Here is a 227,373-nt window from a genome sequence, read left to right on the forward strand (position 1 = left end):
GGGCGATCAACGGGAACAAGTTCTGTACTTTCACTCCTGCCACGCGCGGCTTGATGTTCGGCAATCTTGTCGGCGATCTCTGCCTTTACCAGCGCCTCGCCGGCCGCTTTCTGGTTGCGTTTCATCACGGCCATCCATGTCAGCGCGACGGCAATCAGCACCGCAAGCATGACAACACCCGTCCCGCCAAAGCGCCCCTCAAGCGCACGGGTCACAACAACCAACAACAGGCCCGCGATCATGCCAGTGACCAGAACCGCCCCTAACCCATAGGAAGCAAACGCCCATTTCTCGGCCCGCGTTGGCACGCCGAAATGTTCGTTCATCTTCTCCGATTGGCCCAGCAGGTAGGCAAAAGACCGCTGCCGCAGCATCGGCTGGTCATAGTAGGTCGACAGCCAACGGTATCCGTCCCCTTGCAAAAGCGGAAGCGCCATCAAAAGGAAGGAAAATGCCGAAATCAACGAGATGGCCACCGCAAGGTCCGGGATTATCGTGCCGGATTGGCGCATGACAACCCAGATCACGGTTGAAAAGCCAAACAGGAACAGGCGCGCCTTCAGCCCCGCCGCAAAGAACGCCAGCTTTCCTTGCTTTTCAAGCCGGTAAACGCTCAGCTGATCAATCGCAAATCGCGGCAGCACGAATAACAGAAAGATCAGGCCGAAACTCTTGATCTCGGCCCCTTGCCTGTGTGCCACGACGCCGGTGACCAGGGTCGTGAACAGATTCACGGTGAAGAAGGAGATTACAAGGAAACCGATGCGCGAAAAAAGCTCGCGGCTTTCGGCCAGACCCAGCATGAATTCCAACGGCCGCTGCAACACGACCAGGATCGCGAACAACACCAAGGGGTACAGCAACCACGACACGTAGGACCAGAAACCAAAAACGCCGTTCAATCCCCGAAGCAATGCCGAGGGGTCGAACAAATGCAGCAGCCCCGGCATTTTCAAAGGCTCATCCGCTGAAAAACCGCCGCGTTCAAACTTCACGTCACGATTTGCAATCGATGGGTCAGCCAACCCAGATGGTGCCGCAGCCTTCTTGCCGCCACCAAACAGACGTGTCTTGGGCGCGCCGTCAGGTTTGGGCCCCTTTGGCTTCTTGGCCTTGGCCTCGGCGTCCTTGGGCGCGTCGCCCGTCGGGTCTTCGTTGAAAACCAGATCTTCAAGCTGCGCCATGTCGTCATCGGACTCGCGGCTTTCTTCTGGCGTGTCTTCGTCTGTCGCGGCTGGTTTGGGTGTTTTTGCGGCAGGGCTTGGTGGAACATCGGTTTCAGCCACCTGCTTCAGAACCCCCGCGCCCAGCATTTGCCGGGCAAATCCGGTAACGACAGACGACTTGACGCTTTTGCCGAATTGCTTCTGGAAGTCGCTGGCAATAACTGCAGGGTCTTGCCCGCGGTCAAGCTCGGTCAAAAGAAACAACTCTTCCGCGCCCAACTTCCAAAGCCGGCCGTTCTCGGAATGCTTCACAAAGGCTGTAACCTTACCGTCATTCTTGCCGGGCTTGGTCAGCGTCACCTTCGGGTTCAATCGATAGGACTTCTGCTCTGCCCCATCTGGTTTTTTTGCCGCGTTTTGCGCAGCCATATGGATATTCCCGCAAATAAACCGGACGGCCTGTTGTCCGTTCGGCACCATAATCTACGATCGCGCGCTTTTGCGCAACGCATAGCCCAACCGAAACACTTTGGCTTCCTGCAAGCCAATGTGTCCAGGTTTTCATCATCGGCGGGTCAGCACCCCCACAAAAACGCACAAACGCCTGTTTCTTATTGCGCAATTACCACCAAAATCTGTACAACCACTTCAATTTTTTTGAACCAAGAAAAGCTCATGATGATGGATCACTTCGCAGACGGCGCACTTATGGTCGACGGCGACAAAGATCACTTGGTGGTTCTGTTCAGTTCCCGCGTGGCGTCGCGTCGCAAAAATTTCGATTTCCTTGATGCCACCAAGGACATGCGCCAGCAACGATTGTTCCTTCGCACCGGCCCGACCGACCTGTTCTTTCACGATGGGGTTCCCGGCCTGTCCCAGGACATGAATGAAACTGCCGATTTCTTACGGTTTGTCGTCGGCCGGATTTCCCCTTCGCGCGTCACGTTTACCGGCCATTCGTCCGGTGGATACGCAGCCATCGTTCTGGGACATATGCTGGGAGTGGACGACATACATGTCGTGTCACCCGTCACATACCTGAACGCTAAACTTGGGGCCGATCCGGACGGAGGTGAGCTGTGGGAAGGGGTTTACGACGACATATCCCACCACTTTGAAGAGACCGGCAAGGATCCTGCGTTTCTGTCCTGCCACGACATCATCCGCCGGCACCCAAACCGGGTTCAGCTGTTGCGCCAATTCGTGGTCGCCACCAGCCCGGTTGATCTGAACCATGCCGAACATGTCGCCGGTTTTCCCCATGTCCAAACCGGTGTCTACCAACGCGGGCGCCACGTTACGCTGGCTGCCATAACCCTGCGTGACGGCACATTGCTGCATGGGCTGAACGGGGACCTCGATACGCTAAAAAAGGAAACATTTCAGCCATTTGTGCGGTCAAACTACCCAGCCTTTGGCGACTATGATCCCGAGGCACTGAGGGTTTGATATTGGCTATCACGCCGCCAGTTGCCACATCCAACCTATCGGCAAGGGATGGCCGCGTGCAAAAAACTGCCAATAGAAGCAAGCGCAGCATGGTCAGCACCCTGCCGGTATGTGTAAACTAAGCCCGACCCTTAGGGGCGGTAGAGGCAGGAAAACGATGGCTATGAAACTCCCCGGCATCTCACGTATTTTGCGCCGTTTCGCAATCGCGGCAACTTTGGCTCTGGCACCCGCGCTTGCAACTGCAGGCGAGCGGATTGAAAGCTCGGTCTTTGTGGACGGGTTGAAACGCTCGTACATCGCGTATTTTCCAGACAACTTGGCAAGCCGCGACGACTGGCCTGTCATGTTTGTCCTTCACCCCGGTCTTGCCGATGGCGAGTACATGGAAAAAACCACCAAGTTCCACACGCTGGAAGACGCCAACAAGTTCATCATCATCTATCCCGATGGCATCCGCCGCACCTGGAACGCCGGTGAATGCTGTGGTCAGGCCATGAAACGCAATGTGAACGACATTGGCTTTGTCGAAGCTTTGATGGATGATTTTCGCAGCAAGACCGGCAACCGCATCCGCTCCAAGGCCTATGTGACCGGCTTCTCTAACGGTGCGATCATGGCCTACCACATCGCCTGTAAACGCCCTGACCTTGTCGAGGCGATTGCGCCGTTTGGTTCGGCCTACAAGTTCCTTGATTGCGCCGATGGCCATGTTCCCGTCTTGCATATCCACGGCGAAAAAGATGCCTCGGCCCCCGTTCTGGGGGGATCAAGTGCGATCAAAGCCTTTAATCAACGCCAGCAAATGGCGGCAGCAGACACCGTGTCGCTTGTGGCAGGTCGTTCCGCGTGCAGCGCCACCGCAAATCGCAGCGAGATGGTCGCGACGTTGAAAACCAGTTGCCCGATTATCGACTGCAATGGGCACGAGATCACTCTGTGCGTGGTCCAAGACCTTGGCCACATCTGGCCGGGCGCCGAAGCTGGCGATAACTTCCTTGGGCGTAAATTTGGACCGGGCCGCACCGACATTAGTGGCTCGCAAGCCATTTTCGACTACTTCAAAGAACATCTATAACAAAAGTGACAAGAACGCATTCATGCCAACCATTCTGATTATCGGGATCAATCGCGGGATTGGTCTGGAACTTGCCCGGCAATATCTGGCCGACGGCTGGGTCGTGCACGGGACAACCCGCAGCGGAGATTTGCCCGAAGGGTTGGCTGATATGCCGGTGCGACCAATCCTGCACCCTCTGGACCTGCAGAACGACGCGCAGATTGCCGGGTTGGCCTCCGCGTTGGGGGAAACGGCTTTGGACGTTCTGCTGGTCTGTGCGGCCACGTTTGACCGTGTTGGCGGGCTTGGCGGCGGAGGCGAGGCCATCGACCGCGACAAGGTGTTCGCCATCAACACCCGCGCCCCGATGGAGATTGCGCAAGCGGTCTATCAGAACGTTCTTGCGGCCCCGATGGGCAAAATGGTGTTCATCTCGTCCTCGGCCGGAAGCCGCATGCGGGGCGAGCCGCGCACCGATTATGGCCAGTCCAAGGCCGCCTTGAACGACGCCATTCGTCAATACGCGGACGAATGGGCATATAACGGTATCATCGGCATGGCGATGAACCCGGGTTGGGTTGCAACCGAGATGGGCGGCGCCGGCGGGCGGACCTCTCCGCAAGAAAGCGCCGCAGGCATCCGTTGGGTTGTCGATGGGTTGGGACCGCAGCATTGCGGCACGTTCATCGACTATCAGGGGAACTTCGTCCCGTGGTAATCCGATGAGCCATGTCTTCCTTCTGTTCGGTGCCAGCAAAGGCATTGGCGCAGCCTGTGCCATGGCTCTTGCACGCAAAGGCGCAACCGTTTGTGTGGCCGCGCGCAACAAAGAACAGCTGGAGACACTTGGTACTGAAATGGGCGGGAAGGCCGACGTTTACGATGCGGACGTCGCGGATGCGCGTTCGGTCCAAACCGCTGTCGACGCGGTGATCGAAAAGCACAAACAGATTGACACCGTGATCAACTTCGCCGCGTTTACCGGCCCCCTGGACCGACCGGTCTGGGAGTTGCCCCCCTCTGTCGCCTCGGATGTCATTGCAACCAACCTGAATGGCCCTGCCAACATTGCGCGTGCGTGTTTGCCGCCCATGCTGGAACGCAACAAAGGGGCATTGTTCTTTGCCACCTCCTATTTTGGCGACAACGTGAATGCCGGCATGGGGGCTTATGGTGCAGCGCGCGCAGGTGCCCACATGCTGGTGCATCAATTGGCGGCCGAGTTGAATGGCTCAGGCGTTGGTGCAGCGCTGGTCTATCCCGGCATCACCGCCACTGACGGTCTGGAAGCCTTCCGCAAAGCGCGCGGCAACGCGTTGCAAAACGCCCAGGTCGAAACGCCAGAACGCATGGCCAGCCTTTTCGTATGGGCGGCGATGCAATCGCCCTGGGACATCAACGGCGCCAGCCTGTCGTGGGACAATCCGCAGCATCGCGAACAGGCCCTGAACACCATTTAGGCGGTTTCGGGTGCTTCCGCAGGCAAGGCAGCATCGTTGCCATTCGCGTCCTCGATCCCGGCCAGTTCGGCGCATTGCGCCCAGACCTGCCACGCCGTTTGGGAAACGCTGCCGGTGTTATAAACCTGATCAACCTCGGCCTTACTGACATAAAGACCGTTTTTGCCCGCGAATTCTGGCGACATAGCAACGTTCACCACATAAGCGGCGGCCTCTTCGGGCGAGATCAACTGCATCCGCCGCGCTTCGCGGATGGTGTTCATCCGTTGCTTGGCCTGCGGGCCCAGATCGTCGGGCACACCTGCATTCAGACCGTTTTTCGTTTCGATGTCGGTTCGCACGTCGCCGGGGTGGACCATATGGATCGAAACCGTGCTTTCGGCATTTTTCAGCTGTTCCGCCAACGCCCGCGACAACAAAACACCGGCCAACTTGGATGTGGCATATGCCATCATCGGCTCGTAGTCCTGCGTGCTCTGCAGATCCTGCAGCCCCTGCAATCCCCGCCGGTGGGCGTCGGAACTGACATTGACAACACGTGCAGCATCGGCCGCCTTCAATTGTTCCGACAAAAGTTGTGTCAAAAGGAACGGCGCCACGGCATTCAGCGCCAATGTAGCCTCTACCCCATCCACCGTCTCCGTGCGCGCGCCATAGGCAGCGCCGGCATTGTTGATCAGTATATCAATCTTAGGCGCAATCTCGATAACCTTGTCGGCCAACGCATGGACCTGTGCCTGAATCGTCAGATCAGCCGCGATAAACCGCCCGGCGACCATGCGTTTGTCGGCCCGCATCTGTGCGATCAGCTCTTTGCCCGCGACCTTGTTGCGCCCCGTGCAGATAACTTTTGCACCCATTTGCGCCAACATCAGCGCCGTCGCGCGCCCAATCCCGTCGGTTGCCCCGGTCACCACGGCAACACGCCCTTTCAGCGGCGTTTCACGGTATTCAATCGCCTTCTTGGCAGGCGACATCGCAAATTCCTTGGGGGCAAGACGCCCGCTGTCACGCCATTGGTGAATGACCTGTTGGGTTACTTCGGCCAGGTTTGTCCAAACCAGCTTGGCCGGGACCTTCGGCAGAAGGCTGCGCGACCGGTCCGTTGCCCATGCAAGTGGTGCAGGCGCATAGTCAGGGCGTTTGAACACCTCGGATGGCTGGAATTCCTGCAAAATCGCAGCAAGACGCCGAACTTCTCGAACAACATCGTCATGAGCAGCCGCAAGCGGACCTGCGACATTGATGGCATGCCCAACCGCACGCGGAGCACGCGCTGCCACAATCAAAGTCTCTGCCAGGTTATCGGCATCAACAGGTTGGTAAACCTCGGGCAATACCTCAGAAGCTGCCTTCTCGATAATGCTGCGCACCATGGCCTGCGCCGCCTCGTTTTCAGGCGAGATCACCTCAGGCACGCGAATGGCAACGCAATCGATGTCATTGCCAAACTCACGCAAAGCGGCCTCAAGACCCAGAGCCGCGCGCGTCAAGGGGTCGTCGGTGGCATCGCGCGCGACCTGCGGGCTGCCTTCCAAAGCGGTCGCTGTCGACATCCCACCCTTTCGGTACACCCTGGTCGAACCGACAACGACCACACGCTTGACGCCGTTTTGGGCCGCGGCACCAATCAATGCCGTCAGCCGATCAAGGGACACACCATCAGGCCAACTGCCCGCAAGATCCGGGATAATGACGCAATCGATACCCGCCAGTAAACCCGCCAAGGCTTTGTCAGCACGCGGCCAAGCAGTATAGGTCAGGTCGTCGGCATTTCCTGGCACCTCTCCGGTGACCAGTCCTGACACGGTATGCTGATCTGCCAAAAGCCGAGTGACGACCCGGTGGCCCACCTGTCCGGTGGCGTCAGTTACCAAAACGCGCATTCACGCTGTCCTTTTGTCCTGGGCAATACTGCCCGCTTGTTCTTGTCGCCCGATCAGTCTTCCAACATGTATTCGGGCATCTTGATCGCGGTCGAGGCATAAAATTCCAACCGGCCCAGCACTTCGGCGATACATTGCTGCACGCCAACTTCTGGCACCCATCCAAGCGCCTTGAGTTTTTCTGCGCTGAACTTGGGAAGGCCGATATTATTGGCCGCCGCGATCTCGGTATAGGGGTTATCCGTCTGGCCGAAATTCATGATGTCCCACATCTTGGCCTGCACATCGTAGATGGTGATGGGCTCGTCCCCGGCAACGGTATAGCACTGGTTGCGGGCGCGTTCATCAGTGGCCACCAACGTGGCCGCGCGTCCGATATCCGAACCATGAGTCCACTGCATCATGTCCCACATGCGGCGCTGACCTTCCAGGTTGTCACTGTCGCGCAGAGTGGAGATGATCATTTGCTCGATAAACGGACATTTACGGCCCGCCACCTGCGTGGGACGTAGGATGGTATAGTCGATTTCACCCCGCTCGGCGGCCTCGAAAATCAAGTCCTCGGCTGCGATCAGGCTTTCACCGGCTGCCGCCTGCTGTGGGCTGCCATGCGCCTCACGCGGGGCGTCATCCAGCAGTGGCCACATGGCCGGTGACCTGTGCGGCGTATAAACGTTGTTCGAGCTGGTAAAGACGAAGCGCTGAATCTTGCCGGCGCAAACCTCAAGAAGGTTGCGCGTGCCCGTAACGTTTACCGCGTGCAGATCTTCGGGCCGGCGTGAGGGTGGCGGGGCGATGACAGCGGTGTGAAACACCATGTCAATGCCATCGATGGCTTCCTCCAGTGCCTGGCGATCAGACAGCTCCCCCGGCACCATTTCGATCCGATCGCGGAAGTTTACCCGGTGCATTGCATCCGGCAGAACAAAGACGCGCACGTCGTAGCCGGTGGTCATCATGACCTCCAGCACATATTGCCCGACTGCCCCGCTGGGACCGGTTACAAGTACTTTCACCTTCGCCTCCGAACGTGCCGGCCCGCTGATGGATCACAGGCCGGCTTCTTTTGGTTATTCGCTTGAATGGATCAGCCGTTATTGCCCTGACGACGTGCCATCATGGCCTGCCAGAAGGGACGTGCCTGTGCGGCACCGCCATCAGGCGCGTCACCCTGGTTCTGCTGAGCGGCCTGGGCCATGCCCTGAAAGCCACCGTTTTGGCGGAACTGCTGCAGGCGGCTCTGACGTTGTTCGCGACGCTCGGCTGCGGCGGCACGGCGGCGTTCGAACTGGTTGCGGCGGCGCTCGGCGGCAGCTTCCTGATCGAAATCCTCGCCCGATGCGCGGCGGTCGAACTCGTCCAGGTAAGGCTTCAGCGATGCTTTCCCGGTGGCTGGCTTGTCGCCGGCGGCTGCATCGATCTTGGCCAAGATCTTTTCACCGTCATTCGCAGTCAGCACAGCGGCACGGTAAGACTGAACCGCCGCTTCAAAGTTGCCTTCTTCGGCGAAAGCGTCACCATAAAGACGCTGCACGATCACAGCGCGGAAGTTGTTGCGAGGGATCGACGACAGAATCTCGCGCGCCTCCGAAAGTTTCTTTTGCGGGATCAGAGCCCGAACCAATGCGATCTGGGCCGTGGTGCTGGGACGACGACGGCGATTGCGGCGCTCATGAAATGCCTCGCGGCGCTGCTGCGCCTGTTCGCCCATCGCTTCCAAGCGTTCCTGCATCCGCGGGCCCGGAGCCATACGCGGGGCATCAACAGCTTTGCGCAGGACCTCTTCGGCGCCGGCATAGTCTTTCTTGACCAGCTTCGTGCTGCCCAGCGCCATCAACAGGCGCAGGTCTTGCGGGGTGGTGTCCAACGCCCCGGTCAGAACAGCCTCGGCGCGGTCATTGTCTCCGGTGCGGTGGCACAGCGTTGCAAGCTGCAGCGCCGACTGACGGTCACCCGGGTTGGCGGCAACTGCAAATTCCAGTTGCGCCTTGGCATCGTCCTGACGATCCATGCCGGCCAAAACCGTTGCCAACTGACGGCGTACGCGTACCGATTGCGGGTCGATTTCCACCGCGCGTTCCAACACTTCCACCGCGGCCTCTGGCTTTTCGTTGCGACGATGCAGCGAAGCCAGACCGGTCAGCGCAGGAATAGAGCTTGGGTTCAACGAAAGCGCCTTGTGAAAATGGGTCTCGGCGTATTCGGGATTGTTTCCCTGTACCCCCACAGACGCGGCCATCAGGGGCGCGGTAGCGTTATTAGGATCAACCGACATGGCGCGTTCAAAATACTGGGCTGCGTCTTCCAAGCGGCGGTCCCGCTGCAACGACATGCCATAGGCGAGAATGGCGCGCAGGTTCGATGGGTCCTGGTCGATCATGTTCTGCAACTCAGCGCGGGCTTCGTCGTTGCGGCCTTCACGCATCAGGCTGCGCACATAACGCATCGCCTGACCTTGGTCATTCGCGACCTGTTCGACGTTCGGCATCCACTCTTCAGTATTCGACATTTCTCTCTCCACTATGCGTCACTGCACGTTTCTGCGCAGCCGTATTCTATTTTTATGCCTGAATTGGTTGTTCTGAATCTTTATCTTTGTCGGTCTTGGTCCCCCCGAATTCGGGAACCAACATATCATTTGCGCCTTCAAATACCAAAGGTTGGTTCGCGGCGGGACGCGGAAGTTTACCTTCGTCCTGAACCACTTCGATGATCTGGCGCAGCCCTTCGGCGAAAGGAATGGACGGACGGAACCCCAGATGGGTCTTGCCCTTGGAAATATCGTATTGCTGCTGATAGCGGCGCCAAACGCGTTTGCGGTCCGGGTCCAGGTCTTCTTTCTTTGGCTTGCCGACGGCAATCCGCGTCATTCGCCCGATGTCTTTATAGGTGATGACATCCGGCCCCGCGACGTTGAAGGTTTCATTCGCCGCCTCGTCCTGGAAACAGGCGCGCAGGATCGATTCCACCGCGTCGTCAATATGCACGAACTGGCGGGGCTGTTCGCTGCCCTGTCCTTCGCCGAAATCGGCGTTAGAGGCTTGCTCGCGCACCATCAGGTCCACCAGCGGATCGCCAATACCGTAAACCAGCGCGAACCGCAGGATCGAATGCTCATAGCCATGCTTGCGGCCATAAAACCGCAACAGGTTCTCACCCGCCACCTTGGTCATGCCGTAATCGGCCAGGTCCTGCCCCCCATCCACGCGCACCGGGTGGCTTTCGTGGATCGGCCATTCCTTTTCGTTGAACTGGTTTTGATAGGCCGCGACCGAGCTGGAAAAGATGAACCGTTTCAGCACGTTCGACCGGTTGCACGCGCGCAGCAGCTGATGCGTGCCGTGCACGTTGGTCTCGCGCAATGGCTCAACCGCGCAGGAACCGCCCAGACGCGCCGCCATATGCAGCACCTTCTCGGCCCCGTCCACCAGCTTGTCCAGCACCGCGTCATCCTCAAGGAACCCCTCGATCACCTCGTGGTTGGGATGCGGGTCGATATCCTTGGCCGTGCCCGGCAGCGTCAGCGACCGCACCGTGTATCCCGCATCCAGCAGATGCGGCACCAGGTGTTTGCCGATGTACCCCGTGGCGCCCGTGGTCGCGATATCTACCTTCACGCCATCATCGCGCACCTTGGCCGGTTTCGGCAGGGTATAGGCGCGGTGGCTGGGGTCGCCCAAAAAGATCTCGGTCCCGCCATCAGGGTTTTCGACATATTGCCAGCGCGAGGCAAACCGCGCCGGGCTTTTGCCGCCAAAGACATTGGCGGTGCCCACGGCCAGCCCCTTGGGCGTCGACACCATCGTGCGGCCGCCGTAATTGTAGGGGTTGTTCATGCCGTTGATCGTCACCGGCATCCAGTTCACACCATCCTTGGTGCGCCACATTTCGAACCCGCCGCCCACTTCGGCCATCTGCTCGAAACTGTGCGCGCCCACCAGTTTCTTGGCAGTTGGCGAGGGGCGGTGCGCGTATTGCAGGAAGACCGACCAGTCAAAGGTCGTGACATAAAGCCAGCCATCATGCACGCACATGCGCCACGTATAGCCCGAGAAGATATTGTCAAAGCCTGGCCCAATGCCCGACAGCGGGTATTTCATTCCGTCCGGCGTGTCGCGCGGCAGGCCCACCAGCAGGTCCCAGCTGTCATCGGGCCAGATGCGGATGATCTCACCCGCCGCAGGGCCCACAAGGTTGGTACGGTCATAGCCGCCGTTCTGGATCGACGAGCCGACGTAAAGCGCGCCGTTGAACTCGACCATCCCCATGGCGATCTCGGACAGCGGGCCGCGATAGGCGCCCTTGTCGATCACTTTGCGCCATTGCAGTGGGCCGTCGCCGCAAGGGGGCGTCGTCCAGACCTGATAGCCTTCGTAATTGTTGAAGGTCCCGGCATAAAGCTGATTGTTGGCGGTGGTCATCATGAACACGCCGTTATTCGTGGGGTCGCCAAACCCCAGATCCATTGCCACTTCCCAATTGCCGGGCCGCGGGTCGTTGGAGCGTTTGATCACCCCGGTGCGGTTCGAGTTGAACTGGATCCCCTCGCCCGCGGGCGGCGCATAAAGGTAGCCGTCAAAGCTGACCAGTTCGCGGAAGGTCGAGATATTGTCGTTGCCGATGCCCGGCTCGCAGGCCGGTTCAAAATTGATGCCATCCTCGGACCGCAGCACATGCGCCGCGCAGCCGCGCAGCACTGTCGACATGGTCGACACGTAAAGGTTCGGCTTTTCGTCGTTGATGCCCTGGAACACGCGCGCCCCGCGATAGCCAAGATCGCGCGGCGCCGGTTTGCCGTGCTTGCCCGGGATCAGCGGCGACCGATAGGCCATTTCCCAGCTGTCGGTTTCCGGCGTCCAGCGCCAGATCTGGCCCTGCATGTCCAGATCTTCGACCGAGGGCGGCACGTCCACCACCCACGGGTCCAGCGCCGGCGGGTCAATCGGAGGGAAAAGCTTCAGCAATTTGAACGAGTTGCGGGTCATCCCGCAATACAGCCGACCCTCGAACCATTCCATACCATGCACATAGGCGTTTGACGGATCGCCGATACCATTCTTGGCAAGTTGCCGGAATTGACCGGCGTTCAGCCCCGTCCCCGCTTCTTTCGACACGTTCTGCTCTCCACCTTCACATTCTGTGGTCACGGCTGTTCTGTCCCGTCTTGGGCGACACCCATTTGTTCCGAACTAGCACGACCAAGGGCGCCGAGGAAAGCGTCCGGCCGCAGCAGTGGGAAGTAATGACCTGCATTTGGAACTTCGATCCGGCGGGCCTGCGGCAAAAGCCGCATCAGGCCATCGCGGCTTTTCAGGTACCGCGAGCGCCCGCCATAAACCAAATCCACCGGCCGCGAGACCCGCGCCAGTTCCAAGGGGCCAAGGCCGCCGGGGTCGCGGAACTGACGGTTCGCGGGCGTGCGTTCCATCAATTCGCGCCAGCGCCGCATGGCGCGGGTTGGGCGCTGCCGGCCATTGCCGGCCTGAATGCCCGCAAACGCCCCGGCACCGCCGGCACCGGCGCCGTCATCCTCGGCATCCAGCATTTCCTCGAAAAACGCCTGCGCAACGCGCGGCATCTCGCCCTCAACCTCGATCCCGCGGGCCGACAGACGGGCGCGCAGCCGTTGCCACGCAGCGCCATCGTTCAAGGGCGGCATCGCCTGCAACGCGGGCACCCAGGCATCGGCCAGCGTCAGCCTGGTCACCAGATCGGGCGCCTGTACCGCCGCCGCCAAGGCCACGGCACCGCCAAAGGAATGACCGATCAGATGGGCATCCTTGATGTCCAGATGCTGCATCAACGCCACCACGTCGGCGCCCAGATCGGTGGCCCGGTACCCCTCGCCCGACATCGCCGAGAACCCGTGCCCGCGCAGATCCAGCGCGGTCACGCGATGCGTTTCCGCCAGTTTCGGCGCCACCCGGAACCACCAAAAAGCAATGTTGCAGAACAACCCATGCACCAGCACGATATCGGGGCCCTGCCCCGTCTGCTGGTAATGGATCATATGCCCGCGAAGGGTCGCCCGGGGCATGCGTTTAGAGGTAACCGAGCGATTTCAGCCGCTCTTTGATCTGCGCCTGCGCCTCGGCATCCAGGGTCGAGGTGTCGGTATCGCCCTTCAACTCGTCCACATCTGTGTATCGCGGCGCGTTTTCGGCCAGGTAGGCGTCGTCAAACGTCGCCTCGCACAGCTTGCCCTCCATATCCGACGGAATGGCCAGCCCCAGCGAATAGATCGCGGTGGGCGCCACATCGGCGATATAAAGGTCATCCAGCGCCTTGCCCTTGGCCATGCCAGGGCCGGTGGCCACGAAGATGCCATCGGGGTGGTGCGTGGCATAAGGCACCTGACGGTCCTTGATCGCCTCATCAGCGCGCAGCACCGACAGGAAGCTGTAATCATGCAGCATCAGCGTGATATCGGGCGCGCGGTCGGTATAGGTGCCGGGGAAGGCATCCTCGCGCTTGAACACATGCATCACCACCGGCTTGCCGGTATCTGGGTCTTTCAGCGCCAGAAGGTCCTCGATCATCTGATCGCGGAACGCCTCGTATTCCTCGGGCTGCACGCCGGGTTCGTCCGGGCCATTGGCCTGACGGATAAAGATCGCGTTGGACGACGAGCTGAGCGCATAGGCCTTGGTGGTGTCCCAGTTGATCAGGGTCGAGGCCTCGGTGTTTTCGTCCAGCGCCACGCGGCCCTGATCGTCCATCGGGGTGCCATCGACCCAGTCCAACAGGCCCATTTTCTCCAGCCAGGTGTTGGCATAGAAAATGCGCGCGCCCGAGCGGGTGAACCCGTGATCCGACACGATCATCACCTGCGCGTCCGGGCCGGCCTTGTCGATCATGGCCTGCACGTAATTGTCGACATCGCGGTAATATTGCAGCGCCAGTTCGGTGGTCTTCTTGGCGTCTTCGGTCTGATACTGATCGCGGGTCGCGCGGTCGATCAGGTGATAGCACAGGTGCTGAATACGATCGACGCCGTCAAACAGCACCGCCATCAGTTCGCACGGTTCCTCGTCCATCAGCGTCAGCAGGATATCGCACCACCGTTTCTCGCGTACGATGTGGAAGTTGACCCAATCCTGCAGCTGGTTCTCGCCCAGACCCTGCACCGCCTTACGCTCGTGCTGCCAGTCGGTCGACATCTCGGACGCCTTGAACACGCCCTTTTCCTTCAGCATCTTAAAGACCGGGCGCGGGTGGATCGCGCGGCCCAGATAGGACCACGGCACATAGCCGGGGATCACCACGCCATCAATCGGCTTGGCCGGGAAGCTGACCGGGAAGTTCAGCGTGGTGGCGCGCAGCCCCTCGCGGCTGGCGATCTGCCAGATCGTGGGCACCATCACATCGGCCGAGGTGGCCAGCGTATAGCTGGGCTTGTCGCCATCGCGGTCAACGCGGATAAAGTCGAACACCCCGTGATTGCCCGGCGTGCGGCCCGTGGTCATCGTGGTCCAGGCCGGCGGGGTCAGCGGGTGGATGGTCGATTTCAGAATACCGCGCGCGCCGTCTTTCATGATGCGACCCATATTGGGCATCACGCCCTCGTCCACCAGTTGATCCAGCAGGTCATAGGTTGCGCCATCCAGCCCGATCAGCAGGGTGCGGATTTTGGTATCTGCCATAATTGCGTTCCATCCTTTGTCGCCACGAAGCCAATGCCCCATGGGTCACGTGTTGTAATCTCTGATCGCAAAGGAACCGTTGTCTTGGTCAGGCTCAAAGCCGTTTGAAGGACCGGGACAACTCTGAAATACGCCTTTGCAACCTCTTAACAATTCTCACCCATCACCGGGCCGCCCCGCGTCCCGGGTCTTCGTCCACTTAAGCTGACGCCTTCAGGCTCAGCTCGACCACCGACTTAAGAATGTCGTCAACGGTCATATCAACCAGCATCGTGTTCTCGTCGCGCATCTTGCGGAACAACGCGTCGCCCAACCCATAAGATTGCTGAAGCTCAGAGATCAGATAGACAAGGCTGATGGATTCCATCCCGAGGTCAATCAGTTTGGAATCGGCCGACAATTCGCCGCCATCTCCGTCCAAATCGTCTTCCAGATCTTCGAAAATTTCCTGCAGCGCTGCCAGCGCGTCGTCATATGTTACTGCTGCCATCTCTCACAATCCTTCTTCTAATGCGCACCCGATCGCGGCCTCAAAGCCACAACAGCTACGGTTTCGGGCACAATCTCCGTTACTACACGCACGTTGACAAGGGTGCCGCCGCTCTTTTCGGATACCTGAAACCCTTCTGCGTCACCCGTGATTGACGTGATTTCAAACCGGTCAAACATCGTCGCCAGCCCCGCACCATAGGCTTTGCCGGCTGCTTCTTTTGCGCACCACATCGCCGCAGCCAGCCTGTCACGGTCTGCACCAGACGTTGCTTGCGCCAAATAGCCGCGCTCGGCCGTGGTGAATGCCGTGGCCAGAAACGCCTCGTCCCGCGGTACGATCCGTTCGATATCCACGCCGACACCCGCATATTTTGTGGCGTCTGCCGCGGCTGCGATGGCGTATTCACCGCTGTGACTGATCGAGATCAGGGGCGCCTGCCCCCAACTCTCGGGCCAGCTTGGGCCGATCATTGGCGGGGTGTCGTCGGTGCTGGGCTGCACCTCGACATCCGCCGGGCAAAATGCCAATCCGGTCACCGCACGCACCGCATCCTTGGCCGCTGCGCGCCCGCGCAGCCATTCCCAGCGGCGCTTCTCGGTCGCGTCGGCCAGACCGTCCCACTCCAACCGCTCCGACGGCGACAGCTGCAGCCCGGCCAGAACCTTGGCCCAGATGCCGCCGCTGCCTTCCAGCAAGCTGGTCGAGATATCGGTGACCGCCGTCAGCGCCAGCCCATCGCCGGCCTCGATCACCGCCGAAACCGGGTTCACCGACGGTGCCAGGCGCGCCTGAAAGAACCGATCCGGCAGGTTGAACCGCTTGTCCCACCAGCCGTGGATACGACATTGCAGATGGCCATCGGCGCTGACTACGTCGATATAGCTCGACATCTCATCGTCACCGATCAGGTCGATCTTGCAGCGGCAGCGCGCCTTTTCACCCGGCGCCAGCGGGGCGCGGAACATCTCCAGCCGCTCCACCCGGAACGGAAAGATGTGGAACGCCTCGTCAAGGCTCTCGGCCGACCACACGCCCACCAGTTGCCCCACCGCGTCCAGCGTGATTGGGTCGGTCTCGAAATAGGGCTGCGGGATCCCCTGATACAACGTGTCCAGCGGCAGCCCCTGCAAGACACCCTCGCAGCCATCGCCGCTGGCCAGATCCATGTTTTCGATGGCGTGCAGTTTCGGCCCGTGAAACATGATGCGGCTATAGACATCTTCCAGCGACCAATAGGCGCCGCGATGGGCGTCATAGCTCAGCGGCTCGGCCAAAGGTGCGGCGGGACGCTCGGCCGCCAGCTCGATCTCGGCCTCCACCAGAATGGGCCGCAAAGCCGGGCCATCGGCGGCGCGCAGGCGCACGTGAACCTTGCTCACTGCGCCCTGTTCCTTCAACTCCGCCGTGGCTTCCAACGCCAGAACCGGCCGGTCCAGCGCCAGCCAGCGGCTGGCCCGAACCTCGTTCATCGCGACCACCACCATCTCGGGGCACAGCGCCGCCGCGGTCTCGGCCAGCGCCTCCATGGTAAAGGTCAGCGGCACCACCGGCAGGCCCGACAGATCGGGCCACAGCATCGAGATATCGCGGCCAAAGCTGTGGTCCAGCAGATAGGGCGCGCGGCCCGTGTCGATCTCGATCCGCGCGGTCAGGCTGCGCCCATCGGCGGCCCGCTCGGTTGTCTGCAACATCGGGAACCGCTGCGGCGCGGCGTCGGGGGCCGCCACCTTTGGGGCCTCGCCGGTAAAGGCGCCAAAATAGGCCGACATGATGTCGCGTTCGGCGCTGACAAACTGTTCCATCGTATCAAAATAAGACGCCACCAGCGCCTCTTGCGGTGATGCCGACGGGGCAACCGGCGCCTGGGGTTCAGGCGCGCGCGGGGCTTCGGGGGCGGCGGGCGCAACCTCGGGCGCGCGCTTGGTCTTGCGCGGCGGCACATTGGTCAGTTCCATCGGCTGCAGACCCATTTTCAGCACCTGCGGGCGCGAGGGGCCTTCATCGGCCTTAACAGCCTCTTCAGGCGCGGCGAAGGCTTCGGCGTTCAACGCCACCCCTTCTACCGACAATTGCGCGATGAAATGGTTCAGCTGGTCCAGCCCCACCCGGCCCGGCGTGTCCATCGCCAGCGCCACATGCGGTTTGCCGCGAAGGATATCGTTGGTGAAGGCCGTCAGATTGTTGCGCGGCCCGCATTCCACAAAAATCCGTGCGCCATCGTCATGCATGCGCTGGATCGTCTCGGTAAACCGCACCCGCCCCGACCATTGCGCCGCCGTCAGCTTGCGGATGTCGTCGCCCGCATCGCCAAAGGGCTCGGTCGACAGGCAGGAATAGCACGGCATCGACGGCGCGCTGATGGCCATATCCGCCATGAACCCCTCCAGCCGCTTCGTGAACTCGGCAAAGGCGGGCGAGTGATAGGCCCGTTCAAACGGCAACGCCTCGCCGAACCCACCCAGCTCGCCGGCCAGTTTCTCGGCCCAGTCGCGCGCCGCGGGCGAGAACGCAGCGATCACTTTTTGATTGGGGCAATTGTCCATCGCCAGATAGACATCGTCGCGCCCGGCCAGTGCCGCGTCCAGCTTGGCATTGTCCACCGCGCCAATGGCAATCAGCGCGCCTTCGGCGATCACGCCCTCGGCCGACATCTGTTCATAAGCGTCGTTCAGCGCCCGCATCTCGGCCTGCAATTGCGCGGGGTCCTCGCGGCTGGTCACGCCCGCGGCATAAAGCGCCGAGTATTCGCCGGTGGAATGGCCAACCACCATATCCGCGCGCAGGCCGATCTTGTCATAAAGCGCCGCAACCGATTGATTTGCCGCAAAAATCGCCTCGGGCCCAATATCCATGCGCCACAGGCCCTCACCCTCGGCGGCGACGTAAGAGGGCGGGTAAATCACCTGGCTGGGCTTCAGCGCGCGCGGATGCCCGGCAAAAGCGCCATCCACCAGATCAAACCAGCCGCGCATTTCCGGGTGATGCAACATCACCTCGCGCAGCATGCCGATATGCTGGCTGCCCTCACCGGGGAACATGAAGGCCACCTTGCCTTCCCGCGCCAAAGGGGCCGAGGTCAGATAGGCCCCCTTACGGTCCTTCAGCTTCTTCTTGCCCGCGCCAATGCGATCGGCAATTTTTTGCAACTTGGCGGTGGCCTCGCCCTTGTCGGCGGCCACCACACCGGCCCGCCAGTCGCCATCGCCGCTTTGCGCGTTCACCTGGCGCGCCAGCGCGGCCAGCGTCACCTCGGGCGCGGCCAGCGTGTCAACCACCTGCGCGATCTTGGCAACCAGCGCCGGGCCATCGGCGGCGTCCAGCACCACAACCTCGGAACTGCGCGTCAGCTGCGGCGCGGGTTGCGGCGCACCGGTATATTCCTCCATCACCGCATGCGCGTTGATGCCGCCAAAGCCAAAGGCGTTCACCCCGGCGCGGCGCGGCGTTTCCTCGCCATGGATCCACGGGCGCGCCTCGGTGTTCAGGTAAAACGGCGTGTCCTCGATGCCCAGATCGGGGTTCGGCGTGTCCACCAGCGTCGGTGGCAACGTGCGGTGATAAAGCGCCATCGCCGTTTTGATCAGCCCGGCCGAGCCCGAGGCCGGGATGCAATGCCCGATCATCGACTTGACCGCGCCCAGCGCCACCTCGGGCTCCTCGGACGCGCGGCCGCCAAACTGGCCTGCCAGCGCCTCAACCTCGGTCGCATCGCCCACCGATGTCGCGGTGCCATGCGCCTCGATCAACCCCACCGATTTGGGGTCGAGGCCGCTTTGCTGATACGCGCGTTCCAGCGCCAGCGTTTCGCCTTCGATCCGGGGGGCCAGAATGCCCAGGCCCTTGCCGTCTGACGCCACGCCCACGCTGCGCATCAACGCATAGATCTTGTCACCCGCCGCTTCGGCATCCGACAGGCGTTTGATCGCCAGAATGCCAACGCCTTCGCCCAGCAAGGTGCCATCGGCCTCGGCCGAGAACGGTTTGATCGATCCTTGCTTGGACAGCGCCTCTAACTGGCAGAAAATCTGATAAATCGGCGCCGGGGTCGAGGCATGCACCCCCCCCACAATCGCCATATCGCACAGGCCCGACCGCAGGTCGGCCATGCCACGCTCCATCGCGATCAACGACGAGGCGCAAGCCGCATCAATAATGTAATTCGCGCCCTTAAAATCCAGCCGGTTCGAAATGCGCCCCGACACAAGGTTCGGCACCAGGGCCGGCGCAATCTCGGCGTTAAAGGGCGGCAGCGAGGCTTTAAGTTCCTTCTTCACCGCCGCCAGTTCCGCAGCCTCGGTATCGGGATGCAGTTTCTTCAGCACATCAAGAAACCGGTCGATCATGATGCCGTGCTGCACAACGCTGGTGAAGCCGCGGTTGATATAGGTCCCCCGGCCCAGGATCACCGCCACCCGCTCGCCATCCACGGGGCGTGCATCAAACTCGGCATCTTCCAGACAGCGCGCCGCCAGTTCCAGCGCCAAAAACTGGTCCGGCTCGCCGCCGTCAATCGCCGTCGGCATCACCCCGTGTTTCAGCGGGTCAAACGTGGCCAGATCGCGCAGGAACCCGCCCTTGGTGGTATAGACCCGGTCGTTCTCGCGGCTGTCGGGGTCAAGGAACAGATCGCCATGCCAATCGGCCGGCGCCTCGTCCACCGCATCCACCTTGTTCAGGATGTTCTGCCAGAACGACACCCGGTCAGGCGCCTGCGGAAAGATGCAATCCATGCCAATAATGGCGATGGGCTCGTTCAGATCGGGCATCGACATTCTTGCCTTGCTTTATTCCGCGGCTTTGCGCGCCGGGGGTTTGCGATAGGTCTCCAGCAGGACGGTCATATCATCCTCCCACGGGCCGCGCCCCCACACCACTTCACTTTCTTCCGCCGCGCCGCGCGTCACTTCCAGCTCCAGCGCGCGGGTACCATGGGCGGGGTCAATCGGCTCGATCTTCATGGCGTTGAACTGCGCCTTGATCTCGTCCGACACCATGCCGCCGCTGTCCCACGGGCCCCAGCTGATCGCGGTGACCGCGCCGGGCCATTCGGCGTTCAGCACGCGCGCCAGTTTCGACACCGTCTCGTTCGCCGCGCCATAATCGCCCTGCCCGCGATTGCCGAACCGGCCCGCTACCGAAGTAAAGAACACCAGGAATTTCAGGCTTTCGGGCCGCAGCACCTTCGACAGCACAAACGCGCTTTCGGTTTTCAGGCGCACCACGTTGTCAAAGCTGGTCAATTCCTTGTCCAGGATCAGCTTATCCTCGATCACGCCGGCGCCGTGCAGCACCCCGTCGATGCGGCCATGGCGGGTATAGACATCCTCGACCACCGCGCCCAAGGCGCCCGGGTCGCGCACATCGCATTGCAGGTATTCCACCGCACTGCCCAGCGCCGCAATCTCGGCCATCGCCGCGCGGATTTCGCGCGCTTTGGTCACGGCGCGGAACTCGGTCTCAATCGCCGCCGGGCTGACCTTTTTGCCCGCCGCCTGCGCCATCTTGATCAACGCGGCCTTCAGCGCATGCGGCGTGTCGGCGGCCGACAATTCCGCCGCCTCATCGCCTTCGGGCGCGGGTGACGAACCCAGCAGAACAAAGCGCGGCTGGCTGGCGGCGGCCATATGCTTGACGATCTTCGCGGTGATACCGCGCGCCCCGCCAGTCACCAGCACGACCGAGCTGCCATCCACCGGCAGACGTTCAGCCGCCGCCGCGTCGATGGCGCGTTTCTCGGCAAACAGGCCGTATCGCGCATCGCCTTTCAGGCCAATCTCGACCAGCGGATCGCGCCGCGCCGCCTCGGCCAGCATGCCGTCCACCATCGCCTCGGGCGTGGCATCGGTGGCAAAATCCACCGCGCGCACATGCGCCTGGTCCCATTCCTTGGACACGGTTTTCAACAGCCCCGGCGCACCGCCATCGGCCGGTGCAACCGGCACCGTGCCTTCAAAGCCGAAGCCACCGCCAAGGCGCGTGGCGCACATCACCACCGCGTCGGCCCGGGTGCTGAGGCTGGGCCCCAGCGCCGACAGCAGGCCGTAAAGCGCGCGCAACGCCGTGTCGACCGACCCGCGCCAATCTTCCAACGTCATCTCGCTGACCGGTTTAACCACGCGCAGCGGAGCGCAATGGATCAAACCCGCCGCGTTGCCTTTGATCTTGTCCACCGCCTGTCGCAGCGCCGCGTCATCCGACAGATTCACACCGCTCAGCACCAAAGGCGTGCCGCCCTTGGCCTCGACCGCCTTGGCGATGCCGGCGGCCACCCCGGCCTCGTCATCGGTCAGCACATAGGTCGCGCCCGGCGTCACCCATTCGGCGGGTTCGGGTATGGCGACCTCTTGCGGGACCATTACGAACCGCGCGCCCCAGGCGTCGGCATCCACTTTCGGCGTATCGGTTTCGGCGACAACGGCCACTTGGGCCGCAACTGGCGCAGCGCCGCCAGTGAACTCCGCCGCGACCTCCATAAACTTCGCCACGATCCCGCGTACGGAACGCTCGCGACTAACCGGTCCCATCTTCTCGCGCGCGGCTTCGCCCGCATCGGGCAGAAGGTCGCCGCGCAAGGCACCGAGGATTTCAACCCGCTTGATCGAGTCGATGCCAAGATCGGCTTCGAGGTTCAGATCAAGGTCCAGCATGTCTTGCGGATAGCCGGTGCGGTCCGAGATCAGCGCCAACAGCGCCGCCGTCACGCTCGCCTCGTCCAGCGATGGGCCAGCCGCAGGTGCCGGCGCTGCCACGGGGGCCGACGCTGGCGCGGCGGCGGATGTGGTAAACTCTGCTGCAACCTCCATAAACTTGGCCACGATCCCGCGCACGGAACGTTCGCGACTGACGGGGCCCATCTTCTCGCGCGCGGCTTCGCCCGCATCGGGCAGCAGATCGCCGCGCAGGGCGCCGAGGATCTCAACCCGCTTGATCGAGTCGATACCCAGATCGGCCTCGAGGTTCAGATCGAGGTCCAGCATGTCTTGCGGATAGCCTGTCCGGTCCGAGATCAGCGCCAAAAGCGCCGCCGTTACGGTTGCCTCGTCCAGCGATGGACCAGCAGCGGGCGTCGGCGCCGCCATGGGGGCCGCCGCTGGCGCGGCGCCGCCGGTGAACTCCGCCGCGACCTCCATAAACTTCGCCACGATCCCGCGTACGGACCGCTCGCGGCTGACCGGCCCCATCTTCTCGCGCGCGGCTTCGCCCGCATCGGGCAGCAGATCGCCGCGTAGCGCGCCGAGGATTTCCACCCGCTTGATCGAGTCGATGCCCAGATCGGCCTCGAGGTTCAGATCAAGGTCCAGCATGTCTTGCGGATAGCCGGTGCGGTCCGAGATCAGCGCCAACAGCGCCGCCGTCACGCTCGCCTCGTCCAGCGATGGGCCAGCCGCAGGCGCAGGCGCCGCCACGGGGGCCGCCGCTGGCGCGGCGGCGGGTGCGGCAAACTCGGCCGCCACGTCCATGAATTTCGCCACGATCCCACGGACCGAGCGTTCACGGCTGACCGGACCCATCTTCTCGCGCGCGGCTTCGCCCGCATCGGGCAGCAGATCACCGCGCAAGGCACCGAGGATTTCCACCCGCTTGATCGAGTCGATGCCAAGATCGGCCTCGAGGTTCAGATCAAGGTCCAGCATGTCTTGCGGATAGCCGGTACGGTCCGAGATCAGTGCCAACAAGGCCGCCGTTACGGTTGCGTCGGTTAGAGTTGGACCAGCTGCGGGCGCGGGGGCCGCTGGTGCAGCCGGGGCCGCCGCAGGTTTCGGGGCCGCCGCTGCCGGAGCGGGCGGGGCAACGGGCGCAGGTGCTGCGGCCGGGGCGGGACGCGGCGCCGGGGCCGGCGTGGGCATGGCTGCCGCGGGTTGCGGCATCGTCGGCATGGCGGGCATCGCAGCCCCGCCGCCCAGCCATTGCATCATGATCGCCCGGTTGTTCTCCAGGAAAGAGGTCATCAGTTCCTGGTGGCGCTGCATCACCGCCTCGGCGCCCGTTCCCGTCACGGCGGGGGCCGTCCGCGCCGCCGGGGCTGCGGCAGGTTGCGGGGCCGCCATGGGGGCGGCGGGTGCGTTCACAGGGGTCGCAGGCGCAGTGGCAACGGGCGCAGCCGGGGCCGCAGGTTTGGGCGCATCGGTCACAGGTTTCGGATCCTCTTCGATACGGGCGGCAAAACCGCGATGTTTCGGCGTGCCGTTGATCGGGCGCACATTGGCGGCATCCACTTTCCACAACATGGCGCGACGCGGGTCGTCGGCGGGTTTGATCGCCCAATTGGCAACGTCCAGATCGCCCTCGGACCGGCCGGCAAAAACTTGCGCCAGATCCAGCGGCAGACCAGCGGCCATCGCGCCACCCAGCAGGCTGAGCAGCTGTTGCGCACCCGCCCGGCCCTTCTTGTCGGATGGCAGGGCCAGATGCGGCTTGTCACCCAGAATGCGGCCCGTCAGGCCGGTCAGAACCGAGCCCGGCCCAACCTCGAGGAAAAGCCGCGCGCCGGCCTCGTGCATCGCCTCGATCGAGCCGACAAAATTCACCGGGCTGACCAGATGTTCGCCCAATTGCGCCTGCATCGCCGCCCCGTCGCCGGGATAAGGCGCGGCGGTGGCGTTGCCGTAAACCGGCATGTCGGGCGCGGCCATCTCAACCTGCGACAGCTCGCCGGCCAGCAGGCTGCGCGCCGGGGCGACACAATCGGAATGGAAGCCGCAGGCCACCGGCAGCCGTTTGGCCGCAAACCCGGCCTCGGTCAGCATTTGCGATGCTTTTTCAATAGCTTCGGTTGGTCCGGCAATCACCGTCTGATCGGGCGCGTTGATATTGGCCAGCGTGACGTTACCCAGCCCCTCAATCGCCTCGCGCACCGCCTCGGCCCCTGCGTTCACCGCCACCATGGCGCCCAGATCGTCGCCACCGGCGCTGATAATGGCCGAGCCGCGGGCATGGGCCAGGTGCAGCAGGGTCTGCGCGTCATAAGCGCCCGAGGCATAAAGCGCCGAGAACTCGCCAAAGCTGTGACCAGCCGCGGACCCGGCGCTCAGGCCAAAGCCGCGCAGCAGGTCCAGAACCGCGACAGAAACCGCGCCAATGGCCGGTTGCGCCACGTCGGTGCGTTTCAGCGCCTCAACCTGTTCGGCGCGCTCATCCTCATCGAGCGTCGGGCGCGGATAGATCAGTTGCGACAGCGGCGCGGGCGTGCGGCCCGATAGCGCGGCCGAGGCATCCTCCAACGTCGTGCGCACCTTGGGGAAGGTCATGGCCAGATCGCCCGCCATGCCGGGATATTGCGAGCCCTGACCGGGGAAGAGGAACGCCACCTGTTCGGTGCTCAGCGGCGCTTCGGCCGAGAAGAAGGCGCCCATCGGATCGACGGTGCGCAGGGTCTCGTCGCCTGCGGCGATCGCATCGGCGGCGCGGGTCAGCCGGGTCGCGGCATCCTCAACCGAGGCGGCCACCAGCGCGAACCGCGCGCCCGCATCGGCCTTAAACGCCTTGGCCAGGCTGGCGGCAACGTCGCGCAGGGCAACCGCGCCCCCCGCATCGGTCAGCGCAGCAGCCCCGTTGCGGATATCGGCCAACAGCGCGTCTTTGTCAGCGGCCGAGAACAGCAACAGCTCATGCGTCCAGTTGCGGCGCAGCGGCTCCTGATGCTTGGGCAGATAGCCGCCATTATATTCCTCAAGCACCGCATGGAAATTGGTGCCGCCAAAGCCAAAGGCCGACACCCCGGCGCGGCGCGGCGTGCCCTCGGGCGCCATCCAGGGCCGCGTTTCGGTGGAGATATAGAACGGGCTTTCGGCGAAATTCGCGCCTTTATTCGGCACCTCGACATGCAGGGTCGAGGGCAGCACCCGGTGGTGCAGCGCCATGGCCAGCTTGATCATGCCCGCACAGCCCGCAGCGGCCTTGGTGTGGCCGATCATCGACTTGACAGAGCCCACGCCGCAGAACTGTTTTGCATCAGAATAGTCGGCGAAGGTCTTGGAAAGGCTGGTGATTTCGGTCCGGTCACCCACCGTGGTGCCGGTGCCATGCGCCTCGACCAGACCCACGGTCGACGGTGACACGCCGGCGCGGGTATAGGCGCGCACAAGGGCCGATTCCTGCCCCTCGGGCCGGGGTGCGGTCAGCGACAGGTCACGCCCGTCGGAACTGCCGCCCACACCGCGCAGCACGGCATAGATACGGTCGCCATCGGCCTCGGCCTGATCCAGACGGCGCAGCACCATCATGGCCAGCCCCTCGGAAATAGCGATGCCATCGGCGCTGTCGTCAAAGGTGCGGCACCGGCCGCGCGGGCTAAGCGCCTTGGTCTTGGAAAAGGCCAGGAAATCAAACGGGTTCTGGAAGCTGTCAGCGCCGCCGACAATCACCATGTCCGAGGTGCCATTCTCCAACTCGCGCGCGGCCATCATCACGGCGGCCAGCGACGAGCCACAGGCCGCATCGACGGTAAAGTTCACCCCGCCCAGATCGAACCGGTTCGTCACCCGCCCCGCGATCACGTTCAGCAGGATGCCGGGAAAGCTGTCCTCGGTCCAGCCGGGCAGACGTTCCTCAGCCGTTTCGTTCATGCCGCCGGCAATGGCCGGCATCGACGAACGCACCGCGTATTTCTGCCCCAGCGGGCCGGCACCACCGCCCACGCCGATGATCACCGACGTCTTGCGACGCAGCTCGGGATCGGGGATGTGGCCATCCTTGAAGCCCGCGTTTTCCAGCGCCTGCCGCACGGTTTCCAGCGCCAGCAATTGCAGCGGCTCGATCGAGTTCATCGAATTCGGCGGGATGCCATACCGGATCGGGTCAAAATCGACCTCGTCAATGAACCCACCCCATTTCGAATAGGCCTTGTCGGGCGCATCGCGGTCGGGATCGAAATATCGGCGCCAGTCCCAGCGGCGTTCGGGCACCTCGTCCACCGCATCGACGCGGTCCAGGATGTTTTCCCAATAGGCGCTGAAATCACCGGCCTTGGGCAGGATCGTGCCCACCCCGGTGATGGCGATCTTGCTGCCCTCGCCCTCGCGGATCACCGGTGCCACCTTGGGCTGCTCGGCGAAATTGGCCAGAACCGCGGCGCTTTCGGTTGAAATGGCGCTGTGCAGCGCGGCAATCGTGGTGGGTTTCGAATGCAGGTTGGCCACCTGCCCGATCATGTATACCCCGGTTTTCAGCTGCTCTTCCTGGCTGATATCAATGAACTTCTCGGCCCCGTCGACCTTGCCGTAATCAGGGTTGCGATCCACACCTTTGGACGCAATGCGCGAGCGGCCCACATTGAAATGTTCCAGCTCGTCCTTGACCTCATCGGGGTCCACGCCGCTTTCCAGCAGCGCCTTCTTCTTGGCAAAGAACTCGTCCACAATGGGGCTTTCCACCACGCGCGTCGCGTGGCCGGGGCCGCTTTCCAGCAGCATCGTGCGTGAACTTTCCAGCGCAAGCTGTTGATATGTATCCAGAACCGCGCCGGCCCTCACCGCCTCTTCGGTCAGGATATAGGCCGTGCCGACAATCACGCCGATCTTGGCCCCACGCGCGGCCAGGCCCGCCGCCAGAGCCGACACCATCGCGCCCGATTGCGCGTCATGGATGCCGCCGGCAAAGATCAGCTCGGCGTCGATCTCACCCTCTGGCCCGTAATGGTCCAGAACCGCGTCCACCGCCTGTTGCCACAACACGGCCGAGCTGCGCGGGCCCACATGGCCGCCACATTCGCGCCCCTCAAAAATGAACCGGCGCGTATCGCCCTCAAGGAAGAGGCTCAAAAGCCCCGGTGACGGCACATGCAGGAAGGTCGGGATACCTTGCGCCTCAAGCGCTGCGGCCTGATCGGGGCGGCCGCCCGCGATCAGCGCGTATTTCGGCTTCTGGGCGGCGATCACCGCGGTCTGCTCTTCGCGCAGCGCGTCATCGACAAAGCCCAGAATGCCAACGCCCCACGGCTTGTCGCCGATCTTGGCCTTGGTCTCTTCGATCAGTTTCGTCGCATCCGGCCCCCGCATCAGCGCCAGCGCCAAAAAGGGCAGCGCCCCGCCTTCGGCCACCGAAACGGCAAAATCGGCCACATCCGACACGCGGGTCATCGGCCCCTGGATGATCGGATACCGGGTGCCGGTCACCGCCGTCAGCGGGCTGTTTTCGGCCAGCGGCTGTACCTGCGCGGCCTGCGCGGCCAACCCGTGCGCCTGCGCGGCAATATCGTTCAGCGCCGCCGACACCGTGCCGTATTGGTCGGCAAACCGGCGGGCAAAGCTTGCATCCTGCCCCACCAGCCAGACCGAACCATCGGGCGCCATCACATCAACCGCATCCGCCACCGAGGCGGCAAAGGCATCGGCATCGGCGCCGGGAATGTCCAACTCGGCCAACTTATGCGCCGGTTTGTGATCGGCCCGCCAGAAGGTGCGATAGCCGCGGCCCATATCGCCGCCCAGAACGCGCGTTTCCGAGCCATCCATGCGCGAGATCGCACGGCCCATCGCGCCGGTATCGCCGGCCTCGTCCAGCAGCGCCAATTGCCAGTCCAGCATCACGCCCTTTGCACCCGCAACCAACAAGGCCGCCGCTGTGTTCGGCCCCACGCCGCCATGTGCAATCACCGGCAGGTCGCTTTCGCGCACCAATCGCTGCGTCAGCAGGAACGTGGTCTCGTCACCGACCCGGCCCCCGGCCTCGTGCCCCTTGGCAATCAGGGCGTCTCCGCCGGCCTTCGAAACATCGGCCAGCAAGCTCTCGTCGCGCAGTTCAACAATGGCGACCGAGTTCGGAGCCAGTTTCTTTTGCGCCGTGATCGCGGGCTTCAAACCTTTTGTGTCCTCGACCACGTAGATAACGCAGCCAAGATCACCCAGATCCGCGGCAAAGCGGTCATATACCTCTTTCGCGTCACCAACACGCAGCTTCAGGCCCCAATGGCCCCGCGCTGCTTTTGCCAGTTGTGCAATGGGTGCCGCCGCCTGTTGAGCACTGGCAAACTCCAGATCCAGGATGCCAACATGGCCTGCTCGACTGGCTGCAATTGCCGGTGTCGCAGACTGAATATTCGCAGTGTTCGAAGCAAGAACCGTGAACTGGTGGGAGAAAATCGTCATCCGTAACGCTCCTGAAAGCGGCATTCGCCGGGACTGTCCGTTGTCATTTTTGTTACCGGGAAAAACCATGAGCCCGGGTCAAGGGGAATCCGCATCAAATTTAGAAGATCAATTGTATGAAAAGAGTTGTAACAGCCAAGACGCACAAACGGTCTGCGGTCGCACGGGAACAACACACGCACGAAACTGGGCAAATTGGGCCCTAACAGCCCATTTCTTAAGCAAATCCTCATCTGGCAGCCACCAATAATTTTGGCACAATAGGACGTCCAAGCCCGCCTATCAACTGCGCAACTATATCACAAGGATTGTGACCAAAATTTGGTAGGCATCGGCGGATAACCGTCAAAATGCAGCGTCCATCACAGTTTTGTTGCAGATTCGCAACGCCCGAAGGGTGGCAAGGCACCCCATTCAACACCGTCCAAATTCCGGGCATCCACAGCCCCGTTTTTAGGCATATGCCGGTCGCCCCCTTGCGTCCGGCATGCAATATTCGTTGTCTGTTCATGTGCCTGTTATTGCGTCAGTCGCCCTACCAAAACGCTAAGGCACATGATCTAGGCAGACAGACGCTGTTCGACGGGTTGCTGCGCATAGGCCCCGGCAAAGGCGGCAGGCATGGACAACACACCATAGCTGCGTCCGTCTTCCGAGTTGCGATAGGTTGGTCCCACCAACGTCACCTCATAGCCCAGCTGCCGCAACGCACGCATCAACAACAGCGACGACAGGCAAATCATCTGAACCGCGCCACGCTCCTGCGCCATACCAACCAAACCGTCCACGATCATCCGCAGACACTCTGACCGCTCAGCAGCCGTATTCAGATCATCGCTGATCACCAGCCGCGTGCACTCCCATACCAGGGGGCTGGCAATATCACGCTCCATGACCTCGGGCGGGATATGGGCAAGCTTGCCCGAATGCGCGTCTCGCAACATATACGTGTGCTCGCCCCACGTTGCAGTTGTGGTCATCGCGCGGGCGCCACCAACAACCTTGCCATCCTTCATGACCAGCGAGTAACACGCGACAGGTGTGTCGTACTGGTCCATCTCAAAGTCCGCGTTATGCGGTACATCCCAGCCCAGATCGTCGACAAAGACCTTTTTTCTCAAGGTCAAGTAGTCGAAGAACGCGTTGCCGTGCTGATGCAGCTTGGCGAACTCAAAAGAAATATTATGCATTGTGAATCTCCGGTTATGCCCGGACATTCTGCGCCACTCGGCGGAAATTTGCTAACCCCACAGTTGTCAAGCCCTGTATTGGCTTCGCGCACACGGTGAGAAGCTACAAGATTCCTCGACTTTTAGCTATCGACGCTGCCTGCGATGGTGTTTGCGCGCCCAGCTTCCGCTTGGCGTTGCTAAGCCGGGCCTTGACCGCGCTGATCGAGATATTCAACTCAGCCGCGATCTGCTTCAGGCGCAGCCCCTGCGACTGCATGCCCAACGCCTCGATCTCGGCCTCGGTCAACGACAACTGTTGCCCGCTAGCCTGATGCAAATGCAGGACAGTTTCCCGCAGCAGCTCCAACTCGCCGTCTGAAAACGGCCGGTCACTGCGCGCAAAGTTGCCATAGCTGCGCCGCCCCGTTCCGCCGGTCGCCAGAACCGACACAACCGCACCGTGCTTCAACCCGAACTCGGCCGCCTGCTTCAGGACACCGCCGCCATCCTCCTGGTCGATTTCAGACCATCGAATTACGCCGTCGGTTGAGTAAACCCATTTCATGACAGGGTCATGCACCACCAATCCATGCAAGGTATAGTGACGCACCCAATCCTCGGGCAGTCGGTTAAGTTCTTCTGATGGGAAGGAAAATCCAACCCGAAGCCCGATATAGAATCCTGCCGGCGCGACGGAATAGAGCTGCGCTTCGTGGCCGAACAATAAACTCATGGACTTCATTTGGTTGCTGTGGTCAATCTAGCAGTATTGTTTGAGTTGAGTATCCGTCAACCCTAGGGTTGATCGATTGTTGGACGATTCACCAGAAATGTGGATGCAAGATGTCGAAAACTGCTGAACTCTCTAATTTGCTCGCAACGCTGTCCAAGCATTGCGACACTGGTTTCGCCCTTGCGATCCACATTCGTTTCACCCGCCCCTCGCTTCTGTTCCAAACCTATGCACCCGACTGGATGCAGTATTACAGCCAAAACGGCCTGTTCCTGTCCGACCCGGTGGTCAAATGGGGCATAGAGAACGCCGGGCTGGTGCACTGGGACGACCTGCGGGATCAAGATCCTGCCGGGGTACTTGCCAAGGCATCAGAGCATGGCCTGCACAACGGTATCACATATTCCTGTGGACCGGTAGAGTCGCGCACGATCTCGGGCCTGACAACGTCGGCCGAGCCATTTACAGATGCCGCGATTGCCGAAATGAAACAGACAATCGATGCGGTGCATGCGCTGACACAGGACATCGAGTCGCTGCCCGCAGCCGAGCGCGAGGCGATGATGGCCATCCAGCTGGGCGAGGAATAGCCCCCGAAAGCCGAAACAAAGGTTTCGCCGCAGCCGCGAAAGCGGAACATGTTCCCATTTGGGGCGACGATTGCTCCACACGCTCCTTTTTTGTTCGCCGATATGGCCAAAAACCGGGAAAAACACCTATTTTGCCGGTCTGAAAGGAGCCATTCGCGTGCAACACTATCCGGTATATCTGGCCGTCGCCAATCAGACCATCGTCCTTGCGGGCGGCGGTGCGGCTGCCGTGGCCAAGTTGCGCCTGCTTCTGAAGACCGAGGCGCGGTTGCATGTCTATGCCGCCGACCCGGTCGCCGAGATCGTGGATTGGGCTGCACAAGGGCGCTTGGCGCTGCATCGTCATGCGCCGGTGCAGGAGAACTTCAAAGGTGCTGTTCTGGCTTTTGCAGCCGCCGAGGATGCGGTGGCTGATGCGCAGATTGCCGCGATGGCCGCGCAGGCGGGTGTGCCTGCCAATATCGTCGACAACCTGGCCGACAGCGCCTTTATCACGCCGGCCATCGTGGATCGTGACCCGGTCACCGTGGCCATCGGCACCGAAGGCGCTGCCCCGGTTTTGGCCCGTGCCATCAAGGCCGATCTGGAAGAACGCCTGTCGCCGCGTCTGGGTCTGCTGGCACGTATCGGCAAGCTCTTCCGTCCGCGGGCCGAGGCCCTGCCCCATGGCCGCGCCCGCCGCAACTTCTGGGCCGATTACTATTTTGCCAAAGGCCCGCGTGCCGCCGAGGCTGGCGACGACCTGGGCGATGTGCTGAACGCGCTGCTGAACGAACACCTTGCCCAACACCCTGAACAGGGCCACGTGGACATTGTCAGCGCCGGTCCGGGTGATCCGGAACTGCTGACGCTGAAGGCGCGCAAGGCGCTGCATGCCGCCGACGTGGTGATCCATGATGGCCTCGTCGCGCCCGAGATCCTGGAACTGGCCCGCCGCGAGGCCGACATCATCGCCGTGGGAAAAACCGGGTTCGGCGCCCACACCCCGCAGGACCACATCAACGATCTGATGATCGACCACGCCACCCAGGGCGCCCATGTGGTGCGACTGAAATCGGGCGACGCCACGGTCTTTGGCCGACTGGACGAAGAGCTCGAGGCGCTGGATGCCGCCCATATCCCGTGGACCATCGTTCCCGGCATCACCGCCGCCTCGGCCGCCGTGGCGCAGATCGGGCAGTCGTTAACCCGCCGTGGCCGCAACTCGGCCGCGCGTCTGGTCACCGGCCATGACGTGGCAGGCTATGCCGAACAGGACTGGCGCGCGCTGGCCAAACTCGGCGAAGTGGCCGCCATCTATATGGGCAAGCGTTCGGCCCGGTTCATTCAGGGCCGCCTTTTGATGCATGGTGCCGACCCGGCCACCCCCATCACGCTGGTTGAAAACGCCTCGCGCGCGGACACCAACACCATTTCCACCACGCTTGGGGCCCTGCCCGATGCCGTGACCCCGCTGACCGGCCCCGCGGTGATCTTGCTGGGCCTTGCCCCGCGCCGCGCCACCGAAACGAACACCGAACCGAAGGAGCTCGTACAATGAGCCGTAAATTCACCCCCAAGGTTGTGACAGCAAACGACCTGCTGGAAGGCGATGTGATCTGGCTGACCGAGGATGATCAGTGGACCCGCCACATGGCCGAGGCCGAACTGATCGTCGACGAGGCTCACGCCCAGATCCGGCTGCTGTTCGCCGAAGGCCAGCTGGCCCATATCGTTGGCCCGTACCTGGCCGATGCGCAGGCCGGTGAAAACGGCCCCGAGCCCACCCATTTCCGCGAAACCTTCCGCACCCGCGGCCCGTCGAACTATGCCCACGGCAAACAGGTGGAGGCCTGATCCATGTATACATACAGCGACTTCGACCGCGCCTTCATCAACGCGCGCAACGCTCAGTTCCGCGCCCAGGTGGAGCGCCGCATCGACGGCAGCCTGACCGAGGATGAGTTTCGCCCCCTGCGCCTGATGAACGGCCTCTATCTGCAGCTGCACGCCTATATGCTGCGGGTGGCGATCCCTTATGGCACGCTGTCATCGGATCAGATGCGCGGGCTGGCCTTCATCGCCGAGAAGTTCGACAAAGGGTATGGCCATTTCACCACGCGCCAGAACATTCAGTATAACTGGCCCAAGCTGAAAGACGTGCCGGACATTCTGGACGAGCTGGCCAAGGTGCAACTGCATGCCATCCAGACCTCGGGCAACACGATCCGCAACGTCACCGCCGACCATTTCGCCGGTGCCTCGGCCGACGAGCTGGAAGACCCCCGCCCCTATGCCGAGCTGATCCGCCAGTGGTCCACCGACCACCCCGAGTTTCAGTTCCTGGGCCGCAAGTTCAAAATCGCCGTATCCGGCAGCCCCACCGACCGCGCCGTGACCAAGGCGCACGACATTGGCCTGCGCATGGTGAAAAACGACGCGGGCGACGTTGGCTTCGAAGTCATCGTCGGCGGTGGCCTTGGCCGCACCCCGATGGAGGGCAAGGTGATCCGCGAATTCCTGCCCAAGGGCGATCTGCTGCCCTATCTGGAAAGCGTTGTGGCCGTCTATAACCTGCTGGGCCGCCGCGACAACAAGTACAAGGCGCGCATCAAGATCACCGTGCATGAAAACGGTCTGGACAAGTACCGCGAGTTGGTCGAGGCCGAGTTCCCGCACCGCCGCGCTGCCTTTAACGGCATCGATCAGGAACTGCTGGACCAGATCCGCCCGCAGTTCAAATCGCCGTATTTCACCACGGCGCCCAAAGCCGAATTTGAAAAGGCATACGCCAAGGACCCGGTGTTCCGGTCGTTTGTGGATACCAACACCGCAACACACCGGAACGACGATTACGCAATTGTCACAATCTCGATCAAGAAACACGGTGCCACGCCGGGCGACGCCACGGCCGAACAGATGCGTGTGATGGCCGATCTGGCCGAAGAGTTCGGCCATAACGAGCTGCGTATCAGCCACGAACAGAACGTCGTGCTGCCGCATGTGCACAAGGCACACCTGCCGGCCATCTTCGCGCGCCTGCAGCAGGCCGATCTGGCCACCGCGAATGTAGGGCTGGCCAGCGATATCATCGCCTGCCCGGGCATGGATTATTGCGCACTGGCCACGGCCCGCTCGATCCCCGTGGCACAGGAACTGGCCGAGCGTTTTGACGCGCTGAAGCTGGAGCACGAGGTGGGCGAGCTGAAGATCAAGATCTCGGGCTGCATCAATGCCTGTGGCCACCACCATGTGGGCCATATCGGCATCTTGGGTCTGGATCGTGCGGGTGTCGAGAACTATCAGGTCACGCTGGGCGGCGACGGTTCGGAAAACTTCGCCATCGGCGAACGCGCCGGTCCGGGCTTTTCCTATGCCGAGATCGTGCCCGCCATCGAACGGGTGATCAAAGCCTATCTGGAAGAACGCGAAGACGACGCGGAAACCTTTATCGAAACCTACCGCCGGGTGGGCATGGCCCCGTTTAAGGCCGCGCTTTACCCCGACGCCGACAAGGGCAGGAAACATGCGGCATAATCTGGAAACACACCCCGTTGCGGGCCGGGTCGATGACCTGAACGCACGGTACAAGCACCATTCGGCCCATGACGTGCTGAAACGCGCGCTGACCGACGATCAGGTTGGCCGCATCGCCATGGTGTCGTCCTTCGGGGCGGAATCGGTGGTTCTGTTGCACATGGTGTCGGTGATCAACCCTGACATCCCGGTGCTGTTCATCGACACGCAGATGCTGTTTCAGGAAACGCTGGACTATCAGCTTGAGGTGTCAAAACATCTGGGCCTGACCAATGTGCAGGTGATCCGCGCCTCGGACGCCGCCCTGGCCGCCGACGACCCCGACGGCACGCTGAACCAGCGCGATACCGATGCCTGCTGCCACCTGCGCAAAACCGTGCCGCTGGAAAACGCTCTGGGCGGGTACGACGCCTGGATCACCGGCCGCAAGCGATTCCAGGGTGCGACACGGGCGGCACTGGACTTTTTTGAGAACGAAGGCGATATCCGTATCAAGGTGAACCCGCTGGCCCATTGGGACCCGCAGGACATTCAGGACTATATCGTCAACAACCGCCTGCCCCGGCATCCGCTGGTGGCGCAGGGCTACCCGTCGATCGGCTGCGCGCCGTGCACGTCGAAAGTGGCCCCGGGCGAAGATCCGCGTGCGGGCCGCTGGCGTGACACGCAAAAAGAAGAATGCGGGATTCACTTTATCAACGGCAAGGTCGTGCGCGGCCCCCTGCCCAAGGAAGACCCGGTTGAGGAGGCTCTGCCGATGAACACGATTGTAACCGATGAAGGCTTTGCCAGCGACGACTGGTCGGGCGAATTCGTGGCGCTGGAAGGTCTCAGCGAAGACAACGCCGTTGCGCTGGACCTGCCGTCGGATGCCGACCCCACCGTGCTGCAGGGCAAGCTGGACGGGATCGACATGATCCGCGTGGACTTCCCCAGCTTCGCCGATGGCCGCGGCTTTACGCTGGCTCGCTGCCTGCGCCTGATGGGGTTCCATGGCCGCCTGCGCGCCCGCGGTCACGTGATCGCCGACCAATACGCCATGGCCCGCCGCTCGGGCTTTGACGAGGTCGAGATCACGCCCGAAATGGCCGAACGCCAGCCCTGGGATCAGTGGAAGGCACGGTCAAACTGGCAAAGTCACGATTACCAGTCGCGTTTGCGCGGCTCGGCCTGATATAACAAGGATTGATGATGAACGACGCAACCCCTGTTTCGGGTGCGGCCCGCCCCGCCCCCACCCTGCCCGATGCGCAGACCGTGACCGAGGTGAAACATTACACCGATCGGCTGTTCTCGTTTAAATGCACGCGCCCCGCGACGCTGCGCTTTCGGTCGGGCGAGTTCGTGATGATCGGCCTGATGGGTGACCCACACCCCGAAACCGGCAAGCAGAAACCGCTGCTGCGCGCCTATTCCATCGCCTCGCCCAGCTGGGATGAAGAGCTGGAGTTCTATTCGATCAAGGTGCCCGACGGCCCGCTGACCAGCAAGCTGCAGCATATCAAGGTGGGCGACGAGATCATCCTGCGCCCCAAACCGGTGGGCACGCTGGTCCATGATGCGCTCTTGCCTGGCAAACGCATCTGGTTTTTTGCCACCGGCACCGGGTTTGCCCCCTTTGCCAGCCTGCTGCGCGAGCCGCAGACATATGAGGATTATGACGAGGTCATCATCACCCATACCTGCCGCGAAGTGGGCGAGCTGACCTATGGCGCCAACCTGATCGAAGAGATCAAGCAGGACGAATTGCTGGCCGAGCTGATGGGGCCGGATTTCCACAAGAAAATCCGCTATTACCCCACCACCACCCGCGAACAGAGCCCCAAGATGGGCCGCATCACCGACCTGATGCGCTCGGGCGAGCTGTATGAAGATCTGGGCGTGCCGCCGCTGAACCCCGATACCGACCGGGCGATGATCTGCGGCAACCTGGCCTTCAACCTGGAGCTCAAAGAGCTGTTCGAGGCCGCAGGTCTTGAAGAAGGCGCCAATTCCAAGCCTGCGCAATATGTCGTGGAAAAGGCGTTCCTCGACTGACCCGGTCTTGGCGATCGGCCGGTTAGAGGCGCCGCAAGGCACCCCGATTTTCGCGAAGGATCGCACGCCCAGCGGTCTTTCGTGAAAAGATATTCGGGGTTCGGGCTTGACCCCCGGCGCGGAAAAGGTAGTCGTCTCGCAGAGGGAATTCTGGGGGACGAAATTATGGGCAAAACGATTGCGTGCATCGGCGAAGCGATGTTGGAGCTTTCGGGAACCCCGGCCGACATCCCCCATAACCTGACCACCGGTTTCGCCGGCGATGTGATGAACACCGCCGTATACATGTCCCGCGCCATGGCCGAAGACAACGTGGCCTTTGTCACGCTGGTGGGTCACGACGCGGTTTCGGATGCTTTGCTGTCCTTCCTTCAGGCCGAGGGCGTCGATACCGCGCTGACCGGTCGCCACGCCACCCGCCTGCCGGGCATCTACCTGATCGAAAACGACGAAACCGGCGAGCGCAGCTTTCGCTATTGGCGCGATTCTTCGGCGCCCCGGCGTCTGTTTACCGGCGAAGGCGGTCCGGCGCTGACGGATCTGACAACGGCGGACGTGATCTATCTTTCGGGCATCACGCTGGCGATCATGGCCCCCGAGGTTCGGCAAGCACTTTGCGACTTCCTGCCCGGCTATCGCGCACGTGGCGGCACGTTTGCCTTTGACGGCAATTACCGCGCGCGGCTTTGGCCCTCAGCGGCGGCAGCAGCCGAAGCCATGGCGCCGCTCTGGGATCTGGCCGATATCGCCCTGCCTTCGGTCGAGGACGAGATGGATCTTTACGGCGAAACCGCCGATGCGGTCGCCCAACGCTTTGCCGGCTATGATTGTGGCGAAGCGGTGCTGAAACACGGGGCAACCCCGCCGATCCTGCTGGAAAACCGCGTTCAGCGCGCCGGGCCTGCGCTGAACCGCGTCGACACTGTCGTGGATGCCACCGGCGCCGGCGACAGCTTCAACGCCGGGTACCTCGCGGCCCGCCTGTCGGGCGCAAAGATGGATGCCGCGGTGCTGGCAGGCCATGAACTGGCCTGTCGCGTGATCGGCCATCGCGGCGCGATCCTGCCGCGCGCCTAAGCCCGCCAATACAACCCTAACCTGTCCTTTTTCACTGCCGCCCCCATCGGGGCGGTTGACTCGACTCGTGTTTTTGCGCAACTTACATGAAACATGAATCAGTCGTCATGTTTGTTTGGGAGGACAGAATGAACAGATTTCTAGCAACCGCCGCCACCGCGGCCCTTTTGGCAGGTGCGGCGCAGGCCGACATCACCATCGCCCATGTCTACGGCAAAACCGGCCCGTTCGAGGCCTATGCGAAACAGTCCCATGTGGGCCTGATGATGGGTCTGGAATACGCCACCGGCGGCACCATGGAAGTGAACGGCGAAAAGATCGTCGTGATCGAGAAAGATACCCAGCTGGACCCGGCCAAGGGCCGCGCGCTGCTGGCCGAGGCTTACGGCGATGACGAGGTTGATCTGGCCGTGGGTCCCGTCAGCTCGGGCGTGGCACTGGCGATGCTGCCGGTGGCCGAGGAATACGAAAAGCTGCTGATCGTGGAACCCGCCGTGGCCGACTCGATCACCGGCGAGAACTTTAACCGCTACATCTTCCGCACCTCGCGCAATTCCAGCCAGGACGCCGTGGCCAACGCCAAGGCTTTGGGCGGCGAGAATGTGCATATCGCCACACTGGCGCAGGATTACGCCTTTGGCCGCGACGGCGTGGCCGCCTTCCGCGACGCGCTGGACGGCACCGGCGCCGCGATCGCGCATGAGGAATACGTGCCCACCGACACCACCGATTTCACCGCGGCGGCCGAGCGTATCTTTAACGCCATGAAGGATCTGGACGGCGACAAGAAGCTGTTCATCATCTGGGCCGGCGGTGGCAACCCGATGTCCAAGATCAACGCGATGGACCCGGGCCGGTTTGGCATCGAGATCGCAACCGGTGGCAACATCCTTGCCGCGCTGGCCGCGTATAAAGAGCTGCCGGGCATGGAAGGTGCCACTTATTACTACTATGAAATCCCGCAGAACCCGGTGAATGACTGGCTGGTGGAAGAGCATTTCAAACGCTACGACAGCCCCCCCGATTTCTTCACCGCCGGTGGCATGGCCTCGGGTATGGCCGTGGTCGAGGCGCTGAAACAAGCCGGTTCGGCCGACACCGAAGAGCTGATCACCGCCATGGAGGGCATGTCGTTTGACAGCCCCAAAGGCACCATGACCTTCCGCGCCGAGGATCACCAGGCGATGCAGCCGATGTATCACTTCAAGATCCGCGTCGAGGATGACGTGGCCTGGGGCATCCCCGAACTGGTGCGCGAGATTGGTATCGACGACATGGATATCCCGATCCGCAACTGATCCCCGGCCCCGGCGCGCGACGCCTGCCGGGGCCCTTTCCCTTCCCGACGCAACCGATCCATACAGGAGCCACGCCATGCCGGACGTGACACTGGAAACGCGCGACCTGACGGTGCGATTTGGCGGCCACGTGGCTGTCGACCATGTCAGCTGCCGCTTTCACGCGGGCGAACTGACTGCAATTGTCGGCCCCAACGGGGCGGGCAAAACCACCTATTTCAACCTGATCTCGGGCCAGATCCCGGTGTCCGAGGGCACGGTCCTGCTGAACGGCAATGACCTGACCCGCGCCACGGTGCCCGCGCGCACGCTGGCGGGCATTGGCCGGGCGTTTCAGCTGACGAACCTCTTTCCCGACCTGACCGTGCTGGAGAACCTGCGCCTTGTGGTACAGGCGCATCGCGGGCCAAAATTTTCGCTCTTCTCCCGCGCCGCCGCGCATGAGGAACTGACCGAGGCCGCGCAGGTGATCCTGCAACGCGTGCGGCTGGACACGATGGCCGATCAGGTTGTGACCGCGCTCAGCCATGGTGACCAGCGCAAGCTTGAGGTTGCGATGCTGATCGCGTTGGACCCGCAGATCTATATGTTCGACGAACCCACCGCTGGCATGTCGGCTGACGAGGCGCCCGTGGTGCTGGACCTGATCGCCGAGATCAAGGCCGATACCAGCCGCACCGTGCTGCTGGTGGAACACAAGATGGACGTGATCCGCACGCTGGCCGACAGGATCATCGTTTTGCACAATGGCGCGCTGGTCGCCGATGGCCCCCCGGCCGAGGTGATGGGCTCCGACATCGTGCGCGAGGCTTATCTGGGCAAGGAGATTGCCGATGTCTGACGCCATATTGTCCCTGAAAAACGTCGCCACCGACATTGCGCAATACCACATCCTGCACGATGTCAGCTTTGACGTGCCGCGCGGCAAGGTCACCATGCTGCTGGGCCGCAACGGCGCGGGCAAAACCACCACCCTACGCACCGTGATGGGCCTGTGGGCCGCGCGCGCCGGGCAGGTGATGTTTAACGGCGAAGATATCGCCGCCCAGCCGCCCGCGCGCATCGCCCGCAAGGGTCTGGCCATCGTGCCCGAGGATATGGGCATTTTTGGCGACCTGACCGTGCAGGAAAACATGGCGCTGGCCGCCGTTTCGGGGCCAATTGCCGCTGACAGGCTGGAGCTGATCTTTACCGCCTTCCCGCCCCTGAAAACCTTCTGGGACATGCCGGCGGGCAACCTGTCGGGCGGGCAGAAACAGATGCTGGCCGTGGCCCGCGCCATGGCCGAGGATCGACAGCTGTACCTGATTGACGAGCCGTCCAAAGGGTTGGCGCCCGCGATCGTGTCGACGCTGGTTTGGGCGATGAAGTCGCTGAAAGGGGCCGGCGCCTCGATCCTTATGGTCGAACAGAACTTCGCCATGGCCCGCGCCCTGGGCGATTACGCCGCCGTCATGGACGATGGCCGCATCGTCTGGACCGGCACCATGGACGAACTTGCCAATGACACAGCCCTGCAGGAAAACCTGATGGGCCTGAGCATGGAGGTCGCTTGATGTCACAAGCCCCCGATCACGCCCCGACGATGCAACGGCTGAACCTTGTTCAGCGCATCACCCCCTTTGTGCCCGCCCTTCTGGTGCCGCTGATCGCGCTGCTGGGCCTTCTGTTCATCCCATCCGGCAGCTCGTGGCTGACGCTGACCGTGTCCGGCCTGGCGATGGGTATGATGATCTTCATCATGGCCGCCGGGCTGACGCTGATCTTTGGTCTGATGGATGTCATCAATTTCGGCCACGGCGCCTTTATCTCGGTGGGCGCCTTCGTGGGCGTAACCGTCCTGTTGCTGGTGCCCGGCATGACCGCCGCGCCGTCGGTGGGGCTCAACCTTGTGGCCGTGGGCCTTGCCGTCATCGCCGCCATGCTGGCCACCGGCGTGATGGGCGTTGTGTTTGAACGCGTCATCGTGCGGCCCGTCTATGGCGCGCATCTGAAACAGATCCTGATCACCGTTGGCGGCCTGATCGTGATCGAGCAGCTCATCCACGTTTTCTGGGGCCCGGATGAGATCTTCCTCACCCGCCCCGAAACCCTGAAAGGCGCGATCACTTTCGCCGGGGCCGCGCTGGAGAAATACCGCCTGCTGGCCGTGGGCGTCGGCTTGGTCGTGTTCCTGGCCATGCGCCACGTGCTGCGCCACACCAAGCTGGGCCTGATCGTGCGCGCCGGTGTGGAAAACGGCGAGATGGTGCAGGCGCTGGGATACGACATCAAACGCGTCTTTGTTCTGGTCTTTGTCGCCGGCTCGGCGCTGGCCGGTCTGGGGGGCGTGATGTGGGCGCTGTACCAGGAGGTCATCACCGCGCATATGGGCGGGCAGATGCTGATCCTGGTGTTCATCGTGATCATCATCGGCGGGCTCGGCTCGGTCGAGGGCTGTTTTATCGGCGCGCTGATGGTGGGCCTGTTGCAGAATTATACGGCGTTTCTGGTGCCCAAGCTGGCGCTGGTGTCAAACATTGGCCTGATGATGCTGATCCTGATGTGGCGGCCACAGGGCATGATCCCGGTTGTAAAGGCGAAGTAAGATGTTGATGAAACTGATCTCGGGCGACACGCCCCGCAGCCCCATCCTGTCGGTAATCCTTGCCGCCATCCTGCTGTCGCTGGCCTTTGCACCCTTCCTTTTTCCCGGCACGCGGCCGCTGGATACGGCGGCGCATATCTGCATCTTCATCATCCTTGTGGCCAGCTATGATCTGATGCTGGGCTATGGCGGCATCGTCAGCTTTGCCCACACCATGTTCTTTGGCATTGGCGCCTATGGCGTGGCACTGTCGCTGGAACATATGGGCCGCAGCTTTGGCGCGGTGGCTTTTGGCACGGTTGCCGGCATGATCCTGGCCGCCGCGCTGGCCTTCGTGATCGCCATGTTCTCGCTGCGGGTGCGGGCGATCTTCTTTGCGATGATCACGCTGGCCGTGGCCTCGGCCGTGGCGGTGCTGGTCAGCCAGTTCTCCACCCTCACCGGCGGCGAGGACGGCATGACCCTGAAAATCCCGCGCGAGCTGACGCCGGCCTTCAAATTCCACGACGAAAAGATCCTGGGCGTGCGGATGAACGGCAAATTGCTGAATTATTACATGGTGTTCTTCTCCACCCTGATCCTGTTTTTGGTGATGCTGCGCATGGTGAACTCGCCCTTCGGTTCGGTGCTGAAAGCAATCCGCGAAAACGCGTTCCGGGCCGAGGCTGTGGGCTATCGCGTGGTGGTCTACCGCACGGCGGTCACGGTGATTTCGGCGATGATCGCGGCGCTGGCGGGGGCCATCTATGCGCTGTGGCTGCGCTATGTGGGTCCGGCCACCACGCTCAGCTTCGACATCATGCTCGACATCCTTTTGATGGTTGTCATCGGCGGCATGGGCACGATGTATGGCGCAGTGATCGGGGCCACGGTGTTTGTTCTGGCGCAAACCTATCTGCAAGACCTGATGGGCACCGCATCCGATGCCACATCCGCCCTGCCGCTGATCCCCGACCTGCTGAACCCCGACCGCTGGCTTTTGTGGCTGGGTGTGCTGTTCATCCTGTCGATCTATTTCTTTCCCACCGGCGTGGTCGGCCGGCTGCGCGGTGCAAAGTGAGCAAAGCGCTGCATCTCAGGCAGGCCGGCAGCGGCCCGCCCCTGCTGTTCCTGCATGGCTGGACCATGACCGGCGCAGCGTTCGAGGGGCAGTTTCAGCGGCTGAGCGGGCAGTTTCACTGCCTGGCCCCCGACCTGCCCGGCCATGGGGGTTCGGACGGGCCAGCCAATATCGCCACGGCGGTGGAACGCCTTCTGGACCTGCTGCACGATCAGGACCTGCAAGAGGTGACGGTGATCGGCTGGTCGCTGGGCGCGATGATCGCCTGGCACCTGATCGACGCGGACAAAGACAGGCGGATCGTGCGCATGGTCAGCGAAGACATGAGCCCCCGCCCCCGCCAAACACCCGACTGGCCGCACGGCATCCGCAACGACCGCCCGGGACGCATGTCGCGGCGTATCTGCGATGACTGGCCGGGCACCGCACGTGCCATCTCGCATGGCATGTTCGCAGATCGGGGTGGCAGCCCGGATATGAGCGCGGCCGAGGCCGAGGCCATGATCCTTGCCCAGAACCCCGACGCGATGGCGCATTTCTGGTCTGATCTCATGGCCGCCGACGCGCGCGGCATCGTTGCTTCGATGAAGGTTCCCCTGCTGGCCATCTTCGGAACCCACAGCCGTGTCTACCTGCCCGATGTCGCGGCGTGGCTGGGGGAAAACGCCCCGCGCTGCAGAACCATGGCGTTTCCGGCATCGGGCCATTCACCGCATCTGGAAGAACCCGATCGCTTCGCCGAAGCCATCCGCAGTTTCGCCAAGCCCTGACCCAAAGGCGCGCCTTGCGGCGCAAGTTTTTGTCTCGCGCGTCGCCTTGCGGCTTTGGCGCTCGGGCGGGCGCAACGCTGCAGGGTCTTACCACATATCAAGGGAATGCGCCGGGGTCTGGGGCAACGCCCCAGGGCCTGCGTGGCCTGAACGCAAACGCTTCTCTTGCGCCAAAGGCGCGCCTTCAGGTCACGCGCCCACGTCTTTTGCCAACACCAGCGCCCGGCCCTCGCAGACCAATGTTCCTGAACCCGTCCGGCAGGTTGTAGCAAGGTCCACCAGATGTTTCTCGGGCCGCAATCGCGTGATTTCCACCCGCGCGGTCAGAGGTTCGTCCAGCGGCGCTTGCGCGACAAAACTCAACGACTGCTTGAGGTAGTTGGTGCCACCACCAGGCAATTCGACCCCCAACAGGTACGAAAACATGGCGGCAATCAGCGGCTCGGGCACGGTCCCTGCCGCGGCGTTTTGCCCGGTCAGCGTCTCAAACTCGGCCCGGTGCGTATCGCTGTAAACACGGGTGGTTTCGGCAAAGTCACCCAGTTTCACGGTGCCACCTCCGTTTCGCCCACAAGAAGTTCGGCCCCGTCGCGGACCCGTTTGGCCTGCATGGTGAAGCGATTATTGGCCAGCGTCCGAATTTCCAACGATACTGCCTCGCCCGCAAAACAAGGGTTCGGGAACATCATCGACTGGCTGACCTGCTGCGCGTTGGGGTGTACCGATCGCAGCAGCGCCCAAAGCTTGGAATAGATCAGCATCCCATGCGACACCGTGCGCCCAAACCTTGTCCGGGCCGAGAACGCGGGGTCGACGTGGATCGGGTTGTCGTCGCCACTGATCCGGGCAAAAACATCAAATTCCTCCTGGCTCGGGGTCCAGGCAGCATGCAGGGTTTCGGGGATACTCATACGCGCTCCTTCAACAGCGGTTTGCGAATTTTTCCGGATGCGGTGCGCGGGAAGTCATCAACCATCTCGAACCGAACGGGGATCTTGTATTTGGCCAGCCGGTCGCGACACCAATCGGTCAGCGCGCCCGCGTCGGGCACATGGCCCGGCCGGGCCAGCACGAAGGCCACGCCCACCTCGCCCCAGCGCGCATCCGGCACACCGATCACCGCAGCCTCCAGCACCGTTTCATGGGCCACCAGCACGCGTTCAACCTCGGCCGGGTAAACGTTCTCGGCGCCCGAGATATACATGTCCTTGATCCGGTCCACGACGAAATAGTCGCCCTCGGCATCGCGGCGCACCACGTCGCCGGACTTCAGCCAGCCATCATCGGTAAACGCCGCCTCGGTGGCCGCGGGGTTGTTGAAATAGCCCGGCGTGATCGTGGGCCCGCGCAGTTGCAGCTCGCCCGTTTCGCCACCGCCGGCAACCCGCGCCTCGGTCAGCATCTGCGGTCGCCCGACCGAGCCGATCTTGCGCAGCGCCACATCCTTGTCGGTCAGAAACCCCATCGGCCCGGTCTCGGTCATGCCGAAGCCGGCCTGGATCACCGCGCCGCGCTCGGCAAAGAACCGCACCTGATCGGCCGGCAAAGCCGCACCGCCGCACCCCAGCCCCCGCAACCCGCTTAGATCCGCCTGCTCGGTCGCGGGCAACAACGACAACGCCTGATATACCGCCGGCACACCAAAGAAATGGCTACACGCCCCCGAAGTCATCAGGCCCAGAACCGCTTCGGCGTCGAACTTGCGCAAAATCCGCGTGCGCCCACCGAACAGATACACCGGCAGCGTATACAGGTTGATCCCCGCGGTATGAAACAGCGGCAGAAAGCTCAGATGCGTCGCATCGGGGCCCAATCCCGTCGCCTGCGCCACGTTCATCGCATTGGCCAACCCCATGCGCGCGGTCTGGATCACCGCCTTGGGCGTGCCCGTGGTGCCCGATGTGAACAACAGATACCAAGGCGCGGTTTCATCAACATCGGCGGGTGGCAACGGTACGGCATCCCTGCAATACCCGTCGATATCCCACAGATCGAGCACCGCCATGCCGTGCCGCGCCGCCAGCTCGGCCGCCGGTTCCGCGTGCTCGGGGTCGTGCAGGATCATTGCGGGCGAAACCGAGGCGACAACCTCGTCCAGTTCCGCCACCGGCTGCCGCCAGTTCAACGGAGCCAGGATCAGACCCGATTTCTGCGCCGCGAACAGGGCCACGAAGAACCCGATGCAGTTCTGGCACAAGACCGCCAACCGCGCGCCTTCGGGCACACCCTGTGCGCGCCACGCCGCCGCCAGCCGCGCGGCCTGATCGTTGACCTCGGCAAAGGTCACGCGCTGCCCGGTTTCGTCATCGACAAAAGCCACCGCATTGGGGCTCAGCGCCGCACGTTGTGCGCATAAATCCGTTGTCAGGCTCATGCTGAACTTCTCTCCCCCAGAAAATCACGCATACCTAATTTGGTTTCTTCGTCCTCGATCCGCGCTTCGAACGCCGCCTGTTCGGCATCCAGCCCGGCGCGTACGCGGGCCAAACGCGGCGCGTCCCAGATCAGCGCCTTGGCCGTTGCCATCGCCCCGGCCCGGTGCCCGTCCAGCGTGGCGCGCCAGCGGGCCGTGATCGCCGACGGGTCGTCGCCCAGCTCGGTCGCCAGACCCAGCGCGCGCGCCTCGTCCGCCCTGATCCGCCGGTTCAGCATCAACGCCGCCGCCGCAGGCCCCGAACCAATCCGCTCCGGCATCAGGGCGGTCCAACCACCATCGGGCGCAAACCCCACGACGCTGTAAAAGGGTTGCAGAAACGCGGCCGCGTGCATCGCCACCATGTCCGAGGCCAGAACCAGCCCAACCGAACCACCCGTGGTGGCCCCGCGCAGTTCCACCATCACCGGGGCGGGCAATTGCAACAGCGCCACGATCACCCGGTGCAGCGCGCCGACCACGCGGGTCGCTTCGGCCCGGCCCTCGCCCCGTTCCACCGCCGCGGCAAAGGCCGCCACATCGCCGCCGGTGGAAAAATGCGGGCCAACCCCGGTCAGGATCACCCCTTTGGGCGGCGCATTGGCGGCACGGTCCAGCACCTCTTCCAAGGCTTCCAACAATTCTCCGGTCAACGCGTTGCAACGCGCCGCGCGGTTCAGGCGCAGCGTGACAAACCCGTTCTCCTCCTCCCAAAGAACCGGTGATGTCATGGGGCCAGACCGTGTTCGATCATGTCCAGCACGTCATCTACGATCCCTTCAAGATCGCTGTCGGGATCCCACAGCGCAAAGCGTTCGCCCAGTGTCTTGGCCATCCCCATCAGCGCCCATGCCCGGATTTCGGTATTGCCGGGGCGCAGCTGTCCCTTGGCGCTGGCGGCATCCAGGTTCTGCGCATAGGCCTGCGCGAAGGCGCCGAAATAGGCGCGATAGGCCTCCAGATCGACAAAGCGCGCCTCTTCGACGATGGAGTAAAGGCTGGGCCGCCCGCGCACGAAGTTCAGAAAGGCCAGCAGGCCGGCGCGTTCAGCCTCCAACCGGCTGTTGGTACCGGACACGGCGGCGGCCAGGTTTTCACGCGTCAGCCGCCCCATCTCCAGAACCAGCTCACGGAACACCTGCTCCTTGCTTTCGAAATAGATATAGAACGTGCCCTGCGCGATCCCTGCCTCACGCGTGATCCCCGCGATCGACGCGGCCGAGAACCCCTCGGCCCCGATCACCCGCTCTGCCGCGTCAAGGATCGCGGCGCGGGTCTGTTGACCCCGCTTGGTTTTCGGCAGGTTGGGTTCGGCAAGCGAGGCTGTCACGCAGGTCTCCTAAAACATGAATCAACTGTCATGTTTAGGCGATTTGTCGATGAATGCAACGAATTTGCGGAGCGAAAGTTTAAACTTCGCGGATTCCGCCGGTGGAAAGTTGCAAGAAGAGTTGTAAGTTTTGGTTCCTTTCCAATGGGTTACGTTTCAATGTAACACGGGCTCACGGGTATGTGTGCACATGTGCGCAGAAAAACGATGAAATTCCACCTTCCGCGCATTGAAGAACGGAACACCCCACCCCAAATGTCTCTCATCCAAGCGGGAAAGACCCGCGAGACCAAAATCAGATGGAGACTAAAATGACCAAATTCGCAACCGCCACCGCCCTGATCCTTGCTGCTGCTGCTCCGGCTTTTGCCGCCCCTTCGGCCGCCGACATTTTCGCCACGATCGAAGCCCAGGATGGCAGCAATAACAAAGGCTTGCTGACTTCTGTTTCGACCAAAGGTTCGGCTGCTGCTGACGCCGTTTTCGCCGTGATCGAAGCACAGGATGACAGCAACAACGACGGCCTGCTGGGCGCCGTTTCGACCAAAGGCAGCGACCGCGCAGCCGCCATCTTCGCAACGATCTATGCCGAAGATGACGACAACAACGAAGGCCTGAAGTAAGCTTCAGACCACCGCTCAACGGAAACAGGGGCCAAACGGCCCCTGTTTTTGTTTGTAATCAAAGTGTTATCGGACCAGACCGTCCAGAACCATCGTGGCCGTGGACGGGCTCATGGCCAGGGGGGTGTCGTAATAGACCCCCAGCCGCAACAACGACTTGACATCCACGTCATGCGGCAATGCTGACAAGGGATCTGTAAAGAAAATCAACGCGTTAAGCCGGCCTTCCGCGATCATCGCCCCCAGTTGCGCATCGCCGCCCAAAGGCCCGCTTTTCATCCGCGTAACGCTCAGCCCCAACTCATCCTGCAACCGTCCCCCCGTGGTCCCGGTGCCATAGAGCGTGCATTGCTGCAGTTGCGCCAACCGCGGCCGCGCCCATTCAACCATCGCGTCTTTCTTTGCATCATGCGCCACCAGCGCCAGGTGAATCTCAGCCATCGTGGTCCCCTTTGTCCTCCCCGGTGTTAGCGCATAACGAGGCAAAAGAAAATCGTACCGTAGGCGTGCTTCGGATTGGCGGAAGGGCACGCGCAGGTTATGATGTCGTTGGAGGACAGGGCCATGATTTCAAAAGAGAAACCCGTTGCGGTGACCGGTGCGCTGGGACGGACAGGTCGGCATATCTGCGATGCGTTGGAGGGCGCGGGCCACGACGTCGTGCGCATTGATGTCGCCGCGCCAGACAACCCGTTTTATACCCCCAGCCGACAAGTGGATTTAGCCCAATACGGCGATGTTGTCGCCAATCTGCATGGCTGTGGCGCGGTGGTGCATTTTGGCGCCAACCCCTGGCCTGATCTGGACTTTTTCACCGGCGCGGACCGGTTTTCCAACAACACCGTGGGCACGTTCAACGTGTTCCAGGCCGCCGCGCAGCTGGGCATCGAACGGGTTGTCTGGGCGTCCAGCGAGACCGTGCAGGGGTTTCCTTACGACAAGGTCGCTCCTGAACGGCTGCCGATTGCAGAAACCGACGCGGCCATGCCGCAATGCGCCTATGCAATGTCGAAACTGGCCTGCGAGGGGCTGGCACAGCAATTCGCCGCACAATTTCCGATCACCCTGATCGGGTTGCGGCTGGCCCATGTGGTTTATGCCGAAAGCGGCGATTTCGATCTGTTCCGCGCCGCGCAGGATGATGCCAGCGAACGGCGCGCAATCCTTTGGAAATACGTCGAAATCCGCGATGTAGTTTCGGCGGTGATGGCCGGGCTAACCGCTGAAATTTCGGGCGCCGAGGTTTTTAACATCGCCGCCGCCGACACGGTGATGGACACGCCCACTGCCGCGCTGTTCGCCGAACATTTCCCCGCGACCGCCCTGCCCGACAACCTGCCGGAATTTGGCAGCCCGATGGACCTGTCCAAGGCCAAGGCACAGCTTGGATGGGCGCCGAAAATCTCGTGGCGCGATATCCTCAGCTGACCTCGGTCAGGGGGATCCAGCGGCTTTGCGCCATCGAGATCTGCAGCGCGCGGATTACCCGCATATTCTCGGCCGCATCGGCAATTGAATAAGGCGCGGGCGCGCCGTCCAGAACCGCGCGGGCAAAGGCGTCGGCCTCGGCCGCGTAGTGATCGCAAGCTGGGAATTCCACCCGCTCAACCCGGTCCTTGTTGCGGCTGCCGCTAGCGTCAACCTCCAGCCAGGTCGGGTCGGTTTCGGGCGTATTATAGGGGATGTCCACATGCACCCATTTGCGGTCGCCGATCAGACGCAGGTGCTGGTTCCACGCCGCGTGGGTGGAGCAATAGAAATTCAGCACCTGACCCGCACCGAAATCGAGGATGCCCGAGATGTCGGTATCGGTGCCAAACCGCGGGTCGATGGTGCCCTGCATCAGCGCCCGTTCGGGTGTGCGGCCAAACAGCAGACGCCCCGCCAGCACCGTGTAGCAGCCCACGAACAACAGCGCGCCGCCGCCGTCATCCACCCGGTTGGTGCCCGATCCGGGGTCGTCGTTGAAATAGCAAAACGAGGTTTGAACGCAGCGCAGCTTGCCCAGATCGCCTTTGGTGACAAGGTCTTGCAGATAGGCCCATTGCGGGTGGTGGCGGACCATGAAGGCCTCCATCACCTGCGGGTGCCCGGCGGGCAGGTTGAGCAGCGGGCGAATATCCTCGGCATCCATACCCAGCGGTTTTTCGCACAGGATCGGCTTGCCGGCGGCAACGGCCTGCAACACCACCGGCACGTGCTGGCCGGTGGGCAGCGCGTTATAGACGGCGTCGATCTGAGGGTCGGCCAGCATCGCGGCCATATCCGGATAAACCTTGGGGATGCCGAACCGGTCGGCCACCGCGCGGGCGTGATCGGGCCGGCGCGATACCAGCCCACCCAGCACCCCAAGTTCGGACCGCTGGATCGCGGGCATCATCCGTTCTTCGCTGAGCCACCCGGTTGACGAGATGCCCCAGCGGATCTTGCCATCTGGCGTGGGCATCAGAACGCCCCGTAACGGTCCAGCACAGCCTTGATCGGCTCGCCATTGCGGATGTCGTTGCGGGCGTCGGTTTCGGTTTTCTTGCGGCGCTCGGCCTCTTCCAGAACCTTGTCGACCATGTCGGCGGGGATCACGATCACTCCGTCTGCGTCGCCAACGATCCAGTCGCCGGGATCAACCCGCACCTGGTCGGTCAGCGAGCCGCGCATGGCGATGGGTTTCTGATAGTCGCGCACGCGATACCGCAGACGCCCCTCGATCGGGGACATATAGCGGGTGAACAGCGACCAATCGTCGATCTCCAGCACCAGCGCGGTATCGCGGCAGCCGCCATCCATCACCGCGCCCACGGCGCCCGAGGCCTTGGCGGCGTTGCTCATCAACTCGCCCCAATGGCCGGCCTTGTCCTCGCCCCCGGCCGAAATGGCCACCACGCAACCCGGATACATCTTGTCGATATATTCGAAATCCAACAGACGCTGATTGCCCTTGGCCACGTATTCCTCATCGGTGACCGGATCAGGGTGGCCCGCGATGGTGAAGGCCGGACCGGCGACCTTCATGTCACGCTCCAGCGGCTTAATGCCCAGGTCCAGGCATTGGTTCACATGGCCCATTTCCTGAAGAATGTCGTAAATCGCCGCCGTGTAAATCTCGCGGAACCGTGCCGCCGTTTCGGCAATCTTCGCATCAATATTGTTGGATCCATCGGACATTTGGAGTTCCTACCCAGCTTGGCCCATGTTGGGCTGAATTGTTTCAAATCTGAACCGAAGGTGGTCTAATATGAATTAGACACCGGAGCGTATCCGGCGTCAACCCTTCGCTTCAGTCGTTGAAGTCCCGGCTGCCACCCCAGATCGAGATATAGGCCCCGTCGCGATACGGATGTTCGGCCACCGCATCCATGTTCAGCTCGATCCCGCCCAATCCGGGCTGATCAGAGACCGGGAAACTGCCATTCACCGGGCGCGGTGCGTTCTTCAGCACATCGAACCACAGCGGGTCTGCAAATTCGCAGAATGCCTCTTGCAGGTACATATTGGTGATGCCCGCGTCCAGCTGCACCACCGCCGCCGTGGCGACAGGGCCAAACGGGTTGTGGAAGCTGACCGGCAGGTAATGACTTTCTGCAATCGCGGCGATCTTGCGCGATTCCAGAATGCCGCCCACCTGTATCGGGTCAGGCTGCAATACGTCGGGGCGCCCCTGCGCAATCAGCGCCGGCACCTTGTAGCGCGACCAGCACCGTTCGCCCGCTGCAATGCGCAGGCCTGGCGCACGGGGCACATTGCCCAGCGCACCAAAGTTTTCGGGGTCAACCGGCTCTTCGAACCAATGCACGCCCAGTTCCGACATACCATAGGCCAGTTCCGCAGCCGTTCCGGGCGAGAACCGCCCATGCCCGTCGATCAGCAAACGAATGTCGGGTCCAACCGCATCCGATACCGCCTGAATGATCCGCAGACCGACGCGCAGACGACGCGGTGACGGGTCACGCCCATCGGGCCAGAACGGATCAAATTTCAGCGCTTCATAGCCGCGCGCCACGGCAGAGACAGCGGCCGACGCCCAATCCTCTTCGGTCTCGGCACCGCCGAACCAAGCATTTGCATAGGCGGGCACGCTGTCACGCACCGCCCCGCCCAGCAGGCGATGAACCGGCTGGCCGGTGATCTTGCCGCAAATGTCCCACATGGCCATTTCCAGCCCGGCAATGGCGCTGTTCAGCACCGGACCGCCGCGCGCATATTCTTCGCGATACATAACGGCAATCGCGCGTTCGATCTCGAACGGGTCTTGCCCCTTGAGATAGCGTTCAAACAGATGCTCTGCCGCCGCGGCCACCGCCTTGGACTGGTATTGCATCGTCGCCTCGCCCAGCCCCGTCACGCCCTCGTCGGTTGTAAGCTGAACGAACAGATAGTTGCACCACGTGGCGCCTACCATGTGCAGATCAAGCTGCGACAGGCGGGGACGTGTCAGGGATTGCGGTGCGATGGAATTCACGGTATCTCCTTTGTTCATATATGAACGAACCTAACCATAACTGACAGGATAGACCCGTTGAGCGCCACAAACCAAGCCACCGCGCACGCTTTGGAGCGAAATAAAATCCCCGCGCTGGATCGGGCTATGGCGGTATTCGCCGAATTGGAGCAACGCCCCGAAGGTATGCGTATCCGCGATCTGGTGACGGCTTTGGGACTGCCGCGCACCACGGTTTATCGCATCCTGAACTCGCTTGAGTTGCATCAGATGGTGCGGCGCGACGCCGCGGGTTCGTATACGCTGGGACCGCGCCTGCTGACACTGGCCAGCCGGGTTGTGTCCGAGAACACCCATGCCGACCTGCGCGCGCTGGCGCAGCCGCATCTGCATCGGCTTGCGCAGGCCACCGGGCAGTCGGCCAAACTGTCGGTTGTGGATGGCGACAACGCGCTGGTCATTGCCACGGCCACCGGCGTGCCGGGCCTGTCGCTGAGCGTGGCACCCGGTCAGCGCATCCCGCTGCATGCGGGCGCTGCGGGCAAGGTGCTGATGGCGCATATGCCCATCCCGCTGTTGGATCAGATGCTGGCCGGTGGCATGGCCACCTATACGTCGCATACCATTGCCTCCGAGGCTGGTTTGCGCGCCGAATGCGCGCAGATCCGCGCCCGCGGCTGGGCCGAGGATCTGGGCGAATTCACTCCCAATATCGAGGCCTATGCCGCCCCCGTCACCGACCATTCCGGCGTGACGCTGGCCGCGCTTTCCTGCCCGTTCCTGTCGGGCATCGACACGGTCCAACGTGAGGCGTTCCGCAACGCGGTGATCACCACGGCGGGGGCGATCTCGGCCGACTTGCCGCCGCCGCGCCTTTAGAACGGCTTTCATTCCGGCTCCTGCAATGCCAGCCACGCCGATGGTCCCATGCCATCCAGCCCCGGCCGCAAGGTCAGTTTCTGGTGCAGTTCCATCGCCTCGCCGGGGGCCAGAGTTTGCAGCGGGCCGACGTTCTCGATCTCGGCAAACTCGGCGCCATCCATGGGGCCTGACCGGAACATCGTGACGGTTCCGCCGCCTTCGGGGTAATGGCAGCCGGGCTGATGCGCCACTTCGGACCGCAGCCCGGCGTCAGGCCCCACACAGGCCAGCCAGCCACAATCGGCATCCAGCCCAACCTTGATAAATGGCGCGTCCGGCATGGCGGCGAAATCCAACACCAGCCCGGGCTCGCTGTGATGCAGGATCGGATCGGTCACCCGCGCCTCGGCATTGATCACCAGCACCCGTCGCGGACCCGCCGGCCACGGAACAACACCCCATCCGGCACTTGGCGCGACGGCGGTGATCGCCCAAGGTGCAAGTCGCCTTGTGCGGTTGGTCTCGTTGACAAACCGATGCGTGATCTGCAGCGCTTTGTCCTCTAACACGCAGGTCATGCCCAGCGACAGGCCCGACACCTGCTCTTTGCCGGTATCCACCCGTGCAGCAGACATGGCCAGCCGCGTCAGGCGCGAAGGCACCAGTGCCGGCAGGCCAGAGACCGGCGTCTGCTCGGGCTCCATGAACCAGCTGCGAATGCCATAGTATTCATGCCCCTGATACGGTGCCAGCATCGAGGCGCCGTCAGCTGGTCCAAAGAACAACACGCGCGGATGCGGCTTGTTGGCCACGAAGGCCGCCAGATCCCCATCACGCAGCCAAATGCCCCGCGCCCCGGCGGGTGCACCGGCCGGCAGGCTGGCCGCGCGGTCAGTGGCAGCCGAGCCGCTCATGCGGCCACGCCCGGCTGACCCGATGCCGCTTGCAGCAGCTTGTCCTGCGTGATCTCGGCCCGATCAAACGTCCCTTGTACGCGCCCTTCGCCCAAAACCACCACGCGGTCGCTCATCGCCAGCAGTTCGGGCATTTCCGACGAGATCAGGATGATGCCCAGCCCTTTATTCGCCAATTCGCTCATCAACCGGTAGATCTCGGCCTTGGCGCCCACGTCGATGCCGCGCGTTGGTTCGTCAAGGATCAGAATCTGCGGCTCGGACGCCAGCCATTTCGACAGTACAACCTTTTGCTGGTTCCCCCCCGACAGGCTGAGGACCGAAGCGCGCAGCCCCGCGGCCTTTAGCGACAACCGGGTTGCAAGGTCGTGCGCAAGGCTGCGTTCCGCCCCGCCATCAATCACCCCGCCCCGTGCCACACGGTTCAACGCGGCCAGCGTGATGTTGCGGGTGATGTTCATCGTGCCGACAAAGCCCGAGACCTTGCGGTCTTCGGTCAGCATCGCAATCTGATGGTTGATCGCGTCTGCGGGGCTGCGGATGACAACCTCGTCGCCGCGCACAAAGACACGGCCTTGGCGGCGACCCGTCTGGCGATAGCTGCCGTCGAAAACGGCGCTCATCAGCTCGCTGCGCCCGGCCCCGACAAGGCCGAACAACCCAACGATCTCACCCGCCCGCAATGTCAGCGAGGCACCCTCGACCAGCAATCGGTCGGCCCGCGTGGGGTGGCGCACATCGATATCCTCTAACCGCAACAGCTCGCGCCCGGGCATCGGTGCATTATGCACATACAACGCATCCAGCTGCCGGCCCACCATGTCTGCGATCACCTGATCGGTGGCCACGTCGGCCACTTTGTGGGTCGCCACGAACCGCCCGTCGCGCAGCACCGTGATCCGGTCGCACAAGGCAAATACCTCGTCCATCTTGTGCGAGATATAGATGCATGCCACGCCACGGTCGCGAAGGTTGTGCAGGATCTTGAACAGCTTGTCGGCCTCGGTCGCGGTCAGCGCCGAGGTCGGCTCGTCCAGCACCAGGATCTTTGGCCCGCGAATGACCGACCGCGCGATGGCAATCATCTGCTGCTGCGAGGTCGACAGCCCGCGCACCGTGGCGCGCGGGTTCAGCTCCAACCCCACCATCGCCAGCGCCTCGCGCGCGCCGCGATAGACGGCGGGCCAGTCGATCAACCCCGCCCCGCGCGTCGGCATGCGGCCCAGATAGATGTTTTCGGCGATCGACAGGTCCAGATGCAGGCTGACCTCCTGATAGATCATCTCGATCCCGGCGCGCTCCGCCTCCAGCGTCGAGCCAAAGCGCACAACCTCGCCACCCAGCGCAATCTCACCGTCGAAATCGCGGGCATAGATGCTGCCGGACAGGCATTTCATCAGCGTCGACTTGCCCGCGCCGTTTTCGCCGCACAGGCCCAGGATTTCGCCCGGCCGCACGTCCAGCGAGACATCCTCCAACGCCACCACCGCGCCGTAGCGCTTGGTGACATTGGTCATTTGCAGCGCGGGGGTCACAGGCCCACCCTTCGCCGCCGCAGCTGATCCAGCCCCACGGCGGCAATGATCACGATGCCCACGACAAGGTCCTGCCAATAGACGTCGATCCGCAGGATCACCATGGCGTTCTTGATCACCGTCATCATCAGCGTGCCAATGGCTGTGCCCAGGATCGACCCCGCCCCGCCAAACAGCGACGTGCCCCCGATGATGACCGAGGCGATCACCAACAGCTCCATCCCCGTGCCCGCGTTAGACGTGGCCGACGAGAACCGCGCCGCGCTGAGCATACCCGCCAGCGCCGCCGCCATACCCGTCAGCATAAAGACCGAGATCGTCAGCCGCGTGATCCGCACCCCCGCCAGGCGCGCGGTTTCCTTGTTGCCGCCCATCGCAAAGACATTGCGGCCATAGGTCGTGTGTTTCAGCACCAGATGCGCGAAGATGGCCAGCACAATCCCGATCACCACCGGATAGGGCAACGGGCCCAGCGTGCCCTGCCCCATGATGGTGAACTCGGGCGGCAGCGGGTAAACCGGCTGCCCCTTGGTCAGGATCAGCACCACGCCGCGCACCGCGTATAACATCCCCAATGTCACGATCAGCGCCGGGATGGCGAAGACGGCCACCAGAAACCCGCTGGTGAACCCGATGCCCGCGCCAAGGATCAGCGTGCCAATAACCGCCAGCGGCACCGGCACCCCGCCATGGATCACCATCATACCCGACGCCACGCCGCCCAGCGCCACGATGGGCCCCACCGACAGGTCAAACTGCCCGCCGATGAACACATAGGTCATGGCAATCGCGATGATGAACGGAAAGGCCGCCGCCCGCAGGATGTTGATCAGGTTGGCCTGGCTGACAAAGACCGGCTTGATCAGCGCCACGATCACCACCAGCCCGATCAGAACCAACAGAATGCCCAGCTCTTCGGCTTTAAAAATGCGCGAAAGGGCCGCTTTTGCGCCCCGTGGTTCGCCCGCTGCCGCTTCTGTCTGCGCCATGCGTTATGTCCCTTCCCCAGTGGGTTCGGGGGCGACGGGCGCCGCCCCCAATTTTGGTTACTTGTAGCTGTCGATATTTTCAGCAGTGACCAGAACGGTGCCGCTGTCCGTGATCGACGGCACGTCTTTGCCGTTAAGATAGTCATGCACAAAGCCAACCGACTCGTAGCCCATGCGATAGAAGTCCTGCGTCATGGTTCCCCAGACCAGCCCCTCGCGGATCGCGCCCAGCGTGTCGTCGACATCGTCAATGGCCAGAACCGTAACCCCGGTCTTGCCGGTCTCGCGCATCACCTGCGCAGCGGCGGGGCCACAGGCCACTTCCAGACAGAACACGGCGTTCACTTCGGGATAGGTCAAAAAGACCGTGCCGGCCTTCTCGGCAGCCATGATCGCGTCCGAGTTGTTGGGCTCTTTCACGACAACTTCCATATCGGGATAGTTGGCGGCAATCGTCTCTTCAAACGCAGCCAACTGCGCAACCTGGTTGCCCATGTCCAGCGTGGTCATGAAAACCGCGATGCTGGCCTTTTCACCGGTCTGCTTGGCCAGGTGATGGGCGGCGTTGATGCCGTATTGCTGCTGATCGGTGCCGATATAGGCAATCCGCAGGTCCTCATCATCGGGCGCGTCCAGAATGGCGTTCACGATCGGAATGCCGGCTTCCTGGAACTTCTGGTAAATCGGACGGAACACCGACGGATTGGTCGGGCTGGTGATCACTGCATCGACCTTTTCGGCCAGCGCAATCTCCATCTGGTTAACCATCTCGGCCTCGGAAAACTCGGTCGGGCCCACCCAGCTGACGTCATAGCCCAGCTCGGCCCCGCGCTCCTGCGCGCCAATCCGTGCCGGCTGCAGAACCGGCAGGCCCACAATGCCCGACACGAAGACAATGCGCTTTTTGTCCTCGGCCTGCGCGGTTTCGGCCCCTGTCAGCGCCGCGGCGATCGCCAGTGCCAGAGCACCCGTTTTAATCAGTTTCATAATCTCTCCTCCCAGTTAGACGCTTTTGCGGCCGGTCTCCCCTCCGGCCGCACAAGCTTGGTCAAATATGAAACATATAGGACCATATATGAACTATGGCGGAGATCACGGGGCCATGTCAACGATTCACAAAGGAAAATCTCAGTCCTGGATCAGAAGATCGGGCGAGATGTCTGACAGGCTGCGGCAACCCGTCAAGGCCATGGCCACATCCAGCTCGTTGCGCAGCAATGTCAGCGCGTGTTCCAGCCCTGCGGGGCCCGCCGCGCCCATGCCATAAAGCGCCGCCCGCCCGATCAGGCAGGCATCCGCCCCGCGCGCCAGAAAACGAAAGATGTCGGCGCCGGTGCGAATGCCGCTATCGGCATAGACCTGCACCTGCCCGCCCACCTCGGCGGCGATGGCGGGCAGCGCGTCGATGGTGGCCTGACCACCATCCAACTGCCGGCCGCCATGGTTCGACACCACGATGCCCTGCGCGCCGTAATCAACGGCCAGACGTGCATCCTCGGGCGTCATGATCCCCTTGATCACAATCGGCCCGTCCCATGCGTCGCGGATCCAGCCGATGGCCTCAGGCGTCAACAGCGGTTCGAACTGCGTGGCCACCCATTTGGCCATGGACTGCGTGCCGGTGCCCTTGGGCAGGTAACCCGCGTAGTTGCCAAACCCCACACGCTTGGCCCGCAGCATGCGCAGCGCCCAGCCCGGTTTGGTCATCCCGTCCAGCACCGAGCGCCCCGTCAACCGCAGCGGCACCGACAACCCGTTCACCGCATCGCGATGCCGCAGCGCGTTCACAACCAGGTCCACCGTGATCACCAGCGTCGTGGCCCCCGACCGTTTGGCCATGTCCAGCAAGTAGCGGGTAAAATCGCGGTCTTTCATGATGTAGACCTGAAACCAATATGGCACGCCCGCGCCTTCGGCCAGATCATCGGCCGAGCAAATGGCCGAGGTCGAGTGGATGAACGGCAGCCCCTGCCGATGCGCCACTTTCAGCGCCTCAACCTCGCCATTGGGATGCACCAGCCCGGTCAACCCTGTGGGCGCCATCATCATCGGCGCGGGGACGTTCTGGCCCAGGATCGTGGTCGACAGGTCGCGGTTTGACACATCGCGCATCACCCGCTGTTTCAGGCGCAGCCGGTCCAGCGCCACGCGGTTTTCCGACAGGGTGCTTTCGGTATAGGATCCGCCATCGACATAGTCAAAAATGGCGCGCGGAATACGGCGCCGGGCGCGTTCGCGCAGCGCCACAATATCGGTCAGGCGCGGGTCCAGGCCCATCAGCCGATCCGGTCTTCAAGCGCGTCTATGGCCTTGGGGCCTAAATGCGGCGTCAGTTCCAGGAAATAGTCCACCGTTTCATCATATCCAAGGATCGCGAACTCTTCACGCTCGCGCCAGTCCTTGCGGCTGCCGATGCGGGTTGAACACGGTTCAAGCGCGGCGACATAGTTGCCTTTTTTGAAGAACTGCCATTCGCACATCGATGGCATTACCCGCGCATCCCACGCCAGCTCCAGCGCCAGCCCCGATTGCCCGCCGGGCACGGCCAGCGTGTCGTTGATCATCGCCGCGCGCGTGGTGCCGTCCGCCCCGGCGCGCATATGGTGGTCAAAGACCTGCTGCGTGCTGGGATGCAAAGGCGGCGCCATTTCAAACGCGCCCTTCTCGCCCTCGGCATCGGCGCGCAGGGTCCATCCGGTCTTGTCGATCTGCGCCCGCACCCGCGTGCCCGCATCTACCAGCGGCCAGCCCATGTTCACATGCCACAGATAGGCATGCGGCGTGGGGTCAAAGCCCAGATTGCGCACCGTGTCGTTATAGCGGATCGTGGCGGTGCCAACCTCAACCTCGATCCGGCGTTCCAGCACCAGGTTTTCCGCGAACACGGCGCCCTGCCGCACCTCGCCCGTGGCCCACAGAAACGCCCGGTCGCCGTCCCACCTTGTGCCGTAACCGGTCAGCGTGGCGGGCAGATAGGCGATGCGGCCATGCAGCCCATGGGTGATTGTCGGCTTGGGCGGGTGGTTGAAATGGCTGGCATCGTCCACCTCGGGCGCGTGGATATGGTCCAGCCCGCAGCTGTTCATCAACCCCGACATCGACCGCATCCAGCCAAAGCCATCCTCGGCCTCGATCTCGGTCAGCGCGGGGGATTTGAACCCGGCGGGCGAGTGCCAGCCGATGGGCACCCCGTGATAGCGCATGCCAGCCAGATCCATGGCGCGATCAACCATCACGTCAAATTCCAGCCCACCGCCGGTATTGAACCGCAGCACGCGGTTGCCGCGCTCAAGGCCATTGTCCAGCGTGGAAAGTTCCACACCAAAGACCTGCCGCAAATCGCCAACACGTTCTGCCAACTGGCGACGGTTCAGGGTTTGGCCAAGGATGTGCACCATGAGTTCGTTCCGTATTTGGATAGGGTCAGTTCAATTGCGAACCTTACGCGCCAAGGTCCAATCCGTAAACCCGTGCTGCATTGCCCCCCTGCACCGCGCGTTTCTGATCCTCGGTCAGACCCGCGATCAGGCTTTCGGCGGCCCCCACCACATCGGCATATTCCGCAGCCAACAGACAAACCGGCCAGTCCGAGCCAAAGATAACGCGATCCGGGCCAAACAGCGCCAGCACATGATCGGCATAGCGGCGCAGATCGTCCACCGACCAGCCGGTCCAGTCGGCCTCGGTCACCATGCCCGACAGCTTGCAATAGACATTCGGGCGCTTGGCGATCTCGGTGATACGGTCCAGCCAAGGCTCCATCGCGCCATCGGCAATCCGCGGCTTGGCGATATGGTCGACCACGAACGTCACATCCGGCAAGGCATCCACGCAGGTGATGCAGGCCGGCAGTTCGGGCTCTTTGGGCAGCAGATCCTGAACCAGGCCGGCGGCCCCGCAGGCGCGTACGCCCTCGATCACATCCGCGCGCGCCATCCAGCCCTTGTCATCCTCGTCATGCGCCTGATGGCGGATACCCTTCAGGAACGCCCCGCCCGGGCCCGCCTGCAACGCGGCAATGGTGTCGCCCACATTGGGGTCGGTCAGGTCCACCCAGCCAACCACGCCCTTCACAAACGGCACCTCGGCCGCGACACGCAGGAAATCGCGGGTTTCGTCCAGCGATGGGATGGTTTGTACCAAAACCGTGCCACCGATCCCGGCCTTGTCCAGCAAAGGCGCCATGTCGTCGGGACCGATGGGCCGGCGGATCGAGGCCAGTTCCTCCCCGCCCATCCAGTAATAGTCCCGTTCGTTCGGGTTCCAGAAATGGTGATGCGCGTCGATCTTCATGGCGTCCTCTTTTTGATCTTAAGCCGGGGTTGGCGCGTCGGCTGGCAACAGGCCCTCGGCCCGCAAATCCCCCCATAGCGCATCGGGAATATCTGTCTCAAACAGTTGAAGGTTCTCGGTAAATTCGTCTGCTGACCGCACGCCGGTCAGGATGGTCGGCACCGCCGGATGGGCCAGCGGGAACTGGATCGCGGCGGCCTTCAGCGGCACGTCATGCGCCTCGCACACGGCTTTGATCCGCAGCGCCTGGGCCAGAATATCCTCGGTCACGGGCATGTAGTTATAGGTGATGCCGGGGCGCGGATCGGCCAACAGGCCGGAATTGTAAACCCCACCCGCAATGATCGCGGTGCCCGCGTCCACGCATTTGGGCAGCAGCTCGGGCAGGCCTGTCTGATCCAGCAGCGTATAGCGCCCGGCCAACAGGAACGCGTCCCAATGGCCGTGATCCATGAAGTTCGACAGCATCTCCCACTGGTTCATGCCGGCCGACACGCCTTTGATCACGCCCTCTTCGCGCAGCTTGGCCAGTGCCGGATAGGCGCCTTTAACCGCCTCGTCAAAGTGATCATCGGGGTCGTGGATATGCAGCAGGTCCACGTAATCGGTGCCCAGCCGCGTCAGGCTTTCGTCTAGCGAGGTCATCACCCCGTCATAGGAATAGTCGCGCTGGGTCATCATGCCGGGCTTGGCCAGGTAAAACGACTTGCCGCCGTCAAACACCTCGGCGCCCGAGCGTTCGCCGGGGCGGATCAGGCGGCCCACCTTGGTGGAAATCACGAAATCGGACCGGTTGCGGCCCTGCAGCGCACGGCCCGCGCGCTCCTCGGCCAGGCCATAGCCATAGAACGGCGCGGTATCGATATAGTTGATTCCGGCATCCAGCGCGGCGGCAAAGGCGGCCTCGGCCTGGTCTTCGGGGATCTCGGCCAGAAGGTTGCCCAAAGGCGCGGTGCCAAGGGCCAGTTGGCTGACCTTCAGGCCGGTATTTCCAAGGGCAACGCGGGTGGCAGCATTTGGCATCATATCATCCTGTTGTAGGTCAAATCGCAGAAGGCACAGGGCAATCCATGCCCAACAGCCCCTCGGATTTCAACGATTCCCAAAGGGCGGCGGGGATCTCTATGCGAAAGTTCGTGTGGTTTTCCATCACCTCGGCGGCGCTGCGCACGCCGATCAGAACGCTGGCAATGGCCGGGTGGCCCAGCGGGAATTGCAGTGCGGCGGCCTTCAGCGGTACATTGTGATCGTTGCAGATCGCCTCGATCTTCAACGCTCGATCCACCAGCTCCGCCGCGGCGGGTTGATAGTTATAGGTCGCGTTGCCCCGCGGATCGGCCAACAGGCCCGAGTTGAACACCCCGCCCAGCGCAATCCGGCAGCCGGTTTCCATGCATTTCGGCAGGAACGACGCCAAGGCCGGTTGTTCCAGCAACGAATAGCGCCCCGCCAGCAGAACAATGTTGAAATCCACGTGGTCCAGAAAATCGCCCAGCATCTCCCATTGGTTCATGCCGGCGCCGATGGCCTTGACCACGCCCTGATCGCGCAGCTCCACCAACGCTTTGCAGGCCCCGTTTACCGCATCGTCAAAATGCAGGTCGGGGTCGTGGATATAGGCGATGTCGATGCGGTCCTGACCCAGGCGGATCAGCGATTCCTCGATCGACCGCATGGCGCCGTCATAGGAATAGTCGCTGACCAGCATCATATCCGGCTTGGCGTAATAAAACGGCTCACCATTGGGCTGCACCTCGTCGGGCGCGGTGCGTTTGCCCGGGCGCACAAGGCGGCCCACTTTCGACGACAACGTGAACGCCGCACGGTCATGGGTACGCAGCCCTGCACCGATCCGCTCCTCGGCCAGGCCATAGCCGTAAAACGGCGCGGTATCGTAGTAGCGAATACCCAAATCCCACGCTGTTTCAATGGCTTCTGCGGCGCTTTTCGTGCTGACCTCGGACAGCAGGTTGCCAAAGGGCGTGCTGCCAAGGCCCAGCCGCGTCACCGTCACGCCGGTGCTGCCAATGGCCACCTTTTCGTTCGGATCGGCCATGGTTCAGGCGCTTTCCTTATAGTCCGAAGACGAGGTCACGATGGCATCCATGATGCGCGGGCTCATCTCGTCGTAATTGCGCGTATTGGGCAAATCGGCGACCACGGCCATCTCGTTCATCACGATCAGACGGTCGGCGACGGCCACGATCTCGGGCATGTCGGAACTGATCACCAGAACGGTCACGCCCGTGTCGGCCACTTCCCAGATCAGCTTGTGCAGATAGCCCTTGGTGCGGATGTCCACACCGACTGTCGGCTCGTCAATGATCAGGATCTCGGTCTGCGCAGCCAGCCATTTGGCGACCGAGACCTTTTGCTGGTTGCCACCCGACAGGTTGCCCAAGCGCTGGCGCAGCGACGGGGTTTTCACCTCCAACCGGTCCACATAGCTGCCCACGGCGGCGCGTTGCATGGCATCGCTGACGAACCCGCCCAGACGCGCGATCTTGTGCCAGATGGTCACGCCGATGTTTTCGGCCACCGAATGCGCCAGGATCAGGCCGTCACCTTTGCGGTCTTCGCTGACATAGCCCATGCGGTACTTGCGCAGGGCCGTCTGTACGTTCGGGATCTTTGCCTCGACCCCGTCGATCAGCACCTGACCGCCCGACATCTTGTCCGCCCCGATCAGCGCGCGCGCCAGTTCCGACCGCCCGGCCCCCACAAGGCCATAAAACCCCAGCACTTCACCCTTACGAGCGGTGAAATTGATGTCTTTATGGCCCGCCACGGTGGACACGTCTTTCAGTTCCAGCTTGACCGGCGCATCCACCTCGGCGCGGTGACCCAGATCCGACAGCGCGTTTTCACGGCCCACCATATGGGCCACTACGCGGTCGCGGTTCAGCTCTTCGATCGGCACGCTGGCGCAGGCATTGCGCCCGTCGCGCAGCACGGTCACCCGGTCGCAAATCTCGAACACCTCTTCCAGCTTGTGACTGACAAAAAGGATCGCAACGCCCTTTTCCTTCAGCTTGCGCAGGAAGGTGAACAGCACCTGAACCTCGTGATCGGTGATACTGGCGGTGGGCTCGTCCAACAGCAGGATCTTGCTTTCCAGCGACAGCGCACGGGCAATTTCCAACAGCTGCATCTGCGCCACCGACAAACGGTGCACCGGCAGGTCGGGGTCAATGTCCAGATCCAGCTCGGCCAGCCAATGCTGCGCTTGCCTGCGCATTTCGGGGTAATCCACCTGCCCCGCGCGGGTTGGCGTGGCCTCCAGCATGATGTTCTCGGCCACCGAGAACCGCGGGATCAGGTTGCGTTCCTGGTGCACCGCGCCGATGCCCGCGCCCATGGCGTCATGGGGTGACTTGAACACGGTCGGCTGCCCGTCGACATAAACCGTGCCCTCGGTCGGTTCATGCACGCCGGTGATGATCTTGATCAGCGTCGACTTGCCGGCACCGTTTTCACCCAACAGGGCGTGAATCTCGCCCGGACGCAATTCCAGATGCGCATCGTCCAGTGCCAGAACACCCGGAAACCGTTTGGTGGCGTGTTCGATCTTGATGGCGGGGGTGCTCATGCCTGGCCCTCCTGCAGCTTATAGGCGGCCTCGGCCCGCAGGCTGCGCCAATGGTTAAAGCCAACGGCCAACAGGATCAGCGCGCCCACGAAGAACTCGTTATATTGCGGATCAACGCCGTAAAGGACCAACAGGTTCTCGATCAGGATGATCACCAGCACACCCAGAATGGTGCCGATTACCGGGATATGCCCGCCCAGCAGGATCGCCCCGCCGATCACCGGCGCCGCGAACGAGGCCAGCAGCCAGTCGCCGCCAATGGTGGGCTGCCCCACCCCCAGACGCGCCACCGACAACATGCCCGCGATCCCGGCCAACGCGCCCGAGATCGCATGCGCCATGATCGTCACCCGGTTGACCGAGATGCCCGCCAGACCCGCCGCGTGGGCATTGCCGCCCACCGCCAAAATCTGCCGCCCGGCCAGGCTGTATTTCAGAAACCACGCCAGCGCGACAACGCAGATCACCGGCACGATCAGGATCATCGCAAACGGGCCCACGCGCGCCTCGCCAAACCATTGCAGCGCCTGCGGCATTTCATAAAACGGGATCGATTTGGTTACGCCCAGGTTCAGACCCTTGAAAATCGACAGCGTCGCCAGCGTCACGATAAAGCCGTTGATGCCCGAATAGGCGATCACCGCCCCGTTCAGCACCCCGGCCGCCAGCCCGCACAGCAACCCGATGCCGATGGCCACCGGAATGGGCAGGCCCCAGACCTCCATCATGCCGCCAAAGAACACCGCGACCATGCCGCCGATGGCCCCCACAGCCAGGTTCATCTGGCCAATGCCGATCACGATCGCCTGCGCGAAGGCCACGATCAACAGCGGCGCAAGGCTGCGCGTCAGGATCGCCTGGTTGTCAAAGTTCAGAAAGCGCGGGGTGATGATCGTCATGATCGCCATCATGATCAGCGCCACGATCAGCAGCGACGACCATTCCGCCGCCAGAAAACGTTGTGTAAGTGATTGCTTTTTCATTGTTCTAGTTCCCGCGGCGCGCCGAGATCACCTCGCGCAGCCTGTCCAAGGAAACGGTGGCCAGCAGGGTCAGGCCCAGCACGAACTCCACCCAGAAATCCGGCACCCCGATCAGCACCAGCCCGTTTTGCAGAATGCCCACCAGCATCGCGCCCAGAAACGCGCCCAGCACCGACACATAGCCGCCCGCCAGCAACGTGCCGCCCAAAAGCGGCGCCAGGAACGAGGCCAGCAGCCAGTCTTCGCCCGTCGACAGCAACGCCGATCCCTGCCGCGCCGTGAACATCACACCCGCAAGTGCGGCCAGAAAGCCCGACAGCCCGTGCGCAATCAAGATCGCGCGGTTGACCGGAATACCCGACAGCTCGGCCGCATCCGCGTTGGCGCCAGTGGCCAGCATCTGGCGGCCCAGCGTGGTGAATTTGTACATCACGCCCAGCACAACGCCCGTCACGGCCGTGATCAACAACATCCCGGACACCCAGCCGAAATAGCGGGTCTTCGAAATGCCGGTAAACTCGCGCGGCAGGTCGCTGATCGGCCCGGCGCGGAACACGATCAGCACCGCGCCCAGAAACATCGATGCCGTCGCCAGCGTGATAATAAAGGAATGCAGCTTGGTCTTGACGATCAGCCAGCCGTTGATCAGCCCCAGAAACGTGCCAACGGCCAAGCCGCAGCCCACCGCCACGGGCACCGGCAAGGCGGCAACCTTCATAACCCAGCCCATGATCATAACCGACGCCAACGCCGTTGATCCCAGCGCAAGGTTCATGTGACCCAGAGCCAGAACAACCATCATGCCAAAGCCAACCACAGCCGCAACGCTCAGGTTGCGCGTCAGGTTGAACAGGTTGAATTTACCAGTGAAACCATCGGCCCAGTTCACGAAGACAAAGATCAAAAGGCCCACGACCAAGGCCAGTCCGGCCGATTTCGCAAGGCGCGAGAGCATGTCTTTGAACGCGGCACCCCGCCGATCGGGCGGGGACATGTCCGTTTCCAGTTGGGTGGCTGTCATTTTTGACATTCCTGCAGAATTAAGTGGTGCGAAGCCCCGAACGGGGAGAACAAGGAGCCGGGGCTTCGCGGATCATGGCGTTAGCTTGCGCAGTCGAGGAATTTCTCGTCGAACGTGGCCATAATCTCGTCAGTGACCGCCTTCATTTCAGCTTCCCAGTTACCGATATTGTCTTTGGTAACCAGCATGGTGCCGCTGTCGATGAAGGTTTCGTGCTGCGGGGTCGGCGTGAACGGGGCGTCTGCCTTGATCGAGCAGCCGTTCAGCAGTTTGTCCAGCGCATAGGTGGCGATATAGGCCTGACCATGCGGGTTCTGCAGCATCGTGCCCTGGATCACGCCATCACGGATGGCATCCAGAACGATCTTGTCGTGGTCGATCGCGATGAACTTCAGGTCTTCGTTGTTCGAGGCGCGCAGCGCTTTCGAGGTCACAACCGAAGCCACCCATGCGGTCGATACCAGGCCGTCAAACTCGTGGGCTTTACCAGCCAGCAGAGCGTTGATTTTCTGGTCGGCCTTTTCCTGGTCGTCCACGTCGGTCAGGTGCTGGTACAGCTCGACCTTTTTGCCATCAGCCTGAGCGTCGGCAATCGCCTGCTCAACCGCGGCAACACGCAGCTGGGTGTTCGGGTCGATCAGCAGCGAGGTTTCGTGCACGATCTTGCCTTCGTCACCCATCGCCTCGATCAGGGCCATCGTGCCCATATAGGCCGATTTGTACACGTCGGTGGCCAGGCAGAATTCTACCGGGCTGGGCGACTGTGTGCAGCCGGCGATCGATACGGTCGGTGCGCCAAAGTCCTTCAGCTCGGACACCATGGCGTTGGTGCCGTTTGCATCGCCGGGGAATACGGCGAATGCGTTGTAGCCCTGGCTGACCAGGCTTTCCAGCATCTTGTTCTGCATGTCGAGCTTCCACTCTTGCGGAACACGATAGTCAGATGCAGCCACGCCAAAGTCGGAAACGGCATCCACACCGCCACCTTCCCAGTTGGCAAAGAACGGGTGCGGGCCACCGGGGACCAGTGCCACTTTGGTTTCAGCCGTTGCAGCCGTTGTGAAGCCCGCCACAGCGGCCAGGGCCATTACACTCAGTTTCGTCATTTTCATGCTTTCCTCCCAAGAAAACGCAGGGGCGACCCCTCCGTCGCCTGTCATTAACGGTAGGGAAGTCAGGTTGTTGGACAAAGGCCAATCCGAACTGCCTTCCGAAATCCGCGGTTAAACATGCGAACACGGCGTTTGCGGGGTGTTACGTGTTTGCATGATGACAACGTGTTCACTATATAACCTCAAACGGACCATTCCGGGCCGCCACGACGGCGTGTCAGCTCGCGCGCGCCGGCCCGCAGCACCTTTTCCAGCTCGGCGATTCGGGTGTCGGTATAGCGGCTGACCGGGCCCGACAGGGCGATGGTGGACCGCACGGTACCGTCGGCCTCGAACACCGGGGCAGCGACGCAGCGCAGGCCCGCCATCAGTTCCTCGTTGTCATAGGCCACCCCGTGCGAGCGGATCGAGATCAGCTCCTGCCGCAAGGTCTGCGGCTCGACAATGGTGTGGGCGGTTTTGCTTTTCATTGTGCCCGCCAGATAGCGCTGGATCTCGCGGATGTCCTGAAAGGCCAGCATCGCCTTGCCACCGGCTGTTGTATAAAGCTCGGCCCGTTCGCCGACGGCGAAATCAACCGTCACCACCTGTTTGCCCCTTTCCCGCAAGGTGATCACGGAATAGTCGCCATCCAGCACGGAATAGTGGCAGCCCTCGGTGGTTTCGCGGGCAATCTGGCGCATCACGTCGCGCACCGTCTCGATCTCGCGGTCTTCCTGCAGGATATGCCGGGCCAGCGAGACCACCTTGTAGCTAAGCGAAAAGCGGCGATTGGCCGGGTCCAGTTGGACGTACCCGGCCTCGTTCAGCGTCATCAAAAGACGATAGCACGTGGCGCGATCAAACCCGGTGCCCCCGGCAACGTCGCTGGCCGAAACATCCGCTTCGCTTTCGGCCACATATTCCAACACGTTGAACGCTTTCAACGCCGTGGTTGCAATTTTAACAGACATGCGCGGACCTGACCGATTAGTGAATTACTGGATCACATAGTAATCCGGCCTTTCACATCCGCGCAAGCCCGCGTGTCACATGATGCGCCGTCTTTGCGTCAAAAGCATCGCCACGATGATGGCGCCGAACAGGATCTGCCGCCACGCCGGGTCGATCTGGAACACCGACAGGACCGAGGTCAGCAGCGTCACGAACAGCGTGCCCGCCACCGTGCCCGCATAGCTGCCCCGCCCGCCAAGGATCGACGTGCCCCCGATCACCACCGCCGCAATCGCTGGCAGCAGATACGGGTCACCCATCGACTGATACGCCTGGTTGGCATAGCCCGCCAACAGCAACCCACCCAGCGCCGAACTGAACCCCGCCAGCGCGAAGGCCGCAAAGATCACCCGCGTGGTATTCACACCCGACAGAAAGCTGGCCTTTTCCGAATTGCCGATGGCAAACAGCGCCCGCCCGAACGTGGTACGCCGGAACAGCCACAAGACCCCCGCCCCATAGGCCAGCCACAGCAGCGCCGCGTTGGGTATGCCCAACGTTGTCTTGGTGGCCACCGCGATCATCAGCCCCGACGCCTCGCCCTTGGGGTTGAACCCGCCGGTGTTGATCACCGCCAGTCCCAGCAGCATCGCGTTCACCGACAATGTCCAGACCATCGCCGGGATGCGGAACACCGCCACGCCGACGCCGTTGATCACGCCAACCAGCAGGCCAAAGCCCAACCCCGCCGGGATCGCCAGAACCTCCAGCGCCGTGTGGCCGCTGGCCGCCATCGCGGTGGAGATTATCGCCGCCCCGCCCAGCGTCCACGGGATCGACAGGTCGATCTGGCCCAGCAGGATCACCACCATCGCACCGGTCGCGATCACGCCCAGAAAGGCGGCAATCTGCACCTGTTGCAGCAGATAGGTGGCGGTCAGGAACTTTGGAAAGAACAGCGCGCCGAATCCGATCAGCAGCACACAGCCGATCAGCGGGATCAGGGGATCGGCATGGCGTTTGGCAAACCCCATCATCGCTCCAACACCTCCAGCTTGTTGCGCAATCGGAACACATCCGCGCCGCCCAGCGCGATGGCAATGGCCAGGATCAGGCCCTCAAAGAACGGCTGCGCCAGCGGCGGCAGCCCGGAAAAGAACATCAATGCCGAGATCGTGCGCAGGATGAACGCCCCCACAACCGCGCCCAGCAACGTGCCCGCGCCCCCGCGCAGCAACACGCCCCCCAACACCACAGCGGCCAGCGAGTTCAGCGTATAGCTGGGCCCGATATTGGCATCGCCCGAAAAGGTGACATAGCCCACGAAACTGCCCGCAAGCCCCGCAAACAGCCCCGCCGCCGCATAGGCCGTCAGGCGCGTGGCATCCACGCGTACGCCAGATTGCACCGCCCCGGCCTCGTTTGACCCGATGGCATACATCGCCACGCCCAGCCCGGTGCGCCGGAACGGGATGTGGATCGCCAACAGGATACCGCCCAGCAGGATCAGCGCCGTGGGCACCCCCGCCACGTCATAGGTCATCGCATCGGCCAGCGTGGCGTCGATATCGCCCCCCGGTGTTGGTCGCAGCAACAGCGCGATACCGGTAAAGACCGAGCCCGTCGCCAGCGTCGCCACAATCGGCTGGATGCGGCCATAGACGATGATCGCCCCGTTGATCAGCCCACACCCCGTCGCCACCGCCAGCACCAGGATCGAGCCACCCGCCACCTCGCCCCCCGATCCGGTCACCACGTGGCTGGCCAGCGTGTTCGACAGCGCCATCACCGCCCCCACCGACAGATCCAGCCCGCGCACCACCACCGCAAAGAACTGCGCCATCGCCACCAGCGCCAGAACCGTGGCCTGGTTGGCCCAGATCGTCAGCACATAGGTCGACACGCCGCGCGGATGGGTGGACAGATAGGCCACAAAGGCCAGCAGGAAAAACGCGATGGCCAAAACCTCGCGCCGGTTGTTTTTCAGGTAATCACGCAGCATCGGCCACCCCCATGGACGCGGCCACCACCGCCTCGGGCGTCAGGGCGTCGCCCGACAGGCTGCGCGCGATCTGCCCGTTGTAAAACACCAGCACCCGGTCGCACAGGTTCACCAGCTCGTCGTAATCGGTCGACAACAGCACCACCGCCATCCCCTGCGCCGACAACCGCCGCATCAGGCGGTAAATCTGCGCCTTGGTCTTCACGTCGATCCCCCGCGTGGGGTCCAGCAACAGCAGGCAATCCGGCGCCAGAGCCAGCCATTTGATCAACGCCACCTTCTGCTGGTTGCCGCCCGACAAGCTGCTGACCGGCGCGTCCAGCCCGGCGAATTTCAGTTCCAGCTCAGCAATCAGCGCGTCATAGGCGGCCGGATCAATACCATTGCCGCGCCCGATCAAACCGCCGCGAAACCGGCTCAGCGCCGAAAGCTGCAGGTTCTCGCCAATGCTCATATTCGGGATCAGCCCTTCGGTCTTGCGATCCTCGGGCACAAAGGCAATACCGGCAGACGCCGCATCGCGGGGCGAGGTGATGCTGCGCGGCACCCCGTTCACCTCGATCCGGCCCTGAACGCCTTTCATGATGCCAAACAGCGCCTGCAGGAACTTACCCTGCCCCTGCCCGTCCAGCCCGCCGATGCCGACAATCTCGCCATGGCGCGCGGTCAGGTTGATGTCTTCGAACCCGCCCGGCAGGCGCAGCCCCTCGACCTTCAACACCTCGTCGCCGATATCGCCTGCGTTGCGCGGCGGGAACAGCTCGTCCATCGGCTGACCAATCATCAGGTCGATGATCTGCGCCTGGCTGCGGCTGCCGGCGGCAAAGCTGTCGATATGCTGGCCCGAGCGGAACACCGACACACGGTCGGCTATTGCCTCAACCTCGTGAAACCGGTGGCTGATGAACAGGATCGCCACGCCCTGCGCCTTCAATTCGCGCAGCACGTCGAACACCTTGTCCACAATGGTACTGGTCAGGGCCGAGGTCGCCTCGTCCAAAATCAGCAGTTTCGGCGCCCGCATCAGCGCCTTCACGATCTCGACCTGCTGGCGTTCGCCAAGGGTCAGCGCCTCGATCCGCGCGCCCAGCGCGATCGCTTCGCCGCCGATCCGGTCCAGCAGTTTGCGCGCCCGCGCCAGCCGTCCGCGGGGCAAAAAGCCCCACCCGGTGCCCGGTGCCCCCAAAAGGATGTTTTCACCCACGCTCAGATCCGCAGCCAGCGACAATTCCTGAAACATGCACACAATGCCCGCCGCCTGCGCCGCGCGCGGGCTGGGCAAGGTGACGGGCGTGCCGTTCAGTTCGATCACGCCTTCGGTGGGTTGGATCACCCCCGACATCAGCTTCATCAATGTGGATTTTCCGGCCCCGTTTTCACCCAGAACCGCGTGGATCTGCCCCGGCTCGCAGGCAAAATCCACGCCCGTCAACGCCTTGGTCGCGCCATAGAGTTTCGACACGCCCTTCATGGCGACAAATGCGCTCATCTTGCCCTGTCCCGTTAAAATCAGCGCGCGCGGATGCCCCCGCGCGCGCCGATAGTTGGCTTACTGGTTGTCGGGCGACTGGCCCATCAGCTCTTCAGGGGTGAACACCTCGAAGCATTCGGGATAGCCAACACCCAGGTTGAAGGATTTCGGCAGGCTGGTGAACATGTTCTCGCCATCAACAAAATCCGCGGTCACGGCTGTCGGGATCGGCAGATGCACCGATTGCGGCAGCTCGTTGCCTTCCAGCAGCGCAACAGCGGCTTCCAAAGCCACCGCCGACATGGCCGGCGCATATACGGCAGACACGCCCGGAATACCGTGTTCCTTCATCAGCAGGCGCACGCCGTTTTCGCCGTCACCCCCGATCGGGATGGTCGGGTGACCGGCGGCCAGCAGCGCGTTGATGGTGCCGGCGGTGCCGTGCTGGCTGATCACGCCGTCAAACTCGCCATGGGTGGCCAGCGCGTCGGCCACAACCTTCTGGCTGGTGCCGGTGTCCCAGTTGCCCACCACGGTCACGATCTCAACGCCCAGCGGCTCCAACGCGTTATGCACAGCGATCGAGCGGTCACGGTCGGTCGAGTTGCCCGGCAGCCCGCGCACTTCGAGGATCTTCTTGGGCTCTTTGCCCGCCGCCTTCAGCGCGTCCAGAACCCCGTCAACCTTGGCCCCTTCCAGTGCGAATTGGCTTTCGTTCACCTGCACAACCTGATCGGTGTCCAGGATATTGTCGAACGGCACCAGAACCGTACCGGCGCGTTTTGCGCGGCTGATCACGCCTTTGAACGCGGTCGGGTTCACAGCGATGAAGGTGATCCCGTCATAGCCTGCAGCGATGAAGTTATCGATGGCGGCGATCTGCGCGGTGGCGTCATTGCCAACCGAGACCACTTTGAACTCTTCGATCTTGCCCGCATTTTCGGGGCGCGCGGCCCAGGCTTTGGCCGATTGGATTGCCTGAACGCGCCAGTCATTGCCGGCAAATCCGTTCACAAAAGCCAGCTTATAAGGGCCGTCCTTGGCGTCGTATTGAATGGTCGATGTGCCAGGCTCGGGCGCAAAGCATTCGGGCCGATAGGTCTCGGCCGATACAGCCTGCGTCAGCCCACCCAGGGCCAGAAGCGCTGTTCCCAGCGCCGTTGTGATCTTGAACATGTCGTCCTCCCTAAACCGTCAAGATGAGTTTATGTACTTGTAATCACTCAGAAATAAGGCAGCCCCTGCACACCCATATAGACGCCCCACATCGACCGCGTGGCGGTGATGTAAAGCCGGTTGCGCTTGGGTCCGCCGAAACAGACATTCGATACGGTCTCGTTGACCAGAACCTTGCCGATCAGCGCGCCATCCGGGGTGATGCAATGCACCCCATCCGCGGCCGAGGCCCAGATATTGCCCTGCACATCAAGCCGGAACCCGTCATAAAGCCCCGCGTCGCAGACCGAGAACACCTCGCCCCCGCTCAGCTTGCCATTGGCCACGTCAAAGCGGCGGATATGGCGCGGGCCGTCGGGCACATGCGTGGCGCCGGTGTCCGAGACATAAAGGCTGCTTTCGTCGGCCGAAAAGGCCAGCCCGTTGGGTTTGACGAAGTCGTCGCAGGCAACCTCGACCGCGCCGGTTTGCGGGTCGATCCGGTACAGGTGGCTGCCACCGATCTCGCTGATCGCGTGGTCGCCCTCGTACTCGCCATCGATGCCATAGGTCGGGTCGGTGAACCACACCGCGCCGTCGGATGACACCACCACGTCGTTGGGCGAGTTCAGCCGCTTGCCGTCAAAATGGCTGGCCAGAACGGTGATCTGCCCGTCATATTCCGTGCGCGTGACCTGCCGGCCGGAATGCTCGCAGCTGATCAGCCGCCCCTGCCGGTCGCGGGTCTGACCGTTGGAATTGCGCGATGGTGACCGCCAGACCGATGTGGAATTGTCGGTCTCGTCAAACCGGATGATCCGGTTGTTCGGAATATCCGAGAACAGCAAGTACCGCCCGTCGCCGAAATACACCGGCCCCTCGGTCCAGCGCCCGCCATCCCACAGCTTTTCCATGTGGCAATTGGCCAGGCACAGCGCCCGAAACGCCGGATCGCGCACCTCCAGATGCGGACCGTACATATTGGCCATATGGTCCATCCTGCCCTCCCAAACCGATGGAGGCGTCGGGCCTTGCGGGCCCGGAATCGCCTAGTCAATTCAGGTTATAGTATTGTAGGACAAATTGGAAAGAGTTTTTAACTCGGACCCCTTAGCGTATTGATCCCCGATCCGCAGTATGCTGTGGCACAAGGGCCCGCACCAGTGCCTTCATGTCCAGAACGCCAACATCGTCGCCGTCGCGCTGCACCAGATAGCGGCGCGTCGTGTCGCCTTCGGACAGCTCGATCAGGTTTTCCAGTGTATCATCGGCATCAACCACACCGGCAAAGTCGGCATAGCCGTTCACCGGCTTCATCACCGAGCGGACGCGCAAAACCCGCGCGCGGTTAATGTCCGATACAAAATCCTCGATATACGGGTCATTGGGGTTCAGCAGGATATGCTGCGGCTCGCCCTGCTGCACCACATACCCGTCTTTCAGGATCACCAGGTGATCGGCCAGTTTCAGCGCCTCGTCCAGGTCATGAGTGATAAAGATGATGGTCTTGTGCAGATCCTTCTGAAGCTCCAGCAGCAGATCCTGCATGTCGGACCGGATCAGCGGGTCAAGGGCCGAAAACGCCTCGTCCATCAGCATGATGTCGCTGTCCGAGGCCAGCGCCCGCGCCAGCCCCACACGTTGCTGCATACCGCCCGACAATTGATGCGGATAGCTGTCTTCGAACCCGGCCAGACCGACGCGCTCCAACCATTTCTGCGCGGCCTTCTCGATGGCCTCGGCCTCTTCCCCGCGAATGCGCGGCGACATCCCGGCATTCTGCAAAACCGTGCGATGCGGCAGCAGGGCGAATTTCTGAAATACCATCGACATGCGGCGCTGGCGCATCTCGCGCAGCTGCGCGGCGTCGTAATCCAGCACGTTTTCACCGTCGATCAGCACTTTGCCCGCCGTCGGGTCGATCAGGCGGTTGATATGGCGGATCAGCGTCGACTTGCCCGACCCTGACAGCCCCATGATCACCGTCACCTCGCCTGCGCGCATGTCCACATTGATGTCCTGCAGGCCCAGCACATGGCCGTGCTCGTCCAGCAGCGTCGCCTTGTCCATCCCGTCGGCCACATGCTGCATGGCGGTGTCGGGGTTATCACCGAAGATCTTATAAAGACCCTGAATCGAGACCTTGATATCGCTCATTTCCGGGCCCTCCTTAATGCGACTGCGTGGTGTTGATGCGGGCCAGCGATGCCTTGGTCACCCGGTCCAGGATGATGGCCAGCAACACGATGGCAAAGCCCGAGACCAGACCCACGCCCAGTTCCAGCTCGCGAATGCCCTGCAAGACCAGCACGCCCAGCCCCGGCGCTGATACCAGCGAGGCAATCACCACCATTGCAAGGCTCATCATGATGGTCTGGTTGACGCCCGCCATGATGTTGGGCAGCGCCAGCGGGATTTGCACGCCCAGCAGTTTCTGCCGCGCGGTCATGCCAAAGGCATCGGCGGCCTCGATCACGTCGCGATCCACCAGGCGAATGCCCAGATTGGTCAGACGCACAACCGGCACAACGGCGTAAAGGATGATCGCAATGCCATAAAGCTTCGATTCCGTCACGCTGAACAGATAGATCAGCGGGATCAGGTAGACGAATGTCGGCAGCGTTTGCAGCATATCCAGAACCGGCACAAGGATCCGCTGCAACGTGTTGGATCGCGCCATCAGGATGCCGATGGGCACGCCCAGCAACACCGATATCGCCGTACAGACAAAGATAATCGAAAGCGTTTGGATGGCCGGTACATAGAGGTCAACGAATGACAGGAACAAGAACGACACAGCCACAAAGCCGACCAACCGCCCCGACCGCGTGACGGCCCAAACCAGCAACAGCAGCAACGGGATCAGAACATACCAAGGCAGCGCCTGGAACAAGGCCAATGAGCCGTCCAGCGCCCAGCTGAGCGGTTCAGTCAGCGGGTCCAGCACGGCCTTGAGCGGGTTCTTGATGTCGATAAACGCCTGCTCCACCCCGTCCGTCATATCGCGCGCGCGCGGGATCGGCGGGCAAGCCTTGTTCAGCGTATCCAGCGAGGGAAACGGAATGTCCCAGGCCGAGGTCTCTTTCTCTGCACCGGCCCGTGCCAGCAACTCTGCCATGGTGACCGGGCCGTCATTGGCCTCTGAACTGCACCATTCCTCAAGACCCAGCGCGTTCAGCGCGCTTTCGTAATTCGCCATTTGTTCCCCGATTTCATTTTTCTTGCGTCCGGACGGATATGAAAAGGGCGCCTCATTGGGCGCCCTCTCAAATTTCAGTGGATTACAGCAGCGCCGCCAGCTTGGCCTTGGCCTCATCGCTCAGCCAATCGGCCCACACATCGGGATAATTGGTCAGGAAGAACACCGCCGCCTCTTCGTTGGTGGCGTTGTTGGCGTCTTTCCATGCCAGGATTTCGCCCATCTGAGTGTTGGTGAAGGCCACGTTGCCCATCAGCTCGGCCAATTCGGGGTAACGGTCGGCAAAGTCGGTGGTCACGATGGTCTTAACCGGACCAATCGGAAAGGCCGACGGCTCGGTCGCGGTGCAATCGCCATCGGCGGCACACAGGAAAGCCTCTTCGTTATACGGCACGCCGAAATCAACGGCGACCATCGGGTATTTGCCCAGGATCGCCGTCGGCGCCCAGTAGTAACCCAGCCACGGCTCTTCGTTCTCAAACGCAGCCGCGATCGAGGCCGCCAGCGTTTCACCCGACCCGTGCTGGAAGATCTCGAAACCCGCATCTGGCAGGCCAAACAGGTTGGCCAGATCGCCATTGGTGTTCTTGCAGGCCCAGCCTTCGGGGCAATTGTGGAACCGACCACCCAGCAGGTCTTTGTTGGCCAGAACACCTTCCATCGTGGCCAGTTCGGGATGCGCGTCCACCAGGTATTTCGGCACCCACCAGCCCTCAACGCCGCCATCCGACAAAACGTCAGCCACGGTTGTGATCTTGCCCGCATCCGACAGCTCGCCATAAGCCGGGGCGCCATTGGTCCACAGCTCGGTCACAATGTCGGGCGTGCCGGTTTCGGCCACCGAAACCAGTGCCGGAACGGTCGACGACGGCACCGTTGCCACGGTGCAGCCATAGCCCTGCTCCATCAGGAACTTGGCGACCGAGGTGACCACGGCGCTGGAGGCCCAGTTCATCTCGGTAATCGAAACTTCGCCGCAATCCGCATGCGCGGCCCCTGCGACGGAAAATGTTGTTAATACGGCTGCGGCTATCGCGGTTTTCTTGATCATCGTTTTCCCTTGTTGGATTTGATCTGGGGCCCGGGCTGCTAGGCCGGCCTCCGGTCTACGGGGCGCTAAGGGCGCCTGCGTATTCGATTACTCGATCATGGCGACCAGCATAGAGACCGCCCTCCCAAAGGTCAAATGTACGAGGCGTGATATCGCCGCACAATTGTTGGGCAAATGTCGCTATAACGCGACATCCATGCACAGACTTATCTTCCGAACTTCGTCGCACTTGGTTTCGCGACCAAAATCCGTATTCAAAAGGGTGTTACCGTTCGCGGGTTTACCACGGGATTCCATGTTCACCACCAGTGCCCTAAACTCTGTGCTTCCAGCACCGCAGGCATCTGCATGCGTGGCCTGTCCTGTTGCCGCTCTAATTCACTGTTTTCCTGGATTCTCCATATGAAAGTCTTTCTGACCGGTGGCGCCGGTTACATCGGCTCACACATCCTGACCGAACTTTTGGCCGAAGGGCACGAGGCCTGCCTGTTCGACAATTTCTCGAACGCGTCGCCCGCCGCGCCCGCTCGCGTGCGCCGCATCACAAATCGCGACTTTGAAGTGGTCGAGGGCGATATCCGCGATGGTGCCGCCCTGACCGACGCCATGACCCAATTCGCACCCGACGTGGTGATCCACCTGGCGGGTCTCAAGGCGGTGGGGGAATCCACCGCCAAACCCCTGATGTATTACGAGAACAACGTGCAGGGCTCGGTCGCGTTGTTGCACGCGATGGAGGCCGCGGGCTGCCAGCGCATCGTGTTCTCGTCCTCGGCCACGGTGTATGGCGTGCCGAAATACCTGCCTTTCGACGAGGCGCACCCGCTGGCGCCCACCAACCCCTATGGCCGGTCAAAGCTGATGATCGAAGAGATGATCGGCGACTGGTGCGCGGCGCGGCCTGACGCCAGCGCCGTTTTGCTGCGGTATTTCAACCCGGTGGGCGCCCATGCCTCGGGTCAGATCGGCGAGGATCCCAACGACATCCCCAACAACCTGATGCCGTTCATTGCGCAGGTCGCAGTGGGCCGGCGCGATGCGCTGCAGGTGTTTGGCACCGATTACGACACCCGCGACGGTTCGGGCGAGCGCGACTATATCCACGTGGTCGACCTGGCGCGCGCGCATCTGGCCGCCCTGCCCTATTGCATGGAAAACACCGGTTGCGAGCCGATCAATGTGGGCACCGGCGGCGGGGTGACCGTGCTGGAGATGGTGGCCGCGTTTCAGGCCGCCTCGGGCAGAGATATCCCGTGGAACGCCGTGGGACGGCGCGCCGGCGACGTCGCGATCAGCCTTGCCGATGCCACCAAGGCGGCAAAACTGCTGAACTGGACGGCTCAATACGACGTGAACGCCATGTGCGCCGATACCTGGGCTTGGCAATCCGCCAACCCGCAAGGCTATGAAGAAAGCTGACCGGTTTCGGGGTCGCCACATTGCAAAACAGTGGGGTGGTAAAACACCACCCCACCATTGATCAGGTTTCGATCACACCTTGCTGCATCAACCATGTGACGGCCTCTTGAATGGCTTGCAGGCTTGTGTGGCGCGGATGGTATCCCAGCAAGTCGCGGGCCTTGCCGATGGAATGGCACGGGCTGCGGCCGATATGCTCCAGCGTTGCATCGGCATCCGCGGCAGAGTGCTCCTTGGCCCATTCATCGAACGGTGCAAAGCCCAGGTCCGGCATGTGCCCATGCCAGCGATACATCGCCTCGGCGAACCCGCGCAGCGTCACGGCCTGTTCCGACACGGCGTTGAATTGCTCACCAATCGAAGCGCTCGGCCGATCTATCGACCGCCAAAAGACCTGTGCGACGTCCTCGGCATGCACGTGATGCACCGTCTCTAAACCGAGGTTAGGCAGGACCAACCGCGCGCCGCGCGCAATGGTGCCGAAGGCCCCGACGTTGAAGTTGCCCAGCGGGTTCAAAGGCTCCCAACCCGGCCCGACAATGTGGCCGGGGCGCACAACGGTGGCCGGAAACCCGGTCCGGCGGGCATGCAGCAACAGGTAGTCCTCGATCAGGCTTTTCTGAACGCCATATTCACCGTAAGGCGCGCGGGGATCGGCTTCCCTGGTTGGGGTCGACAGGCTGTGCCCGTGCACCCAGATCGTGCCCGTGTGCAGGAAATGGCTGACGCGCCCTTGCAGGCTTTCGACAATGTGCTTGGCGCTGTCCAGCGTGAAACAGATCATGTCGATCACGATCTCTCCGCCCAGATCCGCAATCTTGGCGCCAAATGTCCCGGCGGCTTCTTCGACCTCGCGGTCCAGCGTCACCTGCTGGACCTGCGCCCAGGCGCTGTGTCCGCGATACGGCGCCTGCTGGCCGCGCGTTACATTCACCACGTCGTGCCCACCCTCAACAAGGTGCGGAACGAGGTATCCCCCAACGTGGCCACTGCCACCAATCACAACTATGCGTGCCAAAATTCTTCTCCCACGGATGCGCGCGCGCACCCTGCTTGTGTAAACAGATCGGCCTGAAAGGCATCAATTCCGAACCGGGCTTGGTGGGCGCAAACAACCGGTACGCGTGATTGTTAGCCCATGGCGCGGGCCTGGTCCATTCAGACCGCAGAAAATTTTGCCGACGTCTCGCGCAGCGCCCCGACAGGGCCGCAATCGCCGATTTAAAAAGGGGGAATGGTGGGTCGTGAGAGGCTCGAACTCCCGACATCTTCGGTGTAAACGAAGCGCTCTACCAACTGAGCTAACGACCCGATGACGCGCGTTCTAAACCAAGGTTGCCGGGGGGTTCAAGCCACAAATTCATCTTTTCGTATCATTCTTTTGCACGGGTCCACCTGCGCGGCCCGGGGCCGTCGCGCCCGGCAATGTCTTCGGGATTGTAGAGCGGGCAGTTTTCAAGGCTCAGACAGCCACACCCGATGCAACTGCCCATCTGGTCACGCAGCGCGGTCAGCGCCTCGATCTGCGCTGTCAGCCGGTTGTGCCACACCTGCCCCGCCGCGTTCCATTGCGCCGCCGAGATCGGCCTGTCGCGCGGCAGCGCGTCCAGCACCTCGCGCACTTCGGCCAGCGGCACGCCCAATGTCTGCGCCACCTTGATGATCGCCACCCGACGCAACTCGCGCCGGTCGTAACGACGGTGGTTGGCCGGGGTGCGCCAGCTTTGGATCAACCCCTCAGCCTCGTAGAAATGCAGTGCCGACACGGCAACGCCGGACCGGGCGGCCATTTCGCCCACCGTCAGATCGGATGTCATTTTTCTGGTCGCCATGGCTTGCCCTCAAGTGAACTTGAGGAATTACATTGCACCCCATCAAACGATTCGACAAGCCGGAGACACCCAATGCACGCCCCCCTCTTTCACAGCCTTCTGCAAGCCGCCCTGCGCCCGTCCCCACGCCGCAACGGACCCGGCGTGACCGACCCGCATATTGCACGCGATATCGGCCTGTTGCCGGTTGATCGCGCCAATCCCGCCGACCAGCGGTAGGAGAACCCCGATGATCCGCCGCACCGCCCTGCAACCGATCCTGTTTCCGCAATGTGAAACCTGCGCGCCCAGCACCCCGCGCGATCCGCTGACCCGCATCCAACGCTGGTTCCGCGTCGCTGCGCCCCAATGACAAAAGCGCGCCCGGTTCGGACGCGCCTCGAAATCATGGTGGGTGATAAGAGATTTGAACTCCTGACATCTTCGATGTGAACGAAGCGCTCTACCACTGAGCTAATCACCCGTGGCGGGTGTATTAGCTGTCCCCGTCGCTGTCCGCAAGGGCGGTTTCGTCACCGGCCAGGCGGTTTGAACGGCGGATGCGCGCGGTCAGGGCCTCGCCATCCGGCAGTTCCTTGCGGCGGGTGATCTTCAGCTTGCCAAACGGGTGCAGGTTCAGGGTTTCACCAGCAGCCAGTGCCTTGCCCAGCTCGACCAGGGCAGCCTCGACCGCGGGCTTCACGTCTTTCTTCTTCATGCCCGACGCTTCGACAACCCGATCCACCAGGTCCTTTTTGCGCATCATCGCCTCGGGCGCTTTATCTTCGGTGGCCGGTGCGTCTGCCGCCGTAGCTTCGACCAGCGAAACAACCGGTGCCACCTCGGGCGTCGTGGCAGCCGCTGCAATGGGTTTCACCGCGGTCTTGGTCGTGGTCTTGCGGGTGGTGGTGGTGCGCTTGCGCGTGGTTGTCGGTTTGGTTGTCGTTTTACGAGTGGTCGTGGCCATGCCTGTCTCCGGAATACGTTTCTCTGCTCTTATTGCAGCCAACGTTACTTGATTTTCCGTTACAGAACCACAAAACCTTGAGGTTTTTTTGTATTGCGCCTCAAAATGATGAAAATCCATGCGCTCGAAAAAGAAAGGGCGCCCGCGTGGGACGCCCTTTCCAAATTCGGTGATCCGCAGGTTAATGCGCAGTAGCGGCAGACCCGGCTTCGCCGGCTTTCAGGGCCGCCTGCGCCGCTTCTTCTGCCGCCTCGTCCCATTCGATGGGCTCGGGCGTCGCGGTCAGCGCGCGTTCCAGAACTTCGGACACATGGGTGACCGGGATGATCTCCAGCCCGTTCTTCACATTGTCCGGGATCTCGGCCAGATCCTTTTCGTTCTCTTCCGGGATCAGCACCGTCTTGATGCCGCCCCGCAAGGCCGCCAGCAGCTTTTCCTTCAGCCCGCCGATGGGCATCGCATTGCCGCGCAGGCTGACCTCGCCGGTCATGGCAATGTCTTTACGCACCGGAATGCCGGTCAGCACCGATACGATCGACGTCACCATCGCCAGACCGGCCGACGGCCCGTCCTTGGGCGTGGCGCCATCGGGCACGTGCACGTGGATGTCAACCTTTTCGAACTGCGGCGGTTTCACCCCGATCTCGGGCGCGATGGACCGCACATAGCTGGACGCCGCGTCGATGCTTTCCTTCATCACATCGCCCAGCTTGCCGGTGGTCTTCATCCGGCCCTTGCCGGGCAGTTTCAGCGCCTCGATATGCAGCAGATCGCCCCCCACGCTGGTCCAGGCCAGCCCGGTGACGACGCCCACCTGATCCTCTTTCTCGGCCAGGCCAAACCGGTATTTCGGCACGCCCAGGAACTCGTCCAGATTGTCGGGCGTCACGGTCACCGCCTCGGCCTCGCGCTTGACGATCTTGGTCAGCGATTTCCGCGCCGTCTTGGCGATCTCGCGTTCCAGGTTCCGCACGCCTGCCTCGCGGGTATAGGTGCGGATGATCTCGCTCAGCGCCTCGTCGGTCAGCGTGAACTCGGCCTTTTTCAGCCCGTGGTTCTTGATCTGCTTGGGGATCAGGTGCTGGCGCGCAATCTCGGATTTTTCATCCTCGGTATAGCCAGCCAGCGGAATGATCTCCATCCGGTCCAGCAGCGGGCCCGGCATGTTATAGCTGTTCGACGTGGTCAGGAACATCACGTTCGACAGGTCGTATTCCACTTCCATATAGTGGTCGACAAATGTCGCGTTCTGTTCGGGGTCCAACACCTCCAACATCGCGCTGGCCGGATCGCCCCGGAAATCCTGACCCATCTTGTCGATCTCGTCCAACAGGATCAGCGGATTGGTGGTTTTCGCCTTTTTCAGCGCCTGAATGATCTTGCCGGGCATCGAGCCGATATAGGTGCGCCGGTGGCCGCGAATTTCGCTTTCGTCGCGCACGCCGCCCAAGCTGATGCGAATGAACTCGCGCCCCGTCGCCTTGGCCACCGATTTGCCCAGGCTGGTCTTACCCACACCCGGCGGGCCAACAAGGCACAGGATCGGGCCTTTCAGCTTTTTCGACCGCTGCTGCACCGCCAGATATTCCACGATGCGCTCTTTGACCTTCTCAAGGCCATAGTGGTCGGCATCCAGAACGCCCTGCGCCCGGCCAAGATCCTTTTTGACGCGCGACTTGGTGCCCCACGGGATCGACAACATCCAGTCCAGATAGTTGCGCACCACCGTGGCCTCGGCGCTCATCGGCGACATGGATTTCAGCTTTTTCAGCTCGGCATCGGCCTTTTCGCGGGCCTCCTTGCTCAGCTTGGTGGCCTCGATCCGCTCTTCCAGCTCGTTGATCTCGTTCTGGCCTTCCTCGCCGTCACCCAGCTCCTTCTGAATGGCCTTCATCTGCTCGTTCAGATAATATTCGCGCTGGGTGCGCTCCATCTGCGACTTGACCCGGGTCTTGATCTTCTTCTCAACCTGCAGAACGCTCATCTCGCCCTGCATCAGGCCGTAAATCTTTTCCAGCCGCTCCGCGACCGACAGGGTTTCCAACAGCCCCTGCTTGTCTTCGACCTCGATGCCCAGATGCCCGGCCACCAGATCGGCCAGCTTGGCCGGCTCGCGCGTGTCTTCGATCGTCGACAGCGCGTCTTCGGGGACGTTTTTCTTAACCTTGGCATAGCGCTCGAACTCGGTCGAAACCGACCGCACCAGGGCTTCCAGAACCTCTTCTTCGCCGTCTACTTCATCCAGCGCCTCGGCGCGGGCTTCGAAAAAGTCATCATTTTCCAGGAAATCGGTGATCCGCACGCGCGACCGGCCTTCAACCAGCACCTTCACGGTGCCATCAGGCAGCTTCAGCAGCTGCAGCACATTGGCCAGCACGCCGGTGCGGTAGATGCCATCGGTGTCGGGGTCGTCAATCGCGGGGTCGATCTGGCTGGACAGCAGGATCTGCTTGTCGTCGGCCATCACCTCTTCCAGCGCACGCACCGATTTCTCGCGCCCTACAAAAAGCGGCACGATCATATGCGGGAACACGACAATGTCGCGCAGCGGCAGAACAGGATAGGAGGTGTTGAGTTGCTCGGGCATTCTCTTTCCTTGTTTTCTTGGCAGGAAGGCACCGGCCCCGATCATCGGCAGCCCCGGCCTTCCCCGGTCTCGGCCTATTTATCTGGGGTGGCCCACGGGGGGAGTCAACCAGACACCTTTTCACCCAGCATGCCCGTGCCCCGCCAGAGGTGCAAGCACCGAAGGCCGTTTAACCTTAAAAACAGGCGCGTCTGCACTGGCGGGAATCCGCGCAGGCCCGCAGCAGGCCGTTGCAAGAATATGCTGCGGTCCGTTACCCCTGCCCTAACAAAAGGGGGTATCGATGCGGTTTTCGTGGTGTACAATCGGGGTGCTTCTCGTCGCCTTGCTGGGTCCGATGGCCATGCGGGCCGACACGGTGCTCTGCACGATGCTCATGCGCGCCAGCGACGGCGCAATCATCCTGCAGGACGGCGCCCATTGCGACACGCGCTACAGCCCCGCCTCCACCTTCAAACTGCCCCTGGCCCTGATCGGCTTCAATACCGGCCACCTCACCGCGCCCGAGGCGCCGCTGGTCCCCTATGACCCCGCCATCAATGCCACGATGGAGGCCTGGCGCGCACCCACCTCGCCCCGTCGCTGGCTGCGTTATTCGGTGATCTGGTATTCGCAATGGCTGACCGCGCGGTTGGGGATGGCCGATTTTCAATCCCATATCGATGCGCTGGCCTATGGCAATCGCGACCTTTCGGGCGATCCCGGCCGCACCAACGGCTTGTCCCATGCCTGGCTGTCCTCGTCGCTGCAAATCTCACCGCGCGAACAGCTGGCCTTCCTGCAAGGCCTCGTCTCCGACACCCTGCCCGCCTCTGTAAACGCGCATGCCCTGACCCGCCAAACCATGCAAGCCTGGCACGCAGGCCCCCTGCTGGTGAAAGGCAAAACCGGCACCGCCTGGGTGCTGGATGAAAACCACAACCGCACCCGCGATCAGCTGGGCTGGTTCATCGGCTGGACCACAAGCAACGGCGAAACCTACCTCTTCGCCCGCATCCGCCACGAACCGGGCCCGGTCAAAGGCTTCGCCTCACAGCGCACCCGTGCCTCCATCCTGCAAGACCTGCCCGACCTCCTGCCCTGACCCGCGGGATGGCGGGCGGGGCGATCCGCGCAGCGGGAGCGTCGTCCCCGCCAACCCTCACAAAGGTTCGATATCCCCCAACGCCCGCATGGCGTGAAACTGCTCTTCCCATGCATCAAACGTCCCCGCCGCAATCGCCGCGCGCATCTCGCCCATGATCTGCTGGAAATAATGCAGGTTGTGCCATGTCAGCAGCATGCCGGAAATCATCTCGTTCGACCGGAACACATGATGCAGATAGGCCCGGCTGTAATTGCGACAGGCCGGACAGGTGCAGTCCTCATCCAAAGGCCGCGGATCATCCGCATGGCGCGCGTTCTTGATGTTGATCTGCCCGCGCCGGGTCCACGCCTGCCCCGTCCGCCCCGACCGCGATGGCAAGACGCAATCCATCATGTCCACGCCGCGCTTCACCGCGCCCACAATGTCATCGGGCTTGCCCACCCCCATCAGATAGCGCGGCTTGTCCACCGGCAAAAACCCCGGCGCGTAATCCAGCACGCCGAACATCGCCGCCTGCCCCTCGCCCACGGCCAAACCACCAATCGCATAGCCATCAAACCCGATCCGCGTCAGCGCCTCGGCGCTCTCTTCGCGCAGCTCGGGCGTCACGCCGCCCTGCATGATGCCAAATAACGCATGCCCCGGCCGGTCGCCAAACGCATCGCGCGACCGTTGCGCCCAGCGCATGCTCAGCCGCATGCTCTCGGCCACCGCCGCGTCGCTGGCCGGCAGTGCCGGGCATTCGTCGAAACACATCACGATGTCACTGCCCAACAGCCGCTGGATCTCCATGCTGCGCTCGGGCGTGATCTCGTGTTTCGAGCCATCGATATGGCTTTTGAACGTCACCCCATGCTCGGTCAACTTGCGCAGATCGGCCAGGCTCATCACCTGAAACCCGCCGCTATCGGTCAGAATGGGTTTTGACCAGTTCATGAACCTGTGCAGCCCCCCCAGACGGTCGATCCGCTCGGCTGTCGGGCGCAGCATCAGATGATAGGTATTGCCCAGCAGGATATCGGCCCCGGTGGCCGCCACGCTTTCGGGCATCATCGCCTTCACGGTCGCCGCCGTGCCCACCGGCATAAAGGCCGGTGTGCGGATCTGGCCGCGCGGTGTGTCAATCACGCCCGTCCGGGCGGCGCCATCGGTGTTGTGCAGGGAAAAGCTGAACTTTGTCATGTCGCCCCCGATACCGCCAAGTGCGGCCCGATGCAATCAGGCGCGCGACAGGATCAGGCTGGCATTCACCCCGCCAAAGCCAAAGGCGTTGCTCAGCACATGGTCCACCTGCCGGCGCACCGCCGTGTTGGCGATCAGGTCAAACCGCGCCGCGCCTTCCATCGGCGTCTCGATATTCAGCGATGGCGGCAACACACCGTCGCGCAGCGCCAGGATCGAGAATATCGCCTCCACCGCGCCCGCCGCGCCCAGCATGTGCCCGGTGGCCGATTTGGTTGCGCTCAGCGCCACCTGCCCCGCCGCACCGCCAAAGACCGCGCCCAGCGCCGCCAGCTCGGCCGCGTCACCCACGGGGGTCGAGGTTGAATGCGCATTCACGTAACCAACCTCCCCCGGCGCCAACCCCGCCATCGCCAACGCCCGCCGCATCGACACCTGCGCCTGCGCGCCATCCGGGTGGCCGGCGGTCACGTGATAGGCGTCGGTCGACGTGCCATAGCCCGCGATCACCGCCAACACCTGCGCCCCGCGCGCCGCCGCGTGGCTTTCGGCTTCAATCACCAGCGCCGCCGCCCCTTCGGACAAGACGAACCCGTCATTGCCCTGGTCAAACGGGCGGCTGGCCGCTGGGGGGTCGTCATTGCGGGTGCTCAACGCCTTGGCGGCCGAAAACCCGCCAATGGCCACTGGGTCCACACAGGCCTCGGCCCCGCCGCAAACGGCAATGTCGGCCTCACCCGCGCGGATCATCCGCACCGCATCGCCAATGGACTGGGCCGAGGCCGCGCAGGCGGTTGTTGGCGCGCCCGAGGGGCCGGTGAACCCATACCGAATGCTGATCTGCCCGGTCGCAAGGTTCGGTAAAAACCCCGGCACGGTGAAGGGCGACAATCGCCGCGGCCCGCGCGCATCCACCGTGTGCACCGCGTTGGTGATGGCCGGAAACCCGCCCACGCCGGTGGCCATGATCGTCGCGGTGCGCGCCTTTTCCTCCGCTGTTTCGGGGTGCCACCCGGCCTGCGTCAGCGCCTCGTCCACCGCCGCGATGGCATAATGAATAAAGAGGTCGCTCTTGCGCTGCTCTTTCGCGCTCAGCACCCTATCGGGGTCAAACCCATCCGGCGCCTCCGCCCCCGGCACCAACCCCGCGATCTTGCAGGCAAAATCGGTGGTATCAAACCGCGTGTTCGGCCCCACGCCGCTCTGCTCGGCAATCAGCCGGTCCCACGTGGCCTGCACCCCGCTGGCCAAAGGCGTGACCGCCCCCATGCCGGTGACGACGATCCGATCCTGCTGTGCCATGGTTGCCTCACTCAGATGTGTATATGCACATGCGCATATACACACGCCCCGTGGGATTGCCAAGAACCAGTCGGGGTCAAACCGACAGTTGTCGTAATATGCTCAGGAATTGTTCGGCATTCTCTACGCCGATGACCGCCCGCATCTCGTCCTGCACGCGCTGCCATTCGGGCAATACCTTGTCCAGCACCGCGTCGCCCTGCGCCGTCAACGTGCAGACCCGCGCCGACAGGTCCTCGTCGGCGCGCGCGATCAGCCCACGCCGCTCCAGCACTGTCAGGTTCCGCGACAACGCTGTGCGTTCCATGTCGATCCGCACCGCCAAGGCGCTGACCGAACAGCCCGGGTTGCTGCGCACCGCCGCCATCAACGAGAACTGCGCCACCGTCACGCCATGGCCGCGCAGCTGCGCATCGTATTTGCGCGTCATCTTCCGCGCCGCCTTGACCACGCTCAGCACCAGACATTCGTCCAGTTGGTATGTCACTTCGCTTGCCATGCGGTCGGGCCTATCGCCGCCCCGCGCGCCGGTCAAGCGCCCACCCGCCGCGCCGAAAAGTTTAAACTTGGGCGCACGCAGCCCGTGCAAAGTTTAACAACCCCGTTAAACTGGCACGCCTTTACCTCGGCCCGGCCTTTCCCTATATCTTTAGTCAGAATTAGCATCCGAGACCCCGATGACCCAAACCGGCGAACAGCTCGAGGGCGCGCCCCTCATCAAACCGTCCACCACCGATCACCCTCTGCACGAGGCCGTGGTCGAGGCGTGCCGTACCGTCTATGACCCCGAGATTCCGGTGAATATCTTTGATCTCGGCCTGATCTATACCATTGAAATTGATCCCGAAAACGCGGTGAACGTGATCATGACGCTGACCGCGCCGGGCTGCCCCGTTGCCGGCGAAATGCCCGGCTGGCTGGCCGAAGCGATCGAGCCGCTGCCCGGTGTGAAACAGGTCGATGTCGAGATCACGTGGGACCCGCCCTGGGGCATGGAAATGATGTCCGACGAGGCCCGGCTGGAACTGGGCTTTATGTAAAGTGTGCCGCGCAAGCACTTGGTTTTGCGCGAAATAATCGAAATACTTGAGCTTCACCCTCCGGCCCCCTACCTTATAGGCATACCGCGCCCGAAAGGACCCCCGATGTTCTCGATCCCCGGCAAACAAGCCGTCACCATCACCCCGGCCGCCGCCGCCCAGATCGTCAAGCTGATGCAGCGCGACGACCGCGCCGGCCTGCGCATCGGGGTCAAAAAAGGTGGCTGTGCGGGGATGGAATACACGATGGACTATGTCGAAGAGGCCGATCCCAACGATGAAATTGTTGAACAGGACGGGGCTCGCGTGATGATCGCACCGATGGCACAGATGTTCCTCTTCGGCACCGAAATTGACTATGAAATCAGCCTGTTAGAAAGCGGCTTCAAGTTCCGCAACCCCAATGTGGTGGATGCCTGCGGCTGTGGTGAATCAATAAAATTTGCTGATCTGGAAACCCTGCAGGCCCAGCAGCAATAAATTTCCCGTTCCCCTTCGTCCGGTGATCTCTTATGCACGGTGGCAACAGCTATCGGAGGGTATGGGATGCGACGGAAACTTGCTGCGGGCAATTGGAAAATGAACGGCCTCGACGCGGCATTGAGCGAGCTTGAGGGCCTGCCAGCGGCAGAAAACTGCGATATCCTGTTGTGCCCCCCGGCCACGTTGCTGGCCCCTATGGTGACGAAATCCGTTGCCCTCGGCGGCGCAATCAAAGTCGGCGGTCAGGATTGTCACGCCAACGCCACGGGCGCGCATACCGGTGATATTGCTGCAGAAATGCTGGCCGATGCCGGTGCGGGCTACGTGATCCTGGGCCATTCCGAGCGCCGCGCCGACCATGGTGAAACCGATGCCGACGTGGCCGCCAAATCGCTGGCCGCGCGCCGCGCCGGCCTGATCGCGGTGGTCTGCATCGGCGAAACCGAGGTGCAGTATAAAGCCGGCGAAACCCTCGACGTGATCCGCACACAGATGCACGGCTCGCTGCCACCGGGCTCCAGCCTCGCCAACACCGTGATCGCCTATGAACCGGTCTGGGCCATTGGCACCGGTCTGGTCCCGACCACCGAAGAAATCGCGCAAGTTCATGGGTTTATCCGGGACGAGCTGGCCACGCAGTTCGGCCAGGGCATGGCCAATGGCACCCGTATCCTCTATGGCGGCTCGGTCAAACCGGGCAACGCGGCCGAGATCTTTGCCACCGCCGACGTCGACGGCGCGCTGGTGGGCGGGGCCAGCCTGAAGGCCGCGGATTTCGGCGCCATCATCACCGCGCTCGACGCCGCCTGACACGACGCGTCGCGCTGCAACACAACAAAGCCCGCCTTTTTCAAGGCGGGCTTCGCTTATGTCTTGCGCCGCAAGGCGCGCCTTTGGATCACCGCTATTTGATGATCACCTCGGGTCCCATCACCGCCGTCGGCAGATAGGTCGAGATCGCCGGCACATAGGTCACCAGGATCAGGAACACGAACAGCACGGCCAGGAACGGCAATGCGGCTTTCACCACCCGCATCATCGGCATCCCCGCCACGCCCGAGGTCACGAACAGGTTCAGACCCACCGGCGGCGTGATCATCCCGATCTCCATGTTCACCACCATGATGATGCCTAGATGGATCGGATCCACGCCCAGCTCAATCGCGATGGGGAAAACCAGCGGCGCCACGATCACCAACAGCCCCGATGGCTCCATGAACTGCCCGCCGATCAGCAGGATGATGTTCACAATCACAAGGAACATGATCTTACCGAACCCCGCGCTCAGCATGGCCGCTGCGATCTGCTGCGGGATCTGCTCGTCCGTCAGCACGTGCTTCAGGATCAACGCCATCGAGATGATGAACATCAGCGTCACGGTCAGCTTGCCGGCCTCGAACAGCGTATGCTTGGTATCGCGGTGGAAGAACGCTGTGATCAGTGCCCATGGTTTGGCCAGCAGGCTGGTGGGGCGTTCGTCTTCGGACTTGGCGGCCAGCGGCCCCATGTCGCGATAGACGAAACTGGCCACCAGGAAGGCATAGACAGATGCTACCGCGGCGGCCTCGGTTGGCGTGAAGATCGCGCCAGTTACGCCAGGGATACCGTAGATCCCAACCATAATGATCACGATCAGCATCAGCCCCCAGAACGCATCGGCGAACGATGCCCAGACCTCGCCCCAGCCAAGCCAGTCACCTTTGGGCATGTTCTTGCGCACGGCCATCACGTAGATGGTAACCATCAGCATCAGACCCGCCAGCAGGCCCGGGAACACACCGGCCAGGAACATCCGGCCCACCGACACTTCAACCGCCGAGGCATAAACCACCATCACGATCGACGGCGGGATCAGGATGCCCAGCGTACCGGCGTTACAGATCACGCCTGCCGCGAAATCCTTGGTATAGCCCACCTGCCGCATGGCCGCGATCACGATAGAGCCGATGGCCACAACCGTGGCCGGCGACGAGCCCGACAGCGCGGCAAACAGCATGCAGGCAAACACGCCCGAGATCGCCAGGCCACCGCGCAGGTGCCCCACGCAAGCGATGGAAAAGCGGATGATCCGTTTCGCCACACCGCCCGTGGTCATAAAGCTTGAGGCAAGGATGAAGAACGGAATGGCCAGCAGCGTGTAGTGCCCTGCCATCGCCTGATAAAAGCTCTGCGCGATCGAGGCCAGCGACGTATCGGAAAACGCCAGCAGAAAGATCATCGAGCTGAGGCCCAGCGACACCGCAATCGGCACACCGATCAGCAACAGGCCGATGACCATCGAAAAGAGAATGACAACTTCCATCTGCTCAGCCTTCCTTATTCATCGCTGCCACGTCTTCGACGGCGTCTTCTGCCTCGTGACTGACGATCAGCCCGTCACGCTTGCCCATCACGATCAGCACCCCGGCCTGAACCACGCGGAACAGGATAAGTGCGCAGCCAAAGGGCAGGATCACATAGGGGATAAAGCGGGGCAGTTTTTCGTATTCCTCGCCAAAATTGAACGTGGCTTCCAACCAGTCCTTGGCAAAGGGGATCGGGATTTGTTCGGTCTCGTACCAGGCTTGGTCACGGCTGTCGGCAAATCCGGTGGGGAACCAGCGCCCCGTTGTGGCATCCAGCCCTGCGAAAGGTGCCCAGTAATCCCATGCGCCTTTCATCAACAGCAATGCAAAGACCACCGTCACCCCGACCGAGATCAGTGTCAGCACCCGGCGCACCGAGGGCGAAACAATGTTCAGAATGGCGTCGACACCCAGATGCGCGGTAATCTTGAACGCATAGCTGATGCCCAAAATGACCAGCCAGGCAAACAGCACCAGCGTCACCTCAAGGCCCCAGATCAGCGACGAGTTGAACACGTAACGGGCAATCACATTGGCAAAGGTCACCAGCGTCATCAGCCCCAGAAGAAGCGCGATCGCGGTTTCTTCGATTGCGTTGATCAGGGCCGAAATCCCTGTGCGTTCGGGTTGTTGCGTATGCATGGCTCCCCTCCCCATTTCGGTTCCAAAAAAGGCGGCCCGAATGCGTGGGCCGCCTTGGTGTTTGCCTAAGGCCGGGCCTTAGAACGACGCGTTGATTTCCTGTGCGGCGGCAATGTTTTCCGCGCCAACGTCGCTTTCGAACTGCTCCCAGACCGGTTTCATCGCGGCCACCCATGCGGCGCGCTGTTCGGCGGTCAGCTGACGCACAACGCCACCTTCTGCGATCACGGCGGCCTTGGCGGCCTCGTTCACGGCAAAGGCTTCGGCGTTACGGGTCTCGGTCACTTCTTTCATGATCGTGGCCAGTTCGGTGCGCACGTCGTCCGGCAGGCTGTCCCAGAAATCAACCGAGGTCACGACCAGGTAGTCGATGATGCCGTGGTTGGTTTCGGTGGTGCCGTCCTGCACTTCGAAGAACTTCTTGCCATAGATGTTCGACCAGGTGTTTTCCTGACCGTCCACAACGCCGGTCTGCAGCGCGCCGTACACTTCCGAGAAGGCCATCGGCTGAGGCGAAGCGCCCAACGCTTCCATCTGTGCCACCAGCACGTCCGAGGTCTGAACGCGGAATTTCAGCCCGGCTGCGTCCGAAGGCATTTCCAGCGGCTTGTTGGCCGAGAACTGCTTCAGACCGTTGTGCCAGAAATCCAGACCCAGCAGACCACGGCGCACCATCGACTCTTTCATCGCCTGGCCGGTGTCGCTGTTCTGGAACGCGTCAACGGCATCCATGTTGGCAAACATGAAGGGCAGATCGAAGATGCGGAATTTCTTGGTGAACTGCTCGAACTTCGACAGCGACGGCGCGGCCATCTGCACGTCGCCTTGCAGCAGCGCTTCGAGCACCTGGTCATCGTTGTAAAGGGTCGAGTTCGGGAAAACTTCGACGCAAACCTTGCCATTCATCTCGTCGTTCACACGCTGTTCGAACAGCGACGCAGCGATCCCTTTGGGGTGCTTGTCGGTGTTGGTAACGTGGCTGAACTTGATGACGATCTCGCCATCATCGCAGGCCGCCATCGCGGTTCCTGCCGACATCGAAAGCGCCAAGGCGGCGGCGGACACGGCTGTCAGGAATTTCATACTTTCTCCTCCCAATGACTAATCAGTCATAATGCGTACCCCGTTTTGGGGCGACGTGAATGTACTTAAGAGAATCAGAGCACTGGCGATCAAGCATTCTGGGCGCCCAACAGGTCAGCCAATAAAATACTATATTTTCAGAGCCTTAAAAGAATCTCGCGAGTTCCCGCCGACGGCCCGCAAAAAGATTGGGCGATATTCCGCACAACTGTTACCGCGGGCTGTGCGAAAAACCGCACACAATCCTCAGCGGTACGATTCGGCGCGAATCGCGTGCCGGGTCAGCTTGTCGTAGAACGTCTTGCGCGGCAGATCGAGAGCGGCCGCAGCCTCGGTTGCATTGCCACGCGCACGCTTCAGCGCTTCGATCAGCAGCGATCGTTCAACGCGGGCAAGTTGTTCGGCCAGCCCGCCGCCCGGTTCTTCCTCGGGGTCCCCAATTCCCATTGCGAACCGCATTGCGGCATTCATCAGGGCGCGTGCATTGCCGGGCCAGTCCTGTGCCATAAGGCGCGCGTTTAATTCGGGCGGGATTTCAGGGCGTGGCAGGGCCGCTTGTTCACAGGCGATATCAACGTATCTGCGGAACAGTTCCGGGATATCCTCCGGCCGCTCGCGCAACGAGGGGATACGGACACGCAACACATCCAGCTTATAGTAAAGCTCGGGTGTCAGGCGCCCTTCGGCCACCTCGGCCTGCAGATCGCGGTAAGACCCTGCCAGCACGCGCGGGCGGCCTTCGTCGAAATCCAGCGCTTGCAGCAAGGCAAATTGTGACGTTTCGGGCAGCGCCGCGATCTCATCGAGGAACAGTGTGCCCCCTTCGGTGTCGTCCAGCACGGATTGCAGGGTGTCAGGCGTCATCGTCGCGGCCGGAGCCTTGCGGAACGGCGCCATGGCGCGGGGCGAGAGCAAATGCACCACCTCGGCCACTTTGGATGTGCCCGAACCCGGCGCACCCAGGATCAACGCCTCGGCCCCGGCCATCGCCACGGCACGTACCCTTGCGCGCAATTCTTCGGCCTGCTTCGACACGCCAAACAGCATTCGGCTGGCGGCATCCCCGGTTTCCAACTGAGCCTTCATGCGGCGGTTTTCCAGAACCATCGCGCGTGCCCGCATGGCCCGGCCCAGCGTCGCCACAAGGTCGTCGGTGGCACAGGGTTTTTTCAGGAACCCAAAGGCCCCGGCACCCATCGCGCGCACGGCCATGGGAATGTCGCCCTCGCCCGTCAGCAGTACCACTGGCAGATCTGCATCCTGTTTCTGCGCATAGTCCAGCAGGTGAAACCCGTCGCGTCCGGGCATCCGCATATCCGACAGGATGGCCCCGGCAAAGCTGGGCGTGATGTGATCCTTGGCTTCGACGAACGAACCTGCGGCCGTGACCGACATCTCGGCCAATTCCAGAGTTTGGCTCAGCGCTTCGCGCACGGCGGGGTCATCGTCCACCAACAGCACATGGTTCACGTCGCTCATGCCGCCACTTTGCTCCGCCATCGTTCCAATTCCACGGTAAATGCCGCCCCGCCGCCCGGCGCATTCTCGCCCCGGATATTGCCGCCAAAGCTCTGCACCAACCCGTAAGAGATCGACAGACCCAGCCCCATGCCTTCGGAACTGCCAACGGCCTTGGTGGAATAGAACGGATCAAAGATCTTGTCAGGCTCGGAAATTCCTGGGCCGGTGTCGCGAATGGTCACACGCAGCCGGTCGCTGGCCGTCAGCGTGATGGTGATGGCCCGCGGCTCCATATCCATCATGGCATCCGCGGCATTGGTGATCAGGTTCACAAAGACCTGCCCCAACCGCACCTCGCCGCCATAAGCCAGTACGGTGCCTTTAGGTGGCTGCCAATCAAGGGTAATGCCGTCACGGGCCAGGCGCGCCTCGGTGATTTCAATGGCTTGGGCGATGACGGCCACCAGATCAACACGCCCCATGGGTTCGGACTCGTTTCGCGCAAACGCGCGCAAGTTCTTGATGATCCGCGCCATACGGGCAGCCATTTGCGCAATCCGCCCCAGATTGTCGGACGCTTTGCCTGTATTTCCGCGTTCCAGAAACGCCGCGCCATTGTCGGCAAAACTTTGGATTGCCATAAGCGGCTGGTTCAATTCGTGGCTGATCCCCGCCGACATCTGGCCCAGCGCGCTGAGTTTGGACGCCTGTACAAGATCGTTTTGCGCCTGCTTCAATTCCGCCGTGCGTTCGGCGACGCGGCGCTCAAGCTCGGCATTGGCGGCGGCTTCGACCTCCAACCGGATCGACAATGCCCGGCGGCGTTCGGAAACCAACAACAACGCCCCGCCAAAGATCAATGCAACTGCACCGGCCACCAGCGATTGCAGCGCCGCGATGCGCGTAGCGGGCTGCGTGTTCAGCAGCAGCTCGCCGGTCATGCGAATAGTCGGCAGCTCACGGGTCAGGTGTAGGGCTTGCTCTGGCAGGTAGGGCCCACCGTCGATTTGCCACAGCTCATAACCCCCGACCTGTCGGGGCCTGAAGGCGGGAAAGGGCCGCAATTCTTCCGATTTGTATCCGAAGGTCGATGGATTCTCGGACCCTTGACCACGAGTGCGCAGCAACAGCTCGGTCCGGTTCGAAATGAAAACAACACCAGCGGCATCCGTGAACAAGACCGGTTCGGGATCGCTGAGCCATTCTGCCTCGACCTGCCAGGCGTCAACGTCCACTTCGACAACACCAATGACCAGTCCCGCACCAAAGACCGGGGCCGAAAACGTATAGGCACGCCCGGCTACCCCCTCGACCCGCGCATGGTGCGCACCCAACGCGCCCTGCATCGCCCGCAGAAAGGCCGGGCTGTCGGAACGGTCGCGATCCACCGGGTTGATGTTACGTTCAGAGCTGGCAACCACGCGGCCATCAGCCCGAACCAGCCGCATCTCAAGCGTGCCGGTCTTGTCGCCGGTTTTCTGCAAAACGCGATGTGCGGCCTCGGCGCTTTGCCCACTCAGCGCAGGCAACATTTCCGTTCGGTCAGCGGTCAACACGGCAATCTCGCGATATTGCTGCAACTCGCCCAGCAAGCGGTCCGAAGCCAGCAAAAGGTCAGATTCGCCGCGTTCAGCCAATTGGACCAGCGCCGATTGAAACGCGAAACGCCACACACCTGCCGAGAACGCAGCCGTCAGCGCAAGGAAGAGAAGGATCGGCAAGGCCAGCCGTGGCAAGGCATTTGTTGGGCGCATGGTTGCCGATTTTAGGAAGCTGGGCTTGCCTTGGCCAGCCCCTTCGGACAGGTTGCCCGAATGAACCGGTTTGACGCCTCTCCCACCGATTTCGATTTTGTTCAGAACCCCTATCCCGCCTATGACGCGATCCGTACACAAGGACATCTGGCATGGTGGCCTGCCTATGACATGGTCGCGGCGTTCTCGGCCGAGGCGGTCAACGCCCTGCTACGTGACCGGCGGTTTGGTCGCGAATGCCCGGCCGAGCTGGCGCAACCCACCCCATCGCATCTTGCTCCCTTCTACGCGGTCGAAGCACATTCGATGCTGGAACTGGAACCGCCGCGCCACACGCGTTTGCGCGGCTTGGTCCTGCGCGCGTTCACATCTCGCCGGATCGCGGGATTGGCGCCCGAGATCGAGGCGTTAAGCCACACATTGATCGACAGCTTCCCCAAAGACGACGTGGAGCTGTTGCGCACCTATGCTCAACGGCTGCCCGTGACTGTCATTGCGCGGTTGCTGGGTGTTCCCGAAGGGATGTCGGATGACCTGCTGCGCTGGTCCAACGCGATGGTTGCCATGTACCAGGCGGGCCGGTCCCGTGCAGTTGAAAACGCGGCCGCGCGGGCTGCCGCCGAATTCTCTGATTTTCTACGCGGCTATGTCGATGCACGGCGCAGCAAGCCCGCCGACGATCTGATCACCCATCTGATTGCGGCGGAAGAGGATGGCGAAAAGCTGTCTACGGACGAGTTGATCGCCACCTGCATCCTACTGCTGAATGCCGGACACGAAGCCACGGTGCACACACTGGGCAACGGCGTAAAGGCACTGCAGGACCACGGTATGGGCGCGGACGTTTTGACCCCCGGCCAAGTTGCAGGAACCGTCGAAGAAATCCTGCGCTATGACCCGCCGCTGCACATGTTCACGCGCTATGCCTATGAAGAGGTTTCTGCCTTCGGTCACGATTTCAAGCGCGGCGATCAGGTTGCGCTGATGCTGGCCGCAGCCAACCGCGACCCTGCGACCTGGCCGGATGCCCACGTTTTTAAACCGACGCGCCAGCCGCTTCCAAATGCAAGTTTTGGCGCAGGCCTGCATTTCTGCGTGGGCGCACCGCTGGCGCGGCTGGAACTGCAGATCGGCCTGGGCGTATTGTTCGACCGGTTGCCCAATCTTGCCCTGCTCGGCACGCCAAGATATGGCTCCACTTACCATTTCCACGGGCTTGAGGCGCTGCATGTCACCCCGAACTGAACCTTGGCCCATTTTTGTGGTCACTCTGGAGGGCGACGAGGAACGCCGCGCGCCTTTGCTTGCCGCTTTGGAAAAAGCCGGTTTGTCGTATCGCCTTCTGTTCGGCGTGGACGGGCGCAATGGGCTGCCACAGAAATGGCTGTCCAAGATAGACCGGACGCAGGCGCGCAAGAACATGAACCGCGACATGACGGATGGCGAGTTTGCCTGTGCCCTGTCGCATCAGCTGATCTATGAAGCCGTGATCAACGAAGGTTTGCCCGGCGCGGTGGTTTTGGAAGATGATGCTGTGTGGCTGCCGGTGTTTGACCAATTCATGCAGGCTCGCGCTTATGAAGCTGCGGATTTGTTGTTGATGGATCACCAAAGCGGCTGGTTTCGAAACGAACCGGCGCAACAGATCATGGACAGCGTCGACGGGTACGAACCGTTTATCCCACCTCTGTTGACCACTGGTTATACCGTCTCGGCACATGGTGCGCGATACATGTTCGAAAACTCGTTTCCCTTGTCGGCCACCGCAGATTGGCCCTGCGACGTTTTGCAGATCAAAACGCTTGCCGCATACCCGCGGATTATTGGCAACAACAACCAAACTGGCGGACCATCCCATCTGTCAGTGGATCGGCTGGGTTTTGAAAACAAACGGGCCAAGTCTTTATGGCGTTTGTTGTCTTTGGAATACTGGCGGATGAAGCGGCTTAAGCGACAGGCAAAGCGTCTTTACTGATACCGTCCGGCGTCCAGGTGCGGCCTGAATTGCGGGTTTCGGCCAGCTTGGCGCGGTTTTCTGCAATTTGCGCCTCGTCGCGATAGCCGCGCGGATGATCCAGATGCACCAAAGGTGCTGTGAAACGGATATGGCGCCCTTTCAGACCCGCATTCATCAGTCGCAAACCAAATTCCTTGTCTTCGCCACCGTATTTCATTGTCTCGTTCATGCCATTTACAGCCAGGATCGCATCGCGAAAAGCGCTTGCGTTGGCCCCGCACCAGTTTCGGCGAACGGGATAGATTACCTCAAGCAGTGACGCGACGGATTGTGGCAAAGCTCCGGCTTTCAGGCGCGCGCTGAAGCGCTTGGTGGTGCCATTGCGACGCAACCATGCGCGGTCAAACACTTGCCCATTGGTCACATCTCCTTCGGTTACGCCTGCCGTTGCATCGGCATTCAGTCGCAACAGGCTGCCCGACATGAACCGTTTGGGATGGGCCAGTTGCAAATGCCGTGCGACAAACCTTGGGTGGATCAGGCAATCACCATCAATGAACACCAAATAATCGGCATCTGAAGCCGCGATCGCCTTGTTAAGTATGGCGTTTTTCTCGAACCCTCGATCTTCGTGCCAGATATGTCTGACATGGATGTGTGGATGGGCCTGACCAAAAGCTTCAACAACTTGCGCGGTCTCTTTGCCCGACCCATCATCGGCGATAAGCACCGTTTCAGGCGTGCGGGTCTGGTTCGCAACGGACAGCAGCGTCAACGCAAGCGCACGCGGGTTGTTGTAGGTCGAGATGATCAGGTCACAACGCATAAAAGCGGATTACCTAATCTGCCAAGCCAAGACAATCACACCGGAAGGATCGTTGTCGACTTTATCTCTTCCATGGAAAGCAAAGCCGTGACGTTGTGTATCTTAACCTCGGCGATCAACGCCTGATAGAACACGTCATAGGCGCGCGCGTTCTCTACCCTGACCTTCAGGATATAGTCGATATCACCGGCAAGGCGGTGTGCTTCCATGACTTCGGGGCGGGCTTGCAGTGTTTCCAGGAACTTGCGCTGCCATTCACGATCATGTTCCGAAGTTCGGATAAGTACGAAAAAGCACGCTTCCAGCCCAAGCGCCTCGGGATCCACCAACGCAGTCTGCCCCTTGATGACACCAAGTTCACGCATTTTGCGGATGCGGTTCCAAACCGGCGTTTTCGAGGAGCCTACAGCCCGTGCAATGTCGTCAAGCGATTGGGCGGCATCACGTTGCAATTGGGCCAGAATGGCGCGGTCTGTTTTGTCCAGCTTAGCGGTCATTGGGAAATCGTTCCAAATTCAACAGTCTGAACCTGACTAGCAGAACAATTTCCCACCACCAAGGGAAGATTGGCGCGCCACCCGTTGGGACCGCGCGCCTGGCAAGTTACAGGCCCAGCGCAGCACGCACGCGGGTCAGCGCCTGATCCATAAGCGCAGGATGCTCGGCAGCGTTGCGGATGGCCGTTGTCAGTAGATCCTTGCGGATTTGGGTCAACCTGGCCTCTTCAATCAAGGTGACGATCTTGTCCGCGTCAAAACCCTCTTTGGTTAGCAGCTGTGCAATTTCCGTCGCATCCAACCCCGTATCTGCGGCCGCTTCTGCTGCTTCTTGGGTGGCTTCTGTGGCAGCGTCCGCTCCTTCTTCCGAGACCTCAGCGGCGGCATTCCCGGCCTCTTCAGTGGCAGCCTCCACAGCTTCCGACGCCTCGTTGACCGCATCCCCGGCCGCTTCTTCCGCAGCATTCACCGTTGCATCGGCAGCCTCGGATGCGTCTTCGACCGTGTCGGCGGCTTCGTTTACGGCCTCTTCTGCGACGTCTTCAGCAGTCTCTGCTGCGGTATCGGCAGCTTCTGTCACCTCTTCAACCACATCGGCGGCAACTTCTTCGGTTGCCTCCTCAGCAGTATCGGCAGCCTCCGTTGCCGCCTCTACCGCATCCGCGGCTTCGTCAGTTACCGTATCAACCACCTCTTCGACAGCGCCTTCAGCGGTCTCTACGGCATCTGCAGCAGCGTCGCTGGCTTCCTCGACGACGTCGCTTACGGCGTCGACGGCTTCTTCAGCCGCTTCCTCAACGGCCTCGGCCGCGGCGTCGACAGCCTCTTGGGCGGCTTCCGTGACAGCGTCTGTTGCGGCACCGGAGGCCTCTTCAACGGCATCTGTTGCAGCTTCAACCGCTGCAGGTGCCTCAATGGCATCTGCCGCTGGCGCGCTCGTGGCTTCGGGTGCCGGCACATCATCGGATTTCAACAGGAAAAACCCTGCTACGCCGACAGCGGCCAAGGCGGCAATGGAAATAACAGCAGTACGCATGATCTGTTCCTTTCACGGATTTGCGGAGGGCGGGTTTACCACCTGACACAGGGACAGGAAGGGGAATGGACGCGAATTTTCCCCGCCACCGCGAAACCGGCGAAAACCGGCCACTATCGGGTTGAAAGAAACCTTGGGGCGCACTAATTTGGCGCTCAACCTGTCTCAACCATTGAAGGAAGACCACAATAGCCCGCAGACCACACAACGCACCGCCTCAGCGTGACACCGGACCCCGTGTGAATGAGCGCATCCGTGCCCCCGAGATTCGCCTGATCGGCGCCGAGGGCGAAAACATTGGCGTTGTAACCCCCCGCCGTGGGTTGGACCTTGCGGACGAGGCCGGGCTGGACCTGGTTGAGATCTCGCCCAACGCCACCCCGCCGGTCTGCAAGATCATGGATTTCGGCAAGTTCAAGTATGAACAGCAAAAGCGGGAATCCGAGGCGCGCAAAAAGCAGAAGGTGATCGAGGTTAAGGAAGTGAAATTCCGCCCGAACACCGACACGCATGACTATGACGTCAAGATGCGCAACGTGGTGAAGTTTCTGGAAAACGGCGACAAAGTGAAGGTCACCCTGCGGTTCCGTGGCCGCGAGATGGCGCACCAGAACCTGGGGCGTGAGCTGCTGGAACGCGTGGCCGAGGATATCAAGGAAATTGGCAAGGTCGAAAACATGCCAAAGATGGAAGGCCGCCAGATGATCATGATGATCGGCCCACTTCCCAAGTAATTCCGGCAACCGCCGCGTAAGTACGCCCGCCTTTGGCGGGCGTTTTGCGTTTGGGGCTAGGCAATCGCGCGATCGCCGCGCCGCCATTTCACGAAATCCGGGAAGTCGAAGGCCAGCGAGATCACGTTGATGATCAACACGGCCCACAGCAACGCGCCATACCCACTATTCGCAGCGCCGGTTGACAGCAGATATGCAAGGTATGCGACCAGTGGTGTCCACATGATCAGATGCGGCAACGCCATCAACTTGGACAGGCCACGCTCTGCCCCCATGATGACCAGATTGGGCAACATGCCCCCAATCGCCAAGCCAGTAACAGTCCAGCCCCATGGCTGACCTACCATGGTCAAAGTGGCCAAATTCGCGGGCGCCAAAATGAACGCCACCCATATCTGCACCCATCCGGGCATTCGACGAAAACTACGCCAAATATCTGCAATCACACTATTTCTCCCTTTTGTGGACACGCCTTCACGGCTAGCCTGCAGACACATGTATGAACAGGACAGCTTTTTTACACTCTCTGCTCCACATCAGTTTGGGTTATTGTGCTTGTCGGCTGTGTTTGCCACCGGCATGGTTGCGGCGGCGTGGCAATTAAAACGATGGCCGCGCGTGGTGGCTGTGCCCCTGGCCGTGGTGCTTGTTTGGGTGTTTACGTGGATTTCACCTCAAGGATACTATCAGTATTACCGATCGATCATCGACGGGCTTCCAGCGCAGTGGGTTGTCGGCGCCCCGCCAGGCCTTGGCACGCTGTGGGCGCTGCTAAGTTTTCGCGGCCCCGATACTCTATCTGCTCACAGTCTGGGCGTGATGGGATGGATCGTTATCATTGTCGCAACAATCAGGCACAGAACCCGTTGATTATTCCCGTTTTCGTTGACCGCGTTAACCTTTTTTGGCACATATAGACCTAAGAATTCCGAAGAAACCGGGACTTATCCTCCTATAGGGCGGGCAGTATGCACAGATCAGGGCCGAGTTGGCCGGAGGGACGCCGATGCGTGTAACGGCGGTTACCTGCGTAAAGAACGAAGGGCCGTTCCTGTTGGAATGGATTGCGTTCAACCGGATGATTGGGGTCACCGATCATCTGTTCTATTCCAATGATTGCACCGACGGCACCGATTTGATGCTGGACGCCTTGGCGCGGCATGGCATCGTCACCCATCTTCCCAACCCCGCCGAGGGACGCAATTACCAGATGGAGGCGCTGCGTGATGCGCGCCAGCAGGCGGTGGTCACAAACGCCGATTGGCTTTGGATTGCCGATGTCGACGAGTTTCTCAACATCCATGCCGGCAATGGCACACTGCCTGACCTGATCCGCGCCTGCGGTGAACCCAGTGCCATTTCCGTGACTTTCCAGTTTTTTGCCAATGCAGGCATAGATGGCTTCGTCGACAAGCCGGTGATCGAACAATTCACCCGCAGCCACAACCCGGACATCTGGACGGACCAAACCGCGCAAGAGGTCAAGTCACTGTTCCGTACTGACCTTTTGATCAAGTACATTGGCGCGCACCGTCCATTCCTGCGCCCCAAAGCCCTTAAGCGGCCCTATCCGGTGTGGACCGACGGCAGCGGGCGCCTTGTCCCAGAGGAGTTTCTGCTGGGTGAAGAAAAGAACCGCTTGCGCAAATTCCCTGCCCGTGGCGCGCGTAGTCTGGCCACGCTGAACCACTATGCGCTTCGCTCGCTCGACAGTTATCTGGTCAAGAACGACCGGGGCGACGTGAACCGCGAACACCGGCATTTCGACGACAGTTATTGGCGCGAGCGTAATGACGATGCGCATGAAGACCTTACAATTCGTCGGCACCTGCCGAAGCTGAAGAAAGAAATCGCCGCGCTGAAAAAGCTGGATGGGATCAAAGCGCAGCATGCGGCTTGTGTGAAAGCACACAAGGCGAAGATTGAGGAATTAAACGCACTGCCCAGCTTTGCCGACATGCGCGCAAAACTGCGCGCGGCGCCGGTTACCCCACCACAAGAGGACGCGATGATCGCGATGCTGACCGATGGTTGATGCACCTTTGAAAGTGGTCAATCTGGGCCTGCCAAAATCTGGCACCACAACATTGGGCGAGGCCCTCAAAGCGGCCGGCCTGCGCGTTGCCGATTGGCGTATCCGGTCGGGTCAGTCAGACGACAACCGGCTGAACCGCGCCTTCGTCGGCAAGCTGATGTACAGCGCCTATTTCCGCACCGGTGACCCGCTGGCTGATATGCCCGAGTTTGATGCCTATACCGAGATTGACGTGATCCGGAACGGTCTGAACCTGTGGCCGCAATGCGATTTCGGCATCATCGACGCCATTCGCAAGAACCACCCCGGCGCGCGCTTCATCCTTACATATCGTGACCCGTCCAAGCTGAGTGACAGCATGGGGCGTTGGTCGAACATGGGGCGCACGCGCCTGCCAGCGAATTCGATACCCGGTTTGCCCGAAGGTTTTGGCGGCAACGACGCGGAACGCATTCGATGGATTGAGGGGCACTACGCCTTTTGCCGCCGCATTTTTGCAGGTGACAGCGATTATCTGGAATACGATGTCGAAGATCAGGACGCACCTAACAAGATATCAACCTATCTTGGCCTTGATCTGCCATGGTGGGGCGTCGCCAATGCAAACACCCGCCAGCAAAGCGAGGGCTGAAAGTTGGATACAGTCGTACATATCGGCCTGCCGCATTGCGGAACGGAACGCATTCAGGATGTATTGGCCGGTCGCCGTGACCAGTTGCTGACGCAGGGGGTTCTGTTTGCGGCCTCGCCCGGGCGCAAGAACCACACCCGCTTGTTCATGGCTGTAACCGACCCCGACCACATTGATCCTTTGCGTGCGGCACGTGGGCACGCCACCATCGCCGCGCAGTCAAATCTCTATGCAGCGGTCCTTTCCGAGTTGCAAACGGAGATCGCGCAGCACAGGCCAAACCTTTTGATCCTGTCCGCCGTGCAATTTGGCGCGGGGTTGTCACGCCCCTCAGAGATTGCGCGCTTGCGCGATCTGCTGAAGGCCGCCGGTGCGGGCTCCATTCGGATTGTCGCGCATGTGGACGAGCAGGCACGCCTGGCCATGCGCAATTACGCCGATCAATTGCGTGAGGGGCGGTTGTCCGGCCTTCAGGACGAACTGGACCTTGCGCGCAAAAAGGAACCTTGGGCCGAAATTTGTCTGAACCGGTGGGACGATGCGGACATAGACCGCAACCAGTTCCCCGAAGTGCACTTGCCGCCCTTTTGGCTGGATTATCTTGCGCTTGTGGATCGTTGGGAAACCGTGTTTGGCGACGGATCTGTCACATTGCGCGCCTTTGACGCCGACCTGTTCGCAAGTCCCGAACTGGGCACCGAAATCTCACAAAGCTTTGGCTTACCTGCGTTGGGCCCTGTAAATCCAGCGAAAATGCCAGAACTTCCTTCAGTTGAAACCCTGCGCCGCCTTCGTGCCCTTAATAACGGCCTGGACACATTGATGGCCAAGGGCCGCATCCTGACACCCAAGCTGCGCCACAGGCTGGGGGCCGAAGTGGCCGTGCCGGGCAACGCGCCCGAACCGGGATGCCTGACCGCCATTTCTGAACGGTTCAGCAAGGACAACAACAAGCTGCTTAAAAGGCAAAAGGCGCTGACCTCCAAACACCTCAAGCGCGATCGAAAACGCCCAGAGTGGATCGAGGCCGCGCCAAGTGGCGGGTTCCGCCTTTCACAATACCTGACGGTCTTTCTTCCCCGCATCGATCGGGCAACCCGGATCGAGTTGAAAGCACGCAAGATGGCGGAAAAGACACCGGAACCGCCCGCCCGCGAAGTCCCGCCCCCAGCAAAAGCACCTGCCGTCGCAGCGCCTGCGGTCAATGGTCTGAGCGATGTTGCGGAAAAGCTGATGACACCCGCGGCGAAAGAGAATTATTTCAAAATGCGCGGCGGACCATTTGCCCCACACAACCGGCTTGGCCACGTCAATGAAGAGGACCTTGCCGCGCCGTTCCCCATTCAACCCATGCGCACCCTGCCCCCCGGGTCCAGCGGCAATGTCATTGTCGGCTGTATGAAGAACGAGGGGCCCTATATTCTGGAATGGGTCGCGTACCACCGTGCCATGGGCGTGGACAATTTCCTGATCTACACCAACGGGTGCGAAGACAGCACGTCCGAGATTCTGGATCGTTTGCAAGAGCTTGGCTATGTCCAGCATCGCAATAACGACAACTGGAAAGGCAATTCGCCCCAGCAGCACGCGTTGAACCGATCGCTGAAAGAAGACCTGATCAAGAACGCCGACTGGATCATTCATATTGATGTCGACGAGTTCATGAATGTCCGCTGCGGCAACGGCACGCTGGCCGATTTTCATGCGCGCGTGCCCGATGCAACAAATGTTGCAATGACGTGGCGGCTGTTCGGCCATAACGACATTCAAGAGTTTCGCGATGACCTTGTTATCGACCAGTTCGACACATGTGCCCCAAAATTCTGCCCCAAGCCTCATACGGCGTGGGGATTTAAGACGATGTTCAAGAACATCGGCGCATATGAAAAGATAAGCTGCCACCGACCCAACAAACTGATCGACGGGTTCAGGAAAAAGGTAAAGTGGGTGAACGGTTCGGGTCTGCCCATGCCGGAGGATGTTGTCGATAATGGCTGGCGGTCGTCGAAGAAATCGGTGGGTTATGACCTGCTGCAACTGAATCACTACGCCCTGCGTTCGGCCGAAAGCTTTTTGGTGAAACGTCAACGTGGGCGGGCCTTGCACGTAGATCGGTCGATTGGTCTATCCTACTGGGTGCGTATGGATTGGAGCATCTACCGCGATGTCACGATCAAGCGCTCTATCCCGCGCACAAAGGCCCAGATCGACGAGATGAAGGCTGATGCCAGGTTGGCCGCCCTGCATGACGACGCAGTGGCTTGGCATCAGAAGAAAGCGGCCGCGTTGAAGGCAACACCTGAATTCCGTGATTTGCTGGATCAGGCGATTGCGACGAAGTTGACCGAGATGGAGCGTGTGGCCTTTGCCATGGCGTTGGAGGTTGATACTTAAGATGAAAGACGTGGCAAAGAACCAGAAAACAATCACCTCGCGCGGGATCAAGTTTCCGCATGATCGAATGGTGATCCCATGGCGGCAGCGCAAACTTTTGCGCAATAACCGGTATGAAGAGAAAGAGTCCCGCGCCGTTTTGCAGAATTTGCGCCCCGAAGACCGGGTCATCGAACTGGGCGCCGGGATCGGCTATATGTCGTCACTGATGGCGCTGAAGGTGGGCATTCGAGATGTGCACGCATTCGAAGCCAACCCGCGCATGATCCCGTTCATTGAAAACGTGCATGCCATGAACGACGTAAAGGGCGTAACAATTCACAACGCCGTTTTGGGCGATCACGCGGGCACGGCAGAGTTTTACAATCGACGCGACTATGTTGCCTCGTCCCTTGCGCCCTTGCCGACGGATGACGACCAAACACTGTTGTCGATTGAAAAGATCGAGATGCGCGACGCGGGCGATACGTTCCGCACCATCGCCCCCACGGCGCTTGTCTGCGACATTGAAGGGGCCGAGGTTGATTTGCTTCCACTGTGCGATTTGTCGTCGGTACGGTGCGCAATCGTCGAGATGCATCCCCAATGGGTTGGCTCGGCCGGAGTTGCCAAGGTCTTTGCAACGATGACACAGGCGGGGTTGACCTATCATCACCGTGGTTCGCAAGGCAAAGTCGTGACCTTCCGCCGCGATTGGTGACATGCGGTTTCTGGCTGTCCTGACCGTTCGGAACGAGGGCGCTTTTCTACTGGAATGGCTCGCCCATCACAAGGCGTGCGGTTTTACCGATTTCCTTGTCCTTTCAAACGATTGCGACGACGGAACCGACACCATGCTGGACCGGCTGGATGCATTGGGGATCATCCACCATCTCCGAAATGACGGTCCGCATGAAGGCGGGGTGCAATGGGCCGGGTTGAAAAAGGCAGATAAGCACCCTGTCGTGGCGCAGGCCGATTGGATACTGCCATTGGATGTCGACGAGTTTGTTAATATCCACGTTGGTGACCGAACGCTGAGCGCGCTGCTGGATGCCATACCCGAGGCGACGGCGATCACACTGACATGGCGCTTGTTCGGCAACGCGGGTGTCGTTCATTTCGAAGATACCCCTGTGACCGAACGGTTTACCAAAGCCGCGCCCGCCATCACCCGCTGGCCTTGGCGGGCCAACATGTTCAAAACGCTCTACCGAAACGATGGCACCTACCAGAAACTTGGTGTGCATCGCCCAAGAAGCCCTGACAAAAAACGTTTGGAACACGCCAAGTGGTTTGACGGAAACGGCGCTCCACTTTCTGAAATGTTCACCACGCGCCGCATTTTCTCCAACATGGGTCAGGCGCATTTTGGATTGGTACAGCTTAACCATTACCCGCTTGGCGCGATGGAGAGTTATGTCCTGAAATGTGACCGTGGCCGCGCGGTTCATGGCGACGATCGGCTGGGTATGGACTATTGGGTTGAACGGAATTTTTGCAGTGACGAGGATACAACGATTTGTGCAATCGCGCCGCTGCGCGATGCGGAATTGGCGCGTCTACGTACCGACGAAACCCTTGTTAACCTGCATGAAAACGCGGTTTCCTGGCGAAAGTCCCGGTTTGAAGAATTGATGTTGGAGGAACCATTCCGTGCGCTGTTTGGCCGCCTCGTGATGACGCCAGTCAGCGTGCCGGTCCCCCAAAACGCCGCCCGGTTCCTGATTAGCCACGCAAATCGCGCCAGACGTCAAAATAATTAACGCGTTTCTCCAAAATTTTCACAGCTTCAGCCCAATTTTGCCTCATTGGCAGAAGAAAAAGGCCGTGCACCAAACACAAAACACGACCACCCGAGGCCGGAGCAGACAGAAATGCCCAAACCCGCAAAACCACGCGGCCAATTGGCCCATTCCGAATGGTACGCGCAGCTTGAAAAGCTGGGCGCAGACCATGGCGGGTTTGACCGTTTGGGCGATGCGCATTGCGCGCTTTATCTCGAAGACAGCCCCACATTGCTGGTCACCTTCGAATGCGGTGAAAACGTCCGCGCGCGCGCCAAGGGCCGCCCCATGGGTTGGACCATCGCGGAAGAGGCTGGCTGGTCGCAATTGTCGCTGATTGCCGAGGGGTCGACCTGGTTCCGCAGCCCGCAGGTCTATGGCTATTTTGACGAACTGGTCGATGACGGCTTTTTTGACGACTTTGAACGCGTGGTGTTCTTTGGCGCCGGCGATTGCGGGTATGCCGCGGCGGCGTTTTCGGTCGCCGCGCCCGGATCCACTGTTGTGCTGGTGAACCCGCAGGCCACGCTGGACCCGCGCGTGACCGAATGGGACCCGCGCTTTACCGCTCATCGCCGCATCAGCTTTACCGACCGTTACGGCTATGCCCCCGACATGCTGGAGGCGTCCGAGCGTGCTTATGTCATGTACGACCCCGAAGCGACGTTTGACGCGATGCACACGGCGCTGTTTACGCGCAAAAACGTGACCAAGCTGCGGTGCCGTCACTTGGGCCCGAAACTGGCCGACGAGTTGGACCGGATGGGCGTTCTGTCCGAGGTGATTGACGCGGCCTGCGAAGGCATGCTGACCGACCAGGTGTTCCACCGCCTGTTCCGCACTCGGCGCGATAACCCGCGCTATCTGCGACGGCTGCTGGACAAGACCGAAACCGCCGGCCATCCCTATTTGGCCGCCATGCTGTGCCGCAACGTGATCAGCCGCCATCGTGCGCCACGCTTCCGTCGCCGTCTGAACGAGTTGCAGGAAACCCTTGCAGCCGAGGGTCGTGCCCTGCCGCCTTTGGGCAAAGAGGCCGGGGCCTAAAGCCCGCCTTCGTGACGGATGAACTCTACAACCTGATCCACGCCAACCCCGCTGCGCAGGGCCGCCATCACGTAGGCCCCCTGCTCTCGGGCCTTTTGCGTGTCAGCCTCTAACAGATCCCGATCCACGCCCACATGCGGTGCCAGATCGGTCTTGTTTACAATCAACAGGTCCGAGCGCGTGACCCCCGGCCCCTTCTTGCGCGGAATATCCTGCCCCGCCGCCGTATCGATCACATAAATCGTCAGGTCGGCCAGTTCCGGGCTGAAAGTAGCGGCAAGGTTGTCGCCCCCACTTTCGATCAGCACCACGTCCAAATCCGGGATTTTGTCCCGCAGATCGGCAATAGCCGCCAGGTTGATCGAGGCATCTTCACGGATTGCCGTATGAGGGCAGCCGCCGGTTTCCACGCCCCGAATTCGTTCGATCGGCAACACCTGCGCACGCATCAACGCCTCGGCATCTTCCGAGGTGTAGATGTCGTTGGTCACCACGGCGACAGAGAGATCCACAGACAAAGCGCGACAAAGCTGTTCGGTCAGTGTTGTTTTCCCCGCGCCCACCGGGCCGCCGATTCCAACGCGCAGGGGGCCGTTTGGGCTGCTCATGTCTTGAATATCCTTACATCCTGGGTTTCGTGCTTCATCGCCGCCATATCAGCGCCGGGCGCGGCTGCGCCCAGATCGTCGAGCGTCATTGTTACGGCACGCCTGGCGGTTTCCGCAATATCGGCATGCAATGCCGACAGTACCGCCTGCCCTGCGCTTTGCCCCAGCGGCACAAAACGCACCGCGGCCGACACCAGATTCGAGATGAAGGCGTGAAGGTAGAGCGCAGCAACGTCTTCGGTCGAAAGGCTGAGGCTGCGCGCCGCCACGCCAACCGCGACAGGCAAAGGTGCGACGGCTTGCGCATCGCCGGTGATCTTGTTCACGGTATCTACAAAGGCCGCTCCTTGCGCTTCGGCCTCTTCCAGCCTTTCGCGCGACGCAGCCAATGCACGGGCAACGTTGCCAAGGTCCTGACCTTCCATGGTCCGGCACAAAAGCGTGGCATCCACGATCCCCGTGCCTTGGGTCAGGACCACACGCAGCCACGCCTGCAACGTTTGGGCATCCGTCACATCACCCGATGCAATCGCGGTTTCCAACCCGTGGCTATAGGCGAAACTGCCCAGCGGGAAAGCTGGCGACAGCCATTGCGTCAGGGTAAGAAGATCAGTGTTCATGATGGTGATGATGGTCGTGCCCATGATCGTGCCCCATCGTACGTCCGTGGCCATAGGCACCGCCTTCGGGCACAAACGGTGCCTCGATCTCAACCACTTCCGCCCCCAGTTGGCGCAGCATCTTGGCCAACACATGGTCGTGGCGCAGAAGCAAGTGATCTTCGGCAATCTGGCAGGGCGTGTGGCGGTTACCGATGTGCCAAGCCAGTTTTGGCAAGCTGTCGCCGGTAACTCGCAACAATGGTTCGGCCGCGGCGCGGATACCAATTCGGCCACCATTGGGCAGTTCCAGCGCGTCGCCATCATCGAGGCTGGTGGTTTCGGCCAGATCCAACAACACCGTGTCGCCTGCATCGGTGGTCAGCCGCTTGCGCCGCAGAAACCGTGCCTCGTAGCTGAGCGTCAACGTATCATCCACCGCGCCGGCCGGCTTACGCTGAATGGCATGAACGATGCCCAAATCCTTGCTCATTTCTGGCCCTCCAAACTGCAAGCCAGAGTATCCGGGGGCTGGTCAGAGTTAAAGATGCCGGACATGAAAAAGGGGCCCACGGGCCCCTGATTTCGCGATATTTTGCCTGCGTTTACAGGTAGAATGCGTCTTTGAACACTTCGCGTACGATCTCGTCACGCTTCAGGCCACGCGCGGCCAACTGTTCATCAGACAGGCTGTTCAGAAACTCGACCTGTTTGACGCGCGAATTGGCTTCCATGATTGCAACAAAAAAGTTGCCAATGACCCGGAACGGAGCGGCCAGATCGAACGAAGCGACGGTATTGGTGGTTGCGTTTGCCATTTTGGAAACTCCAGAAAGTCCTGTGTGTTTCCTCCCTTGGCTCCTTAATTAGGGCAGAGACGTTGCCCCAACAACCGACGTTTTGGAAAGGCCGCTATGCAAAATGCGAAGGGGCGTCAGAACATGAAATACCGTTGGGCCATAGGCAGCTCGGTTGCAGGCTCGCAGGTCAGCAACTCGCCATCGGCACGCACTTCATAGGTTTCCGGGTTCACCTCGATCTGCGGCGTGGCGGCGTTCATCACCATATCGGACTTGCCGATATTGCGGGTATTCTGCACCGCCACGGTGGACTTGGACAGACCCAGCTGCGCGCCGATCCCCTCGGCCTGCGCGGCCTGGCTCACAAAAGTGACCGACGATTCCGTCAGCGAGCGGCCAAAGGCGCCGAACATCGGGCGGGTATAGACCGGCTGCGGCGTGGGGATCGAGGCGTTGGGGTCACCCATCTGCGCCATGACGATTGTACCGCCAATCAGCGACATCTCGGGCTTGACGCCAAAGAACGCCGGGGACCACAACACCAAATCGGCGCGTTTACCCACCTCGATCGAGCCGATCTCGTGCGCGATGCCATGCGCAATCGATGGGTTGATGGTGTATTTCGCCACATAACGTTTCACGCGCACGTTGTCGTTTTCGCCGATCTCTTCGGACAAACGTCCACGTTGCACCTTCATCTTGTGGGCGGTCTGCCAGGTGCGGATGATCACCTCGCCGATGCGACCCATGGCCTGGCTGTCAGATGCGATGATCGAAAACGCGCCCATATCGTGCAGGATATCCTCGGCCGCGATGGTTTCCTTGCGGATGCGGCTTTCGGCAAAGGCCACGTCTTCGGGAATGGATTTGTCCAGGTGGTGACAGACCATCAGCATGTCAAGGTGCTCTTCCAACGTGTTCACGGTATAGGGCCGCGTGGGGTTGGTTGAGGATGGGATCACGTGGTTTTCGCCCACCACCTTGATGATATCGGGCGCGTGCCCGCCGCCTGCGCCCTCGGTGTGAAAGGCGTGGATGGTGCGGCCTTTCATGGCGGCCACGGTGTTTTCCACAAACCCGCTTTCGTTCAGCGTGTCGGTGTGGATCATCACCTGCACATCCATATCGTCGGCCACCGACAGGCAGCAGTCGATGGCGCCCGGCGTGGTGCCCCAATCCTCGTGCAATTTCATCGCACAAGCGCCGGCCTTGATCATTTCGACCAGCGCGTCAGGCTGGCTGGCATTGCCTTTGCCCGACAGGCCAAAGTTCAGCGGGATACCGTCCAGCGCCTGCAGCATGCGGCCAATGTGCCAAGGGCCGGGCGTGCAGGTGGTGGCCAGCGTGCCATGCGCCGGCCCGGTGCCGCCGCCCAGCATCGTGGTCAGGCCGGAATGCAGCGCATCGTCGGCCTGTTGCGGACAGATAAAGTGGATGTGGCTGTCAAACCCGCCGGCGGTCAGGATCTTGCCCTCGCCCGCGATGGCCTCGGTGCCCGGGCCCACGATGATGTTCACGCCGGGCTGCGTGTCGGGGTTGCCCGCCTTGCCAATGGCCGCGATGCGCCCGTCGCGCAGCCCCACGTCGGCCTTGTAGATGCCGGTATGGTCGATGATCAGCGCGTTGGTGATGACGGTGTCCACCGCCCCACCCGTGCGCGTCACTTGCGACTGCCCCATGCCATCGCGGATCACCTTGCCGCCGCCGAACTTGACCTCTTCACCATAGGTGGTCAGGTCTTTTTCAACCTCGATGATCAGGTCGGTATCGGCCAGCCGGACCTTGTCGCCGGTGGTGGGCCCATACATGTCGGCATAAGCGGCACGAGAGATTTTTGCGGGCATGGGGGTGTCCTTGTTGGGTGTGCCTTACTTGTCTTCGAAAGGCTGTGCAGGTTTGGCTGGAGCCTTGCGACGGCGCACCGGCTTGGCGTCGGGCGCGTCCGCGGCTGCTGCCTTTTTCGCCGCTGCGGCGCGACGGCGCTGTGCCGGCTTTTTCACCGGAGCTTCGGCCTCGGCCTTTTTCTCGGCAGGCTTGGCTGCAGGTGCTGCGGGCTTTGCGGGTGCTTCGGCCTTTACCGGTGCTTCTTCCTTAGCGGGCGCAGGTTTCTCTTCAACCTTCACCGGATTGGCAGCCTTGGCAGGAGCGGCAGGTTTTTCAGCGGCGACGGGCTTGGCCGCGGGCTTGGCTTTGGCAGCTGGTTTCGCCTTTGGAGCAGGCTTGGCCTTGGCGACCGGTTTCGGTGCAGGTTTTGCAGGCTCTACCGGAGCCAGAGCTTCTGGCGCGATAGCCACCTTTTTCAAAGGCATGGCCGATTGCATGAACGCCGTCCAGGTTTTGGCAACCGACATCTGCATCTCGTAGCTTTGCGCCCAGATTTGCAGTGCGTCCGTATAAGGTTTCGTGAAAATTGCGGAAGAAAACTGTGTCATATCCGTGTCCTCGGGTTCAGGTGTCCAGCGCACCCATGACGTCTTGGTTGAAGCCAAAAACGCGCCGCTCCCCTGCAAGCGGCACCAGCGAAATGTCCCGTGTTTGCCCGGGCTCGAAGCGAATTGCGGTGCCCGCGGCGATATCCAGCCGCATGCCCCGTGCAGCGGCCCGGTCAAACGACAGGGCCGAATTTGTTTCAGCGAAATGATAGTGACTGCCAACCTGAACAGGGCGGTCACCTGTATTGGCAACGGTCAGCGAGATGGCCTCGGCCCCCGCATTCAACGTGATATCGCCCGCGGCGATGATGTACTCTCCGGGGATCATTGCACGCCCTCCTTGTTACGGTTGGGCGCAGCCAGAGCGCCTAGAACGGAATGTGAAAGGTCAGAATCAGCCCGGCGATGGCCGACAGGATGCAGATGACCACCCAATAGCCGATCGACGGCGCGTGCCAGTGCCGGTCGCGAATGCCGCGCCCGCTTGGGGCATCGCAGATCTCGTCGGGCAGACACAACGTGTCGCGCTCCATCTCGGCCAGATAGGTCACCAGCCGGTTGATATCGCGCTGAATGAAATAGAACCGCAGCGCGCCGCCGAAATTGAACAGCAGCGGCAGGAAATAGATCGCCTGAATCTGAACCGTGTTCAGCATGAAGGTCATGGTGAACGTGTCGCGATAGACGCTCATCCAGCCAAAGAAGGCGAAGGTGGCGATGATCGAGTGACGCACCCAGTGCTCGCGCTCTTTCTGCAACTCGGTGACCCGGTCGGCATACAGGCGATACTGCGTGACGGCAAAGTGAAAGTCGCGCTCGGTCAGCGCGGATTGCCGGGTCAACCGGGCCGGTGAAATGTCCTGCGGCAAGCTCATGCACGGTTTCTACCGCAACAACCTGCTGACATCCCACAAAATTTTCGGTGACCTGTTGAAACATTTCGCCTTACCGGATCGGATGGTGAACGGTTACCAGCTTGGTACCATCAGGAAACGTTGCCTCGACCTGCACGTCATGGATCATCTCGGCGATGCCCGGCATACACTGATCGGCAGTCACCACATGGGCGCCGGCCTCCATCAGATCGGCGACCGAGCGACCGTCGCGTGCGCCTTCGACCACGTAATCGGTGATCAGGGCGATGGCTTCGGGGTGATTCAGCTTCACGCCACGCTCCAGCCGTCCCCGCGCCACTATGGCGGCCAGGCTGACCAGCAATTTGTCTTTTTCGCGTGGGGTCAGGTTCATGGGTCTTCCTTCAAATCTGCCAGACGCGGGGCAAGGGGCCGCCGCGCAGGGTTTCGATGGCGCGCGCAAGGGCGTGGCGCAATGGGGCAGGATCGACGGCCATCAGCCGGGCAATACACTTGCCGTCCCACGCCGAAGCGGCCGCATGCACATCCGGTGTGTTTGCAAAAGCTGCCCGCAACGGTCCCAGCGCATCCTCTGCTCCCGGCGCGATCAGTGCGATCGTGGACAAGGCACGTGCACCTTTCAGCCCGGCAGTGGCATTGGGTTCGGCAAGGGTTGTGGCATCGATCCGAAAGGGTTCGATCAGGGCGGGAATGCCGGCGCGTGTGACGACCCGACGGTCCAGTAATTGCGCAGTATGCAGCGTTTCACCCATGGCGACCCGTCCCAGAACGACGGTTTCGCACATCAAAAGGCGCGCGTCCCCTGCCATATCGATCCGCGTTTCACGGCGCAGGTTCGAATGTTCAAAGAGGATCGTTTCCTGCGGCAGCCAATCCAGCGCGCCCTCTTGCCCAATGGTCAGATGCACCGATAGCGCGGCGTGATTGCCGACGCTGGCATAGGCACGCTCGGCCGTCTGCGTGGTCGCGGTTGCTTTTGCGCCGTCATCCAGCGTGACAGAGAAGGCCATCCGGTCGCCACCGGTCAAGCCACCAGCAGTATTCAGAAAAACAACCTCGGGACTTTTGCTGTGCACCTTGGGCAGCATCGCCTTGGCCGAGCCGGACTGATGCAGCTTGTTCAACCGCGCGCCACCCGGAGCAGCCCGCAATACAACAGAGGCACGCCCGCGCGTGCGCTGCATGTGCTGAGGATCGGGCACGGTGTCGAACATGGGGCTCAGTCGTATCTCAAAGGCAGTCAGGAGGCAGGTTAACACAACGCTGCACTGCAGCAATGGGGTAATTTCGCACACACACGCCTAAATGCGCGCCGCATTTGCACAATTTGCGTGCAGATCAGAAACCTGACCGCAGAAATGCCACTGGAAAGCCCGCCCCCGATTGTGTAACCGCATGGCCATGACCCAAAGCCTGACAATCCGCCGCCCCGACGACTGGCACCTGCATCTGCGCGATGGCGCCATGATGCAAGGGGTGCTGCCTGAAACCGCCCGCCACTTCGCGCGCGCCATTGCGATGCCAAATCTGGTGCCGCCCGTGGTGACCGGGGCTGATGCCGCCGCCTATCGCGACCGTATCCTGGCCGCCCTGCCCGAAGGCATGGTGTTTGAACCGCAGATGGTTTTGTATTTGACCGAGGATACAGACCCCACCGATGTCGCTGCCGCTCACGCCTCGGGCCTCGTTAAGGCGGTGAAGCTGTATCCCGCCGGGGCCACCACGAACTCGGCCTCGGGCGTGCGCGATTTTGACAAGGTGCGCGGCGTGTTGGAAAAGATGGCCGAGATTGGCCTGCCGCTGAGCTTTCATGGTGAAGTGGTGGACGATGATGTCGACATTTTTGACCGCGAGGCCGTCTTTATCGATCGCATTCTGGACCCGATTTTGCGGGGCGTCTCGGGCCTGCGTTTGGTCATGGAGCACCTGACGACCCGCCGTGCGGTGGAATACGCGATGGAACAGGACGATGGGTTTGCCACCACGATCACCGCGCACCACCTGGCCATTACACGCAACGACATGTTGGCCAAGGGCGGCATCCGGCCAGACTATTACTGTATGCCGGTGGTCAAAACCGCCGACGACCGCGCAGCCCTGCGCGCCGCTGCAACGTCCGGCGACGCCCGGTTCTTCCTGGGAACGGACAGCGCGCCGCACGCCGTACCCGCCAAGTTCAATGCCGCCGGCAGCGCCGGGTGCTTTACTGCAACCAATGCGCTGTCGATCTATGCGCAGGTCTTTGACGATGCTGGCGCATTGGACAAGCTGGAAGGCTTTGCCTCGCTCTATGGTCCGGCCTTTTATCGCCTGCCGGTCAACGAAGAGACCGTGACGTTGACCAAAACCGACACGGTCGCTTATCCCGACAAAATCGAAACAGATGCCGGTCCGGTGACGGTGTTTGATCCCGGTTTCCCGCTGCATTGGCGTGTAGACGCATAAAAGAGGCCCCAGATGATCCCAACATCCTTTCCCTCCAAAGAGGAAATCGCCCGCCTGACCGCCCGCGCCCTGCTGGAGATCGGCGCCGTGGATTTCAACGCGCGCGAGCCATTCACCTATGCCTCGGGCCTGCAGGGACCCACATATGTGGATTGCCGCAAGATCATCAGCTTTCCGCGCGTGCGGACCACGTTGCTGGACTTTCTGGCAGTGACCGTCATGCGCGACGCCGGGTTCGAGGCATTCGACAATATCGCCGGTGGCGAAACCGCGGGTATCCCGTTCGGCGCCTGGGTGGCCGAACGTTTGGCCCTGCCCATGACCTATGTGCGCAAGAAACCCAAGGGCTATGGCCGCAACGCACGGATCGAAGGGGCGATGACCGAGGGTCAGCGGGTGCTGTTGGTTGAGGATCTGACTACGGATGGCGGGTCGAAGCTTTCCTTTGTCGACGCCATCCGCGAAACGGGGGCCGAATGCGGCCACACGGCGGTGATCTTCTACTATGATATCTTCCCTGGCACGGTGGAACGTCTGGCGGAACATGGCGTACAACTGCACAGCCTTTGCACGTGGTGGGACGTACTGGCCGCGGCCAAGGAATCGCAGACTTTCGATACCGAAACTCTGACCGAGGTCGAGGCGTTTCTGAACGACCCACGCGCCTGGCAAGAGGCTCGCAAGCCAGCGGAAAACGGCTGACGTAACAAAAACACTACAATTTTGCGACGGGCAATATCACCGTCAGACACACCACATCCCGTGGTGGGTTTTTTTCACGCCACATGATATGGTGGTTTGGAAATTGCCCACAATCTGTCCACAGAAACATACATTTTGATTTTTGTGATGGGCTTCCTGTATTCCAGAACGCCAAGCGCAGGGACAAAAGACGTGAACGAATTATCAGCGATCCGGCAGGGCACCGAGGGCAGTGAAGAAAGCGGCGGCATGCCGCATAACATCGAGGCCGAGCAGCAATTGCTGGGCGCGATCCTGACGAACAATGATGTGTATGACAGGATCGCGTCCATCATCAAACCCCACCATTTCTACGAACCCGTGCACGCGCGCATCTATGAGGTTGCACAGGCGCGGATTCAGAAAAACGCGCTGGCCTCGCCGGTGACGCTGAAGGCGTTTCTTGAGGATGACGAGGGGCTGAAGGAACTGGGCGGTGCGGCCTATCTGGCGCGTCTGGCGGGGGCGGCGATCTCGGCCTTTGCGGCCAAGGATTACGCCCAGATGATCTATGACTTCGCGATCCGACGCGAATTGATGTCGCTGGGCAACGAGATCACCGACAAGGCATCGAAGGTCGATGTCGCGTCCGAACCCAAGGAACAGATCGTCGAGGCCGAACAGGCGTTGTACAAGTTGGGCGAGCAGGGTCAGGCCTCGAGCGGGTTCCAGTCCTTTTTGCGTGCCGTCACCGACGCGGTGAACGTTGCCAACGCCGCCTATCAGCGCGGCGGCGGAATGGCGGGCCTTTCGACCGGTCTGATCGATCTGGACAAGCAATTGGGTGGTCTGCACCCGTCGGACCTGTTGATACTTGCCGGGCGTCCGTCCATGGGCAAAACCTCGCTGGCCACCAATATCGCCTTTAACGTCGCCAAGGCCTATAAGCGCGGCCAGAAACCCGACGGGTCCGAGGGCGCGGTGGACGGCGGTGTGGTTGGGTTCTTTTCGTTGGAGATGAGCGCCGAACAGCTGGCGGGCCGCGTGCTGGCCGAGGCGTCGGAAATCAGCTCGCACAAGATCCGCCAGGGCGACATGACCGAGGCAGAGTTCCGCCGGTTTGTCGAGGCTGCCAAGACGCTGGAAAGCTGCCCGCTTTTTATCGACGACACACCGGCCCTTCCGATCAGCCAACTGGCCGCGCGGGCCCGGCGGCTGAAACGTACCCATGGGCTGGACCTGCTGATTGTCGACTATTTGCAGCTGTGCCGGGGCACGGCCGAGAACCGGGTGAACGAAATCGCCGAGATCTCGATGGGCATGAAGGCCATCGCCAAGGAACTGGACATCCCGGTCATCGCCCTGTCGCAGCTCAGCCGTCAGGTCGAAAGCCGCGACGATAAGCGCCCACAGCTGTCGGACCTGCGGGAATCGGGCTCGATCGAGCAGGATGCCGACGTTGTGCTGTTCGTTTACCGCGGCGAATATTACAAAGAACGCGAGAAGCCGGACGAGACGGATGCCGACGCAACGGCCAAGTGGATCGAGGATATGGAGCGCCTGCACGGCAAGGCCGAAGTGATTGTCGGCAAGCAGCGCCACGGCCCCATCGGCACGGTCGAGCTGTCGTTCGAGGCGCAGTTCACCCGCTTTGGCAACCTGGCCAAAGCGTGGCAACAGGGCGGCGATCGCGAGTTTGACGGGTGATTGAGGGGTTGACCTTGGGCGCCAAGCGCTCGAAACCTTCGGCATGTCGACAGGAACCTTGAACATAGATCTCGATGCGCTTGTGGCCAATTGGCAAGCGCTGGACGCCAAATCCGCCCCGACGGTGGAAACCGCTGCGGTGGTCAAAGCCGATGGATATGGCCTTGGCGTGGCGCCCGTTTCCCGTGCATTGGCCAAGGCCGGGGTGCGCAAATTCTTTGTTGCCGCCGCCGAAGAAGGGGCCGAGTTGCGGCAGGTTCTGGGTCGCGGCCCCGAAATTTTTGTTTTCAGCGGCCACATGGCCGGCGACACCGACATGATCAGCGATCTGGACCTGATCCCGCTGCTGAACTCGGTCGATCAGCTGACCCGCCATTTCGAGGCGTTGGGCACCGCGCCCTTTGGTGTGCAGCTGGACACCGGGATGAACCGGCTGGGGATGGAACCCGCCGAATGGGCCGGGGTGGCCGAACTGGTGCTGGGCGCCGGGCCGCAGCTTGTGATGAGCCACCTGGCCTGCGCGGATGAACCGGACCACCCTCAAAACATCGCACAGCTTGAGATGTTTCGTGCCATGACCGATGGCATCGGTGCGCCCCGCTCGTTGTCGGCGACGGGTGGATTGCTGCTCGGCCCTGAATACCACTTCGATGTCACGCGCCCCGGCGTGGGGCTCTATGGAGGATTGCCCTTCGACGCAGCGCGCCCTGTTGCGCATATCTCGTTACCGGTGATTCAGTCCCGCGTGGTGGAACCCGGCGAAAGCGTGGGGTACGGCGCCAGTTGGGTGGCCGAAGAACAGGCCACCATCGCAACCGTTGCCGGCGGCTATGCCGACGGCCTGCTGCGTTCCATGTCGGGCAAAGGCGCGCTGTATCACGAGGGCACCGCCTGCCCGATCCGCGGCCGCGTGTCGATGGACATGATCGCCGTCGACATCACCCATCTGGGCGTTGAACCGCGTAGCCTGGACATCCTGTGCGCCGAACAGGGTGTTGATGCGCTGGCCGGCTTCGCCGGAACCATCGGGTACGAGATCCTCACCTCGCTTGGCGCCCGCTATCGTCGTCAGCTATTGGGCGGAGGTGCCGCATGATCACCGGCACGCTGGCCGGGCTGGGCCGGGCAACGCTGGCCTTGCTGGCGGGTCTGGGCGCGGGGGCCATCTTTCTGGCCCGCACCCTGGCCGCGATGCTGCGCCCCCCGTTTTATGCGCGCGAATTTGGCCACGCCCTGCTGACCATCGGCTATTTCAGCCTGCCGGTAGTGGGGCTGACCGCCATTTTCACCGGCGCGGCGCTGGCGCTGCAAATCTATGCCGGCGGCAGCCGGTTCGAGGCCGAGGCGGTTGTGCCCTCGATCGTGGCCATCGGCATGGCGCGCGAATTGGGCCCGGTTCTGGGCGGGTTGATGGTGGCGGCGCGCGTCGCCAGTTCCATCGCGGCCGAGATCGGCACGATGAAGGTGACCGAGCAGATTGATGCGCTGGTCACCCTGTCCACCGATCCGATGCGGTACCTGACCGTGCCACGGGTGCTGGCCGCCACGCTCAGCGTGCCGGTTCTGGTGGCTGTGGGCGACAGTATCGGCATCTTTGGCGGCTATCTGGTGGGCACCGGGCGGCTGGGCTTTAACCATGCGGTGTATTTGCAGAACACGGTGGATTTCCTGGAGTTCTGGGATGTCGCATCGGGCCTGATCAAAGGCGCGGTCTTTGGCTTTCTGATCGCGCTGACCGGGTGTTTCTACGGCATGAATTCGGGGCGCGGCGCCCAGGGTGTGGGCCGGGCGACAAAATCGGCGGTTGTGGCGGCTTCGGTCCTGATCCTGGCGGCCAATTACCTGCTGACAGAGGCGTTTTTCTCGGCATGATCGAACTGGATAACGTGCACAAGGCCTTTGGCCCCAAGAAGGTGTTGCAGGGCGTAACCCTGCATGTGCCGCAGGGCACGTCGCTGGTGATCATCGGCGGGTCGGGCACCGGCAAATCGGTCACGCTGAAATGCGTGCTGGGCCTGATCACGCCGGATGCGGGCACCATCCGCGTGGGTGGGCAGCCAGTGGGCGGCACGGATCGCGATGCGTTTCTGGCCCGGTTCGGCATGCTGTTTCAGGGCGGCGCGCTGTTTGATTCGATGCCCGTCTGGCAAAACGTCGCCTTTCGGCTGCTGCGCGGCGCGCTGAAACGTCCGCGTGACGAGGCGCGCGAGATCGCCATCGAAAAACTGCGCCGCGTGGGGCTGAAGCCCGATGTCGCCGACCTGTTTCCGGCCGAACTCAGTGGCGGCATGCAGAAACGCGTGGGGCTGGCCCGCGCCATCGCCGCCGAGCCCGAGATCATCTTTTTCGACGAACCCACCACGGGTCTGGACCCGATCATGGCCGGGGTGATCAACGACCTGATACGCGAGATCGTGGTCGAAATGGGCGCCACCGCCATGACCATCACGCACGACATGTCCTCGGTGCGCGCCATCGCTGACGATGTGGCGATGCTGCATGACGGGGTGATCAAATGGGCCGGGCCGGTGGCGCAGATGGATGCCTCGGGCGATCCGTACCTGGATCAGTTCATCCATGGCCGCGCCGATGGCCCGATCGAGGCTGTGCGCTGAGCCCTTCGCAAATCGCCGGACAGCACGTATATGCGAAGCATGTGGATCAAATACGCCAACCTCACCCTTCTCGTCCTGTTCCCCATTGCGTGGTTCGCGCCGCTGATGCGCGCCGGGCTCTTGCCACTTTTCGGGCTGAATGAGATCTCGGTTATGTCCGGTTTGCAAAGCCTTTGGGGCACCGATGTGATCCTGGCCCTTTTGGTGACCGTTTTTGCCTTGTTTGCCCCCTATCTTAAGACCATCGGCCTGGCGCTGATCCATTTCCGCATGGCCTCGCCACGGCTGTTGCCCGCCCTCGGTTGGCTGGGGAAACTCGCGATGGCAGATATCTTTCTGATCGCAATCTACGTGGTTGTCGTCAAAGGCGTGGGGCTTGCACGGATTGAGGTTGCCTGGGGTCTGTACCTGTTCAGCGCATGTATCCTTGCCTCGCTGGTGCTGTCGATCCTGACGCCGATCAAACGCGGCGGCTAAGGCCCCTTGCGTCGGGCCCCTGTGCGGGGCACTACTTGGCGCCATGGCAAAACAGTCAAACATGTTCACCTGCACGGCCTGCGGCGCGGTTCACAAGAAATGGGCCGGACGCTGTGATGCCTGCGGCGAGTGGAACTCCATCGTCGAAGAGGCGCCTTTGTCGGCGGGTCCCAAGTCAAAGTCACTGGGTGCAAGCCGGGGCAAGGCCGTATTGCTGGGCGACCTGTCCACGTCCGAGGCCCCGCCCCCGCGCACCAGCGCCGGCATGGCCGAGCTTGACCGGGTGCTGGGCGGCGGGCTGGTGCCGGCCTCGGCCATTCTGGTGGGGGGTGACCCAGGCATCGGCAAATCAACGCTGTTGTTGCAGGCGGCCGCGGCCTTTGCCCGCGCGGGGCTGGACTGCGTCTATATTTCGGGCGAGGAGGCCACCGCCCAGGTGCGCATGCGCGCCCAGCGGCTGAACTTGTCCGACGCGCCGGTCAAGCTGGCCTCGGAAACCAACCTGCGCGATATCATCACGACGCTGGATGCCGAGCGTCCGGCGCTGGCCATCATTGATTCTGTACAAACCATGTGGGCCGACAATGTCGACAGCGCGCCGGGTTCCGTCAGCCAGGTGCGCGCCGCCGCGCATGAGCTGACCACCTTTGCCAAGCGCACCGGCACGGCCGTGGTTCTGGTGGGCCACGTCACCAAAGAGGGCCAGATCGCCGGCCCCCGCGTGGTGGAACACATGGTCGATACGGTGCTCTATTTCGAAGGCGAGCGCGGCCACCAGTTCCGCATTCTGCGCGCCGTAAAGAACCGCTTTGGCCCCGCCGACGAGATCGGCGTGTTCGAGATGACGGGCGGCGGATTGTCCGAGGTTTCCAACCCCTCGGCCCTGTTTTTGACCGACCGCACGCAGCCCGTGCCGGGGGCGGCGGTGTTTTCGGGCATCGAGGGCACGCGCCCGGTGCTGACCGAGATCCAGGCGCTGGTGGCACCCTCGCCGTTGGGCACGCCCCGGCGCACGGTTGTGGGGCTGGATTCGGGGCGGCTGTCGACCACGCTGGCGGTACTCGAGGCGCGCTGCGGCATCCCATTTGCGGGTCTGGATGTGTTTTTGAATGTCGCGGGAGGCATGCGCGTTACGGAACCCGCCGCCGATCTCGCCGTGGCCGCGGCGCTTCTCAGCGCGCGCGAAGATGTTGCCCTGCCCGCCGACACAGTGGTTTTTGGCGAAATCAGCCTATCGGGCGCCATACGTCCGGTCAGCCAGACCGAAAACAGGTTGAAAGAAGCGCAAAAACTTGGTTTCAACCAAGCCATCGCCCCGAAACGTGGTAAGCCGGGGGGCGAAACAGCGCTGAAGGTTCGGCAGATGGCTGATCTGACGGCGTTTGTCGGAGAAATTTTCGGGGCGGGATAACCCGGGCAGGAGCTTGAAATGGATTTTACTGTCGTTGATGCCATTGTCGCGGTGATTATCGTGCTATCGGCGATCCTTGCCTATTCGCGCGGTCTTGTGCGCGAGGCATTGGCAATCCTGGGTTGGGTCGCAGCCGCCATCGCCGCCTATATCTTTGCCCCGCAAGCGGAACCGCTGATCCGGCAGGTTCCGTTTGTTGGTGACTTCCTTGTCGACAGCTGCGAGATTTCGCTGATCGCTGCCTTCGCTGCCGTCTTCGCAGTTGGCCTGGTTGTCGTGTCGATCTTTACACCGCTTTTCGCATCGGCGGTTCAACGCTCGGCCCTGGGCGGCATCGATCAGGCATTGGGCTTCCTTTTTGGCGCGGCACGCGGTGTCCTGCTGGTGGCCGTGGCGTTCTTTGTTTACTCGGCGGTCATTACGACCGAGCCTTTCCCGCAGGTGGAAAACAGCCAGTCGGCGAAGATCTTTAACGAGCTGACAGCCAAAATTGCCGAGCGTGATCCGCAGCAGGCCGTGGGCTGGCTGACGGGCTATTACGAAGACCTCGTGGGGCAGTGTAACGCGCCCACCGAATGAACTGTTGATCACCGCGAATGTGATCCTTTCGTGACAGTGCGAGCACAAGCGTCTATGGAAGGGGCCATCAGGCCCCAGAAGATTCGGAACGCTTAGCCCTATGCCTCAGCTGCCCCCTGCCCATCCTTTTGACGAAGACAAACTGAAAGAGGAGTGTGGCGTGTTCGGCGTTGTCGGCGTGTCCGACGCGGCGAATTTCGTGGCCCTTGGCCTGCACGCCCTGCAGCATCGCGGGCAAGAGGCCGGCGGCATTGTTTCGCATCACCCCGAAAGCGGCTTTGCCTCGGCACGGCGCTTTGGCTATGTCCGCGACAATTTCACCAAAGCCAGCCTGATGGAAACCCTGCCCGGCAGCCTGTCCATCGGACATGTGCGCTATTCCACCGCGGGGTCCAAGGGTCAGACCCAGATTCGCGATGTGCAGCCGTTTTTTGGCGAGTTCTCGATGGGCGGCGCGGCGATTGCCCATAACGGCAACATCACCAATGCCGACGAATTGCGGCGTGAACTGATCGAGCGCGGCTCGATCTTTCAGTCCAGCTCGGACAGCGAATGTATCATCCACCTGATGGCCCGGTCGCTGCAGCGTAACATCCCCGAACGGATGAAAGACGCGCTGCGCCGGGTCGAAGGCGCGTTTTCGGTGGTCGCCATGACGCGGACCAAGCTGATCGGCGTGCGGGACCCGCTGGGCGTGCGCCCGCTGGTGCTGGGCAAGGTCGGCGATGGCTGGGTGCTCAGCTCGGAAACCTGTGCACTGGACATTATCGGCGCCGACTATGAGCGCGAAATCGAGCCCGGTGAAATGGTGGTGATCACCCAGGAAAACGGGGTAGAGAGCTTTCACCCGTTTGAACGCAAGAAATCGCGGTTCTGTATTTTCGAACACGTGTACTTCTCGCGCCCCGACAGCATCCTTGGCGGTCAGTCTGTCTATGAAACCCGCCGCCAAATCGGCGTGGAACTGGCCCGCGAAAGCGCGGTCGAGGCCGATCTGGTCTGCCCCGTGCCCGACAGCGGCACACCCGCCGCGATTGGGTTCAGCCACGAAAGCGGCATCCCCTACGGCATGGGGATCATTCGCAACCAATATATGGGCCGCACCTTCATCGAGCCGACCGAACAGATCCGCAACATGGGTGTGCGGCTGAAACTGAACGTGAACCGCGCATTGATCCGCGATAAACGTGTAATCTTGGTGGATGACAGCGTGGTGCGCGGCACAACCTCGATGAAAATCAAGGATATGATCCTGGATGCCGGCGCAAAAGAGGTGCATTTCCGCATCGCATCGCCCCCCACCGCCTGGCCGTGCTTCTATGGCGTCGACACGCCCGAACGCGAAAAGCTGCTGGCCAGCCACATGTCCGAAGACGAAATGCGCGATCATCTGGGCGTTGACAGCTTGCGTTTTATCTCGCTGAACGGTCTTTACCGCGCCGTGGGTGAAAAAGACGGCCGCAATGCGAAATCACCACAGTATTGCGACGCCTGCTTCTCTGGCGAATATCCGGTTGCCCCGCGCGACATGATCGCCAACGGGTTCGAAGTTCAGGCAGCAGAATAACCGTCCCGCCATTCAACCAAAATGCGTGCCTTCGGCACAAGACATGCATGATTTGGCGTCCAGACGCCCGCGTCACGCGCCCACCCGACGCGCCGCTCGGCGCGGAGAATAAGGCGTGCGCCGCCAGGCGCTCAATTTGGTAACGGTACAGCTCAGATATAGGTGCGCGCGCCGACCCTGTCTTTGGCTTCCAGATGAGGCACACCGTTGAACATGGCAAGGGCAAGGCTGTCGCCGGTTTTCACAAACCGATGCACCGAGGTGTTCATGATGTTCAGCAAGACATTGGCATATGCATTCACTTCCAACTGCAGCAACAAGCGCATCGTCATGCCGATCACTCCACCCGACGTGACCATCATCACGCGCCCACCCAGCGCTTCGGCCTCGGAAATCATCGCCTCTATCCTACCCTGAAACGCGTCGAATCCTTCCAGGTGGTCATGAATGTCGCCCGCCTGCCAAGCGCTCAGCACTTGCGGAACATGGGCCACGAAACTTGCGCGGTCGGTGGGAATGTCCAACGCGTGGGTCTCCTTCAGCGACTGAGACAGCCCGAAGTAGTCCAATTCATTCAGCCGCGCATCCTGCCGGGTTTCAAGCGACAGTGCCCCGGCGATCACACCGGCGGTGTCCCGTTGCCGGTTCAATGTGCCGCTGATCACATGGTCAAAGCTGCGCCCTGTCTCGGCAAAATAGTCCCCCAGCCACTGCGCCTGCTGGTGTCCCAGATCGCTGAGCTTGTCATAGCTGTGTTCATCGGTCGCCCCGGTCTGCGCCTGCCCGTGGCGCACAAGTGTGATCTCTACCATGCCATTTCCTTGCCTGTGTCGTGGCGTTCTATCATCTGCCCCGGCTTGACCAAAACCCTCATTGCGGGGAAAAATCTTACCCATGTCGCCGCGCCCTTCCCATTTGCCCCCCGTCCGCTTTCGCCCGCACCATTTCCTGTGTGCCCTGGGCTATGACGGCCACGGCTATGCCCCTGATTTCACCGCGAATATGACAGCAATTGTGATGGGCCAATTGCGCCGCCATGGTGGCGGGCGCACCATGATCGAGGTGACAGGCACCGCGGACGATATCTGCGCCCCTTGCCCGCATCGCCGCAGCGCCGGATGCGATCAACAGGCCCGGATAGACAAGCTGGACGCCGCACATGCCGCGGCACTTGACCTGTCTCCCGGCGACAGGCTCAGTTGGGACGAGGCACAGGCCCGAATTGTCGACCGGATAAAACCCGGCGACCTGACGCGCGTGTGCGATGGTTGCCAATGGCTGCGCTACGGCATGTGCGAGGCGGCGCTGGCCCGCCTGCACGGCGCTGCGACAACCGCCCCCTTGACGCCCGACGCACGCCCCGTCAAAGAGCAACCATGACACAAAAGATCGCCCTCGTAACCGGCGCCTCGCGCGGCTTTGGCGCCGCCGTCGCCGAGGCTCTGGCCCCCACACACCATATTCTTGCCGTCGCCCGCACCACCGGTGCGCTGGAAGAATTGGACGACCGCATTCAAGCCAAAGGTGGCTCGGCCACCCTTGCGCCAATGAACATCACGCAAACCGATGCGATGCGGCACCTTTGCCGCTCCACATATGACCGCTGGGGCAAACTGGACCTATGGGTGCATTGTGCCATCCAGGTGGCCCCACTCAGCCCTGCCGACCATATACCCGAAAAGGACTGGGCCAAGGTCATCGCGACCGGCATTGCGGCCATGGGCACCCTGATCCCGCTGATTTCACCGCTGCTGAAGGCCGCACCGCAAGGGCGCGCCGTGCTGATTGACGATCCCAATGCCGGTGCCTTCCACGGCGCCTACGCGGCGACAAAAGCCGCGCAACGCGCACTTTTTGAAAGCTGGGCCTCTGAAAATGCCCGCTCCCAATCTCCCCACGTGCAGATATTTGCGCCCAACTCCATGCCCACGGCCACGCGCGCCCGGTTCTACCCCGGCGAAGACCGCTCGCCCCTCTCCTCCCCCAAGGCCGAGGCCGAGCGTCTGGTCGCCACTCTGCCCTGATACGCCGCGCGTCAGCGCACGCCCCTTGAGGCGGGGACAGGGCTGGTGGGTGGGCCCGCTGAAAGGGGCGTTCATCGACGCTTGCCGCACGGTCCTTGCTCAACTATTGAGAAAGGACAGCAAAACAGGGGCAAAACGGGCATGCGTATCCTGATCACCAATGATGACGGCATCAATGCGCCGGGGCTGAAGGTTCTGCACGCCATCGCCACCGAAATTGCCGGCCCCAAGGGCGAAGTCTGGACCGTGGCCCCCGCGTTTGAACAATCCGGCGTAGGCCACAAGATCTCTTACACCCACCCCACCATGCTGGCAGAGCTTGGCCCCCGCCGCTTTGCCGCCGAAGGCGCGCCCGCTGATTGTGTTCTGGCCGGGTTGCATGAGGTCATGAAGGACGCGCCTCCCGAACTGGTGCTTTCGGGCGTCAACCGTGGCAACAATGCAGGCGAGAACGTGCTGTACTCGGGCACGCTTGGTGGCGCGATGGAAGCCGCCTTGCAAGGCCTGCCCGCGATTGCCCTGTCGCAATATATCGGCCCCGATAACCGCAGCGCGGATGCCATGTTCCATATTGCCAGAACCGAAGGGGCGGCAACTGTTCGCAAACTTGTTGACCGGGGACTTTGGACACAGGACGACTATCGCCTGTTCTACAACGTCAACTTCCCGCCCATAGGCTCTGGTGCCAGTAAGGGCCTGATGGTCGCCCATCAGGGCTATCGCCGCGACGCCCGCTATACCACGCAGGCACAGACCTCGCCCACTGGGCGGCGCTTCCTGTGGGTTACCGGCGGCGGCCAGCAGACGCCGGCCGGGCCCGGCAGCGACGTCACCGTCTGCCTTGACGGCCATATCGCCGTCACCCCCCTGCGTGCCGACCTGACGGCCCACGACACCCTGACCGCCCTGGCGGAGCGCCTTGAATGAGCGCAAGCGCCGAACAAAAGATGCAGTTCCTCTTTGCGCTGCGCTCCAAGGGCGTGACCGACACGCGCACCCTGAACGCGATGGAAACCATCGACCGCGGCCCTTTCGTGCGCGACGGGCTGTTTTCCAACCGCGCCTACGAGGATATGCCCCTGCCGATTGCCTGCGGACAGACCATCAGCCAGCCCTCGGTGGTGGGCCTGATGACCCAGGCGCTGGATGTGCAGCCCCGCGACAAGGTGCTCGAGGTTGGCACAGGCTCGGGCTATCAGGCCGCGATCCTCAGCCACCTGGCCCGCCGCGTTTACACCGTTGAACGCCACCGCCGTCTGATCCGCGAGGCGCAGGCACAGTTTGACCGGCTGGGCCTGACCAATGTCACCGCCATCATGGCCGATGGCAGCCACGGTTTGCCCGACCAAGCACCGTTTGACCGCATCCTAGTGACCGCGGCCGCCGAAGATGCGCCCGGCCCGCTCTTGGCGCAACTGCGCGAGGGCGGTATTATGGTGCTACCCGTTGGCCAGTCCGACGCAGTGCAGTCACTGATCAAGGTGACACGGCAAGCCGACGGATTTGACTATGAAGAGCTCCGCGCGGTGCGTTTCGTGCCGCTTGTCGAAGGGCTTGGACAAGACTGAGGTTTCCCCCGGCCCGGGCAGAACGCCCCCGCCGGATGTAAGGAGTAGAGCAATGGCCACCACACAAGGTGTCATTCGGTCAGGCCTATCGGCGATGGCCCTTATTTTCTTGGCAGGATGCGACGATTTCGATATCGATCTTCGACCGTCGGAATTGGGCAACACGTCCAACGCTGTTCAACAGGTGACCGCGCCACGACCCGAAGCGGACGCGCGCGGCGTGATCTCTTACCCCGGTTACCAAGTGGCCGTGGCCCGGTCGGGCGACGACGTGACAACGGTGGCAAACCGTCTTGGAATCGATCCACGCGGCCTTGCCTCTCATAACGGTCTGACCCCGGATGTGCAGTTGCGCGCCGGTGAAATTCTGGCCCTGCCCACCCGGGTGCAAGCCACCGATGCCGAGGCAATCGACATCGCCGCACTGGCCAACAGCGCGATTGACCGCGCCGATGGGCAAAATTCCGCCATCGAACCTGTGGCCACGTCGCAAACCGTTGAACCGATCCGCCATCAGGTGGTGCGCGGCGAAACGGCATTCTCGATCTCGCGGCTCTACAACGTTTCGGTGCGTGCGCTGGCCGACTGGAACGGGCTGGGCCCGGAACTGGAAGTGCGCGAGGGGCAATACCTGCTGATCCCCGTGGCCGCACAGGCGCCCGGTGCGATCACCACCACCACCCTGCCCGGCGAAGGCTCGGTGGCGCCAACCCCACCCAGCGCGCAAACCCCGCTACCCGAGCCCGAGGCCGTCGTCGTTGAGTCCGTAGCTTCGCCCGAGTTGTCGCAGGATCGCACCTCGAACGCGCGCCTTTCGCTGCCCGCACAGGGTTCGATCATTCGCGCGTTCGAGCGTAAGACAAACGAGGGCATCGATATCGGCGCCGCCGCCGGTGCGCCGGTATCGGCCGCCGCCGACGGTACCGTGGCCGCGATCACCCGCGACACCGACCAGGTGCCGATCCTGGTGCTGCGCCACTCCGGCGATCTGCTGACGGTCTATGCCAATATCGACAATATCGCGGTGGAAAAAGGCGACACCGTCACGCGCGGGCAAAAGATCGCCGTGGTGCGCAGCGGGTCGCCAAGTTTCCTGCATTTCGAAGTGCGGGAGGGGTTCGAAAGCGTCGATCCCCTGCCCTATCTCAACTGATCACTTGGCGCTCATCACATGAGCGCCAAACGGGTTGTCGATGACCATCTTCCAGCCCCCGTCATCCTGACGGCGCAGCACGGCCACCGACAGCCCGCTTTGCGACATCGCGTTGCCAGCGGGATCGGTGCCGGTCATGTCCCAGGGCGTGATGTGCAGCGCCGTGTCGCCGTTCACGATAACCTCATGTTCCCCATAGGTAAATTTGGGATCGAAGCCGAAGAACATTTCGAAACCACCGTGAATTTGTGCCGCCTCGCTGGCCGGTACTCCCGGTTCGAACATGATGGTGGCCTGCGCTTCATAGGCGGACATGACGCCTTCGATATTCTTGGCGTGGAAGGCCTCGGTCATGTTGGTGATCGTGGCCATTACGGCGGTTTGATCCTTGGTCATGGGAACTCCTTCATTTGACAAGGCGGGGGTGGTGACGGCCACAAAAATTGCGGCCGCCTGAAAAAAGCGGTTCATTTTTCTGTCTCCTTTGAGGGGGTTAGCCGGGTATCAGCCCGGCGGGTCAACCGCGGCCAACAGGGCCGAGGCAAGGTCGGACGGGCAGGCAAGGTCGCCAATGGCCCGCTGCAAAGTGAGGGTTTTCAGGTCTCCGGCCACCTGCGCGGCCCGCGCCTTGACCGCGTCATAGCCCGGCGCGCCCGGCGTCGGGTCCGGCGGCAGGCGTTTGGCGGCGCGGGCGGCGGGCAAACGGCGCGGGCAGGCACAGCGGGCGCCGGGGTTGGCAAGGCCGCAAACGCGAGAGGTAAAGGCCTGAACATCACCGCGCGCACGCGACAGCCGCTTGCGATAGTTCGCCGGGGAAATATCAAGCAAATCAGCGGCTTGGCTGTGCTCCATCTCAAGAATATCGCCCAGCACATAGGCCATGCGGTGGTTCACGTCCAAACACAGAAGCATCGCCATGGTGCAGGCCATGCGCAGCTCGTTCAGCATCACAACATCGGCCGCCTCGGGCGCGTCGGACAGGCCGGAATGCAGGTCCGCCTCGAACGCCTCGAAAGTCAGGCCCGCCATGCCCTTGCGTACCGTCAGAAGGTGGTTGGTCGCAATCCGGTAAACCCATGTTTCAAAAGCACTTTCGCCGCGATACGTCGACAGTTTCGTGACCACGCGGATCAGGATTTCCTGCGTCGCCTCAGCCGCGTCATCGGGGTTGGCCAGCATACGCATGGCCAGCCGGTGCACCCGGTCCTGAACCGACCGGATGATGCGCTCCAACGCGGGTTTGTCCCCCGAAATGGCGGCTTGGATGTCGGGTGGCTGGGTCATGGGGCCCTCGTTTCGTTGCGTACATATAGTTAGACGCGCGCACGGGGCCATGTGTGACAAAGTTTAACGTCTATTTTAAACTTTTGCCCTGCCTGCCAGCCAGATCTGTAAAGTATTGCCACGCCACACGGCCCGAACGCGCGCCACGCGTGGCCTGCCATTCGATGGCCTCGGCCCGCAAGGTGTCGTCGTCGATCACCACCCCATGGGCATCGCAATAGCCCCGGATCATCGCCAGGTATTCGTCTTGCGAACAGGGGTGGAAGCCGAGCCACAGGCCAAACCGGTCAGACAGCGAGACCTTTTCCTCGACCGCCTCGGACGGGTTGATGGCCGACGATCGCTCATTCTCGATCATGTCGCGCGGCATCAGGTGGCGGCGGTTCGACGTGGCATAGAACACCACGTTGTCGGGCCGGCCCTCGATACCGCCATCCAGCACCGCCTTAAGCGATTTGTAATGCTGGTCGTCATGGCTGAACGACAGGTCATCGCAGAACAGCAAAAACCGCGCGTCGGCGCTGCGCAGCATGGTCAGCAGCCGCCCGATGGAAGGCAGATCTTCGCGCTGAACCTCGACAATTTTCAAGGCCGCGCCGCGGTTCAGAACCTCGGCATGCACAGCCTTCACAAGGCTGGATTTGCCCATGCCGCGTGCACCCCACAAAAGGGCGTTATTGGCGGGCAGGCCGCGTGCAAATTGCAGCGTGTTGTCCAGCAGGATGTCGCGGGCGCGGTTGATGCCCAAAAGCAGGTCCAGATCGACGCGGTTGACGTCGGGCACGGGTTGCAGCCGGTCGGGTGCCACGTGCCAGACAAAGGCGTCGGCGGCGTCAAAATCCGGCGCCGCGCTTGCAGGCGGGCTGAGCCGCTCCAGCGCCTCGGCGATGCGGGTCAGCGCGTCATCGGTCATGACTTGGCGTCGGCTTCTTCTTCTGCGTCGTCGTCTTCGTCCTCGTCTTCCCACAGGCCCTCGGCCCGCAGACGTGCCTCGCGCTGTTTTTCAACACGGGCGACAAGGAAGATCGAGATTTCATAGAGGCCATAGACCACCACGAACAGGATCACCTGGGTGATGACATCGGGCGGGGTGACGACAGCGGCCAGGATCAGGATGCCCACAACCGCGTATTTGCGGGTGCGGCCCAGCGCCGCGGCGCTGGTCAGGCCGGCCCGGCCCATCAGCACCAGCAGCACCGGCAACTGAAAACACAGGCCAAAGGCCACAATCAGTTTCAGCGTGATATCGAGGCTTTCGTTTACCTTGCCCTGGAAGACGATTTTGATGCCGTCTGACGTGTTGGCGACAGGGTCGACCACACCTTCAGCCACGTCATTGACGAAGGCCGTAAACACGGAAGAGGCATCGGCGAAGCCAAGGAAGAACTTCATCGCCAGCGGGGTTACAACGAAATGCGCCAGTGCCGCCCCTGCAAGAAACAGGGCGGGCGAGGCTACGAGGAATGGCAAAAACGCGCCTTTTTCGTTTTTGTACAGGCCCGGCGCCACGAAACGCCACAATTGGTACGCGATGGCAGGGAAGGAAAGCACCAGCCCGCACACCATGGCGACACGCAGCAAGGTAAAGAAGTATTCCTGTGGCGCGGTATACTGCATCACCGGGTTTGGATCGCCCAGCGCGCGCATCGAGCTTTCGATGGGAATCAGAAGAAATTCAAGCAGTGGCCCGCCGAAGATGAAGCAGATGATGAACCCGGCGATAAAGCCCGATACGGCGCGGATCAGGCGGGTGCGCAGTTCGGCCAGATGCTCGATCAGCGGCGCGGCGCTGTCATCGATCTCGGATTTGTCGCTCATGCGGGGTCACTTTTCGCGGGGTCTTGGGTGGCTTGCGCGGGGGCTTCATCGGTCGCTTGCGCGCCCTCTTCAGCGGCGGCGGCCTCGGCCTGCAGACGTTCGGTTGCCTTGGCGGCGGTGGCGGCCTGGATCTTGGCGGCGGCTTCGGCCCGGTCTTCGCTGAGTGTGCTGTCTTCGGCCGGTTCCGGTGGTTGCCAGCTGGTCGCCTCTTTCGCGGCGTCCTTGACGGCATCCAGCCCGAACTTGGCCGGGTTGGCGGCGGCCTTGAGGCCCTTGGTGACATCACCAACGCCGCTTTCCTCGGCTGCATCATTCATGGCGCGCTGAAAGTCACGCGCCATTTTCCGAGCCTTACCGGTGAATTGCCCGACGGTACGGAACATACCCGGCAGGTCCTTGGGACCCACCACAATCAGCGCAACCACGCCAATGATCAGCAATTCGGCGAAGCCGAGGTCAAACATTCCGACGCCTCCGCCCGAGAATTAGGTTTTTTCTTTGTCTTCTTCGGGCGTCACGTCTTTGACGGTGTCGGTCGAAGCTTCTTCCAGTTCCTTTTGGCCTTCGGACACACCTTTGCGGAACGATGTGATGCCTTTGCCGACCTCACCCATCAGCGAACTGATTTTTCCGCGGCCAAACAGGACCAGCACCACTACAGCGATCAGCAATACCTGCCAGGGACCAAGCGACATGATAGTTTTCCTTCGTTTTCGTGCCTCCGGGCTGCTCCCGATGGCGTACGCAGTTGTATGTATCTAGACATTCCTCGCTGCCGAGGGAAGGTCCAATGCGACGGATTGTCTTGTTTTAGTTAGAAAGGTCGTGCCGGGGAATACCGTCTAGTGGGTAACGAGCCCCTGCGGGAAAACGAAACAGCGGTCGCGGCGAATCATCAGCCACATGGGCGTTTCGGGGCGCGGCAGGAAGACACCGGGCACGGTGGCCGTCAGGGTGGTGTCATCGGCATCCATGCGAAACTCCACCAGGCTTTCGGCACCCATGAACCGGGCGCGTACCACCTGCGCACGGGCCGCGACGCCGTTTTCGGGCGTTGGGCTGGGTCCGGTGCCGTTGCGGTCCAGCTCGATCTTCAGGTGCTGGGGGCGGATCACGATCTCGACCCGGGTGCCGTCGGGCTGGGCCGGGGTCAGGAACTGGCCAAAGGGCGTGTCAACCGTCAGCCCCTGCACCTCGCCCGAGATCACGTTGATATCCGAGAAAAACGCCGCCGCCTGCCGGTCTTTGGGTGCGTTGTAGATGTTGTAAGGCGCGCCCGACTGTACCACGCGGCCATTGCGCATCAGGGCAATCTCGTCGGCCATGCGCATTGCCTCTTCGGGTTCATGGGTCACCAGAACCACGGCGGTGCCGGCCGATTTCAGCACCGACAGCGTGTGGTCGCGGATCTCGTCGCGCAGGCGGTTGTCGAGGCCGGAAAACGGCTCGTCCATCAACAGGATCGCCGGGCGCGGCGCCAACGCGCGGGCCAGGGCGACGCGCTGTTGCTCGCCCCCCGAAAGGTGGTGCGGATAGTGATCGGCGAAGCCGTCCATATCGACCTGTTCCAGCAACTCTGCCACCCGCGCTGTGTGGTCGCCCGCCCGGCCCTTGAGGCCGAAGGCCACGTTCTGTGCGACGGTCAGGTGTGGAAACAGCGCGAAATCCTGAAACATCATCCCGATGGAGCGGCGTTCAGGCGGAATGCGAAACACGGTGTCGCAGACCAGTTTGCCGTCCACGTAGATCTCGCCGGCATCCTGCATGTCGACGCCCGCGATCATGCGCAGCGTGGTGGATTTGCCGCAGCCCGAGGGGCCCAGCAGGCAGGTCACCTGCCCCGGCATCACCGACAGCGACACGTCGTCCACCACCGCGCGCCCGTTGAACTGACGCGTGATGTTGCGAATTTCCAGCCGCGGTGTCTGGGTGCTCAAACCGGTGCCTCATGCCATCCCTGACGCAAATCATCAGGATTTGCGCGCTGATAGCAAGCCCGCGCCGGTGCCGCAAGCCTAGGCCGTCAGGTCCACCTGCGTCGAAGCGCGCAGAACACCGTTGACCTGCAGGTGGATGGGATGAGGGCCGGGATTGTAGGAAATGGTGGTGGCGCCTTTGACGAACTTGACCTTTTTCTCCAACACCAGCGGTGCGCCGGGTGTCACCACTTTCTCGGCCCATTTGCCGACCTTACGGCCGGTTTTGCCATTGGCCAGCAGCCGGTCGATCACGTAATCGACAAGAACTGGCTGTTCGGTGGCGGCCGTGATCGTGGCGCGCAGGGTGACGGTGTCGCCGATGGCGCAGGTGGCCGGGTCCACCGTCAGGTCGCAATCCACCGGCGCGTCGGCGGCATAGCCCAGCATGGCCATGGCATCGGCATGCCCGGCCTTGATCAGCCCGCGCAGGGCGTGGCGGGTGATCCAATCCATCTCGGCCGCGTCTTGCGCGCCTTTGGCCTGCCACGCGGCCAGACGGTTCAGCACGATGGCCGGGTCGATCTTGGCGATGTCGTTCAGGTGATTGGCGACCGAGCGGGTGACATAGCGTGTCTTGTCGCCATGCAGGAGGTCCAGAAGCGGCAGCGGGTCGGTGGGGGCGAGGCCGATTTTCTGCCCCCAGGGCAGTTTGGGCCGCGTTCCTTCGGACACCAGACGGCGCACGTGGTAATTGTCGTCCCGCGCCCAGGTGGCCAGCGCCGCCATGACCTGATCGGGATAGGTGTTCAGGAAGGGACGGATCGAGAATTCGACCGAGAACCGCTGTGTCAGCGCGTGCAGCAGGGTCAGCGCGGTGTCCAGATGGGCGGCGTCCATGCCGTTGCGTTCGACATAGATCGCCAGCGGAGAGAAGATGAAATCGCCGAAATCATCGTCGCTGAGCGTGGGGTCCAGCGGCGGGGGCAGCATGGCGTGGATGGCGGCAGCGGCGGCGGGAAAGTCGGATGGCAGGTGCGGTTCCAGGCACTCGGTGATCCAGATCGCGCGCTGTTTCAGCTCGAAATCATGCAGGCGGGTCATGACCTGCGCGTGAAACGCATCGGCATCGAACCCGGCATCGGCATCGCGGAAAAGGCCGCCCAGATAGGCGACCTTGTCGGCGTTATATAATTGATCGGCAAGGCTGAATTTCTTTTCGGCCATAGCCGGCACCTCTTACATTGTTGCGTTCATCGACCCGCCATCCAGCAGGATGTTCTGACCCACCATGTAACCGGCATATTGCGAGCACATGAAGGCACAGGTGGCGCCGAATTCCTCGGCCGTGCCATAGCGGCGGGCGGGAATGGTGGCCGAACGACGTTCAATCGCTTCCTCCATCGTGATGCCATCGGCCTGCGCCACGCCGGTATCCAGCGACACGGCGCGGTCGGTGGCGTGGATGCCGGGCAGCAGGTTGTTGATGATCACCCCGTGCGGGGCCACCTGCCGCGAGGTGCCGGCGACATAGCCGGTCAGCCCGGCGCGCGCGGCGTTGGACAGGCCCAGCACCGGAATGGGCGATTTCACCGATTGCGAGGTGATGTTGACCACCCGGCCCCAGCCCTTGTCGATCATGCCGGGCAGCAGCGCCTTCATCAGCGCGATGGGTGTCAGCATGTTGGCATCCAGCGCGGCGACAAAATCGTCGCGGTCCCAGTCGTGCCACATGCCCGGGGGCGGGCCGCCGGCGTTGGTGACCAGAATATCCACGCCCTCGGCCGCGGCCAGCACGGCGGCCTGGCCTTCGGCGGTGGTGACATCGGCGGGGACGGTTGTGACCTCGACCCCGAAATCCTCGACGATCTTGGCGGCAGCAGCTTCCAGCGCCTCGGCCCCGCGGGCGTTCATCACCAGCGACACGCCGGCCTCGGCCAGCGCGCGGGCACAGCCCAGCCCCAGCCCCTTGGACGACGCACAGACCAGCGCCTTCTTGCCCGAAATTCCCAGATCCATGAACGCTCTCCCAGTTGGGCGCAGGGATATCCCCGCGCGGATTGGGGGGAAAGATCGGATAAGCGCGCTGCTGACGCAAGGGTGTCAGGAGGGTTGCGCAGAAAAACCTGCGAAAATGCGCAAGGACCGGAAAGTGATCAAATTCTCGCCCAATTCCCATGTTAGTCCGAAGAAGCCTCTGATAAGGCAATAGAAGTATATTCGTACCGGAGACCCCCGCTTGCCCCAATCGCCCCAACGTTCGCAGGCACACGCCAATTACGCCGCGCATGTCTTTCCTGCGACGGATTTCATGGTGGTGTCCGGGGCTAATCAGGGCGACCCGATGACGGCGTTGGATGAACTGTGTCCAGGCGATGTTTACCACATGCTGCCCGACGCACAGGCCAAGCAATTGGCGGTGCATGACCGGTCTGCCAGCGCCATAGGATCGGGGCGTTTCCTGCGGGCCGGCACTCATTCGCCCACCGTCGCCTCGGGATCCGAAGTTGGGGCGCAGGGAGACCGCATTTCGCTGGACGGGCGGATTCGCCTGATGGAACCTGACGGGCAAATCGTCGAGATGTTGCTGATTGGTGTTGCCGGGGCGGACAGTGCCTTTGGCGAGCTTTACGTGCTGCCGCTGGAACCGATTGAGCCCAAGGTCAGCTATGCCCTGATCGACGCCAACGCGGATGCGGGCGAGGTGCAGCTGGCCGATATCACGCCGGTGGCCTTTACCCGCGGCACGATGATCACGCTGGGTTCCGGCGCGCAATGCCCGATCGAGAACCTGCGTGTGGGCGACAAAGTGTTGACCCGCGACCGTGGCCCGCAGCCGGTGCGCTGGATCGGGCACCGGACGGTGCGCGCGGTGGGGCCCTATGCGCCGGTGGTGATCACCAAGGGCACGCTGGCCAATGCGTCTGACATGATCGTCAGCCAGTTCCAGCGGCTGTTCATCTATCAGACCGACCCGAACGAGCGGCTGGCCAACCAGGCCGAGGTTCTGGTGCGCGCCCGTGATCTGGTTGAGAACGAGGCGGTCTTTATCCGCACGGGCGGTTTTGTGGATTACTTCCACCTGATCTTTGACGCTCACGAAATCATTTATGCCGAGTGCACCCCGACCGAAAGCCTGCTGGTCGACGAACGCGCGCTGGGCCGGTTGCCGGACGAGTTGGCCCGCGACATGGAAACCGCCCTACCCAGCCTGTCGCACAAGCCGCATTTCGGCAAAGAGCCGGACAAGGCGCGCCTGCGGCCCGAACGCCTGCAACGGCGCCCGCGCGACACCTGACCCGGTGGCCGGGTCATGGGGACCGAGTACAATTTTCGCAAGGTTCTGAACGGCGATCTGCCGCTGCTGGCAACGTGGCGCGCCGCGCCGCATGTGCGGGTGTGGTGGGACAGCGACGAACCCGACAGCCCTGCCGAGCTGACCGACAGCCGTGTCGCGCGCTTTATCGTGTCGCTTGGTGACCGGCCCTTTGCCTATATGCAGGACTACACCGTGCATGGCTGGGACGGGCACCATTTCTTTGAACTGCCCCTTGGGTCGCGCGGGATCGATCAGTTCATCGGCCTGCCCGATATGGTGGGCAAGGGCCACGGGCCGGCCTTTATCGCGCAGCGCGTCGCCGACCTGTTTGCCGCCGGTGCGCCGGTGGTGGCGACCGATCCGCACCCCGACAACACGCGCGCCATCGCGGCCTATGAAAAGGCCGGTTTCCGGGCGTTTGGCCCGTCGAAGGACACGCCATGGGGGCGCATTCTGCCAATGCGGGCGGATCGCAGCTAGGCCGCGGCGGGCGCCCTTTGCCGGGTGATGGCCAACACGCCCAGCGCCAGCAGCGCCACACCCGAGGCCAACATGATCACCGTCTGAAAGTCATAAAACTGCGCCATGGCGCCCGCCACCGGCCCGGCCAGCAACCCGCTGACCATCAGCGTGTTCCAATACAGCGCCGTGGCGCCCGCCGGGCGGTCTTTGCCAAAGGATTGCACATAGCTGATGCCAAGGCTGGCATAGAGCCCGTAATACAGCCCCTCCATCGCCGCACCTGCGACCATCTGCGGGAAGGTCTGCACCTGCGACAAGACCAGGATCGTCACCACCGCCAAAGCCGTGGTGCCCAGCAGCGCCCGCCGCATGCCGATCCGTGCCACGATCATCGGGACCGAGAAGATGGCGAACACCTCGACAAAGGTTTTCACGCTGAAGGCGAGGCCGGGCGCGTAGCCGGGCAACCCAACCTCGGCCACGTAAAACACCGGCAACGACGCAAAGGTCAGCGAATGCGCCAACGACATGCAGAACACAAACGCCGCGGCCATGCGCATGCTGCCCGAAACGCTTGTCGCCCCGACCGCGTCGGCTTTGGGCTTGGGCTCGGCGGTCACGTCGCGCGGCAGGGTGAACCACCACATCACGATCCAGATCAGCGACATGCACAGCGCAAAGCCGAACACCGCCCGGACCGAGATCAGGTCGGCCACCAGAAACGCCGCCGCCGGCCCGACCATCCAGCCGGTCGACGTGGTGGCGCGCATGTGGCTGTTGAAGGTGCCGCGGTCCATATTGTGCCGCTCGGCCATGCTGCCGCCCAGGCTGAACATGGTGGATATCGCGGTAGAGCTGATGCCAAAGCCCAGCACGCCAACGCTCAGCACCATCCACAGCTTGGGCACCGCAAAAAGCGCAGCCGCGGCAAGGGCAAACCCCGTGGCCGCCAGCCCGATCAGCGGGAACACCCGTGTGCCGCCATCAATGCGCCGGGCAAACAGGCGGTTCGCCGTCAGCGTCAGTCCCACGGCCATCACCGAATAGACGCTGAGGATCCACGGCTGATGGCCCAGCCCCTCGATCAGGAAAAAGCCCATGAAGGGCACAATCATCGCGGCGCTGACGGTCTCGACAAATAGCAGGGCAAGAAATTGCAGCCGCGCGGTTTTTTCGGCGGAAGGCATGGGAAAATCCGGTGATGAAATGACACCGACTTCATCACAGGATTGGCGCGCTCAGGCAAGCCCGATCAGGTCAGGGTGCGCAAAAGCGGCGCCCATTGCTCACGCATCGGGGCGTATAGCTTTTGGGGTTTGTCAAAGATGGCCAGCCCCTCTTCGGCCAGATCGCCATAGGCGGCGCGGTCGTTGATACGCGCGACAGGCTCTTGCCCCAGCTTCTTGAAAAACGCATCCAGCCGCGCGCTGGACCGTGACCGCGGCCGCAGACGGTTGGCCAGCAATTGCAGACCAACCTTGCCCTTGCGGATGCGCTTGATCTCTTGCAGGTCCTTCATGAACCGCTTGGTCGCGTCCTCGTCGAAAAACGACGGCAGGACCGGGGCGATCACCGCCTTGGCCTCGGCCACCAACTGCTGCGCATCCTCGTCATAGATCGAACCGGGCGCGTCGATCACCACGTATTGCAGCCCCTTCGGCGCGTCGCCCAGCGATTTGGGCGAGGTCCAGTCCAGCGGCGTGATCCGGGCCACGCCCTTGGGCCGCCGTTTCAGCCAGCGCGAGGCGGATTTCTGCGGGTCGGCATCGGCCAGCCCGACCTTCCAGCCGCCATCGGCCAGCGCGCTTGCAATGGTGATCGCCGCCGTGGTCTTGCCACAGCCGCCTTTACGATTAGCTATGAGGATGGGTTTCAATCGGGCCTCTTCGACATTGTTATGTGCAATGTATATACAAAACATATGCAACTTACTCAAGGGATTTGTGCGAAAATGACCGAAAACACCAAGGATGCGCCCAATATCGTGATCTTTCCGCCGCTGGCTTCGGTCATTGCGCCGGGCGTGGCGGTGGCGTTGGAGGTCGCGCTGCCACGCAGCTTTCTGCCCCCCGCCTTCACGCCGTGGATGCTGATCCTGGGGGTGGCGCTGATGGTGGCGGCCTTCGCGCTGGCCATCAGCGGGGTGCGCGCGTTCAAGGCGGGCGAGACCAACGTGGACCCCCGCCAACCGGCGCTGAACCTGGTGGAGGCCGGCCCCTACCGGTTCACCCGCAACCCGATGTATCTGGGCATGGTGACGCTGCAATTTGGGCTGGCGCTGACCTTCTCGCTGGACTGGGCCATCCCGGCGGGGCTGATCCTGTGGTCGGTGCTGCACTGGGGCGTGGTGCTGCGTGAAGAGGCGTATCTGAGCGCAAAATTCGGCCAACCCTACAACGACTATCTGACCCGCACCCGCCGCTGGCTGTAACCCCGGTTTACCCCGGCAGGCCACACCCCTAGGGTGAGCGAAACGGGTCGGGGAATGGTGATATGGGTAATCGGCAACATCTGGAATGGCTGCTGGAAGGGGTCGAGGCGTGGAACGCGCGGCGAGAGGCTGAGGAATTCGAGCCGGATTTGTCGGGATTCGACATCTACGAAGCGTTCAAAGACGCTGGAAAATTGGATAGTTCCGGCCGCATCCCGCTGGCTAACGCGGACCTCCTGAAGGCGAACCTCAGAGGAGCGGACCTTAAAGAGGCGGACCTCAGGGAGGCGAACCTCGGGGAGGCGGACCTCAGGGAGGCGGACCTCAGGGAGGCGAGGCTCTGGGCGGCGAAACTTTGGGGGGCGAACCTCATTGAAGCGGACCTCAGGGGGGCAGGCTTCATGCGCACTAACCTCGAGGGAGCGTTCTTCAGGGGGGCAAAGGTTCGAAGGCGCGTTTACGCGGTCGCGGCAGGAAACGGTGGCCACGTGCTCGTGTGGACGGATCTTTCTACAACATTGAATCTCACTCAACCCCAAGTGGATGTCATGGATGGTGACAAAGGCACCATCCTGCCGCCGGGTTTGACCCATCCACCCGACTGGCCCGATCCGCCTGAAGTGCCAACCGAAGAACCGGCCCCCGCGCCCGAGGACACGGCGGAACAGACCGCAGTAAAGAGAGTGGTTCGCGAGAAACTCGCGGTTAATCGCGATGTGTTGCTGCTGACGTCGGCGTCGTTGCTACAGCAAATTGCCGATTACCGCTTTGTGGTTTATAGCGACAACCAACTGGCCATTGACCATCCCGAACACCGCGACCGCTTGCTGGGGTTTCTGGACGAGTTGAGCGCAAACCTCGAAACCTTGTTGCAGCAGGTCCCCGCACCCGGCGAAGAAGCATCAGAGGAACAAGCTGAAGAAGCCGCCTCGTGGTTTGATCGCTTTACCGGGGTGGCCTTGCCGGAACTGCAACAATTCTTCTCTGCCGAGGCATTGGGCAAAGCGTCTGTCCCTGGTGGGATCATTTTGAGTTTCGGCGCGCTGGGTGCTGCGGTTTCCGGCTTCAACCCTCTGGGCTTTGGAGCCGGAGCAATGGTCGGCAAGTGGATCACCGGCGAGATGAAAAGCGGCAAGGCGGCTGACAAGGTGATCGAGATGCTCGACACGGACGCGCCGGACAATTGACATAGGTGCGTGCCGCCGCTGGCTTTGGGCTTTCGCTTGGGGCCCTGCCCGGCTATATCGCGGATATGTTGGATACCGCTTCAAATCGCCCTGACCTGCCGCCCGAGATTGCGCGGCGGCGGACCTTTGCCATTATCTCGCACCCCGATGCGGGTAAGACGACGCTGACCGAAAAGTTTCTGCTGTATGGCGGCGCCATTCAGATGGCCGGACAGGTGCGCGCCAAGGGCGAGGCACGGCGGACGCGGTCGGACTTCATGCAGATGGAGAAGGACCGGGGGATCTCGGTCTCGGCCTCGGCCATGTCGTTTGATTTCGACAATTTCCGGTTCAATCTGGTCGACACGCCGGGCCACAGCGATTTCTCGGAAGATACGTATCGCACGCTGACGGCGGTGGATGCGGCGGTGATGGTGATCGACGGTGCGAAGGGGGTGGAGAGCCAGACGCAGAAGCTGTTCGAAGTGTGCCGGCTGCGCGATCTGCCGATCCTGACCTTTTGTAACAAGATGGACCGCGAAAGCCGCGAGACCTTCGACATTATCGACGAGATCCAGCAGAACCTGGCCATCGACGTGACCCCGGCCAGCTGGCCCATCGGTGTGGGCCGCGATTTCCTGGGCTGTTATGACATGCTGAACGACCGGCTGGAGCTGATGGACCGTGCCGACCGCAATGTGGTGGCTGAAAGCGTGTCGATCGACGGGCTGGACGATCCTAAGCTGGCCGAACACATCCCCGAACACCTGCTGGAGCAGCTGCGCGAAGAGGTGGAGATGGCGCGCGAGCTGTTGCCCGCGCTGGACCCGCAATCGGTGCTGGAGGGGCATATGACGCCGATCTGGTTCGGCTCGGCCATCAACTCGTTCGGCGTGCAGGAACTGATGAAGGGCATCGGCAATTTCGGCCCGCAGCCGCAGGTGCAGGCGGCCGAGCCGCGCCAGATTGCGCCCGAGGAAAAGAAAGTGGCCGGGTTCGTGTTCAAGGTGCAGGCCAATATGGACCCAAAACACCGCGACCGGGTGGCCTTTGTGCGCATGGCCTCGGGCCATTTCAAACGCGGCATGAAACTGACGCATGTGCGGTCAAAAAAGCCGATGGCGATATCCAACCCGGTGCTGTTTCTGGCATCCGACCGCGAGCTGGCCGAAGAGGCCTGGGCCGGCGATATCATCGGCATCCCCAACCACGGGCAGCTGCGCATTGGCGACACGCTGACTGAGGGCGAGGCGTTGCGCGTGACCGGCATTCCGTCCTTCGCCCCCGAGCTGTTGCAGACCTGTCGGGCGGGTGATCCGCTGAAGGCCAAGCATCTGGACAAGGCGCTGATGCAGTTCGCCGAGGAAGGTGCCGCCAAGGTGTTTAAGCCGATGATGGGTGCGGGCTTCATCGTGGGCGTGGTTGGGCAATTGCAGTTCGAGGTGCTGGCCAGCCGGATCGAGCTGGAATACGGCCTGCCGGTTCGGTTCGAGGCGTCGCAGTTTACCTCGGCGCGCTGGGTCACCGGCCCGCAGGATGCGGTGGACGCCTTCGTCAATGCCAACAAGCAACATATCAGCCACGATAATGACGGCGACATCGTCTATATGACCCGTCTGCAATGGGATATCGACCGCGTGGCGCGCGACTATCCCGACCTGACGCTGAGCGCGACAAAAGAGATGCAGGTATAGCGTCGCACCCCCCTGCCCGGGCTTGTTCCGGGCGGGTTTTGCGCCATAGTTCGGGCATGACCGAACCCACCCAATTGGACAGTTTGCTGGACACGCTTGAGGCGCTGGCCGAAGCGCCGGGCGAGGTGTCGTTGCGCCAGGTGCTGCGCGCGCTGGGGCCGCGCAGTTTCGGGCCGCTGATGGTGGCGGCGGCGGGGTTGCTGATCTTGCCGGTGGGTATGATCCCGGGTGTGCCGGGCGCGGTGGCGGCGATGTTGGGCCTGATCGGGGTGCATCTGTTCGTGGCACGGGCGCAGATCTGGGTGCCGAAATGGCTGGCGCGGCGCAGCGTGTCATCGCGGTTGCTGGGCGCGTCGGCCCGCCGCGCGCGGCCCTGGGCGCACCGGTTGCGCCCCTTGCTGGCCACCCGCGCAACCGGATTGGTCGAAGGCGCCCTGTCTGTTCGCGCCATGGGTCTGATCCTTGTGGCGACCGGCGCGGTGATGTTCGTTATTGGTTTTATCCCCGGCCTGCCCTTCGCGCTGGCGGGTCACGTGTTGCTGTTCGGCCTGGGCCTGACGGCGCGGGACGGGGTTTTGGTGGCGTTGGGTTACGTTGCTGTCCTGGCGGAAATCGGCCTGATCGTTACGCTTTTGGGATGGCTGACCTGACGCATCGTTGCCTTGGCCCGGATGCTGTGTTGGAATGTAATACCATAACAGACACCGAGGTTCCCATGCGCGCCTTTGCCATTGCCCTGATGCTTGCCGCCACGCCGGTTTTGGCCAGCGAAGACCATGATGACGACGCCCACCATCTTGCCGAAGCCGAGGGGATTCGCATCCTGCACGCCTGGGCCCGCGAGGGCGAGGCGCGCATCTATATGGAGATCGAAAACACCGGCGAACAGTCGGTGACACTGGAAGGTGGCGAGATCGAGGGGCTGGGCGAACTGGTCCTGATGGCGATGCCCATCTCGGCCACAGGTGGAGACATTGCGCCGATCAAGGAAATGCGGATCAGGGGCGGCGGTGCATTCGCTTTGACTCCTGAAGGAATGTTCCTGATGCTAGAGGCCCCGGCCGACTGGACCGCCGGACAGCATGTGGACGCTCATGTGGCACTGCACCCTTTGGGCGAGGTGGAGATCGAAGTTGAGGTTTTTGCAGCAGGCACTGATCAGCATCCTCATGCTGGTCACAACCACTAACACCACCGCGGCACAGGACCTGCCGCCGGGCTGGCACTTGCTGCGCGAGGTGCAGGTCACCGAGTATCAGGACACAAATGGTGACTGGCTGGTGGCCAAAGAGTTCCCCGAAGCGCTGCGCGAACGGGCCGACGATTTCCAGATTACGGGCTTTTATTCTCCATTCATGGCAGAAGCTTACGTGCAGCAATTCATGTTGCTGCCCGAAGACTCGGACTGTCCGTTTTGCGGCGCGTCGGGCTATGGTGTGATGCTGGAGGTGCATATGCGCCACCCGCTGCCGGACATCGCGGAAGGTACCCTTTTGACGCTGACCGGGCGGCTGGAACTGATGGATGACCCGGGCACGTATCAAACCGCGCGCCTGCTGGACGCGCGAACACTGTCCATTTTGCGTGGCCAATAGCCCACAAATTTTGCAAAATTTCGCGTAAAACCGGGCATTTCCGGCTGTTTTCTTGACCCTTGCGCCCCCGTGCCCTACAACTCGCCACATCAGAAAGCCCGGCAATTCGGCCGGCTTCGCCGCGTGGAGATGCGGCATAAAAAACGCCGCATAACCCGAAAGGCATGCATGACAAAATTCGCTGATTTGGGGTTGGACCCCAAGGTTCTGGCCGCTGTAGATGACGCTGGATACGAGACGCCCACCCCGATTCAGGCGGGGGCGATTCCGCCGGCGCTGATCGGCCGGGATGTTCTGGGTATCGCCCAGACCGGCACCGGCAAAACCGCCAGCTTTACCTTGCCGATGATCACCCTGTTGGCCAAGGGCCGCGCCCGTGCCCGCATGCCGCGCAGCCTTGTTTTGGCACCGACACGCGAACTGGCCGCGCAGGTGGCCGAAAACTTTGACATCTACGCCAAGAACACCCGCCTGACCAAAGCGCTGCTGATCGGCGGGGTCAGCTTCAAGGAACAGGATGCGCTGATCAACAAGGGCGTTGACGTTCTGATCGCCACGCCGGGCCGTCTGCTGGACCATTTTGAACGCGGCAAGCTGCTGTTGACCGGCGTTCAGGTGATGGTGGTGGACGAGGCTGACCGGATGCTGGACATGGGCTTCATCCCCGATATCGAACGCATTTTCCAGCTGACGCCGTTTACCCGGCAGACCCTGTTTTTCAGCGCCACAATGGCGCCCGAGATCGAGCGGATCACCAATACCTTCCTATCGAACCCCGAAAAGATCGAGGTGGCCCGCGCCGCCACGACGTCGGAGACGATCGAACAGGGTGTGGTGATGTTCAAGGCCAGCCGCAAAGACCGGCAGGCCAAGGAAAAACGCGATTTGCTGCGCGCGCTGATCGACAAGGAAGGCGAGGCCTGCTCCAACGCGATCATCTTTTGCAACCGCAAGACCGAGGTCGACATCGTCGCCAAATCGTTGAACAAGCACGGCTATAACGCCGCAGCCATTCATGGTGACCTGGATCAAAGCCACCGGATGCGCACGCTGGACGGCTTCCGGGACGGGTCGATCCGGTTCTTGTGCGCCTCGGACGTGGCTGCACGCGGGCTGGACATCCCGAATGTGAGCCACGTGTTCAACTATGACGTGCCCAGCCATGCCGAGGATTACGTGCACCGTATTGGCCGCACGGGTCGCGCAGGGCGCGAGGGCAAGGCAATGATGATCTGCGTGCCCTACGACGAAAAGAACTTTGCCGCCATCGAAAAGCTGGTCGACAAGGAAATCCCGCGCATCGAAAGCCCGGTTGAGTTTACGGCGCCGTCAAAGCCGGCATCCAAATCGGCCAAGCCTGCGGATGAGGACAAAAAGCCCAAGTCCGAGAAGGCCGAGCGCAGTTCGGACAAACCGAAATCGAGCCGCTCGCGCGGTGGGCGCAAGTCTGGGCGCGACCGGTATCAGAATGACGAACCCGTGGTGGGCATGGGCGATCACGTGCCGGCCTTTTTGACCCGCAGCTTCAAAAGCACCGCGGCGTAAGCGCCTGACATTCAATTAAAAAAGCCGCGTCGAGGGGACCTCGGCGCGGCTTTTTCATGGAGTGGTAAGGATCACGCCGCGCTGAGCCGGCTGATGATCACCGCCACCTCGGGTTTGCGGCCGATTTCATCCTGCGCCACCTGGCGGGTGCGGCGGCGGATGGTTTCCTCCAGCGCGTCGTCATCCATAAGGGTCTTGTCGCTGGCGCGGTTCAGGGTTTGCATCAATTCCCCTTCCAGAACCTCGACCAGACCGGCACGCGACAGGCCGGTTTCGGCCAAACCGCGCAGTTCGACCCAGGGTTCGCCCAGCGGCTCGTCGTCTTCGTCGATGATCAGCGAGATCAGCACCAGCCCATTCAGCGCCATCCGAATGCGGTCGCGCACGATGCCGTCAAAGGCGCCGATGGTCAGCGCGCCGTCCAGATAGCGGCGGCTGGCCTCGATATGATCTACCACAACCGGTTTGTCGCCGGACAGGTCCAGCATCGTGCCATTGGTGGCCACAATCGAGGCGCGACCGCCCTCTTCGGCCAGCTTGGCATGGGCGCGCAGATGGCGGTGTTCGCCATGCATGGGCACCACCATCTGCGGGTTGATGATGTCGTGCACGCGCTTCAGGTCGGGCCGGTTGGCATGGCCGGAAACGTGGTAGAGGTCGGCGCTGTCCTCAACCACGTCGACACCCATTTCAGACAGCGCGTTGATGATCGAGATCACGCCGCGTTCATTGCCGGGAATGGTTTTGGAGGAAAACAGGAACGTGTCCCCCTCGGCCAGCGTCAGGCCCAGGTATTTGCCGCGGCTCAGCTGGGCACTGGCGGCGCGACGCTCGCCCTGGCTGCCGGTGACGATCAGCATCAGGTTTTCACGCGGGATGCTGGTGGCGTCTTCTGGCGAGACTGTCGACGGGAAATCGGTCAACACGCCCGATTGCACCCCGGCCTCGACCATGCGGCGCATGGCGCGGCCCAGCAGGACGATGGACCGGCCCGCGTCGCGCCCGGCCTCGGCCAGTGTTTTCAGCCGCGCGATATTCGAGGCAAAGGTGGTGGCCACAACCATGCCCGGCTGCGCGGCGATCAATTGGCGGATGGCCGGGGCCACGGTGCTTTCGGACCGGCCTGCGGCGGGCGAGAAGACGTTGGTGCTGTCGCAGATCAGCGCCTTGACGCCGGGTTTGGCGATCTCGGCCCAAAGGTCGGGGTCAAAGGGTTCGCCCACCACCGGGTTTTCGTCCAGCTTGAAATCGCCGGTATGCACCAGACGGCCCGCGGGGCTGTCGATGATCAGGCCCGAGCTTTCGGGGATCGAGTGCGAGACCGGCAGGAACGACACCTGAAACGGCCCGGCCTGCACCTGCATCGGGTATGGCGGCACAATCTCGACCGCCTCGGGGTCTTGTCCGCGTTCATCAAGCTTGCGCGCGGCGATGTTGCCGGTGAAGGCGCGGCAATAGACCGGCGCCTTAAGCTGCGGCAGAACCATGGCCAGCGCGCCGATATGATCCTCGTGCGCGTGGGTGATAAAGATCGCCTCCAGCCGGTCGGCGCGTTCGGCCAGCCAGGCCAGATCGGCAAAGATCAGGTCCACGCCCGGGGTGCTGTCCATATCGGGGAAGGTCACGCCCGCATCCACCAGGATCAGGCGTTCCTTGCCGGCGGGGCCATAGCCGTAGACATAGGCGTTCATGCCGATCTCGCCGGCGCCGCCAAGCGGCAGGTACATCAGTTGGGTATCGCTCATGCGATCATATTTTCCTTGTTATACGCATGGATCACGGTCAGCCCATGCATTGTCAGATCGTCCTCGATGCTGTCAAACAGCATTTCCCCCTGCGCGAAAAGGGGGGCCAGCCCGCCGGTGCCGATAATCTGCATCGGTTTATCATATTCGCCGCGGATACGCTCGCAAATGCCGCGCACTAGCCCGACATAGCCCCAAAAGACGCCCGATTGCATACAGGCCACCGTGTTGGTGCCAATGACCGCCTGCGGTTTGGTCACGTCCACATGGGGCAGCGCGGCGGCGGCCGAGTGCAGCGCCTCGAGGCTGAGATTAACCCCCGGTGCAATCACCCCGCCCACATAGGCGCCATCGGCGGCGACCACGTCAAAGGTGGTTGCGGTGCCGAAATCCACCACGATCAGGTCGCCGCCATGGCGGTTAAACGCCCCGGCGGCATTCACCAGACGGTCGGGGCCCACCGCCGTGCCCTCGTCCACGCGCGGGGGTTGCGGAAGAAGGCAGCTGGGCCGGCCCACAACGATGGGGCGCGTGCCAAAATAGCGGTCGGTGAAGACGCGCAGGTTGAAGACCACGCGCGGCACGGTGGACGAGATGATGACGTCTGAAATGTCTGCCTCGATCCCGTGATGGCGCACCAGGGTCGAATACCAGGTGAAATACTGATCGGCGGTGCGTTGGTGTTCGGTTGACGTGCGCAGGGTGCACAGGAACCTGGTCCCGTCCCAGATCGAGAAAACCGTATTGGTATTACCGCAATCGATGCAGAGCAGCATGGCCTGCCCCTCCCTTGGTCAGAAAAACACTTCGGCGGCCGCGATGGCCTTTGGGCCGCGCGGGGTGCGCAACACAAGGTTGCCCGCCGCGTCGACAGTGTCAAACACGCCGACAATGTTGTCGGAGCCCACGCGCGCGGTGATGGTCTCGCCCAGCTTGGCGGCATGGGCCAGCCAGCGGTTGCGGATCGGTTCGAACCCATAGGTGGCGAAGCTGCGTTCCAGCGCGTCGAAGGCCACGGCCAGTTCGAACAGAACCCCCTCGGGGCGCAGACGGGCCGTGGTGAACTCGGCCACGGCCACGGGCGGCACGGCGCCGGGTTCAACCTCGGCCATCGACGGCGCCTGCGTCAGGTTGATGCCAATCCCGATGCTGAGCCAGTTGACCTGCCCCGCCACGCCGGTGCTTTCCAGCAGGATACCGGCCACCTTGCCGCCGCCCAAAAGCACGTCATTGGGCCATTTCAGCGACAGTTTGGCGGGTGGTACCACCTTGGACAGCGCATCGTAAAGCGCGAGGGCTGCCACGAACGACCGCAGCGCCACCTGATCGGGCGGGCCGTCGGGGCGATAGATCAGGGTGGCGGCGAAATTGCCCCACGGGTTGCGCCACGCGCGGCCACGGCGGCCACGCCCGGCGGTCTGGCTGCGGGCCAGTATCCATGTGGGGGTTGTCAGCGTGGGTGCACGACGGGCGGCCTCGGCCATGGTGCTGTCGACTTCGTCCAGCAGCACCCGGTCATAGGTATCGGGCCACCCGGCCCAGTCCATCTCAGTTGACAAGAGCCTGTGCCGCGCCCAGTGCCAGTTCATCCACGCCCAGCATGGTCACCATGCCGGCCAGCATCACCAGCGCCGAACCTGTCAGGAACACCCGGCCCGTCAGGGTCATGGTGCCGTCCAGTGCAACATCCGGCTTGTCGCCGAAATACATGTAGAAAACGATGCGCAGGTAGTAGAACGCGCCGATGACCGAGGCAATCACACCGCCAATGGCCAGCCACGCATAGCCCGCATCAACCGCGGCATTCAGGACCGCGAACTTGCCGGCAAATCCCAGCAGGGGCGGCACACCCGCAAGGCTGAACATCAGGGCAGCAACGGCTGCCGCGCGGCCGGGATATTCGACCGAGTACATGCTCAACGCGCTGATGTCGGTGACCGGCTGACCGTCGCGCTGCATCCCAAGGATGAAGGCAAACGTGCCCAGGTTCATCGCGATGTAGATCGCCATGTAGATCAGCATGGCCTGAACGCCGGTTTCCGTACCGGCGGCCAGACCCATCAGGGCAAAGCCCATATGCGCGATCGACGAATAGGCCATCAGGCGCTTGATGTTCTGCTGTCCAATGGCGGCAATGGCGCCAAGGAACATCGACAGCAACGCCAGCAGAGCCACGATTTGTCCCCAGTCGCCCGGTGCGGCGCCAAAGGCGTCCAGCATCACGCGGGCGAACAGGGCCATGGCGGCCATTTTCGGCGCGGTGGCAAAGAAGGCGGTCACCGGCGTGGGCGAGCCCTCGTAGACATCCGGGGTCCACATGTGGAAGGGCACGGCCGACACTTTGAAGGCCAGGCCGGTGATCAGGAAGACAAGCCCGATCAGCAGACCCGTGGCCATGCCGTCTTCGCCAATCGTGGAGATGATGCCCGAGAAAACCGTGGTGCCGGCATAGCCGTAGACCAGCGAGGCACCATAAAGCAGCAGGCCCGAGCTGAGCGCCCCCAGCACGAAATATTTCAGTCCGGCTTCGGTCGATTTCACGCTGTCGCGGCGCAGCGAGGCCACAACATAGAGAGACAGCGATTGCAGCTCCAACCCCATGTAAAGCGCCATCAGGTCACCGGCCGACACCATCATCATCATGCCAACGGTCGCCAGCGAAATCAGGATCGGATACTCAAAACGCAGCAGGTTGTGACGCTCCATATAGTCGCGCCCCATCAGCAGGACACCCGCGCCCGACAACAGGATGATCACCTTGGCAAACCGGGCAAACCCGTCGGCGATGAAGGCGCCACCAAAGGCCGCGCTTGTCCCCTCGCCCGCTGTGCCGACCCAAAGGGCCAGCACAACCAGCACGGCGGCGGTTGTCACAACCAGCGTGCCCGCGACCTTATCCTTGGTCGTGTAGACCCCAAAGAGCAGCGCCGCCATCGCATAGACAGCCAGCAAAACCTCGGGCAGGACGGTTACGAAATCGGCAGAGGTCATCGGTTTCCCCTCAATGCTGAGCCAGCTGCGTGGCGGCATCCGAATGCGCCACGGCGGTTTCATAGTTCGATACAAGCGCCTCGACCGAGGGGCCGATAATATCGGTCACCAGGCTGGGATAGACACCCAGCAGCAGGGTCATGACGACAAGCGGTGCAAACAGCAAACGTTCGCGCCGGGTCATGTCGGTGATGGTGCGCAGGCTTTCCTTGATCAGGTCCCCCATCACCACGCGGCGATAGAGCCACAGCGCATAGCCCGCCGACAGGATCACACCCGTGGTGGCGATCATGGCCACCCAGGTGTTGGCCTGGAACATGCCCATCAGCGTCAGGAATTCGCCGACAAAGCCGCTGGTGCCCGGCAGGCCGACATTGGCCATGGTGAACAGCATGAAGATCAGCGCATAGGCCGGCATGCGGTTCACCAGCCCGCCATAGGCGTCGATTTCGCGCGTGTGCATGCGGTCATAGATGACGCCGACGCACAAAAACAGCGCGCCCGAGATAAAGCCGTGGCTGATCATCTGGAAGATCGCGCCGTCGATGCCCTGCTGGTTGGCTGCAAAGATACCCGCCGTGACATAGCCCATATGGGCCACCGAGGAATAGGCGATCAGCTTTTTCATATCGGTCTGCGCCAGCGCCACAAGCGAGGTGTAAACAATCGCGATGGCCGACATCCACAGAACCAACGGCCCAAGGATGTCCGAGCCCACGGGGAACATCGGAAAGCTGAACCGAAGGAAGCCGTAGCCGCCCATTTTCAGCAGGATCGCCGCCAGAACGACCGAGCCCGCGGTGGGCGCCTGCACGTGTGCATCAGGCAGCCAGGTATGCACCGGCCACATCGGCATTTTCACCGCAAACGAGGCGAAGAAGGCCAGCCACAGGATCGTCTGCAACCCGCCCGTGATCTGCCAGCCCAGCAGGCTGATCGGGCCGGCGCTGAACTCGTGGTTCAGCAGGGTCACGATGTCGGTTGTGCCTGCGTCGACATACATCGCCACCATGGCCACCAGCATCAGGACCGAGCCCAGGAAAGTATAGAGGAAGAACTTGAACGCGGCATAGATGCGGTTCTGACCACCCCAGATGCCGATTATCAGGAACATCGGGATCAGGCCGCCTTCGAAGAACAGGTAGAACAGCACCAGATCCAGCGCGCAGAACACGCCCAGCATCAGCGTTTCCAGCAGCAGGAAGGCAATCATGTATTCCTTGACGCGGTGGGTGACGCTCCAACATGCGCCGATGGTGATCGGCATCAGGAAGGTGGTCAGCATCACGAACAGGACCGAGATCCCGTCGACACCCATCTTGTATTTCAGGCCCAGGATCCATTCGCCCTCTTCCACGAACTGAAAGCCGGTGTTGGACGGTTCGAACTGGAACAATACGGCCAGCGAAATCACGAAGGTCGCGATGGTTGCCACCAAGGCGCCAAGCTTGACGTGCGACTGTGCCTCTTCGGTGTTTGGAACCAGCAGCAGCACAAGGGCTGCAAATGCCGGGAGGAACGTGATGATGGAAAGAACGTTATCCATTATTCGGCCCCCCCGCCGATCGACATCCAAGTGATCAGGACAACAATCCCAAGCACCATTACAAAGGCATAGTGGAAGAGGTAACCGGACTGGAACCGGCCAGCGAGGCGGGTAAAGAAGGGTACGATACCCATCGCCACGCCGTTGATCGAGCCGTCAATGACGTTTCCATCGCCGCGCTTCCAAAGGAAGTTACCCAGCCATTTCGCAGGGTTCACGAAGAGGAAGTCGTAGATTTCGTCGATATACCACTTGTTCAGAAGGAACCGGTACAGCACCGCCTGGTTCTCGGCCAGACGCCGCGGCAGCGACGGGTTCCGGACATAGAACAGATAGGCAGTGCCCAAACCAATCAGCATCGCAAAGAACGGGCTGAGAATAACCCAGGTCGGCACATAATGCGCGTCATGCAGCACGTGGTTATCCTCGGCCATGAAGATGGCGCCTTCGCCCGGCTGCTGTACCTTGCCGTGGTCGTCGCCGTGGTCGTCCTTGGCCTTGTCATCGCCTGCGGCGTGGGCTGCGCTGATCAGTGAGAACGCGGTGCTGGCATGGGCCTCTTCGTTTTGGGTGATGCCAAAGAAGGTGTCCACCTTCTTCTCGTCGCCAAAGAACGGCTTGTACCAGACCATGCCCGAGAAGATCGCGCCGATGGCCAAAACGCCCAGCGGTACCAGCATCACCTTGGGGCTTTCATGGGCGTGGTCATGGGTGTGCTTGTCGCCGCGCGGTTCGCCATAGAAGGTCAGGAACATCAGGCGCCAGCTGTAGAAACTGGTGAACATCGCGCCAATCACCAGCATCCAGAAGGCAAAGCCCGATGCGGTGGTGCCGGCGGCAAAGGCGCTTTCGATAATCGCGTCCTTGGAAATGAAGCCGGCAAAGCCCAGCGGGATACCACCCAGCTTGAAGATCACGGCGGGCACACCAACGCCGGTGATGGCCAGCGTGCCGATCATCATGGCCCAGAACGTATAGGGCATCTTTTTGCGCAGGCCGCCATAGTTCCGCATGTCTTGTTCGTGATGCATGCCATGGATGACCGAACCGGCGCCAAGGAACAGCATGGCCTTGAAGAAGGCGTGGGTCAGCAGGTGGAACATCGCCACCGAGTAGACGCCGACACCGGCGGCCACGAACATATAGCCCAGCTGCGAACAGGTCGAATAGGCGATCACGCGCTTGATGTCGTTCTGCACCAGACCCACGGTCGCGGCAAAAAACGCAGTGATGGCGCCGAGATAGACAATGAAGGTCTGCGTGCCATCGGCGAATTCAAACAGCGGCGACATGCGGCAGACAAGGAAGACGCCTGCGGTCACCATAGTTGCGGCGTGGATCAGGGCCGATACGGGCGTCGGACCCTCCATCGCGTCGGGCAGCCATGTGTGCAGGATGAACTGTGCCGATTTGCCCATCGCGCCGACAAACAGCAGGAAGGCCAGCAGGTTCGCGGCGTTCCAGTCGGTCCACAGGAAGGTGATCGAGGTTTCGGCCAGCGTCGGTGCCGCGCCAAAGATCACGTCGAAATCAATGCTGTCGGTCAGGAAGAACAGCCCGAAGATGCCCAAGGCAAAGCCAAAATCGCCCACGCGGTTGACCACAAAGGCCTTGATCGCGGCGGCGTTGGCCGAGGGTTTCTTGTAGTAGAACCCGATCAGCAGGTACGAGGCGACGCCCACGCCCTCCCAGCCAAAGAACATCTGAACCAGATTGTCGGCGGTCACCAGCGACAGCATGGCGAAGGTGAAGAAGGACAGGTAGGCAAAGAAGCGGGCCTTGTAATGCTCACCCTCGCTCCAGGCATCGTCATGGGCCATGTAGCCCAGCGAATACATGTGCACCAGCGCCGACACCGTAGTCACCACGATCAGCATGATCGCAGTCAGACGGTCCAGCCGGATCGCCCAGGCCGTGTCCAGCGTGCCGGACTGAATGAAGTTCAGAATGTGGATGTGCTGCGTGGTGCCGTCAAAGCCCAAAAACACGATCCAGCTAAGAAACGCGGCAAGAAACAGAATGCCGGTGGTCAGGTATTGCGCGGCCGTTTCGCCGATCAGACGCCAGCCAAATCCGGCAATGATCGCGCCAAGAAGCGGGGCAAATAGGATGATCGAAACCATTGTGAAGTTACCCCTTCATCACGTTGACATCTTCCACCGCGATCGTGCCGCGGGCCCGGAAGAAGCAGACAAGGATAGCCAGCCCGATGGCGGCCTCGGCCGCGGCAACGGTCAGCACGAACATCGTAAAGACCTGCCCGACCAGATCGCCCGAAAAGAACGAAAACGCGACAAGGTTTATGTTCACACTCAGCAGCATCAGTTCGATCGACATCAGGATGACGATCACGTTCTTGCGGTTCAGGAATATTCCGAAAATCCCGATCACAAACAGCGCGGCGGCCACGCCCAGGTAATGTTCAAGTCCGATCATGTCCCGTTCCTATCGTCCCTTTCGGCCGTTGTGTTCCGGCCGCGAATTCCTTGTGCCTCAGAGGCCCTGCCCCGGTTTCACGTCCTTCAGCTCCATCGCGGTGGCCGGGTCGCGGTACATCTGCGCCAGAACGTTCTGACGTTTGACGTTGGTGCGATGGCGCAGCGTCAGCATGATGGCGCCGATCATCGCAACCAGCAGGATCAGACCAGCGGCCTGGAAGAGGTAAATGTAATCGTCATAGATCAACTGACCCAGCGCGGCGGTGTTGTGCACATCGCCCGGTGCCGGCGCTACAGCGGCGCGCAGCGCCTCGGCCTCGGGCGCTGTGCCCCAAACCGCGTAGATCGCGCCCAGTTGCAACAGCAGCACCACCCCGATGAGCAGCGCGAAGGGCACATATTGCGCCATTTCCGCTTTTAGTGCGGCGAAATCGATGTCCAGCATCATCACCACGAACAGGAACAGCACCGCGACCGCGCCCACATAGACGATGACCAGCAGCATCGCGACAAACTCGGCCCCCAACAGCACAAAGAGGCCCGCCGCCGACAGAAACGCCAGGATCAGCCACAGCACCGAATGCACCGGGTTTTTCGAGACCACCACGAAAAGCCCGCCAATAACGCCGGTGATGGCAAACAGGTAAAAGGCCAGATCGGCAACGCTCATGCGTCATCCTCCTCGTTCGTCTCGTTGAACACCTCTTGCGCAAGCCGCAGAGCGTGGTTCATGGCGGGGATCCCGCCCAGCATGGCCATCTGATAGATGACCTCGGCAATTTCTTTTTGCGTCGCCCCGGCTTCCATCGCGTGGCGCACCGTCAGTTTGAACTGAGGTTCGGCATGGGCGCCCAGCACGGTCAGCCCGGCGATGACCACCATCAGGCGGGTCTTGGCGTCCAGCCCGTCCTTGTTGAACGCATTGCCCCACATCATTTCCATGAAGTCGCGCGGCATGGTGGGCATAAGCTTGTCAAACCCGGTGACCTGAAAACTTTCCATCGCAGGGTTAAAGGCGCGGGCCACCTGGTGGCTCTGCTCCATCATCTGCTCAAAAAGTTTGGCGAAGTCGGTCATCGGGCTTGGCTTTCTGTGGCTCAGCGATACGGGGCGTCGATTTCCAGGTTGCGGGCGATCTCGGCCTCCCAGCGTTCGCCATTGGCCAAAAGCTTGTCCTTGTCATAGAACAGCTCTTCGCGGGTCTCGGTGGCAAACTCGAAATTGGGGCCTTCGACGATGGCATCCACGGGGCAGGCTTCCTGACAGAAGCCGCAATAGATGCATTTGGTCATGTCGATGTCATAGCGCGTGGTGCGGCGGGACCCATCGTCGCGCGGTTCGGCGTCGATGGTGATGGCCTGCGCGGGGCAGACGGCCTCGCACAGCTTGCACGCGATACAGCGTTCCTCGCCATTGGGATACCGGCGCAGGGCGTGTTCCCCGCGGAAGCGCGGGCTGAGCGGGCCTTTCTCGTGCGGATAGTTCACCGTGGCCTTGGGCGCGAAGAAATAGCGCAGACCCAGTTTCAGCCCGCCAATAAAGTCAGCCAGCAGGAAATAGCGGCGGGCGCGGGTCCAGTCGATATCAGCCATTTGCAGCCTCCGTCAGGGCATCGGCGCGGTAGAAGAAGCCACCAAACGCGTCGTTGTTCAGGTCAAAGAAGGCCAGGAAGGCGATGATCACAACCCAGGCCAGCGACATCGGCAGGAACACTTTCCAACCCAGGCGCATCAGTTGGTCGTACCGGTAGCGCGGCGTGATCGCCTTGACCATCGCGAAGAGGAAGAAGAAGAACGCCATCTTCGCAACCATCCAGAACGCGCCGTCCGGCAGGCCCGGAATGGGCGACAGCCAGCCACCGAAGAACAGCAGCGAGGTCAGCGCGCACATCAGGAAGATGGCGATATATTCACCGGCCATGAACAGCAGGAACGGGGTAGAGCTGTATTCAACCTGATACCCCGCCACCAGTTCCGATTCAGCCTCGGGCAGGTCGAAGGGCGGGCGGTTTGTTTCGGCCAGGGCCGAGATGAAGAACAGGAACACCATCGGGAAATGCGGCAGCCAGTACCAGTTCAAGAGGCCAAGGTTGCCATCCTGCGCGCGCACGATATCGCCGAAGTTCAGCGACCCGGTCGACAGCACCACACCGATGATGATGAGGCCAATCGAGACCTCATACGAGATCATCTGCGCCGCCGAGCGCAGCGAGCCCAGGAACGGATATTTCGAGTTTGACGCCCAGCCGCCCATGATCACACCGTAAACTTCCAGCGACGACACGGCAAAGACATAAAGGATGGCCACGTTCAGGTCGGCCAGAACCCAGCCATCGGCAAACGGGATCACGGCCCAGGCAATCATGGCCAGAACGAAGGACAGCATCGGCGCCAGCATGAACACCGTCTTGTCGGCGCCGGCGGGGATGACCACCTCTTTGACAACGTATTTCAGCGCGTCCGCCACCGATTGCAGCAGACCAAAGGCGCCAACCACGTTGGGCCCGCGCCGCATCTGCACCGCCGCCCAGATCTTGCGGTCACCATAGACCAGGAACAAAAGCGAGATCATCACAAACGCAACGACCAGCAGGCTTTGCGCCACGATCAGTACAAATGTGCCCAGACCTGTGTTTAGAAATTCAGCCATCTTTGCCCCATTCCCTCAGACCGTCGGTATTCCTTCGCGCACGCAGTTTTCCGCAACGACTTCGGCGTCGATCAGGCCGATGCCGCGCGGCAGCGCTGGCGAGATTGTGTAAACAGCATCTGCCCGCCAAATGCCAGCCTCTTCCGACACATTCGTGCGTACATGTCGTGCAAAACCGTATCCGCGGATCAATGCATAGCGCGCAGCGGCGCATTCTGCGTAGCGTTCAACCGCTTCGCGTTCGTTGGTGCCCGTCAAAGCCACCAGAAAATTGACCAGATCACCGTCCAGAAGCCGCGTTTCGATGCCCTGATAGACCGGCATGGGGCCGGTTTCGGCACGACCCACGGCCTCGGGCGCGGGCTGACATGCCGAAAGCGCGCTTGCCAAAAGCAGCGCGGGGGCGATGCGGGCAACCACGGCGCCTTACTCCGCCGCGACCTTGGCGGTTTCGCGCGCCTTGGCGTTTGCGTCCAACTCGGCCATGACGGTCGACGCGCGGGCGATGGGGTTGGAAAGGTAGAAACTGGTCATCGCGGTGCCCAGGCCGGCCTTTTTCAACGGCTTGGTGTCCAGCGGTGTCCAGGTGTTTTCCGGCACCTGATCAATCGCGGCAAGATGCGGTACCGCGGCAACAACGGCCTGACGCAGGGCGGCAAGGCTGTCATAAGGCAGCGTGGCCTCCAGCTCGGCGCTGAGTGCGCGTAGGATCGCCCAGTTTTCCTTGGCTTCGCCCGGTGGGAAGCTGGCGCGCAGGGCCAGTTGTGGCCGGCCCTCGGTGTTCACAAAGAGACCCTGTTCTTCGGGATAGGCCGCGCCCGGCAGAATCACGTCGGCGCGGTGCGCGCCACGGTCGCCATGGCTGCCCTGATAGATCACGAAGGCGCCGGCAGGAATGTCCAGCTCGTCCGCGCCCATGTTATAGATCACGTCGCCTGACAACGCGGCGTCCAGCCCGCCTTCATTCACGGCATCGACGTCCAGCGCGCCAACACGGCCCGCTGCGGTGTGCAGCACCATGAATTTCGCGCCCGACACCGTGGCCATGTCCATCGCATGGGCCAGCACATCGGCGCCATCCTCGTCGGTCAATGCGCCTTGGCCCACGATGACGACGGTGTTCTTGTTGTCGCGGGTGTCATCCGAAACGCCTTTGGCGGCCATGTCCACCAGTGTCTTGCGACCCGGACCGGCGTGGAAATACTCATAGCTCAGATCGGGGGCGGCCCCGATCACGCCAACCTCGGCACCAGCCAGCCAGGCTTTGCGGATGCGGGCGTTCAGAACCGGCGCTTCGACCGAAGGGTCGGTGCCGATCAGCAGGATCATGTCGGCGGTGTCGATGTCTTCGATGGTCGCGGTGCCTACATAGGCCGAACGGTTATCGGCCGGCAGTTTCGCGCCATCCACGCGCGATTCGACGATACCGCCTTGCCCTTCGATCAGTTGCTTCAGCGCAAAGGCCGCCTCGACCGGGGCCAGATCACCCACCAGGCCAGTCAGCTTGCCGGCGCCTTTGATCGCCTCGGCGGTTTTGGTCAGCGCCTCGCCCCAGCTGGCCGGGCGCAGTTTGCCGTTTTCGCGGATATAGGGCCGATCCAGACGCTGACGGCGCAGACCGTCCCAGACAAAGCGCGTCTTGTCGGAAATCCATTCCTCGTTCACGCCATCATGGTTGCGCGGCAGAATGCGCATCACTTCGCGGCCCTTGGTATCGACGCGGATATTGCTGCCCAGCGCGTCCATCACGTCGATGGTTTCGGTCTTGGTCAGCTCCCAAGGACGGGCGGTAAAGGCATAAGGTTTCGACACCAACGCGCCCACCGGGCACAGGTCGATGATATTGCCCTGCATGTTCGAGTTCAGCGTCTCGCCCAGATAGCTGGTGATCTCGGCATCTTCGCCGCGCCCAGTCTGGCCCATCTGGGTGATGCCCGCGACCTCGGTGGTGAAGCGCACGCAGCGGGTGCAGCTGATGCAACGGGTCATGTGGGTTTCTACCAGCGGGCCAAGGTCCAGATCGGTGCTGGCGCGCTTGGGTTCACGGAAGCGGCTGAAATCGACGCCGTAGGCCATGGCCTGATCCTGCAGGTCACATTCGCCACCCTGATCGCAGATCGGGCAATCCAGCGGGTGGTTGATCAGCAGGAACTCCATCACGCCTTCGCGGGCCTTCTTGACCATGGGCGAGTTGGTGCGGACCTCGGGCGGGGCGCCATCGGGGCCGGGGCGCAAATCCTTGACCTGCATCGCGCAAGACGCCGCGGGTTTGGGCGGACCGCCCACAACCTCGACCAGGCACATCCGGCAGTTGCCCGCGATGGACAGGCGTTCATGATAGCAAAACCGCGGAACTTCGATCGCGACCTGTTCACAGGCCTGGATCAGTGTCATGGCAGGATCGACTTCGATTTCCTGACCGTCGATGATGATTTTCCGCAGCTCTGCCATTTGCCCTCACTTCAATTTCAGCAAAACACCGATCTGGCTGTTCCGGTCAATTTCATATTGCCCGACAGTGCAATAGGACTGTGGGCTCGCGGGGTCCAGCCCCTTCGACAAAAGATATGCGTTTGCGGCGGAATTGACGCGTTCTTTTTCACCTTTGTCTTCCACAAAGGCGCGAATTTCACGTTCTGAATAACCTCGGTCACGCGCAAGCCGTTCCAGGCTGCGGCCATAGCGATAGGCCTTGATCAGCCGCGGCGAGATCGAGTCGCAATGTTTCTGAATCTGATAGCCTGCCTCGATCAGGATCAGGCCGTTGTTGATGTCCGATTCATCACGCAACCCGGCAGCCAGGGGATTTGCGATCCCGATGGCTAAAAATCCAGCGGCCAGTGTGGTTAACTTGCGTTTCATGTCTGACTCCATACCCGGTTTCGGCGCGCGGAAAAAGCGCACCGGGCCAAAGCTGGGAATTCAGGCATAGGTTATTCAATATCGCGGGCTATTCCGCCTCTTTTTTTGCGGCCTTATAGGCGGCAAACAGCCGAGAGACAGGCACACCATTGATCGTGGCCCCGGCCAGTTGCGCAGCGTCCAGACGCGCATTGGACAGGTTCACATCTTTCAGAACCGCGCCCGACATGTTGGCATTCAAAATCGTCACGTTGGACAAATTGACGTTGTCCATCGCCGACGAGGACAGGTTAACATCCTCGAACGCCGAACCGGACAGGTTTGACCCCGTGAAATACGACCCTGCCAGAACCGAATCCGACACTTTCAACTGGCCGCGTTTACCTTCCATATCCATGTTACCCTTCACCCCGATAGTGGCCTCGCAGGCGCAGATATGGCGTGCCTGCTTCGTCAGGTCAAAGTAAACAGTCCATTACGGCGGTTTAAGGGCGTTCGGCCTGAGATTCCTTCAGAAAAGCCCAACCAAAGGCGGTTTCCGTGTCGCCGTGACGCTGCCAGTGATGGAATCGGTCCATCCCTTCGACCAAACTTGGCCTATGGCCGGGCGAAACGGGCCAAAGAACCATGTTCGAGTTGCCAACTGCGTCGAACCATTCCCGCCGACGGTCGAAGAACCTTTTGTGGATGGTATTGAAAACGAAATGGTGCAGTGCGGCGTAATCGCGCCACACCGAAAGCGTGGCGGCGGTGTTGGGATCGCCGAACACCCCTGCGGGATCGTTTTGCGCAGCATCCATGTCGTCATCCGACATTCGCCAGATGAACCCGTCCGACCGGGCTGCCACGGCATTCACCATATCCAGCCCATCGATGAAGCCCTGCGTCCGGGGATCATCCCAGCCGTATTTCAGAACGCCGAAATTCAGCTCGGCCAGGTGGAAACCTTCCAACACTTGCCCTGCCCCTAATTTGCAACAAGATAGCGCCCGATCCGATGCTCCGGGCCGATCACCTTTTTGCCATACCGGCAAAGCCCCGCAACATCATCCAGCGACAGATCCAGTTGCGACAGCATCCATTGTCCGATTGCCGCCAAGTTTTCATTTTTCTCGTAGAAAATGCGTTTTCGAACCGGGTTGCGGCCGATGCCCTTTTCCTTGGCTGCGATATTGGAGGCGGCGATCACATACGCCTGGTCGCCGGGCCCACCGACCCGTTCAAACGCCGTGCAGCGGTCCGCGATATAGGCCCCGACAAGGATCTCGCCAACGATGACCTGGTATTTGTCCTGCGCGGACGCCGGCAACGCCCACAAGCCGCCGGTAAGCAGCGCCAAGCAGAACGACGCCTGGCGCACCGCTTGCATTACTCTGCCGCGATGGCGCTGACGCGCCCGGTTTTCTGGGCCTTGATGCGGTCTTCGATCTCGTCGCGGAAATTCTTGATCAGGCCCTGAATCGGCCAGGCCGCCGCGTCGCCAAGGGCGCAGATCGTGTGGCCTTCGACCTGTTTGGTGACGTCGAACAGCATGTCGATCTCTTCAACCTCGGCCTCGCCCTTCACCAGACGGTCCATGACCCGCATCATCCAGCCGGTGCCTTCGCGGCACGGCGTGCATTGGCCACAGCTTTCGTGTTTGTAGAACTTCGACAACCGCCAGATCGCTTTGATGATGTCGGTGGAATTGTCCATAACGATCACCGCCGCGGTGCCCAGGCCCGAGCCCAGCTCGCCCCGCAGATAGTCGAAATCCATGATCGCGTCGCGCATGTTCTCGCCGCGCACACAGGGCACCGACGAGCCGCCGGGGATCACCGCCTTGAGGTTGTCCCAGCCGCCGCGGATGCCGCCGCAATGCTTGTCGATCAGCTCTTCGAAGGAAATCGACATGGCCTCTTCAACCACGCAGGGGTTGTTCACATGGCCCGAGATCGCAAACAGCTTGGTGCCCGCGTTGTTCTGACGGCCAAAGCCCGCAAACCAGTCGCCGCCACGGCGCAGGATGGTGGGCACAACGGCGATGGATTCGACATTGTTCACCGTGGTCGGGCAGCCATAAAGACCCGCACCCGCCGGGAAAGGCGGTTTCATGCGGGGCATGCCCTTGCGGCCCTCGAGGCTTTCCAGCAGCGCGGTTTCCTCGCCACAGATATAGGCGCCGGCGCCGTGATGCAGGAACAGCTCAAAATCCCAGCCCGAGCCGGCGGCGTTTTTGCCCAGAAGGCCGGCGTCATACGCCTCGTCAATCGCGGCCTGCAGCGCCTCGCGCTCGCGGATATATTCGCCGCGCAGATAGATATAGCAGGCATTGGCGCCCATCGCGAAGCTGGCGATCAGGCAGCCTTCGATCAGGGTGTGCGGATCATGGCGCATAATCTCGCGGTCTTTGCAGGTGCCGGGCTCGGATTCGTCGGCATTGACCACCAGGTAATGCGGCCGGCCATCGCTGCCCTTGGGCATGAACGACCATTTAAGACCAGTGGGGAAGCCTGCCCCGCCGCGCCCGCGCAGGCCCGAGGCCTTCATCTCGTCCACGATCCAGTCGCGACCTTTCTTGATGATGTCGGCTGTGCCATCCCAGTGGCCACGACGACGTGCGCCCGCAAGCGTGCGCTCGTCCATGCCGTAGAGGTTGGTAAAGATGCGATCTTCATCTTTCAGCATAGTCGGTCCTCAATCTTCCCGGCGGTCCCGCCAGATTTGGTATGACACCACAAGCGCCCACAACAGGGCCGCAAGGGCGGCAAAATCGAACAAGAATACAAAACGCGTCGGCAAACCCAGTTGGCCACCAAGAGCCTGCGCGGCCATCCATAGCACCATCGTGGCGGCAATCACAATCGCCGCCACGCGCCCTTTTCGGGCATTTTGTGCCTGTTTGCTGTTTGGGTCCGCCATTTATTCGTAAACGTCGCCTTCATCGACCTTTTTTGAAAACGCCGTCGCGCCACCTGAGGCCAGGGTTTGCGCCTGCGACACCCAGGCGTCGCGGCTGACCCGGCCTTTGAAGCCTTGCAGATTCTCGTCGACCCAGGCGACCTCGGCATCTGTCCACGCAGCGATCTGGTCGAAGTGATAGAAACCCATGGTGTTCAGCAGCGCTTCCAGCTTGGGGCCGACGCCTTTGATCTTTTTCAGGTCATCCGCGCCGCCTTCGCGTGCCCCGTCCAGCGCCGCAGGGCGGCGTTCGGCAGTGGTGTCCTCGGGCTCCGAATCCGGCGCGGTGTCGTTGCCGTAAGTCCAGCTGCCTTTGCGATCTGCCAGTTCGGCCTCGCCTGCCAGCGGCTTGCTGGGCGTCACGATATCCGAGGCACCAACGGTTTCATGGGGCTTTTGCGGCGCAGTTTCCGGCGCGGCGGCGGCTTTTTCCGGTGCAGCCTCTGGCACTGGCGCAGGTTCAGGATCAGATGTGGGCTCAGGTGCGGCTGCCGGCGCAGGCACCGATTCTGATGCAGGTTCCGGGGTGGGTGCGGCCGGCTCTTCGACATTGGCCGTGGCGGCGCGCGCGCGCTCTTCGGGGCGGCAGAACAGCCATGTCAGGATTACGCCCAGCAAACCCGCGGCGATAACACCAGTAAACAGCGAAGCCATGAAAGATCGGTCACCGATCAGCATCACAACGAGAATTACGAGCCCTGCCACACCGGCAATCGCCCACATCTTAAGGGCGCAATTCTGCCCGTTGTCGTTTTGCGTCATGTCGTTCCGACCTCCCTGTCAGTGATCAGTAGACATCGCCTTTCTCAACCCGGGCCGAGAACTCTGTCTCGCCTCCTGATGCCAGGGTCTTGGCTTGGTCCACCCAATTGTCACGCGTTACACGGCCCTTGAAGCCGATGATGTTCGCATCGACCCAGGCTACTTCCTTGTCGGTCCAAGCGGCAATCTGACCAAAGTGGTAGATGCCAAGGCCATTAAGCAGCCCTTCCAGCTTGGGGCCAACACCCTTGATCTGTTTCAGATCGTCGGCCTCGCCCTTGGGCGCATCCAAAGCCACCGGACGATCGTCCTGGGTGGCTTCTGCAGGGGCTGCATCCACAGCTGCGGCGGGCGCGGCTTTGGTCTTGGGTTCTTCGGCCTTCGGTGCAGGCTTCGGAGCCTCGACTTTGGGTTCGGGGGCCGGTTCGGCCTTGGCCGGCTTGGGCTCTGTCTTGGGTTCGGCTTTGGCCGCAGGCTCCTTGGCCGCCGGGGCCGAAGGGGCCTCAGGCTCGGGCGTGTCGTCTGCGACGTTCTGCTTGTTCCACGGCGTAATCAACGGCACCTCGGTTCCGTCGATGCGCTTGACGGTATCACCGATATCCACGGCCAGCTGCGCCGACGCGTTGTACTTGGTGTGACCGCTTTCGAACTCTTTCAGGCTGGTCAAACCGCCCAGCGGCTCGGCAGCATAGCGGCCATTTTGCGGACCCGGCACCGGCACTTCGCCCTTGGCCAGTTCATCGATGATCTCACCCAGCCGTTCGGCGGTCAGGTCTTCGTAGTAATCCTTGCCGATCTGGGCCATCGGCGCGTTTGCGCAGGCACCCAGGCATTCCACCTCTTCCCAGCTGAACTTGCCATCAGCGCTGAGTGTGTGGGGTGTTTCGGCGATCTTGTCGCGGCACACGGCAATCAGGTCTTCAGCCCCGCAGATCATGCAGGACGTCGTGCCGCAAATCTGCAAATGCGCGACGGTCCCAACCGGTTGCAGTTGGAACATGAAATAGAATGTTGCAACCTCGAGCGCCCGGATATGCGCCATGCCCAGCATGTCGGCCACGTGCTGAATCGCAGCGCGCGTCAGCCAGCCTTCCTGCTCTTGCGCCCGCCACAAAAGCGGGATGATGGCGCTGGCTTGACGGCCTTCAGGGTATTTTGAGATCTGCGCCTCCGCCCAGGCCAGATTGTCCGGCGAAAAGGCGAAAGCGTCAGGTTGCTCGGGATGCAGTCGGCGTAGCATTAGCTGGCACAGGCTCCGGAAATCAGGGTGATGCCGCCCTCGTCCGACGCGTCGACGATCTCGTTCAACACGCGCAACTGGGCAACGATAGAGGACAGGGTTTCTTCGTTGAACCCGGTCGTGGTTTCAACAAGCGTTGCGCTGGCTTCATCCGCAATGGTGCAACCGGCGGTCACCATGGCGGCGCGCAGGCTGTCCAACTGGTCGTCGGTCACTTCTACATCCTGAGCAAAAGCAGCCAACGGCGACAGGGCAAGGCAAAGGGTTGTGGTCTTTACAAAGGTCTTCATGGGTCTCACTCCTTCACACCCGGTCATACCCGCCGGGTCAGTCGGGTCCCCACCCAGATCTCTGCAAGCGCCGGGGTGATCAACGGTCGATCTCCCCGAACACGATATCCATTGTGCCGATGATGGCTGCCACATCCGCCAGCTGATGACCCTTGGAAACATGGTCCATCGCCTGCAGGTGCGGGAAGCCCGGCGCGCGCAGTTTAGCACGATATGGCTTATTGGTGCCATCCGATACCATATAGACACCAAATTCACCTTTTGGAGCCTCAACCGCCGCGTAAACTTCACCGGCGGGCACGTGGAAGCCCTCGGTATACAGTTTGAAGTGGTGGATCAGGCTTTCCATCGAGGTTTTCATGTCGCCGCGCTTGGGCGGGGTCAGCTTGCCGCGCGCCAGCACGTCACCCTTTTCAACCCTAAGCTTTTCAAGGCATTGCAGCATGATCTTCAAGCTTTCGCGCATCTCGGCCATGCGGCAGAGATAGCGGTCATAACAGTCGCCGTTTTTGCCAACCGGGATCTGGAAATCGAACTCGTTATAGCATTCGTAGGGCTGCGAACGGCGCAGATCCCAGGCCAGGCCCGAGCCGCGCACCATCACGCCCGAGAAGCCCCAATCGAGGATCTCTTGCTCACTAATCACGCCAATATCGGCGTTTCGTTGCTTGAAAATGCGGTTTTCGGTCAGCAATTCGTCGATATCGTCCAGAACTGCGGGAAATGTGCCACACCATTCTTCAATATCGTCGATCAGGTCGTCGGGCAGGTCCTGATGCACGCCACCGGGACGGAAATAGGCCGCGTGCAGGCGCGCCCCGCAGGCGCGTTCATAGAAGACCATCAGCTTTTCACGCTCTTCAAACCCCCACAGCGGCGGGGTCAGCGCGCCCACATCCATGGCCTGCGTGGTGACGTTCAGCAGGTGGTTCAGGATGCGGCCGATCTCGGAATACAGCACCCGGATCAGGCTGGCGCGACGCGGCACTTGGGTGCCCGTCAGCTTTTCGATGGCCATGCACCAGGCGTGTTCCTGGTTCATCGGGGCCACGTAGTCGAGGCGGTCCAGATAGGGCAGGTTCTGCAGGTAGGTGCGGCTTTCCATCAGCTTTTCGGTGCCGCGGTGCAGCAGGCCGATATGCGGGTCGGCGCGTTCGACGATCTCGCCGTCCAGCTCAAGCACCATCCGCAAAACGCCGTGCGCCGCAGGGTGTTGCGGGCCGAAGTTGATGTTGAAGTTGCGGATCTTCTGTTCGCCCGTCAGAGCGTCTTCGAAACCTTTGGAGCCGTCCATCATTTATCCACCCCCGGAACCTTGATGTCGTCGCGAAACGCCATGACCCACAGCAGGATCAGCACACCAAACGGGATGATGCAGATCAGGGCGGCCATTTCGGGCAACCGAAACTTTGGCATCAGGCGCCACAGCGGCACGATGGTCAGCGCCGAGATGATGATCCACCAGATAAATCCCATCAGGCTGTCCCCTCTTTCTCGTCACCGGGCAGGATGTATTCGGCCCCTTCCCATGGCGACATAAAGTCGAACTGTCGGTATTCCTGCGTCAGGTTGACCGGTTCATAGACCACGCGTTTTTGCGTTTCGTCGTACCGTACCTCGGTATAGCCGGTGGTCGGGAAATCCTTGCGCAGCGGGTGGCCGCGGAAACCGTAATCGGTCAGCAGGCGGCGCAGGTCGGGATGGCCCGAGAACAGGATACCGAACATGTCATACACTTCCCGCTCGAACCAATTGGCCGAGGGGTGCACGGACACGATCGACGGCACCATGTCTTCCTCGCGCGCGGCGACCCGCAGGCGGACGCGCTGATTCTGGTACATCGACAGGAAGTGATAGACCACGTCGAACCGCACCTCGCGGGCGGGGTGGTCGATGGCGGTGATATCCACCAGGGTCGAGAACCGGCAGGTGGCATCGGTGCGCAGGAAATCGACGAAATCCACCAGGTTGGCGGGCGCCACGTCGATGGTCAGCTCGTCCAGCGTCACCGCCCAGCCCAGCACGCAATCGGCGCGCTTGGCCTCGATATGGGCGCCCAGTTCTTGCAAAGCCTCAGTCATGTTTCACCGCTTTGTTGGATCGGGTTTGCTGGATCGGCAAACTCCCAGCTCACACGACCTTGGTCGAATTTTTGCGAAATCGCAGTCAGCCCAGCTTCTAGTTCGGAAATCTTTTCGGCGTCTGCCGACATGCCGAAAGTATTGATCGACAGGAACGGCAAGTCGCAGTCATCCTCGTCAATTTCCACTGAAATAGGCGAAACACCGGCCTTCGTGGCGAGTTCTCCTGCCTCTTTTACAAAGGCCTCGGCGTTGGAATGGGTCGAGAAATCGCAAAGGAACCGCATCTGCTCGATGGCCGAGATATCAACACCTTTCCCAGCAAACTCGCTTAGAAAAGCGCGGTTCTCATCCACAAGGCGTGGATCGATTTTAGACGTTGCCGTCATCGTACAATCGTCCCCGTGCGGCGGATTTTGCGTTGCAGCTGAAGAATACCGTACACCAGCGCCTCGGCCGTGGGCGGGCAGCCGGGCACGTAGATATCTACGGGCACCACGCGGTCGCAGCCGCGCACCACTGAATAGCTGTAATGGTAATAGCCGCCACCATTGGCGCAGGAGCCCATCGAGATCACATAGCGCGGCTCGGGCATCTGATCGTATACCTTGCGCAGCGCGGGGGCCATCTTGTTGGTCAGCGTGCCGGCGACAATCATCACGTCGGACTGGCGCGGCGAGGCGCGCGGGGCAAAGCCGTACCGCTCGACGTCATAGCGCGGCATGGCGGTATGCATCATCTCGACCGCGCAGCAGGCCAGACCAAAGGTCATCCAGTGTAACGAGCCGGTACGGGCCCAGTTGATGATGTCCTCGGACGAGGTCAGCAGAAAGCCTTTGTCCTGCAGCTCGGCGTTCAGGGCCTGGGTGGCCACCTCGCGGTCACCGCCAGCCGTGTTGGCTCCGGTCATCACTCCCATTCCAGGGCCCCTTTCTTCCACTCATAGGCAAAGCCGATGGTCAGCACCGCCAGGAAAACGATCATCGACCAGAAACCAACGACGCCCACGGTGCCAAAGGACACAGCCCACGGGAACAGGAAGGCAATTTCGAGGTCGAAAATGATGAACAGGATGGCGACGAGGTAGAACCGCACGTCGAACTTCATCCGCGCATCGTCAAAAGCGTTGAACCCGCATTCGTAGGCCGACAATTTCTCGGCATCCGGGTGGCGGACGGCGACGATGACGGCGGCAAGGATCAGAACAATGCCCAGCGCAACCGCGATTCCAAGGAATATGAGAATGGGCAGGTATTCTCTGAGAAGCTCTTCCACGGGGCGGGTCTCCCTTCTTGGCCGGTACGCACGCGCATGTTGTGTCTGTCCGGTGGTTTAGCGCTGGCCTGCGGCAGGGTCAACCAAACCCGTGCACCTGCGGCACTAAGTTTTACCTTGTTTCCCGAAATCCGCGCTCGACAGGCATTATTGCAGGACGTGATCGCCCTCCAACGCCGGTTCAAACAAGGAAAACGGGCGTAACTCGAAGGTTTCGCCCAAAGGCTGTGCATTTGTGATGCGGTCGCAACGCAGGGTGCGAACGTCCTGTCGCAGGTGGTCCCACGCCAGAACGTACCAAACCGGCGCGTTGTAGTGCAGGAATTGAGGTTCGATGACGCGGGATGTCGGGGGGCGCTCGGGCGCAGAATAGGTGATCTGCAGCAGCCTGCGCTCCACAAAGGCGCGGTGCAGGCGACGTATCGCGGTGGCGTCCACCGGGGCCAGGCTTTCGCGCGTGGGATTCGATGCATGCTGCCCGACCAGAATTCGCGATTTCAGCCGCGCCACCTGTGCGCGCTGCCGGGGCCCGAAACTGGCCACGAGTTTCTGCCGCACAGAACCCAGATTCGCCATGAAGAGCGGGCTTTGCAGTTGTTCGGCCACAGCCAGCGAGATCATCAGGTCAATCGCCTCGTCATAGCTCAGCGCCATGCGCCCGACACCCCAACGCGCGCTCAGGCGGATGCCACCTCCCCTGCCCCGGTCGGCCTCTACCGGCACGCCACGGGCGCGCATCAGGGCAATGTCACGGCTGAGCGTGCGGCGGCTGACGCCCAGTTCCGCCGCAAGATCGGCAAGGATCAACGCCTCACCCGATTTCAGCCGCGCCTCGATCAGGTCAAGACGGTTCAAGCGATCAGAGGCATCTGTGCGGGTCATTCAACAAATAGGCCATAAAATGTCCTCTTTGGCCATAGCTGTGATTTGCAACCCATAACCAAAGGACTCAACCATGACCAACCACGTATTGGAAATCGCCCGCATCACCCCGCTGGACGGCGTGACCGAGGCGGAACTGTTGGCGGCATCCACGACGTTCCAAGCGGACTTTGTCGCCCATCAACCCGGGTTTATCAGCCGCAAGCTGGTCCGCGACGGCAACGGAGGCTTTGCCGATGTAATCGAATGGGAAACATCCGAGGCCGCGCAGGCGGTAATGACCGCCGCCAAGGAATCACCGGCCGCGGGCGCATTCTTTGCCTTGATGGATTTTTCCGAAGGCATTGCCGGCGGGGTGGATCACTTTACGATCCTGCAAAGCAACTAGTCTGCCAACGGCTCGTAAAACGCTTCCGGATACAGGCGGCCTTCGCCATCTTTGGGCAGGGCCGCCTGATAGGCCGGGCGAGCGGTCACGCGTGCCCACCAGGCGGAAATGGCCGGGAACGGTTCCAACCGCACGTAATGCATACCCATATAGACCGCCTGCCCGACGCTGACATCGGCGGCGGAAAACCCGCTGTCCAGTAGGTAGTCGCGCCCGGTCAGGCGCCCTTCCAGCGCGTTGAACGTTTTTTCCAGCCGCTTCGCCTCAAGCCGGGTGACCAGCGGGCTGCGCTTTTCGGGCGGGTAAATCGCCACATGCTGCTGGGTCAGCGCCGCGGTGTGCTGGCTGATGGTTTCGGCGAAATGCATCCAGACCAGCCAGTCGCGCCGATCAGGATCACCGGGCGCGCGGCCCATGCCGGCCTCGCGGAAACGTTCGCACAGGTATTCGGTGATTGCGCCGGTCTCGAACATCACGGTGCCGTCGATTTCCAGCGCCGGCACGCGACCCGCCGGGTTCAGTTCCAGAAACTCGGGGCTGCGCAGGGTCTTGTCGAAAGGCAGGGTGATGACATCGAATTCCACCCCCAGCTCGTGTAGCAGCCACAGCGTCCGCATCGAACGGGTTTCGGGGCAGTGATGCAGACGGATCATGGCGTGACCTCGGGCATGGATTGAAAGACAGCGCCGACCTCGGCCCGGATGATCCGGGCGATCAGCGCGCAATCGTCCAGGCTGAATGTCAGCGGCAGGCGCATGTCCAGAATGCCGCGCAGCACCTTGTCGGTCTGCGGCAATTGCGGCCCTGGCGCGTAGCGCCAGTGGTCATAGCGCGAGGTGAAGCCATGCGGCGCATCGGCGCCGAACCATTTCAGCTCAACCCCCCGCGCGGCACAGCGGGCGACCACGTCCTGCACGGCCTGCGCCGCCCAGTCGCGCAGCAGGAACTGGATGGACGAACCCACATAGGCCTCAGCCGCAGGGCGTTCCAGGATTTGCAGCCCGGGCGTGTCGCGCAGGCCGGTTTCCACAGCCAGATAACGCGCATTCCAAGCCGCAACCTTGGCAGGCAGTTCGGTCAGCTGAGGGCGCAGGATCGCGGCGCGCAGATTGTCCATCCGGCCCGAGATATTGGGTGTGTCGTATTTCAGCGCCTCGAAGGCGGACGCATCCGGCGCGGCGCCGTGGCGGTCATACAGCATATAGCTGCCCGACAACAGCGTGGCGCGGGCCATGAAATCGGCGTCGTCTGCGATCAGCAGCCCGCCCTCGCCGGAATTCATGTGTTTATAGGTCTGGGTCGAATAACAGGCCGCCAGCCCGTGCCGGCCCGACGGCGTGCCGCGCCATTGCGCCCCCATCGTGTGGGCGCAATCCTCGATCACCTGCACTTGTGCCGCATTACAAACGGCCATCAGCGCATCCATGTCGCAGATATGGCCGCGCATATGGCTCAGCAGCAGCGTACGCGCCCCGGTTTCGGCGATGCAGGCGGCCAGATGGTCGATGTCGATCACCAGCGCCTCGGTCACTTCCACAAAGGCGGGCACCGCGCCCAGCGCCGCAATGGCGCCCGGCACCGGGGCCAGCGTGAAGGCGTTGGTCAGCACCGTGTCGCCCGGCCCCACGCCCGCGGCCCGCAACGCGCAGCCAATGGCATAGCCGCCCGAGGCCACAGCAAGGCAGTACCGCGCCCCGGTGAATTCGGCAAATTCGCGCTCCAACAGGGCCACCTCGCCCACTTCGTCACCAACAGTGTTATAGCGGTGCAGGCGCCCGTGGTTCAGAACCGTCATCGCGGCGGCTTGTGCGGCCTCCGAAATGGGTTCCTGCTGGGTAAAGGATCCGTCAAAACGCTCGTTCAATTCCGCCTCCATTGCGGTGCAGAGTGCGGGTTCATGGCCTGCGGGTCAATCGATCATCTGATCCACCAGCGCAAAGAGCCCGTCGTAGTGATCCAACAGCGCCTCGGGCTGCAAATCGGCGACGCCGTGCCCGTCGGGCCCGAAGGTGACCAGCGCGCAGGGCACACCCGCGGCGCGCGCGGTGTCGCGGTCGGTCACCGTGTCGCCGATCAGCATCGACCGGTTCAGCGTGCCGCCGGCGCGCTCAACCGCCGCCAGGTAAGGCGCCGGGTCGGGCTTGCGCACCGGCAGCGTGTCGGCCCCCACCAGCGCATCGAACAGGTCGCGCACCCGCAACCGCGCCATCAGCGTTTCGGCCAGACCCGCGGGTTTGTTGGTGCAGATGGCGGTGGCATACCCCTCGGCCCGCAGGCGTTCGACGGCGGCCACCGTGCCCGGGTAAAGCTGCGTGAAGACGTCGATGTGATCGGCATAGCGATCCAGAAACGGGTGATACTGTGCCTCAACCGCCGCGGCCACATCGGGTGCGCCCAACCTTTCGAAGCCCAGCTTCAGCATCGCCCGGCCGCCGCGAAAGGCGGTGCCCGCATCGGCCACCGGGTCAAGCATCGGCGCGTCAAAACAGGCATTTGCCGCCGCAATCAGGTCTGCCGACGTATCGGCCAGCGTGCCATCCAGATCAAAAACAACTGTGCGCATCGTGCCTACCCCTTGGCGTCTTTTCGCCGATCGCTGAAATCCTTCGTAACCGCAATTGAAGCGCGCGCCCCTTGCGGATCGACATGACCGGGATAAAAGGAGGCAACAAGAATTGAAAGAGCATCGTATGCCCACTGCATTAATCCTTTTGGCGGCCGGCAAAGGCACGCGGATGAACTCCGAATTGCCCAAGGTTCTGCACCCTCTGGCGCAGGCGCCGCTTTTGTGGCACGCGCTGCGATGTGGGCAGACCTTCGGGGCGGAGAAACAGATTGTCGTGACCGGGCACGGGGCCGATGCGGTAGAGGCCTCGGCCCGCGACTTTGCCGAAGACATCGACACCGTGGTACAGGCCGAGCAATTGGGCACCGGTCACGCTGCGGCGCAGGCGATGCCGGCACTGGACGGGTTTGAAGGCGATGCGATGGTGCTGTTTGGCGACACGCCCTTCGTGAGGACAGAAACGTTGCAAGCCATGACCGAGGCGCGCGCACGCCATGACGTGGTTGTGCTGGGGTTCGAGGCCGCCGATCCGGGCCGCTATGGCCGGTTGGTGATGGATGGCGACGATCTGCAGGCGATTGTGGAATTCAAGGACGCTTCAGATGAGGAACGCGCCATAACCCTTTGCAATTCTGGCGTTATCGCAGCGGATGCCGGCGTTCTGCGTGCGCTGCTGGGCGACCTGAGCAACGACAATGCGGCAGGCGAGTATTATCTGACCGAGGTTGTGGGCCTGGCCCGCGCCCGCGGTCTGAGCGCCGGTGTGGTGCGGTGCGACGAAGCCGAAACGCTGGGCATCAATTCGCGCCCGGAACTGGCTGCGGCCGAGGCCATATTTCAGGCCACAGCCCGCGCCCAGGCCGCCGCCGATGGCGTGACGCTGATGGCGCCCGACACGGTGCATTTCGCCTTTGACACGGTTTTAGGCCGCGATGCGGTGGTTGAGCCCAACGTGGTGTTTGGCCCCGGTGTCACGGTGGAAAGCGGCGCCACGATCCGCGCCTTTTCGCATCTGGAGGGCTGCCACGTGGCCCGCGGCGCCATCGTTGGCCCCTATGCCCGCCTGCGCCCCGGCGCCGAGCTGGAGGAAAACGTGCGGATCGGCAATTTTGTCGAGGTCAAGAACGCCACCCTGGCCGAAGGCGCCAAGGTGAACCACCTGAGCTATATCGGCGATGCTTCGGTTGGGGCGGCCACGAATGTCGGCGCGGGCACGATCACCTGTAACTATGACGGTGTGTTCAAACACCGAACAGAGATCGGCGCGAACGCCTTTATCGGCTCGAACACCATGCTTGTTGCCCCGGTCACGATCGGAGACGCGGCAATGACGGCCTCGGGCTCGGTCATCACGGCCGATGTACCTGACGGAGCGTTGGCCGTTGGCCGGGCGCGGCAGGAGACCAAGGCGGGGCTTGCAGTGAGGATGTTCGACCGGCTGCGCGCGCTCAAAGCCAAACGCAACAAGGAGGGGTGAGTCATGTGCGGGATCATTGGCGTTCTGGGCGATCACGAAGCCGCCCCCATCCTTGTGGAAGCACTGAAACGGCTGGAATATCGCGGCTATGACAGTGCCGGGATTGCAACGGTAAACGGCGGCAAGCTCGATCGTCGCCGCGCCGTGGGCAAGCTGGTTAACCTTAGCGACCTCCTGGTGCATGAACCGCTGCCGGGCAAGGCCGGGATCGGCCACACACGCTGGGCCACGCATGGGGCACCGAATGTCGGCAACGCGCATCCCCACAAAGCGGGACCGGTGGCCGTTGTCCATAACGGCATTATCGAAAACTTCCGCGAGCTGCGCGACGAGCTGGCCACACACGGCCTGAAAGCCGAGACCGAAACCGACACCGAAGTTGTGGCCTTGCTTGCCCAACATTACCTGTCCGAAACCGGCAATCCCAAAGCGGCGGCGCAAGCCACGCTGGCACGGCTCGAAGGCGCGTTTGCCCTGTGTTTCCTGTTTGACGATCAAGAAGACTTGCTGATCTGTGCACGCAAAGGCTCGCCTCTGGCGATCGGATACGGCAAGGGCGAGATGTTCGTGGGGTCGGATGCCATTGCACTGGCACCACTGACCAACCGCATCGCCTATCTGGAGGAAGGTGACCACGCCGTCATCACCCGCGCCGGCGCACAGGTTTTTGACGCCGAAGGCAATCAGACCAATCGCGATATCAAGGTGATCGAGATCGGCAACACCCGCGTGGACAAAGCCGGCCACAAACATTTCATGGCCAAGGAGATCGCCGAACAACCTGCCTTGCTGGCTGATCTTATCGCCAACTATATCGGCGCGGATAACACCATAACCTTGCCCGGCGATCTGAATTTCGCGGACTATGACCGGGTGCTGATGGTGGCCTGCGGCACCGGCTATTACGCCTGCAAAACCGCCAAGAACTGGTTCGAAACCGTGGCTGGCATGCCAGTCGAGGTCGACGTGGCCTCGGAATACCGGTACCGCGAACCACCCGTTGGCGACCGCACCCTGGCGCTTTACCTCAGCCAAAGCGGTGAAACCGCCGACACGCTGGCCGCCCTGCGCTATACCGCGGGCAAGGCCGCAACCATTGCCGCCATCGTGAACGTGCCCGAAAGCTCCATCGCGCGTGAGGCCGACGTGGTGCTGCCGATCCGCGCCGGGGTCGAGGTCTCGGTGGCCTCAACCAAGGCCTTCACCAACCAATTGGCCATCCTGCTGATGATGGCTGCCAAGGCCGCACAGGACCGTGGGAAAATACTGGCCGAAGGGTTGATCGACGGGCTGCGCGCTTTGCCGGGCATCCTGAACGTCGTTCTGGATGCGCCGGACAACGTGCAATCGATCAGCCGCGGCCTGGCGGAGGCGCGCGATGTGCTGTTTCTGGGCCGTGGTGCGGTTTATCCCATCGCGCTGGAAGGCGCGCTGAAGCTGAAAGAGATCAGCTATATCCACGCCGAAGGCTACGCAGCCGGCGAGTTGAAACACGGGCCCATTGCGCTGGTCGACAAACACGTGCCGGTGATCGTTCTGGCCCCGCGCGACCGGCTGTTCGACAAAACCGTGTCGAACATGCAGGAAGTGCTGGCGCGCGGCGGCAAGGTTGTCCTGATCTCGGACGAGGCCGGGATCAACGAGTTCGGCGCAGACGCGTGGCGCACCTTGACCCTGCCGCGCGTGCATCCGACATTGGCCCCGATCCTTTACACGATACCGGTTCAACTGCTGGCCTACCACACAGCGGTGGCCAAAGGCACCGATGTGGACCAGCCCCGAAATTTGGCAAAATCAGTAACGGTGGAATAATGGGCAAGCAATTCAAAGGGTTCGAAGACAGCCACATAAAGTTCGTCGGCGAACAGCACATGTATTTCGTCGGAACCGCTGGCCCCGAGGGCCGGGTGAACATCTCGCCCAAAGGGATGGACAGCCTGCGCATCCTGACTCCCAACCGGCTGATCTGGCTGAACGTCACCGGGTCGGGCAACGAGACCGCCGGGCACCTTGCGCTGAAAAACCGGATGACGGTGATGTGGTGCTCGTACACCACCCGGCCGGTGATCATGCGCGCCTATGGCACCGCACGCACCATCCACCCGCGCGACGACGACTGGGCCGGTCTGGCCGACCAACTGCCCGACCTGTTGGGTGCGCGTCAGATCTATGACATGGATGTTGAGATGGTGCAGACCTCCTGCGGCTATGCGGTGCCCTTCATGGATTTCCGCGAGGATCGCCCGGTGCTGCGCAAATGGGCCGAGGACAAGGGCCCTGACGGCATCGCCGACTATTGGGAAACCCGCAACCAGACCACGATCGACGGCTACCCCACCGGCATTGTTGACCCGTGACACCAGATGACGCCCTGACCGCCCTGCGAGCCTTGGCTGAACCCGGCCGGGCCGAACAGATGGCCGCTTACCACAAGCAAAACCGCGACGTAATCGGCATCCCCAACCCGGCGATCAATGAGCTGACGAAGACTTGGCGCCAATCGCTGGATGTGCCGACGCGCGTGGAATTGGCCGATGCCCTGTGGCAAACAGATATCTTCGAGGCCCGCATTACCGCGGCCAAACTGCTGACCCAGGCGCGCCTGCGCCCCGATGACCACGCCGCCTGGAACCTGATCCAAAGCTGGGTCCCCGATTTCGACAGCTGGGCCATCGCCGATCACGCCTGTATGGCGGGCCAAAAACGCCTTGTTGCCGATCCCACCCGCCTTGATACGGTCGAGGGCTGGACCACCTCGCCCCATATGTGGACCCGCCGCGCCGCACTGGTCATCACCCTGCCCTGGACCAAGCAGAACAACCCCAAACCCGCCGACCTGGCCGCCCGCGACCGTATCCTGGGCTGGGCCGCCACTTACGTGACCGATCCCGAATGGTTCATCCAGAAAGCGGTGGCATGGTGGCTGCGCGACCTGTCCAAACACGACCCCACCCGCACCCGCGCTTTCCTGGCCACCCATGGCGACACGCTGAAACCCTTCGCGCGGAAAGAGGCGGCAAAATACCTCTGATCCCGGGCGCCCGCCCGAGCGTCCGAGGCCGGATGGCCGAGGCGCGAGATATCATGTGCGCCGCAAGGCGCTCAATCTGGTTGTCGCAACGCCCGCCGCAAAATCTTGCCCGTGGCCGTCATCGGCAGGCTCTCGGCCCAGACAACCCGGCGCGGCGCCACATGCGGGCTGACCCGCTGGGCCACCCAATCGCGCAGCACCTCCTCCAGCCCGTCCCGCGCCACGCCGTCGCGTAACACCACATGGGCCACCACAATCTCGGTGCGCGCGGCGTCCGGCGCGCCAACCACGCCGGCCATCACCACATCCGGATGCGCGCCCAGCGCCGCCTCGATCTCGGCCGGGCCAATCCGGTAGCCGGCCGAGGTGATCACGTCATCGTCGCGCGCCACAAAGGTCAGCAACCCGTCCGCACCTTCAACCGCCATATCGCCAGTGCGCAGCCAGTCGCCGTGAAACTTCCCAGCCGTCGCCGCGGGTTTGTTCAGGTATTCCAGCATCATATCGGGCGGGCCGCGCCGCACGCAGATCTCGCCCAGCTGCCCCGGCGCCACAACTGCGCCATCTGCATCGCGCAGGCTCAGCACAAAACCCGGCACCGCCCGGCCCAGCGCCCCGGGCCGCGCCACCATTTCGCCGGGAACCGAGGCCGCCACAAGGTTGCATTCGGTCTGGCCGTAAATCTCCGAGATCTCCACCCCCAGCGCATCCCGCCCCCAGGCCAGCAGCTCGGCCCCCAACGCCTCGCCCCCCGAGGTGATCGAGCGCACCTGAACACCAGAAGGCACCGGCACCTGCCGCATCAGCTTCAGTGCCGTGGGCGGCAAAAACAGGTTCTGCACCCGCAACCGCGCAATCAGGTCCCAGGCCGCGGTTGCGTCGAATTTGCGCATCCGCTGGCTGACCAGCGGCACACCGTAGTAAAGGCACGGCATCGCCAGATCCATCAGCCCGCCGATCCAGGCCCAATCCGCCGGGGTCCAACCGCAATCGCCGGGCTGCGGGAACCGCCGGTGGGTCAGCTCGATCGACGGCAGATGGCCCAGCAGGAATTGATGCGCGTGCAGCACGCCCTTGGGCGCCCCGGTGGTGCCCGAGGTATAGATCAGAACCGCCGGATCCTCGGCCCGGGTTTGTACCGCTGCAGAAATCGGCGGCGCGGCAGTGATCGCCTCCCAGAACCGTTCTTCGACCGACATAACCCCGCGCAAATCCGGTAAAGCATCGCGTATACCGGCCACCTTCGCGGCCCCTTCGTTGTCGGCAATCACCAGCCGACTACGGCTGTCGCTTAACCGGTATTGCAACGCGTCCGGTCCAAAGAGCGAAAACAGCGGCAACACCACCGCGCCAAGCTTGTAGGCAGCAAAATGCGCCACCAAAACGGCCGGCCCTTGTGGCAGCAACACGGCAATCACGTCGCCCTTACCGATCCCCTGCCCTGCAAACATGCTGGCCAAGCGGTCCGAGGCGTCTCGCAGCGCACCATAGGTCCACACGCGGTCCCCGTCCGAGGCATCGATCAACGCAACCCGGCCCGGATCTTCGTCCGCCCAGCTGTCACAGCACCGTTCAGCTATGTTGAAATACTCGGGGCGCGGCCAGCGGAAACTGGCCATCATCTGGTCCCATGTCTGGCCTTGCGGCAGGATCTGGCGCATCCGTCCTCCCCGGAATTGAACAGGTGTTCAGAATGCGGGAAAGTGCGCGCCAGTCAACCTATTGCACTGCGATCCGAACCTCGATCAGTTCGGTGATCGGTGCACCTAATGCCTGGAACGTGGCCAGCGACAATTGTGTGCCACCCTCGCCCGCCAGGGGGCGCAGCTGCACCGTGACAGACGCGCCCGTCGCCAAATAGGTCACCGTGCCGGATTGCGGTGCCACGACCAGAGAGGTTGCCGCCCAAAGACCCGGCGCCGCAACGTCGCCCAGCCCCGCAACCGACGTCTGAGGGCCGGTGGGCACAGCCACTGCGGCCTCTTCCGCTGCGGCCTCGGCGTCGAACAATTGAATCGGTGTGTCCGACGGGGCATCCTCGACAGGTGGCGGGGCCAATGGTGCAATCGGATCACATGCAGCCAAGCAAAACGCCGCACAGATCAGGACACTGGATTTCAGTTTCATGGCCATCGCTTCCTTTCAAAACTCTGCACCATCCTAGCCGAAAGTTGTAAGTTGGCCGAGCCACATTTGCTTGTGGTAAGGTCTGCCCTACCCTATCTTGGCAGGATGGAACCTCGTCTGATTGACCCGTTCGCCCGCGCGATCACCTACCTTCGGGTGTCGGTGACAGACCGCTGCGATTTCCGTTGTGTCTATTGCATGTCGGAAAACATGACCTTTCTGCCCAAGAAAGAGCTGTTGACGCTGGAAGAGCTGGACCGGATGTGTTCGGCCTTTGTGGGTCTGGGCGTTGAAAAACTGCGCATCACTGGCGGCGAGCCGTTGGTGCGCAAGGGGATCATGACCTTCTTTGACGGCATGACCCGGCACCTGGAAAGCGGTGCTCTGAAAGAACTGACGCTGACCTCGAACGGCTCGCAACTGGCGCGGTTTGCCGACGACCTGTACGCCGCCGGGGTGCGGCGGGTGAACGTGTCGCTGGACACATTGGATGACGAAAAGTTTGCCCGCGTCACTCGTTGGGGTCGCCTGCCGCAGGTGCTGAAAGGGATCGACGCGGCGCAAAAGGCCGGGCTGCGGGTTAAGATCAACGCCGTGGCGCTGAAAGGGTTCAACGAAGAAGAACTGCTGGAGATTACCGAGTGGTGCGCCAGCCGCGACATGGACCTGACCTGGATCGAAGTTATGCCCATGGGCGACATGGGTGAAACCGACCGCGTGGGGCAATTCTGGTCGCTGGATGACGTGCGTGCGCAACTTGCGCAACATTACACGTTAACCGATCTGGCTGAACGCACCGGCGGGCCGGCGCGATATGTGCAGTTGAATGAAACCGGTCAGAAGATCGGATTCATCACGCCACTGAGTCACAATTTCTGCGAAAGCTGCAACCGGGTGCGGATGACCTGCACGGGCGAGTTGTACATGTGCCTGGGTCAGGAAGACATGGCCGACCTGCGCGAACCCCTGCGGTCAAGCGAAAGCGACGGCCCGCTGATCGAGGCCATCCACAAAGCCATCGGTCTGAAACCCAAAGGTCACGATTTCGACTATTCGCGCCAACAGGCCGATGGTCAGATGAGCCGCCACATGTCGCATACAGGCGGCTGACCCGCGCCCTGTTTTAGGGCGCGGCGCCGATGACTTAGGCGGCGGGCATCCGCGTTTCGACGATCTCGGCCCAATAGGAACTGCCGGCCGGAATGGCCTCGTCGTCGAAATTGTATTCGGGGTGGTGCACCATGGCCGTGTCGCCGTTGCCCATGAAGATATAGGCCCCCGGGCGGGCGTTCAGCATGAAGCTGAAATCTTCGGCCCCCATCAGCGGCGCGGTGTCATCATCCACCGATCCGGCGACCTTGCGGGCCACGTCGGCGGCAAACGCGGTCTGCTCTTCGGCGTTGACCGTCACCGGATACCCGCGGTGATAGGTCAGCTCGGCCACAGCCCCATGGGCCGCCGCGGTGCCTTCGATGATGGCCTGCATCTTTTCGATCACAAGGTCCTGCACCTCGGCATCCATGGTGCGCACCGTGCCGCGCAGGTAAACCGTCTGCGGGATCACGTTATGCGCCTCGCCTTCGGTTTTGAACACACAGGTCGACAGCACCACCTGTTTCATCGGGTCCACCACGCGGGCCGCGACGGTCTGCAGGGCGATGACGATATGGCTGGCCACCACGGTGGTGTCGATGCAGTCATGCGGCTTGGCGGCGTGGCCACCTTTGCCCGTGACCGTCACTTCAAACTCATCCGCGGCGGCCATGATCGCACCGGGGCGAATGGCGAATTGGCCCACCGGCAGGCCCGGCATGTTGTGCAGGCCATACACCTCCTGGATGCCGAAACGTTCCATCATGCCGTCCTTGACCATCTCGTCACCGCCGCCGCCGCCTTCTTCGGCGGGCTGAAAGATCATGATGGCGGTGCCGTCGAAATTGCGCGTTTCGGCCAGGTATTTCGCGGCACCCAGCAGCATCGCAGTGTGGCCGTCATGGCCGCAGGCATGCATCTTGCCGGGGGTTTTCGAGGCATAGTCCACCCCGGTCGCCTCTAGAATCGGCAGCGCGTCCATATCGGCGCGCAGCCCGATCACCTTGCCCGAATTGTCGGTCTTGCCCTTGATCACGGCCACCACGCCGGTGCGGCCGATGCCTTCGGCCACCTCGTCGCAGCCGAACTCTTTCAGCAGCTCCGCAACCCGGCCCGAGGTCCGGTGCGTGTCAAACTGCAATTCGGGATGTTCGTGGAAATCCTGTCGCCAGGTGGCGATTTCGGGCTGCATCTCGGCGATACGGTTCTTGACGGGCATCTCTCTTTACTCCTTGAGGGTGTCGAGCAGCCGGGACAGGAAGGCCTGCCCCGCTTCGAACTGTTCGATCGTTATGAATTCGTCGGGTTGGTGGGCTTGTTCGATATTGCCCGGCCCGCAGACCACGGCGGAATAGCCGCGTTCCTGAAACTGGCCGGCCTCGGTCGCGTAGCTGACCACATGGGTTCCGTTATCCCCGGTCAACTGACGCACCAAGGCCTCGGCCGGGCCGTTTTCTTCGGGGGTAAGCGGAGGCACGCTGAACCGCTCGGTCATGGTGATGCCGGCCTCGGGGCGGATGGCTTTCATCGCGGCCTCCAGCCGCGCAACCTCGGTGTTCAGTGTCGCCACCCAATCCGCGGAATCGTCGCCGGGGACAAAGCGGAAATCCAGCCCGAACCGGCAATCGGCCGCGGTGATGTTATGCGCGGTGCCGCCCGAGATTGTGCCAGTATGCACGGTGGTCCAGGGCGGATCAAACACGGCGGCCATCGGCGCTGGCGTGGCGGCCATGCTGTCGGCGTTCCGCGCGTTGGCCCAGTTGATCAGCTTGGCCCCCTCCATGATCGCGTTCACGCCGGTATGCATCAGGGACGAATGCACCTCGAACCCTTTCACATCAACGACAAAGCCAAGCCCGCCCTTGTGACCGGTCACTGCCTTCAGCTCGGACGGCTCGCCCACGATCACCAGCTCGGCGCGCGGCAGGCCTGCATCGTTCACCATTGCGTCGATCATCGGTGGTGCACCGGTACAGCCAATCTCTTCGTCATAGCTGAGGGCCAATTGAAGTGGACGGGTGATTCCCAGGTGGTGGGCTTCGACCATGGCCCAGATGGCCAACGCGTCGAATCCTTTCATATCTGCGGTGCCGCGCCCATACAATTTGCCATCGATTTCCGTCACTTTGAACGGGTCCGTGCCCCAATCCTGCCCATCAACCGGAACCACATCCGTGTGACCCGACAGGACCACACCGCCTTCAACCATGGGGCCGACATGGGCATAAAGCGCCGCTTTTTCAGGATTTTGGGCGTCTGGCACCTGTGTGGAGGCAACCCCATGACTGGCAAGGTAGTCGGCGACCCACGTAATCAACCCGATGTTGCCATCACGGCTGACAGTGGGAAAAGACACAAGTTTTTCAACAAGTTGCCTAGGGTTCAGGCGAACAGTCATCCAAAGCTCCGGTAACGAAATCGCCGTCAGGTTGCTGCGGAAGCGAGCAGAGGTCAAGCCGTGGCGCACATCAATTGAACGTTTGATCAAAAAAACGCCCGCCGGAACGGAATTCGCTCAGATATTGATTGTGAGGTAAAAAATTCCTGCTAACAATTATTTCTGAGCCAGGGCGAAACGACCTTGGTCGTAAATGAACAACGATAAGAACCAGGGAGTTCTCATGCCCGATGGGGGTGTGCCTGTCCTTGATGTCAAGGACCTCAAAACCGTGTTCTTGACACGGTCCGGCGAAGTGCACGCAGTTAACTCGGTCAGCTTTGACCTGAAGCCCGGCGAATTGCTGGGTGTTGTTGGGGAAAGCGGCTCTGGCAAGTCGGTGACCATGATGTCGCTGATCGGCCTTTTACCGACACCTCCCGCCGAGATTCGCGGCGGAAGCGTGGTGTTCGAAGGCGAAGACCTTCTGAAAATTGGGGAAGACCGGCTGCGCAAGCTGCGCGGCAGCCGCATCGGGTTTGTCTTCCAGGACCCCATGACCTCGTTGAACCCGGTGTTCACCGTGGGCTTTCAGATCTGCGAGCCGTTGCGCAAACATATGGGTCTGTCCAAGTCCGAGGCGCGGACACGGGCGGTTGAGTTGCTGGAGCTGGTGGGTATCCCCGATGCGCGGCGCCGGCTGCGCGACTATCCGCATCAGTTTTCCGGCGGTATGCGGCAACGGGTGATGATCGCCATCGCGCTGGCCTGCGACCCGGACGTTCTGATCGCGGACGAGCCGACCACGGCGCTGGATGTGACGATCCAGGCGCAGATCCTGGAGTTAATGAAAGAGCTGCGCGAGAAACTGGGCATGGCGGTGATCTGGATCACCCACGATCTGGGTGTGATCGCGGGCATCGCCGACCGGGTGATGGTGATGTATGGCGGCCAGGTGGTTGAACAGGCCCCCGTGCGCGAGCTGTTTGCCAACCCCCAGCACCCGTATACCCGCGCGCTGTTGCAGACCGTACCATCGGTATCTGGCGAGCGGTCGGAAAAGCTGCGCGTGATCGAAGGGCAGCCGCCCATTCTGGTCGATGCGCCGTCCGCCTGCCCGTTCCGGGCGCGCTGTGGCCACGCCTTTGCGCGATGCGATCGCGAAAACCCGGCACGCGTCACTGTTGGCCCCGGCCATGACGCCGCCTGTTTCTGGAACCCTGCAACCGAGGGGCCGCGCGATGCTGGATGACACTGCCCGCCGCAAATTGGTTGAGGTCAAAAACCTCAAGATGCATTTCCCGATCTACTCGGGCGTTCTGCGCAGCCGGACGGGCGAGGTAAAAGCGGTTGATGACATCAGTTTCGACGTCTTCGAAGGCGAAACGCTGGGCCTTGTCGGCGAAAGCGGCTGCGGCAAGTCGACCTGCGGGCGCGCGGTGCTGCGCCTTTACGACATCACCGAGGGCACGGTGACCATCGACGGGATCGAGATCGGCACGATGGATCAGCAGACCCTGCGCGGGTATCGCCCCATGATGCAGATGGTGTTCCAGGATCCGCAGGCCAGCCTGAACCCGCGTATGACCGTGGCGCGGATCATTTCCGAACCGCTGGAAGAACACACCGACCTGTCGGACGTCGACAAACTGGCCCGCGTGCACGAGCTGATGGATGCGGTGGGCCTGAACCGCGATTTCGCCAACCGCTATCCGCATGAGTTCTCGGGCGGTCAGCGTCAGCGGATCGGCATCGCCCGTGCCCTGGCGCTGAACCCCAAATTCATTGTCTGCGACGAGCCTATCGCCGCGCTGGACGTATCGATCCAGGCTCAGGTGGTGAACCTGTTGGAAGAGCTGCAAGACAAGCTGGGCCTGACCTATCTGTTCATCAGCCACGACCTGTCGATGGTGCGCCATATCGCCGACCGCGTGGCGGTAATGTATCTGGGCAAAGTGGTGGAACTGGCGCCCCGCGACGCGCTGTATGCCACGCCCAAACACCCCTATACCGAGGCGCTGCTGTCGGCCGTGCCCGACCCCGACCCATCGGTGGAAAACCGCAAGGAACGGGTCATTTTGACGGGCGACGTGCCCTCGCCATCCAACCCGCCGCAGGGCTGCAACTTCTGCACGCGCTGCCCGAAGGTGATGGAGATCTGCAAAACCGTGGATCCCACCACGGTCGAACTGGCACCGGGCCATTTCACGGCCTGCCATCTGTACACCCAGACAACAACGATGACTGCGGACAATACCGTGGCACAAGAGGCTCAAAAGAGCGACCAACAAGGAGAGTAAAATGTATATCAAGACAGCCCTTTGGGGCGCGGCTGCTGCCGTCACCCTCGCCCCCATGGCGATGGCTGACGGGCACGAAGCCCGCGGCCGCGACGGCGAAGTCAAAATCATCTATTGGCAAGCGCCTTCGATCCTGAACCCGTTCCTGTCGGGCGGGACCAAGGATGTTGAATCGGCCTCGCTGGTCATCGAACCGCTGGCCCGTTTCAACGAAACCGGCGAGCTGGTGCCGTGGCTGGTCGACGAGATCCCGACCGTGGCCAATGGCGGCGTGTCCGAGGACCTGACCTCGATCACCTGGAAAATCACGCCGGGCATCGTGTGGTCGGATGGCACCGCCTTCACCTCGGCCGACGCCAAGTTCACCTATGAATACTGCACCCACCCCGAGGGCGGCTGTGCGCAGGTGACCAAGTTCGAAGGTGTCTCGTCGGTGGAAACGCCGGACGCGCTGACCGTTGTGGTGAACTTCGAAAAGCCGACGCCCTACCCCTATGGCCCGTTTGTTGGCGGCGAAAGCCCCATCATCCAGGCCGCACAGTTTGCCGATTGCATGGGCGCCAAGGCCCCCGAATGCACCGAGCAGAACTTTAACCCGATCGGCACCGGCCCGTTTGTTGTGGAAGAATTCCGCACCAATGACGTGATCACCATGGTCGCCAACGAAAACTATCGCGAGCCGGGCAAACCCGCCTTTGGCAAGCTGACCTTCAAAGGCGGCGGCGACGCCACCGCAGCAGGTCGCGCCGTGATGGAAACGGGCGAGTTCGACTATGCCTGGAACCTGCAGCTGGCCCCCGATGTGATTGCACAGATGGAAGCCGGCGGCAAAGGCACCCCGGTGGCAGGCTTTGGCCCGCTGGTGGAACGCATCATGCTGAACAACACCAACCCCGATCCGGCGCTTGGCCCGGACGAGCGTTCGGTGATCAAGCCGCACCCGTTCCTGGGTGACCCGGCCGTCTACAAAGCCATGTCGATGGCCATCGACCGGCCGCTGCTGGTCGAGATCGGCTATGGCAAAGCGGGTAAAGTGACCTGTAACTGGGTTCCGGCACCGGCTGCGTTCAACTCGACCTCGATGACCTGCGACGTGCAGGATATCGCGGGCGCAAACGCCATGCTGGATGCCGCTGGCATCGTGGATACCGATGGTGACGGCGTGCGCGAAAAAGACGGTGTGCCGCTGAAGGTTCTGTACCAGACCTCGACCAACGCCGTGCGCCAGGACTTCCAGGCGCTGATCAAGCAGTGGTGGTCCGAGATCGGCATCGAAGCCGAGCTGCGCAACCTGGATGCATCGGTCTTCTTTGGTGGTGACCCGGGTTCGCCCGATACCTTCCAGAAGTTCTATGCCGACGTTGAAATGTACGCCAACACCTTCAACGGCACCGACCCGCAGGCCTATCTGGGCAACGGTCTGTGCGACAAGGCTCCCTCGCCTGCGTCGCAGTGGCAGGGCGAGAACATCTCGCGCTTCTGCATGCCGGAATATGACGCGCTGCACGCCAAGCTGGCCACCACGGCTGGCATCGACGAGCGCGCCGAAATCGGCAAAGCCCTGAACGACATGATCGTACAGAACGGCGGCATGATCCCGCTGGTTCACCGCGGTCGTCTGTCGGCCCACGCCAACAGCCTTGGCGGCGTGAAGCTGAACGTTTGGGACAGCGAGATTTGGAACGCTGCCGACTGGTATCGTATCAAAACCAACTAAATGACGGCGTCGGCCCCGGTATATCTGCCGGGGCCGACCCTTTCCTGACCAAGGCTACCGCGCATGCTGACATTCACGATCCGACGCCTGATGATCTCGGTCCCGACGCTGCTGTTGATCTCGTTGGTGATCTTTCTGCTGCTGGAACTGGCCCCGGGTGACCCGATGGCCCAGGTTCCGCTGACCGTTCCACCCGAAGTGAAACAGAAAATGCGCGAGGCGCTGGGGCTGGGGGAACCCATCCCGATCCGTTACGTCAAATGGCTGGTCCAGTTTTTCTGGATCGAACCGCTGCACCTGATTGACCAGATGATTGGCACCGGCTTTGCCGAGGACAAGCTGCGCGTTGTCAGCTGGCAGTCGCGCAGCCCGGTCATGGACATCGTCTATGAACGCCTGCCGCAGACCCTGTGGGTGGTGGGCATGTCGTATGTCGTCGGTGTTCTGATCGCCCTGCCGATCGGCATCTATTCCGCCTACAAACAATATTCCGTCTTCGATCAGGCCGGCACCTTCGTGTCGATGATCGGCTTTTCGGTGCCGCCGTTTTTCTCGGGCGTGCTGATGATCGTGATCTTCTCGGTCTCGCTGGGCTGGTTCCCGTCGATCTATGACACCACGCACGAGGTCACCGACTGGGCCAGTTTCAAGAAACAGATCAACCAGATGTTCCTGCCGGTCATGGTTCTGGCCCTGCAAACCACCGCGCAGATCAGCCGGTTCATGCGGGCCTCGATGCTGGATAACCTAAACCAGGACTACGTGCGCACCGCGCGCGCCAAGGGGCTGGGCGAGGCCGTGGTGGTCATGCTGCACGTGGTGCGCAACTCGATGATCCCGGTGGTGACCGTGATCGCGTTGGGTGTGCCGGGCATATTTGGCGGCGCCATCATCACCGAGCAGGTGTTCAAGGTGAACGGGATCGGCCAGCTGCTGATCACCTCGATCCAGGGCAACGACCTGCCCACGGTGCAGACGCTGACCTTTATCTTCGCGATCCTGATCGTGCTGTTCAACCTGGTGGCCGATATTCTGTACGGCATTCTTGACCCGAGGATCCGCTATGACTGATGCCACGCTAAGCCGCGAAAAGCCGCGCAATCAGTGGCTGGATGTCTGGGATCAGTTCCGATCCCATGGCGGTGCCTTCTGGGGTGCAATCTTCTTCCTGCTGGTCATCCTCAGCGTGCTTCTGGGCCCGCTGATCTATCCGCACGATCCGACATTGGTGCCCACGGGCCGCGATTTCATCCGTCTGAAGGACATGCGGCCCATCTACACCGCGCTGTGGGACAGCGGTGCCAAGGTCAGCTGGGCGCACCCGCTGGGCACCGACCAGATCGGCCGCGACACGCTGGCGCGGATGCTGTCGGGCGGGCAGGTATCCATCGCCGTGGGCCTTGCCGCGATGGCGCTGTCGCTGTTTCTGGGCACGCTGGTCGGCGTGACGGCGGGCTATTTCAAACGGCTCGATGGCATCCTGATGCGCCTGACCGACCTGTTTTTGGCCCTGCCCCTGCTGCCGCTGATTCTGGTGGCGGTGCTGTTGTTCCGCGAGGTTCTGTCGGCCACCTTTGGCCCCGAGGGCGGCATTTTCGTGCTGATCGTGGTGCTGATCGGGTTCACCAGCTGGATGCAGACCGCGCGGATTGTGCGCGGCGATGTGCTGGCGCTGAAAGAGCGCGAGTTCATCCTGGCCGCCCGCTCCATCGGCACACCAAACCGGCGGATGATCCTGCGCCATATCCTGCCCAACGTGCTGTCGCCGATCATGGTGTCGGCAACGCTGGGCATCGCGCAGGCAATCATCACCGAAAGCGCGCTCAGCTTTCTGGGCTTTGGCTTTCCGCCGGACTTCCCCACCTGGGGCCGGCTGCTGTTTGATGCGATCGACCGGATGGTGCTTTATCCCGAACGGGTGCTGTGGCCCGGCCTGGCGATCTCGTTCACCGTGCTCAGCGTGAACTATATCGGTGACGGTCTGCGCGACGCGCTTGATCCCCGCATCCGCGGGCGGTGATCACTTCTCGATGGCGTGGCGGATGCGCCGCGCCATCAGCCACACGGCCAGAATGACAACCGGTGCGATCAGCGCCAGCAGCGTCCCCTTCGACAGGCCCAGCGGCCCGGCCAGCGGATAAATCAGGTATCCTGCCAGGCTGACCGCGTAATACGAGATCGCCACCACCGACAGCCCCTCGACCGTCTTTTGCAGCCGCAGCTGCAGATCGGCGCGGCGGTCCATACTGACCAACAGGTCCTGGTTTTGCGAGCTGCGCGCCACGTCGACCTGCGTGCGCAGCAACTGCCCGGCGCGGCCAGCCCGTTCGGTCATGCGTTGCAGGCGCTGTTTGGTGGACCGCACGGTGCGCATCGCGGGGTCGTACCGGCGGGTCATGAACTCCGACAATGTCTGCAACCCGCGATACCGTTCCTCGCGCAGCACCTTGATACGTTGCAGCACAATGGCCTCATACGCCTCGGTGGCGCCAAAGCGAAAATCGGTGCGCGCGGTCATCGCCTCCAGATCGGCCGAGATGCCCAACAGTTCCGCCAAAGCTGCGTCTGCTGCTGCAGGCGCTTCGGAAAGCCCGCCCACCAGACCAACAAGCCGTTGTTCAACCGCTGCAATCTCGCCTCCCAATGCACGCGCCTTCAACAGACCCAGCATGGACACCGTCTTGTAGATCTCGATCTCGGTCAGCCGCTGCACGATACGCCCGATCCGACGGGGCCCGGTTGACGGGTCTGCAAAAACTGCAAATCGGCAATGTCCGCCGGCATCCATCCGGAAATCCGACGCTACAACGGCGGCGTCATCCAGAATGCGCGCGCTGGCAAGGCTTTCCGCCTGAAACCAATCGGTCATCAGAGCCGGGATTTCTTCGTCATCCAGCGCACGTTGTTCCACGCGAATATGTCCCGAAGCAATGCGCATGCCCGGTGCTTCGGTCAGCCAGTCGTCGGGGAACACCTCGAACTCCTGCGGGTCAAATGCCCGGGCGCTGCGGTGGTCGGAAAACATCAGGTAACTGACGAACTCGGTATGGCATTCCCATTTCAACTGGTATCGACCAACGGTTCCCGAATAGTGCGTGGCGTCGGGATTGGGATGCGACGCGCCAAACCGATCCAGCAAGGATATCAAATGCTTACGTTCTGCATCCACATCCACAGTGCCGGCGTCGAGCGTCGGTTTCAGAGCCAGGAACAAGGCCTGCCCCGGGGCCGCCATCGTTGGAAACGGGCGGGCATGAATCTCGTTCGTCAGGACATAGCGATCAGGGTGATTGCGCAAAGACATGGGGCAGGATCCGGCTTGTTCAGCATTCGTCCTACGGCATGTTGGCGCTCAGGTAAATTGTTTTCTGTTTGTTTTCAACCGCTTAACGGTACACCGATGTGTACAGAAGCCTAAAACAAACAAAAACAGGGGCCGTTTGGCCCCTGTTTCCGTTGAGCGGTGGTCTGAAGCTTACTTCAGGCCTTCGTTGTTGTCGTCATCTTCGGCATAGATCGTTGCGAAGATGGCGGCTGCGCGGTCGCTGCCTTTGGTCGAAACGGCGCCCAGCAGGCCGTCGTTGTTGCTGTCATCCTGTGCTTCGATCACGGCGAAAACGGCGTCAGCAGCAGCCGAACCTTTGGTCGAAACAGAAGTCAGCAAGCCTTTGTTATTGCTGCCATCCTGGGCTTCGATCGTGGCGAAAATGTCGGCGGCCGAAGGGGCGGCAAAAGCCGGAGCAGCAGCAGCAAGGATCAGGGCGGTGGCGGTTGCGAATTTGGTCATTTTAGTCTCCATCTGATTTTGGTCTCGCGGGTCTTTCCCGCTTGGATGAGAGACATTTGGGGTGGGGTGTTCCGTTCTTCAATGCGCGGAAGGTGGAATTTCATCGTTTTTCTGCGCACGTGTGCACACATACCCGTGAGCCCGTGTTACATTGAAACGTAACCCATTGGAAAGGAACCAAAACTTGCAATTCTTCTTGCAACTTTCCACCGGCGGAATCCGCGAAGTTTAAACTTCTGCCACCCCACGCTGCCCAAAATCGCAAGTTTTCCGTCCAAAAAGGACCCCCGCAACACAGCACCAACCCGAGCGCAAAGCCGCAAGGCGCCGCGCGAGACATCACTCGCGCCGCAAGGCGCACATTTGGGTTGGGGGCGGAACGGGCCCCCGCCCTTGGCGGGGGCCTTGAGCTTAGGCGGCCGCGGAGACCGCGCGCTTGGTCAGCACCTTGATAAGATGCGCACGGTATTCCGGCGTGCCGTGCAGATCGCCGATCATGCCGTCGGCCGAAACGCTCAGCCCGTCCAGCGCACCGGCCGAGAAATCAGCCGACAGGGCGGCCTCGGCCTCGGACCAGCGGAAGACGCCGCCCTCGGACGCGCCGGTGACCGCCACGCGCACGCCATCGGCGTATTGCGCGACAAAGACGCCGGTCAGGGCAAAGCGCGAGGCGGGCTGCAGGAACTTCTGATAGCTGGCGGCCTGCGGCACCGGGAAACGCACGGCGGTGATGATCTCGCCCTCGTCCAGCGCGGTGGTGAACATTCCGTCAAAGAAGTCATCCGCCGCGATTTCGCGCGTGTTGGTGACAACCGTCGCGCCTGAGCCCAGAACCGCCGACGGGTAACAGGCCGAGGGGTCGTTATTGGCCAGGCTGCCACCGATGGTGCCGCGATTGCGCACCGCTGGGTCGCCGATACCACCGGCCAGCGCGGCCAGCGCCGGATAGGCCCCGGCCTGATCGGCCACGGTCGCATGGGTGGTGGCCCCGCCAATAGTCAGCGCGCCGCCATCGGACGACACGCCCGACATGCCCGCAATACCGGTCAGGCTGACCAGCGTAGTGGGCGCGGCGAGGCGCTGTTTCATGGTGGGGATCAGGGTCTGCCCCCCGCCCAGCGCCTGTGCCTCGTCCCCTTGCAGGGCGGCGGCGGCTTCCTCGACGGTGGAGGGGCTTACAAAGTCAAAATTATGCATCTTGCTATCCTCCGGGATCAGCTGTTCATCGCGGCCCAAACACGGGCGGGCGAAACGGGCATGTCGATATGGTCTACTTTATGGCCGGCGCGGTTCAGCGCATCCAGCACCGCGTTCACCACGGCAGGCGGCGAGCCGATGGCCCCGGCCTCGCCACAGCCTTTCACACCGAGCGGGTTATGCGTGCATGGCGTGCAGGACGAGTGGTCCACCACAAGGTTCGGCAGGTCATCGGCGCGCGGCATGGCGTAATCCATGAAGCTGCCCGACAGAAGCTGGCCATTGTCGTCATAGACCGCGCTTTCGCGCAGGGCCTGGCCGATACCCTGGGCCAGACCGCCCTGCACCTGACCTTCGACAATCATCGGGTTGATGACGTTGCCGAAATCGTCCGCCGCGGTAAAGGCCACCACGTCAACCGTGCCGGTATCGGGGTCAACCTCGACCTCGCACAGATACGAGCCGGAGGGATAGGTGAAGTTAGCGGGGTCGTAAAACGCCGTCTCTTCCAGCCCCGGTTCGATATCTTCCAGCGGGTAGTTATGGGGCACATAGGCTGCCAGGGTCACATCGCCCCAGGCCACCGATTTATCGGTACCCGCGACGGAGAACTGACCGTCTTTCAGTTCGATGTCATCTTCGGCCGCTTCCATCAGGTGGGCCGCGATTTTCTTGGCCTTGTTGATGATCTTCTCGGTGGCGCGCACCATGGCCGAGCCGCCAACCGCAAGGCTGCGCGAGCCATAGGTGCCCATGCCCATCGGCACTTTGGAGGTGTCGCCATGCACGATGTCGATCTGATCCTCGGGCAGGCCGATCATGTCGGCCACAACCTGGGCAAAGGTGGTTTCGTGGCCCTGACCGTGGCTGTGGCTGCCGGTGAAGACGCTGATCGAGCCGGTGGCGTTCACGCGGACCTTGGCGCTTTCATACAGACCGGCGCGGGCGCCCAGCTGTCCCACGAGGTTTGAGGGTGCGATGCCGCAAGCCTCGATATAATTTGCCAGTCCGATGCCGCGCAGCTTGCCATTGGCCGCACTTTCGGCGGCGCGGGCGGCAAAGCCATTATAATCGCCAAGCTCCAGCACCTTATCCAGCGTCGCATCGTAATCGCCGGTGTCGTATTCCACCGCCACGGGCGTGGCATAGGGGAACTGATCGGGCTTGATGAAGTTCTGGCGGCGCAGCTCGGCGGGATCAACGCCCAGTTCGCGCGCGGCCTTGTCGATCACGCGTTCCAGCTGGAACGTCGCCTCGGGGCGGCCAGCGCCACGATAGGCATCAACCGGCACGGTATTGGTAAAGACCGCCTTGACGTTCACATAGATCAGCGGCGTGGTGTAGTTGCCCGCCATCAGCGTGCCGTGCAGCCATGTGGGGATGGCCGGGGCGAAGGTGGACAGATAAGCGCCCATATTGGCGTAGGTTTCGGTGCGGATCGCGGTGAACTTGTTGTCTGCATCCAGCGCCAGTTCGATCTTGGTCACGTGGTCGCGGCCATGGGCGTCGGACACGAACGCCTCGGCCCGGGTCGAGGTCCACTTGACCGGGCGGTTGAGGACCTTGGCGGCGAAGGTGCAGAACGCCTCTTCGGCGTAGTGGTAGATCTTGGAGCCGAAACCGCCACCCACATCGGGGGCCACAACGCGCAGCTTGTGTTCGGGGATCGACAGCACGAAGGCGCCCATCAACAGCCGGATCACATGCGGGTTCTGCGAGGTGGTATAGAGCGTGTATTCGTCATCGGACCGGTTATAGTCGCCGATCGCCACGCGCGGCTCCATCGGGTTGGCCACCAGACGGTTGTTCACCAGATCCAGCGAAGTCACATGCGCGGCCTCGGCAAAGGCGGCGTCGACGGCCTCGCGGTTTTCCTCGACAAAGCCCCAGTCGAAACAGAGGTTCGACGTCAGGTCGTCATGCACCTTGGTGGCGCCATCGTCCAGCGCGGCCTTCATGTCGATCACGGCAGGCAGTTCGTCGATGTCGATCTCGACCGCCTCAGCCGCGTCGCGCGCAGCCTCAAGCGTTTCGGCCACCACGACGGCGATGGGATCGCCTACGTGGCGTACCTTGCCCTCGGCCAGGATCGGGTGCTTGGGTTCCTGCATCGCGTTGCCGTCACGGTCGGTGATCTGCCAGCCGCAGGGGATGCCACCGGCGGCGGCGAAATCGGCGGCGGTGAACACTTTGATCACGCCGTCCATAGCCTCGGCGGCCGCGGTGTTGATGGAATTGATCGTGCCATGCGCCACATCCGAGCGGATGAAATGCGCATAGGTCTGACCGTTGATGTTGATGTCGTCGGTATAGTTGCCGTTGCCGGTCAAGAACCGGACGTCTTCGCGCCGCTTGCTGCTGGCGCCGATGCCACTGTCTTTGGGCATGGTGTATCCTCCCTGGATGGTGGGGTGCCCCACCTTGCAATCTGTCGGTTATTCGGCAGCGATGGCGCCCGGAACTTCTTGGCCCGAGGCGGCCATGATGGCGCGCACGATGTTCTGATAGCCGGTGCAGCGGCAGATATTGCCCTCGAGATAGTCGCGGATCTCGGCCTCGGTCGGCTTGGGGTTGTCTTTCAGCAGCGCGGCCGCCGACATCACCATGCCCGGCGTGCAGAACCCGCATTGCAAGCCGTGATGGTCCTGAAACGCCTGCTGGATCACACCCAGCGAACCATCGGCGTTTGCCATGCCTTCAACCGTGGTGACCTCGGCCCCCGCAGCCTCGGCCGCGAACATGGTGCAGGATTTCACCGCCTGCCCGTTCACATGCACAACGCAGGCCCCGCATTGGCTGGTGTCACAGCCCACATGGGTGCCGGTCATGCCCAGCCCTTCGCGCAGGTACTGCGACAGCAGCGTGCGCCCTTCGGCTTCGGCAGAAACTTCGCTGCCATTCACCGTCATAGTGATAGTCGCCATCTCTCTCTCCCTGATATTGTGGCGTCAGCTGGAAATGACCCGCTTTAGCCACCCTTTCTTTTCGCCGCCCTCGTCCGGGGCGGCGTCGTCCTGTTGGTCTTCGTCGGCCGCCGGTCCCTCAACCGTGGCCTGGAAACGTTCGAAGAACTGATCGGCCATCTTGCGGGCAAAGCCATCGATCAGGCGGCTGCCCAGCTGTGCCAGCTTGCCACCCACCTTGGCGTTCACCTCGTAGCTGAGCAGCGTGCCGGTTTCACTGTCGGCCAGCGTCACGCGCGCCTCGCCCTTGGCAAAGCCCGCCGCGCCGCCCTTGCCTTCGCCCGACAGGGTGCAGCTTTGGCCCTCGACCACGTCGCTGATGGTAACGGCACCTTTGAAACGCGCCTTTACGGGGCCCACCTTTTGCACCACTTCGGCGGTAAAGCCTTCGCTGGCTGAGCCTTCCATGGTTTCACAGCCGGGCACGCAGGTTTTCAGAACCTCTGCATCCAGCAGCGCGGCCCAAACCTGGTCACGGGGGGCGGCAATTTCGCGGGATTCGATCAGTTCCATCGGGGGCTCTCCATTCTTCGTAGACCCAGCATAGCCCGCTGGACAAACGCCGATCTATGCGACCTTGGGTGTATGCGTGGCCATGGCGGGTGTGAGGGCTTTAGGGTAACGCGGTTTCACCCCGGAGGCGAAGAAAAATCCCTGTGAATTTGCACGAGATTTACGACCAATGGGCCGTTTTCCTTTGCCAGCCCGCGTGACTATGTTGAAAGGACCACAACAGGAGACCGCGCCCGTGCCACCCCGCGATATCAAGACCGCGCTGATCATCGAGGATCATCCGTTGTACAGTGACGCGCTGTCGCTGACCCTGCAGGCGGTTGCGGGCGTACAGACGCAGGCCGTCGCACCCAGCCTTGCCGACGGTCTGGCGGTTCTGGCCGATGGCCCGGCGGCCGATATGGTGACGCTGGACCTGGGTCTGCCGGATGTGGACGGGATGGACGGGTTGGCCCGCCTTGTGGCCGCGACCGATGCGCCGGTGCTGGTTGTGTCCTCACTGGCAGATGACCGGGTGATCACAACGGCGTTGAAAGCCGGTGCGGCGGGATATGTGCCAAAACACTCGTCACGCGATGTGTTCCGCACCGCGATCGAACATCTGACAACAGGGCGCAGCTTTGTGCCGTTGGGTTGCATCACAAGCGATCAGACCGACGAGGCGGACGAACCCGCCCATGTGGCGGCCGAGCGTCTGGCGACGCTGACCCCGCAGCAAACGCGCATCCTGCAACTGATCTGCGAGGGCAAGCTGAACAAGCAGATCGCCTGGGATCTGAGCATCGCCGAGACCACCGTAAAGGCCCATGTCACGGCCATTATGCGCAAACTCGGCGTGCAAAGCCGCACGCAGGCTGTGCTGCTGACGAAACAGGCCAGTTTCTCTACCCTGTTGCAGCGGCCGCCGCCACCTGCATAGATCGGGGGCATGAGGGAGGAGACCACGATTACCCAGCAACCACTTGTTCGCAGCGCCTTTGCCGATGCCTGCGCCCCCGACCCGGTGGGCGATCTGGCACGCGGCCTTTCGGGTGCGCCTGCGGCCGAACTGGTGGTGCTGTTTGTCTCGCCCCGCGCCAACGCCGCGGCGGTGATTGCCCGCGCGGCGCAGGTGTTTGCCCCTGCATCGGTTATCGGTTGCACCACGGCAGGCGAAATCGGGCCGCAGGGATATGCCGAGGGGCAGATCGTGGCGCTGATGCTGCCCAAGGCGCACTTTCGGGCGCGTATCACCCGGATTGACGCGCTGGAGACCGTGGGAACAGGAACCGGACTGATCGACAGGGTGCTGCGCACCCGCACCGCCCTGCTGCGCGATCACCCCCATTGGCCGCACGAGTTTGCTTTTCTGATGGTCGACGGGATGTCGACGCAGGAAGACCGGCTGGCCGCGCATCTGTCCGCCGGGATCGGAACCGTGCCCCTGTTTGGCGGGTCCGCCGGGGACGGCGATGACTTTGGCCGAACATTTGTGCTGCATGACGGGCAGACCCATACGAATGCGGCGGTGCTGGTGCAGCTGCGCACCGATTGCCCCGTGCATGTCTTTTGCTCGGATCACATGATCCCGACCGCCCAGCGCATGGTGGTCACCCGCGCCGATCCCGCCCGCCGCATCGTGCACGAGATCAACGGCGCCCCCGCTGCCCCCGAATATGCCCGCATTCTGGGCAAGGACCCCACGCAGCTGACAACATTTACATTCGCCGCGCATCCCGTGGTGGTACGGATCGGGGATCACCATCACGTCCGGTCGATCCGTCAGGTGTTGGAAAACGGCGATCTGGCCTTTTTCTCGGCGGTGGATGAAGGCGTGGTGCTGAGCCTGGCCGAGGCCAAGGACATGGTCAGCCACCTGCAGGAAGAAATGGCCGCGCTGCATGACAACAACGCACCGGATGCCATTCTGGCCTGTGACTGCGTGCTGCGCCGCAAAGAGGCCGAGCAGCGGCAGGTTGTCGGACAGCTGTCCGATGTGCTGGCCGACAACAACGTGGTGGGCTTTTCCACCTATGGTGAGCAGGTCGGCGGCATGCATGTGAACCAGACACTGACGGGCGTGGCCATCTACCCGCCGGATCGCCGCCCATGAGCCATGGCCTGATAAACCCTGCCGACAGTCTGGAACAACAGAACGAAAAGTTGCTGACCATCGCTGCCGCGCTGATGCGCCGGGTGGAACAAAGCGCCGATGCGCCCGGCGCGGCCTATGCGCAGTTTCAGCGCGCCGCGCTGTTGGAGGAAGAGGTGCGCAGCCGCACCGGCGAGCTGGAACACGCGCTGGACCTGCTCAACAGCTCCAACGCGCAGCTGGAGCGCGCAAATCGCGCCACCGAGGCCGCCCGCGCCGACCTTGCCAACGCGATCGAGGCGGTGCGCGAGGGGTTTGCCCTGTTCTCGCCCGATGACCGTCTGGTGCTGTGCAACAGCCGGTTCGGTATGCATATGCCCGAGCTGCGCCGCCACTTGCAGCCCGGTTTGGCCTTCGGCGATTACGTCGCGCAGGTCGCTGTTAGCCCGGCGTTGGACCTGCCGCCCGGCGACACGGCGCAGGGCTGGGCCACGAACCGCATGAACCGCCACGCGCAAGATCACGTGCTGTTCAACGTGGCGCTGACCGGTGACCGATGGCTGCAGGTTTCCGAGCATCGCACCCCCACCGGTGGCACCGTGGTTCTGCAGACCGACGTCACCGGGATCATGCGGCGGCAACTGCAAGAGCGCGAGCGCATGCTGGACGATCAGGCCCGCCTGATCCGCGCGACGCTGGAACACCTGAATCAGGGCGTGTGCATCTTTGACGGCGAAGGCTGCCTTGTGGGCCGCAACACGCAAGCCAGCGCGTTACTGTCCGTGCCCCTGTCGCGGTTCGAGCTGGGCACGCCCTTTGCTACGCTTTTTGCCGGGCTGTCCGGCGCCATGCCGATGGACCGGTTGCAGGGCTGGATGGCTGCGGGTGACCAGGCCGCGCCGCTGTCAGACGAGCTGTCGCTGCCCGGCCCGCGTGTTCTAACCCTGTTTGCCGAGAAGATCCCGACGCAGGGTTTCGTGATCAGCTTCACCGATATCTCGCAGGAACGCGCCGCCACGCAGGCCGCACGCGAAGCCAACGAAACGCTGGAACGCCGCGTAGTGGAACGCACGCTGGAACTGCAGGACGCGCTGGCCGAGGCGGAGCGGGCCAACCAGTCGAAATCGCGTTTTGTTGCGGCGGCCAGCCACGATCTGTTGCAGCCCTTGTCGGCTGCCAAGCTGTTCCTGTCGACCCTGGATGCCGGAACCGATCAACGCGCAACTGCCGCCAAGGCCGCCCGCGCGCTGAGCAGCGTGGAAAGCATTATCGAGGCGTTGCTGGATATCTCCAAGCTGGATGCGGGCCGGGCCACGGTGCATCTGTCGCCGGTGCGGATCGACCGGTTGCTGGCGCAGTTGGCCGACGAAATGACACCCCCGGCGGTGGCCAAGGGTCTGGATTTGCGGGTGGTGCCTTGCCGCGCCGTGGTGATCAGCGACGCCACCTATTTGCGGCGTATTCTGCAAAACCTGATCTCGAACGCCATTCGGTACACGGTGTCGGGCCGGGTTCTGGTGGGCGCGCGACGGCTGCGCGACGCGGTGCGGCTGGAGGTGTGGGATACCGGGCCGGGCATCCCCGAAGCCGCGCGCGAGCGGGTGTTTGGCGAGTTTCAGCGTCTGGATGCGGCGGCCAGCGCGGCCGAGGGTATGGGGCTGGGCCTGTCGATTGTCGAGCGGGCCTGCGCATTGTTGCACCACCCGCTAAACCTGATCTCGACCGAGGGGCGCGGCAGCGTCTTTCAGGTTACGGTGCCGCTGGACGGCGCGCCGGCGCGGGGCGGGTTGGCGATGGTGGTTGGCAAAGCAGATTGCACCGCCGAGATCATCGCCGCACTGGAGGCCGAGGGGATCGATACGCTGAGCGCGCCCAGTGCAGCCGAGGCCGAGGCGCTGTTGGCCGAGCTGGACCTGCATCCCGATGTGGTGTTGTGCGGTGCCACGCCCCTGCCCCGCACCGCCGCGCCGGTCTTTTGGATCGGGGCGGGTGCAGCCCCGGCGGGTGTGCCGGTTGTGGGGGCGCAGGATCTGGGCCCGGTGCAGGCGTTGTTGGGCGCTTAGTCGCGCCCGGCCTCCCACGCGGCCCAGGCCTCGGGCGTGTCCAGATCGGTCACCGCGCCCTGACCCGGCGTGGGCACGTCCACCACCATCTCGGACGCGGCGCGCAGCACCTCGCGCGCACCTGTGTCGCCGCGCAGGGCGCTGAGCGCTTCGAAAAAACGGCGACTGAACAACACCGGGTGACCGCGTGTGCCGTCTGCGGCGACCGACCGGCAGATCTCGGCCCCGGTATCGGGATCAAAGGCGGCTGTCAGGGCGCGAAAATGATCGGTGGTGACCTCGGGCATATCGGCCAGTGCCACGATAACGCCGGCGGCGTCGGCGGGGATATCGGCCAGCCCGGCGCGCAGGGATCCTGCCATACCTTCGGCCCAATCCTCGGTCTCGGTGACGGCCACGGGCAGATCCCCCAGCGCGGCACGTCGGGCAGTGTGGCCCTTGGGCAGGACCACGCGGGTTTCGGCACCTGTGTCGGCCGCGACCGCAATGCGCGCGGCGCGGTGCAGCAGCGCCTCGCCATCTACCTGCCGGGTCAGCTTGTCCTGCCCACGCATGCGGCGGGCGCGCCCGGCAGCCAGCAGCAGGATCGCAACGCCGGATTGCGCCTGCAACGGGGCCCGGCGCGGTTGGGCACGTTGCGGAATTTCCTTCAGAAGCCCTCCTACTCCCATCGCGGCGATATCCCCGGTGGTGATCGACAGGCCAGCGACGATGCGTTCCAGCACCCAGTCGGCGCCATTGAGCGCCGGCGAACGCGCACAGCCGGGCAGACCTATGACCGGCGCGCCGTTCAGCGTGCCGGTAAAGAGCAGGTTGCCCGGATCAACGGGCATGCCGAACCGGGTAATCGCGCCGCCGGCCTGTTCGACGGCCGCCGGGGCCACATCGCCCCGGTCCGAGGTGGCCGAGGCGCCGAAGATCAGCGTCAGGTCGGCGGCGGTGCGTGTCAGCGCGGCGGCCACGTCATCGGTGCGGTGGGGGACGGTTTGAACCTGGTTCAGGTCAACGCCCAGGCGGGTCAGGCGGGCCCGGGTCACGTCCTGGGCCTTGGTCAGAAGGCTGGGCTTGAAGCCCGGCGTTTCGGTCAGGATCAGGGCGGCGCTTTTCACGCGGTTGCCGCGCACCGCCAGGGGCGGTGCTTGAACCGCGTTCATCGCGCCGCGCAGCGCGGCACCCGGCAGCGCGTAGGGGATGATCTTGACGGTGGCCAGCAGGGTGCCGGCGGTCACGCGGTGGGCATGGGGCAGCGTGGCCAGCGAGATCGCCTCGTCCACCGCGTTAAGCGCGGTGAGCGTTTCGGTGTCGACGGTGAAGAGCCCGTCGCGCGCCGCGACGAGGTTCACGCGGCCGGTAAAGGGCGCCTCGGCCCGGATGCCATCGCCGGCCAGCGCGGTGGCCAGCGATTGGGCGGCGGCGTCTTCGGCCACATCGCCGGGGTCGAGCCGGGCGACGGTGACCTGCGCCACGCCGGCGGCCAGCAGGTCGTCGATATCTCTCTGGTCCAGCACCCGGCCCTTCTTGAACACGCGGCCGGCGCGCAGCCCGTGGGCCAGCACCGCGCCCAGCGCCTGATCGGTTGGGACGGGTCCGAACTTCACGGGCGGGTCTCAGGACGGCGCAGGCGCTCGGTCATCTGGCCAAGGATCGACACCGCGATCTCGGCCGGGGTTTTCGACCCGATATTCAGGCCCACGGGGCCGTGGATGCGGGCAATCTGGGCCTTGGAAAACCCTTGCTGCTGCAGGAACGCCACGCGTTTGCCATGGGTGCGGGTGGAGCCGAGGCAGCCGAGATAGAAGATATCCGCCCCCAGCGCCGCCTGGATCGCGGGATTGTCCAGCTTGGGGTCGTGGGTCAGCGTCACTACAGCGGTGCGCGCATCCAGCCCGTGGGCGGCCAGCGCCTCGTCCGGCCAGTCGTTCACAACCGTGTGGCCAGGGAAGCGGGCGGTGGAGCCAAAACTGTCGCGTGGGTCGATCACGGTGACGTCGTAGCCAGCCAGCGCCGCCATATCCGACAGGGCCTGCGCGATATGCACCGCGCCGATAATGGCCAGCCGCAGGGGCGGCATGTGCAGGCCAATGAAAAGTTCACCATCGAGCCGCGATTTCTCGGCCAGCGCGGCCTCGGCGATCTGCGGGTCGTCCAGCGCGGCGATCTTGCGGTCCCACGTGGACATGTTCACCACATAGGCGGCGGGGCGACGCGCGGCGCGGGCGGCGGCCAGATCGCGCAGCAGGTCCGAAGACGGCCCCTGCCCCACGCCGATGGGTTCCACCAGCACCTTGATCCGCCCGCCACAGGCCAGACCCACGGCAAAAGCATCGTCATCGCTGACGCCGAACTCCAGCACGCGGCATTCGCCGGTTTCCAGCAGGTCCAGCGCCTCGGCCACCACGGCGCCTTCGACGCAGCCGCCCGAGACCGACCCCACCATCGCCGCATCGCCGGATATTGCCAGCTGCGCACCCACGGGCCGGGGGGCCGAGCCCCAGGTTTCCAACACCGTGGCCAGCGCCACCGGCTGGCCTGCGTCGACCATGGCCAGCGCGGCCTCGATGATCTGATCGTGTTCGGCAATGCTCATGACATCATCCCCATCAGCCGGGCCTTTTCGCCGGTGTCCCCGGGGGTGGAGATCGCGGCGGCCAGCCCTTCCAGCGAGGCAATGGAATGCCCCGCCCTGAACGTATCAACATGGGGTAGCATCGCGCGGATGCCAATGGCCTTGGGCGCGAATTGGTCCCATCGCAAAAGCGGGTTGATCCAGATCAGCTGTCGGCAGCTGAGGTGCAGGCGCTGCATCTCGGCGCCCAGCGCTTTGGCATCGCCCCGGTCCAGCCCGTCGGTGATCAGCAGCACCACCGCGCCCGAGCCCAGCACGCGGCGCGACCAGTCGCGGTTAAACGCGTGCAGCGTGTCGCCGATCCGCGTGCCGCCCTCCCAATCCTGTGCCTCGGCCCCGGCGGCGGCCAGCGCGGCATCCACATCCCGGGTCACGAGGTGGCGGGTGATATTGGTCAGCCGGGTGCCAAAGGTGAAGGCATGCACCCTGGCCCATCCCGCGCCCTTTTGCTGCGCGACGGCGTGGACAAAATGCAAAACCATCCGCGAATATTGCGACATAGAGCCGGAAATATCGCAAAGCACCACCAGGTTCGGCCAGCGGGTGCGGCGGTTGCGGGTGGCAAAGTTGCGAATCTCGCCGCCGTTGCGGGCGGCATCGCGCATGGTGCGGCGCCAATCGGGCAGCTTGCCGTGGCTGGCGGCCATGGTGCGGCGCGACCGGATCGGTTTCACCGGCAGGCGCAGCCGGGCCAGCATGCGCTTGGCCTGGGCAATTTCGTCGGTGCTCATCTGTTCAAAATCCAGCGTCTTCAGGCGTTCCTGCCCGCTGGTGGTGCGGCTGGCGTCGATCTCGATCTCTTCGCCCTCGGCCTCGGGGATCTCGGGCAGATCGCGCTCCACCCCGTCCAGCAACGCCTCGGCCGCGCGTTTCTCGGCCGCGCGGGCCTGCCGCTCCTGCGCTGCGCCGCGCACCGAGGGCAGCATCATCGACATCATCTGCTCCATATACCGCGGATCGCGCCAGAACAGACGAAAGACCTGCGCAAACACCGCGCGCTGTTCGGGGCGCGACACGAAACTGGCGTGCAGCACCCAGTAAAAATCGGTCTTGTCGGTGAAGCCCGCGGCCTCGACCGCGCGCACCGCGTCCAGCACCCGGCCCGGCCCCACCGGCAGCCCTGCCTTGCGCAGCGCGCGGGCGAAATGCACGATATTGTGGGCCAGCTTGCCGTCTTCGGGAATGTCCAGCGCGGCGGATTCCGACATGTCAGGCCGCCAGTTCCGCCTTCACCTCGTCCAGCAGGCGCTTGGCGTCCGAGCCCTGCAATTTGGCGATATCGTCCTGGTATTTCAGGATGGCGCCGATGGTGTCGGCAATCACCTCGGGGCTGAGGTCGATCACATCCAGCGCCAGCAGGCATTTCGCCCAGTCGATGGTTTCGGCCACGCCGGGTTTCTTGAACAGATCCTCGGTGCGCAGCTTTTGCACAAATGCCACCACCTGCCGGCTGAGCGCATCTGACGCCTCGGGCGCGCGGGCCTGCAGGATCTCCAGCTCGCGCTCAAAAGCGGGGTAGTCAACCCAGTGATACAGGCACCGGCGTTTCAGCGCGTCGTGCACCTCGCGCGTGCGGTTCGAGGTCAGGATGGCAATCGGCGGCTCGGGCGCGGTCACGGTGCCCAGCTCGGGGATGGTGACCTGAAAGTCGCTGAGCGCTTCCAGAAGGAAAGCCTCGAACGGCTCATCGGTGCGGTCCAGCTCGTCGATCAGCAGGACCGGGGCGCCGCCTTCCTGCGGCTGCATCGCCTCCAGCAGCGGGCGGCGGATCAGGTAACGGTCAGAAAACAGGTCATCGGGCGCGCTGCCCCCGTCGGCGGCCCGAATGGCCAGCATCTGCGCGGCAAAGTTCCATTCGTAAACGGCGCTGGCCGCATCCAGCCCCTCGTAACATTGCAGGCGGATCAACCGGCGGCCCAGCATGGCGGCGATGGCCTTGGCAATCTCGGTCTTGCCGACGCCGGCCTCACCCTCCAGAAACAGCGGCCGCCCAAGGGTCAGCGCCAGAAAGGTCACGGTGCTCAGCGCGCGGCCTGCCACATAGTTCTGGCCCGCAAGTGCGGCCTGCACCGCGTCGATCGAGTTCGGCTTGTCCACCCGCATCCTCCCAAATCCGGTTGCCCCTTTGTCGCGCAATTGCACGGGCAAGGCCATGCGACTTTCGGACGGGGCACACCGGTTGGCAAGGATCAGGCCAGTTTGCGCACGGTCACAAAGCTGAGAACCGCCATGATGCCCGCCGTGCCCAGACACAAAGGCAAGCCACCCACCTGATAGCTGACACCCGACAAAAGCGTGCCCAACAGGCGCCCGGCGGCGTTCGACATATAGTAGAACCCAACATCCATCGTCACCCGCTCGGCCTGCGTAAAGGCCAGGATCAGATAGGAATGCACCGCCGAGTTCACGGCGAAGACAAATCCAAACAGCAAGAGCCCCGCCACCAGCGTCACGGTCAGCCAGCCCTGCGGCGCGCCCGCCACAAACGCGAGGGTCGCGAGCGCAAGAGGGATCAAAGCCAAAACCCCCACCCAAACGGCGGCCAGCCGGGTGATCTCGGACAGCGGTTTATCCTTCCCCCCCAACAGTTTGGGCGCCATACCCTGCACAAAGCCATAGCCGATGATCCACAGCGCCATAAAGGTGCCGATCTGGAAAAACGCCGCGCGGTTTCCGGCCTCGGTCCCGTCCGACAGCACCGCGTAGAAATAGATTGGGATGCCCACCACGAACCAGACGTCGCGCGCACCAAACAGGAACATGCGCGCCGCCGACAGCCGGTTGATGCGCGCATCCTTAGAGAAGACCTCGGAAAACTTCGCGCCCTTCTTGCCCTGCGGCAACCCGCCCGGCATGAACACCGCCACCGCCACCAGGATCACCGCCAAGATCGCGGCCATGCCCAGCACCGAGGTGGTGAAGCCAAACCCGGCCAGCAACGCCGCGCCCAGCAAAAAGCCCAGACCCTTCACCGCGTTTTTCGACCCGGTCAACAGCGCCACCCATTTGAACAACGCCCCGTCGCCCTCGGGGGCCAGTATCTTGACCGCGGATTTGGCGCTCATCTTTGACAGGTCTTTCGCCACGCCCGACGCGCCCTGCACCGCCATCACGAACAGTACCGACAGGCCGATGGCCCAGCCGGGATCCAGCAGCGACAGCGCCAGCAAGGCCGCCACCTGAATGCCCAGGCCCACATAAAGCGTGAACGTCAGACCAAACCGCGCCGCGATCCATCCGGCCGCCAGGTTGGTGACCATCCCCATGAATTCATACAGCAAAAACAGATAGGCCAGCTGGATCGGCGAAAAGCCCAGCGTGTGAAAATGCAGCAGAACCAGCATGCGCAGCGCGCCGTCGGTCAGCATGAAAGCCCAGTAGGCGGCGGTGACCGCGATATAGGCGGCCAGCCCCTCGGGGCGCTGCGCAGTCTGGTCCATCAGAGGCTCTCCGCCACCATACGGGTCACGTCGCCTAGACGGCAGGCATATCCCCATTCATTGTCATACCAGGCATAGATTTTCACCTGCGTGCCGTTCACCACCATGGTCGACGGCGCGTCGATAATGCTGGAGCGCGGATCGTTGGTGTAATCGGTCGACACCAGCGGCCGGGTTTCATAGCCCAAAATGCCGTTCAGCGGGCCATTGGCGGCAGCCTCGAACAACCCGTTCACCTCTTCCACCGTGGTCGGGCGCGATACTTCGAACACGCAATCGGTCAACGAGGCATTCAGCAGCGGCACCCGCACAGCATGGCCGTTCAGCTTGCCCTTAAGCTCGGGGTAGATCAGCGTGATCGCGGTGGCCGAGCCGGTGGAGGTCGGGATCAGCGAATTCAGCGCCGAGCGGGCGCGGCGCGGGTCTTTGTGGGGTTTGTCCACGATGGTCTGCGTGTTGGTCACGTCGTGGATCGTGGTCATCGAGCCATGTTCGATCCCGATGCCGTCCAGCAGCACCTTCACAACCGGGGCCAGACAGTTTGTCGTGCACGAGGCCGCGGTGATGAGGTTGTGTTTTTCGGCGTCGTAAAGGTCGGAATTGATTCCATAAACAAGGTTCAGCGCATTGCCATCCTTGACCGGGGCCGAGACCACGACCTTTTTCACGCCGGCGTCGTAGTAAGGCGCTAGTTTGGCCTCGGTCTTGAAAACGCCGGTGCAGTCGAGCACAAGGTCCACCCCCAGCTCGGCCAGTGGCAGCGCCTCGATCGTGCGCTCGGCCGTCATGGCCATGCGCGTGCCGTTGATCGTCAAGCTGTCGTCGTCATGGCTGATCTGGGCATCCCAGCGGCCATGCACCGTGTCGAACTCCATCAACAGGGCGTGCTGTTCGGGCGTTCCGCCGATATCGTTCAGCAGCACAATCTCGCCCGGCAGGCCCTGATCAAACAGGGCCCGCAGCACAAGTTTTCCCATCCGGCCCAGGCCGTTTACGGCAATCTTTGTCATCATATCTTCCAGTATTTAAGCGTCTTCGGGGGCGATCTGCCCGATCTCGTCCAGCCGCGATTGCAACGACATCTTGTCGAGCTGTTCGAACGGCAGGTTCACAAAGGCCGAGATGCGGCGGCGCATCATCGCGTAGGTATTTGCAAAGGCATAGGACTTCTCGGCATCCGTGCCGTCCACCTTGACCGGGTCGGGCAGGCCCCAATGCGCGGTCAGCGGCTGGCCTTCCCAGGGCGGACATTCCTCGTTCCCGGCGGCGTCGCAGACGGTGAACACGAAGTCCAGGCCCGGGGCGTCGTCGCCTTGGAATTCAGACACGTTTTTCGACCGCAGGCCCGAGATATCGTGGCCGTTACGCTGCAACAGTTCGACCGCGAAAGGGTTCAGTTCGGAATAAGGCCGCGTGCCGGCGGAATGGGCAACAAATTTGTCGCCACCCAGTTCGGCCAGCAGCGCCTCGGCAAAGATAGACCGGGCCGAGTTGCCCGTGCAGATGAACAGAACGTTGAATTGTGCGTCAGACATGTCCGTGTCCTTTTGGTTAAGCGCCTTGGAAGGCAAGCAAAGTTCCGGGCGGCCGCGACAACAATCGTCGACCAGATAGTTCAGAAGATCCGACATGGCGGGCATCTCGGCGCGGTAGAACACCGCCCTGCCCTGCCGGTGTGACGAGATCAGCCCCGCAGCCTCTAACGCCGAGACATAGACCGACAAGGTGTTGGGTTTCAGGCCCAACGCCTCGGCAATCTCGGATGGGCGTACCCCGTCAGGCAGCCGGCGCGCCAGCAGGCGAAACACCGCCAAACGGCCCTCGTGCCCGAGGGTGAAAAGCAGGGAAGAGGCAACGTTTAATTCCATAATTCATGAATTAATGAATTATCAGAGATTCGCAAGTCTTATTTCATCTGTTACGTCCGTTCACGATCCGGATGCTGCTGCCCCGATTTTGCCACAATTCGGTGAAACCCTTTCTGATCAGGCCCTCCACCCACAACGAGGGGGCCAAAAGGCAGGGCGCAAAACAGGAGCGCAACATGCAGGACGACAAGAAACCCGATCCGAAGGCCGCCGAAAAGCAGCCCTCTGAACAGCGCCACCGCGCACAATCGCCGACGCCATCAAAAGAAGACGGCGATTACACCTATTCGGATTGGGCCAGCATCTGACTCCGGTCACCTGATCGTGGTTTTCAAACGGGGTTCAGCGCGGTAGCTGTAAACAACACAGCACGGATCCGCGCATGTCTGACCCTGTTTCAAGTATCCGCAACCTCGGCCCCGCGATGGAGGCTGCCTGTGCACGCGCGGGTATCCATTCCGCCGATACGGTGCGCGAACTGGGCCCGGACGAGACCTATGCCCGGTTGATCCAATCCGGCACACAACCGCATTTCATCGGCTATTACGTGCTGGTGATGGGGTTGCAGGGGCGGCCATGGAACGATTGCAAAGGCAAGGAAAAAGCCGATCTGCGCAAACGGTTCGATGCGATCAAGGCGCGGGTTAGGCCCGGCCCTCTGGCCGGGATTGAGAAGATCCTGAACGAGATCGGGGTGGTCGAACGCCGCTGATCAAAGCCGCGCCAAAAGGTTGCGCAGCGTCTCTGTGTCTTGCGGGGACAAGGGCGCCAGAACATTGGACAGGGCATCGGCGACGGCATGCTCCAACTCGGCCACAAAGGTCTCACCCAGTGGTGACAGCGACAGGACCCAGCCCCGCGCGTCATCCGGGTCTGGCGCACGTGTGATCAGCCCCTTCCCCTCTAACACTTTGACCTGACGGGTGATTTGCGACTTGTCGCGCGCCATTTGCTCGACCAGCTGATGCAGGCGCGCGGGCGCGATCTCGGCCAGGGTCATCAACATCATGCCTCCGCCCGGCCCAACGTGGAAGCGGTCAAATTGCGGTGCAGCGCGATTCAGGCGCGACTGAATCTGGCGCATAAAACGATCGGTGAGGCGAGCAATATCGGCATCGGGCATGATTTTAGTTAACTATGTCCACAATATTTGTTGATAAAGTCAACATACTCATTCTTTCAGCCGCCGCCAAGGGCGCGCGAACCGGAAGCAACCATGTCAGCCACACAGACCAATGTTGTGAAACTCGTAACCGTGCTTTGGGTCATTTGGGGGCTGGTGCATATGCTGGCCGGGGTGATCGTGTTGTCATCCGACGCTTCGGGTGGCTTTGCTGCCATTGCCGACGCGGTTCCGGCCGAAGCTTTGGTGCACAGCTATCACGAGGCGGTGGGCGGCATTCTGAACCAGCATGGATGGAATCTGTTGTGGTTCGGTGCGGCAACGGTGATCGGCGGCGTGATGATCTGGCGCGGGTCGCGCACCGCGCTGTGGGTCACGGCGATGGTCGGCGGGTTGGCCGATCTGGGCTATCTGTTGTTTGTCGACCTGCCGGGATTTGTGCACTTCATGCCAGGCACGGTGATGACGCTGGTATCGGGCAGTGCCATCGTGCTGAGCATCTGGGTCTGGCGCGCCTCACGCGCCTGATCAGTCTGTTGCACGCAGCGCCGGAAGGCCCACGCCGGTGGATTCAAACCCACCATCCACCGCCACGACCTGCCCTGTCACATAGCTGGCCTGATCCGAGCAGAGGAAGGTGATGACATTGGCCAGCTCTTCCTCGGTCCCATATCGGTTCAGCGGGATGGCGTCGTGATAGGCATCGATGATCTCTTGGCTGTGCACGGCCATGGCCAGTTTCGTCCGCACCGGACCGGGGCAGACACAATTGGCGCGGATACCATATTCGCCCAGCTCCGCCGCCTGCTGTTTGGTCAGCTGGATCACCGCAGCCTTGGACGTGCCATAGGCCACGCGCAGCGTTGACGCCCGCAAACCCGAGATCGAGGCAATGTTCACAATCGCCCCGCCCTGCGCCTTGAGCGCGGCAATCGCCGCCTGACTGCACAGGAAAACGCCGTCCAGATTTACATCCATCACCGCGCGCCAGCGGGCAAAGTCGGTGTCCTCGATCGGGCCAAAATCCGCGACACCGGCGTTGTTGACAATCGCGTCCAGTCGCCCGGCCCAGTTCAGCGTACCCGCGATCATCGCGTTGACCTGTTCGGGGTTGGAGACATCGGTAACCAGTGGCAGGGCGTTGTCCCCCAAAACCGCGCAGACCGATGTCAGCTCGTCCGCGTCCCAATCGGCCAGAACCACGCGCCAGCCGTCAGCCAGCATCTTTTTGGCGGTAGCCAGACCAATGCCGCGCGCCGCGCCGGTAACAATTGCACATTTCATCGAATTGCCCTTTTGCCGTCAGGCAAACGCTAGAGGCTGCGCGCGGTCCTGTGAAGACAGAAAAAGCCCGGGCGCAATACCCGGGCTTTGGATCGTTTTAAAAAGCGGTAAAGCTTAGCCAACCAGCTCGAGACCGGAGAAGAAATAGGCAATCTCGACCGCGGCGGTTTCCTCGGCATCCGAACCGTGGACCGAGTTTTCGCCGATCGACAGGGCGAATTCCTTGCGGATGGTGCCTTCGTCGGCTTCGGCAGGGTTGGTGGCGCCCATCACTTCGCGGTTTTTCGCGATGGCGTCTTCGCCTTCCAGAACCTGCACAACAATCGGCTCGGACGCCATAAACTCGCACAGTTCGTCATAGAACGGACGCTCGGCATGCACGGCATAGAACACGCCAGCCTGCGCCTTGGTCAGGTGAATGCGCTTTTGCGCCACGATGCGCAGGCCGGCGGCCTCCAGCTTGGCGTTGATGGCGCCGGTCAGGTTGCGCTTGGTGGCGTCGGGCTTGATGATCGAAAAGGTGCGTTGAATTGCCATGATCGTGTCTTTCTTGCTGGGGCGACGGGCCCCTGCCCGGCGCAATAAATCGCGGCCCGCCTAGCATGGCAGAAAGGCTTTGGAAAGCGTCATTCGCGAATTGAGGCCCATGCGCGGATTTGCAGCACCTATTGCCCGTGTTGACACCAGCGATGGAGTGGGTCAGTGCTGCGGCATGCTGCGCATTTCTGACATATCCTATTCGGTTGAAGGCAGGCCGCTGTTCGATGGCGCCTCGGCCACCATCCCTGCCGGGCACAAGGTGGGGCTAGTGGGCCGCAACGGTGCGGGTAAAACCACGCTGTTTAACCTGATCCGGGGTGACCTGACGCTGGAGGGTGGCGCAATCGAATTGCCCGCCCGCGCCCGCATTGGTGGCGTCAGCCAGGAGGTACCGGGCAACGAGGTCTCGTTGCTGGACACGGTGCTGGCCGCCGATACCGAGCGCGCCGCGTTGATGGCCGAGGCCGAAACCGCCACCGACCCCACACGCATTGCCGAGGTGCAGACGCGGCTGGCCGATATCGACGCGTGGTCGGCCGAGGCGCGGGCGGCCTCGATCCTGAAGGGTCTGGGGTTTGACGATGCCGAACAGCGCATGCCGTGTTCGGCCTTTTCGGGCGGCTGGCGCATGCGGGTGGCTTTGGCCGCGGTGCTGTTTGCGCAGCCCGATCTGTTGCTCTTGGACGAACCGACGAACTATCTGGACCTTGAAGGCGCGCTGTGGCTTGAGGCGTATCTGGCCAAATATCCGCACACGGTGCTGATCATCAGCCACGACCGGGGCCTGCTGAACCGCGCGGTGGGCGCAATCCTGCATCTGGACAACCGCAAGCTGACGCTGTGGCAGGGCCCTTACGACCAGTTTGCCCGCCAACGCGCCGAACAGCGCGCCGTGCAGGCCGCGCAGGCCAAAAAGCAAGAGGCGCGGCGGGCGCATCTGCAAAGCTTTGTCGACCGGTTCAAGGCCAAGGCCACAAAGGCCAAGCAGGCGCAAAGCCGGGTGAAGATGCTGGAAAAGATGGAGACGATCACCGCGCCCGAGGACGAGGCGCGCGTGGTCTTCACATTCCCTGAACCCGAAGAACTGTCGCCGCCGATTGTGGCCACCGAAAGCGCCTCGGTCGGGTATGATGGCAATGCGGTGCTGTCAAAACTGACGCTGCGCATTGATCAGGATGACCGGATCGCGCTGTTGGGTAAAAACGGTCAGGGCAAATCGACCCTGTCCAAGCTGTTGTCGGGGCGGCTGGTGGCGATGGGCGGGCGCATCACCACGGCCTCGAAACTGCGGATCGGGTTCTTTGCGCAGCATCAGGTGGATGAGCTGCGGGTGGAGGAAACGCCGCTGCAGCATATCGCGCGGGAACGCCCGGGCGAGGTGCAGTCGAAACTGCGCGCGCGGCTGGCGGGGTTTGGTCTGGGCGCCGATCAGGCCGAGACCGAGGTGGGCCGGCTGTCGGGCGGCCAAAAAGCGCGGCTGAGCCTGCTGTTGGCCACGCTGGACGCGCCGCATCTGCTGATCCTGGACGAACCCACCAACCATCTGGATATCGAAAGCCGCGAGGCGCTGGTGCAGGCGCTGACCGCCTATTCCGGCGCGGTGATTTTGGTCAGCCACGATATGCATCTGCTGTCGATGGTGGCCGACCGGCTTTGGCTGGTCAAAGACGGGCGCGTGGCGCCGTTTGACGATGATCTGGAGGCTTATCGCCGCCTGCTGCTGGCAAGCGACAAACCGGCCAGAAAGGCCGAAAAACCCAAGCCTGCGCGCCCGTCGCGTGACCAGATCCTCGCGCTGCGCGCCGAGGTGCGCAAATGCGAGGACAGGGTGACAAAGCTGAACGATATGCGCGACAAGCTGTCGGTGAAACTGGCCGCGCCCGAGATGTACGAGGACGGCAAAGCCGACGAGGCCGCCATTTGGCAAAAGAAATATGCCGAGGTGATGGACGGGCTGGACCGGGCCGAGGCGCTGTGGATGGCGGCGTTGGAAAAGCTGGAAGTCGCCGAGGGCTGATCATGGATACAACCTTTTACATCTCGGCCTTCGTCACGATGTTCGTGATCATCGATCCCATCGGGCTGACCCCGCTGTTTGCGGCGCTGACACAAGGGATGAGCGCGTCCGAGCGCCGCCGCATCGCCCTGCGGGCTTGTGTAATTGCCGTTGGCCTGCTGGCGCTGTTCGGGCTGTTGGGCGAGGCCGTTCTGGGCTTTGTCGGCATTTCCATGCCTGCCTTTCGCATCGCCGGGGGGCTGTTGTTGTTCCTGACCGCGCTGGACATGCTGTTTGAACGGCGCACCAAGCGGCGCGAGGATCAGGCCGAGGATGACCGACCCGACCCCTCGGTGTTCCCGCTGGCCACGCCGCTGCTGGCTGGTCCCGGCTCTATGGCGTCGATGATCCTGCTGGCCGGCGAGGTTGAGGGCGACATGGTGGCATTGACCGGGGTGATGGGCATCATGCTGGTGGTTGTTGTGCTGGGGTTCCTGATGTTTTTGACGGCAGGCCTGCTGGAGCGCGTCTTGGGCAAAACCGGCATCAACGTGGTCACACGGCTATTGGGCATGTTGCTGGCGGCCTTGTCGGTGCAGTTCGTTCTGGACGGGCTGCGCGATTTCGGTCTGACCTTGGCGGCGGGCTGATCCGCCCCTACATTCAAAGGGTAACCCCGAAGGGAACCCGATGTCTGAGAACGATTTTGGCCAGTTGGCCTATCTGTCGCTGCTTTTGCTGGTGATCGGCGGCTATTTCCTGATCCAGAACCGCCACCGTCTTGGGGCAATGCTGCAACAAGCATCCATCTGGGCGCTGATCTTTGTCGGTGTGATCGCGGCGGCCGGTCTTTGGGAAAACATGCGCGACGATGTTTTGCCGCGTCAGACGGTGATTGCCGATCAGGGCGTGGTCGAGTTGCCCCGTGCACCGGATGGGCATTTCTACATGCTGGCGGATGTGAACGACACAGCCGTGCGGTTCGTTGTAGACACGGGCGCGACCACCATCGTGTTGTCGATGGAAGATGCAGCGCGGGTCGGGATCGACACGGATCGCCTGGTTTTCCTGGGACGCGCCAACACCGCCAACGGCGAGGTGCGCACCGCAATGGTGAAACTGGACGAGCTGCGTATTGGCGAGCTGAGCGACCGAAACGTGCGCGCCTGGGTGAACGAAGGCGAATTGAATGGCTCGCTTCTGGGGATGAGCTATCTGGACCGGTTCGAACGGGTGGAGATCACCCGGGACACGATGCGCCTGATCCGCTGACCCTGTTAAATTGCGCGCCTGACGGCGCATTTCCCTTATCTCGCCCGTCGCCTGCGGCTTTGGGCTCGGGTCGGTGGTCGTTGCTAGCTTTTGCCCCGCGACAACCCGAGGGCCCGGCCGCAAGGCAGGGCGCGAGATATCACTTGCGCCGTCAGGCGCTCCATTTGGTTACGTTGCGCTGTGTTCAGCCTTCTTCTCCCAACGGCCGGATTCCTCGGACCAGTATTGCGCGCCGATCCCGGCCCCGGTCAGGCGTTTCCACTGGCCACGCGCGTGGTTCAGCGCCTCCTCGTCATTACCGTCAAAGAGGACACAGGCGCGGGACAGTCCAGCGACCTCTCCCTCGGCGATCTCGGCCCCATCGATGGCCATGACGCACTCCGCGTTGTTTGGCGCGTCCGAAGCGGCGGTCAGTAGTACCGGCTGATCCGCGTCAAACCCCGATCCGGCCAACCCGTGGGGCAGAAAGCTTTCCTCGCCTGCCAGCCACAGTTGGCCATCCAGCTGCCGCAGACGCCCCTCATCCGTGCCACGCAGGGCCACCCGCCAGCCTTGGGCCAGCGCGCGATCCAGTAGCGGGGGCAGCACATCCGCCAGCCCGCGGCGTGTAAGGTGATAGAAAAAGACTTCGGCCATCAGCCCTCGAACCGGTCACGCACCAGCCGGTCCAGCGCCAGAACGCCCCAGCCGGTGGCCCCTTTGGGCGCCAACGCCGTTTCCGATTTGACCGACGCCACACCTGCAATGTCCAGGTGGATCCACGGGGTTCCGTCCTGAACAAAACGCTGCAAGAACTGGCCCGCGGTGATCGAACCCGCCGGTCGGCCGCCGATGTTCTTCATATCAGCGATGCGGCTGTCCAGCAGCTTGTCATAGGCTGGTGACAGGGGCAGTTGCCATGCCCCTTCGCCCTCGGCCGCGGCGGATTTCAGGAAATCGGCGGCAAAGCTGTCATCGTTCGAAAACACACCGGCGTTTTCGTGACCCAGCGCAATGATCATCGCGCCGGTCAGCGTGGCCAGGTTCACAATCGCCGCCGGTTTATATTCCTGCTGCGCGTACCACAGCACATCGGCCAGCACCAAACGCCCCTCGGCATCGGTATTGATGATCTCAACCGTGTCGCCTTTCATCGAGGTCACTACATCGCCGGGACGTGTGGCGCGGTCGGATGGCATGTTTTCCACCAGCCCCACAAGGCCAACCACATTGGCCGGCGCCTTGCGCAGTGCCAGGGCCCGCATAACGCCCGATACAACACCCGCGCCGCCCATATCCATGGTCATGTCTTCCATGCCGCCGGCCGGTTTCAGCGAGATGCCGCCGGTGTCAAAGACCACACCTTTGCCAACAAGGGCCAGCGGGGCCGCGTCTTTCTCACCACCGTTCCAGCGCATGACCACAACCTTGGAAGGGCTGGCCGAGCCATGACCAACCGACAGGAGAAGACGCATACCAAGCTTTTCCAGCGCGTCCTCTTCCAGAATTTCAACGTCCAGTCCGATCTCTTGCATCGCAGCCAGGCGTGCGGCGAAATCTTCGGTTGTCAGGATGTTTGCAGGCTCGTTCGTCAGGTCGCGGGTAAAGAACACCCCCTCGGCCAGCGCGGCCATGGGGGCCGCGGCAGCGGCGGTTTCTTCGGGCTTGGAACACATAACGGTTATTGTGCCACGCGCCGACGCCTCGGCCGTTTTGTGCGCATTAAAGTTGTAGTCGCGCAGCGCAAGGCCCAGGGCAACTTCGTGCACCTTGGAGTTTGACCCCGCCAGAAGCAGTAGCGCCGCATCGCCGCGCAACTTGGACAGAGCCGCGCCTGCCTTCCGCGCATCGTCTTGCGAGGGGCGGCGTTCCAGGCGCACGACGTCGATTGCCTCGGCAGCCATGCCGGCCGGGAACGCCAATGTCTTGGCCTGACCGGATTTCATCTTGGCAAAAGCCTCGCTTTCGACGAATCGGACCAGCGCGCCCCGGGACAGTTTGTTGACCCGCCGAGCCGCCTGATCGAGCTTGCCCTCGGCGCCGATCAAAAGCGCGACCCGCCCTTCGGTCGCAGCGATTGCGTCAATCTCTGTAGGCTGAAACTCAATAATGGGTGGGGTGGTCATCGGCATTCTCCGGAAATGTTCTCCACCAAGACTTATGCGCTTGCAGGCCACATGACCAGATAGCAGTTTTCCCCGCCCCACAGATCGTCTAGGGTCGCGCTCGATCCTGTTGTCCTGGGGGGGACATTTGCCGCGATTTGATCGCTATATCCTGTCGCAGCTTGTGGTGCTGTTCGGCTTCTTCTCGCTGGTCCTGGTTTCGGTCTACTGGGTCAACCGGGCGGTTGGGCTGTTTGATCAGTTGATCGGCGACGGACAGTCGGCATTGGTGTTCTTGCAGTTCACGGCCTTGTCGCTGCCAAATGTGGTTCGGCTGGTCCTGCCAGTTTCCGGTTTTGCCGCAACGGTTTACGCGATCAACCGCCTGACATCGGACAGCGAGCTGGTGGTGGCGCAGGCGATGGGCCTTTCCCCGTTTCGGCTGGCGCGTCCGGTCCTGGTTTTTGGCCTGCTGGTTGCGGCGCTGGTGTCGGTTTTGAACCATGTCCTGGTTCCGGCAAGCCGCGCTGAACTGCGCGAAAGGTCTGCAGAGATATCCGAGGACATCGCGGCGCAGATTCTGGTCGAGGGGCAATTCATCCATCCTTCCAAGGGGATAACGATTTTCATCGGCGAGATCACGCCGCTGGGTGAGTTGAACGACTTGCTGCTGGTCGACGAAACCGTACCGGGGCAAGACATTACCTATACCGCCGAGCGGGCGTTGCTTGTCTCGGCCGAGGACGGCCCAAAGCTGGTGATGTTCAACGGAATGGCGCAGGTGTTGCGGGTTGGGTCGAACACGATGTCGACAACCCGCTTTCAGGACGCCGTCTATGACGTGGCCGGGATGATTGCCGTGCGTTCGGATCAGCGCGTGGACATGCAGGGCCTGCCAACGATGACCCTGCTGCAGGCCGATCCGGTGATCGTGGCCTTGGCGGGCGAAACGCGGGCGAGTTTTCTTTACGAAGGCCACGCGCGAATTTCGCAACCCTTCCTGGCGGTGGCAGCGGCCCTGATCGGACTGGGTGCCTTGCTATTGGGCGGGTTCAGCCGGTTTGGCCTTTGGCGACAGATCCTGTTCGCATTTGTCCTGTTGATCATCCTGCAAGCGCTGGACAATTCCTCTGGGCAATTGGCACGCTCGGACGAAAACCTGTGGATCGCGGTTTACTTTCCACCGGTTGCCGGGATTGCCGTGGCCTGCATCATGTTTTGGATCGCGGGACGGCCAGATTTCGGCAAGCGCGCGAAACGCCCCCTTCCGGAGGCGACGGCATGAAACTGCACATGTATTTCGCGCGCAAATTCCTGCTGACATTGCTGAGTGTTCTGGCGGTTTTCCTGCTGTTTCTGCTGATGTTGGACGTCGTTGACCAACTGCGGCAGTTCGGGGGTGGAGAGATTTCGTCGGGCCAGGCACTGCAACTGTCGTTGCTGAGCGTGCCGACGGCGCTTTATCAGATCCTGCCCCTGGTTGTCTTGCTGGCCACGTTGGCGCTGTACCTGAGCCTTGCGCGAACATCCGAATTGGTGGTCAGCCGGGCCGCGGGGCGTTCGGCCCTGCGCAGCCTGGCCGCACCGGTGATCGCAATCCTGGTCGTGGGCGCCTTCAGCGTGGGGGTATTGAACCCCATGGTCGCTGCCACGTCCAAGCAATACGAGGTCCAAAAATCCACGCTGAGTGTCGGAACCCCGTCGGTCCTGTCGCTGAATCGCGGTGGCTTGTGGATGCGTCAGGGCAACGCGGACGGACAGGTGGTTTTGCGCGCAGCGCGGTCCAACCTGGACGGAACCAGCCTGTTTGATGTGACCATTGTCGCCTTTGCCCCCGATGCAGGACCGATTTATCGCATTCAGGCGGCGTCGGCGGAACTGGGCGATGGCATGTGGCTGCTGAGCGAGGTGAAACGCTGGGAACTGGCGGCCGAGGTCACCAACCCGGAACAGGGCGCAACAACCCACGCAACGATGTCACTGCCAACGGACCTGACCCGCGACCGTATTCGCGACAGCTTCGGCGCGCCCTCGGCCATCCCGGTGTGGGAGTTACCGGCCTTTATCGAGGCGCTTGAACGCGCGGGCTTCTCGGCCCAAAGACACCGTGTCTGGCTGCAAATGGAACTGGCGCTACCGTTGGTATTTGTCGCCATGGTCTTGATCGCGGCCGGTTTCACCATGCGTCACACTCGGTTTGGGCGCACGGGCGTGATGGTTCTTATGGCGCTTGGAATGGGTTTGGCCCTGTTTTTCTTGCGCAGCTTTGCCCAAGTTCTGGGCGAAAACGGACAAATACCCGTAGCCCTTGCGGCCTGGGCCCCGCCTGTTATTGCGATTTTCCTGTCGTTGGGCGTTGTTTTGCATCTGGAGGACGGTTGATGCGCGCGATTCTTGGGGCTCTCTTGGCCATGATCTGGCTTTCCCTCCCTGTCGTCGCGCAGCAGCAGGAGCCAGCGCCGGCAACCCTGCTGGCCGATCAAATCTCGGTCACCGGGGCACGCAACGACATCCTGATCGCCGAGGGCCATGTCGAAGTTTTGTATGGCCCCCATATCCTGCGGGCAACGCGCATCGAATATCGCCGTGCCGAGGACATCATCCTGATCGATGGGCCGCTGAGCCTGGTTGCAGAAAACGGCGACATCGTTCTGGCGGACAGTGGCGAGCTTTCGGCCGATCTGACTGCGGGCATCCTGAAATCGGCGCGACTGGTTCTGGACCAGCAGCTGCAACTGGCTGCGGCGAACCTGCACCGGGTCGGCGACCGCTTTTCCGTTCTGGACAACACGGTCGCCACGTCCTGCACCGTGTGCGACGGCGGGGTGCCGTTGTGGCAGATCCGGGCCCGGCGCATCATTCACGATCAGGAAGAACGGCAAATCTACTTTGATGATGCCCGGTTCGAGGTCGCAGGCCTGCCGGTCATGTACCTGCCGCGTTTGCGGCTGCCGGACCCCACGTTGGAGCGTGCCACCGGGTTCCTTCTGCCGCGCGTTCGGGCGTCGAACCTCGTGGGCCTCGGGATCGAGGTGCCCTATTTCATCACCTTGGGTGATCACGCGGACCTGACACTGGCACCGTTCCTGTCGCGCCGGTCGCGCACGCTGGGCCTGCGCTATCGGCAGGCGTTTCGAAATGGCGAGATCGAGGTCAACGCGGCGGGCACGCGCGATGACATTCTGACAAGTCGGAACCGTGGCTACCTTTATGCAAGCGGCGACTTTGACCTGCCGCGTGAGTTCAAGCTGGAATTTGATCTGCGCACAGTTTCGGACGAGGCCTATCTGCTGGACTATAGCATTGACAGTGCGGACCGTCTGGCAAGCCCCATTACCCTGTCCCGCACCCTGCGTGATGAACAAATCACCGCGAACGCAACATATTATGAAACCCTGCGCAGCGGCGAAGACTCGGGCACGCTGCCGCGCACGATTGTCAGCGGTTCGTGGACACGTCGGTTTGTCCCCGGTCCGGTCGGAGGCATCGCCACGGCCGAATTTGACCTGTTTGCATTTAACCGCCCGTCGGGCGCTGACACGTTGGGCCGTGACCTTGAACGCGCCTCGGCCCGGCTAAACTGGCATCGCGACTGGACCACCAATAACGGTGTGGTTCTTGGCTTTACCGGCGCGCTGCATGCGGATTATTTCAAGTATCAGGACGACAGTTTGCGTCCTGATGCAATTTTTCGGAGCGCTCAGTTTGGCGCGGTTGAACTGCGTTGGCCGATGATCCGGAACACCACGGGCGGTGCCGTCGATACGTTGGAGCCCATTGCCCAACTGGTCTGGAGCCAGGCCGGCAACAGGAATATCGCGAACGAGGACAGTCTTGCCGTCGAGTTTGACGAGGGCAACCTGTTCGCCCTCAACCGGTTCCCCGGATCAGACGCGGTTGAGGAAGGTTTACGCCTGAACCTGGGTGTCAACTGGACACGCTACACCCAAACCGGTCTCAGCTTTGGTGCGACGTTAGGCCGTGTCATCCGCGAGAAACCTTCGGCACAGTTTGACACCAGCACCGGGTTGAACGGCTATACCAGCGATTGGCTGGCGGCGGTGCGGGTAGACACCGGAACCGGGCTGACGCTGGGCAACCGGATGTTGTTCGATGATCAATTGTCCTTTTCGCAGAACGAGTTGCGCGTTGGATGGAACAGCGATCGCGCCAATTTCGCAACCTCGTACCTGTGGAGTGCCGCGGACCTGACCGCGAACCAAGCCACCGATATTTCAGAAGTACAGTTTGATGGCGGATATCGCTTCAACGCGAACTGGACCGGGCGTCTGGACTGGCGATATGACATTGAACAAAACCGCGCGGCGGAAACCGGGCTGGGTCTGGAATTCCGCAACGAATGCGTGGTTGTCGATCTTTCCCTCTCGCGTCGTTTCACGTCCTCGGCTAGTGTGAGGCCGTCAACCGATTTCGGGCTGACGGTGACGCTTTCGGGTTTCGGCAACTCGCGAGCCGATCCGGTTAGCCGCAACTGTGTGAAGTTTTAGGCCGATAACAGCTCTGAGCAGAAAAAAACCATGCCCCTATTTCGCATTCTCGCCAGCTTCTTTCTTGTAACCCTCGCCGGGATTGTACCGGCAATGGCGCAGGACGGTGGTTTGTTCGCCCCCCGCATTCTGGTTAACGACCGGGCCATCACCAACTGGGAGGTTGAGCAACGCATCCGCCTGCTGCAACTGCTGCGCGCGCCCGGTGATCTGGAAGAAGAAGCGTTGGAGGGTTTGATCGAGGATCGCCTTCGGCTGGATGCCGCCGTTGCCGCGGGTCTGAGCGTCACCGAGGAACAAGTGATCGACGGCATGACCGAGTTTGCCGGTCGTGCCAATCTGGAACTGGAACCTTTTGTTGCCGCGATTGGCAGCGAGGGCGTTGATGTGCGGACCTTCCGCGATTTTGTTGCGGCCGGCGTTGCATGGCGCGCATTGGTGCAAGGTCAGTTTGGCCCGCGCGCCCAAATCACCGAGGCCGAAATCGACCGCGCGCTGGCGTTGACACAGCAGGCCGGTGCCGCGCGGGTGTTGCTGTCCGAGATTATCCTGCGGGCGGATACCCCGGCTTTTCAGGAAGAAAGCCAGGCCTTGGCCGAGCGTCTGAAAGACCAGATCAAGACGCCACAGGCCTTTGCATCGGCGGCGCGGCGTTACTCGGTCTCGCCCTCTGCGGGCCGCAGTGGACGAATTGACTGGCTGGACCTCGCGAACCTTCCCCCTGCCCTTGCCAGCCAGGTTCTGGCGCTGGCCCCTGGCGAGGTGAGCGACCCGATTCCATTGTCGAATGCCATTGCCCTGTTCCAGCTGCGCGCGATCGAAGAGAATGACCCGGTCGAGGCCGAAGGATTGTCCGTCGACTATGCGCAGTATTTCATCCCCTCCGGCAACGTGACAGAGGCCGAGAAGGTGCGCGCCCGCGTGGACACCTGTGATGACATGTACGGCGTGGCACACAAGCAGCCGGAAGAACGGCTGCTGTTCTCTGGTGCGTTGGTCAGTGAATTGCAGGGCGACCTTGCCCTGACGCTTGCAAAAATGGACCCGAACGAAACGGTCATCTTTGGGCAAGGCGTGACCATGTCGGTGCTGATGCTTTGCAGCCGCACACCGGAACTGGATATCGAAGTGGATCGTGGACAGATCCGCAACCAGCTGTTCAACCAGCGTTTGACGGCCTATGCCGACGGTTTCCTGGCCGAGCTGCGGGCCGAGGCCATCATCCGCACTCCATGACCACCGCCCCCATAGCCCTGACCATGGGTGACCCTGCCGGGGTTGGCCCGGAATTGAGCCTTGTCGCCTGGCATGCCTTGCAAGATGAATTGCCGTTTTTCCTGGTCGGCGACCCGGCAGCCCTGCCCGATGGTGCAAAGTTTCAAGAGATTTCGTCGCCCGGCGAAGCCGCGTCAGCAACGTCTTTGCCCGTGTTGGCTGACAAGATGGCGGTGCCCGCTATAGCGGGGCAGCCTGCGCTGGAAAACGCGTCGGCCGTTATTCGATGGATCGAGCGCGCGGTTGACCTGGCCCAGTCCGGCGCGGCGTCGGCCCTGTGCACCAACCCGATTTCCAAGCAGATCTTGCGCGAAGGTGCGGGCTTTGCCTATCCCGGCCACACAGAGTTTCTGGCCGCGCTGGCCGGGCAGGACGATGTGGTGATGATGCTGGCCTGCGACGCGCTGAAGGTTGTGCCGGCCACGATCCACATCCCGCTGGCCGAGGTGCCTGCGGCCCTGAACCCGCATGACCTGCGCAGGGTGCTGGAAATCACCCACGCCGCCCTGATCCGTGATTTTGGTGTTGCCTCGCCGCGCCTTGCCGTCGCTGGTCTGAACCCGCATGCGGGCGAAGGCGGCCATATGGGCCGTGAAGAGATCGAGTTAATCGCGCCTTTGCTGGACACGATGCGGGCCGAAGGAATGCAGATTGCCGGGCCGCTTCCGGGCGACACGATGTTTCATCCGCCCGCGCGGGCGCGCTATGATGCGGCGATATGCATGTATCACGATCAGGCGCTGATCCCGATCAAGACGCTGGACTTTGCCGGTGGGGTGAATGTCTCGCTGGGCCTGCCATTTCTGCGCAGCTCGCCCGATCACGGCACCGCGTTTGACATTGCGGGCAAAGGCGTCGCAGATGCCTCCAGCCTGATTGCAGCGCTGCGTATGGCCAACCAGATGGCCCGCCACCGCGCTGCCGCCTGACGGGCACTGAAAGCGAAAGGACATTCATGGCTGCGATCGATGGTCTGCCCCCTTTGCGCCAGGTTATTGCGACACATGGCCTGTCTGCCAAGAAGTCGCTGGGCCAGAATTTCCTACTGGACCTGAACCTGACCGCCAAGATTGCCCGGCAGGCCGGCGCGTTGAGCGATTGCGACGTTTTAGAGGTGGGCCCCGGCCCCGGCGGATTGACGCGTGGTTTGCTGGCCGAAGGCGCGCGCCGCGTGCTTGCCGTGGAAAAGGACGCGCGTTGCCTGCCTGCGCTGGCCGAAATTGGCGCGGCTTACCCGGGTCAGCTTGAAGTGATCAATGCCGACGCGCTGGAATTGGACCCGCTTGCGCATCTGAACCCACCGATCCGTGTTGTCGCGAACCTGCCTTACAATGTCGGAACCGAGCTGCTGGTGCGCTGGCTGACACCACCGCAATGGCCACCATATTGGCAGAGCCTGACGTTGATGTTTCAAAAAGAGGTGGCCGAACGGATCGTGGCGCAGCCGGGTTCAAAAGCTTATGGGCGGCTGGCAATTCTGGCGCAGTGGCGGGCCGAGGCCAAGATCGCCATGACCCTGCCGCCCGAGGCTTTCACCCCTCCGCCCAAGATTCACTCGGCCGTTGTGCATCTGACCGCGCGGGCCGAGCCGCTGTTTCCCGCGGACGCCGGCACCCTGTCGCGCGTCGTGGCCGCGGCCTTTAATCAGCGCCGCAAGATGCTGCGGGCCAGCCTGAAAGGCATTGCGCCAGGGATCGAGGATCATCTGCGCGCCGCGGGCCTTGAACCGACGATGCGGGCCGAGCAGGTGCCGATCGAAGGGTTCTGCGCCCTGGCGCGCCAGGTCAGCAACACGGGCTGAAAAGGCTGCCGTTATTCGGCAGCCGGTGTGTCGTTGGGGGTCTCGGACGGTTCTTCAACCGTTTTCGGTGCCTCGGAAGCCGCGGCCGTCGTCTTTTTGCGCGGGGCACGGCGACGTGGGGCGGGTTTGTTTTCCGGGGTCTCTACCACAAGGCTGTCGGCAGGTTCTTCGCCCGCTGTGTCCAGCGCGATAACCTCAGCCTCGGGCTGTGGGGCGGGTTCGGCGGGCTTTTGTTCTGCCTGCTGCTGTTCGCGTTGTTCGCGCTGCTGCTGTTGCTGCTGCTGACGCTCGCGGTTCTGCGCCTCTTGCTGTTCGCGGCGGGCTTCCTGCTCGCGCTGTGCTTCGCCCAGCAGGCGGGCGTAATGCTCGGCATGTTGTTGGAAGTTCTCGGCGGCAACACGGTCATTGGACAAGGTGGCGTCACGGGCCAACTGGTTGTACTTGTCAATGATTTGCTGCGGGGTGCCGCGCACCTTGCCCTCGGGGCCCGAGCTGTCGAACACACGGTTGACAATATTCCCGACCGAGCGCGAACGGTTGTTCTTTGACCGCGAACGTGACTTGGATGATCTCATGTTTTCTTGGTTCCAGCCTTATCTTGGCTATCCCGACCCGTTCGGCGCCTCTTGCGCTGATGAAAAACGCAGGTCTGGGACTTTCTGGCTAACAACGCGGAGGATGCTTGAGCATCCGATCACGCGCCCTTTTGAGTAAACATGGCAATGGGTTCAAGACAAGTAAAAAAATGGGCACCCGGCGCGAAAAACACCAGTTTGCACCCTATTGGCCACGTTTTGGGGCTTATCCGGGCGCCTTTGCGGCAACAACCCGGTCCCTGCCATCCAGATCGTTATGAACGGTGATCGTTTCAAGACCCGCGCGTTGCATCATGGCGCAAACAGCTGTGGCCTGGGTTGGACCGATTTCAACCATCAGGTGCCCTCCGGGAGCCAGATGCGCTGGTGCGCTGTCACAGATGGTACGGTAAGCGGACAAGCCGTCACCCTCGTCGGTAAGGGCCATACGCGGTTCGTGTTCGCGCACTTCGGGTTGCAGGGCCTGCATCTCGTCCAAAGCGATGTAGGGCGGGTTGGAAACAATCAGATCAAACCTGCCCGTGACGCGCAGGAACCAGTCGCTTTGGCGCAGGTCCGCCCGGGTGGACAGACCCAATGCCTTGGCATTTTCACGTGCAATGCAGAGGGCGGCATCCGACAGATCGGTCCCCAACCCCGTCGCCTCTGCGCGTTCGGCCAGCAATGTCAGCAGGATCGCCCCTGTGCCGGTGCCAAGGTCCAGCACCTTTGTGAACGCGACCTGAAGGGCGGCGGCAATCAGTGTTTCCGTTTCCGGGCGCGGGTCCAGAACGTCGGACGAAACGCGAAACGTGCGGCCATAAAAAGCGCGATGCCCAACGATATGGCTGAGCGGTTCGCGCGCAGCACGACGGGCGGCCATTGCCAGAGCGGCCTTTTGAACGTCGGCATTCAGCGGATCGCCAGCCGCCAAGGTCAACCTTGACCTGTCAACGCCCAACACTGCGGCCATGATGATCCGCGCATCACGCGGCGCATCCGGAATGTTGGCAGCGTTCAGATGGTCGATCAGGGCGCGCAGTCCGTCCTGGACCCTCACCCCTCCATCTCCGCCAGTTTACGAGCCTGGTCGTCGGTGATCAGGGCGTCGATCACCTCGTCCAGTTCACCGGTCATCACCTGATCCAGCTTGTAAAGCGTCAGGTTGATGCGGTGATCCGTCATGCGGCCCTGCGGGAAGTTGTAGGTGCGGATGCGTTCGGACCGGTCGCCCGAGCCGACCTGGCTCTTGCGATCGGCGCTGCGTTCGTCGTCGATGCGCTGACGTTCCAGATCGTAAAGCCGGGTGCGCAGGACCTGCATGGCGATGGCGCGGTTCTGGTGCTGTGATTTCTCGGAACTGGTGACAACAATCCCGGTGGGAATATGGGTGATGCGCACGGCGGAATCGGTGGTGTTCACGTGCTGCCCGCCCGCGCCCGAGCTGCGCATCGTGTCGATGCGGATATCGGTGGCGGGGATGTCGATATCGACCTCCTCGGCCTCGGGCAACACGGCCACGGTGGCCGCCGAGGTATGGATGCGCCCGCCGCTTTCGGTGGTGGGCACGCGCTGCACCCGGTGCACGCCGCTTTCGTATTTCAGCCGGGCAAAGACGCCGTCGCCTTGCACATTTGCAACAACCTCTTTGATCCCGCCCAGCTCGCTTTGCGTTTCTTCAAGGATGTTCAGCTTCCACCCGCGCCCCTCGGCATAGCGTTGATACATGCGCAGCAGGTCGCCGGCGAACAGGGCCGCCT

225 protein-coding genes, 2 tRNA genes and 1 pseudogene (2 of these 228 running past the window's edge) are annotated in these 227,373 nt (G+C 62.1%); 88 read left to right on the forward strand and 140 right to left on the reverse strand.

What is annotated here, in order from left to right:
• Nucleotides 1-1,526, reverse strand: partial view of an HlyD family secretion protein gene (locus ACMU_RS10105; RefSeq protein ID WP_161635661.1) — the 5' portion only. Its footprint begins 1,165 nt before the window's first position; only the first 1,526 of its 2,691 coding nucleotides appear in the window; the start codon lies at nt 1,524-1,526; the stop codon falls past the left edge of the window.
• Nucleotides 1,527-1,847: 321 nt separating this feature from the next.
• Here ACMU_RS10105 and ACMU_RS10110 point away from each other — a divergent pair, with 321 nt between their 5' ends.
• The 4 genes from ACMU_RS10110 to ACMU_RS10125 all read left to right on the forward strand — a co-directional run bounded on the left by ACMU_RS10110 (nt 1,848) and on the right by ACMU_RS10125 (nt 5,138).
• Nucleotides 1,848-2,618, forward strand: a complete 771-nt coding sequence (locus ACMU_RS10110) for a hypothetical protein (RefSeq protein WP_152544581.1) — start codon at nt 1,848-1,850, stop codon at nt 2,616-2,618.
• A gap of 157 nt (nt 2,619-2,775) precedes the next feature.
• Nucleotides 2,776-3,696, forward strand: a complete 921-nt coding sequence (locus ACMU_RS18770; protein WP_161635662.1) for an alpha/beta hydrolase family esterase — start codon at nt 2,776-2,778, stop codon at nt 3,694-3,696.
• A gap of 22 nt (nt 3,697-3,718) precedes the next feature.
• Nucleotides 3,719-4,396, forward strand: a complete 678-nt coding sequence (locus ACMU_RS18775; protein ID WP_051588247.1) for an SDR family NAD(P)-dependent oxidoreductase — start codon at nt 3,719-3,721, stop codon at nt 4,394-4,396.
• 4 nt (nt 4,397-4,400) lie between these two features.
• Nucleotides 4,401-5,138, forward strand: coding sequence for an SDR family oxidoreductase (locus ACMU_RS10125; RefSeq protein WP_035259191.1), 738 nt, complete (start codon nt 4,401-4,403; stop codon nt 5,136-5,138).
• Here ACMU_RS10125 and ACMU_RS18780 read toward each other — a convergent pair.
• The 11 genes from ACMU_RS18780 to ACMU_RS10180 all read right to left on the reverse strand — a co-directional run bounded on the left by ACMU_RS18780 (nt 5,135) and on the right by ACMU_RS10180 (nt 30,150).
• Nucleotides 5,135-7,024, reverse strand: coding sequence for an NAD-dependent epimerase/dehydratase family protein (locus ACMU_RS18780; protein WP_051588248.1), 1,890 nt, complete (start codon nt 7,022-7,024; stop codon nt 5,135-5,137). The two genes, ACMU_RS10125 and ACMU_RS18780, sit on opposite strands and share 4 nt — an antisense overlap.
• Nucleotides 7,025-7,077: 53 nt before the next feature.
• On the reverse strand, nt 7,078-8,040 hold the full coding sequence (locus ACMU_RS10135) for an NAD-dependent epimerase/dehydratase family protein (protein WP_035259194.1): 963 nt from the start codon (nt 8,038-8,040) through the stop codon (nt 7,078-7,080).
• Nucleotides 8,041-8,111: 71 nt separating this feature from the next.
• Entirely contained in the window at nt 8,112-9,533 is a 1,422-nt protein-coding gene (locus tag ACMU_RS10140; protein ID WP_081805485.1) for a tetratricopeptide repeat protein, read from the reverse strand.
• A gap of 52 nt (nt 9,534-9,585) precedes the next feature.
• Nucleotides 9,586-12,171 (reverse strand): NAD-dependent epimerase/dehydratase family protein, encoded by a 2,586-nt coding sequence (locus ACMU_RS18785; protein ID WP_236626236.1) that lies wholly within the window; start codon nt 12,169-12,171, stop codon nt 9,586-9,588.
• Nucleotides 12,168-13,034 (reverse strand): alpha/beta fold hydrolase, encoded by an 867-nt coding sequence (locus ACMU_RS10150; protein ID WP_035259200.1) that lies wholly within the window; start codon nt 13,032-13,034, stop codon nt 12,168-12,170. The genes ACMU_RS18785 and ACMU_RS10150 overlap by 4 nt, the downstream gene beginning before the upstream one ends.
• Nucleotides 13,035-13,065: 31 nt before the next feature.
• Nucleotides 13,066-14,667: an alkaline phosphatase family protein gene (locus ACMU_RS10155; protein ID WP_035259728.1), complete on the reverse strand. Its 1,602-nt coding sequence runs from the start codon at nt 14,665-14,667 to the stop codon at nt 13,066-13,068.
• 199 nt (nt 14,668-14,866) lie between these two features.
• Nucleotides 14,867-15,157 (reverse strand): phosphopantetheine-binding protein, encoded by a 291-nt coding sequence (locus ACMU_RS10160; RefSeq protein ID WP_035259202.1) that lies wholly within the window; start codon nt 15,155-15,157, stop codon nt 14,867-14,869.
• Nucleotides 15,158-15,174: 17 nt separating this feature from the next.
• Nucleotides 15,175-19,932: a type I polyketide synthase gene (locus ACMU_RS10165; protein WP_081805487.1), complete on the reverse strand. Its 4,758-nt coding sequence runs from the start codon at nt 19,930-19,932 to the stop codon at nt 15,175-15,177.
• A gap of 12 nt (nt 19,933-19,944) precedes the next feature.
• Nucleotides 19,945-28,245, reverse strand: a complete 8,301-nt coding sequence (locus ACMU_RS19555; RefSeq protein WP_051588249.1) for a type I polyketide synthase — start codon at nt 28,243-28,245, stop codon at nt 19,945-19,947.
• A gap of 560 nt (nt 28,246-28,805) precedes the next feature.
• Nucleotides 28,806-29,435, reverse strand: a complete 630-nt coding sequence (locus tag ACMU_RS10175; protein WP_051588250.1) for an acyl-homoserine-lactone synthase — start codon at nt 29,433-29,435, stop codon at nt 28,806-28,808.
• 103 nt (nt 29,436-29,538) lie between these two features.
• The gene (locus tag ACMU_RS10180; protein ID WP_035259204.1) at nt 29,539-30,150 is read right to left on the reverse strand and encodes a helix-turn-helix transcriptional regulator; all 612 of its coding nucleotides are present in this window, start codon (nt 30,148-30,150) and stop codon (nt 29,539-29,541) included.
• 110 nt (nt 30,151-30,260) lie between these two features.
• Between ACMU_RS10180 and ACMU_RS10185 the strand changes: the two genes are divergently transcribed.
• The 14 genes and pseudogenes from ACMU_RS10185 to ACMU_RS10245 all read left to right on the forward strand — a co-directional run bounded on the left by ACMU_RS10185 (nt 30,261) and on the right by ACMU_RS10245 (nt 43,085).
• Entirely contained in the window at nt 30,261-30,740 is a 480-nt protein-coding gene (locus tag ACMU_RS10185; RefSeq protein ID WP_081805489.1) for an autoinducer binding domain-containing protein, read from the forward strand.
• A gap of 157 nt (nt 30,741-30,897) precedes the next feature.
• Nucleotides 30,898-32,280, forward strand: a complete 1,383-nt coding sequence (gene cysG / locus ACMU_RS10190) for a siroheme synthase CysG (RefSeq protein WP_035259734.1) — start codon at nt 30,898-30,900, stop codon at nt 32,278-32,280.
• The gene (locus tag ACMU_RS10195) at nt 32,277-32,576 is read left to right on the forward strand and encodes a DUF2849 domain-containing protein (RefSeq protein WP_035259205.1); all 300 of its coding nucleotides are present in this window, start codon (nt 32,277-32,279) and stop codon (nt 32,574-32,576) included. Before cysG ends, ACMU_RS10195 begins: the two co-directional genes overlap by 4 nt.
• A 3-nt stretch (nt 32,577-32,579) precedes the next feature.
• The gene (locus tag ACMU_RS10200) at nt 32,580-34,256 is read left to right on the forward strand and encodes a nitrite/sulfite reductase (protein WP_035259207.1); all 1,677 of its coding nucleotides are present in this window, start codon (nt 32,580-32,582) and stop codon (nt 34,254-34,256) included.
• Nucleotides 34,246-34,992 (forward strand): annotated as a pseudogene (locus ACMU_RS19735) (phosphoadenylyl-sulfate reductase); the annotation flags it as partial. The gene ACMU_RS10200 and the pseudogene ACMU_RS19735, both read left to right, overlap by 11 nt.
• Before the next feature lie 21 nt (nt 34,993-35,013).
• Nucleotides 35,014-35,430, forward strand: a complete 417-nt coding sequence (locus ACMU_RS19875) for a DUF934 domain-containing protein (RefSeq protein WP_169737936.1) — start codon at nt 35,014-35,016, stop codon at nt 35,428-35,430.
• Between the two features lie 14 nt (nt 35,431-35,444).
• Complete coding sequence (locus tag ACMU_RS10210; RefSeq protein ID WP_035259209.1) at nt 35,445-36,293, forward strand: ferredoxin--NADP reductase; 849 nt, start codon at nt 35,445-35,447, stop codon at nt 36,291-36,293.
• Nucleotides 36,294-36,458: 165 nt separating this feature from the next.
• Nucleotides 36,459-37,370, forward strand: a complete 912-nt coding sequence (locus ACMU_RS10215; RefSeq protein ID WP_035259212.1) for a sugar kinase — start codon at nt 36,459-36,461, stop codon at nt 37,368-37,370.
• Nucleotides 37,371-37,498: 128 nt separating this feature from the next.
• The gene (locus tag ACMU_RS10220; protein ID WP_035259738.1) at nt 37,499-38,668 is read left to right on the forward strand and encodes a substrate-binding domain-containing protein; all 1,170 of its coding nucleotides are present in this window, start codon (nt 37,499-37,501) and stop codon (nt 38,666-38,668) included.
• A gap of 76 nt (nt 38,669-38,744) precedes the next feature.
• The gene (locus ACMU_RS10225; protein WP_035259214.1) at nt 38,745-39,509 is read left to right on the forward strand and encodes an ABC transporter ATP-binding protein; all 765 of its coding nucleotides are present in this window, start codon (nt 38,745-38,747) and stop codon (nt 39,507-39,509) included.
• A complete protein-coding gene (locus ACMU_RS10230) occupies nt 39,502-40,224 on the forward strand; it encodes an ABC transporter ATP-binding protein (protein ID WP_035259218.1) in 723 nt (240 codons plus the stop codon). The genes ACMU_RS10225 and ACMU_RS10230 overlap by 8 nt, the downstream gene beginning before the upstream one ends.
• Nucleotides 40,224-41,255, forward strand: a complete 1,032-nt coding sequence (locus tag ACMU_RS10235) for a branched-chain amino acid ABC transporter permease (RefSeq protein WP_035259220.1) — start codon at nt 40,224-40,226, stop codon at nt 41,253-41,255. Before ACMU_RS10230 ends, ACMU_RS10235 begins: the two co-directional genes overlap by 1 nt.
• Before the next feature lies 1 nt (nt 41,256).
• Entirely contained in the window at nt 41,257-42,315 is a 1,059-nt protein-coding gene (locus ACMU_RS10240; RefSeq protein WP_035259222.1) for a branched-chain amino acid ABC transporter permease, read from the forward strand.
• Nucleotides 42,312-43,085 carry an alpha/beta fold hydrolase gene (locus tag ACMU_RS10245; protein ID WP_035259224.1) on the forward strand — a complete coding sequence of 258 codons (774 nt, stop codon included), beginning with the start codon at nt 42,312-42,314 and terminating at the stop codon, nt 43,083-43,085. Before ACMU_RS10240 ends, ACMU_RS10245 begins: the two co-directional genes overlap by 4 nt.
• A 189-nt stretch (nt 43,086-43,274) precedes the next feature.
• Here ACMU_RS10245 and ACMU_RS10250 read toward each other — a convergent pair whose 3' ends face one another.
• Genes ACMU_RS10250 through ACMU_RS10270 form a run of 5 tightly spaced genes read right to left on the reverse strand, consistent with a single transcriptional unit; the run spans nt 43,275 to nt 46,828 of the window.
• A complete protein-coding gene (locus ACMU_RS10250) occupies nt 43,275-43,634 on the reverse strand; it encodes a hotdog family protein (RefSeq protein WP_035259226.1) in 360 nt (119 codons plus the stop codon).
• Nucleotides 43,631-43,996: a MaoC/PaaZ C-terminal domain-containing protein gene (locus ACMU_RS10255; RefSeq protein ID WP_035259228.1), complete on the reverse strand. Its 366-nt coding sequence runs from the start codon at nt 43,994-43,996 to the stop codon at nt 43,631-43,633. The genes ACMU_RS10250 and ACMU_RS10255 overlap by 4 nt, the downstream gene beginning before the upstream one ends.
• The gene (locus tag ACMU_RS10260; RefSeq protein ID WP_035259230.1) at nt 43,993-45,459 is read right to left on the reverse strand and encodes an AMP-binding protein; all 1,467 of its coding nucleotides are present in this window, start codon (nt 45,457-45,459) and stop codon (nt 43,993-43,995) included. Before ACMU_RS10260 ends, ACMU_RS10255 begins: the two co-directional genes overlap by 4 nt.
• Nucleotides 45,456-46,229: an enoyl-CoA hydratase/isomerase family protein gene (locus ACMU_RS10265; RefSeq protein ID WP_035259232.1), complete on the reverse strand. Its 774-nt coding sequence runs from the start codon at nt 46,227-46,229 to the stop codon at nt 45,456-45,458. Before ACMU_RS10265 ends, ACMU_RS10260 begins: the two co-directional genes overlap by 4 nt.
• Nucleotides 46,226-46,828, reverse strand: a complete 603-nt coding sequence (locus ACMU_RS10270; RefSeq protein ID WP_035259234.1) for a TetR/AcrR family transcriptional regulator — start codon at nt 46,826-46,828, stop codon at nt 46,226-46,228. Before ACMU_RS10270 ends, ACMU_RS10265 begins: the two co-directional genes overlap by 4 nt.
• Nucleotides 46,829-47,139: 311 nt before the next feature.
• Between ACMU_RS10270 and ACMU_RS10275 the strand changes: the two genes are divergently transcribed.
• On the forward strand, nt 47,140-47,451 hold the full coding sequence (locus tag ACMU_RS10275) for a hypothetical protein (protein WP_035259236.1): 312 nt from the start codon (nt 47,140-47,142) through the stop codon (nt 47,449-47,451).
• A gap of 66 nt (nt 47,452-47,517) precedes the next feature.
• Here the strand turns inward: ACMU_RS10275 and ACMU_RS10280 are convergent, their stop codons facing one another.
• Nucleotides 47,518-47,892: a methylglyoxal synthase gene (locus ACMU_RS10280; RefSeq protein WP_035259239.1), complete on the reverse strand. Its 375-nt coding sequence runs from the start codon at nt 47,890-47,892 to the stop codon at nt 47,518-47,520.
• Nucleotides 47,893-48,015: 123 nt separating this feature from the next.
• On the opposite strand from ACMU_RS10280, the gene ACMU_RS10285 reads away from it, so the two are divergent.
• Nucleotides 48,016-48,879: an NAD-dependent epimerase/dehydratase family protein gene (locus ACMU_RS10285; RefSeq protein ID WP_035259740.1), complete on the forward strand. Its 864-nt coding sequence runs from the start codon at nt 48,016-48,018 to the stop codon at nt 48,877-48,879.
• On the opposite strand, the gene ACMU_RS10290 is transcribed toward ACMU_RS10285, so the two are convergent.
• The 3 genes from ACMU_RS10290 to ACMU_RS10300 form a co-directional block, all read right to left on the reverse strand.
• Nucleotides 48,872-49,897, reverse strand: coding sequence for a Gfo/Idh/MocA family protein (locus tag ACMU_RS10290; protein WP_035259241.1), 1,026 nt, complete (start codon nt 49,895-49,897; stop codon nt 48,872-48,874). The genes ACMU_RS10285 and ACMU_RS10290 overlap by 8 nt on opposite strands.
• Nucleotides 49,897-50,613 (reverse strand): RraA family protein, encoded by a 717-nt coding sequence (locus ACMU_RS10295; RefSeq protein WP_035259244.1) that lies wholly within the window; start codon nt 50,611-50,613, stop codon nt 49,897-49,899. Before ACMU_RS10295 ends, ACMU_RS10290 begins: the two co-directional genes overlap by 1 nt.
• A 112-nt stretch (nt 50,614-50,725) precedes the next feature.
• On the reverse strand, nt 50,726-51,907 hold the full coding sequence (locus ACMU_RS10300; protein WP_161635663.1) for a mandelate racemase/muconate lactonizing enzyme family protein: 1,182 nt from the start codon (nt 51,905-51,907) through the stop codon (nt 50,726-50,728).
• Nucleotides 51,908-51,997: 90 nt separating this feature from the next.
• On the opposite strand from ACMU_RS10300, the gene ACMU_RS10305 reads away from it, so the two are divergent.
• Nucleotides 51,998-52,765: an IclR family transcriptional regulator gene (locus ACMU_RS10305; protein WP_035259744.1), complete on the forward strand. Its 768-nt coding sequence runs from the start codon at nt 51,998-52,000 to the stop codon at nt 52,763-52,765.
• Nucleotides 52,766-52,773: 8 nt separating this feature from the next.
• Here the strand turns inward: ACMU_RS10305 and ACMU_RS10310 are convergent, their stop codons facing one another.
• From ACMU_RS10310 to ACMU_RS10415, 22 genes are all read right to left on the reverse strand, one after another.
• Entirely contained in the window at nt 52,774-53,661 is an 888-nt protein-coding gene (locus tag ACMU_RS10310; RefSeq protein WP_035259247.1) for a hypothetical protein, read from the reverse strand.
• A complete protein-coding gene (locus tag ACMU_RS10315) occupies nt 53,658-55,196 on the reverse strand; it encodes a sugar ABC transporter ATP-binding protein (protein WP_035259250.1) in 1,539 nt (512 codons plus the stop codon). Before ACMU_RS10315 ends, ACMU_RS10310 begins: the two co-directional genes overlap by 4 nt.
• Nucleotides 55,193-56,185, reverse strand: coding sequence for an ABC transporter permease (locus tag ACMU_RS10320; protein WP_035259252.1), 993 nt, complete (start codon nt 56,183-56,185; stop codon nt 55,193-55,195). The genes ACMU_RS10315 and ACMU_RS10320 overlap by 4 nt, the downstream gene beginning before the upstream one ends.
• Before the next feature lie 57 nt (nt 56,186-56,242).
• Nucleotides 56,243-57,172, reverse strand: a complete 930-nt coding sequence (locus tag ACMU_RS10325; protein WP_035259255.1) for a sugar ABC transporter substrate-binding protein — start codon at nt 57,170-57,172, stop codon at nt 56,243-56,245.
• 141 nt (nt 57,173-57,313) lie between these two features.
• The gene (locus ACMU_RS10330; RefSeq protein WP_035259257.1) at nt 57,314-58,462 is read right to left on the reverse strand and encodes an alpha-hydroxy acid oxidase; all 1,149 of its coding nucleotides are present in this window, start codon (nt 58,460-58,462) and stop codon (nt 57,314-57,316) included.
• A complete protein-coding gene (locus ACMU_RS10335; protein WP_051588256.1) occupies nt 58,462-59,583 on the reverse strand; it encodes an aldose 1-epimerase family protein in 1,122 nt (373 codons plus the stop codon). The genes ACMU_RS10330 and ACMU_RS10335 overlap by 1 nt, the downstream gene beginning before the upstream one ends.
• A gap of 43 nt (nt 59,584-59,626) precedes the next feature.
• Complete coding sequence (locus ACMU_RS10340; protein WP_035259259.1) at nt 59,627-60,478, reverse strand: amidohydrolase family protein; 852 nt, start codon at nt 60,476-60,478, stop codon at nt 59,627-59,629.
• Between the two features lie 18 nt (nt 60,479-60,496).
• A complete protein-coding gene (locus ACMU_RS10345; RefSeq protein ID WP_035259748.1) occupies nt 60,497-61,501 on the reverse strand; it encodes an aldo/keto reductase in 1,005 nt (334 codons plus the stop codon).
• 19 nt (nt 61,502-61,520) lie between these two features.
• A complete protein-coding gene (locus ACMU_RS10350; protein WP_035259260.1) occupies nt 61,521-62,534 on the reverse strand; it encodes an aldo/keto reductase in 1,014 nt (337 codons plus the stop codon).
• Nucleotides 62,535-62,537: 3 nt separating this feature from the next.
• Nucleotides 62,538-64,067: a sugar ABC transporter ATP-binding protein gene (locus ACMU_RS10355; RefSeq protein ID WP_051588257.1), complete on the reverse strand. Its 1,530-nt coding sequence runs from the start codon at nt 64,065-64,067 to the stop codon at nt 62,538-62,540.
• Nucleotides 64,064-65,050: an ABC transporter permease gene (locus ACMU_RS10360; RefSeq protein WP_035259262.1), complete on the reverse strand. Its 987-nt coding sequence runs from the start codon at nt 65,048-65,050 to the stop codon at nt 64,064-64,066. Before ACMU_RS10360 ends, ACMU_RS10355 begins: the two co-directional genes overlap by 4 nt.
• 4 nt (nt 65,051-65,054) lie before the next feature.
• On the reverse strand, nt 65,055-66,071 hold the full coding sequence (locus tag ACMU_RS10365; protein WP_051588258.1) for an ABC transporter permease: 1,017 nt from the start codon (nt 66,069-66,071) through the stop codon (nt 65,055-65,057).
• A gap of 80 nt (nt 66,072-66,151) precedes the next feature.
• The gene (locus tag ACMU_RS10370) at nt 66,152-67,183 is read right to left on the reverse strand and encodes a sugar ABC transporter substrate-binding protein (RefSeq protein ID WP_035259265.1); all 1,032 of its coding nucleotides are present in this window, start codon (nt 67,181-67,183) and stop codon (nt 66,152-66,154) included.
• Between the two features lie 182 nt (nt 67,184-67,365).
• On the reverse strand, nt 67,366-68,136 hold the full coding sequence (locus ACMU_RS10375; RefSeq protein WP_035259266.1) for an IclR family transcriptional regulator: 771 nt from the start codon (nt 68,134-68,136) through the stop codon (nt 67,366-67,368).
• 75 nt (nt 68,137-68,211) lie between these two features.
• Nucleotides 68,212-69,150: an ABC transporter permease gene (locus ACMU_RS10380; protein ID WP_201769882.1), complete on the reverse strand. Its 939-nt coding sequence runs from the start codon at nt 69,148-69,150 to the stop codon at nt 68,212-68,214.
• Nucleotides 69,150-70,118 (reverse strand): ABC transporter permease, encoded by a 969-nt coding sequence (locus ACMU_RS10385; protein WP_035259270.1) that lies wholly within the window; start codon nt 70,116-70,118, stop codon nt 69,150-69,152. Before ACMU_RS10385 ends, ACMU_RS10380 begins: the two co-directional genes overlap by 1 nt.
• Entirely contained in the window at nt 70,108-71,607 is a 1,500-nt protein-coding gene (locus ACMU_RS10390) for a sugar ABC transporter ATP-binding protein (RefSeq protein ID WP_035259272.1), read from the reverse strand. Before ACMU_RS10390 ends, ACMU_RS10385 begins: the two co-directional genes overlap by 11 nt.
• A gap of 60 nt (nt 71,608-71,667) precedes the next feature.
• Entirely contained in the window at nt 71,668-72,765 is a 1,098-nt protein-coding gene (locus tag ACMU_RS10395) for a substrate-binding domain-containing protein (RefSeq protein WP_035259275.1), read from the reverse strand.
• A gap of 47 nt (nt 72,766-72,812) precedes the next feature.
• Entirely contained in the window at nt 72,813-73,742 is a 930-nt protein-coding gene (locus tag ACMU_RS10400; protein ID WP_236626237.1) for an SMP-30/gluconolactonase/LRE family protein, read from the reverse strand.
• Between the two features lie 112 nt (nt 73,743-73,854).
• Nucleotides 73,855-74,901, reverse strand: coding sequence for a quaternary amine ABC transporter ATP-binding protein (locus tag ACMU_RS10405; RefSeq protein WP_035259276.1), 1,047 nt, complete (start codon nt 74,899-74,901; stop codon nt 73,855-73,857).
• Between the two features lie 13 nt (nt 74,902-74,914).
• Nucleotides 74,915-75,943 carry an ABC transporter permease gene (locus ACMU_RS10410; RefSeq protein WP_035259279.1) on the reverse strand — a complete coding sequence of 343 codons (1,029 nt, stop codon included), beginning with the start codon at nt 75,941-75,943 and terminating at the stop codon, nt 74,915-74,917.
• Between the two features lie 82 nt (nt 75,944-76,025).
• A complete protein-coding gene (locus tag ACMU_RS10415; protein WP_035259282.1) occupies nt 76,026-76,994 on the reverse strand; it encodes an ABC transporter substrate-binding protein in 969 nt (322 codons plus the stop codon).
• A gap of 402 nt (nt 76,995-77,396) precedes the next feature.
• On the opposite strand from ACMU_RS10415, the gene galE reads away from it, so the two are divergent.
• Nucleotides 77,397-78,413 carry a UDP-glucose 4-epimerase GalE gene (gene galE / locus ACMU_RS10420; protein ID WP_035259284.1) on the forward strand — a complete coding sequence of 339 codons (1,017 nt, stop codon included), beginning with the start codon at nt 77,397-77,399 and terminating at the stop codon, nt 78,411-78,413.
• Between the two features lie 61 nt (nt 78,414-78,474).
• Here the strand turns inward: galE and ACMU_RS10425 are convergent, their stop codons facing one another.
• The 3 genes from ACMU_RS10425 to soxR form a co-directional block, all read right to left on the reverse strand.
• Nucleotides 78,475-79,431 carry an NAD-dependent epimerase/dehydratase family protein gene (locus ACMU_RS10425; protein ID WP_035259286.1) on the reverse strand — a complete coding sequence of 319 codons (957 nt, stop codon included), beginning with the start codon at nt 79,429-79,431 and terminating at the stop codon, nt 78,475-78,477.
• Nucleotides 79,432-79,648: 217 nt separating this feature from the next.
• Nucleotides 79,649-79,724: transfer RNA gene (locus tag ACMU_RS10430), tRNA-Val, on the reverse strand.
• Nucleotides 79,725-79,786: 62 nt separating this feature from the next.
• The gene (soxR, locus tag ACMU_RS10435; RefSeq protein ID WP_236626238.1) at nt 79,787-80,245 is read right to left on the reverse strand and encodes a redox-sensitive transcriptional activator SoxR; all 459 of its coding nucleotides are present in this window, start codon (nt 80,243-80,245) and stop codon (nt 79,787-79,789) included.
• 72 nt (nt 80,246-80,317) lie between these two features.
• Between soxR and ACMU_RS19490 the strand changes: the two genes are divergently transcribed.
• Entirely contained in the window at nt 80,318-80,464 is a 147-nt protein-coding gene (locus ACMU_RS19490) for a hypothetical protein (protein ID WP_161635664.1), read from the forward strand.
• A gap of 10 nt (nt 80,465-80,474) precedes the next feature.
• Nucleotides 80,475-80,597 carry a hypothetical protein gene (locus ACMU_RS19880; protein WP_268870867.1) on the forward strand — a complete coding sequence of 41 codons (123 nt, stop codon included), beginning with the start codon at nt 80,475-80,477 and terminating at the stop codon, nt 80,595-80,597.
• A gap of 36 nt (nt 80,598-80,633) precedes the next feature.
• Here the strand turns inward: ACMU_RS19880 and ACMU_RS10440 are convergent.
• The 3 genes from ACMU_RS10440 to lon all read right to left on the reverse strand — a co-directional run bounded on the left by ACMU_RS10440 (nt 80,634) and on the right by lon (nt 83,778).
• Nucleotides 80,634-80,708 (reverse strand) — tRNA-Val (locus tag ACMU_RS10440).
• A 12-nt stretch (nt 80,709-80,720) separates the two neighbouring features.
• Nucleotides 80,721-81,191, reverse strand: a complete 471-nt coding sequence (locus tag ACMU_RS19745; protein ID WP_051588260.1) for an HU family DNA-binding protein — start codon at nt 81,189-81,191, stop codon at nt 80,721-80,723.
• A 181-nt stretch (nt 81,192-81,372) separates the two neighbouring features.
• On the reverse strand, nt 81,373-83,778 hold the full coding sequence (gene lon, locus ACMU_RS10450) for an endopeptidase La (protein WP_035259289.1): 2,406 nt from the start codon (nt 83,776-83,778) through the stop codon (nt 81,373-81,375).
• Between the two features lie 283 nt (nt 83,779-84,061).
• On the opposite strand from lon, the gene ACMU_RS10455 reads away from it, so the two are divergent.
• On the forward strand, nt 84,062-84,862 hold the full coding sequence (locus ACMU_RS10455) for a penicillin-binding transpeptidase domain-containing protein (RefSeq protein WP_035259291.1): 801 nt from the start codon (nt 84,062-84,064) through the stop codon (nt 84,860-84,862).
• A gap of 57 nt (nt 84,863-84,919) precedes the next feature.
• On the opposite strand, the gene tgt is transcribed toward ACMU_RS10455, so the two are convergent.
• The 3 genes from tgt to ACMU_RS10470 all read right to left on the reverse strand — a co-directional run bounded on the left by tgt (nt 84,920) and on the right by ACMU_RS10470 (nt 87,848).
• Nucleotides 84,920-86,047: a tRNA guanosine(34) transglycosylase Tgt gene (gene tgt / locus ACMU_RS10460; RefSeq protein ID WP_035259294.1), complete on the reverse strand. Its 1,128-nt coding sequence runs from the start codon at nt 86,045-86,047 to the stop codon at nt 84,920-84,922.
• A gap of 36 nt (nt 86,048-86,083) precedes the next feature.
• Nucleotides 86,084-87,349 carry a beta-ketoacyl-ACP synthase II gene (gene fabF / locus ACMU_RS10465; RefSeq protein ID WP_035259296.1) on the reverse strand — a complete coding sequence of 422 codons (1,266 nt, stop codon included), beginning with the start codon at nt 87,347-87,349 and terminating at the stop codon, nt 86,084-86,086.
• A 76-nt stretch (nt 87,350-87,425) separates the two neighbouring features.
• Nucleotides 87,426-87,848: a MarR family winged helix-turn-helix transcriptional regulator gene (locus ACMU_RS10470; RefSeq protein ID WP_152544582.1), complete on the reverse strand. Its 423-nt coding sequence runs from the start codon at nt 87,846-87,848 to the stop codon at nt 87,426-87,428.
• A 178-nt stretch (nt 87,849-88,026) separates the two neighbouring features.
• Here ACMU_RS10470 and ACMU_RS10475 point away from each other — a divergent pair, with 178 nt between their 5' ends.
• From ACMU_RS10475 to tpiA, 3 genes are all read left to right on the forward strand, one after another.
• Nucleotides 88,027-88,389, forward strand: coding sequence for an SUF system Fe-S cluster assembly protein (locus tag ACMU_RS10475; RefSeq protein ID WP_035259298.1), 363 nt, complete (start codon nt 88,027-88,029; stop codon nt 88,387-88,389).
• 105 nt (nt 88,390-88,494) lie between these two features.
• Nucleotides 88,495-88,869, forward strand: coding sequence for a HesB/IscA family protein (locus ACMU_RS10480; RefSeq protein ID WP_035259301.1), 375 nt, complete (start codon nt 88,495-88,497; stop codon nt 88,867-88,869).
• A 66-nt stretch (nt 88,870-88,935) separates the two neighbouring features.
• On the forward strand, nt 88,936-89,682 hold the full coding sequence (tpiA, locus tag ACMU_RS10485; protein WP_035259303.1) for a triose-phosphate isomerase: 747 nt from the start codon (nt 88,936-88,938) through the stop codon (nt 89,680-89,682).
• Between the two features lie 94 nt (nt 89,683-89,776).
• Here tpiA and ACMU_RS10490 read toward each other — a convergent pair whose 3' ends face one another.
• From ACMU_RS10490 to ACMU_RS10510, 5 genes are all read right to left on the reverse strand, one after another.
• Entirely contained in the window at nt 89,777-91,174 is a 1,398-nt protein-coding gene (locus ACMU_RS10490; protein WP_035259305.1) for a TRAP transporter large permease, read from the reverse strand.
• A gap of 4 nt (nt 91,175-91,178) precedes the next feature.
• On the reverse strand, nt 91,179-91,859 hold the full coding sequence (locus ACMU_RS10495) for a TRAP transporter small permease (RefSeq protein ID WP_035259308.1): 681 nt from the start codon (nt 91,857-91,859) through the stop codon (nt 91,179-91,181).
• A gap of 78 nt (nt 91,860-91,937) precedes the next feature.
• Nucleotides 91,938-92,942 (reverse strand): TRAP transporter substrate-binding protein, encoded by a 1,005-nt coding sequence (locus ACMU_RS10500; protein ID WP_035259310.1) that lies wholly within the window; start codon nt 92,940-92,942, stop codon nt 91,938-91,940.
• Nucleotides 92,943-93,188: 246 nt separating this feature from the next.
• Nucleotides 93,189-94,421 (reverse strand): sigma-54-dependent transcriptional regulator, encoded by a 1,233-nt coding sequence (locus ACMU_RS10505; protein WP_035259760.1) that lies wholly within the window; start codon nt 94,419-94,421, stop codon nt 93,189-93,191.
• On the reverse strand, nt 94,418-96,157 hold the full coding sequence (locus tag ACMU_RS10510; protein ID WP_035259312.1) for a sensor histidine kinase: 1,740 nt from the start codon (nt 96,155-96,157) through the stop codon (nt 94,418-94,420). Before ACMU_RS10510 ends, ACMU_RS10505 begins: the two co-directional genes overlap by 4 nt.
• A gap of 60 nt (nt 96,158-96,217) precedes the next feature.
• On the opposite strand from ACMU_RS10510, the gene ACMU_RS10515 reads away from it, so the two are divergent.
• Entirely contained in the window at nt 96,218-97,402 is a 1,185-nt protein-coding gene (locus ACMU_RS10515; protein WP_035259314.1) for a cytochrome P450, read from the forward strand.
• Nucleotides 97,386-98,132 (forward strand): glycosyltransferase family 25 protein, encoded by a 747-nt coding sequence (locus ACMU_RS10520; protein WP_035259316.1) that lies wholly within the window; start codon nt 97,386-97,388, stop codon nt 98,130-98,132. The genes ACMU_RS10515 and ACMU_RS10520 overlap by 17 nt, the downstream gene beginning before the upstream one ends.
• On the opposite strand, the gene ACMU_RS10525 is transcribed toward ACMU_RS10520, so the two are convergent.
• The 3 genes from ACMU_RS10525 to ACMU_RS10535 form a co-directional block, all read right to left on the reverse strand.
• Nucleotides 98,104-98,940: a glycosyltransferase family 2 protein gene (locus tag ACMU_RS10525; protein ID WP_051588263.1), complete on the reverse strand. Its 837-nt coding sequence runs from the start codon at nt 98,938-98,940 to the stop codon at nt 98,104-98,106. The two genes, ACMU_RS10520 and ACMU_RS10525, sit on opposite strands and share 29 nt — an antisense overlap.
• Nucleotides 98,941-98,975: 35 nt before the next feature.
• On the reverse strand, nt 98,976-99,437 hold the full coding sequence (locus tag ACMU_RS10530) for an Lrp/AsnC family transcriptional regulator (RefSeq protein WP_035259319.1): 462 nt from the start codon (nt 99,435-99,437) through the stop codon (nt 98,976-98,978).
• 106 nt (nt 99,438-99,543) lie between these two features.
• A complete protein-coding gene (locus tag ACMU_RS10535; RefSeq protein ID WP_051588264.1) occupies nt 99,544-100,473 on the reverse strand; it encodes a hypothetical protein in 930 nt (309 codons plus the stop codon).
• A gap of 239 nt (nt 100,474-100,712) precedes the next feature.
• Here ACMU_RS10535 and infC point away from each other — a divergent pair, with 239 nt between their 5' ends.
• Nucleotides 100,713-101,207: a translation initiation factor IF-3 gene (infC, locus tag ACMU_RS10540; protein WP_236626239.1), complete on the forward strand. Its 495-nt coding sequence runs from the start codon at nt 100,713-100,715 to the stop codon at nt 101,205-101,207.
• Nucleotides 101,208-101,263: 56 nt separating this feature from the next.
• Here the strand turns inward: infC and ACMU_RS10545 are convergent, their stop codons facing one another.
• Entirely contained in the window at nt 101,264-101,554 is a 291-nt protein-coding gene (locus ACMU_RS10545; RefSeq protein ID WP_152544583.1) for a hypothetical protein, read from the reverse strand.
• Between the two features lie 148 nt (nt 101,555-101,702).
• On the opposite strand from ACMU_RS10545, the gene ACMU_RS10550 reads away from it, so the two are divergent.
• The 7 genes from ACMU_RS10550 to ACMU_RS10580 all read left to right on the forward strand — a co-directional run bounded on the left by ACMU_RS10550 (nt 101,703) and on the right by ACMU_RS10580 (nt 109,080).
• The gene (locus ACMU_RS10550) at nt 101,703-102,077 is read left to right on the forward strand and encodes a hypothetical protein (RefSeq protein WP_035259326.1); all 375 of its coding nucleotides are present in this window, start codon (nt 101,703-101,705) and stop codon (nt 102,075-102,077) included.
• A gap of 136 nt (nt 102,078-102,213) precedes the next feature.
• The gene (locus tag ACMU_RS10555) at nt 102,214-103,242 is read left to right on the forward strand and encodes a glycosyltransferase family 2 protein (RefSeq protein WP_035259328.1); all 1,029 of its coding nucleotides are present in this window, start codon (nt 102,214-102,216) and stop codon (nt 103,240-103,242) included.
• Nucleotides 103,235-103,873 carry a sulfotransferase gene (locus ACMU_RS10560; RefSeq protein WP_035259330.1) on the forward strand — a complete coding sequence of 213 codons (639 nt, stop codon included), beginning with the start codon at nt 103,235-103,237 and terminating at the stop codon, nt 103,871-103,873. The genes ACMU_RS10555 and ACMU_RS10560 overlap by 8 nt, the downstream gene beginning before the upstream one ends.
• 3 nt (nt 103,874-103,876) lie before the next feature.
• Nucleotides 103,877-106,267 carry a glycosyltransferase family 2 protein gene (locus ACMU_RS10565; protein WP_035259331.1) on the forward strand — a complete coding sequence of 797 codons (2,391 nt, stop codon included), beginning with the start codon at nt 103,877-103,879 and terminating at the stop codon, nt 106,265-106,267.
• 1 nt (nt 106,268) lies between these two features.
• Nucleotides 106,269-106,967: an FkbM family methyltransferase gene (locus ACMU_RS10570; RefSeq protein ID WP_035259332.1), complete on the forward strand. Its 699-nt coding sequence runs from the start codon at nt 106,269-106,271 to the stop codon at nt 106,965-106,967.
• Nucleotide 106,968: 1 nt separating this feature from the next.
• Nucleotides 106,969-108,012 (forward strand): glycosyltransferase family 2 protein, encoded by a 1,044-nt coding sequence (locus ACMU_RS10575; protein ID WP_035259334.1) that lies wholly within the window; start codon nt 106,969-106,971, stop codon nt 108,010-108,012.
• Between the two features lie 111 nt (nt 108,013-108,123).
• On the forward strand, nt 108,124-109,080 hold the full coding sequence (locus tag ACMU_RS10580) for a hypothetical protein (RefSeq protein WP_051588301.1): 957 nt from the start codon (nt 108,124-108,126) through the stop codon (nt 109,078-109,080).
• Here the strand turns inward: ACMU_RS10580 and ureG are convergent.
• From ureG to ACMU_RS10630, 10 genes are all read right to left on the reverse strand, one after another.
• A complete protein-coding gene (gene ureG / locus ACMU_RS10585) occupies nt 109,077-109,688 on the reverse strand; it encodes an urease accessory protein UreG (RefSeq protein WP_035259336.1) in 612 nt (203 codons plus the stop codon). The genes ACMU_RS10580 and ureG overlap by 4 nt on opposite strands.
• On the reverse strand, nt 109,685-110,308 hold the full coding sequence (locus tag ACMU_RS10590; RefSeq protein ID WP_035259766.1) for an urease accessory protein UreF: 624 nt from the start codon (nt 110,306-110,308) through the stop codon (nt 109,685-109,687). Before ACMU_RS10590 ends, ureG begins: the two co-directional genes overlap by 4 nt.
• On the reverse strand, nt 110,298-110,780 hold the full coding sequence (locus ACMU_RS10595) for an urease accessory protein UreE (RefSeq protein ID WP_051588266.1): 483 nt from the start codon (nt 110,778-110,780) through the stop codon (nt 110,298-110,300). Before ACMU_RS10595 ends, ACMU_RS10590 begins: the two co-directional genes overlap by 11 nt.
• A 112-nt stretch (nt 110,781-110,892) precedes the next feature.
• Entirely contained in the window at nt 110,893-111,105 is a 213-nt protein-coding gene (locus tag ACMU_RS10600) for a hypothetical protein (RefSeq protein ID WP_035259337.1), read from the reverse strand.
• A 116-nt stretch (nt 111,106-111,221) separates the two neighbouring features.
• A complete protein-coding gene (gene ureC, locus ACMU_RS10605; protein ID WP_035259339.1) occupies nt 111,222-112,931 on the reverse strand; it encodes an urease subunit alpha in 1,710 nt (569 codons plus the stop codon).
• A 24-nt stretch (nt 112,932-112,955) separates the two neighbouring features.
• Nucleotides 112,956-113,519 (reverse strand): hypothetical protein, encoded by a 564-nt coding sequence (locus ACMU_RS19640; protein ID WP_201769883.1) that lies wholly within the window; start codon nt 113,517-113,519, stop codon nt 112,956-112,958.
• Between the two features lie 16 nt (nt 113,520-113,535).
• Nucleotides 113,536-113,847 carry an urease subunit beta gene (locus ACMU_RS10615; protein WP_035259340.1) on the reverse strand — a complete coding sequence of 104 codons (312 nt, stop codon included), beginning with the start codon at nt 113,845-113,847 and terminating at the stop codon, nt 113,536-113,538.
• Between the two features lie 40 nt (nt 113,848-113,887).
• Nucleotides 113,888-114,394, reverse strand: a complete 507-nt coding sequence (locus ACMU_RS10620) for a hypothetical protein (protein ID WP_035259342.1) — start codon at nt 114,392-114,394, stop codon at nt 113,888-113,890.
• A 70-nt stretch (nt 114,395-114,464) separates the two neighbouring features.
• Nucleotides 114,465-114,767, reverse strand: a complete 303-nt coding sequence (locus ACMU_RS10625) for an urease subunit gamma (RefSeq protein WP_035259344.1) — start codon at nt 114,765-114,767, stop codon at nt 114,465-114,467.
• Nucleotides 114,768-114,777: 10 nt separating this feature from the next.
• Nucleotides 114,778-115,608, reverse strand: coding sequence for an urease accessory protein UreD (locus ACMU_RS10630; protein WP_035259347.1), 831 nt, complete (start codon nt 115,606-115,608; stop codon nt 114,778-114,780).
• A gap of 187 nt (nt 115,609-115,795) precedes the next feature.
• On the opposite strand from ACMU_RS10630, the gene pyrC reads away from it, so the two are divergent.
• The 10 genes from pyrC to purF all read left to right on the forward strand — a co-directional run bounded on the left by pyrC (nt 115,796) and on the right by purF (nt 125,876).
• Nucleotides 115,796-116,839: a dihydroorotase gene (pyrC, locus tag ACMU_RS10635; RefSeq protein ID WP_035259774.1), complete on the forward strand. Its 1,044-nt coding sequence runs from the start codon at nt 115,796-115,798 to the stop codon at nt 116,837-116,839.
• 12 nt (nt 116,840-116,851) lie between these two features.
• On the forward strand, nt 116,852-117,541 hold the full coding sequence (locus ACMU_RS10640; protein WP_035259349.1) for an orotate phosphoribosyltransferase: 690 nt from the start codon (nt 116,852-116,854) through the stop codon (nt 117,539-117,541).
• Nucleotides 117,542-117,733: 192 nt separating this feature from the next.
• Nucleotides 117,734-119,227, forward strand: a complete 1,494-nt coding sequence (locus ACMU_RS10645) for a replicative DNA helicase (protein WP_035259777.1) — start codon at nt 117,734-117,736, stop codon at nt 119,225-119,227.
• Between the two features lie 43 nt (nt 119,228-119,270).
• Complete coding sequence (alr, locus tag ACMU_RS10650) at nt 119,271-120,323, forward strand: alanine racemase (RefSeq protein ID WP_035259351.1); 1,053 nt, start codon at nt 119,271-119,273, stop codon at nt 120,321-120,323.
• A complete protein-coding gene (locus tag ACMU_RS10655) occupies nt 120,320-121,099 on the forward strand; it encodes an MlaE family ABC transporter permease (protein ID WP_152544584.1) in 780 nt (259 codons plus the stop codon). Before alr ends, ACMU_RS10655 begins: the two co-directional genes overlap by 4 nt.
• The gene (locus ACMU_RS10660) at nt 121,096-121,842 is read left to right on the forward strand and encodes an ABC transporter ATP-binding protein (RefSeq protein ID WP_035259353.1); all 747 of its coding nucleotides are present in this window, start codon (nt 121,096-121,098) and stop codon (nt 121,840-121,842) included. The genes ACMU_RS10655 and ACMU_RS10660 overlap by 4 nt, the downstream gene beginning before the upstream one ends.
• Nucleotides 121,843-121,881: 39 nt before the next feature.
• A complete protein-coding gene (locus tag ACMU_RS10665) occupies nt 121,882-122,319 on the forward strand; it encodes a paraquat-inducible protein A (protein ID WP_407636994.1) in 438 nt (145 codons plus the stop codon).
• 43 nt (nt 122,320-122,362) lie between these two features.
• Nucleotides 122,363-123,730 carry a DNA repair protein RadA gene (gene radA, locus ACMU_RS10670; protein ID WP_035259357.1) on the forward strand — a complete coding sequence of 456 codons (1,368 nt, stop codon included), beginning with the start codon at nt 122,363-122,365 and terminating at the stop codon, nt 123,728-123,730.
• Between the two features lie 18 nt (nt 123,731-123,748).
• Nucleotides 123,749-124,309 carry a CvpA family protein gene (locus ACMU_RS10675; protein WP_035259360.1) on the forward strand — a complete coding sequence of 187 codons (561 nt, stop codon included), beginning with the start codon at nt 123,749-123,751 and terminating at the stop codon, nt 124,307-124,309.
• Nucleotides 124,310-124,409: 100 nt separating this feature from the next.
• Complete coding sequence (purF, locus tag ACMU_RS10680; RefSeq protein WP_152544585.1) at nt 124,410-125,876, forward strand: amidophosphoribosyltransferase; 1,467 nt, start codon at nt 124,410-124,412, stop codon at nt 125,874-125,876.
• 152 nt (nt 125,877-126,028) lie between these two features.
• On the opposite strand, the gene ACMU_RS10685 is transcribed toward purF, so the two are convergent.
• A complete protein-coding gene (locus ACMU_RS10685; protein ID WP_035259361.1) occupies nt 126,029-126,688 on the reverse strand; it encodes a histidine phosphatase family protein in 660 nt (219 codons plus the stop codon).
• A gap of 82 nt (nt 126,689-126,770) precedes the next feature.
• Between ACMU_RS10685 and ACMU_RS10690 the strand changes: the two genes are divergently transcribed.
• The 5 genes from ACMU_RS10690 to ACMU_RS10710 all read left to right on the forward strand — a co-directional run bounded on the left by ACMU_RS10690 (nt 126,771) and on the right by ACMU_RS10710 (nt 130,621).
• Nucleotides 126,771-127,256 (forward strand): DUF1284 domain-containing protein, encoded by a 486-nt coding sequence (locus ACMU_RS10690; protein ID WP_051588268.1) that lies wholly within the window; start codon nt 126,771-126,773, stop codon nt 127,254-127,256.
• A complete protein-coding gene (locus ACMU_RS10695) occupies nt 127,253-127,900 on the forward strand; it encodes an SDR family NAD(P)-dependent oxidoreductase (protein WP_035259364.1) in 648 nt (215 codons plus the stop codon). The genes ACMU_RS10690 and ACMU_RS10695 overlap by 4 nt, the downstream gene beginning before the upstream one ends.
• Nucleotides 127,901-128,041: 141 nt before the next feature.
• Nucleotides 128,042-128,827 (forward strand): 5'/3'-nucleotidase SurE, encoded by a 786-nt coding sequence (gene surE, locus ACMU_RS10700; RefSeq protein WP_035259367.1) that lies wholly within the window; start codon nt 128,042-128,044, stop codon nt 128,825-128,827.
• Nucleotides 128,824-129,468 (forward strand): protein-L-isoaspartate(D-aspartate) O-methyltransferase, encoded by a 645-nt coding sequence (locus tag ACMU_RS10705; RefSeq protein WP_035259368.1) that lies wholly within the window; start codon nt 128,824-128,826, stop codon nt 129,466-129,468. Before surE ends, ACMU_RS10705 begins: the two co-directional genes overlap by 4 nt.
• A 52-nt stretch (nt 129,469-129,520) precedes the next feature.
• On the forward strand, nt 129,521-130,621 hold the full coding sequence (locus ACMU_RS10710; protein ID WP_051588269.1) for a peptidoglycan DD-metalloendopeptidase family protein: 1,101 nt from the start codon (nt 129,521-129,523) through the stop codon (nt 130,619-130,621).
• Here the strand turns inward: ACMU_RS10710 and ACMU_RS10715 are convergent, their stop codons facing one another.
• The 9 genes from ACMU_RS10715 to ACMU_RS10755 all read right to left on the reverse strand — a co-directional run bounded on the left by ACMU_RS10715 (nt 130,622) and on the right by ACMU_RS10755 (nt 137,658).
• Nucleotides 130,622-131,092 carry a YybH family protein gene (locus tag ACMU_RS10715; protein WP_035259374.1) on the reverse strand — a complete coding sequence of 157 codons (471 nt, stop codon included), beginning with the start codon at nt 131,090-131,092 and terminating at the stop codon, nt 130,622-130,624.
• 33 nt (nt 131,093-131,125) lie between these two features.
• On the reverse strand, nt 131,126-131,905 hold the full coding sequence (locus tag ACMU_RS10720; RefSeq protein WP_051588270.1) for an RNA polymerase sigma factor: 780 nt from the start codon (nt 131,903-131,905) through the stop codon (nt 131,126-131,128).
• A 70-nt stretch (nt 131,906-131,975) separates the two neighbouring features.
• Entirely contained in the window at nt 131,976-132,818 is an 843-nt protein-coding gene (locus ACMU_RS10725) for an ATP-binding protein (protein WP_035259376.1), read from the reverse strand.
• A complete protein-coding gene (gene tatC / locus ACMU_RS10730) occupies nt 132,815-133,723 on the reverse strand; it encodes a twin-arginine translocase subunit TatC (protein WP_035259378.1) in 909 nt (302 codons plus the stop codon). Before tatC ends, ACMU_RS10725 begins: the two co-directional genes overlap by 4 nt.
• Entirely contained in the window at nt 133,720-134,187 is a 468-nt protein-coding gene (gene tatB, locus ACMU_RS10735) for a Sec-independent protein translocase protein TatB (RefSeq protein WP_035259381.1), read from the reverse strand. The genes tatC and tatB overlap by 4 nt, the downstream gene beginning before the upstream one ends.
• A 21-nt stretch (nt 134,188-134,208) precedes the next feature.
• Nucleotides 134,209-134,418 carry a twin-arginine translocase TatA/TatE family subunit gene (gene tatA / locus ACMU_RS10740; RefSeq protein WP_035259383.1) on the reverse strand — a complete coding sequence of 70 codons (210 nt, stop codon included), beginning with the start codon at nt 134,416-134,418 and terminating at the stop codon, nt 134,209-134,211.
• Nucleotides 134,419-134,565: 147 nt separating this feature from the next.
• Entirely contained in the window at nt 134,566-135,660 is a 1,095-nt protein-coding gene (locus ACMU_RS10745) for an ABC transporter ATP-binding protein (protein ID WP_035259385.1), read from the reverse strand.
• A 78-nt stretch (nt 135,661-135,738) separates the two neighbouring features.
• On the reverse strand, nt 135,739-136,866 hold the full coding sequence (locus tag ACMU_RS10750) for a hypothetical protein (RefSeq protein WP_035259387.1): 1,128 nt from the start codon (nt 136,864-136,866) through the stop codon (nt 135,739-135,741).
• Between the two features lie 12 nt (nt 136,867-136,878).
• Complete coding sequence (locus ACMU_RS10755; RefSeq protein ID WP_035259389.1) at nt 136,879-137,658, reverse strand: SDR family oxidoreductase; 780 nt, start codon at nt 137,656-137,658, stop codon at nt 136,879-136,881.
• Between the two features lie 220 nt (nt 137,659-137,878).
• Here ACMU_RS10755 and ACMU_RS10760 point away from each other — a divergent pair, with 220 nt between their 5' ends.
• Complete coding sequence (locus tag ACMU_RS10760) at nt 137,879-138,937, forward strand: Hint domain-containing protein (protein WP_051588271.1); 1,059 nt, start codon at nt 137,879-137,881, stop codon at nt 138,935-138,937.
• Between the two features lie 15 nt (nt 138,938-138,952).
• Nucleotides 138,953-139,438 (forward strand): GNAT family N-acetyltransferase, encoded by a 486-nt coding sequence (locus tag ACMU_RS10765; protein ID WP_051588272.1) that lies wholly within the window; start codon nt 138,953-138,955, stop codon nt 139,436-139,438.
• Here the strand turns inward: ACMU_RS10765 and ACMU_RS10770 are convergent.
• Both ACMU_RS10770 and ACMU_RS10775 read right to left on the reverse strand, forming a co-directional pair.
• The gene (locus ACMU_RS10770) at nt 139,435-140,607 is read right to left on the reverse strand and encodes an MFS transporter (RefSeq protein WP_035259391.1); all 1,173 of its coding nucleotides are present in this window, start codon (nt 140,605-140,607) and stop codon (nt 139,435-139,437) included. The two genes, ACMU_RS10765 and ACMU_RS10770, sit on opposite strands and share 4 nt — an antisense overlap.
• Before the next feature lie 65 nt (nt 140,608-140,672).
• The gene (locus ACMU_RS10775) at nt 140,673-141,296 is read right to left on the reverse strand and encodes a ParA family protein (RefSeq protein ID WP_035259790.1); all 624 of its coding nucleotides are present in this window, start codon (nt 141,294-141,296) and stop codon (nt 140,673-140,675) included.
• 75 nt (nt 141,297-141,371) lie between these two features.
• Here ACMU_RS10775 and ACMU_RS10780 point away from each other — a divergent pair, with 75 nt between their 5' ends.
• The 7 genes from ACMU_RS10780 (at nt 141,372) to ACMU_RS10810 (ending at nt 147,851) form a co-directional block, all read left to right on the forward strand.
• A complete protein-coding gene (locus ACMU_RS10780) occupies nt 141,372-141,851 on the forward strand; it encodes a methyltransferase family protein (protein ID WP_035259394.1) in 480 nt (159 codons plus the stop codon).
• Between the two features lie 62 nt (nt 141,852-141,913).
• On the forward strand, nt 141,914-143,038 hold the full coding sequence (locus ACMU_RS18800) for a pentapeptide repeat-containing protein (protein ID WP_051588273.1): 1,125 nt from the start codon (nt 141,914-141,916) through the stop codon (nt 143,036-143,038).
• Between the two features lie 65 nt (nt 143,039-143,103).
• On the forward strand, nt 143,104-144,711 hold the full coding sequence (locus tag ACMU_RS10790; RefSeq protein WP_035259793.1) for a peptide chain release factor 3: 1,608 nt from the start codon (nt 143,104-143,106) through the stop codon (nt 144,709-144,711).
• 56 nt (nt 144,712-144,767) lie between these two features.
• Nucleotides 144,768-145,361, forward strand: a complete 594-nt coding sequence (locus ACMU_RS18805) for an exopolysaccharide biosynthesis protein (RefSeq protein ID WP_051588274.1) — start codon at nt 144,768-144,770, stop codon at nt 145,359-145,361.
• On the forward strand, nt 145,349-145,900 hold the full coding sequence (locus ACMU_RS10800; protein WP_035259396.1) for a copper chaperone PCu(A)C: 552 nt from the start codon (nt 145,349-145,351) through the stop codon (nt 145,898-145,900). Before ACMU_RS18805 ends, ACMU_RS10800 begins: the two co-directional genes overlap by 13 nt.
• Complete coding sequence (locus ACMU_RS10805; RefSeq protein ID WP_035259398.1) at nt 145,881-146,306, forward strand: hypothetical protein; 426 nt, start codon at nt 145,881-145,883, stop codon at nt 146,304-146,306. Before ACMU_RS10800 ends, ACMU_RS10805 begins: the two co-directional genes overlap by 20 nt.
• Nucleotides 146,307-146,474: 168 nt before the next feature.
• Nucleotides 146,475-147,851 (forward strand): DEAD/DEAH box helicase, encoded by a 1,377-nt coding sequence (locus ACMU_RS10810; RefSeq protein ID WP_035259798.1) that lies wholly within the window; start codon nt 146,475-146,477, stop codon nt 147,849-147,851.
• A 71-nt stretch (nt 147,852-147,922) separates the two neighbouring features.
• On the opposite strand, the gene ACMU_RS10815 is transcribed toward ACMU_RS10810, so the two are convergent.
• From ACMU_RS10815 to ACMU_RS10955, 29 genes are all read right to left on the reverse strand, one after another.
• Nucleotides 147,923-149,596 (reverse strand): ribonuclease J, encoded by a 1,674-nt coding sequence (locus ACMU_RS10815; RefSeq protein ID WP_035259399.1) that lies wholly within the window; start codon nt 149,594-149,596, stop codon nt 147,923-147,925.
• The gene (locus ACMU_RS10820; RefSeq protein ID WP_035259400.1) at nt 149,593-150,372 is read right to left on the reverse strand and encodes a type III pantothenate kinase; all 780 of its coding nucleotides are present in this window, start codon (nt 150,370-150,372) and stop codon (nt 149,593-149,595) included. The genes ACMU_RS10815 and ACMU_RS10820 overlap by 4 nt, the downstream gene beginning before the upstream one ends.
• Before the next feature lie 18 nt (nt 150,373-150,390).
• Nucleotides 150,391-151,143 carry a biotin--[acetyl-CoA-carboxylase] ligase gene (locus tag ACMU_RS10825; RefSeq protein WP_035259401.1) on the reverse strand — a complete coding sequence of 251 codons (753 nt, stop codon included), beginning with the start codon at nt 151,141-151,143 and terminating at the stop codon, nt 150,391-150,393.
• 1 nt (nt 151,144) lies between these two features.
• Nucleotides 151,145-152,587 (reverse strand): NADH-quinone oxidoreductase subunit NuoN, encoded by a 1,443-nt coding sequence (nuoN, locus tag ACMU_RS10830; protein ID WP_035259800.1) that lies wholly within the window; start codon nt 152,585-152,587, stop codon nt 151,145-151,147.
• Nucleotides 152,588-152,597: 10 nt separating this feature from the next.
• Nucleotides 152,598-154,133, reverse strand: coding sequence for an NADH-quinone oxidoreductase subunit M (locus ACMU_RS10835; RefSeq protein WP_035259403.1), 1,536 nt, complete (start codon nt 154,131-154,133; stop codon nt 152,598-152,600).
• Nucleotides 154,133-156,256 carry an NADH-quinone oxidoreductase subunit L gene (nuoL, locus tag ACMU_RS10840; protein WP_035259404.1) on the reverse strand — a complete coding sequence of 708 codons (2,124 nt, stop codon included), beginning with the start codon at nt 156,254-156,256 and terminating at the stop codon, nt 154,133-154,135. The genes ACMU_RS10835 and nuoL overlap by 1 nt, the downstream gene beginning before the upstream one ends.
• A gap of 7 nt (nt 156,257-156,263) precedes the next feature.
• On the reverse strand, nt 156,264-156,569 hold the full coding sequence (gene nuoK, locus ACMU_RS10845; RefSeq protein ID WP_035259406.1) for an NADH-quinone oxidoreductase subunit NuoK: 306 nt from the start codon (nt 156,567-156,569) through the stop codon (nt 156,264-156,266).
• Between the two features lie 57 nt (nt 156,570-156,626).
• Nucleotides 156,627-157,241 carry an NADH-quinone oxidoreductase subunit J gene (locus ACMU_RS10850; protein ID WP_035259409.1) on the reverse strand — a complete coding sequence of 205 codons (615 nt, stop codon included), beginning with the start codon at nt 157,239-157,241 and terminating at the stop codon, nt 156,627-156,629.
• On the reverse strand, nt 157,238-157,648 hold the full coding sequence (locus tag ACMU_RS10855; protein WP_035259412.1) for a carboxymuconolactone decarboxylase family protein: 411 nt from the start codon (nt 157,646-157,648) through the stop codon (nt 157,238-157,240). The genes ACMU_RS10850 and ACMU_RS10855 overlap by 4 nt, the downstream gene beginning before the upstream one ends.
• Before the next feature lie 20 nt (nt 157,649-157,668).
• Nucleotides 157,669-158,163 (reverse strand): NADH-quinone oxidoreductase subunit NuoI, encoded by a 495-nt coding sequence (nuoI, locus tag ACMU_RS10860; RefSeq protein WP_035259413.1) that lies wholly within the window; start codon nt 158,161-158,163, stop codon nt 157,669-157,671.
• Nucleotides 158,156-159,220, reverse strand: coding sequence for an NADH-quinone oxidoreductase subunit NuoH (gene nuoH / locus ACMU_RS10865; protein ID WP_035259415.1), 1,065 nt, complete (start codon nt 159,218-159,220; stop codon nt 158,156-158,158). Before nuoH ends, nuoI begins: the two co-directional genes overlap by 8 nt.
• Before the next feature lie 15 nt (nt 159,221-159,235).
• Nucleotides 159,236-159,640, reverse strand: a complete 405-nt coding sequence (locus tag ACMU_RS10870) for a hypothetical protein (protein WP_035259416.1) — start codon at nt 159,638-159,640, stop codon at nt 159,236-159,238.
• 6 nt (nt 159,641-159,646) lie between these two features.
• Nucleotides 159,647-161,671, reverse strand: coding sequence for an NADH-quinone oxidoreductase subunit NuoG (gene nuoG, locus ACMU_RS10875; protein ID WP_035259419.1), 2,025 nt, complete (start codon nt 161,669-161,671; stop codon nt 159,647-159,649).
• A gap of 6 nt (nt 161,672-161,677) precedes the next feature.
• The gene (locus ACMU_RS10880) at nt 161,678-162,082 is read right to left on the reverse strand and encodes a DUF5333 domain-containing protein (RefSeq protein WP_051588275.1); all 405 of its coding nucleotides are present in this window, start codon (nt 162,080-162,082) and stop codon (nt 161,678-161,680) included.
• 88 nt (nt 162,083-162,170) lie between these two features.
• The gene (locus tag ACMU_RS10885) at nt 162,171-162,479 is read right to left on the reverse strand and encodes a pentapeptide repeat-containing protein (RefSeq protein WP_035259421.1); all 309 of its coding nucleotides are present in this window, start codon (nt 162,477-162,479) and stop codon (nt 162,171-162,173) included.
• Between the two features lie 88 nt (nt 162,480-162,567).
• Nucleotides 162,568-163,038, reverse strand: a complete 471-nt coding sequence (locus ACMU_RS10890; RefSeq protein WP_035259424.1) for a DUF3291 domain-containing protein — start codon at nt 163,036-163,038, stop codon at nt 162,568-162,570.
• A gap of 11 nt (nt 163,039-163,049) precedes the next feature.
• On the reverse strand, nt 163,050-163,421 hold the full coding sequence (locus ACMU_RS10895; RefSeq protein WP_152544586.1) for a hypothetical protein: 372 nt from the start codon (nt 163,419-163,421) through the stop codon (nt 163,050-163,052).
• A gap of 29 nt (nt 163,422-163,450) precedes the next feature.
• On the reverse strand, nt 163,451-164,749 hold the full coding sequence (gene nuoF / locus ACMU_RS10900) for an NADH-quinone oxidoreductase subunit NuoF (protein WP_035259426.1): 1,299 nt from the start codon (nt 164,747-164,749) through the stop codon (nt 163,451-163,453).
• A gap of 9 nt (nt 164,750-164,758) precedes the next feature.
• A complete protein-coding gene (locus ACMU_RS10905) occupies nt 164,759-164,983 on the reverse strand; it encodes a DUF5337 family protein (protein WP_035259428.1) in 225 nt (74 codons plus the stop codon).
• Nucleotides 164,984-165,784, reverse strand: coding sequence for a hypothetical protein (locus tag ACMU_RS10910; RefSeq protein WP_051588276.1), 801 nt, complete (start codon nt 165,782-165,784; stop codon nt 164,984-164,986).
• Nucleotides 165,785-165,809: 25 nt separating this feature from the next.
• Entirely contained in the window at nt 165,810-167,024 is a 1,215-nt protein-coding gene (locus tag ACMU_RS10915) for an NADH-quinone oxidoreductase subunit E (RefSeq protein WP_035259429.1), read from the reverse strand.
• Entirely contained in the window at nt 167,024-167,314 is a 291-nt protein-coding gene (locus ACMU_RS10920; protein WP_035259431.1) for a hypothetical protein, read from the reverse strand. Before ACMU_RS10920 ends, ACMU_RS10915 begins: the two co-directional genes overlap by 1 nt.
• A 79-nt stretch (nt 167,315-167,393) precedes the next feature.
• Nucleotides 167,394-168,611 carry an NADH-quinone oxidoreductase subunit D gene (locus ACMU_RS10925; RefSeq protein ID WP_035259433.1) on the reverse strand — a complete coding sequence of 406 codons (1,218 nt, stop codon included), beginning with the start codon at nt 168,609-168,611 and terminating at the stop codon, nt 167,394-167,396.
• Nucleotides 168,608-168,790 carry a hypothetical protein gene (locus ACMU_RS10930; protein ID WP_035259434.1) on the reverse strand — a complete coding sequence of 61 codons (183 nt, stop codon included), beginning with the start codon at nt 168,788-168,790 and terminating at the stop codon, nt 168,608-168,610. The genes ACMU_RS10925 and ACMU_RS10930 overlap by 4 nt, the downstream gene beginning before the upstream one ends.
• Nucleotides 168,790-169,395 carry an NADH-quinone oxidoreductase subunit C gene (locus ACMU_RS10935; RefSeq protein WP_035259436.1) on the reverse strand — a complete coding sequence of 202 codons (606 nt, stop codon included), beginning with the start codon at nt 169,393-169,395 and terminating at the stop codon, nt 168,790-168,792. The genes ACMU_RS10930 and ACMU_RS10935 overlap by 1 nt, the downstream gene beginning before the upstream one ends.
• Entirely contained in the window at nt 169,392-169,751 is a 360-nt protein-coding gene (locus ACMU_RS10940; protein WP_161635666.1) for a ribonuclease E inhibitor RraB, read from the reverse strand. The genes ACMU_RS10935 and ACMU_RS10940 overlap by 4 nt, the downstream gene beginning before the upstream one ends.
• 29 nt (nt 169,752-169,780) lie before the next feature.
• The gene (locus tag ACMU_RS10945; protein WP_035259439.1) at nt 169,781-170,314 is read right to left on the reverse strand and encodes a NuoB/complex I 20 kDa subunit family protein; all 534 of its coding nucleotides are present in this window, start codon (nt 170,312-170,314) and stop codon (nt 169,781-169,783) included.
• Nucleotides 170,305-170,670 carry an NADH-quinone oxidoreductase subunit A gene (locus ACMU_RS10950; protein WP_035259441.1) on the reverse strand — a complete coding sequence of 122 codons (366 nt, stop codon included), beginning with the start codon at nt 170,668-170,670 and terminating at the stop codon, nt 170,305-170,307. Before ACMU_RS10950 ends, ACMU_RS10945 begins: the two co-directional genes overlap by 10 nt.
• A gap of 147 nt (nt 170,671-170,817) precedes the next feature.
• Nucleotides 170,818-171,552 carry a helix-turn-helix transcriptional regulator gene (locus ACMU_RS10955; protein ID WP_035259442.1) on the reverse strand — a complete coding sequence of 245 codons (735 nt, stop codon included), beginning with the start codon at nt 171,550-171,552 and terminating at the stop codon, nt 170,818-170,820.
• Between the two features lie 73 nt (nt 171,553-171,625).
• Here ACMU_RS10955 and ACMU_RS10960 point away from each other — a divergent pair, with 73 nt between their 5' ends.
• The gene (locus ACMU_RS10960) at nt 171,626-171,940 is read left to right on the forward strand and encodes an antibiotic biosynthesis monooxygenase family protein (protein WP_051588277.1); all 315 of its coding nucleotides are present in this window, start codon (nt 171,626-171,628) and stop codon (nt 171,938-171,940) included.
• Here the strand turns inward: ACMU_RS10960 and ACMU_RS10965 are convergent.
• Genes ACMU_RS10965 through ACMU_RS10975 form a run of 3 tightly spaced genes read right to left on the reverse strand, consistent with a single transcriptional unit; the run spans nt 171,937 to nt 174,503 of the window.
• A complete protein-coding gene (locus tag ACMU_RS10965; RefSeq protein WP_035259443.1) occupies nt 171,937-172,593 on the reverse strand; it encodes a glutathione S-transferase family protein in 657 nt (218 codons plus the stop codon). The genes ACMU_RS10960 and ACMU_RS10965 overlap by 4 nt on opposite strands.
• Nucleotides 172,590-173,804 (reverse strand): DegT/DnrJ/EryC1/StrS family aminotransferase, encoded by a 1,215-nt coding sequence (locus tag ACMU_RS10970; protein ID WP_035259811.1) that lies wholly within the window; start codon nt 173,802-173,804, stop codon nt 172,590-172,592. The genes ACMU_RS10965 and ACMU_RS10970 overlap by 4 nt, the downstream gene beginning before the upstream one ends.
• 45 nt (nt 173,805-173,849) lie before the next feature.
• Complete coding sequence (locus ACMU_RS10975; protein ID WP_035259444.1) at nt 173,850-174,503, reverse strand: HAD-IA family hydrolase; 654 nt, start codon at nt 174,501-174,503, stop codon at nt 173,850-173,852.
• Between the two features lie 127 nt (nt 174,504-174,630).
• On the opposite strand from ACMU_RS10975, the gene glmU reads away from it, so the two are divergent.
• Genes glmU through ACMU_RS10995 form a run of 4 tightly spaced genes read left to right on the forward strand, consistent with a single transcriptional unit; the run spans nt 174,631 to nt 179,014 of the window.
• Nucleotides 174,631-175,983, forward strand: a complete 1,353-nt coding sequence (glmU, locus tag ACMU_RS10980; RefSeq protein WP_035259446.1) for a bifunctional UDP-N-acetylglucosamine diphosphorylase/glucosamine-1-phosphate N-acetyltransferase GlmU — start codon at nt 174,631-174,633, stop codon at nt 175,981-175,983.
• Nucleotides 175,984-175,986: 3 nt separating this feature from the next.
• Complete coding sequence (glmS, locus tag ACMU_RS10985) at nt 175,987-177,795, forward strand: glutamine--fructose-6-phosphate transaminase (isomerizing) (RefSeq protein WP_035259448.1); 1,809 nt, start codon at nt 175,987-175,989, stop codon at nt 177,793-177,795.
• Nucleotides 177,795-178,340 (forward strand): pyridoxamine 5'-phosphate oxidase family protein, encoded by a 546-nt coding sequence (locus ACMU_RS10990; protein ID WP_035259449.1) that lies wholly within the window; start codon nt 177,795-177,797, stop codon nt 178,338-178,340. The genes glmS and ACMU_RS10990 overlap by 1 nt, the downstream gene beginning before the upstream one ends.
• Nucleotides 178,337-179,014 carry a DNA alkylation repair protein gene (locus ACMU_RS10995; RefSeq protein WP_035259450.1) on the forward strand — a complete coding sequence of 226 codons (678 nt, stop codon included), beginning with the start codon at nt 178,337-178,339 and terminating at the stop codon, nt 179,012-179,014. Before ACMU_RS10990 ends, ACMU_RS10995 begins: the two co-directional genes overlap by 4 nt.
• A gap of 71 nt (nt 179,015-179,085) precedes the next feature.
• Here the strand turns inward: ACMU_RS10995 and ACMU_RS11000 are convergent, their stop codons facing one another.
• Both ACMU_RS11000 and ACMU_RS11005 read right to left on the reverse strand, forming a co-directional pair.
• A complete protein-coding gene (locus tag ACMU_RS11000) occupies nt 179,086-180,675 on the reverse strand; it encodes an AMP-binding protein (protein WP_201769884.1) in 1,590 nt (529 codons plus the stop codon).
• 58 nt (nt 180,676-180,733) lie between these two features.
• Nucleotides 180,734-181,141 carry a hypothetical protein gene (locus ACMU_RS11005; RefSeq protein ID WP_152544588.1) on the reverse strand — a complete coding sequence of 136 codons (408 nt, stop codon included), beginning with the start codon at nt 181,139-181,141 and terminating at the stop codon, nt 180,734-180,736.
• 105 nt (nt 181,142-181,246) lie between these two features.
• On the opposite strand from ACMU_RS11005, the gene moaA reads away from it, so the two are divergent.
• Nucleotides 181,247-182,251 (forward strand): GTP 3',8-cyclase MoaA, encoded by a 1,005-nt coding sequence (moaA, locus tag ACMU_RS11010; protein WP_035259451.1) that lies wholly within the window; start codon nt 181,247-181,249, stop codon nt 182,249-182,251.
• A 34-nt stretch (nt 182,252-182,285) separates the two neighbouring features.
• Here moaA and ACMU_RS11015 read toward each other — a convergent pair whose 3' ends face one another.
• Both ACMU_RS11015 and argE read right to left on the reverse strand, forming a co-directional pair.
• Nucleotides 182,286-183,452, reverse strand: a complete 1,167-nt coding sequence (locus ACMU_RS11015; RefSeq protein WP_035259453.1) for a M20 aminoacylase family protein — start codon at nt 183,450-183,452, stop codon at nt 182,286-182,288.
• A 6-nt stretch (nt 183,453-183,458) separates the two neighbouring features.
• Nucleotides 183,459-184,631 (reverse strand): acetylornithine deacetylase, encoded by a 1,173-nt coding sequence (gene argE, locus ACMU_RS11020; protein ID WP_035259454.1) that lies wholly within the window; start codon nt 184,629-184,631, stop codon nt 183,459-183,461.
• Nucleotides 184,632-184,854: 223 nt separating this feature from the next.
• Between argE and ACMU_RS11025 the strand changes: the two genes are divergently transcribed.
• The 5 genes from ACMU_RS11025 to ACMU_RS11045 all read left to right on the forward strand — a co-directional run bounded on the left by ACMU_RS11025 (nt 184,855) and on the right by ACMU_RS11045 (nt 190,647).
• A complete protein-coding gene (locus tag ACMU_RS11025) occupies nt 184,855-185,862 on the forward strand; it encodes an ABC transporter ATP-binding protein (protein WP_035259821.1) in 1,008 nt (335 codons plus the stop codon).
• Nucleotides 185,852-186,910: an ABC transporter ATP-binding protein gene (locus ACMU_RS11030; RefSeq protein WP_035259455.1), complete on the forward strand. Its 1,059-nt coding sequence runs from the start codon at nt 185,852-185,854 to the stop codon at nt 186,908-186,910. The genes ACMU_RS11025 and ACMU_RS11030 overlap by 11 nt, the downstream gene beginning before the upstream one ends.
• Before the next feature lies 1 nt (nt 186,911).
• Nucleotides 186,912-188,627: a peptide ABC transporter substrate-binding protein gene (locus ACMU_RS11035; protein WP_035259456.1), complete on the forward strand. Its 1,716-nt coding sequence runs from the start codon at nt 186,912-186,914 to the stop codon at nt 188,625-188,627.
• A gap of 63 nt (nt 188,628-188,690) precedes the next feature.
• Nucleotides 188,691-189,698 (forward strand): ABC transporter permease, encoded by a 1,008-nt coding sequence (locus ACMU_RS11040; RefSeq protein ID WP_035259457.1) that lies wholly within the window; start codon nt 188,691-188,693, stop codon nt 189,696-189,698.
• Nucleotides 189,691-190,647 carry an ABC transporter permease gene (locus ACMU_RS11045; protein ID WP_035259459.1) on the forward strand — a complete coding sequence of 319 codons (957 nt, stop codon included), beginning with the start codon at nt 189,691-189,693 and terminating at the stop codon, nt 190,645-190,647. Before ACMU_RS11040 ends, ACMU_RS11045 begins: the two co-directional genes overlap by 8 nt.
• Here ACMU_RS11045 and ACMU_RS11050 read toward each other — a convergent pair whose 3' ends face one another.
• The 6 genes from ACMU_RS11050 to ACMU_RS11075 form a co-directional block, all read right to left on the reverse strand.
• Nucleotides 190,648-191,931: a DUF3422 family protein gene (locus ACMU_RS11050; protein ID WP_035259460.1), complete on the reverse strand. Its 1,284-nt coding sequence runs from the start codon at nt 191,929-191,931 to the stop codon at nt 190,648-190,650.
• A 171-nt stretch (nt 191,932-192,102) separates the two neighbouring features.
• The gene (locus ACMU_RS11055; protein WP_035259236.1) at nt 192,103-192,414 is read right to left on the reverse strand and encodes a hypothetical protein; all 312 of its coding nucleotides are present in this window, start codon (nt 192,412-192,414) and stop codon (nt 192,103-192,105) included.
• Between the two features lie 411 nt (nt 192,415-192,825).
• Entirely contained in the window at nt 192,826-193,611 is a 786-nt protein-coding gene (locus tag ACMU_RS11060) for an FAD binding domain-containing protein (protein ID WP_035259822.1), read from the reverse strand.
• A gap of 17 nt (nt 193,612-193,628) precedes the next feature.
• Entirely contained in the window at nt 193,629-195,998 is a 2,370-nt protein-coding gene (locus tag ACMU_RS11065; protein ID WP_035259462.1) for a xanthine dehydrogenase family protein molybdopterin-binding subunit, read from the reverse strand.
• Between the two features lie 48 nt (nt 195,999-196,046).
• The gene (locus tag ACMU_RS11070) at nt 196,047-196,535 is read right to left on the reverse strand and encodes a (2Fe-2S)-binding protein (protein ID WP_035259464.1); all 489 of its coding nucleotides are present in this window, start codon (nt 196,533-196,535) and stop codon (nt 196,047-196,049) included.
• Between the two features lie 24 nt (nt 196,536-196,559).
• The gene (locus ACMU_RS11075; RefSeq protein ID WP_035259465.1) at nt 196,560-197,087 is read right to left on the reverse strand and encodes a CoxG family protein; all 528 of its coding nucleotides are present in this window, start codon (nt 197,085-197,087) and stop codon (nt 196,560-196,562) included.
• A gap of 202 nt (nt 197,088-197,289) precedes the next feature.
• On the opposite strand from ACMU_RS11075, the gene ACMU_RS11080 reads away from it, so the two are divergent.
• The 3 genes from ACMU_RS11080 to ACMU_RS11090 are packed head-to-tail and all read left to right on the forward strand — an operon-like array spanning nt 197,290 to nt 201,221.
• The gene (locus ACMU_RS11080; RefSeq protein ID WP_051588279.1) at nt 197,290-198,006 is read left to right on the forward strand and encodes a LuxR C-terminal-related transcriptional regulator; all 717 of its coding nucleotides are present in this window, start codon (nt 197,290-197,292) and stop codon (nt 198,004-198,006) included.
• The gene (locus tag ACMU_RS11085) at nt 198,007-199,179 is read left to right on the forward strand and encodes an FIST N-terminal domain-containing protein (RefSeq protein ID WP_035259467.1); all 1,173 of its coding nucleotides are present in this window, start codon (nt 198,007-198,009) and stop codon (nt 199,177-199,179) included. It abuts the gene before it with no gap.
• On the forward strand, nt 199,176-201,221 hold the full coding sequence (locus tag ACMU_RS11090; RefSeq protein WP_081805498.1) for a sensor histidine kinase: 2,046 nt from the start codon (nt 199,176-199,178) through the stop codon (nt 201,219-201,221). The genes ACMU_RS11085 and ACMU_RS11090 overlap by 4 nt, the downstream gene beginning before the upstream one ends.
• Here the strand turns inward: ACMU_RS11090 and ACMU_RS19920 are convergent.
• The 7 genes from ACMU_RS19920 to ACMU_RS11125 all read right to left on the reverse strand — a co-directional run bounded on the left by ACMU_RS19920 (nt 201,218) and on the right by ACMU_RS11125 (nt 209,155).
• Nucleotides 201,218-202,819 carry an NTP transferase domain-containing protein gene (locus tag ACMU_RS19920; protein ID WP_035259469.1) on the reverse strand — a complete coding sequence of 534 codons (1,602 nt, stop codon included), beginning with the start codon at nt 202,817-202,819 and terminating at the stop codon, nt 201,218-201,220. The two genes, ACMU_RS11090 and ACMU_RS19920, sit on opposite strands and share 4 nt — an antisense overlap.
• On the reverse strand, nt 202,816-203,808 hold the full coding sequence (locus ACMU_RS11100) for an XdhC family protein (RefSeq protein WP_051588280.1): 993 nt from the start codon (nt 203,806-203,808) through the stop codon (nt 202,816-202,818). Before ACMU_RS11100 ends, ACMU_RS19920 begins: the two co-directional genes overlap by 4 nt.
• Complete coding sequence (locus tag ACMU_RS11105) at nt 203,805-205,055, reverse strand: vWA domain-containing protein (RefSeq protein WP_035259470.1); 1,251 nt, start codon at nt 205,053-205,055, stop codon at nt 203,805-203,807. The genes ACMU_RS11100 and ACMU_RS11105 overlap by 4 nt, the downstream gene beginning before the upstream one ends.
• Before the next feature lies 1 nt (nt 205,056).
• Entirely contained in the window at nt 205,057-205,944 is an 888-nt protein-coding gene (locus tag ACMU_RS11110; protein WP_152544590.1) for an AAA family ATPase, read from the reverse strand.
• 92 nt (nt 205,945-206,036) lie between these two features.
• A complete protein-coding gene (gene arsJ, locus ACMU_RS11115; RefSeq protein ID WP_035259472.1) occupies nt 206,037-207,287 on the reverse strand; it encodes an organoarsenical effux MFS transporter ArsJ in 1,251 nt (416 codons plus the stop codon).
• On the reverse strand, nt 207,287-208,297 hold the full coding sequence (locus ACMU_RS11120; RefSeq protein ID WP_035259832.1) for an ArsJ-associated glyceraldehyde-3-phosphate dehydrogenase: 1,011 nt from the start codon (nt 208,295-208,297) through the stop codon (nt 207,287-207,289). Before ACMU_RS11120 ends, arsJ begins: the two co-directional genes overlap by 1 nt.
• A gap of 15 nt (nt 208,298-208,312) precedes the next feature.
• A complete protein-coding gene (locus ACMU_RS11125) occupies nt 208,313-209,155 on the reverse strand; it encodes an arsenate reductase/protein-tyrosine-phosphatase family protein (RefSeq protein WP_035259473.1) in 843 nt (280 codons plus the stop codon).
• Between the two features lie 101 nt (nt 209,156-209,256).
• Here ACMU_RS11125 and ACMU_RS19495 point away from each other — a divergent pair, with 101 nt between their 5' ends.
• Both ACMU_RS19495 and ACMU_RS11135 read left to right on the forward strand, forming a co-directional pair.
• Nucleotides 209,257-209,463, forward strand: a complete 207-nt coding sequence (locus ACMU_RS19495; protein WP_161635667.1) for a hypothetical protein — start codon at nt 209,257-209,259, stop codon at nt 209,461-209,463.
• Nucleotides 209,464-209,537: 74 nt separating this feature from the next.
• A complete protein-coding gene (locus ACMU_RS11135; protein WP_035259476.1) occupies nt 209,538-209,867 on the forward strand; it encodes a TfoX/Sxy family DNA transformation protein in 330 nt (109 codons plus the stop codon).
• Here the strand turns inward: ACMU_RS11135 and ACMU_RS11140 are convergent, their stop codons facing one another.
• Nucleotides 209,868-210,161, reverse strand: a complete 294-nt coding sequence (locus tag ACMU_RS11140) for a MarR family winged helix-turn-helix transcriptional regulator (RefSeq protein WP_161635668.1) — start codon at nt 210,159-210,161, stop codon at nt 209,868-209,870.
• 210 nt (nt 210,162-210,371) lie between these two features.
• Here ACMU_RS11140 and ACMU_RS11145 point away from each other — a divergent pair, with 210 nt between their 5' ends.
• On the forward strand, nt 210,372-210,806 hold the full coding sequence (locus ACMU_RS11145) for a hypothetical protein (protein ID WP_035259477.1): 435 nt from the start codon (nt 210,372-210,374) through the stop codon (nt 210,804-210,806).
• On the opposite strand, the gene ACMU_RS11150 is transcribed toward ACMU_RS11145, so the two are convergent.
• Nucleotides 210,807-211,562: an SDR family NAD(P)-dependent oxidoreductase gene (locus ACMU_RS11150; RefSeq protein ID WP_035259479.1), complete on the reverse strand. Its 756-nt coding sequence runs from the start codon at nt 211,560-211,562 to the stop codon at nt 210,807-210,809. It abuts the gene before it with no gap.
• Nucleotides 211,563-211,676: 114 nt separating this feature from the next.
• Nucleotides 211,677-212,099 (reverse strand): nucleoside-diphosphate kinase, encoded by a 423-nt coding sequence (gene ndk / locus ACMU_RS11155; RefSeq protein ID WP_035259837.1) that lies wholly within the window; start codon nt 212,097-212,099, stop codon nt 211,677-211,679.
• A gap of 175 nt (nt 212,100-212,274) precedes the next feature.
• On the opposite strand from ndk, the gene ACMU_RS11160 reads away from it, so the two are divergent.
• From ACMU_RS11160 to ACMU_RS11170, 3 genes are read left to right on the forward strand one after another with little or no spacing between them, the layout of a single operon-like run.
• Nucleotides 212,275-214,119, forward strand: a complete 1,845-nt coding sequence (locus ACMU_RS11160) for an ABC-F family ATP-binding cassette domain-containing protein (RefSeq protein ID WP_035259839.1) — start codon at nt 212,275-212,277, stop codon at nt 214,117-214,119.
• Nucleotides 214,120-214,121: 2 nt separating this feature from the next.
• Nucleotides 214,122-214,748: a MarC family protein gene (locus ACMU_RS11165; protein WP_035259480.1), complete on the forward strand. Its 627-nt coding sequence runs from the start codon at nt 214,122-214,124 to the stop codon at nt 214,746-214,748.
• 40 nt (nt 214,749-214,788) lie between these two features.
• On the forward strand, nt 214,789-215,370 hold the full coding sequence (locus ACMU_RS11170; RefSeq protein WP_035259482.1) for a retropepsin-like aspartic protease family protein: 582 nt from the start codon (nt 214,789-214,791) through the stop codon (nt 215,368-215,370).
• 168 nt (nt 215,371-215,538) lie between these two features.
• Here ACMU_RS11170 and ACMU_RS11175 read toward each other — a convergent pair whose 3' ends face one another.
• A complete protein-coding gene (locus ACMU_RS11175) occupies nt 215,539-216,006 on the reverse strand; it encodes a DNA polymerase III subunit chi (RefSeq protein WP_035259484.1) in 468 nt (155 codons plus the stop codon).
• Nucleotides 216,006-217,475, reverse strand: a complete 1,470-nt coding sequence (locus tag ACMU_RS11180; RefSeq protein WP_035259485.1) for a leucyl aminopeptidase — start codon at nt 217,473-217,475, stop codon at nt 216,006-216,008. The genes ACMU_RS11175 and ACMU_RS11180 overlap by 1 nt, the downstream gene beginning before the upstream one ends.
• 127 nt (nt 217,476-217,602) lie before the next feature.
• Between ACMU_RS11180 and lptF the strand changes: the two genes are divergently transcribed.
• Genes lptF through rsmA form a run of 6 tightly spaced genes read left to right on the forward strand, consistent with a single transcriptional unit; the run spans nt 217,603 to nt 225,038 of the window.
• Complete coding sequence (gene lptF / locus ACMU_RS11185) at nt 217,603-218,739, forward strand: LPS export ABC transporter permease LptF (protein ID WP_035259486.1); 1,137 nt, start codon at nt 217,603-217,605, stop codon at nt 218,737-218,739.
• Nucleotides 218,736-219,836 carry an LPS export ABC transporter permease LptG gene (gene lptG, locus ACMU_RS11190; RefSeq protein ID WP_035259487.1) on the forward strand — a complete coding sequence of 367 codons (1,101 nt, stop codon included), beginning with the start codon at nt 218,736-218,738 and terminating at the stop codon, nt 219,834-219,836. Before lptF ends, lptG begins: the two co-directional genes overlap by 4 nt.
• Complete coding sequence (locus tag ACMU_RS11195) at nt 219,836-221,962, forward strand: LPS-assembly protein LptD (protein ID WP_051588282.1); 2,127 nt, start codon at nt 219,836-219,838, stop codon at nt 221,960-221,962. The genes lptG and ACMU_RS11195 overlap by 1 nt, the downstream gene beginning before the upstream one ends.
• Nucleotides 221,963-221,992: 30 nt before the next feature.
• Nucleotides 221,993-223,198, forward strand: coding sequence for a peptidylprolyl isomerase (locus ACMU_RS11200; RefSeq protein ID WP_035259489.1), 1,206 nt, complete (start codon nt 221,993-221,995; stop codon nt 223,196-223,198).
• A complete protein-coding gene (gene pdxA / locus ACMU_RS11205; RefSeq protein WP_035259490.1) occupies nt 223,195-224,166 on the forward strand; it encodes a 4-hydroxythreonine-4-phosphate dehydrogenase PdxA in 972 nt (323 codons plus the stop codon). Before ACMU_RS11200 ends, pdxA begins: the two co-directional genes overlap by 4 nt.
• Before the next feature lie 26 nt (nt 224,167-224,192).
• Entirely contained in the window at nt 224,193-225,038 is an 846-nt protein-coding gene (rsmA, locus tag ACMU_RS11210) for a 16S rRNA (adenine(1518)-N(6)/adenine(1519)-N(6))-dimethyltransferase RsmA (protein WP_035259492.1), read from the forward strand.
• Between the two features lie 11 nt (nt 225,039-225,049).
• Here rsmA and ACMU_RS11215 read toward each other — a convergent pair whose 3' ends face one another.
• The 3 genes from ACMU_RS11215 to prfA all read right to left on the reverse strand — a co-directional run.
• Nucleotides 225,050-225,613 carry a DUF4167 domain-containing protein gene (locus ACMU_RS11215; RefSeq protein ID WP_035259493.1) on the reverse strand — a complete coding sequence of 188 codons (564 nt, stop codon included), beginning with the start codon at nt 225,611-225,613 and terminating at the stop codon, nt 225,050-225,052.
• A 226-nt stretch (nt 225,614-225,839) separates the two neighbouring features.
• A complete protein-coding gene (prmC, locus tag ACMU_RS11220; RefSeq protein ID WP_035259495.1) occupies nt 225,840-226,673 on the reverse strand; it encodes a peptide chain release factor N(5)-glutamine methyltransferase in 834 nt (277 codons plus the stop codon).
• Nucleotides 226,670-227,373 carry the 3' portion of a peptide chain release factor 1 gene (prfA, locus tag ACMU_RS11225; protein ID WP_035259496.1) on the reverse strand. It continues 349 nt past the right edge of the window, so 704 of the gene's 1,053 nt are visible here — the last part of the coding sequence; its start codon lies beyond the right edge, outside the window; it ends in the stop codon at nt 226,670-226,672. Before prfA ends, prmC begins: the two co-directional genes overlap by 4 nt.

This window comes from Actibacterium mucosum KCTC 23349, assembly GCF_000647975.1.
Classification (GTDB): domain Bacteria; phylum Pseudomonadota; class Alphaproteobacteria; order Rhodobacterales; family Rhodobacteraceae; genus Actibacterium; species Actibacterium mucosum.

Coding starts and splice junctions, on each gene's coding strand:
- ACMU_RS11180 (WP_035259485.1), bottom strand. CDS start 217,475: ATGACCACCCCACCCATTATTGAGTTTCAGCCTACAGAGATTGACGCA.
- ACMU_RS19555 (WP_051588249.1), bottom strand. CDS start 28,245: ATGACGATTTTCTCCCACCAGTTCACGGTTCTTGCTTCGAACACTGCG.
- ACMU_RS10935 (WP_035259436.1), bottom strand. CDS start 169,395: ATGACTGAGGCTTTGCAAGAACTGGGCGCCCATATCGAGGCCAAGCGC.
- ACMU_RS10800 (WP_035259396.1), top strand. CDS start 145,349: ATGGCTGACCTGACGCATCGTTGCCTTGGCCCGGATGCTGTGTTGGAA.
- ACMU_RS10880 (WP_051588275.1), bottom strand. CDS start 162,082: ATGAAACGCAAGTTAACCACACTGGCCGCTGGATTTTTAGCCATCGGG.
- ACMU_RS10195 (WP_035259205.1), top strand. CDS start 32,277: ATGAGCCGTAAATTCACCCCCAAGGTTGTGACAGCAAACGACCTGCTG.
- ACMU_RS11105 (WP_035259470.1), bottom strand. CDS start 205,055: ATGTCGGAATCCGCCGCGCTGGACATTCCCGAAGACGGCAAGCTGGCC.
- ACMU_RS10155 (WP_035259728.1), bottom strand. CDS start 14,667: ATGGCAGATACCAAAATCCGCACCCTGCTGATCGGGCTGGATGGCGCA.
- ACMU_RS10295 (WP_035259244.1), bottom strand. CDS start 50,613: ATGTCCGATGGATCCAACAATATTGATGCGAAGATTGCCGAAACGGCG.
- ACMU_RS11090 (WP_081805498.1), top strand. CDS start 199,176: ATGAGCCATGGCCTGATAAACCCTGCCGACAGTCTGGAACAACAGAAC.
- tatC (WP_035259378.1), bottom strand. CDS start 133,723: ATGAGCGACAAATCCGAGATCGATGACAGCGCCGCGCCGCTGATCGAG.
- nuoN (WP_035259800.1), bottom strand. CDS start 152,587: ATGACCTCTGCCGATTTCGTAACCGTCCTGCCCGAGGTTTTGCTGGCT.
- ACMU_RS11005 (WP_152544588.1), bottom strand. CDS start 181,141: ATGAAACTGAAATCCAGTGTCCTGATCTGTGCGGCGTTTTGCTTGGCT.
- tatA (WP_035259383.1), bottom strand. CDS start 134,418: ATGTCGCTTGGTCCCTGGCAGGTATTGCTGATCGCTGTAGTGGTGCTG.
- ACMU_RS11135 (WP_035259476.1), top strand. CDS start 209,538: ATGTCTGACCCTGTTTCAAGTATCCGCAACCTCGGCCCCGCGATGGAG.
- ACMU_RS10330 (WP_035259257.1), bottom strand. CDS start 58,462: ATGGGCCTGGACCCGCGCCTGACCGATATTGTGGCGCTGCGCGAACGC.
- nuoG (WP_035259419.1), bottom strand. CDS start 161,671: ATGGCAGAGCTGCGGAAAATCATCATCGACGGTCAGGAAATCGAAGTC.
- ACMU_RS10470 (WP_152544582.1), bottom strand. CDS start 87,848: ATGGCAAGCGAAGTGACATACCAACTGGACGAATGTCTGGTGCTGAGC.
- ACMU_RS10690 (WP_051588268.1), top strand. CDS start 126,771: ATGTCGCCGCGCCCTTCCCATTTGCCCCCCGTCCGCTTTCGCCCGCAC.
- ACMU_RS10210 (WP_035259209.1), top strand. CDS start 35,445: ATGATGAACGACGCAACCCCTGTTTCGGGTGCGGCCCGCCCCGCCCCC.
- ACMU_RS10630 (WP_035259347.1), bottom strand. CDS start 115,608: ATGTTCGACACCGTGCCCGATCCTCAGCACATGCAGCGCACGCGCGGG.
- nuoL (WP_035259404.1), bottom strand. CDS start 156,256: ATGGTTTCGATCATCCTATTTGCCCCGCTTCTTGGCGCGATCATTGCC.
- ACMU_RS10515 (WP_035259314.1), top strand. CDS start 96,218: ATGAACCGGTTTGACGCCTCTCCCACCGATTTCGATTTTGTTCAGAAC.
- arsJ (WP_035259472.1), bottom strand. CDS start 207,287: ATGGACCAGACTGCGCAGCGCCCCGAGGGGCTGGCCGCCTATATCGCG.
- ACMU_RS10355 (WP_051588257.1), bottom strand. CDS start 64,067: ATGAGCACCCCCGCCATCAAGATCGAACACGCCACCAAACGGTTTCCG.
- ACMU_RS10925 (WP_035259433.1), bottom strand. CDS start 168,611: ATGATGGACGGCTCCAAAGGTTTCGAAGACGCTCTGACGGGCGAACAG.
- ureG (WP_035259336.1), bottom strand. CDS start 109,688: ATGAGCAGCCCAAACGGCCCCCTGCGCGTTGGAATCGGCGGCCCGGTG.
- surE (WP_035259367.1), top strand. CDS start 128,042: ATGCGTATCCTGATCACCAATGATGACGGCATCAATGCGCCGGGGCTG.
- ACMU_RS11060 (WP_035259822.1), bottom strand. CDS start 193,611: ATGCATAATTTTGACTTTGTAAGCCCCTCCACCGTCGAGGAAGCCGCC.
- ACMU_RS10520 (WP_035259316.1), top strand. CDS start 97,386: ATGTCACCCCGAACTGAACCTTGGCCCATTTTTGTGGTCACTCTGGAG.
- ACMU_RS10770 (WP_035259391.1), bottom strand. CDS start 140,607: ATGCCTTCCGCCGAAAAAACCGCGCGGCTGCAATTTCTTGCCCTGCTA.
- ACMU_RS10405 (WP_035259276.1), bottom strand. CDS start 74,901: ATGAGCGATATCAAGGTCTCGATTCAGGGTCTTTATAAGATCTTCGGT.
- ACMU_RS10675 (WP_035259360.1), top strand. CDS start 123,749: ATGGATTTTACTGTCGTTGATGCCATTGTCGCGGTGATTATCGTGCTA.
- ACMU_RS10455 (WP_035259291.1), top strand. CDS start 84,062: ATGCGGTTTTCGTGGTGTACAATCGGGGTGCTTCTCGTCGCCTTGCTG.
- ACMU_RS10620 (WP_035259342.1), bottom strand. CDS start 114,394: ATGAGCTTGCCGCAGGACATTTCACCGGCCCGGTTGACCCGGCAATCC.
- ACMU_RS11175 (WP_035259484.1), bottom strand. CDS start 216,006: ATGGCCGAAGTCTTTTTCTATCACCTTACACGCCGCGGGCTGGCGGAT.
- ACMU_RS11170 (WP_035259482.1), top strand. CDS start 214,789: ATGTCTGAGAACGATTTTGGCCAGTTGGCCTATCTGTCGCTGCTTTTG.
- ACMU_RS10815 (WP_035259399.1), bottom strand. CDS start 149,596: ATGAGCGATACCCAACTGATGTACCTGCCGCTTGGCGGCGCCGGCGAG.
- ACMU_RS10910 (WP_051588276.1), bottom strand. CDS start 165,784: ATGACGCAAAACGACAACGGGCAGAATTGCGCCCTTAAGATGTGGGCG.
- ureC (WP_035259339.1), bottom strand. CDS start 112,931: ATGCCCGCAAAAATCTCTCGTGCCGCTTATGCCGACATGTATGGGCCC.
- ACMU_RS10335 (WP_051588256.1), bottom strand. CDS start 59,583: ATGGTGCACATCCTTGGCCAAACCCTGAACCGTCGCCAGTTGGCAGAA.
- ACMU_RS10660 (WP_035259353.1), top strand. CDS start 121,096: ATGATCGAACTGGATAACGTGCACAAGGCCTTTGGCCCCAAGAAGGTG.
- ACMU_RS10200 (WP_035259207.1), top strand. CDS start 32,580: ATGTATACATACAGCGACTTCGACCGCGCCTTCATCAACGCGCGCAAC.
- ACMU_RS10615 (WP_035259340.1), bottom strand. CDS start 113,847: ATGATCCCCGGAGAGTACATCATCGCCGCGGGCGATATCACGTTGAAT.
- ACMU_RS10535 (WP_051588264.1), bottom strand. CDS start 100,473: ATGCGTACTGCTGTTATTTCCATTGCCGCCTTGGCCGCTGTCGGCGTA.
- ACMU_RS10110 (WP_152544581.1), top strand. CDS start 1,848: ATGGATCACTTCGCAGACGGCGCACTTATGGTCGACGGCGACAAAGAT.
- soxR (WP_236626238.1), bottom strand. CDS start 80,245: ATGGCGACCAGAAAAATGACATCCGATCTGACGGTGGGCGAAATGGCC.
- ACMU_RS10990 (WP_035259449.1), top strand. CDS start 177,795: ATGGGCAAGCAATTCAAAGGGTTCGAAGACAGCCACATAAAGTTCGTC.
- argE (WP_035259454.1), bottom strand. CDS start 184,631: ATGACTGTTCGCCTGAACCCTAGGCAACTTGTTGAAAAACTTGTGTCT.
- glmS (WP_035259448.1), top strand. CDS start 175,987: ATGTGCGGGATCATTGGCGTTCTGGGCGATCACGAAGCCGCCCCCATC.
- ACMU_RS18775 (WP_051588247.1), top strand. CDS start 3,719: ATGCCAACCATTCTGATTATCGGGATCAATCGCGGGATTGGTCTGGAA.
- ACMU_RS10345 (WP_035259748.1), bottom strand. CDS start 61,501: ATGCCAAATGCTGCCACCCGCGTTGCCCTTGGAAATACCGGCCTGAAG.
- ACMU_RS10260 (WP_035259230.1), bottom strand. CDS start 45,459: ATGAGCCTGACAACGGATTTATGCGCACAACGTGCGGCGCTGAGCCCC.
- nuoI (WP_035259413.1), bottom strand. CDS start 158,163: ATGGCTGATATCGACTGGACCCGCGCCCGCCGCTATTTCCTGCTGGCT.
- ACMU_RS10180 (WP_035259204.1), bottom strand. CDS start 30,150: ATGAGTTTATTGTTCGGCCACGAAGCGCAGCTCTATTCCGTCGCGCCG.
- ACMU_RS10780 (WP_035259394.1), top strand. CDS start 141,372: ATGACCGAAAACACCAAGGATGCGCCCAATATCGTGATCTTTCCGCCG.
- ACMU_RS11120 (WP_035259832.1), bottom strand. CDS start 208,297: ATGACAAAGATTGCCGTAAACGGCCTGGGCCGGATGGGAAAACTTGTG.
- ACMU_RS11200 (WP_035259489.1), top strand. CDS start 221,993: ATGCCCCTATTTCGCATTCTCGCCAGCTTCTTTCTTGTAACCCTCGCC.
- ACMU_RS10960 (WP_051588277.1), top strand. CDS start 171,626: ATGACCAACCACGTATTGGAAATCGCCCGCATCACCCCGCTGGACGGC.
- ACMU_RS10290 (WP_035259241.1), bottom strand. CDS start 49,897: ATGCCCACGCCAGATGGCAAGATCCGCTGGGGCATCTCGTCAACCGGG.
- ACMU_RS18800 (WP_051588273.1), top strand. CDS start 141,914: ATGGGTAATCGGCAACATCTGGAATGGCTGCTGGAAGGGGTCGAGGCG.
- ACMU_RS10340 (WP_035259259.1), bottom strand. CDS start 60,478: ATGAAGATCGACGCGCATCACCATTTCTGGAACCCGAACGAACGGGAC.
- ACMU_RS11215 (WP_035259493.1), bottom strand. CDS start 225,613: ATGAGATCATCCAAGTCACGTTCGCGGTCAAAGAACAACCGTTCGCGC.
- ACMU_RS18770 (WP_161635662.1), top strand. CDS start 2,776: ATGGCTATGAAACTCCCCGGCATCTCACGTATTTTGCGCCGTTTCGCA.
- ACMU_RS10640 (WP_035259349.1), top strand. CDS start 116,852: ATGATCCCAACATCCTTTCCCTCCAAAGAGGAAATCGCCCGCCTGACC.
- ACMU_RS19745 (WP_051588260.1), bottom strand. CDS start 81,191: ATGGCCACGACCACTCGTAAAACGACAACCAAACCGACAACCACGCGC.
- ACMU_RS10835 (WP_035259403.1), bottom strand. CDS start 154,133: ATGGATAACGTTCTTTCCATCATCACGTTCCTCCCGGCATTTGCAGCC.
- tgt (WP_035259294.1), bottom strand. CDS start 86,047: ATGACAAAGTTCAGCTTTTCCCTGCACAACACCGATGGCGCCGCCCGG.
- alr (WP_035259351.1), top strand. CDS start 119,271: ATGTCGACAGGAACCTTGAACATAGATCTCGATGCGCTTGTGGCCAAT.
- ACMU_RS11160 (WP_035259839.1), top strand. CDS start 212,275: ATGCTGCGCATTTCTGACATATCCTATTCGGTTGAAGGCAGGCCGCTG.
- ACMU_RS10375 (WP_035259266.1), bottom strand. CDS start 68,136: ATGTCTGTTAAAATTGCAACCACGGCGTTGAAAGCGTTCAACGTGTTG.
- ACMU_RS19875 (WP_169737936.1), top strand. CDS start 35,014: ATGAACACGATTGTAACCGATGAAGGCTTTGCCAGCGACGACTGGTCG.
- ACMU_RS10765 (WP_051588272.1), top strand. CDS start 138,953: ATGGGGACCGAGTACAATTTTCGCAAGGTTCTGAACGGCGATCTGCCG.
- ACMU_RS10280 (WP_035259239.1), bottom strand. CDS start 47,892: ATGGCTGAGATTCACCTGGCGCTGGTGGCGCATGATGCAAAGAAAGAC.
- ACMU_RS11030 (WP_035259455.1), top strand. CDS start 185,852: ATGCTGGATGACACTGCCCGCCGCAAATTGGTTGAGGTCAAAAACCTC.
- ACMU_RS10965 (WP_035259443.1), bottom strand. CDS start 172,593: ATGATCCGTCTGCATCACTGCCCCGAAACCCGTTCGATGCGGACGCTG.
- ACMU_RS10395 (WP_035259275.1), bottom strand. CDS start 72,765: ATGTTCAAGATCACAACGGCGCTGGGAACAGCGCTTCTGGCCCTGGGT.
- ACMU_RS18780 (WP_051588248.1), bottom strand. CDS start 7,024: ATGCGCGTTTTGGTAACTGACGCCACCGGACAGGTGGGCCACCGGGTC.
- ACMU_RS10365 (WP_051588258.1), bottom strand. CDS start 66,071: ATGACAGCCACCCAACTGGAAACGGACATGTCCCCGCCCGATCGGCGG.
- ACMU_RS10580 (WP_051588301.1), top strand. CDS start 108,124: ATGCCCAAACCCGCAAAACCACGCGGCCAATTGGCCCATTCCGAATGG.
- ACMU_RS10595 (WP_051588266.1), bottom strand. CDS start 110,780: ATGAGCAAGGATTTGGGCATCGTTCATGCCATTCAGCGTAAGCCGGCC.
- ACMU_RS10790 (WP_035259793.1), top strand. CDS start 143,104: ATGTTGGATACCGCTTCAAATCGCCCTGACCTGCCGCCCGAGATTGCG.
- ACMU_RS10905 (WP_035259428.1), bottom strand. CDS start 164,983: ATGGCGGACCCAAACAGCAAACAGGCACAAAATGCCCGAAAAGGGCGC.
- ACMU_RS10685 (WP_035259361.1), bottom strand. CDS start 126,688: ATGGTAGAGATCACACTTGTGCGCCACGGGCAGGCGCAGACCGGGGCG.
- ACMU_RS10500 (WP_035259310.1), bottom strand. CDS start 92,942: ATGAAATTCCTGACAGCCGTGTCCGCCGCCGCCTTGGCGCTTTCGATG.
- lptG (WP_035259487.1), top strand. CDS start 218,736: ATGAAACTGCACATGTATTTCGCGCGCAAATTCCTGCTGACATTGCTG.
- radA (WP_035259357.1), top strand. CDS start 122,363: ATGGCAAAACAGTCAAACATGTTCACCTGCACGGCCTGCGGCGCGGTT.
- ACMU_RS10975 (WP_035259444.1), bottom strand. CDS start 174,503: ATGCGCACAGTTGTTTTTGATCTGGATGGCACGCTGGCCGATACGTCG.
- ACMU_RS10380 (WP_201769882.1), bottom strand. CDS start 69,150: ATGGGGTTTGCCAAACGCCATGCCGATCCCCTGATCCCGCTGATCGGC.
- moaA (WP_035259451.1), top strand. CDS start 181,247: ATGGAACCTCGTCTGATTGACCCGTTCGCCCGCGCGATCACCTACCTT.
- ACMU_RS10930 (WP_035259434.1), bottom strand. CDS start 168,790: ATGGGATTTATCTGGTGGATCATCATCTCGGCGCTGACCATCGTGCCG.
- ACMU_RS10855 (WP_035259412.1), bottom strand. CDS start 157,648: ATGACCGACTTCGCCAAACTTTTTGAGCAGATGATGGAGCAGAGCCAC.
- ACMU_RS10705 (WP_035259368.1), top strand. CDS start 128,824: ATGAGCGCAAGCGCCGAACAAAAGATGCAGTTCCTCTTTGCGCTGCGC.
- ACMU_RS10265 (WP_035259232.1), bottom strand. CDS start 46,229: ATGACATCACCGGTTCTTTGGGAGGAGGAGAACGGGTTTGTCACGCTG.
- ACMU_RS11045 (WP_035259459.1), top strand. CDS start 189,691: ATGACTGATGCCACGCTAAGCCGCGAAAAGCCGCGCAATCAGTGGCTG.
- ACMU_RS10915 (WP_035259429.1), bottom strand. CDS start 167,024: ATGCTACGCCGACTGCATCCCGAGCAACCTGACGCTTTCGCCTTTTCG.
- ACMU_RS10215 (WP_035259212.1), top strand. CDS start 36,459: ATGGGCAAAACGATTGCGTGCATCGGCGAAGCGATGTTGGAGCTTTCG.
- ACMU_RS10255 (WP_035259228.1), bottom strand. CDS start 43,996: ATGAGTATCCCCGAAACCCTGCATGCTGCCTGGACCCCGAGCCAGGAG.
- ACMU_RS10225 (WP_035259214.1), top strand. CDS start 38,745: ATGCCGGACGTGACACTGGAAACGCGCGACCTGACGGTGCGATTTGGC.
- lon (WP_035259289.1), bottom strand. CDS start 83,778: ATGCCCGAGCAACTCAACACCTCCTATCCTGTTCTGCCGCTGCGCGAC.
- ACMU_RS10285 (WP_035259740.1), top strand. CDS start 48,016: ATGATTTCAAAAGAGAAACCCGTTGCGGTGACCGGTGCGCTGGGACGG.
- ACMU_RS10175 (WP_051588250.1), bottom strand. CDS start 29,435: ATGCATAATATTTCTTTTGAGTTCGCCAAGCTGCATCAGCACGGCAAC.
- ACMU_RS10575 (WP_035259334.1), top strand. CDS start 106,969: ATGCGGTTTCTGGCTGTCCTGACCGTTCGGAACGAGGGCGCTTTTCTA.
- tatB (WP_035259381.1), bottom strand. CDS start 134,187: ATGTTTGACCTCGGCTTCGCCGAATTGCTGATCATTGGCGTGGTTGCG.
- ACMU_RS11125 (WP_035259473.1), bottom strand. CDS start 209,155: ATGGAATTAAACGTTGCCTCTTCCCTGCTTTTCACCCTCGGGCACGAG.
- ACMU_RS10530 (WP_035259319.1), bottom strand. CDS start 99,437: ATGACCGCTAAGCTGGACAAAACAGACCGCGCCATTCTGGCCCAATTG.
- ACMU_RS10275 (WP_035259236.1), top strand. CDS start 47,140: ATGACCAAATTCGCAACCGCCACCGCCCTGATCCTTGCTGCTGCTGCT.
- ACMU_RS10230 (WP_035259218.1), top strand. CDS start 39,502: ATGTCTGACGCCATATTGTCCCTGAAAAACGTCGCCACCGACATTGCG.
- glmU (WP_035259446.1), top strand. CDS start 174,631: ATGCCCACTGCATTAATCCTTTTGGCGGCCGGCAAAGGCACGCGGATG.
- ACMU_RS10810 (WP_035259798.1), top strand. CDS start 146,475: ATGACAAAATTCGCTGATTTGGGGTTGGACCCCAAGGTTCTGGCCGCT.
- purF (WP_152544585.1), top strand. CDS start 124,410: ATGCCTCAGCTGCCCCCTGCCCATCCTTTTGACGAAGACAAACTGAAA.
- ACMU_RS10385 (WP_035259270.1), bottom strand. CDS start 70,118: ATGCTGCGTGATTACCTGAAAAACAACCGGCGCGAGGTTTTGGCCATC.
- ACMU_RS11100 (WP_051588280.1), bottom strand. CDS start 203,808: ATGAGCATTGCCGAACACGATCAGATCATCGAGGCCGCGCTGGCCATG.
- ACMU_RS10945 (WP_035259439.1), bottom strand. CDS start 170,314: ATGGGAGTGATGACCGGAGCCAACACGGCTGGCGGTGACCGCGAGGTG.
- ACMU_RS10805 (WP_035259398.1), top strand. CDS start 145,881: ATGCTGGTCACAACCACTAACACCACCGCGGCACAGGACCTGCCGCCG.
- ACMU_RS10715 (WP_035259374.1), bottom strand. CDS start 131,092: ATGAACCGCTTTTTTCAGGCGGCCGCAATTTTTGTGGCCGTCACCACC.
- ACMU_RS10505 (WP_035259760.1), bottom strand. CDS start 94,421: ATGAGCGACGTGAACCATGTGCTGTTGGTGGACGATGACCCCGCCGTG.
- ACMU_RS11035 (WP_035259456.1), top strand. CDS start 186,912: ATGTATATCAAGACAGCCCTTTGGGGCGCGGCTGCTGCCGTCACCCTC.
- ACMU_RS10325 (WP_035259255.1), bottom strand. CDS start 57,172: ATGAAACTGATTAAAACGGGTGCTCTGGCACTGGCGATCGCCGCGGCG.
- ACMU_RS11050 (WP_035259460.1), bottom strand. CDS start 191,931: ATGTCTTTGCGCAATCACCCTGATCGCTATGTCCTGACGAACGAGATT.
- ACMU_RS11055 (WP_035259236.1), bottom strand. CDS start 192,414: ATGACCAAATTCGCAACCGCCACCGCCCTGATCCTTGCTGCTGCTGCT.
- ACMU_RS10480 (WP_035259301.1), top strand. CDS start 88,495: ATGTTCTCGATCCCCGGCAAACAAGCCGTCACCATCACCCCGGCCGCC.
- ACMU_RS10955 (WP_035259442.1), bottom strand. CDS start 171,552: ATGACCCGCACAGATGCCTCTGATCGCTTGAACCGTCTTGACCTGATC.
- ACMU_RS10320 (WP_035259252.1), bottom strand. CDS start 56,185: ATGGCGCAGACAGAAGCGGCAGCGGGCGAACCACGGGGCGCAAAAGCG.
- ACMU_RS10695 (WP_035259364.1), top strand. CDS start 127,253: ATGACACAAAAGATCGCCCTCGTAACCGGCGCCTCGCGCGGCTTTGGC.
- ACMU_RS10550 (WP_035259326.1), top strand. CDS start 101,703: ATGTATGAACAGGACAGCTTTTTTACACTCTCTGCTCCACATCAGTTT.
- ACMU_RS10360 (WP_035259262.1), bottom strand. CDS start 65,050: ATGAAAAAGCAATCACTTACACAACGTTTTCTGGCGGCGGAATGGTCG.
- ACMU_RS11165 (WP_035259480.1), top strand. CDS start 214,122: ATGGATACAACCTTTTACATCTCGGCCTTCGTCACGATGTTCGTGATC.
- ACMU_RS11000 (WP_201769884.1), bottom strand. CDS start 180,675: ATGCGCCAGATCCTGCCGCAAGGCCAGACATGGGACCAGATGATGGCC.
- fabF (WP_035259296.1), bottom strand. CDS start 87,349: ATGGCACAGCAGGATCGGATCGTCGTCACCGGCATGGGGGCGGTCACG.
- ACMU_RS10490 (WP_035259305.1), bottom strand. CDS start 91,174: ATGGAAGTTGTCATTCTCTTTTCGATGGTCATCGGCCTGTTGCTGATC.
- ACMU_RS11075 (WP_035259465.1), bottom strand. CDS start 197,087: ATGGAACTGATCGAATCCCGCGAAATTGCCGCCCCCCGTGACCAGGTT.
- ACMU_RS11080 (WP_051588279.1), top strand. CDS start 197,290: ATGTTGAAAGGACCACAACAGGAGACCGCGCCCGTGCCACCCCGCGAT.
- ACMU_RS10555 (WP_035259328.1), top strand. CDS start 102,214: ATGCGTGTAACGGCGGTTACCTGCGTAAAGAACGAAGGGCCGTTCCTG.
- ACMU_RS10655 (WP_152544584.1), top strand. CDS start 120,320: ATGATCACCGGCACGCTGGCCGGGCTGGGCCGGGCAACGCTGGCCTTG.
- ACMU_RS11040 (WP_035259457.1), top strand. CDS start 188,691: ATGCTGACATTCACGATCCGACGCCTGATGATCTCGGTCCCGACGCTG.
- ndk (WP_035259837.1), bottom strand. CDS start 212,099: ATGGCAATTCAACGCACCTTTTCGATCATCAAGCCCGACGCCACCAAG.
- ACMU_RS10755 (WP_035259389.1), bottom strand. CDS start 137,658: ATGGATCTGGGAATTTCGGGCAAGAAGGCGCTGGTCTGTGCGTCGTCC.
- ACMU_RS19490 (WP_161635664.1), top strand. CDS start 80,318: ATGCACGCCCCCCTCTTTCACAGCCTTCTGCAAGCCGCCCTGCGCCCG.
- ACMU_RS10400 (WP_236626237.1), bottom strand. CDS start 73,742: ATGGACCATATGGCCAATATGTACGGTCCGCATCTGGAGGTGCGCGAT.
- ACMU_RS10570 (WP_035259332.1), top strand. CDS start 106,269: ATGAAAGACGTGGCAAAGAACCAGAAAACAATCACCTCGCGCGGGATC.
- ACMU_RS10390 (WP_035259272.1), bottom strand. CDS start 71,607: ATGAGCGCATTTGTCGCCATGAAGGGCGTGTCGAAACTCTATGGCGCG.
- ACMU_RS10495 (WP_035259308.1), bottom strand. CDS start 91,859: ATGCATACGCAACAACCCGAACGCACAGGGATTTCGGCCCTGATCAAC.
- ACMU_RS10720 (WP_051588270.1), bottom strand. CDS start 131,905: ATGACCCAGCCACCCGACATCCAAGCCGCCATTTCGGGGGACAAACCC.
- pdxA (WP_035259490.1), top strand. CDS start 223,195: ATGACCACCGCCCCCATAGCCCTGACCATGGGTGACCCTGCCGGGGTT.
- ACMU_RS10885 (WP_035259421.1), bottom strand. CDS start 162,479: ATGGATATGGAAGGTAAACGCGGCCAGTTGAAAGTGTCGGATTCGGTT.
- ACMU_RS10525 (WP_051588263.1), bottom strand. CDS start 98,940: ATGCGTTGTGACCTGATCATCTCGACCTACAACAACCCGCGTGCGCTT.
- ACMU_RS10185 (WP_081805489.1), top strand. CDS start 30,261: ATGTCGAAAACTGCTGAACTCTCTAATTTGCTCGCAACGCTGTCCAAG.
- ACMU_RS11070 (WP_035259464.1), bottom strand. CDS start 196,535: ATGGCGACTATCACTATGACGGTGAATGGCAGCGAAGTTTCTGCCGAA.
- nuoH (WP_035259415.1), bottom strand. CDS start 159,220: ATGGCTGAATTTCTAAACACAGGTCTGGGCACATTTGTACTGATCGTG.
- nuoK (WP_035259406.1), bottom strand. CDS start 156,569: ATGATCGGACTTGAACATTACCTGGGCGTGGCCGCCGCGCTGTTTGTG.
- ACMU_RS10220 (WP_035259738.1), top strand. CDS start 37,499: ATGAACAGATTTCTAGCAACCGCCGCCACCGCGGCCCTTTTGGCAGGT.
- ACMU_RS11065 (WP_035259462.1), bottom strand. CDS start 195,998: ATGCCCAAAGACAGTGGCATCGGCGCCAGCAGCAAGCGGCGCGAAGAC.
- ACMU_RS10665 (WP_407636994.1), top strand. CDS start 121,882: ATGTGGATCAAATACGCCAACCTCACCCTTCTCGTCCTGTTCCCCATT.
- ACMU_RS19640 (WP_201769883.1), bottom strand. CDS start 113,519: ATGACACAGTTTTCTTCCGCAATTTTCACGAAACCTTATACGGACGCA.
- ACMU_RS10820 (WP_035259400.1), bottom strand. CDS start 150,372: ATGCTGCTCTGCATCGATTGCGGTAATACCAATACGGTTTTCTCGATC.
- ACMU_RS10600 (WP_035259337.1), bottom strand. CDS start 111,105: ATGGCAAACGCAACCACCAATACCGTCGCTTCGTTCGATCTGGCCGCT.
- ACMU_RS11145 (WP_035259477.1), top strand. CDS start 210,372: ATGTCAGCCACACAGACCAATGTTGTGAAACTCGTAACCGTGCTTTGG.
- pyrC (WP_035259774.1), top strand. CDS start 115,796: ATGACCCAAAGCCTGACAATCCGCCGCCCCGACGACTGGCACCTGCAT.
- ACMU_RS10510 (WP_035259312.1), bottom strand. CDS start 96,157: ATGCGCCCAACAAATGCCTTGCCACGGCTGGCCTTGCCGATCCTTCTC.
- ACMU_RS10545 (WP_152544583.1), bottom strand. CDS start 101,554: ATGGTAGGTCAGCCATGGGGCTGGACTGTTACTGGCTTGGCGATTGGG.
- ACMU_RS10710 (WP_051588269.1), top strand. CDS start 129,521: ATGGCCACCACACAAGGTGTCATTCGGTCAGGCCTATCGGCGATGGCC.
- ACMU_RS10160 (WP_035259202.1), bottom strand. CDS start 15,157: ATGGCAGCAGTAACATATGACGACGCGCTGGCAGCGCTGCAGGAAATT.
- ACMU_RS10410 (WP_035259279.1), bottom strand. CDS start 75,943: ATGGCGAATTACGAAAGCGCGCTGAACGCGCTGGGTCTTGAGGAATGG.
- ACMU_RS10475 (WP_035259298.1), top strand. CDS start 88,027: ATGACCCAAACCGGCGAACAGCTCGAGGGCGCGCCCCTCATCAAACCG.
- nuoF (WP_035259426.1), bottom strand. CDS start 164,749: ATGCTGAAAGATGAAGATCGCATCTTTACCAACCTCTACGGCATGGAC.
- ACMU_RS11150 (WP_035259479.1), bottom strand. CDS start 211,562: ATGAAATGTGCAATTGTTACCGGCGCGGCGCGCGGCATTGGTCTGGCT.
- ACMU_RS10590 (WP_035259766.1), bottom strand. CDS start 110,308: ATGAACACTGATCTTCTTACCCTGACGCAATGGCTGTCGCCAGCTTTC.
- ACMU_RS10920 (WP_035259431.1), bottom strand. CDS start 167,314: ATGAAGACCTTTGTAAAGACCACAACCCTTTGCCTTGCCCTGTCGCCG.
- ACMU_RS10415 (WP_035259282.1), bottom strand. CDS start 76,994: ATGATCAAGAAAACCGCGATAGCCGCAGCCGTATTAACAACATTTTCC.
- ACMU_RS11025 (WP_035259821.1), top strand. CDS start 184,855: ATGCCCGATGGGGGTGTGCCTGTCCTTGATGTCAAGGACCTCAAAACC.
- ACMU_RS19880 (WP_268870867.1), top strand. CDS start 80,475: ATGATCCGCCGCACCGCCCTGCAACCGATCCTGTTTCCGCAATGTGAA.
- ACMU_RS10560 (WP_035259330.1), top strand. CDS start 103,235: ATGGTTGATGCACCTTTGAAAGTGGTCAATCTGGGCCTGCCAAAATCT.
- ACMU_RS10825 (WP_035259401.1), bottom strand. CDS start 151,143: ATGGACTGGGCCGGGTGGCCCGATACCTATGACCGGGTGCTGCTGGAC.
- tpiA (WP_035259303.1), top strand. CDS start 88,936: ATGCGACGGAAACTTGCTGCGGGCAATTGGAAAATGAACGGCCTCGAC.
- ACMU_RS10140 (WP_081805485.1), bottom strand. CDS start 9,533: ATGTCGAATACTGAAGAGTGGATGCCGAACGTCGAACAGGTCGCGAAT.
- ACMU_RS10350 (WP_035259260.1), bottom strand. CDS start 62,534: ATGGCCGATCCGAACGAAAAGGTGGCCATTGGCAGCACCGGCGTGACG.
- ACMU_RS10165 (WP_081805487.1), bottom strand. CDS start 19,932: ATGTCGATGCCCGATCTGAACGAGCCCATCGCCATTATTGGCATGGAT.
- ACMU_RS10370 (WP_035259265.1), bottom strand. CDS start 67,183: ATGAAAATGACGAAACTGAGTGTAATGGCCCTGGCCGCTGTGGCGGGC.
- ACMU_RS10725 (WP_035259376.1), bottom strand. CDS start 132,818: ATGACCGATGACGCGCTGACCCGCATCGCCGAGGCGCTGGAGCGGCTC.
- ACMU_RS11015 (WP_035259453.1), bottom strand. CDS start 183,452: ATGCCCGTCAAGAACCGTATCGCCGAGATGCAGCCCGAAATCGCCACC.
- ACMU_RS10625 (WP_035259344.1), bottom strand. CDS start 114,767: ATGAACCTGACCCCACGCGAAAAAGACAAATTGCTGGTCAGCCTGGCC.
- ACMU_RS11140 (WP_161635668.1), bottom strand. CDS start 210,161: ATGTTGATGACCCTGGCCGAGATCGCGCCCGCGCGCCTGCATCAGCTG.
- ACMU_RS10240 (WP_035259222.1), top strand. CDS start 41,257: ATGTTGATGAAACTGATCTCGGGCGACACGCCCCGCAGCCCCATCCTG.
- ACMU_RS10310 (WP_035259247.1), bottom strand. CDS start 53,661: ATGAGCGGCTCGGCTGCCACTGACCGCGCGGCCAGCCTGCCGGCCGGT.
- ACMU_RS10125 (WP_035259191.1), top strand. CDS start 4,401: ATGAGCCATGTCTTCCTTCTGTTCGGTGCCAGCAAAGGCATTGGCGCA.
- ACMU_RS10150 (WP_035259200.1), bottom strand. CDS start 13,034: ATGATCCATTACCAGCAGACGGGGCAGGGCCCCGATATCGTGCTGGTG.
- ACMU_RS10235 (WP_035259220.1), top strand. CDS start 40,224: ATGTCACAAGCCCCCGATCACGCCCCGACGATGCAACGGCTGAACCTT.
- ACMU_RS10850 (WP_035259409.1), bottom strand. CDS start 157,241: ATGAGCGTTGCCGATCTGGCCTTTTACCTGTTTGCCATCACCGGCGTT.
- ACMU_RS18805 (WP_051588274.1), top strand. CDS start 144,768: ATGACCGAACCCACCCAATTGGACAGTTTGCTGGACACGCTTGAGGCG.
- ACMU_RS11195 (WP_051588282.1), top strand. CDS start 219,836: ATGCGCGCGATTCTTGGGGCTCTCTTGGCCATGATCTGGCTTTCCCTC.
- galE (WP_035259284.1), top strand. CDS start 77,397: ATGAAAGTCTTTCTGACCGGTGGCGCCGGTTACATCGGCTCACACATC.
- ACMU_RS10750 (WP_035259387.1), bottom strand. CDS start 136,866: ATGGCCGAAAAGAAATTCAGCCTTGCCGATCAATTATATAACGCCGAC.
- rsmA (WP_035259492.1), top strand. CDS start 224,193: ATGGCTGCGATCGATGGTCTGCCCCCTTTGCGCCAGGTTATTGCGACA.